The sequence below is a fragment of the Nocardioides sp. Z35_8 genome, assembly GCF_059621125.1.
Genome location: NZ_JCAQIE010000004.1, coordinates 1 through 221,871 on the forward strand (window position 1 = coordinate 1; position 221,871 = coordinate 221,871).

Annotated in this window: 227 protein-coding genes and 3 pseudogenes (1 of these 230 only partly in view); 91 read left to right on the forward strand and 139 right to left on the reverse strand. The window is 72.6% G+C overall.

The window, feature by feature from the left end:
- The coding region (locus AC54T2_RS16410; protein WP_496666904.1) for a VOC family protein at positions 1-155 on the reverse strand (155 nt) is incomplete at its 3' end.
- A 295-nt stretch (positions 156-450) separates the two neighbouring features.
- Positions 451-759 (reverse strand): hypothetical protein, encoded by a 309-nt coding sequence (locus tag AC54T2_RS16415; RefSeq protein WP_496666714.1) that lies wholly within the window; start codon positions 757-759, stop codon positions 451-453.
- A 157-nt stretch (positions 760-916) separates the two neighbouring features.
- Between AC54T2_RS16415 and AC54T2_RS16420 the strand changes: the two genes are divergently transcribed.
- Together AC54T2_RS16420 and AC54T2_RS16425 are read left to right on the forward strand one after the other, a co-directional pair.
- Positions 917-1,414, forward strand: a complete 498-nt coding sequence (locus AC54T2_RS16420) for an Rv1443c family protein (RefSeq protein WP_496666905.1) — start codon at positions 917-919, stop codon at positions 1,412-1,414.
- Between the two features lie 253 nt (positions 1,415-1,667).
- On the forward strand, positions 1,668-2,873 hold the full coding sequence (locus AC54T2_RS16425; protein WP_496666906.1) for a transposase: 1,206 nt from the start codon (positions 1,668-1,670) through the stop codon (positions 2,871-2,873).
- Between the two features lie 80 nt (positions 2,874-2,953).
- Here AC54T2_RS16425 and AC54T2_RS16430 read toward each other — a convergent pair whose 3' ends face one another.
- The 5 genes from AC54T2_RS16430 to AC54T2_RS16450 all read right to left on the reverse strand — a co-directional run bounded on the left by AC54T2_RS16430 (position 2,954) and on the right by AC54T2_RS16450 (position 10,624).
- The gene (locus AC54T2_RS16430) at positions 2,954-6,406 is read right to left on the reverse strand and encodes an ATP-binding protein (protein ID WP_496666715.1); all 3,453 of its coding nucleotides are present in this window, start codon (positions 6,404-6,406) and stop codon (positions 2,954-2,956) included.
- Between the two features lie 32 nt (positions 6,407-6,438).
- Positions 6,439-7,215 carry a DUF4194 domain-containing protein gene (locus AC54T2_RS16435; RefSeq protein WP_489976837.1) on the reverse strand — a complete coding sequence of 259 codons (777 nt, stop codon included), beginning with the start codon at positions 7,213-7,215 and terminating at the stop codon, positions 6,439-6,441.
- Positions 7,212-8,714 (reverse strand): DUF3375 family protein, encoded by a 1,503-nt coding sequence (locus AC54T2_RS16440; protein ID WP_489976836.1) that lies wholly within the window; start codon positions 8,712-8,714, stop codon positions 7,212-7,214. Before AC54T2_RS16440 ends, AC54T2_RS16435 begins: the two co-directional genes overlap by 4 nt.
- A 117-nt stretch (positions 8,715-8,831) precedes the next feature.
- The gene (locus AC54T2_RS16445) at positions 8,832-9,488 is read right to left on the reverse strand and encodes a response regulator (protein WP_496666716.1); all 657 of its coding nucleotides are present in this window, start codon (positions 9,486-9,488) and stop codon (positions 8,832-8,834) included.
- Positions 9,485-10,624, reverse strand: coding sequence for a sensor histidine kinase (locus AC54T2_RS16450; RefSeq protein WP_496666717.1), 1,140 nt, complete (start codon positions 10,622-10,624; stop codon positions 9,485-9,487). The genes AC54T2_RS16445 and AC54T2_RS16450 overlap by 4 nt, the downstream gene beginning before the upstream one ends.
- A gap of 162 nt (positions 10,625-10,786) precedes the next feature.
- Between AC54T2_RS16450 and AC54T2_RS16455 the strand changes: the two genes are divergently transcribed.
- Complete coding sequence (locus AC54T2_RS16455; RefSeq protein WP_186342760.1) at positions 10,787-11,281, forward strand: DUF6326 family protein; 495 nt, start codon at positions 10,787-10,789, stop codon at positions 11,279-11,281.
- A 16-nt stretch (positions 11,282-11,297) separates the two neighbouring features.
- Here AC54T2_RS16455 and AC54T2_RS16460 read toward each other — a convergent pair whose 3' ends face one another.
- The 4 genes from AC54T2_RS16460 to AC54T2_RS16475 form a co-directional block, all read right to left on the reverse strand.
- Positions 11,298-12,137: a universal stress protein gene (locus AC54T2_RS16460; RefSeq protein ID WP_496666718.1), complete on the reverse strand. Its 840-nt coding sequence runs from the start codon at positions 12,135-12,137 to the stop codon at positions 11,298-11,300.
- A 71-nt stretch (positions 12,138-12,208) separates the two neighbouring features.
- Positions 12,209-12,877, reverse strand: coding sequence for a DUF2238 domain-containing protein (locus AC54T2_RS16465; protein ID WP_496666719.1), 669 nt, complete (start codon positions 12,875-12,877; stop codon positions 12,209-12,211).
- Between the two features lie 96 nt (positions 12,878-12,973).
- Positions 12,974-13,390 carry an Hsp20/alpha crystallin family protein gene (locus tag AC54T2_RS16470; RefSeq protein ID WP_186342750.1) on the reverse strand — a complete coding sequence of 139 codons (417 nt, stop codon included), beginning with the start codon at positions 13,388-13,390 and terminating at the stop codon, positions 12,974-12,976.
- A gap of 136 nt (positions 13,391-13,526) precedes the next feature.
- Positions 13,527-14,123 (reverse strand): hypothetical protein, encoded by a 597-nt coding sequence (locus AC54T2_RS16475; RefSeq protein WP_496666720.1) that lies wholly within the window; start codon positions 14,121-14,123, stop codon positions 13,527-13,529.
- Between the two features lie 283 nt (positions 14,124-14,406).
- On the opposite strand from AC54T2_RS16475, the gene AC54T2_RS16480 reads away from it, so the two are divergent.
- Both AC54T2_RS16480 and AC54T2_RS16485 read left to right on the forward strand, forming a co-directional pair.
- Positions 14,407-15,309 carry a nitroreductase family protein gene (locus AC54T2_RS16480; protein WP_496666721.1) on the forward strand — a complete coding sequence of 301 codons (903 nt, stop codon included), beginning with the start codon at positions 14,407-14,409 and terminating at the stop codon, positions 15,307-15,309.
- A 168-nt stretch (positions 15,310-15,477) separates the two neighbouring features.
- Positions 15,478-16,071, forward strand: a complete 594-nt coding sequence (locus tag AC54T2_RS16485) for a hypothetical protein (protein WP_496666722.1) — start codon at positions 15,478-15,480, stop codon at positions 16,069-16,071.
- A gap of 98 nt (positions 16,072-16,169) precedes the next feature.
- On the opposite strand, the gene AC54T2_RS16490 is transcribed toward AC54T2_RS16485, so the two are convergent.
- Positions 16,170-16,622, reverse strand: a complete 453-nt coding sequence (locus AC54T2_RS16490) for a VanZ family protein (protein ID WP_496666723.1) — start codon at positions 16,620-16,622, stop codon at positions 16,170-16,172.
- 76 nt (positions 16,623-16,698) lie between these two features.
- Between AC54T2_RS16490 and AC54T2_RS16495 the strand changes: the two genes are divergently transcribed.
- On the forward strand, positions 16,699-18,387 hold the full coding sequence (locus tag AC54T2_RS16495) for a bifunctional 3'-5' exonuclease/DNA polymerase (protein WP_186342516.1): 1,689 nt from the start codon (positions 16,699-16,701) through the stop codon (positions 18,385-18,387).
- Positions 18,388-18,391: 4 nt separating this feature from the next.
- Entirely contained in the window at positions 18,392-18,553 is a 162-nt protein-coding gene (locus AC54T2_RS16500) for a hypothetical protein (RefSeq protein ID WP_489976830.1), read from the forward strand.
- Between the two features lie 13 nt (positions 18,554-18,566).
- On the opposite strand, the gene AC54T2_RS16505 is transcribed toward AC54T2_RS16500, so the two are convergent.
- Positions 18,567-18,803: a hypothetical protein gene (locus tag AC54T2_RS16505; RefSeq protein ID WP_496666724.1), complete on the reverse strand. Its 237-nt coding sequence runs from the start codon at positions 18,801-18,803 to the stop codon at positions 18,567-18,569.
- A 157-nt stretch (positions 18,804-18,960) separates the two neighbouring features.
- On the opposite strand from AC54T2_RS16505, the pseudogene AC54T2_RS16510 reads away from it, so the two are divergent.
- The 3 genes and pseudogenes from AC54T2_RS16510 to AC54T2_RS16520 all read left to right on the forward strand — a co-directional run bounded on the left by AC54T2_RS16510 (position 18,961) and on the right by AC54T2_RS16520 (position 22,472).
- Positions 18,961-20,724: pseudogene (locus tag AC54T2_RS16510) on the forward strand (BCCT family transporter).
- Between the two features lie 16 nt (positions 20,725-20,740).
- Positions 20,741-21,322 carry a LysR substrate-binding domain-containing protein gene (locus AC54T2_RS16515; protein WP_489976828.1) on the forward strand — a complete coding sequence of 194 codons (582 nt, stop codon included), beginning with the start codon at positions 20,741-20,743 and terminating at the stop codon, positions 21,320-21,322.
- A gap of 82 nt (positions 21,323-21,404) precedes the next feature.
- On the forward strand, positions 21,405-22,472 hold the full coding sequence (locus tag AC54T2_RS16520; protein WP_496666725.1) for an NAD-dependent epimerase/dehydratase family protein: 1,068 nt from the start codon (positions 21,405-21,407) through the stop codon (positions 22,470-22,472).
- Positions 22,473-22,502: 30 nt separating this feature from the next.
- On the opposite strand, the gene AC54T2_RS16525 is transcribed toward AC54T2_RS16520, so the two are convergent.
- Positions 22,503-22,877: a Rieske (2Fe-2S) protein gene (locus AC54T2_RS16525; RefSeq protein ID WP_186342522.1), complete on the reverse strand. Its 375-nt coding sequence runs from the start codon at positions 22,875-22,877 to the stop codon at positions 22,503-22,505.
- 139 nt (positions 22,878-23,016) lie between these two features.
- Here AC54T2_RS16525 and AC54T2_RS16530 point away from each other — a divergent pair, with 139 nt between their 5' ends.
- From AC54T2_RS16530 to AC54T2_RS16540, 3 genes are all read left to right on the forward strand, one after another.
- Complete coding sequence (locus AC54T2_RS16530; RefSeq protein WP_186342523.1) at positions 23,017-23,637, forward strand: maltokinase N-terminal cap-like domain-containing protein; 621 nt, start codon at positions 23,017-23,019, stop codon at positions 23,635-23,637.
- 80 nt (positions 23,638-23,717) lie between these two features.
- Entirely contained in the window at positions 23,718-23,906 is a 189-nt protein-coding gene (locus AC54T2_RS16535; RefSeq protein ID WP_496666726.1) for a hypothetical protein, read from the forward strand.
- Positions 23,907-24,001: 95 nt separating this feature from the next.
- A complete protein-coding gene (locus tag AC54T2_RS16540) occupies positions 24,002-24,478 on the forward strand; it encodes a VOC family protein (protein WP_186342524.1) in 477 nt (158 codons plus the stop codon).
- A 645-nt stretch (positions 24,479-25,123) separates the two neighbouring features.
- Here the strand turns inward: AC54T2_RS16540 and AC54T2_RS16545 are convergent.
- Genes AC54T2_RS16545 through AC54T2_RS16560 form a run of 4 tightly spaced genes read right to left on the reverse strand, consistent with a single transcriptional unit; the run spans position 25,124 to position 29,288 of the window.
- On the reverse strand, positions 25,124-25,672 hold the full coding sequence (locus AC54T2_RS16545) for a nucleosidase (RefSeq protein WP_496666727.1): 549 nt from the start codon (positions 25,670-25,672) through the stop codon (positions 25,124-25,126).
- Positions 25,665-26,360, reverse strand: coding sequence for a sulfotransferase (locus tag AC54T2_RS16550; protein WP_496666728.1), 696 nt, complete (start codon positions 26,358-26,360; stop codon positions 25,665-25,667). Before AC54T2_RS16550 ends, AC54T2_RS16545 begins: the two co-directional genes overlap by 8 nt.
- Positions 26,357-27,793 (reverse strand): GuaB1 family IMP dehydrogenase-related protein, encoded by a 1,437-nt coding sequence (locus AC54T2_RS16555; protein WP_489976825.1) that lies wholly within the window; start codon positions 27,791-27,793, stop codon positions 26,357-26,359. The genes AC54T2_RS16550 and AC54T2_RS16555 overlap by 4 nt, the downstream gene beginning before the upstream one ends.
- A 55-nt stretch (positions 27,794-27,848) precedes the next feature.
- Complete coding sequence (locus tag AC54T2_RS16560) at positions 27,849-29,288, reverse strand: pyridoxal phosphate-dependent decarboxylase family protein (RefSeq protein WP_496666729.1); 1,440 nt, start codon at positions 29,286-29,288, stop codon at positions 27,849-27,851.
- Between the two features lie 98 nt (positions 29,289-29,386).
- Between AC54T2_RS16560 and AC54T2_RS16565 the strand changes: the two genes are divergently transcribed.
- Complete coding sequence (locus AC54T2_RS16565) at positions 29,387-29,674, forward strand: YiaA/YiaB family inner membrane protein (RefSeq protein WP_186342527.1); 288 nt, start codon at positions 29,387-29,389, stop codon at positions 29,672-29,674.
- A 63-nt stretch (positions 29,675-29,737) separates the two neighbouring features.
- Here AC54T2_RS16565 and AC54T2_RS16570 read toward each other — a convergent pair whose 3' ends face one another.
- Both AC54T2_RS16570 and AC54T2_RS16575 read right to left on the reverse strand, forming a co-directional pair.
- Positions 29,738-30,958 carry an acyl-CoA dehydrogenase family protein gene (locus AC54T2_RS16570; RefSeq protein ID WP_496666730.1) on the reverse strand — a complete coding sequence of 407 codons (1,221 nt, stop codon included), beginning with the start codon at positions 30,956-30,958 and terminating at the stop codon, positions 29,738-29,740.
- Positions 30,958-32,328 (reverse strand): acyl-CoA dehydrogenase family protein, encoded by a 1,371-nt coding sequence (locus AC54T2_RS16575; RefSeq protein WP_489976822.1) that lies wholly within the window; start codon positions 32,326-32,328, stop codon positions 30,958-30,960. The genes AC54T2_RS16570 and AC54T2_RS16575 overlap by 1 nt, the downstream gene beginning before the upstream one ends.
- 87 nt (positions 32,329-32,415) lie before the next feature.
- Between AC54T2_RS16575 and def the strand changes: the two genes are divergently transcribed.
- The 3 genes from def to AC54T2_RS16590 are packed head-to-tail and all read left to right on the forward strand — an operon-like array spanning position 32,416 to position 34,468.
- Positions 32,416-33,036 carry a peptide deformylase gene (gene def / locus AC54T2_RS16580; protein WP_186342530.1) on the forward strand — a complete coding sequence of 207 codons (621 nt, stop codon included), beginning with the start codon at positions 32,416-32,418 and terminating at the stop codon, positions 33,034-33,036.
- A gap of 18 nt (positions 33,037-33,054) precedes the next feature.
- Positions 33,055-33,849 (forward strand): TrmH family RNA methyltransferase, encoded by a 795-nt coding sequence (locus AC54T2_RS16585; RefSeq protein ID WP_496666731.1) that lies wholly within the window; start codon positions 33,055-33,057, stop codon positions 33,847-33,849.
- Positions 33,850-33,862: 13 nt separating this feature from the next.
- Positions 33,863-34,468: a DedA family protein gene (locus AC54T2_RS16590; RefSeq protein WP_496666732.1), complete on the forward strand. Its 606-nt coding sequence runs from the start codon at positions 33,863-33,865 to the stop codon at positions 34,466-34,468.
- Positions 34,469-34,497: 29 nt separating this feature from the next.
- Here the strand turns inward: AC54T2_RS16590 and AC54T2_RS16595 are convergent, their stop codons facing one another.
- On the reverse strand, positions 34,498-35,319 hold the full coding sequence (locus AC54T2_RS16595; RefSeq protein WP_186342533.1) for a TrmH family RNA methyltransferase: 822 nt from the start codon (positions 35,317-35,319) through the stop codon (positions 34,498-34,500).
- On the reverse strand, positions 35,312-36,550 hold the full coding sequence (gene cobA / locus AC54T2_RS16600) for a uroporphyrinogen-III C-methyltransferase (protein WP_496666733.1): 1,239 nt from the start codon (positions 36,548-36,550) through the stop codon (positions 35,312-35,314). Before cobA ends, AC54T2_RS16595 begins: the two co-directional genes overlap by 8 nt.
- A 49-nt stretch (positions 36,551-36,599) precedes the next feature.
- Here cobA and AC54T2_RS16605 point away from each other — a divergent pair, with 49 nt between their 5' ends.
- From AC54T2_RS16605 to AC54T2_RS16625, 5 genes are all read left to right on the forward strand, one after another.
- Positions 36,600-37,121, forward strand: coding sequence for a YbhB/YbcL family Raf kinase inhibitor-like protein (locus AC54T2_RS16605; RefSeq protein WP_496666734.1), 522 nt, complete (start codon positions 36,600-36,602; stop codon positions 37,119-37,121).
- A 386-nt stretch (positions 37,122-37,507) separates the two neighbouring features.
- Entirely contained in the window at positions 37,508-38,023 is a 516-nt protein-coding gene (locus tag AC54T2_RS16610) for a CAP domain-containing protein (RefSeq protein ID WP_186342536.1), read from the forward strand.
- 113 nt (positions 38,024-38,136) lie between these two features.
- Positions 38,137-38,934 (forward strand): ABC transporter permease, encoded by a 798-nt coding sequence (locus AC54T2_RS16615; RefSeq protein ID WP_186342537.1) that lies wholly within the window; start codon positions 38,137-38,139, stop codon positions 38,932-38,934.
- On the forward strand, positions 38,927-39,748 hold the full coding sequence (locus tag AC54T2_RS16620; protein ID WP_186342538.1) for an ABC transporter permease: 822 nt from the start codon (positions 38,927-38,929) through the stop codon (positions 39,746-39,748). Before AC54T2_RS16615 ends, AC54T2_RS16620 begins: the two co-directional genes overlap by 8 nt.
- Before the next feature lies 1 nt (position 39,749).
- Entirely contained in the window at positions 39,750-40,709 is a 960-nt protein-coding gene (locus AC54T2_RS16625; RefSeq protein ID WP_496666735.1) for an ABC transporter ATP-binding protein, read from the forward strand.
- Between the two features lie 8 nt (positions 40,710-40,717).
- Here the strand turns inward: AC54T2_RS16625 and AC54T2_RS16630 are convergent, their stop codons facing one another.
- Entirely contained in the window at positions 40,718-41,875 is a 1,158-nt protein-coding gene (locus AC54T2_RS16630) for a SpoIIE family protein phosphatase (RefSeq protein WP_489976814.1), read from the reverse strand.
- An 81-nt stretch (positions 41,876-41,956) separates the two neighbouring features.
- Between AC54T2_RS16630 and AC54T2_RS16635 the strand changes: the two genes are divergently transcribed.
- Positions 41,957-42,952, forward strand: coding sequence for an alpha/beta fold hydrolase (locus AC54T2_RS16635; protein WP_489976813.1), 996 nt, complete (start codon positions 41,957-41,959; stop codon positions 42,950-42,952).
- An 884-nt stretch (positions 42,953-43,836) separates the two neighbouring features.
- On the forward strand, positions 43,837-44,595 hold the full coding sequence (locus AC54T2_RS16640) for a class I SAM-dependent methyltransferase (protein ID WP_496666736.1): 759 nt from the start codon (positions 43,837-43,839) through the stop codon (positions 44,593-44,595).
- Positions 44,596-44,622: 27 nt separating this feature from the next.
- On the opposite strand, the gene AC54T2_RS16645 is transcribed toward AC54T2_RS16640, so the two are convergent.
- The 4 genes from AC54T2_RS16645 to AC54T2_RS16660 form a co-directional block, all read right to left on the reverse strand.
- Positions 44,623-45,384, reverse strand: coding sequence for a sulfite exporter TauE/SafE family protein (locus AC54T2_RS16645; RefSeq protein WP_496666737.1), 762 nt, complete (start codon positions 45,382-45,384; stop codon positions 44,623-44,625).
- Positions 45,381-46,520, reverse strand: coding sequence for an SPFH domain-containing protein (locus tag AC54T2_RS16650; protein ID WP_496666738.1), 1,140 nt, complete (start codon positions 46,518-46,520; stop codon positions 45,381-45,383). Before AC54T2_RS16650 ends, AC54T2_RS16645 begins: the two co-directional genes overlap by 4 nt.
- A gap of 67 nt (positions 46,521-46,587) precedes the next feature.
- A complete protein-coding gene (locus tag AC54T2_RS16655; protein WP_186342543.1) occupies positions 46,588-47,049 on the reverse strand; it encodes an NfeD family protein in 462 nt (153 codons plus the stop codon).
- 45 nt (positions 47,050-47,094) lie between these two features.
- A complete protein-coding gene (locus tag AC54T2_RS16660; protein ID WP_186342544.1) occupies positions 47,095-47,883 on the reverse strand; it encodes an ABC transporter ATP-binding protein in 789 nt (262 codons plus the stop codon).
- A gap of 79 nt (positions 47,884-47,962) precedes the next feature.
- Here AC54T2_RS16660 and AC54T2_RS16665 point away from each other — a divergent pair, with 79 nt between their 5' ends.
- Both AC54T2_RS16665 and serB read left to right on the forward strand, forming a co-directional pair.
- Complete coding sequence (locus tag AC54T2_RS16665) at positions 47,963-48,685, forward strand: Rv1486c family protein (RefSeq protein WP_496666739.1); 723 nt, start codon at positions 47,963-47,965, stop codon at positions 48,683-48,685.
- A 120-nt stretch (positions 48,686-48,805) separates the two neighbouring features.
- Positions 48,806-50,023 (forward strand): phosphoserine phosphatase SerB, encoded by a 1,218-nt coding sequence (serB, locus tag AC54T2_RS16670; protein WP_496666740.1) that lies wholly within the window; start codon positions 48,806-48,808, stop codon positions 50,021-50,023.
- On the opposite strand, the gene AC54T2_RS16675 is transcribed toward serB, so the two are convergent.
- Together AC54T2_RS16675 and AC54T2_RS16680 are read right to left on the reverse strand one after the other, a co-directional pair.
- The gene (locus AC54T2_RS16675) at positions 50,013-50,807 is read right to left on the reverse strand and encodes a putative protein N(5)-glutamine methyltransferase (protein ID WP_496666741.1); all 795 of its coding nucleotides are present in this window, start codon (positions 50,805-50,807) and stop codon (positions 50,013-50,015) included. The genes serB and AC54T2_RS16675 overlap by 11 nt on opposite strands.
- Positions 50,804-51,346, reverse strand: coding sequence for a SixA phosphatase family protein (locus tag AC54T2_RS16680; RefSeq protein ID WP_186342548.1), 543 nt, complete (start codon positions 51,344-51,346; stop codon positions 50,804-50,806). The genes AC54T2_RS16675 and AC54T2_RS16680 overlap by 4 nt, the downstream gene beginning before the upstream one ends.
- A 33-nt stretch (positions 51,347-51,379) precedes the next feature.
- Between AC54T2_RS16680 and AC54T2_RS16685 the strand changes: the two genes are divergently transcribed.
- From AC54T2_RS16685 to AC54T2_RS16695, 3 genes are read left to right on the forward strand one after another with little or no spacing between them, the layout of a single operon-like run.
- Entirely contained in the window at positions 51,380-52,375 is a 996-nt protein-coding gene (locus tag AC54T2_RS16685) for a cyanophycinase (protein WP_186342549.1), read from the forward strand.
- On the forward strand, positions 52,372-55,143 hold the full coding sequence (gene cphA / locus AC54T2_RS16690; protein ID WP_186342550.1) for a cyanophycin synthetase: 2,772 nt from the start codon (positions 52,372-52,374) through the stop codon (positions 55,141-55,143). The genes AC54T2_RS16685 and cphA overlap by 4 nt, the downstream gene beginning before the upstream one ends.
- A gap of 35 nt (positions 55,144-55,178) precedes the next feature.
- A complete protein-coding gene (locus tag AC54T2_RS16695) occupies positions 55,179-55,955 on the forward strand; it encodes a hypothetical protein (RefSeq protein ID WP_496666742.1) in 777 nt (258 codons plus the stop codon).
- Here the strand turns inward: AC54T2_RS16695 and AC54T2_RS16700 are convergent.
- The 4 genes from AC54T2_RS16700 to AC54T2_RS16715 form a co-directional block, all read right to left on the reverse strand.
- Positions 55,889-57,646, reverse strand: a complete 1,758-nt coding sequence (locus AC54T2_RS16700; protein ID WP_496666743.1) for a Mur ligase family protein — start codon at positions 57,644-57,646, stop codon at positions 55,889-55,891. The two genes, AC54T2_RS16695 and AC54T2_RS16700, sit on opposite strands and share 67 nt — an antisense overlap.
- Before the next feature lie 31 nt (positions 57,647-57,677).
- The gene (gene fabI, locus AC54T2_RS16705) at positions 57,678-58,448 is read right to left on the reverse strand and encodes an enoyl-ACP reductase FabI (RefSeq protein WP_186342553.1); all 771 of its coding nucleotides are present in this window, start codon (positions 58,446-58,448) and stop codon (positions 57,678-57,680) included.
- Between the two features lie 63 nt (positions 58,449-58,511).
- Complete coding sequence (gene fabG, locus AC54T2_RS16710) at positions 58,512-59,234, reverse strand: 3-oxoacyl-[acyl-carrier-protein] reductase (RefSeq protein ID WP_496666907.1); 723 nt, start codon at positions 59,232-59,234, stop codon at positions 58,512-58,514.
- A 70-nt stretch (positions 59,235-59,304) separates the two neighbouring features.
- Positions 59,305-59,517, reverse strand: coding sequence for a dodecin (locus AC54T2_RS16715; protein WP_186342555.1), 213 nt, complete (start codon positions 59,515-59,517; stop codon positions 59,305-59,307).
- 77 nt (positions 59,518-59,594) lie between these two features.
- On the opposite strand from AC54T2_RS16715, the gene AC54T2_RS16720 reads away from it, so the two are divergent.
- A complete protein-coding gene (locus AC54T2_RS16720) occupies positions 59,595-59,885 on the forward strand; it encodes a DUF3099 domain-containing protein (RefSeq protein ID WP_186342556.1) in 291 nt (96 codons plus the stop codon).
- A 189-nt stretch (positions 59,886-60,074) separates the two neighbouring features.
- Positions 60,075-60,278, forward strand: coding sequence for an acetone carboxylase (locus AC54T2_RS16725; RefSeq protein WP_186342557.1), 204 nt, complete (start codon positions 60,075-60,077; stop codon positions 60,276-60,278).
- Positions 60,279-60,307: 29 nt separating this feature from the next.
- Here the strand turns inward: AC54T2_RS16725 and moaA are convergent, their stop codons facing one another.
- The gene (gene moaA, locus AC54T2_RS16730) at positions 60,308-61,297 is read right to left on the reverse strand and encodes a GTP 3',8-cyclase MoaA (protein WP_496666744.1); all 990 of its coding nucleotides are present in this window, start codon (positions 61,295-61,297) and stop codon (positions 60,308-60,310) included.
- A 78-nt stretch (positions 61,298-61,375) separates the two neighbouring features.
- On the opposite strand from moaA, the gene AC54T2_RS16735 reads away from it, so the two are divergent.
- On the forward strand, positions 61,376-62,248 hold the full coding sequence (locus tag AC54T2_RS16735; protein ID WP_222129814.1) for an SURF1 family cytochrome oxidase biogenesis protein: 873 nt from the start codon (positions 61,376-61,378) through the stop codon (positions 62,246-62,248).
- Here the strand turns inward: AC54T2_RS16735 and AC54T2_RS16740 are convergent.
- From AC54T2_RS16740 to AC54T2_RS16750, 3 genes are all read right to left on the reverse strand, one after another.
- Positions 62,245-64,128 (reverse strand): ABC transporter ATP-binding protein, encoded by a 1,884-nt coding sequence (locus AC54T2_RS16740; RefSeq protein ID WP_496666908.1) that lies wholly within the window; start codon positions 64,126-64,128, stop codon positions 62,245-62,247. The two genes, AC54T2_RS16735 and AC54T2_RS16740, sit on opposite strands and share 4 nt — an antisense overlap.
- A 98-nt stretch (positions 64,129-64,226) precedes the next feature.
- Positions 64,227-65,012, reverse strand: a complete 786-nt coding sequence (locus tag AC54T2_RS16745; protein WP_186342560.1) for an enoyl-CoA hydratase/isomerase family protein — start codon at positions 65,010-65,012, stop codon at positions 64,227-64,229.
- A 173-nt stretch (positions 65,013-65,185) separates the two neighbouring features.
- Positions 65,186-66,784, reverse strand: a complete 1,599-nt coding sequence (locus AC54T2_RS16750; protein ID WP_186342561.1) for an ABC-F family ATP-binding cassette domain-containing protein — start codon at positions 66,782-66,784, stop codon at positions 65,186-65,188.
- Between the two features lie 109 nt (positions 66,785-66,893).
- On the opposite strand from AC54T2_RS16750, the gene ypfJ reads away from it, so the two are divergent.
- The gene (ypfJ, locus tag AC54T2_RS16755) at positions 66,894-67,832 is read left to right on the forward strand and encodes a KPN_02809 family neutral zinc metallopeptidase (RefSeq protein ID WP_496666745.1); all 939 of its coding nucleotides are present in this window, start codon (positions 66,894-66,896) and stop codon (positions 67,830-67,832) included.
- A gap of 76 nt (positions 67,833-67,908) precedes the next feature.
- On the opposite strand, the gene AC54T2_RS16760 is transcribed toward ypfJ, so the two are convergent.
- From AC54T2_RS16760 to AC54T2_RS16810, 11 genes are all read right to left on the reverse strand, one after another.
- Positions 67,909-68,319: a hypothetical protein gene (locus AC54T2_RS16760; protein ID WP_496666746.1), complete on the reverse strand. Its 411-nt coding sequence runs from the start codon at positions 68,317-68,319 to the stop codon at positions 67,909-67,911.
- Between the two features lie 45 nt (positions 68,320-68,364).
- A complete protein-coding gene (locus tag AC54T2_RS16765) occupies positions 68,365-69,294 on the reverse strand; it encodes a phosphotransferase (protein ID WP_496666747.1) in 930 nt (309 codons plus the stop codon).
- Positions 69,295-69,304: 10 nt separating this feature from the next.
- Complete coding sequence (locus tag AC54T2_RS16770) at positions 69,305-70,882, reverse strand: ABC transporter permease (protein WP_496666748.1); 1,578 nt, start codon at positions 70,880-70,882, stop codon at positions 69,305-69,307.
- Positions 70,879-71,796: an ABC transporter ATP-binding protein gene (locus tag AC54T2_RS16775; protein WP_186342568.1), complete on the reverse strand. Its 918-nt coding sequence runs from the start codon at positions 71,794-71,796 to the stop codon at positions 70,879-70,881. The genes AC54T2_RS16770 and AC54T2_RS16775 overlap by 4 nt, the downstream gene beginning before the upstream one ends.
- 33 nt (positions 71,797-71,829) lie before the next feature.
- Positions 71,830-72,435, reverse strand: a complete 606-nt coding sequence (locus AC54T2_RS16780) for an acVLRF1 family peptidyl-tRNA hydrolase (protein ID WP_496666749.1) — start codon at positions 72,433-72,435, stop codon at positions 71,830-71,832.
- 20 nt (positions 72,436-72,455) lie between these two features.
- Positions 72,456-72,698, reverse strand: coding sequence for a helix-turn-helix transcriptional regulator (locus AC54T2_RS16785; protein WP_186342570.1), 243 nt, complete (start codon positions 72,696-72,698; stop codon positions 72,456-72,458).
- Positions 72,695-73,570: an ABC transporter permease gene (locus AC54T2_RS16790; protein ID WP_186342571.1), complete on the reverse strand. Its 876-nt coding sequence runs from the start codon at positions 73,568-73,570 to the stop codon at positions 72,695-72,697. Before AC54T2_RS16790 ends, AC54T2_RS16785 begins: the two co-directional genes overlap by 4 nt.
- 1 nt (position 73,571) lies before the next feature.
- Positions 73,572-74,498 carry an ABC transporter ATP-binding protein gene (locus tag AC54T2_RS16795; RefSeq protein ID WP_186342572.1) on the reverse strand — a complete coding sequence of 309 codons (927 nt, stop codon included), beginning with the start codon at positions 74,496-74,498 and terminating at the stop codon, positions 73,572-73,574.
- Positions 74,499-74,571: 73 nt separating this feature from the next.
- Positions 74,572-75,117, reverse strand: a complete 546-nt coding sequence (locus AC54T2_RS16800; RefSeq protein WP_186342573.1) for an NYN domain-containing protein — start codon at positions 75,115-75,117, stop codon at positions 74,572-74,574.
- A 54-nt stretch (positions 75,118-75,171) separates the two neighbouring features.
- Positions 75,172-75,555 carry a hypothetical protein gene (locus AC54T2_RS16805; RefSeq protein WP_496666750.1) on the reverse strand — a complete coding sequence of 128 codons (384 nt, stop codon included), beginning with the start codon at positions 75,553-75,555 and terminating at the stop codon, positions 75,172-75,174.
- An 18-nt stretch (positions 75,556-75,573) separates the two neighbouring features.
- A complete protein-coding gene (locus AC54T2_RS16810) occupies positions 75,574-76,356 on the reverse strand; it encodes an aminoglycoside adenylyltransferase domain-containing protein (protein WP_186342575.1) in 783 nt (260 codons plus the stop codon).
- 147 nt (positions 76,357-76,503) lie between these two features.
- Here AC54T2_RS16810 and AC54T2_RS16815 point away from each other — a divergent pair, with 147 nt between their 5' ends.
- Positions 76,504-77,460, forward strand: a complete 957-nt coding sequence (locus AC54T2_RS16815) for an NHL repeat-containing protein (RefSeq protein WP_186342576.1) — start codon at positions 76,504-76,506, stop codon at positions 77,458-77,460.
- 9 nt (positions 77,461-77,469) lie between these two features.
- Here AC54T2_RS16815 and AC54T2_RS16820 read toward each other — a convergent pair whose 3' ends face one another.
- From AC54T2_RS16820 to AC54T2_RS16865, 10 genes are all read right to left on the reverse strand, one after another.
- Complete coding sequence (locus AC54T2_RS16820) at positions 77,470-77,865, reverse strand: metal-sulfur cluster assembly factor (RefSeq protein ID WP_186342577.1); 396 nt, start codon at positions 77,863-77,865, stop codon at positions 77,470-77,472.
- Positions 77,862-78,317: a Fe-S cluster assembly sulfur transfer protein SufU gene (gene sufU / locus AC54T2_RS16825; protein ID WP_496666751.1), complete on the reverse strand. Its 456-nt coding sequence runs from the start codon at positions 78,315-78,317 to the stop codon at positions 77,862-77,864. Before sufU ends, AC54T2_RS16820 begins: the two co-directional genes overlap by 4 nt.
- A gap of 1 nt (position 78,318) precedes the next feature.
- A complete protein-coding gene (locus AC54T2_RS16830; RefSeq protein ID WP_186342579.1) occupies positions 78,319-79,554 on the reverse strand; it encodes a cysteine desulfurase in 1,236 nt (411 codons plus the stop codon).
- A gap of 70 nt (positions 79,555-79,624) precedes the next feature.
- Positions 79,625-80,383, reverse strand: a complete 759-nt coding sequence (gene sufC, locus AC54T2_RS16835) for a Fe-S cluster assembly ATPase SufC (protein WP_496666752.1) — start codon at positions 80,381-80,383, stop codon at positions 79,625-79,627.
- On the reverse strand, positions 80,380-80,715 hold the full coding sequence (locus AC54T2_RS16840; RefSeq protein WP_186342581.1) for a non-heme iron oxygenase ferredoxin subunit: 336 nt from the start codon (positions 80,713-80,715) through the stop codon (positions 80,380-80,382). The genes sufC and AC54T2_RS16840 overlap by 4 nt, the downstream gene beginning before the upstream one ends.
- A complete protein-coding gene (gene sufD, locus AC54T2_RS16845; protein WP_186342582.1) occupies positions 80,715-81,935 on the reverse strand; it encodes a Fe-S cluster assembly protein SufD in 1,221 nt (406 codons plus the stop codon). The genes AC54T2_RS16840 and sufD overlap by 1 nt, the downstream gene beginning before the upstream one ends.
- A gap of 43 nt (positions 81,936-81,978) precedes the next feature.
- Positions 81,979-83,406, reverse strand: coding sequence for a Fe-S cluster assembly protein SufB (gene sufB / locus AC54T2_RS16850; protein ID WP_496666753.1), 1,428 nt, complete (start codon positions 83,404-83,406; stop codon positions 81,979-81,981).
- Positions 83,403-84,125, reverse strand: a complete 723-nt coding sequence (locus AC54T2_RS16855; protein ID WP_313960528.1) for a helix-turn-helix transcriptional regulator — start codon at positions 84,123-84,125, stop codon at positions 83,403-83,405. The genes sufB and AC54T2_RS16855 overlap by 4 nt, the downstream gene beginning before the upstream one ends.
- 96 nt (positions 84,126-84,221) lie before the next feature.
- The gene (locus AC54T2_RS16860; RefSeq protein ID WP_186342584.1) at positions 84,222-85,046 is read right to left on the reverse strand and encodes an ABC transporter permease; all 825 of its coding nucleotides are present in this window, start codon (positions 85,044-85,046) and stop codon (positions 84,222-84,224) included.
- A complete protein-coding gene (locus tag AC54T2_RS16865; RefSeq protein ID WP_496666754.1) occupies positions 85,043-86,056 on the reverse strand; it encodes an ATP-binding cassette domain-containing protein in 1,014 nt (337 codons plus the stop codon). Before AC54T2_RS16865 ends, AC54T2_RS16860 begins: the two co-directional genes overlap by 4 nt.
- Positions 86,057-86,120: 64 nt before the next feature.
- On the opposite strand from AC54T2_RS16865, the gene AC54T2_RS16870 reads away from it, so the two are divergent.
- Genes AC54T2_RS16870 through AC54T2_RS16880 form a run of 3 tightly spaced genes read left to right on the forward strand, consistent with a single transcriptional unit; the run spans position 86,121 to position 88,836 of the window.
- Positions 86,121-87,059, forward strand: coding sequence for an ABC transporter ATP-binding protein (locus AC54T2_RS16870; RefSeq protein ID WP_496666755.1), 939 nt, complete (start codon positions 86,121-86,123; stop codon positions 87,057-87,059).
- The gene (locus tag AC54T2_RS16875) at positions 87,056-87,901 is read left to right on the forward strand and encodes an ABC transporter permease (RefSeq protein ID WP_313960529.1); all 846 of its coding nucleotides are present in this window, start codon (positions 87,056-87,058) and stop codon (positions 87,899-87,901) included. Before AC54T2_RS16870 ends, AC54T2_RS16875 begins: the two co-directional genes overlap by 4 nt.
- Complete coding sequence (locus tag AC54T2_RS16880; protein WP_496666756.1) at positions 87,901-88,836, forward strand: COX15/CtaA family protein; 936 nt, start codon at positions 87,901-87,903, stop codon at positions 88,834-88,836. Before AC54T2_RS16875 ends, AC54T2_RS16880 begins: the two co-directional genes overlap by 1 nt.
- A gap of 16 nt (positions 88,837-88,852) precedes the next feature.
- Here AC54T2_RS16880 and AC54T2_RS16885 read toward each other — a convergent pair whose 3' ends face one another.
- The 3 genes from AC54T2_RS16885 to AC54T2_RS16895 all read right to left on the reverse strand — a co-directional run bounded on the left by AC54T2_RS16885 (position 88,853) and on the right by AC54T2_RS16895 (position 91,459).
- A complete protein-coding gene (locus AC54T2_RS16885) occupies positions 88,853-89,308 on the reverse strand; it encodes a class F sortase (protein WP_496666757.1) in 456 nt (151 codons plus the stop codon).
- A 23-nt stretch (positions 89,309-89,331) separates the two neighbouring features.
- Entirely contained in the window at positions 89,332-90,231 is a 900-nt protein-coding gene (locus tag AC54T2_RS16890) for a hypothetical protein (RefSeq protein WP_186342588.1), read from the reverse strand.
- A gap of 262 nt (positions 90,232-90,493) precedes the next feature.
- On the reverse strand, positions 90,494-91,459 hold the full coding sequence (locus tag AC54T2_RS16895; protein ID WP_186342589.1) for a heme o synthase: 966 nt from the start codon (positions 91,457-91,459) through the stop codon (positions 90,494-90,496).
- A 225-nt stretch (positions 91,460-91,684) separates the two neighbouring features.
- On the opposite strand from AC54T2_RS16895, the gene tkt reads away from it, so the two are divergent.
- The 7 genes from tkt (at position 91,685) to AC54T2_RS16930 (ending at position 100,955) form a co-directional block, all read left to right on the forward strand.
- Entirely contained in the window at positions 91,685-93,799 is a 2,115-nt protein-coding gene (tkt, locus tag AC54T2_RS16900) for a transketolase (RefSeq protein WP_222129822.1), read from the forward strand.
- A gap of 35 nt (positions 93,800-93,834) precedes the next feature.
- Positions 93,835-94,950, forward strand: coding sequence for a transaldolase (gene tal / locus AC54T2_RS16905; RefSeq protein ID WP_186342591.1), 1,116 nt, complete (start codon positions 93,835-93,837; stop codon positions 94,948-94,950).
- A complete protein-coding gene (gene pgi / locus AC54T2_RS16910; RefSeq protein ID WP_496666758.1) occupies positions 94,947-96,635 on the forward strand; it encodes a glucose-6-phosphate isomerase in 1,689 nt (562 codons plus the stop codon). The genes tal and pgi overlap by 4 nt, the downstream gene beginning before the upstream one ends.
- Positions 96,632-98,155 carry a glucose-6-phosphate dehydrogenase gene (zwf, locus tag AC54T2_RS16915; RefSeq protein WP_186342593.1) on the forward strand — a complete coding sequence of 508 codons (1,524 nt, stop codon included), beginning with the start codon at positions 96,632-96,634 and terminating at the stop codon, positions 98,153-98,155. Before pgi ends, zwf begins: the two co-directional genes overlap by 4 nt.
- A gap of 55 nt (positions 98,156-98,210) precedes the next feature.
- Positions 98,211-99,122, forward strand: coding sequence for a glucose-6-phosphate dehydrogenase assembly protein OpcA (locus AC54T2_RS16920; RefSeq protein WP_186342594.1), 912 nt, complete (start codon positions 98,211-98,213; stop codon positions 99,120-99,122).
- Positions 99,119-99,844, forward strand: a complete 726-nt coding sequence (gene pgl / locus AC54T2_RS16925; protein ID WP_496666759.1) for a 6-phosphogluconolactonase — start codon at positions 99,119-99,121, stop codon at positions 99,842-99,844. Before AC54T2_RS16920 ends, pgl begins: the two co-directional genes overlap by 4 nt.
- A 157-nt stretch (positions 99,845-100,001) precedes the next feature.
- The gene (locus AC54T2_RS16930; RefSeq protein WP_496666760.1) at positions 100,002-100,955 is read left to right on the forward strand and encodes a type IV toxin-antitoxin system AbiEi family antitoxin domain-containing protein; all 954 of its coding nucleotides are present in this window, start codon (positions 100,002-100,004) and stop codon (positions 100,953-100,955) included.
- 116 nt (positions 100,956-101,071) lie between these two features.
- Here the strand turns inward: AC54T2_RS16930 and AC54T2_RS16935 are convergent, their stop codons facing one another.
- The 11 genes from AC54T2_RS16935 to uvrA all read right to left on the reverse strand — a co-directional run bounded on the left by AC54T2_RS16935 (position 101,072) and on the right by uvrA (position 113,490).
- Complete coding sequence (locus AC54T2_RS16935) at positions 101,072-101,431, reverse strand: RNA polymerase-binding protein RbpA (protein ID WP_186342597.1); 360 nt, start codon at positions 101,429-101,431, stop codon at positions 101,072-101,074.
- A 36-nt stretch (positions 101,432-101,467) separates the two neighbouring features.
- Positions 101,468-101,707, reverse strand: a complete 240-nt coding sequence (gene secG / locus AC54T2_RS16940; protein ID WP_186342598.1) for a preprotein translocase subunit SecG — start codon at positions 101,705-101,707, stop codon at positions 101,468-101,470.
- Positions 101,708-101,750: 43 nt separating this feature from the next.
- Entirely contained in the window at positions 101,751-102,521 is a 771-nt protein-coding gene (gene tpiA, locus AC54T2_RS16945; RefSeq protein ID WP_206054628.1) for a triose-phosphate isomerase, read from the reverse strand.
- Between the two features lie 35 nt (positions 102,522-102,556).
- Entirely contained in the window at positions 102,557-103,786 is a 1,230-nt protein-coding gene (locus tag AC54T2_RS16950; RefSeq protein ID WP_186342600.1) for a phosphoglycerate kinase, read from the reverse strand.
- A gap of 5 nt (positions 103,787-103,791) precedes the next feature.
- A complete protein-coding gene (gene gap / locus AC54T2_RS16955) occupies positions 103,792-104,787 on the reverse strand; it encodes a type I glyceraldehyde-3-phosphate dehydrogenase (RefSeq protein ID WP_186342601.1) in 996 nt (331 codons plus the stop codon).
- Positions 104,788-104,946: 159 nt separating this feature from the next.
- On the reverse strand, positions 104,947-105,933 hold the full coding sequence (gene whiA / locus AC54T2_RS16960) for a DNA-binding protein WhiA (RefSeq protein ID WP_186342602.1): 987 nt from the start codon (positions 105,931-105,933) through the stop codon (positions 104,947-104,949).
- Between the two features lie 69 nt (positions 105,934-106,002).
- Positions 106,003-106,971, reverse strand: a complete 969-nt coding sequence (locus AC54T2_RS16965; protein ID WP_206054369.1) for a gluconeogenesis factor YvcK family protein — start codon at positions 106,969-106,971, stop codon at positions 106,003-106,005.
- Position 106,972: 1 nt separating this feature from the next.
- Complete coding sequence (gene rapZ, locus AC54T2_RS16970) at positions 106,973-107,842, reverse strand: RNase adapter RapZ (protein ID WP_496666909.1); 870 nt, start codon at positions 107,840-107,842, stop codon at positions 106,973-106,975.
- Positions 107,843-107,856: 14 nt separating this feature from the next.
- Entirely contained in the window at positions 107,857-109,884 is a 2,028-nt protein-coding gene (uvrC, locus tag AC54T2_RS16975; RefSeq protein ID WP_186342603.1) for an excinuclease ABC subunit UvrC, read from the reverse strand.
- A 55-nt stretch (positions 109,885-109,939) separates the two neighbouring features.
- Positions 109,940-110,413, reverse strand: coding sequence for a Rieske (2Fe-2S) protein (locus tag AC54T2_RS16980; RefSeq protein WP_186342604.1), 474 nt, complete (start codon positions 110,411-110,413; stop codon positions 109,940-109,942).
- 44 nt (positions 110,414-110,457) lie between these two features.
- Positions 110,458-113,490 (reverse strand): excinuclease ABC subunit UvrA, encoded by a 3,033-nt coding sequence (uvrA, locus tag AC54T2_RS16985; RefSeq protein WP_496666761.1) that lies wholly within the window; start codon positions 113,488-113,490, stop codon positions 110,458-110,460.
- 169 nt (positions 113,491-113,659) lie between these two features.
- Here uvrA and AC54T2_RS16990 point away from each other — a divergent pair, with 169 nt between their 5' ends.
- Genes AC54T2_RS16990 through AC54T2_RS17000 form a run of 3 tightly spaced genes read left to right on the forward strand, consistent with a single transcriptional unit; the run spans position 113,660 to position 115,774 of the window.
- Complete coding sequence (locus AC54T2_RS16990) at positions 113,660-114,376, forward strand: maleylpyruvate isomerase family mycothiol-dependent enzyme (protein ID WP_489976780.1); 717 nt, start codon at positions 113,660-113,662, stop codon at positions 114,374-114,376.
- Positions 114,370-115,059, forward strand: coding sequence for an MBL fold metallo-hydrolase (locus AC54T2_RS16995; RefSeq protein WP_186342607.1), 690 nt, complete (start codon positions 114,370-114,372; stop codon positions 115,057-115,059). Before AC54T2_RS16990 ends, AC54T2_RS16995 begins: the two co-directional genes overlap by 7 nt.
- Before the next feature lie 34 nt (positions 115,060-115,093).
- A complete protein-coding gene (locus AC54T2_RS17000; RefSeq protein WP_186342608.1) occupies positions 115,094-115,774 on the forward strand; it encodes a thioredoxin domain-containing protein in 681 nt (226 codons plus the stop codon).
- 30 nt (positions 115,775-115,804) lie between these two features.
- Here the strand turns inward: AC54T2_RS17000 and AC54T2_RS17005 are convergent, their stop codons facing one another.
- Complete coding sequence (locus AC54T2_RS17005) at positions 115,805-116,368, reverse strand: cytochrome b (RefSeq protein ID WP_186342609.1); 564 nt, start codon at positions 116,366-116,368, stop codon at positions 115,805-115,807.
- A gap of 62 nt (positions 116,369-116,430) precedes the next feature.
- Between AC54T2_RS17005 and AC54T2_RS17010 the strand changes: the two genes are divergently transcribed.
- Positions 116,431-117,072: a sulfotransferase family 2 domain-containing protein gene (locus tag AC54T2_RS17010; RefSeq protein ID WP_186342610.1), complete on the forward strand. Its 642-nt coding sequence runs from the start codon at positions 116,431-116,433 to the stop codon at positions 117,070-117,072.
- Here AC54T2_RS17010 and AC54T2_RS17015 read toward each other — a convergent pair.
- Positions 117,066-117,731, reverse strand: coding sequence for a hypothetical protein (locus AC54T2_RS17015; RefSeq protein WP_186342611.1), 666 nt, complete (start codon positions 117,729-117,731; stop codon positions 117,066-117,068). The genes AC54T2_RS17010 and AC54T2_RS17015 overlap by 7 nt on opposite strands.
- Before the next feature lie 91 nt (positions 117,732-117,822).
- Between AC54T2_RS17015 and AC54T2_RS17020 the strand changes: the two genes are divergently transcribed.
- The 4 genes from AC54T2_RS17020 to AC54T2_RS17035 all read left to right on the forward strand — a co-directional run bounded on the left by AC54T2_RS17020 (position 117,823) and on the right by AC54T2_RS17035 (position 121,349).
- Positions 117,823-118,467 (forward strand): sulfotransferase family 2 domain-containing protein, encoded by a 645-nt coding sequence (locus AC54T2_RS17020; RefSeq protein ID WP_186342612.1) that lies wholly within the window; start codon positions 117,823-117,825, stop codon positions 118,465-118,467.
- 128 nt (positions 118,468-118,595) lie between these two features.
- A complete protein-coding gene (locus tag AC54T2_RS17025; RefSeq protein WP_186342613.1) occupies positions 118,596-119,126 on the forward strand; it encodes a DinB family protein in 531 nt (176 codons plus the stop codon).
- A gap of 174 nt (positions 119,127-119,300) precedes the next feature.
- On the forward strand, positions 119,301-120,725 hold the full coding sequence (locus AC54T2_RS17030) for an HNH endonuclease signature motif containing protein (RefSeq protein WP_496666762.1): 1,425 nt from the start codon (positions 119,301-119,303) through the stop codon (positions 120,723-120,725).
- A gap of 201 nt (positions 120,726-120,926) precedes the next feature.
- Positions 120,927-121,349, forward strand: a complete 423-nt coding sequence (locus AC54T2_RS17035; RefSeq protein ID WP_186341191.1) for a GNAT family N-acetyltransferase — start codon at positions 120,927-120,929, stop codon at positions 121,347-121,349.
- A 27-nt stretch (positions 121,350-121,376) separates the two neighbouring features.
- Here the strand turns inward: AC54T2_RS17035 and AC54T2_RS17040 are convergent, their stop codons facing one another.
- Positions 121,377-122,270: an aminoglycoside phosphotransferase family protein gene (locus AC54T2_RS17040; RefSeq protein ID WP_496666763.1), complete on the reverse strand. Its 894-nt coding sequence runs from the start codon at positions 122,268-122,270 to the stop codon at positions 121,377-121,379.
- A gap of 112 nt (positions 122,271-122,382) precedes the next feature.
- Here AC54T2_RS17040 and AC54T2_RS17045 point away from each other — a divergent pair, with 112 nt between their 5' ends.
- A complete protein-coding gene (locus tag AC54T2_RS17045) occupies positions 122,383-122,988 on the forward strand; it encodes a DUF6518 family protein (RefSeq protein ID WP_489976773.1) in 606 nt (201 codons plus the stop codon).
- 58 nt (positions 122,989-123,046) lie between these two features.
- A complete protein-coding gene (locus tag AC54T2_RS17050) occupies positions 123,047-124,345 on the forward strand; it encodes an alpha/beta hydrolase fold domain-containing protein (RefSeq protein WP_496666764.1) in 1,299 nt (432 codons plus the stop codon).
- On the opposite strand, the gene AC54T2_RS17055 is transcribed toward AC54T2_RS17050, so the two are convergent.
- Positions 124,342-124,686: a VOC family protein gene (locus tag AC54T2_RS17055; RefSeq protein ID WP_186341188.1), complete on the reverse strand. Its 345-nt coding sequence runs from the start codon at positions 124,684-124,686 to the stop codon at positions 124,342-124,344. The genes AC54T2_RS17050 and AC54T2_RS17055 overlap by 4 nt on opposite strands.
- Before the next feature lie 83 nt (positions 124,687-124,769).
- Here AC54T2_RS17055 and AC54T2_RS17060 point away from each other — a divergent pair, with 83 nt between their 5' ends.
- Positions 124,770-125,435 (forward strand): class I SAM-dependent methyltransferase, encoded by a 666-nt coding sequence (locus tag AC54T2_RS17060; protein ID WP_496666765.1) that lies wholly within the window; start codon positions 124,770-124,772, stop codon positions 125,433-125,435.
- Here AC54T2_RS17060 and AC54T2_RS17065 read toward each other — a convergent pair.
- From AC54T2_RS17065 to AC54T2_RS17090, 6 genes are read right to left on the reverse strand one after another with little or no spacing between them, the layout of a single operon-like run.
- Entirely contained in the window at positions 125,394-126,515 is a 1,122-nt protein-coding gene (locus AC54T2_RS17065; protein WP_496666766.1) for a prenyltransferase, read from the reverse strand. The genes AC54T2_RS17060 and AC54T2_RS17065 overlap by 42 nt on opposite strands.
- Positions 126,512-127,255 carry a class I SAM-dependent methyltransferase gene (locus AC54T2_RS17070; protein ID WP_186341186.1) on the reverse strand — a complete coding sequence of 248 codons (744 nt, stop codon included), beginning with the start codon at positions 127,253-127,255 and terminating at the stop codon, positions 126,512-126,514. Before AC54T2_RS17070 ends, AC54T2_RS17065 begins: the two co-directional genes overlap by 4 nt.
- Positions 127,242-128,525 carry a glycosyltransferase family 4 protein gene (locus tag AC54T2_RS17075; protein WP_496666767.1) on the reverse strand — a complete coding sequence of 428 codons (1,284 nt, stop codon included), beginning with the start codon at positions 128,523-128,525 and terminating at the stop codon, positions 127,242-127,244. Before AC54T2_RS17075 ends, AC54T2_RS17070 begins: the two co-directional genes overlap by 14 nt.
- Before the next feature lie 39 nt (positions 128,526-128,564).
- Positions 128,565-129,536, reverse strand: a complete 972-nt coding sequence (locus AC54T2_RS17080) for an NAD(P)/FAD-dependent oxidoreductase (protein ID WP_241005109.1) — start codon at positions 129,534-129,536, stop codon at positions 128,565-128,567.
- 47 nt (positions 129,537-129,583) lie between these two features.
- The gene (locus tag AC54T2_RS17085; RefSeq protein WP_496666768.1) at positions 129,584-130,126 is read right to left on the reverse strand and encodes a hypothetical protein; all 543 of its coding nucleotides are present in this window, start codon (positions 130,124-130,126) and stop codon (positions 129,584-129,586) included.
- Between the two features lie 5 nt (positions 130,127-130,131).
- On the reverse strand, positions 130,132-130,626 hold the full coding sequence (locus tag AC54T2_RS17090) for an Rv1363c family protein (RefSeq protein ID WP_496666769.1): 495 nt from the start codon (positions 130,624-130,626) through the stop codon (positions 130,132-130,134).
- Positions 130,627-130,690: 64 nt separating this feature from the next.
- Here AC54T2_RS17090 and AC54T2_RS17095 point away from each other — a divergent pair, with 64 nt between their 5' ends.
- Positions 130,691-131,350 (forward strand): ion channel, encoded by a 660-nt coding sequence (locus AC54T2_RS17095; protein WP_496666770.1) that lies wholly within the window; start codon positions 130,691-130,693, stop codon positions 131,348-131,350.
- Between the two features lie 4 nt (positions 131,351-131,354).
- Here AC54T2_RS17095 and AC54T2_RS17100 read toward each other — a convergent pair whose 3' ends face one another.
- Entirely contained in the window at positions 131,355-131,918 is a 564-nt protein-coding gene (locus AC54T2_RS17100; RefSeq protein ID WP_186341181.1) for a hemerythrin domain-containing protein, read from the reverse strand.
- Positions 131,919-132,014: 96 nt separating this feature from the next.
- Here AC54T2_RS17100 and AC54T2_RS17105 point away from each other — a divergent pair, with 96 nt between their 5' ends.
- Entirely contained in the window at positions 132,015-132,518 is a 504-nt protein-coding gene (locus AC54T2_RS17105) for a DUF1707 SHOCT-like domain-containing protein (RefSeq protein ID WP_496666771.1), read from the forward strand.
- A 146-nt stretch (positions 132,519-132,664) separates the two neighbouring features.
- On the opposite strand, the gene uvrB is transcribed toward AC54T2_RS17105, so the two are convergent.
- Positions 132,665-134,794 carry an excinuclease ABC subunit UvrB gene (gene uvrB / locus AC54T2_RS17110; RefSeq protein ID WP_496666772.1) on the reverse strand — a complete coding sequence of 710 codons (2,130 nt, stop codon included), beginning with the start codon at positions 134,792-134,794 and terminating at the stop codon, positions 132,665-132,667.
- Between the two features lie 54 nt (positions 134,795-134,848).
- Between uvrB and AC54T2_RS17115 the strand changes: the two genes are divergently transcribed.
- Both AC54T2_RS17115 and AC54T2_RS17120 read left to right on the forward strand, forming a co-directional pair.
- The gene (locus AC54T2_RS17115; RefSeq protein WP_496666773.1) at positions 134,849-135,355 is read left to right on the forward strand and encodes a hypothetical protein; all 507 of its coding nucleotides are present in this window, start codon (positions 134,849-134,851) and stop codon (positions 135,353-135,355) included.
- A gap of 61 nt (positions 135,356-135,416) precedes the next feature.
- Positions 135,417-136,661: a phospholipase D-like domain-containing protein gene (locus AC54T2_RS17120; RefSeq protein WP_241005112.1), complete on the forward strand. Its 1,245-nt coding sequence runs from the start codon at positions 135,417-135,419 to the stop codon at positions 136,659-136,661.
- 6 nt (positions 136,662-136,667) lie between these two features.
- On the opposite strand, the gene AC54T2_RS17125 is transcribed toward AC54T2_RS17120, so the two are convergent.
- Positions 136,668-137,600: a DNA-3-methyladenine glycosylase family protein gene (locus AC54T2_RS17125; RefSeq protein ID WP_496666774.1), complete on the reverse strand. Its 933-nt coding sequence runs from the start codon at positions 137,598-137,600 to the stop codon at positions 136,668-136,670.
- A gap of 40 nt (positions 137,601-137,640) precedes the next feature.
- On the opposite strand from AC54T2_RS17125, the gene kynA reads away from it, so the two are divergent.
- Positions 137,641-138,516, forward strand: coding sequence for a tryptophan 2,3-dioxygenase (gene kynA / locus AC54T2_RS17130; protein WP_496666775.1), 876 nt, complete (start codon positions 137,641-137,643; stop codon positions 138,514-138,516).
- A 30-nt stretch (positions 138,517-138,546) separates the two neighbouring features.
- On the opposite strand, the gene AC54T2_RS17135 is transcribed toward kynA, so the two are convergent.
- A complete protein-coding gene (locus tag AC54T2_RS17135; RefSeq protein WP_496666776.1) occupies positions 138,547-139,356 on the reverse strand; it encodes a resuscitation-promoting factor in 810 nt (269 codons plus the stop codon).
- Positions 139,357-139,590: 234 nt separating this feature from the next.
- On the opposite strand from AC54T2_RS17135, the gene AC54T2_RS17140 reads away from it, so the two are divergent.
- The 3 genes from AC54T2_RS17140 to AC54T2_RS17150 all read left to right on the forward strand — a co-directional run bounded on the left by AC54T2_RS17140 (position 139,591) and on the right by AC54T2_RS17150 (position 143,887).
- Positions 139,591-140,610, forward strand: coding sequence for an App1 family protein phosphatidate phosphatase (locus AC54T2_RS17140; protein WP_496666777.1), 1,020 nt, complete (start codon positions 139,591-139,593; stop codon positions 140,608-140,610).
- Between the two features lie 107 nt (positions 140,611-140,717).
- Positions 140,718-143,456 carry an ATP-binding protein gene (locus tag AC54T2_RS17145; protein ID WP_496666778.1) on the forward strand — a complete coding sequence of 913 codons (2,739 nt, stop codon included), beginning with the start codon at positions 140,718-140,720 and terminating at the stop codon, positions 143,454-143,456.
- A 68-nt stretch (positions 143,457-143,524) separates the two neighbouring features.
- Positions 143,525-143,887, forward strand: a complete 363-nt coding sequence (locus AC54T2_RS17150) for a GNAT family N-acetyltransferase (RefSeq protein WP_496666779.1) — start codon at positions 143,525-143,527, stop codon at positions 143,885-143,887.
- A gap of 100 nt (positions 143,888-143,987) precedes the next feature.
- Here the strand turns inward: AC54T2_RS17150 and AC54T2_RS17155 are convergent, their stop codons facing one another.
- Together AC54T2_RS17155 and AC54T2_RS17160 are read right to left on the reverse strand one after the other, a co-directional pair.
- Positions 143,988-144,599 carry a hypothetical protein gene (locus AC54T2_RS17155; RefSeq protein WP_496666780.1) on the reverse strand — a complete coding sequence of 204 codons (612 nt, stop codon included), beginning with the start codon at positions 144,597-144,599 and terminating at the stop codon, positions 143,988-143,990.
- Positions 144,596-145,222 carry an FMN-binding negative transcriptional regulator gene (locus AC54T2_RS17160; protein WP_496666781.1) on the reverse strand — a complete coding sequence of 209 codons (627 nt, stop codon included), beginning with the start codon at positions 145,220-145,222 and terminating at the stop codon, positions 144,596-144,598. Before AC54T2_RS17160 ends, AC54T2_RS17155 begins: the two co-directional genes overlap by 4 nt.
- Before the next feature lie 61 nt (positions 145,223-145,283).
- Between AC54T2_RS17160 and AC54T2_RS17165 the strand changes: the two genes are divergently transcribed.
- The gene (locus AC54T2_RS17165; protein ID WP_496666782.1) at positions 145,284-146,816 is read left to right on the forward strand and encodes an ATP-dependent DNA ligase; all 1,533 of its coding nucleotides are present in this window, start codon (positions 145,284-145,286) and stop codon (positions 146,814-146,816) included.
- Here the strand turns inward: AC54T2_RS17165 and AC54T2_RS17170 are convergent.
- The 3 genes from AC54T2_RS17170 to AC54T2_RS17180 form a co-directional block, all read right to left on the reverse strand.
- Positions 146,806-147,459 carry a class F sortase gene (locus AC54T2_RS17170; protein WP_489976761.1) on the reverse strand — a complete coding sequence of 218 codons (654 nt, stop codon included), beginning with the start codon at positions 147,457-147,459 and terminating at the stop codon, positions 146,806-146,808. The two genes, AC54T2_RS17165 and AC54T2_RS17170, sit on opposite strands and share 11 nt — an antisense overlap.
- A 4-nt stretch (positions 147,460-147,463) precedes the next feature.
- The gene (locus AC54T2_RS17175; protein WP_496666783.1) at positions 147,464-150,643 is read right to left on the reverse strand and encodes an Ig-like domain-containing protein; all 3,180 of its coding nucleotides are present in this window, start codon (positions 150,641-150,643) and stop codon (positions 147,464-147,466) included.
- A 232-nt stretch (positions 150,644-150,875) separates the two neighbouring features.
- Positions 150,876-151,736: a S1 family peptidase gene (locus tag AC54T2_RS17180; protein WP_496666784.1), complete on the reverse strand. Its 861-nt coding sequence runs from the start codon at positions 151,734-151,736 to the stop codon at positions 150,876-150,878.
- Positions 151,737-151,789: 53 nt separating this feature from the next.
- Here AC54T2_RS17180 and AC54T2_RS17185 point away from each other — a divergent pair, with 53 nt between their 5' ends.
- The gene (locus AC54T2_RS17185) at positions 151,790-152,524 is read left to right on the forward strand and encodes a TetR/AcrR family transcriptional regulator (RefSeq protein WP_496666785.1); all 735 of its coding nucleotides are present in this window, start codon (positions 151,790-151,792) and stop codon (positions 152,522-152,524) included.
- Here the strand turns inward: AC54T2_RS17185 and AC54T2_RS17190 are convergent.
- The 3 genes from AC54T2_RS17190 to efp form a co-directional block, all read right to left on the reverse strand.
- Entirely contained in the window at positions 152,521-153,333 is an 813-nt protein-coding gene (locus AC54T2_RS17190; RefSeq protein ID WP_186341168.1) for a DUF1206 domain-containing protein, read from the reverse strand. The genes AC54T2_RS17185 and AC54T2_RS17190 overlap by 4 nt on opposite strands.
- A gap of 88 nt (positions 153,334-153,421) precedes the next feature.
- Complete coding sequence (nusB, locus tag AC54T2_RS17195; protein WP_496666786.1) at positions 153,422-153,832, reverse strand: transcription antitermination factor NusB; 411 nt, start codon at positions 153,830-153,832, stop codon at positions 153,422-153,424.
- A 6-nt stretch (positions 153,833-153,838) separates the two neighbouring features.
- On the reverse strand, positions 153,839-154,402 hold the full coding sequence (efp, locus tag AC54T2_RS17200; RefSeq protein ID WP_489976755.1) for an elongation factor P: 564 nt from the start codon (positions 154,400-154,402) through the stop codon (positions 153,839-153,841).
- A gap of 149 nt (positions 154,403-154,551) precedes the next feature.
- Here efp and AC54T2_RS17205 point away from each other — a divergent pair, with 149 nt between their 5' ends.
- The 4 genes and pseudogenes from AC54T2_RS17205 to AC54T2_RS17220 all read left to right on the forward strand — a co-directional run bounded on the left by AC54T2_RS17205 (position 154,552) and on the right by AC54T2_RS17220 (position 157,946).
- Positions 154,552-155,202 carry an SDR family oxidoreductase gene (locus tag AC54T2_RS17205; protein WP_496666787.1) on the forward strand — a complete coding sequence of 217 codons (651 nt, stop codon included), beginning with the start codon at positions 154,552-154,554 and terminating at the stop codon, positions 155,200-155,202.
- Between the two features lie 265 nt (positions 155,203-155,467).
- Positions 155,468-155,704 (forward strand): annotated as a pseudogene (locus AC54T2_RS17210) (arginine-ornithine antiporter); the annotation flags it as partial.
- A 74-nt stretch (positions 155,705-155,778) separates the two neighbouring features.
- A complete protein-coding gene (locus tag AC54T2_RS17215) occupies positions 155,779-156,672 on the forward strand; it encodes an amino acid permease (RefSeq protein ID WP_496666788.1) in 894 nt (297 codons plus the stop codon).
- Between the two features lie 136 nt (positions 156,673-156,808).
- Positions 156,809-157,946, forward strand: a pseudogene (locus AC54T2_RS17220) (arginine deiminase).
- Positions 157,947-157,967: 21 nt separating this feature from the next.
- On the opposite strand, the gene AC54T2_RS17225 reads toward AC54T2_RS17220, so the two are convergent.
- From AC54T2_RS17225 to AC54T2_RS17345, 25 genes are all read right to left on the reverse strand, one after another.
- Positions 157,968-158,156: a hypothetical protein gene (locus AC54T2_RS17225; protein ID WP_186341164.1), complete on the reverse strand. Its 189-nt coding sequence runs from the start codon at positions 158,154-158,156 to the stop codon at positions 157,968-157,970.
- Between the two features lie 97 nt (positions 158,157-158,253).
- A complete protein-coding gene (locus AC54T2_RS17230) occupies positions 158,254-159,159 on the reverse strand; it encodes an NAD(P)H-hydrate dehydratase (protein WP_496666789.1) in 906 nt (301 codons plus the stop codon).
- Positions 159,152-159,913 carry a histidine phosphatase family protein gene (locus AC54T2_RS17235; protein WP_496666790.1) on the reverse strand — a complete coding sequence of 254 codons (762 nt, stop codon included), beginning with the start codon at positions 159,911-159,913 and terminating at the stop codon, positions 159,152-159,154. The genes AC54T2_RS17230 and AC54T2_RS17235 overlap by 8 nt, the downstream gene beginning before the upstream one ends.
- A 90-nt stretch (positions 159,914-160,003) precedes the next feature.
- Complete coding sequence (locus AC54T2_RS17240; protein ID WP_496666791.1) at positions 160,004-160,864, reverse strand: PhzF family phenazine biosynthesis protein; 861 nt, start codon at positions 160,862-160,864, stop codon at positions 160,004-160,006.
- Between the two features lie 45 nt (positions 160,865-160,909).
- Positions 160,910-161,362, reverse strand: coding sequence for a DUF3995 domain-containing protein (locus AC54T2_RS17245; RefSeq protein ID WP_489976750.1), 453 nt, complete (start codon positions 161,360-161,362; stop codon positions 160,910-160,912).
- Positions 161,359-161,796: a type II 3-dehydroquinate dehydratase gene (locus AC54T2_RS17250; RefSeq protein ID WP_496666792.1), complete on the reverse strand. Its 438-nt coding sequence runs from the start codon at positions 161,794-161,796 to the stop codon at positions 161,359-161,361. Before AC54T2_RS17250 ends, AC54T2_RS17245 begins: the two co-directional genes overlap by 4 nt.
- On the reverse strand, positions 161,793-162,923 hold the full coding sequence (gene aroB / locus AC54T2_RS17255) for a 3-dehydroquinate synthase (RefSeq protein ID WP_496666793.1): 1,131 nt from the start codon (positions 162,921-162,923) through the stop codon (positions 161,793-161,795). The genes AC54T2_RS17250 and aroB overlap by 4 nt, the downstream gene beginning before the upstream one ends.
- The gene (locus AC54T2_RS17260; protein WP_496666794.1) at positions 162,920-163,420 is read right to left on the reverse strand and encodes a shikimate kinase; all 501 of its coding nucleotides are present in this window, start codon (positions 163,418-163,420) and stop codon (positions 162,920-162,922) included. The genes aroB and AC54T2_RS17260 overlap by 4 nt, the downstream gene beginning before the upstream one ends.
- The gene (gene aroC, locus AC54T2_RS17265) at positions 163,420-164,598 is read right to left on the reverse strand and encodes a chorismate synthase (RefSeq protein WP_496666795.1); all 1,179 of its coding nucleotides are present in this window, start codon (positions 164,596-164,598) and stop codon (positions 163,420-163,422) included. The genes AC54T2_RS17260 and aroC overlap by 1 nt, the downstream gene beginning before the upstream one ends.
- Positions 164,599-164,610: 12 nt before the next feature.
- Positions 164,611-165,381, reverse strand: a complete 771-nt coding sequence (locus tag AC54T2_RS17270; RefSeq protein ID WP_186341155.1) for a prepilin peptidase — start codon at positions 165,379-165,381, stop codon at positions 164,611-164,613.
- Positions 165,382-165,389: 8 nt separating this feature from the next.
- Positions 165,390-166,214, reverse strand: coding sequence for a shikimate dehydrogenase (locus AC54T2_RS17275; RefSeq protein ID WP_206054375.1), 825 nt, complete (start codon positions 166,212-166,214; stop codon positions 165,390-165,392).
- A gap of 4 nt (positions 166,215-166,218) precedes the next feature.
- Positions 166,219-167,406, reverse strand: coding sequence for an endolytic transglycosylase MltG (gene mltG, locus AC54T2_RS17280; RefSeq protein WP_186341154.1), 1,188 nt, complete (start codon positions 167,404-167,406; stop codon positions 166,219-166,221).
- A complete protein-coding gene (ruvX, locus tag AC54T2_RS17285; protein ID WP_186341153.1) occupies positions 167,399-167,866 on the reverse strand; it encodes a Holliday junction resolvase RuvX in 468 nt (155 codons plus the stop codon). The genes mltG and ruvX overlap by 8 nt, the downstream gene beginning before the upstream one ends.
- A gap of 10 nt (positions 167,867-167,876) precedes the next feature.
- Entirely contained in the window at positions 167,877-170,579 is a 2,703-nt protein-coding gene (gene alaS, locus AC54T2_RS17290; RefSeq protein ID WP_496666796.1) for an alanine--tRNA ligase, read from the reverse strand.
- Complete coding sequence (locus AC54T2_RS17295; protein ID WP_186341151.1) at positions 170,579-170,848, reverse strand: DUF6167 family protein; 270 nt, start codon at positions 170,846-170,848, stop codon at positions 170,579-170,581. Before AC54T2_RS17295 ends, alaS begins: the two co-directional genes overlap by 1 nt.
- Positions 170,848-171,360, reverse strand: a complete 513-nt coding sequence (locus tag AC54T2_RS17300; RefSeq protein WP_186341150.1) for a hypothetical protein — start codon at positions 171,358-171,360, stop codon at positions 170,848-170,850. Before AC54T2_RS17300 ends, AC54T2_RS17295 begins: the two co-directional genes overlap by 1 nt.
- A gap of 34 nt (positions 171,361-171,394) precedes the next feature.
- On the reverse strand, positions 171,395-172,762 hold the full coding sequence (locus AC54T2_RS17305; protein WP_496666797.1) for a replication-associated recombination protein A: 1,368 nt from the start codon (positions 172,760-172,762) through the stop codon (positions 171,395-171,397).
- A 37-nt stretch (positions 172,763-172,799) separates the two neighbouring features.
- The gene (locus tag AC54T2_RS17310; RefSeq protein WP_186341149.1) at positions 172,800-174,128 is read right to left on the reverse strand and encodes an ABC transporter ATP-binding protein; all 1,329 of its coding nucleotides are present in this window, start codon (positions 174,126-174,128) and stop codon (positions 172,800-172,802) included.
- Complete coding sequence (locus AC54T2_RS17315; protein WP_186341283.1) at positions 174,125-175,213, reverse strand: ABC transporter ATP-binding protein; 1,089 nt, start codon at positions 175,211-175,213, stop codon at positions 174,125-174,127. Before AC54T2_RS17315 ends, AC54T2_RS17310 begins: the two co-directional genes overlap by 4 nt.
- Before the next feature lie 11 nt (positions 175,214-175,224).
- Positions 175,225-176,235: an ABC transporter permease gene (locus tag AC54T2_RS17320; RefSeq protein WP_186341148.1), complete on the reverse strand. Its 1,011-nt coding sequence runs from the start codon at positions 176,233-176,235 to the stop codon at positions 175,225-175,227.
- A gap of 174 nt (positions 176,236-176,409) precedes the next feature.
- The gene (locus AC54T2_RS17325) at positions 176,410-178,179 is read right to left on the reverse strand and encodes an ABC transporter substrate-binding protein (RefSeq protein ID WP_186341147.1); all 1,770 of its coding nucleotides are present in this window, start codon (positions 178,177-178,179) and stop codon (positions 176,410-176,412) included.
- Positions 178,180-178,257: 78 nt separating this feature from the next.
- On the reverse strand, positions 178,258-179,292 hold the full coding sequence (locus AC54T2_RS17330) for an ABC transporter permease subunit (RefSeq protein ID WP_489976743.1): 1,035 nt from the start codon (positions 179,290-179,292) through the stop codon (positions 178,258-178,260).
- A gap of 172 nt (positions 179,293-179,464) precedes the next feature.
- Positions 179,465-181,258, reverse strand: a complete 1,794-nt coding sequence (aspS, locus tag AC54T2_RS17335) for an aspartate--tRNA ligase (protein WP_186341145.1) — start codon at positions 181,256-181,258, stop codon at positions 179,465-179,467.
- The gene (gene hisS / locus AC54T2_RS17340) at positions 181,255-182,640 is read right to left on the reverse strand and encodes a histidine--tRNA ligase (RefSeq protein ID WP_489976742.1); all 1,386 of its coding nucleotides are present in this window, start codon (positions 182,638-182,640) and stop codon (positions 181,255-181,257) included. The genes aspS and hisS overlap by 4 nt, the downstream gene beginning before the upstream one ends.
- Complete coding sequence (locus tag AC54T2_RS17345) at positions 182,637-183,323, reverse strand: MBL fold metallo-hydrolase (protein ID WP_186341143.1); 687 nt, start codon at positions 183,321-183,323, stop codon at positions 182,637-182,639. The genes hisS and AC54T2_RS17345 overlap by 4 nt, the downstream gene beginning before the upstream one ends.
- A gap of 93 nt (positions 183,324-183,416) precedes the next feature.
- Here AC54T2_RS17345 and AC54T2_RS17350 point away from each other — a divergent pair, with 93 nt between their 5' ends.
- Positions 183,417-184,679 carry a DUF349 domain-containing protein gene (locus AC54T2_RS17350; protein WP_496666798.1) on the forward strand — a complete coding sequence of 421 codons (1,263 nt, stop codon included), beginning with the start codon at positions 183,417-183,419 and terminating at the stop codon, positions 184,677-184,679.
- Between the two features lie 46 nt (positions 184,680-184,725).
- Here AC54T2_RS17350 and AC54T2_RS17355 read toward each other — a convergent pair whose 3' ends face one another.
- From AC54T2_RS17355 to pdxT, 8 genes are all read right to left on the reverse strand, one after another.
- Complete coding sequence (locus AC54T2_RS17355) at positions 184,726-187,014, reverse strand: RelA/SpoT family protein (protein ID WP_241005114.1); 2,289 nt, start codon at positions 187,012-187,014, stop codon at positions 184,726-184,728.
- A gap of 56 nt (positions 187,015-187,070) precedes the next feature.
- Positions 187,071-187,619: an adenine phosphoribosyltransferase gene (locus AC54T2_RS17360; protein ID WP_186341142.1), complete on the reverse strand. Its 549-nt coding sequence runs from the start codon at positions 187,617-187,619 to the stop codon at positions 187,071-187,073.
- Entirely contained in the window at positions 187,612-187,908 is a 297-nt protein-coding gene (gene yajC / locus AC54T2_RS17365) for a preprotein translocase subunit YajC (protein WP_241005115.1), read from the reverse strand. The genes AC54T2_RS17360 and yajC overlap by 8 nt, the downstream gene beginning before the upstream one ends.
- A gap of 67 nt (positions 187,909-187,975) precedes the next feature.
- Positions 187,976-189,100, reverse strand: a complete 1,125-nt coding sequence (ruvB, locus tag AC54T2_RS17370) for a Holliday junction branch migration DNA helicase RuvB (RefSeq protein ID WP_496666799.1) — start codon at positions 189,098-189,100, stop codon at positions 187,976-187,978.
- A gap of 4 nt (positions 189,101-189,104) precedes the next feature.
- Positions 189,105-189,704 (reverse strand): Holliday junction branch migration protein RuvA, encoded by a 600-nt coding sequence (gene ruvA, locus AC54T2_RS17375; protein WP_186341141.1) that lies wholly within the window; start codon positions 189,702-189,704, stop codon positions 189,105-189,107.
- Entirely contained in the window at positions 189,701-190,285 is a 585-nt protein-coding gene (ruvC, locus tag AC54T2_RS17380; protein ID WP_186341140.1) for a crossover junction endodeoxyribonuclease RuvC, read from the reverse strand. The genes ruvA and ruvC overlap by 4 nt, the downstream gene beginning before the upstream one ends.
- A gap of 113 nt (positions 190,286-190,398) precedes the next feature.
- Positions 190,399-191,172 carry a YebC/PmpR family DNA-binding transcriptional regulator gene (locus tag AC54T2_RS17385; protein ID WP_496666800.1) on the reverse strand — a complete coding sequence of 258 codons (774 nt, stop codon included), beginning with the start codon at positions 191,170-191,172 and terminating at the stop codon, positions 190,399-190,401.
- A 36-nt stretch (positions 191,173-191,208) separates the two neighbouring features.
- Positions 191,209-191,805 carry a pyridoxal 5'-phosphate synthase glutaminase subunit PdxT gene (gene pdxT, locus AC54T2_RS17390; RefSeq protein ID WP_496666801.1) on the reverse strand — a complete coding sequence of 199 codons (597 nt, stop codon included), beginning with the start codon at positions 191,803-191,805 and terminating at the stop codon, positions 191,209-191,211.
- Between the two features lie 56 nt (positions 191,806-191,861).
- On the opposite strand from pdxT, the gene AC54T2_RS17395 reads away from it, so the two are divergent.
- Positions 191,862-192,740, forward strand: coding sequence for a helix-turn-helix domain-containing protein (locus AC54T2_RS17395; protein WP_496666802.1), 879 nt, complete (start codon positions 191,862-191,864; stop codon positions 192,738-192,740).
- A complete protein-coding gene (locus AC54T2_RS17400; protein ID WP_496666803.1) occupies positions 192,737-193,135 on the forward strand; it encodes a VOC family protein in 399 nt (132 codons plus the stop codon). Before AC54T2_RS17395 ends, AC54T2_RS17400 begins: the two co-directional genes overlap by 4 nt.
- A gap of 18 nt (positions 193,136-193,153) precedes the next feature.
- On the opposite strand, the gene pdxS is transcribed toward AC54T2_RS17400, so the two are convergent.
- The 5 genes from pdxS to AC54T2_RS17425 form a co-directional block, all read right to left on the reverse strand.
- Positions 193,154-194,065, reverse strand: coding sequence for a pyridoxal 5'-phosphate synthase lyase subunit PdxS (gene pdxS, locus AC54T2_RS17405; protein ID WP_489976737.1), 912 nt, complete (start codon positions 194,063-194,065; stop codon positions 193,154-193,156).
- Positions 194,066-194,130: 65 nt separating this feature from the next.
- On the reverse strand, positions 194,131-194,751 hold the full coding sequence (pgsA, locus tag AC54T2_RS17410; protein WP_496666804.1) for a phosphatidylinositol phosphate synthase: 621 nt from the start codon (positions 194,749-194,751) through the stop codon (positions 194,131-194,133).
- A gap of 26 nt (positions 194,752-194,777) precedes the next feature.
- Positions 194,778-195,467 (reverse strand): class I SAM-dependent methyltransferase, encoded by a 690-nt coding sequence (locus tag AC54T2_RS17415; protein ID WP_186341133.1) that lies wholly within the window; start codon positions 195,465-195,467, stop codon positions 194,778-194,780.
- 19 nt (positions 195,468-195,486) lie between these two features.
- The gene (locus AC54T2_RS17420; protein ID WP_496666805.1) at positions 195,487-196,260 is read right to left on the reverse strand and encodes an inositol monophosphatase family protein; all 774 of its coding nucleotides are present in this window, start codon (positions 196,258-196,260) and stop codon (positions 195,487-195,489) included.
- 33 nt (positions 196,261-196,293) lie between these two features.
- On the reverse strand, positions 196,294-196,803 hold the full coding sequence (locus AC54T2_RS17425; RefSeq protein ID WP_489976735.1) for an HIT domain-containing protein: 510 nt from the start codon (positions 196,801-196,803) through the stop codon (positions 196,294-196,296).
- A gap of 22 nt (positions 196,804-196,825) precedes the next feature.
- Here AC54T2_RS17425 and AC54T2_RS17430 point away from each other — a divergent pair, with 22 nt between their 5' ends.
- The gene (locus AC54T2_RS17430; RefSeq protein WP_496666806.1) at positions 196,826-197,359 is read left to right on the forward strand and encodes a GNAT family N-acetyltransferase; all 534 of its coding nucleotides are present in this window, start codon (positions 196,826-196,828) and stop codon (positions 197,357-197,359) included.
- A 21-nt stretch (positions 197,360-197,380) separates the two neighbouring features.
- Complete coding sequence (locus AC54T2_RS17435; protein ID WP_186341129.1) at positions 197,381-197,956, forward strand: hypothetical protein; 576 nt, start codon at positions 197,381-197,383, stop codon at positions 197,954-197,956.
- Positions 197,957-197,986: 30 nt separating this feature from the next.
- Here the strand turns inward: AC54T2_RS17435 and AC54T2_RS17440 are convergent, their stop codons facing one another.
- The 6 genes from AC54T2_RS17440 to AC54T2_RS17465 form a co-directional block, all read right to left on the reverse strand.
- Positions 197,987-198,877 carry a phosphotransferase enzyme family protein gene (locus AC54T2_RS17440; RefSeq protein WP_496666807.1) on the reverse strand — a complete coding sequence of 297 codons (891 nt, stop codon included), beginning with the start codon at positions 198,875-198,877 and terminating at the stop codon, positions 197,987-197,989.
- Positions 198,874-199,440, reverse strand: a complete 567-nt coding sequence (locus tag AC54T2_RS17445; protein ID WP_496666808.1) for a ribonuclease FAU-1 family protein — start codon at positions 199,438-199,440, stop codon at positions 198,874-198,876. The genes AC54T2_RS17440 and AC54T2_RS17445 overlap by 4 nt, the downstream gene beginning before the upstream one ends.
- 319 nt (positions 199,441-199,759) lie before the next feature.
- Positions 199,760-200,920, reverse strand: coding sequence for a MalY/PatB family protein (locus tag AC54T2_RS17450; RefSeq protein WP_186341126.1), 1,161 nt, complete (start codon positions 200,918-200,920; stop codon positions 199,760-199,762).
- Between the two features lie 7 nt (positions 200,921-200,927).
- On the reverse strand, positions 200,928-202,931 hold the full coding sequence (gene thrS, locus AC54T2_RS17455; RefSeq protein WP_186341125.1) for a threonine--tRNA ligase: 2,004 nt from the start codon (positions 202,929-202,931) through the stop codon (positions 200,928-200,930).
- Between the two features lie 97 nt (positions 202,932-203,028).
- Complete coding sequence (locus AC54T2_RS17460; protein ID WP_186341124.1) at positions 203,029-205,296, reverse strand: catalase; 2,268 nt, start codon at positions 205,294-205,296, stop codon at positions 203,029-203,031.
- 93 nt (positions 205,297-205,389) lie between these two features.
- Positions 205,390-206,340 carry an SDR family NAD(P)-dependent oxidoreductase gene (locus AC54T2_RS17465; RefSeq protein ID WP_496666809.1) on the reverse strand — a complete coding sequence of 317 codons (951 nt, stop codon included), beginning with the start codon at positions 206,338-206,340 and terminating at the stop codon, positions 205,390-205,392.
- A 212-nt stretch (positions 206,341-206,552) separates the two neighbouring features.
- On the opposite strand from AC54T2_RS17465, the gene AC54T2_RS17470 reads away from it, so the two are divergent.
- A complete protein-coding gene (locus AC54T2_RS17470; protein ID WP_186341122.1) occupies positions 206,553-207,143 on the forward strand; it encodes a hypothetical protein in 591 nt (196 codons plus the stop codon).
- A gap of 79 nt (positions 207,144-207,222) precedes the next feature.
- On the opposite strand, the gene AC54T2_RS17475 is transcribed toward AC54T2_RS17470, so the two are convergent.
- Entirely contained in the window at positions 207,223-208,071 is an 849-nt protein-coding gene (locus AC54T2_RS17475) for a DICT sensory domain-containing protein (RefSeq protein WP_496666810.1), read from the reverse strand.
- A gap of 92 nt (positions 208,072-208,163) precedes the next feature.
- Between AC54T2_RS17475 and AC54T2_RS17480 the strand changes: the two genes are divergently transcribed.
- The 16 genes from AC54T2_RS17480 to AC54T2_RS17555 form a co-directional block, all read left to right on the forward strand.
- Positions 208,164-209,207, forward strand: coding sequence for a polyprenyl synthetase family protein (locus AC54T2_RS17480; protein ID WP_496666811.1), 1,044 nt, complete (start codon positions 208,164-208,166; stop codon positions 209,205-209,207).
- Entirely contained in the window at positions 209,204-210,088 is an 885-nt protein-coding gene (locus tag AC54T2_RS17485; protein WP_496666812.1) for a phytoene/squalene synthase family protein, read from the forward strand. The genes AC54T2_RS17480 and AC54T2_RS17485 overlap by 4 nt, the downstream gene beginning before the upstream one ends.
- The gene (gene crtI, locus AC54T2_RS17490) at positions 210,085-211,719 is read left to right on the forward strand and encodes a phytoene desaturase family protein (RefSeq protein WP_496666813.1); all 1,635 of its coding nucleotides are present in this window, start codon (positions 210,085-210,087) and stop codon (positions 211,717-211,719) included. The genes AC54T2_RS17485 and crtI overlap by 4 nt, the downstream gene beginning before the upstream one ends.
- Positions 211,716-212,069: a lycopene cyclase domain-containing protein gene (locus AC54T2_RS17495; RefSeq protein WP_206054378.1), complete on the forward strand. Its 354-nt coding sequence runs from the start codon at positions 211,716-211,718 to the stop codon at positions 212,067-212,069. The genes crtI and AC54T2_RS17495 overlap by 4 nt, the downstream gene beginning before the upstream one ends.
- On the forward strand, positions 212,066-212,401 hold the full coding sequence (locus tag AC54T2_RS17500) for a lycopene cyclase domain-containing protein (RefSeq protein ID WP_186341118.1): 336 nt from the start codon (positions 212,066-212,068) through the stop codon (positions 212,399-212,401). The genes AC54T2_RS17495 and AC54T2_RS17500 overlap by 4 nt, the downstream gene beginning before the upstream one ends.
- Positions 212,398-213,795 (forward strand): cytochrome P450, encoded by a 1,398-nt coding sequence (locus tag AC54T2_RS17505; protein ID WP_496666814.1) that lies wholly within the window; start codon positions 212,398-212,400, stop codon positions 213,793-213,795. The genes AC54T2_RS17500 and AC54T2_RS17505 overlap by 4 nt, the downstream gene beginning before the upstream one ends.
- A complete protein-coding gene (locus tag AC54T2_RS17510; protein WP_496666815.1) occupies positions 213,792-215,000 on the forward strand; it encodes a glycosyltransferase family 2 protein in 1,209 nt (402 codons plus the stop codon). Before AC54T2_RS17505 ends, AC54T2_RS17510 begins: the two co-directional genes overlap by 4 nt.
- A complete protein-coding gene (locus AC54T2_RS17515; protein WP_496666816.1) occupies positions 215,000-215,500 on the forward strand; it encodes a glycosyl-4,4'-diaponeurosporenoate acyltransferase CrtO family protein in 501 nt (166 codons plus the stop codon). The genes AC54T2_RS17510 and AC54T2_RS17515 overlap by 1 nt, the downstream gene beginning before the upstream one ends.
- Complete coding sequence (locus AC54T2_RS17520; protein WP_496666817.1) at positions 215,497-216,369, forward strand: phosphatase PAP2 family protein; 873 nt, start codon at positions 215,497-215,499, stop codon at positions 216,367-216,369. The genes AC54T2_RS17515 and AC54T2_RS17520 overlap by 4 nt, the downstream gene beginning before the upstream one ends.
- Positions 216,366-217,205, forward strand: coding sequence for a UbiA family prenyltransferase (locus AC54T2_RS17525; RefSeq protein WP_496666818.1), 840 nt, complete (start codon positions 216,366-216,368; stop codon positions 217,203-217,205). The genes AC54T2_RS17520 and AC54T2_RS17525 overlap by 4 nt, the downstream gene beginning before the upstream one ends.
- A complete protein-coding gene (locus AC54T2_RS17530; RefSeq protein ID WP_186341112.1) occupies positions 217,202-218,407 on the forward strand; it encodes an NAD(P)/FAD-dependent oxidoreductase in 1,206 nt (401 codons plus the stop codon). The genes AC54T2_RS17525 and AC54T2_RS17530 overlap by 4 nt, the downstream gene beginning before the upstream one ends.
- A 1-nt stretch (position 218,408) precedes the next feature.
- Positions 218,409-219,464, forward strand: a complete 1,056-nt coding sequence (locus AC54T2_RS17535; RefSeq protein WP_186341111.1) for a type III polyketide synthase — start codon at positions 218,409-218,411, stop codon at positions 219,462-219,464.
- On the forward strand, positions 219,461-220,027 hold the full coding sequence (locus AC54T2_RS17540; protein ID WP_186341110.1) for an isoprenylcysteine carboxyl methyltransferase family protein: 567 nt from the start codon (positions 219,461-219,463) through the stop codon (positions 220,025-220,027). Before AC54T2_RS17535 ends, AC54T2_RS17540 begins: the two co-directional genes overlap by 4 nt.
- Positions 220,020-221,060, forward strand: a complete 1,041-nt coding sequence (locus tag AC54T2_RS17545; protein WP_496666819.1) for an NAD(P)/FAD-dependent oxidoreductase — start codon at positions 220,020-220,022, stop codon at positions 221,058-221,060. Before AC54T2_RS17540 ends, AC54T2_RS17545 begins: the two co-directional genes overlap by 8 nt.
- A complete protein-coding gene (gene idi / locus AC54T2_RS17550; protein ID WP_496666820.1) occupies positions 221,057-221,710 on the forward strand; it encodes an isopentenyl-diphosphate Delta-isomerase in 654 nt (217 codons plus the stop codon). The genes AC54T2_RS17545 and idi overlap by 4 nt, the downstream gene beginning before the upstream one ends.
- Positions 221,711-221,802: 92 nt before the next feature.
- Positions 221,803-221,871, forward strand: partial view of a SpoIIE family protein phosphatase gene (locus AC54T2_RS17555; protein ID WP_186341107.1) — the 5' end (the start) only. 2,031 nt of this gene lie beyond the right edge of the window; the window shows 69 of its 2,100 coding nt (coding positions 1-69); the start codon lies at positions 221,803-221,805; its stop codon lies beyond the right edge, outside the window.

Sequence of the window (221,871 nt, forward strand, 5' to 3'; positions counted from 1 at the left end):
TCCGGCAAGCCGAGCTGCGAGCGATGCCCCTCGCCTATGCGGACGTGCTCGACGAAGCCGAAGACCTCGGTGTACCACGCGACGGCTGATCTGACGTCGGCCACGATGAGCACCGGAGTCACTCGCGCGTGCGGTGCCGAACGGTTTGTGAGCACCCGATCAGACTAGAGCGCGAGGGGTGCCGTGTCTGTGGCGTCGAGGAGCCGATGAGAGGGAACGGCACCGCCTCGCGGCGCAAAGCCGCACTCATCGCGGCATGAGAATCCAGGAAACCGCTTCGCTGCTGCCCGTGCCTGGGCCGAATGAACGGCGTCTCGCTCATGATTCGGATTCCATCACGCGCCAGAGTCAGGCCTCCGGTCATCGGCAGATTCGGATGCTGATCAGCCGCCCATGGGTCGAGTGCGGACTGCTACAACTCGCTGGTGCGGCCCGGGCTGGGTCACCTAGTCATGTCAGAGCAACGACCGTTTCCACCTCGTTGTCGGCCTCCGGGTCAGTCACCACAGCGGTGGCGAGGTTGAGAAGTCCGTGGCCTTCCAGGACTGGGCGCACAACTCGAACGAGGTCATCGACGTCGGAGCCGATCGCGAAGAAGATGATGTAGTCCACGTCGTGGTCGGCGTCGTCGCCGTCAGCACCCGCCTGCTCAAGTGCCTCGTCGAGGTCGGACATCAGCTTCTCGTACCCAGACAGCCACTCGTCGCCGTCGCCCCAGGCGGTGTACGGCACTCGGATCTGGAGTTCGTGTTCGGACATGGCCTGAGGTTAGGACGGGTCGCTGACCTTTTGTACGCGACGGGCCAGAGTCGTCCGCACATCGGCATGAGCGGAAGTCCGTAGCACGGCCATAGGAACGGTGTGCAATCGTGCAGCGAGGACATTCGGCATAGGGAGCGGCGTGGCGACGAGGACCGTGGAGAATCACGTTGACCTTCCGGAGCCTCCGGCAGCGGTTTGGCAGCGGGTCGTTAGTGCCGAAGGCATAAATCACGAGATGTGGCCCTGGATGACAATGACCATGCCGCGCCGAGCGGCGGGACTGACGGTAGAGACTCTCCCGCTGGGCCAGCCCATCGGTCGCGCTTGGCTCCGACTGTTCGGCCTCGTCCCGTTCGACTTCGACCACCTGATGATCGATGAACTTGAGCGGGGCGTCCGGTTTCTGGAGCGCTCCACCATGTTGAGCATGCGGCACTGGGAGCATGAGCGGACGTTGACACCGGTCCCGGAGGGCACCCGAGTTCATGACCGCGTCACCCTGCAACCCCGCCTGCCCGTTCCTGGACTCTCCATGCTGCTGGCGCGCATAGTCGGCGCCTTCTTCCGCCATCGACACAGACGGCTGCACAAGCACTTCACTACTGGTGATGTGCCGCGACCGACGACGTTCTCGACGCGCTTCTATCGTTGAGCTGCGCCCGCTCATCGGCTACTAGGAAACTTCCCGCAGGATCGGTGTCCGGCCAGACTTCGATCCAGGTGATCGGCGCGACGCTCTCTTATCGGCTGCCCACCGATGGTGTGGCTCTCATCTGGACTGCGCCTCGTCGGTCACCGTGACGAGGAGTGGCTCCAGAGGGGTCTGCCCGGCTCGTAGTAGCAATGCCCACCTCGTCGTCCTGCTGGTTCCCAGTTGCGAGGTGAGCGGGGTCGATCCCCACAAGATGTCGGTGACGATCGAGGTCGTCGACACCCACGAGCAAGCTGCTCGGTACGGGTCGTTTCGCTACAGACCGAGCCGGTTACGCAGCACTCCAGCGTTACGTGAAGCAGTGGCCCGACCGCGTTTGGGCGGTCGAGGGAGCCAACGGCGCCGGTCGTCCGCTGGCCCAACGACTCGTCGCCGCCGGCGAGCAGGTCGTCGATGTGCCGGCCAAGCTCGCGGCCCGAGTACGACTGTTCGACACCGGCACAACCGCAAGACCGACGCCCTGGACGCCCACTCCATCGCTGTCGTCGCGGTCCGCACGGCGGGCCTGCGGGTGCTGGTCGAGGCCGGTGAGCTCGAAGCCCTGCGGATGCTCACCGACCGCCGCGACGAACTCGCCCACCAGCGCGTCCAGACCCTCAACCGGCTGCAGCGACTGCTCAGCGAACTGCTGTCCGGCCAGCGCAAACGTGACCTGTCCGCCACCCAGGCCAAGGCGATGCTCGCCACCATCAGGCCCCGTGACATCGCCGGCAAGACCCGCCGTCGGATGGCTGCTGAGGAGATCGCCGACCTGGTCGCGGTCGACGCCAACCTCAAGCGGATCAAGGCCGAGCTGAAGGCCGCGGTGCGCGAGCGTGGCTCGCACTTGATGGACATCTACGGCATCGGACCGGCCGGCGCGGCACGGGTGCTGGCCGATGTCGGTGACGTGGCCCGGTTCGCCGACCGCAACCGGTTCGCGTCCTGGACCGGCACCGCGCCGCTGGACGCCTCCTCGGGCGAGCAGACCCGCCACCGTTTGTCGCGGGCCGGGAACCGGCCGGATGAACCACGTCCTGCACGTCGCTGCGATCGTGCAGATCCGCCACGACACCGAAGGCCGCGCCTACTACCGACGCAAGCTCGCCGCCGGCAAGACCCCCATGGAAGCACTGCGCTGCCTCAAACGGCGCCTGTCCGACGTCGTCTACCGACAGCTCGTCGCCGACGCCCAGAAACACGATGGAGCGGGCCCGGGAGGGCACTGCGGGGCGACACTTCAATCCAGCGCGGTCGACTCGCACCCGCTCATCGACACTTCGGGTCAGCCACTTCCCGGACCCGCGCAGCCGACGCTACGCCGACCATCTCCCCGTCGGAAGACCCTCACAACGAGCACTCCTCGACACAGAGGGTGCCAGATCCGGCAACCGGCGTCGCCAAAAGGGACACCGAGTGAGATCCATGGTGCTCCGGGGACGACGCCGCCCACGTCTGCTCCAGCCGTCACGACCTCGTGCAGCACGCCGTCGCGAGCCTTCACCCAGTGTTGATTTCTTTGGCCTCAGGCCGTGGGTCCACGGCGGAGATGGGGGTGATCCACGACTGGTGGGTGGCGCTGTTCTTGGTGATGGCGAGCAGGGCGTCCATGTGGGGCTCGAGCCCGGTGACCTTGTCGAGGGGAACGCCGACGATCAGCTGGAAGCCGAGACCTCGCCACGCCTGGACGGCACGGCCCGCGAACTCGGAGTCGGCCTTGACGAACCCCTCATCGAGGAACACCGGCGCGAACCGCGGGCGGGAACGCATCTCGTCTCCCAGCCGGAAGCGGAGCGCGGAGCCGACGATGAAGGCGACCAGCTCCTGGCTCTCGCCGCCGCTCTTCTCCCCCAGCGTGCGGTAGGTGGCACGCAGCTCGCCGGTCGCGTGGTCGTAGCGCTCAGCGCTGATCTCCACGTGGCGGCGTACGTCGAGGAGACGCTCGCGGTTGGTCAGCGTCGTCGCGGCGTCGCCGACCTGGCTGGGCTTGCGAAGCTGCCGCATGAAGCTGCTGAGCTCGGCGAACCGCTTCTCCAGCGCCTCCTCCGTGAGAGCGGTGGTGGAGCCCGAGGAGAGGGTCCGCAGATCCCGCATGAACGTCTGCACGTGGGCCGGTGCCAGGCGTCGGAGACGGATCCTGAGACGGTCGCCCGATGCGCCGAACTCGAGGCGCCGCAGGATCGCGTTGATCGGCTCGAGACGGTCCTCGATCTCCTCCACGCACGCCGCCATGGCCCCGACGAGGGGCACGAGGTCCTGACCGCTCCACTCGGTGAGGCGCCGCCTCCACTCGGCGCGGCGTGCGGCCAGGCCCTCACCCTGGATGTCCTCGAGGATGCGGGCGTAGTCGGGGTAGGAGTCCGCGGTCGAGCCGAGGTTGGGTGAGTCCCACTGGAACTTGTAGACCCGGAAGATCTGCACGAGGTCCTCGTCGACGCGCCTGACCGCGGCCTCGGCGTCGGTGACCGCCTCACGCAGTCGCTGGACGAGCCGCTGGGAGGTCTCGGCGAACCGCGCCAGGTCGTGGGGGTCGGCCGGCTCCGCGGCCGCGGCGAACTCCGCGGCCAGCGCCTCCTCCTGCCCCGGGCCGATGACGACGGTGCTGTCCTCCTCGATGGCGTGGATCCGGTCCTTGACGCTGTCCTCGGCGTCGACGAGCTCGGCGTGCGACGCGTTGAGCTCCCGCTGGCGCTGTTCGAGGCCGTAGCGGGCCCGGCGCGCCTCCTCGAGTCGGGCGGTGAGGTCGTCGATCTGGGTGTCGAGCGCCTGCAGGCGGTCGTCGGACTCCAGGATCACCGAGCGGCGCTGCTCCAGGTGCGCGATGCGGCGGTCGCTGCCGTCGACGTCGAAGTCGTCGAACCGCGCGGTCGCGACGGCGTCGTAGGAGGTGCGCTGCCGCTCGAGCACGCGCGCCTGCAGGTCCAGCTGGCCGAGCTCCGCGGAGACGGCGTCGAGCTGCTCCTCGAGGTCAGCAAGCTCGGCGTCGATGTCGGCGATCGCGTCCTCGTTGGAGAACCCGATGATGCTGCGCGCGTCGTTGCGCCCGTGGGCGCCTCGTCGGCCGTTGCGGGTCTGGCCGGCGAGGGTGACGCGGAAGCCAGGGCCAGCGAGGTCCTCGGCGGACTCGACGCACAGAGCGTTGCGGGACGGCTCCTCGACGTGCGCCCGGACCCACCCGGTGAAGGGCGTGTCCTTGAACGCGAGCTTGCCACCGACCCGTTCGGGATCAGCCGGTCCGGGGTCGGGCAGGTCGAGCTCCACCCCCTCGAAGACGAGGCGCCCGCGCAGGTGCAGTCCGTCGATGGCGGAGGAGAACCGCTCCAGGTGCTGCAGCGGGACCAGCATCATCCGGGCGCTGGCGCCGAGCACCGTCTCGATGGCGGTGCGCCACCTCGCCTCCTCGGCAGCGACGTCGACCAGCTCGGCAACGAACGGCAGGTCGTCAAGGCCGAGCCCGCTTGCTCGCGCCACCTCCGCGCGCAGCTCGTGCATGCGGGCCGGCATCCGGCCCGCGCGGCCCTCCATCGACGCCCGCTCGCGACGCAGCTCAGCCTGTCGCTGGCTGAGGGGGAACTGGCTGCGCAGCACGGCGTCACGCTCGCGCCGCAGCCGCTCCTGTTCCCGCTGGTAGCCGGCGAGCCACTGTCGGGCGTGCAGCTGGAGCACGGCGAATGCCTCGCTGGACAGCAGGGCGCCGTCGACGTCGGGCGCGTGGGCGTCTGTGGCGTCGATGAGTGGGAGCATCCGCTCCTGGAGGATGGTGCGGCGGGTCAGCCGGTCCTCCCGGACGACCTGCTCCTGCTCCAGGGACAGGGCGAGTGACTGGAGGGTCGCTCCCCCGGCAGCCCGGTGTGCTTCCTGTGCGGCCTCGAGGTCTGCGAGGTGGGTCCGCTCGACGGACGTGGTCGCGCTCAGCTCGTCGGCGGCCGCCGCCCGCTCGGCCCGGTTGTCGGCGACGGCGGCCTCGATCAGTCGCAGGTGGGCCCGGAGCAGCCACATCCGCAGTGGTGTGTCACCGCCCTTCGTCACCCCGTAGGCATCGAGCTCGTCCAGTCGTCGGGTCGCGGCCACCTTGCGGTCGTGCAGCTCGGTGATCGGCCCGAGCAGCTCGAGCTTCTGCTCCTCGGTGCGCATCGCTGAGTGGGCGGTGTCGAGGTCGTCGAAGTGCTCGATCGCGCGGTCGGCAGCGGCGAAGGTCGAAGGGCGCTCGAGGACCATGTCCTTGTAGAGCTCGTCGACGCTGCGGACCTGGTTGCCGGCCTGGATCCGGGCGAGAAGCCGCAGCGCCTTGGCGCCGTCGCCGTTGGCCCCGATGCCGAGGCGGGCGTGCAGCACGGCCGCGTACTCGGCGTAGGTCCGGTGCACCCGGATCCCGGGGAAGATCTTCTTGAGCGTGTGGGCGTGGAACCGCTCGGGCACCGCGACCTCGAGCAGGTCGAGCGTCAGCGCGCCCTCCTGCGTCGCGAGCTGCATCTGGACGTCGCCGGAGCGGGTGGCGCGGCGCGGGACGTAGTAGGTGCGCAGCGCAGTGAACCGGCCGCCCCGGTCGTTGACGAACGTCATCGCGATGGCGCCCCACGTGTCGGAGCCCTTGCCGCGCAGCAGCTGCTCGACCGGCCGCCCGGTGCGGGGGTCGTCGATGACGTCGACCGCGCCCCGGAGGTACGACAGCAGGTTGCGCTGCCCGGCCCCTCGGGCGCGGCCGGCGACCGCGTCGTTGGACGCGCCGTTGAACTTGGTGTCGGACGGCATCATCAGCGCCGTGTAGGCATCGAGGATGGTGCTCTTGCCGACGCCGGAGGCGCCGGAGATCATCGTGGCGTCGCCGCGCAGCGGCACCACCGTGAGTCCGCCGAACCCACCCCAGTTGACCATCTGCAGCAGCGACGCGCGCCATTGCATGGTGTCGTCCGAGGGGGTGGCGACGTCACGCTGCGCGAAGAGGCCGCTCACGTCCGCCGTGTCAGTCCGGTCGATGGACACGCTCACTGCTCCCTCGCGTCGTCGTCGGCGGCGTGGCCGTCCGGGTCGGGCTCGTCGTCGAAGAGGTGGGACGACTCGGGCTCCGGGAGCACCTCGCTGCTGTTGGCCGCCATCAACGCCTCGAGCAGCTCTTGCAGGAGCTCGAGCGGCAGCAGCGGCTCCACGGCCTCGCTGATCTCGAAGCGCTCGTCGTTGCCGGAGGGGATGAGCAGACCGGCCTTGACGACGCTGGCGACCGCATTGCGCGCCCGCTTCTCGTCGCCGGCCTCGTCGGTGGCGTGCGCGGGTCGGAAGCTGGCGACGTAGGACACGACGTCCTCGCGGTCGATGAACACGCGCGCGTCGCCGCCGGCCAGCCCGGCGCGCAGCCGGTCGCGTAGGTGCACCAGGACGAGCGTCTCCTCGCGCGACCACGCGGCGTCGTAGAGCAGCGTCGGGAACCGGCTGCCCGTCTCGGATGTTGCCTGTCGCTTCCAGGCCACCTCGCTCGAGCGGTCGACCTGCAGGTCGAGGAACAGCTCGTTGAGGCGGGAGCGGATCAGCCGTTCGTGCTCGACGAGCACCGGCCAGTCGCGTGGGTGGGTGCGCGCGCTGATGAAGCGCTGCTTGAGCAGCGTGACGAGGACCCGCCGCTGCGCGTACTCGAGGCCGCCCTCGTCGCCCTCGAACAGGGAGACCGAACCGTCGTCGAGCAGGTCCTCGACGAGTCCGTCGTCTGTTGCCGCCTCCGCGTCCGCGTGGGGCGCGGTCTCAGGCGCGGTGTCGGTCTCGACGCTCATGCGCGGGTCTCCCTGTCGTGCCGGGTCTCGTCCAGGTCTGGGTCGGGCAGCGGCGTCCGTGGCACCGCGAAGAGGCGCGTCGTTCCGTCGGGACGGACGGTCGCGTAGGACTCGGTCTCGTCCTCGGCCAGCCACTCGCGGTCGGCGGCGAGGTGGAGCAGGCCGAATATCTCGACCGGCCTGCGCAGTGACGGCTCCAGGTCGTCGAACAGTGCGCCGAGGGAGGCGTAGGGGAGCAGCGAGGAGGAGGCGGCGTCGAGCCGCTCACGCAAGGTCGTCAGCTTGGGCCCACCCTGCGACACCAGCTCTGCGAGCGAGACCGTCGGTGCCAGGTCTGCGTCGACCACGGTGAGACGCTCGGGCAGCACGTGGTCGGCAGGGTCGTAGAAGCGCTCGCGCAGGTGGTCGATGCTCGTGCGCGCGGGGAGCAGCGGTACGTCGTGGGTGGCGCGCGGCCCGGTCGTGGCCATCCACGTCATCAGCTCGGCCTCCACCTGGCGCAGCGTCTGCTCGAGCTCGCGGTCGCGGGCCGCGTCGTGGGAGACGATGTACTCCTTAAGGGTCGCCGTCACCCGCGACCGTTGCGCAAGCACCCGGTCGAGGCCGTCGCGGACCACCCGCACGGTGCCGCGCAGCTCGGCTCGGTCCGCGTCGCTGAGGATCCGGTCCGACAGGGGGTGCTCGAGCAGGTCGGTGAGGTCCTCGCGAAGCTGCGCCACCATCGCGTCGTCGCGCAGCAGCGCGAACGCACCTTCGAACGCACGTCCTTCGTGGGTGGCCGTCATGAGCGCGTCGGCGCGAGCCAGGTAGTCGTCGATCACCTCACCCGCCGGCCGGTCCTCGGCTCGGAACGCTGCGAGGATCTCGGCGCGGATGGTCGTGAAGCGCTCCTCGACGCGAGCGAAGTCACTCGGCAGCGCCGAGATCAGCGACAACAGCTCGGTGAACCCTTCGAGCATGTAGTCCTCGGTGGCGCCCTCCAGCACACCACCGTCGACCAGCCGATCGCGCTCGGCTCGCAGCCGCGCGATCTCCTCGTTGAGGATCGTGACTCGGGCCGTCCGATCGGGGTTGGCCTCGGAGTTGAAGCGCCGGACCGTGCCGAGGATGGTGGCGACCCGGTGCTCGCTGAGCGTGGCCCGATCGCGCGCCAGGTTCTTCACCAGCTCCAACGCCTGCTGCGCGTGCGAGGTCAGCACGTAGACCTCGTGTCCGCCCTCGTCGAGCGATCGGACCAGCCACTGACCGCGCATCCAGCGCTGACAGATGTCGCGGCCGGTGCCACTGGGGACGTCCTGCTCCCCCGCCAGCCTCATCTGCGCGACGTGCTCCTCGACCTGCGTGTGCAGGCGAGCCGTGGGGATCGGGTTGTTGTTGCGGCCGAAAGCAGTGCGGAAGATGGTGATCACCACGGGCGCCTGCCGTTGGTGGAGCAGCGTCAGCGTGGGTTGGCCGAAGGCACCCTTGACGCGCGCGAGCTCGCCCGTGATCTCGCTCAACGTCTAGGCCCCCACTCGTTCCCACCTGGTGCTCGGGGCGCAAGCATGACAAAGCCCCCCGACAGGAGGGATGGCGACCCGCGAGTTGCGCGGCGATGCGGAGCGGGTCACGACCGGCTAATCGGCTCTCACGCGTCTGGTGTCGTGCGCCCACATCGCGACCTCGACGCGGTTGCGGGCGCCGAGCTTGGCCATCAACGACGCGACGTGGGTCTTGACCGTGCTCAGGCCCACGAAGAGCTCGGTGGCGATCTCGGCGTTGGTCCGTCCCCGCGCCACCAGTGCGAGCACCTCCTCCTCGCGCTCGGTGAGCGGGGTGACGGGCTGGACCGGTGCCACCGGCGCGTGGTCGGCGAAGGTCGCCAGCAGCCGGCGGGTGACGTTGGGGGCGATCAGCGCGTCCCCGTCGGCTGCGGCATGGATGGCCTGCACGAGGAGCTCCGGCCCCGCGTCCTTGAGCAGGAAGCCGCGGGCGCCGGCGCGCAGCGCGCCGAGGACGTACTCGTCGAGGTCGAAGGTGGTGATCACGACCACCGCCATGGGTTCGGGCACGTCCGGCCCGGCCAGGCGCCGCGTCACCTCGACGCCGTCGAGCCCAGGCATCCGGATGTCGACGAGGAGGACGTCGGGACGGAGCCGGGTCGCCAGGTCGAGCGCCGCGAGCCCGTCCGCTGCCTCCCCCACGACCTCGAGATCGGGTTGCGCGCCGAGGATCATCACGAGCCCGGTCCGGACCAGGTCCTGGTCGTCGGCCACGACGACACGGATGCTCATGCCGGCGCCTGCACCGGCAGCACGGCCTCGACCACCCAGCCGCCCTCGGGCCGCGGGCCCGCGGAGAACGACCCGCCGAGGAGCTGGACGCGCTCGGCCATGCCCAGCAGGCCGAACCCGGGCTTCGGCGCTGGCCCCGGCTCGGCCCGTCCGTCGTCGCTGACGCGCAGCGTGACGGCGTCGCCCTCGCGGCGTACGTCGATCCCGACGCGGGTCGCGCTCCGCGCGTGCCGTACGGCGTTGGTGAGCGCCTCCTGCGCGAGCCGGTAGAGCGCGGCGTCCACGGGTGGTGCCAGCCGCGACAACGAGCCGTCCACCGAGACCTCGACCGCGGGCGTCGGGTCGGCGCGGGCCAGCGCAGGCAGGTCCGCGACACCCGGCTGCGGTGCGTAGGCGACCGCCTCCTCCTCCCGCAGCACCCGCACCATGGACCTCATCTCCGCCAGCGTTCGCGACGCCTCGGACTCGATCGCGGCCAGGATCTCCGCAGCCCTCTCGGGCTGGGTGCCGGCGACGACGCCACCGGCCTGGGCCTGCACCGCGATGGCCGAGACGTGGTGGGCCACCGTGTCGTGCAGCTCGCGCGCGAGCGCGACCCGCTCCTGGTTGCGGATCTCACGCTGCTGGCGGAGCCAGAGGTCCGCGCGGTAGCGGAACACCGCCGCGAGGGCGATGACCAGCAACAGCAGGACGGTCCCGCCGAAGATGTCGGCCCAGCCCGCGGACCCGGCGTACATCCCCAGCGCGACGACGACCGCCACGAACGCCGTACCCACGACCACCTCGCGGCCCGAGCCCCACCGCACCAGGGAGTAGAGCAGGACCAGCACGGCCGCCATGGAGTAGAGGCCGAGGTCCCCGTCGTGCGCGGCCACCTGGAGCACGGAGAGCACCCCCGCGACGCCCCACCCCACCAGGGCGGTCACCAGGGGGCGATGCCGCCGCCGGAGCAGCGCAGGAACCAGCGCCAGGGCGAGCACCGTCACCAGGGGCCGCCAGGCCACGCCCGGTCGAGCGGCGCCCTCGACCAGGACGCCGGCCGCGAACACGCCCACCAGCAGCCAGTCGGGCCGGCCGACGGGTGGGGCGTCGGCAGGCCGCGGCTCGTGCCAGACGGAGCGCGGGACGGTGACCACGGCGCCAGCCTAGGGATCGGGGCGCCTCGGCGTGCCCGCCGAAAGTACGAGCGAGGAACCGTGCCATCGGCCGGGCGAGCTCCGGCCTCGAAGCCGAGGCGCCCGCGACGTGGCGCAGGGACCGTGGACGCACCGATCCCCACCACGACAACGGAGCCCGACATGAATGCACCTCACCGCACGCCCCTGGAAGACCGGACGATCCCCGTGCAGGCCAAGCTCGCCGCCGCGTGGACGAGCTTCATGTTCCTGTACGTCTACGTGGACGTCCTCGGCTTCTACACGCCCGGCATGGTCGAGGACATCCTCGACGGCAAGGTCTACGAGTTCGACCTCTCCCAGACCTTCTCGGTGGCGGCGCTGACCGCCCTGGCCGTCCCGATCTTCATGGTGGTGCTGTCGACGACGCTGCCTGCCAGGGTGAACCGCACCACGAACCTCGTCGTGGCCGCGCTCTACGTGCCCTTCACGGTCTTCAACATCGCGGGCGGGTTCTATCTGTACTTCTACGGGCTCGGCGTCGTGCTGGAGCTGGTCCTCCTCGCCCTCGTCCTGCGGTGGGCCTGGACCTGGCCCCGCACCGCGCCGACGGCGACCCCGCCGAGCAGGGCGACCCGTCCGGCGCGGGACGCCGTTCGCGCCCGGCAGCAGGCGTGACCCCGCGAGCGGCGGCTCAGCGCACCACCATGACCGGGCAGCGCGCCCGGTGCAGGACGGCGTGGCTGACGGAGCCGAGGAGCAGTCCGGCGAAGGGGTTGAGCCCTCGCGACCCCACGACGACAAGCGAGGCGTGCTTGGACGCCTCGATGAGGGCCGCAGCCGGCGCGAGCGCGATGAGATCCGACTCGATGTCCACCTCGGGATGGCGGGCGGCCGCCGCCTCGACGGTCGCGGCGAGGCGCTCCCCCTCGTCGTTGAGGAGCCGGCCGAGGGCGTCCGGCATCTCTCCGTGTCGGTCGACGTGGACCGTGCCGACGGCGGCCGCCCGCACCGCGGACACCGTCTCGCCGGTCGCCCGGGCGTGCCGGCACGCGACGTCGAGCGCAGCGTCGCTCGCGGCGGACCCGTCCACACCGACGACGATCCGCCGGGCGTCCGACGCATCGGCGACCCGGACCACGACGACCGGGCACGCAGCGTGGGTCGCGAGGTGCTGGCTCACCGAGCCGACGAAGAGCTCACCGGCCAGGCCGTGTCCGCGGCCGCCCACCACGAGGAGGGCGGCATCGCGGGAGAGGTCGACCAGGGTCGTCACCGCAGGGCCGTGCGTGCGGACCACGGTGGCGGCGTCGACGGGCGCCTCGGCCAGGATCGCCGTGGCACGCCGCTCCACCTCGATCCAGTGGTCGGCTGGCTGCCACGCGACACCGGGCGTGGCGCCGGTCTCCTCGACGATGGCCACGGTCACCGGGCGGCGTTGGAGCTGGGCATCTCGCACCGCCCATCCCAGTGCGAGATCCGCGTCGGTGGACCCGTCGTAGGCGACGAGGATGCTGCGCGTGGTGTCGTCCATGAGGCGAGCATGTACGTGCGCGGGCGACCATCGCCAGAGTCGGAGGTCCCGTCGCCGGCACCGCGGGGGCCTCAGCCCGCCGGACCTCCGGGCCGTGACGGCCGTCGGGTGGCGCCCAGGTGGGGCGGCGTGGGCAGGACCCCCGGGCGGTGGAACCCGGGCAGCCCGAGCAGGACGGCGGCGAGCACGGCACCCATCCAGTCGAGCGTGAGGTCGCCCACCGTGTCGGCGTACGCCGTGCCGGCCTCGCCCGAGCGGGTGACGAACGCGAGGTACTCCCACACCTCCCAGGCGACCCCGAGGGTCATGGCCACCGACACCGACACCTCCAGCCGCCGCCGCAACGGCGCCTCGACGGCGCCGGTGAAGATGACCGCAGCGGCGCCGAGCAGACCGGTGTTGACGAAGTGGACGAGGTCGTCGAACCACACCACCTGGTCGTAGAGGTCCAGCCGGTTGCCCAGGATGTCGGAGAACGCCGGCACGGTGACCATCAGGTCGGCCAGCCACGGGTAGGGCCCCGCCGGGCGGCGCAGCCAGTAGACCAGCGGCACCAGGAAGGCGAGCAGCGGATAGGTGACCGCACGGGTGCCGGGTGCCTTGCCCTCCAGGTTGCCCCAGGCGGGGTCGATGGCCACCCGGGCCATGGCCAGGACCAGCACCACCTTGGCGAGCAGGTCGAGGACGATCACCCACGAGGGGACCACGCGTGGATGCACGCCCTCGGCGAGCGAGCTCACCCCTCACCCCGTCCCCGCCGGCCCGGCGGGCGGCGCGGCGCCGGGATCCGCGGCGGCGGGGGGTCGTCCGACGACCGGGGCATCGCCCGCGGCGCGTCAGTCACCCGAGCGCGCGACGGGGATGCGCGTCGGCTCGGACACCTCGCCGTCGGACGGGATCGTCACGGTCAGCACGCCCGAGGCGTACGACGCCGTCACGTCCTTGCCCGTGCTCCCCTTGGGCAGCGGGAGGCGGCGGCTGAACGACCCGAAGCGCAGCTCGCTGTGGTGGTCGTCGTGCTCCTCGTGCCGCCGCTCGCCGTGGATGACGAGGTAGCCGTCGTCGACGGTGACGCTGACGTCCTTGTCGGGGTCGATGCCGGGGAGGTCCGCCCGCACGACGTACTTCCCGTCCTCGCGGTACTCCTCGACGGGGATGAAGCCCTCGTCGTACGACTGGCGGAAGGGGGCCACCGTCTCGAGCCAGTCCACCATCTCGGCGAAGGGACTCTGGGTGCGTCGCGTCAGTGCCATGGGCGTGCCTCTCGGTCGGGGTCTGGTCTCCCCCATGCTCGTCCGCAGCACGGCGCCCCAGCAGAGGCGCACGGACCGGGCCACTCGACCCGGGACCTCTGCTCGGTGGGGCCTGCGGGGCGGCTCGACGAGCCGGTCACCACCCCCGACGCCACGCCCGCTCGCCGCCCCAGAGCCGGTCGCCGGGGCGCTCGGGCACCGCCACCGCGATCCACTCCTCGAAGCGCTCCTGGTCGCGTCGCTGGAGCTCGTCGAGCAGCCGTCGCCGCTCCTCGACCAGGACCATCCGCCGGGGCACCGAGGTGCGCCTGTGCACCACTTCGTCCGTGGTCCAGTCCCACCAGCGGATCAGGTCGCGCGTGGCGAGGAGCTCGACCGGACCGCTGCAGCTGCGCAGGGAGCGGGCCAACAACCGCGAGCGCACCGTCCGGACGAAGGCCGGGGAGCTCCCCACCAGCAGGGCTCCGACCAGCAGCCCGACGCCGCCCCAGGCGGCGACGAGGGCATCGCTCGTCGTCGCTCCCACCCCGAGCCAGACCGCGCCCCTCCTCGCCCACGCCCACCGGTCGTGCCGGTCCTCGGCGAAGACCAGCCCCAGGAGCGCGCCGAACACCGCCATCGCGGGACCGAGCACCGCCAGGCGCACCCACCCGCCGGTCGGGACGTCGTACGACACGCTCGACACGACGACGACCGTGGTCACCACCGCCCACACCCAGCGGTACACCCTCATCCCGTCCACCTCCGGCTCGCGGCACGGGCCGCCGCCGGGCGGGCCCTGCCGCTCCCCACGGTGCCCGCAGCGCCGCCCGGCTCCCAGAGGCAGCCGGCCGGTGCCGACCAGCCGGTGGGCGGCTCGGGCACGGGGCCGACGTCATGGGGCGCGGCGGGCCGGCTCGCGCGCTGCCCGGCCCGCCCCGGACGGCCCCCGAGGGACCGGGTAGAAGGGCACTGCCCGCCTCGGGTGGGCGACGGCACGCTGGTCTGCGAGGAACGTCTCGAGGGAAGGCTGAGCGATGTCGCAGACACTCGTCGTGCCGGTGCCGGCGCTGCGCCGGATCATCGCGGGTGCCGCCAGCGCCCCGAGCGTGCGCAACACGAAGCCGTGGCGCTGGCGCGCGTCGGCCGACGTGCTGGAGCTGTTCGCCGACCGCAGCCGGCGCCTGCCGTCGACGGACCCGGACGGCCGCGACATGGTCATCAGCTGCGGTGCCGCGCTGCACCACGCCCAGGCGATGGCCGCTGCGCTCGGCTGGAGCGCGACCGTGACCCGACGCCCGGACCCCGAGCGCCCCGACCTGCTCGCCCGGCTGGACCTCGCGTCGGGCACCCCTGCTCCCGGGGGCGACGCCGTGCTCGCGGCCGTCGAGCAGGAGGGCGCCGACCCGCGGCCCCCCGCCTCCCGACCGGTGCCACGGGAGCATCTCGAGCACCTCGCGGCGGCGGCGACGACCTGGGGCACCATCGGTCGGGCACTCACCGACCGCGACGAGCGCTCGAGGGTCGACCGGCTCATCTCCCGCGCGGCGACGCTCCAGGGCCAGGACCGCGCCGCCGTCTCGGAGCAGGAGGCGTGGATCGCCCGGGCCACGCCGGAGGGCTTCGCACCCCCCGGACCGGTGGACGGCCTCGTCATGCTCCTCGACCGTGACGACACGCCGGAGAGCTGGCTGCGGGCCGGTGAGGGCCTGAGCACGATGTGGCTGGCCGCAGCCGAGGAGGGGATGTCGATCGTCCCGCTCTCGCAGGTGATCGAGGTGGCGCAGACCCGCGAGGCGCTCCGGGCCGAGGTCCTCGACGGGCTCGGCCACCCGCTGCTGCTGGTGGGCGTCGGCTGGCAGCCGACGGGCCGCACGGACCTCCAGCAGTCGCCCCTGCGCGTACGACGCCCCGACCGCGACCTGGCGCGCGGACGCTGACCGACGCCCCACGCCGGGCGGGCCACACGCTCACGCCGCGCCGAGGCCCGCGCCGGGACCTTGGTCCCACCCGATCATGGACGTCCTCCTCTCCACGCGACCCCACCGGTCGGCCACAGTGGAAGTACCGGAAGACATCCGGAATCGTGAACCGAGGAGGAGATGACGATGAGCGTCATCCACCGCCAGCACCACATCAGCACCGAGGGCGTCACCACCTCCGCGACCGAGGAGGTCACCCGTCCGGGCCTCGCCCGCGCCCTCGCCGTCCTGCGGATCGCCTTCGGAGTGACCTTCCTGTGGGCCTTCCTCGACAAGACCTTCGCCCTGGGCTTCCACACCGGCTACGACCAGGCGGGCAACCTCGACCGCTTCGGCCCCGCCGCCTGGATCAACGGCGGCAGCCCCACCGAGGGGTTCCTGTCCTTCGGCGTCCCGGCCGACAACCCCTTCCACGGGTTCTTCACCTCCCTGGCCGGACACGCCTGGGTCGACTGGCTCTTCATGGCCGGCCTGCTCGGCATCGGCCTGACCCTGCTGCTCGGGGTCGGGATGCGGATCGGCACCGCTGCGGGCGCCCTGATGTACGCCTTCATGTACCTCGCCGCGTTCCCGCTGGAGAACAACCCCATCGTCGACGACCACCTCATCGGCGTCATCGTGATGGTCGTCCTCGCCCTCGGCGCGGCCGGCACCACCTGGGGCCTGGGCCGCTGGTGGAGCAACACCGCACTGGTCCGCAGGTTCCCCATCCTCCGCTGACACCCACCCACACCCACACACCCGGACCCGGCGCCCACGGCGCCGGGTCCTCTCGCGTGCGAACGGCCACGCGGGCAGCGCCGGCGCCGCCCCTCTCGTCAGGTGCCGCGTGCCGCACGGCGGCGCCGCAGGGTGCTGGGCAGGGTGAGCACGAGAGCGAGCACGATGCCGAGGAACATGCCGATCGTGTTGGCGGCGACGTCGCGCGGGTCGGACACCCGCCCCGGGATCTCGCGCTGGACGCTCTCGATCATCGAGGTCAGCACGATGCCGGCGGCCAGGGCCACGAGCCACAGCCGAGAGCCGACGAGCAGCAGCAGGAACATCCCCAGCGGGACGAAGAGCCCGATGTTGGCGAGGAACTCGAACCGCTCCACGCTGAGCCGGCTGGTGATCGGGTCGAGGTCGGGGTAGCGCTCGAGCCGGGCCAGGATGCGACCGGCCAGGCCCGCGTAGTCGGGCTGCTCAGCACCGGGCGTCAGCGTGACCAGCCCGACGAACCCCAGGTAGAGCAGTGTCATCAGGCCGAGGAAGGGATGTCGGTGCAGCACCCGACCCATCATCCGGGTCGTACCTGAGCGGGGCACCGCCGCGTCCGGCGTCGGTGGCATCGGGGAGGCTGTCCCCATGACGCGCGTCCGCCTCTCCCTCCTGCCGGGTGAGCGGGTGCTGGTCGCCGACGGCAGTGCCTCCCGCGAACTGCCGCTCGGCGCGCTTCCGGCCCACGTGCGCGAGCGGGAGGACGGGCCCGACGCCCCGCGGTGGGTGTGGGACGACACCGCCCGCTGGTATCCCGGGCTGCTGGCGGCAGGCGTGCGGGTGACGAGGTGCCACGACCTCCGGCTCTGTCGTCGCGTGCTCTCCCGGGCACCCGCCGTCGACCGGTCCTTCCTGCGCGGCGACCAGGCCGACCTGTGGGACCTGCTGCGGCCGTGGTCCGCGGAGCGGGTGGGCGACCCCGTCCTGTTCGGCGCCGACGACGCGGCCGAGCACCTGCGCGCCGACCTCGAGGACGACCGCCAGCTCGCCGCGATCGCTGCCTCGCCGGAGCAGCCGAGGCTCGCGCTCCTCGTCGCGGCGGAGTCGGCCGGCGCGCTCGCGGCCGCCGAGATGACGCACGCGGGGGTCCCGTGGCGGGTCGACGTCCACGAGGCCCTGCTCACCGAGCGGCTCGGCCCACGCCCGGTGCGCGGAGCGCGCCCCCGCCTGCTCGAGGAGTGCGCCGACGACCTGCGCCGCCTGCTCGACGCCCCCGCCCTCAACCCCGACTCCCACCCCGACCTGCTCGCCTCGCTGCGCCGCGCCGGCATCGACGTCGGCGACATCCGCGCCTCGACCCTGCGGGCGGTCGACCACCCGGTCGTCGAGCCGCTGCTGCGCTACAAGTCGCTCGCCCACCTCTTCCAGACCAACGGCTGGGCGTGGCTCGACGACTGGGTGCGCGACGGTCGCTTCCGTCCCGTCTACCAGCCGGCCGGCTCGGCCACCGGGCGGTGGTCGTCCAACGGCGGGGGCGCGCTGTCGATCCCCGCGCAGGTGCGCTCGGCCGTCGTCGCCGACGACGGCTGGACCTTCGTGGTCGCCGACGTCGCGCAGCTCGAGCCGAGGGTGCTCGCCGGGATGAGTGGCGACCGTGGGCTGGCCGCGGCGGCGCGGGGTGCCGACCTCTACCAGGGGATGGTCGACGCCGGCGCGGTCGCGAGCCGTCAGGACGCCAAGCTCGGCCTGCTCGGGGCGATGTACGGGGCCACCAGTGGCGAGAGCGGACGGATGGTCGCGGGGCTGACCCGCCGCTACCCGCAGGCGTTCGGCCTGGTCGAGGAGGCCGCACGGGCGGGCGAGCGCGGCCAGGTGGTGCGCACGCTGCTCGGGCGTGGCAGCCCGTCGCTGGGCGGGACGTGGGAGGAGTCGCCCGACGCGACGCCGCCCGACCTCGACGCGCTCGACCGGCAGCGTCGCGCCTTCGGCAGGTTCACCCGCAACTTCGTGGTGCAGGGCACGGGCGCGGAGTGGGCGCTGTGCTGGGTCGCCGACCTGCGCAACCGGCTCTGGCGACTCGGCGACGGCGCGCTCACCGACCGGCCCCACCTCGTGTTCTTCCTCCACGACGAGGTGGTCGTGCACACTCCCGCCGCCCTGGCCGACGCGGTCGGCCGGGAGGCCAGGGCGGCGGCGGAGGACGCGGGCCGGCTGCTGTTCCGCGACCTCGCGGTGGACTTCCCGCTCACCGTGACCGTCACGCGCTCCTACGCAGAGGCGGGCAAGCCCGGAGCCACGGCGGTGGGTGGCCCACCGGAGGGCCCGGCCCTATCGTGAGCGCATGAGCGAGCACGACGACATCGCCGGAGCGGACATCGACGACATGTTCGACACCGACGCCGGCCCGCAGCCGGTGTGCCGGGTCTGCGGCGCGCTGGTGGCCGCCACCGACGTCTACCGCCGCGCGCACTGGGACTGGCACGAGGCGTCCAACGGCGCCTGAGGTGGCGCCGGTCTCACGCCCCCTGGCCGAGCGGCTCGATCTCACCACGCTCGACGAGGTCCTCGAGGGCCGTGCGGCACCCGGACTCCCACCCGCCGGCGCCGTCGTCGAAGGAGACGACGGCCTCACCCGCGCACGCGGGGTCGCCCCGGTCCCCTGACTGCTCGCTCCGGTGGTAGGAGCACCGTCCCTCGGCCGCCGGTCCACCGGCCGCGTGCAGGGACGGGTCGAACGTCCGCGACTGCCTCATGCCGCTCCCCTTCCTCTGGCTGTCCGCCCGTCCCACCACGGTGCCACGGCCGCTGCCGCGGGGTCCTCACCCCTGTGGTCCTGGTCTCATTCCGCGCGACTGGCGCGCCATTTCGGGTGGACGGGCGGGCCCGCGGGTTGCGTGCCGGCGCCGCCGTTTGATCTGGTCGGCGGATGGCCACCGGATTCGAGCATCCACGCGCGACCTGCCCACGCCCGACCCCGTCGACGAGCCGCACCCCGCCCTCGACGCGGCGATCGAGCCCACCGCGCCGCGTGAGCGCGGCCTGGACAGGCTCGTCTTCGGCGTCACCGCCGTCGTCAGCCTGGCGTTCCTGGCCTGGGGCTTCATCAGCACCGACAGCCTCGCCGACGCCTCGGGCAAGGGGCTGGCATGGACGATGGAGAACACCGGCTGGCTCTTCGTCCTGACCTCGAGCGGGTTCGTCGTCTTCGTCATCTGGCTGGCGCTCGGCAAGTTCGGCAACATCCCGCTCGGCCGCGACGACGAGCAGCCGGAGTTCCGCACGATCTCCTGGGTGGCGATGATGTTCAGCGCCGGCATGGGCATCGGGCTGATGTTCTACGGCGTCAGCGAGCCGATCACCCACTTCATCGCTCCCCCGCCCGGCACGGGTGCCGCCGGCGAGGCCGAGGCCGCGCAGAACGCCATGGCCACGACGATGTTCCACTGGACGCTGCACCCCTGGGCGATCTACGCGGTCGTGGGCCTCGCTGTGGCGTACGGCGTCTACCGCAAGGGACGCCTGCAGCTGATCAGCTCGGCGTTCGAGCCGCTCATCGGACGCCACGCCCACGGGCTCGGTGGCAAGGCGATCGACATGTTCGCGATCTTCGCGACTCTCTTCGGCTCGGCCACCTCCCTGGGCCTCGGCGCGCTGCAGATCGAGTCGGGCCTCACGATCGTCGCCGGCCTCGGCGACACCGGCAACGCGGCGCTCATCGGCATCATCACCGTCCTGACGGCCGCCTTCGTGCTCTCCGCCGTGTCCGGCGTGGCCAAGGGCATCCAGTGGTTGTCCAACATCAACATGGTCCTCGCGGTCGCGCTCGCCCTGTTCGTCTTCGTGGTCGGTCCGACCGTGTTCATCCTCAACCTGGTGCCCACCTCGATCGGCAGCTACGTCGCCGACCTCCCGATGATGGCCGCCCGCACTGCCGCCGAGGGCGCGGAGACCAGCGCGTGGCTCTCGACCTGGACGGTGTTCTACTGAGCGTGGTGGCTGTCGTGGACGCCGTTCGTCGGCATGTTCATCGCCCGCATCTCCCGCGGCCGCACCATCCGCCAGTTCGTCACCGGCGTGCTGCTGGTGCCGAGCATGATCAGCGTGGTCTGGTTCTGCATCTTCGGCGGCGCGGCGATCGACCTGCAGGAGAAGGGCACCGACATCGCGGGCGCGGGTGGCCTGGAGAACCAGCTCTTCAGCACGCTCGAGGCCTACCCCCTGGCGACGGTGTCCAGCATCGTCGTGATGGTCCTGGTCGGCATCTTCTTCGTCTCGGGCGCCGACGCCGCGTCCATCGTGATGGGCTCGCTGTCCGAGCGCGGCACGATCCACCCCAGCCGTCCGACCGTCGTCTTCTGGGGCGTCGCCACCGGTGCCGTCGCCGCGGTGATGCTGCTCGTCGGTGGCCCGGACGCCCTCAGCGGGCTGCAGACGATCACGGTGATCGCGGCGCTGCCCTTCGTGCTGATCATGATCGGCCTGGCGGTCGCGCTGGTGAAGGACCTGGGCCAGGACCCGCTGGTCGTGCGGCGCAAGTACGCCCGCGAGGCCGTGGAGGCCGCCGTCATCACCGGCGTCACCGAGCACGGCGACGACTTCGTGTTCTCCGTGGAGAAGAGCGAGGTCGAGAAGGGCGGGCCGCAGACCGGGGCCGGCGAGACCGCGAAGAGCTGACGCCTAGGCTCGGGGCATGACCGACCCGCTGCGCATCGGCTTCGTCGCCGGCTCGACCCCCGACAAGTGGGCCCGCCATTGGCGCGACCGCCGCCGCGAGCCGCTCGAGCTGGTGCCGGTGACGGAGGCCGAGCAACTCGACGGCGTCCGCGACGGCAGCCTCGACATGGCGCTCGTGCGGCTCCCCGTCGACCGCGACGGGCTGCACTGCGTGCGGCTCTACGACGAGCTGCAGGTGGCCGTCGCGTCGCGGGATCACGTCCTGGCCGCCGCCGACGAGGAGGTCACCACGGCCGACCTCGTCGACGAGCAGCTCGTCCGCCCCCACCCGAGCGGCTGGACGCCGACGGTCCGCCAGCTCGAGTGGCCGCCGATGACCGAGCAGGAGGCGATCGAGACGGTCGCGGCCGGCACGGGCATCGTGATCGTGCCGATGTCGGTCGCGCGCCTCCACCAGCGCAAGGACGTGGTGACCCGCGTCGTGGCCGACCTCGAGCCCACCACGATCGCGCTGGTCTGGCGCATCGAGCGCGACGACGACGTCACCCAGGCGTTCGTCGGGGTCACCAAGGGCCGCACCGCCAACACCTCGCGCTGAGCGCCGGCCGGTGCCCGAGGCGGTTGCGGGGTACCGGCGTCGGGAGCGGGGCCGTGGTGCCGCGCCACGACGAGGAGGCGACATGCGCATCGTGATCACCGGCGCGAGCGGCAACGTGGGCACGGCGCTGCTGCGTCGGCTGGCCGACGACGGCGGGCACGAGCTCGTCGGGCTGGTGCGGAGACCGCCGGGCGACGACGCCCCGCTGCCGGCGGCCGAGTGGGTCCGGGTCGACCTGACCGACGACGCCGACACCGGGGCACTGCGGGCCGCCTGCGAGGGGGCCGACGCGGTGGTGCACCTGGCCTGGGGGTTCCAGCCCTCGCACCGCGAGGACCACCTCCGCGAGCTCGGGGTCGGCGGCACCCGGCGGGTGATCGACGCCGTCGTGGCCACGGGCGTTCCTCACCTCGTGCACATGTCATCGGTGGGCGCCTACTCGCCGAAGCACGACGACTCCCCCGTCGACGAGACCTGGCCGACCGCCGGCGTCCCGACGTCGATGTACAGCCGGCACAAGGCCGCCGCCGAGCGGCTCCTCGACCGCCTCGAGACCGACTTCCCGGGCGTGGTCGTGACCCGGATGCGCCCCGGGATCATCGGGCAGCGCGACGCGGGCAGCGCGCTGCTGCGCTACGGCCTGCCGGCGCTGGTGCCGAGCGGCGTGCTGCGCCACGTGCCGGTGCTGCCGATCGACGAGCGCCTCGTCATCTCGATGGTGCACGCCGACGACGTCGCCGACGCGTTCGCCCGGGTGCTCGCGGCCCGGGCTCCGGGCGCGTTCAACCTCTCGGCGCCGCCGCCGGTCACCGCCCACCAGGTGGCCGACGTGCTCGGCGCCCGCCTCGTCCACGTCCCCTCCGGTGTGGTGCGCGCCGCCGTCTCGGCGAGCTGGCACGCGCGGCTCCAGCCGGTCGACCCCGGGTGGATCGACATGGGCTACGCGGTGCCGCTCCTCGACTCGACGCGCGCACGGACCGAGCTGGGCTGGAGCCCGACGACGGACGCGGTCTCGGTGCTGGCCGAGACCCTCGAGGGCATGCAGGAGGCGGGCTGGTCCCGGACGCCGGTCCTGCGCCCGCGCTCGGTGGCCGGTGGCCTGCTGCGGACGCTGCGCCGGGGGCCGGTCAGCAGCCGCCGGGAGCCCTGAGCGTTCCGACCGTGGCGCCCCGGCGTGCCTCTACCGGTCAGTCCTGCCCGGTCGGACGACGACGTCGGCGCCGGCCCGTACGGCTCGCGCGACCCGCAACCGGAGCACCTTCGCGTAGCCGCGCACGAACCGCGCGTAGCGCGGCGTGCGTCCGTGGTGGCCGAGGAAGCCGTGCGGTCCCTCGACCATCACCCCGGTCGTCACGTCGTAGCGCGACTGGTGCCACGGGCACACGAGGCATCCGTCGGCGTCGACGCGCCCCTCGGCCAGGTCGGCGAGCTGGTGCCGGCAGCGGCGTGACACCGCGAAGAGCTCGCCGTCGCGGTTGCCCACCGCCCATCTCCCGGCCCGGCGGACCTGGCCCGGGGTCAGCTGGTCGGCGGGAACGCTCGTCTCACGGCTCACCCGACCAGACTGGGCACTCGGGCGGGGCGGGTGCACCTCCAGCGGGGTGGTCACCGAGCCGGGCCACTCGTGTCGCGTCGGGGCAGGACTGAGGAACCGACCGCCCCGCCGGATCGGCCCGGGCGGCTACCGTGGCCCCATGGCGACGCTCCACGAGGCGACGATCTCACCGCGCAAGGACGAGCTCGTCGGTCCCTGGCTCCGCACCAGGTCGTGGTGGGACGGCGCCAGCGAACGCGAGCCGGTCGGCTCGTTCCGGTTGGACGATCCGGCCGGCGAGGTGGGGATGGAGTGCTTCCTGTTCGGGTCGCGATCGGCGTCGACCCTGTTCGTCCCGGTCACCTACCGTGCCGCTCCGTTGCCGGGCGCCGAGGCGAGCCTGCTGGGCACCATGGAGCACTCCGTCCTCGGCACCCGCTACCTGTACGACGCCTGCGCGGACCCGGTCTTCGTCGCGACCGTGCTCCACGCGATCCGCACGGGCGGCCGTCAGGCCGACCTCCTGCTGAGGCGGCCCGACGGCACCCAGGTCCAGCGCGAACCCACCGCAACCGCCTGGGGCGAACGCGTGTCGACCGTCCCCCAGCACGACGCTGAGCAACCGGTGTCCCCGACGGACGGGTCCGACCGCACCACCATCGCCGGCACGGGCTTCGAGCTCACCGTCATGCGTCGGGTCGGCGACGCCCCGCCAGGCCCGGCACTGATCGGCAGCTTCGAGGGCGGGGATGGTCTCCGCCTGGTCGTCGTCTCCGGCTGAGCGCCGGCACCGTGCAGCGCTGGCCGCTACGGCCGCACGTCCGGATCCGCCGGTGATCAGCCTGCGGTTCGGGCCCAGCCGTGGATCTCACCGCCAAGGCTGAGCTGGACGGCGAGCTGGTCGGCGAGCTGGTCGCGGGGAGTCTCGGGCTGGACCTGGGCCGGGCCGCCGGGATCGGGATGATCTGGGTGCACCACGATCAGCGTGGGACCTGCCCCGGCGCCAGCCTGTTGGGAGCTTTCGAGCGTGAGGCACGCTCAAGCCTGTGAACTCGGCCTCGGGGTCACCGAGACCGAGGTCCGGGAGAAGATCCAGCCGCCGCTGACCTGACGGCCGCAGACACCGACGACGCTAATGTCGCTGCGTGAGCGATGAGCCTCCCGTGCGACTTGCGCTACGAGTCGACGACGTGCCGGCCGCCACGGCGTTGTACGAGCAGCTCGGCTTCGTGCAGGTCGGGACGGTCCCGGACCCGGACGGTCGCGCCCTGATGGTGATCCTCAGGCGCGGACCCCTGCAGCTGCTCGTCGACGCACTGGACGGGATGCCGTTCCCCGACAGCGCGCGCGAGCGGCTCACCAAGACCGGCCCCCGTGGACTCGGCGTGGTCATCGGCATCGAGGTGGCAGACGTGGACGAGGCCGCCCGAATCGCCGCGGCCGCAGGGTGCGTCGTCACTTCCGGTCCCGAGTCTGCCCCGTGGGGCGAGCGATACGTGGAGCTCGAGGATCCCTACGGTTACCTGTGGAAGCTCTTCCGCGTGCTGCCTGAGCAGGGCGGCGACGGCCTGCAGGCCGCGGTCGACGCGTGGTTCGGCGTCGACGGGCCCACGCCCGGCTGACGGCGTGGGTGAGGCCGAGCGGGTGTCGTCGACGCGCAGCGTGCGCCGGTCCTCGTCGAGGGCCCACTCAGCCACCCACAGAGAGGATCATGAGTGCCGCGTTGCAGCGATCGAGTACCCGGGACGGGTATGGGCGCGCCTTGGCGGGTGAAAGCGCGTGCCCGTGAGCGCCGATGCGCTCCGGCCATGGGAGACGCTCAGATCGTGACCGGCAAGGCGGATGCGGACCTCGACCAGCGACTCAAACGACGAGCTGGACCGGTCCAACGCCGTCGCGACGCCTGATGCCGCCCCGGCCGTGGAGCTGACCGCCAAGGCAGAACCTGGACGGCGAACTGGTCGCGGGAGTCTCGGGCTGGACCTGAGGCCAGGTCGCCGAGGTCGCGATGACCTGGGTGCACGAGGACCAGCGTGGGACCGGTCTCGGCGGAAGCAGGTGGCCGTAAGGGCTGGTCTGCTCAAACGCCCCGGGGCTGGTGGCCGAGCAGCCGAGCCGCTGCCCCTCCTCTACCCGAGCAGCGCCACTAAGACAGTCTCGTCCCCGCTCAGACACCCGGATCCGGGTGGTTGAGCGGGGACGCGACCGCTTGAGGACGCCGTGTCGGCCCGACCCAAACACCGCACACCACGTACCGCGCAGCCGCGTCAGACGTTGGCGTGCAGCCAGTCCCCCAGCGCCCGCGCGGACGCCTCGACCACGCTCGGCCAGTCGAGCGCGGACTCGTCGGCGCTGTCGGAGACGTGCTTGACCAGCCGCACCGGCACGCCGGCCTCGCGCGCGGCGTACGCCACGGCGTAGCCCTCCATGTCGACGAGGTGCGCCCGCAGGGCGAGGGCGTCGCGGACAGCGGGGTCGGTGACGAAGACGTCGCCCGTGGCGAGCACGACCTCGGACGCCCCCACCTCGAGTCGCTCCTGCGGGTCGTAGCCCAGCGCCCTCACCAGGTCGGCGCTCAGGTCGTGGTTGAGCACGACGCCGGGCTCGAACAGGCCGGTGAGGCCCGGGCGCAGCGCTCCGGCGGTGCCGATGTTGACGACGGTGAGGTCGCTCAGGTCGTCGTACGCCGCGAGCGCGCGGGCGGTCGCGGCCGCGGCCGCGGTCTTGCCGAGGCCGGTGACGACCAGTGGCAGGTGCGGCGGCACGTGGGCGGCCTCGGCGGCGGTCGCCGCGACGACCAGGTGGCGCTCACTCACGGTGCCGCCCGCGCCTCGAGTGCGGCGTGGCGAGCACCGACTCCACCGCCGCGGGGTCGTAGGGCTCGCCGAGCCAGTCGAAGAGCCCGCGCAGCACCTCGGGGTCGGCGACGTATTCGTCGTAGTGCACGCGGTAGGCGGCGTCGCCCAGCCGCTCCGCCGCGTCGAGGATCTTCGCCTCGATCGCGCTCACCTGCGACAGCGGGTCGTCCTTGTGCGTCCAGTAGTTGCTGGCCGCCACGTCCTCGAGGTTGCGGGTGTTGACCACGAACCGGGCGCCCGGGAACACCTGGCGGAGGAAGTCGACGTAGTCGGGCAGGTCCTCGTCGTACCAGCGGATCTCCTTGTAGCCCGTCACCCGCGTGTCGGGCTCGGGCCGCAGCAGCGTCGCCTCGGCGAGGGCGCGGATGTGTCGCAGCGAGGCGTCCTCGGGGAACGCCTCGATGCCGAACCACGGGTGCGTGGGCCGGCTCGCGCGCTCGGGGTCGACGCGGGCCCGTTCGACCAGCCCGCTGCGGTGGAAGTCGTAGAGGTGCCGCATGGCGTGGCGGTTCTCCCCGCGCAGCAGCCAGCCGGGGATCGAGTTGAGGATGCCCATCAGCAGCGTCGAGCCCGACCTGCCGTAGGTCATCACGAACACATGGTCGAGGTCATCCTCGAGGTCGTCGTCGAGGTCGCCCACCCTCACCACGACCTCTCGAGCGGCCGTCCCTCGTGGAAGCCGGCCGTGGACTGCACGCCCACGAGCGCCCGCTCGTGGAGCTGGGCGAGGTCGGCTGCGCCGGCGTAGGTGCAGGAGGACCGCACCCCGGAGCAGATCTGGTCGATCAGGTCCTCCACACCGGGCCGGCCGGGGTGGAGGTACATCCGCGAGGAGGAGATGCCCTCCTCGTAGAGGCCCTTGCGGGCCCGGTCGTACGACGACTCGCCGGCCGTGCGGTTGGCCACCGCGCGGGCCGACGCCATCCCGAACGACACCTTGAACGGCCGGCCGTCGGCGTCCTCCATCAGGTCGCCGGGCGACTCGTGGGTGCCGGCGAACCACGAGCCGATCATCACCGACGATGCCCCGGCGGCCAGCGCGAGCGCGACGTCGCGCGGGTGTCGCACGCCGCCGTCCGCCCACACGTGCTTGCCCAGCTCGCGGGCCGCGGCCGCGCACTCCAGCACCGCGGAGAACTGCGGACGCCCGACCCCGGTCATCATCCGCGTCGTGCACATCGCCCCCGGACCGACGCCGACCTTGACGATGTCGGCGCCGGCCTCGATGAGGTCGCGGGTGCCGTCGGCCGACACCACGTTGCCGGCGGCGACGGGCACGGAGGGTGACAGCGCGCGCACCGACCGCAGGGCCTGGAGCATCCGTTCCTGGTGGCCGTGCGCCGTGTCGACGACGAGGCAGTCGACCCCGGCGTCGAGCAGCTGGGCCGCGCGGTCGGCGACGTCGCCGTTGACCCCGACGGCGGCGGCGATGCGCAGGCCCCCGGACGCGTCGACGGCCGGCGTGTAGAGGGTGGCCCGCAGCGCGCCGAGGCGGGTCAGCACGCCCACCAGCGCGCCGTCGCCGGACACGGCGACCGCGAGCGGGGCGCCGGCGCGCTCGATGGCGTCGTAGACGTCGCGGGGGTCGGTGTCGTCCGCGACGGTGACCACCGACCGGTTCATGACCCGGGCGACCTGGGCGAACCGGTCGACCTCGGCGCAGTCGGCCTCCGAGACCACCCCGACCGGACGGCCGTCCTCCACGACGACGGCCGCCCGGTGCGCGCGCTTGGGGATCAGGGACAGCGCCTCGGCCACGGTCTGGTCCGGGCGGAGCTCGATGGCGGTGTCGAAGACGCGGTGGCGCTGCTTGACCCACGCCACGACGTCGGCGACCACGGGCACCGGGATGTCCTGCGGGATGACCGTGATGCCACCGCGGCGGGCGACCGTCTCGGCCATCCGCTTGCCCGCGATCGCCGTCATGTTGGCGACCACGATCGGGATCGTCGCGCCGGTGCCGTCGGTGGTGGAGAGGTCGACGTCGTAGCGGCTCGCGACGGACGAGGCGCGAGGCACCATGAAGACGTCGTCGTAGGTCAGGTCGTGGGGCGGCGTGGCGCTGTCGAGGAACTGCACGTGGGGTGACTCTACGCGGCCGGACCCGACGTGCACCGGGGCGAGCAGCCGGCGATCAGCCGGGCGCGGACGCGGCGTCCTGGAGGGCTCGCCAGGTGCGGTCGACGTCGGCGGGTGTGGTGCGCCAGCTGCCGACCGCGACCCGGATCGCCGCGCGCCCCTCGACGGTGGTGTGCGAGAGGTAGGCCTCGCCGGAGGCGTTGACCGCCTCCATCGCCGCCATCGTCGCCTCGTCGCCCGCCCGGAGCCGGAAGACCACCAACGACAGGGACGGCTCGGTCACCAGCTCGAACCGGTCGTCGGCCGCGACGAGGTCGGCGACCCGACGAGCAAGCTCCACCCCGCTGCGGACGTGCGCACGCAGTCCCTCGAGACCGTAGGTGCGCAGCACCGCCCACAGCTTGACCGCGCGGAAGCGCCGCCCGAGCTGCGGGTGCCAGTCGCGGTAGTCGACGACGTCGCCCGACTCGGTGGCGGCGTTGCGGAGGTACTCCGGCAGGATCGACAGCGCGCCGGTCAGGGCGGCGCGGTCGCGCACCCAGAAGGTGCTGCAGTCGAAGGTGGTCAGCAGCCACTTGTGGGGGTTGGTGACGAACGAGTCCGCCGCCTCGACGCCCGCGAGGTGGGCCTGGTGCTCCGGGCACACCGCCGCGACGCCCGCCCACGCCGCGTCGACGTGCACCCACACGTCCCCCTCACGCGCGACGGCTGCCACGGCCGCGATGTCGTCCATGGCCCCGGTGGAGGTGCTGCCGGCGGCGACGTGGACCAGCACCGGTCGCAGCCCGGCAGCGGCGTCCTCCACGATCGCGGCGCGCAGCGCGTCGACGTCCATCGCCTGGGTGGCGGGGTCCACGTCGATCGTGCGGACGGCGTCCTCGCCCAGTCCCGCCATCATCGCGGCCTTCACGAGCGACGAGTGCGCCTGCGTGGACCCGTAGACCCGCCACCCGGCGTCGCCGACCCCGTGCCGTCGTACGTCTCCCCCGCTGGCGCGGTGCAGCGCGGCCAGCAGCGCCGTGAAGGTGGCGGTGGACGCGGTGTCCTGGATGACCCCGCCACCGGGGCCGTCGCTGCGGAACGCGTCCGGCAGCCCGAGCGCCTCGGCGAACCAGTCGAGCACGACCTGCTCGACCTCCGTGACCGCCGGGCTGGTCGCCCAGAGCATCCCCTGCGCGCCGATGCCGCTGGAGACCAGGTCGCCGAGGATCGCGGCGGGCGAGGAGTTGGCCGGGAAGTAGGCGAAGAACCGCGGGTGCTGCCAGTGCGTCAGGCCCGGCACCACCACGCGGTCGAGGTCGGCCAGGACGGCGTCGAACGGCTCGGCCTGCTCGGGCGCCGAGGCGGGCAGCAGACGTCGTACGTCGCCGGGTGCGGCCTGCGAGCGGACCGGGAGGTCGTCGAGCGAGGCCCAGTAGTCGGCGATCCAGTCGATGGCGGCGTGGCCGTGGCGACGGAACTCCTCGGGCGACATGTGGGCCGGCTGGTCGGGCATGCGCAGAACGTACTCGCGGCGGTTGAGCGCCGGTACTCACCCCGGAACGGGTAGGTCAGCGGCTGCTGCGGCGCCCGAGGATGACGAGGGTGGGGGCCATGGCCACCACGACTCCCACCAAGAACACCAACGCCTTCTTCCTGCAGGCCGGCATCTCCTTCGCCGTCGCCCTGCTGACGATGATCTTCGCGATCTTCTACCTCCCGGTCGACGGCTGGATCCGCGCCTTCCTCGGCCTCGGGACGATGTTCCTGACCACCTCGAGCTTCACGCTCGCCAAGTGCGTGCGCGACGCGCAGGAGGACAGCTACGTCGTCTCGCGCATCGACCAGGCCCGCGTCGACCGGATCCTCTCCGAGCACGACCCCTTCAAGTCCGTCTCCTGACCACTCACCATCGCCCACCAGAGCCCTCTCCCGGTCCACCGGGAGGGGGCTCTTCGTGCGCCCTCAGCGCAGCTCGGCGCTCGTCAGCCCCAGCACGCGCCGCGCCACGATGAGCTGCTGGATCTGCTGGGTGCCCTCGAAGATGTCGAGGATCTTGGAGTCGCGGGCCCACTTCTCCAGCAGCTCGACCTCGCTGTAGCCGAGCGTCCCGCACAGCTGCACGCACGACAGCGTCACGTCGGAGCCGACCCGGCCGGCCTTCGCCTTCGCCATCGACGCCTCGAGCGAGTTGGGCATCCGGTTGTCGGCCATCCAGGCCGCCTGCATCATCAGCAGCCGGGCCCCCTCCCAGTCGGCCTCCAGCCGCAGGAGCGTCGCCGCGGCTGCCGACTGCGACTGCCCGGGGCGGTCGTAGTCGACGACCACGCCGGCCTGCTCGAGCAGGTCGCGGGTGAGGTCGAGGGAGGCGCGGGCGCACCCGACCGCCATCGCCGCGACCAGGGGGCGGGTGTTGTCGAAGGTGGCCATCGCGCCGGCGAAGCCTGACCGCGCGTCGATCTCGGGCGAGCCGAGCAGGTCCTCTGTGGGCACCCGGCAGTCGGTGAAGGTGAGGGCCGCGGTGTCGGAGGCACGGATGCCGAGCTTGTGCTCGAGCCGCTCGACCTTCAGCCCGGGGTTGTCCTTGCGGACCAGGAAGGACTTGATCGCGGCGCGGCCGAGCTCCTTGTCGAGGGTCGCCCAGACCACGACCGAGTCGGCCCGCTCGCCCGAGGTGACGTAGATCTTCTCGCCGTTGATGACGTAGTCGTCGCCGTCGCGCACCGCGGTCGTGGTGATGTTGGCCGAGTCCGAGCCGGTGCCCGGCTCGGTGATCGCCATCGCCGCCCACGTCCCGCGGTAGCGCTCCAGCTGCTCCTCGGTGGCGACCGACGCGATCGCCGAGTTGCCCAGGCCCTGGCGCGGCATCGAGAGCAGCAGCGCGGTGTCGCCCCAGCACATCTCGGCGACCGACAGCACGGAGGCGAGGTTGGCACCGTTGCGGACCGTACCGGCCTCGTCCCCGGTGCCCGTGCCGTCCCGGCGTACGCCACCCGCGCCGGCCCCGCTCGTCGCCCCGGTCTCGGACACGCCGTCGATCAGCGCGGCGAGCATGTCGAGCTCCCGGGGATAGGTGTGCTCGGCACGGTCGTACCTGCGGGAGATGGGGCGGAGCATGTTCAACGCCAGCTGGTGGGCCTGGCCGACGAGCGTGGCGTGCTTGCGAGGCGTCTCGAGGTTGATCATCAGACGAGCACCGCGCCTTCCATCACGCCGACGGCCCGGAGGTCGCGATACCACCGCTCGACCGGGTGCTCCTTGACGAAGCCGTGCCCGCCGAGCAGCTGGACGCCGTCGAGGCCGATCCGCATGCCCTTCTCGGCGCAGAGCTGGCGGGCGAGGCCGACCTCGCGGGCGAAGTCCTCGCCCCGGGTGGCGCGGGAGGCGGCCCGCCACGTCACCAGCCGCATCGCCTGCACCTCGATGGCCATGTCGGCGACCATGAAGGCCACGGACTGCCGGTGGCTGATCGGCTCGCCGAACGCCTCGCGCTGGTTGACGTAGTCCTTGACGTGGTCGAGCACCGCCTGCCCGGTGCCGACCGCGAGGGCGCACCACGCCAGGCGGGAGAGCCGCACGCACTCGGCGTACGCCTCACCGGCGGCGTCACCGATCAGCGCGTCGGCGCCGACGCGGACGCCGGAGAGGTGCAGTCGCGACAGGGCGGCCGCCCGCACCCCCATCGAGGGGTCGGCCTCCACCTCGAGGCCGTCGGCGCCGGACTCGACCAGGAACAGCGCGGGTGTGCCGTCGAGCATCGCCGCCACGACGAACAGCTCGGCCTCGGCGCCCCGCACGACCGCCGACTTCACCCCGTCGAGGACGATCCCGTCGCCGTCGCGGCGCGCGGTCGTGGCGAGCCGGAACGGGTCGAAGAGCACGGCGGGCTCGGCGACGGCCAGCGCCGCGGCGGGGGCGCCCGACCCGTCGCCGCCGGTGAAGGCGGGGAGGTAGGTCTGCTGCTGGGCGTCCGTGCCCCACAGCGCGATCGCGGTGGCGACGGCTCCCGGGGCGAGCGTGGCGACGGCGAGGCCCATGTCGCCGTGGGCGAGCGCCTCCGCGACCAGGACGCCCGCCGTCGCCGAGCGCTCCTCCATGATCCCGCCGAGCGCCTCGGGGACGCCGAGGCCGGGCAGGCCGAGCTCCTCGGCGGCGGCGAGCACCTCGGCGGGCGCGGCACACGCCGCGTCGGCCGCGGGGGCGGCGGGACGCAGCACCTCATCCGCGAGCTCGCGGACGACTGCGACGAGCATCTCCTCGTCGTCGGTGGGCGTGAGGTCGAAGAGCCCGGTCGACGCCGCGCTCACCGGCCTCGCGCCGGCGCTCCTGCGACCGGCACGGGCGAACGTGCGCCCGGCCGCGGTCGCCACGCGGAAGCCGTCGCGGGTCGTCGCGTAGACGGTCTGCTCCGCCTGCCTGCGCAGCCCGAGGCGGTCGAGGAGGTCGCTCTGCGCCACCCGGCTGACCGCCGCCACGGCGAGCCCGAGCGCATCGCGGGTCTCGCGGGACGACACCCCGTGCCGACCGCCCGGGCGCAGGATGCGGGGAAGGACCATGCCGTCAACGTAACTGTCAGTTACATCTCGCACCACCGCCTGCCCGCCCTGCGGGCGGTCACCCGGTCGCTGGCTAGGATCCACCGCATGTCCGACGAGCAGCCGACCGACGTACGCGCCGATCCCGACCCGTCCGTCCGGGCACCCCACGGACCGCTGCCGACCGGTGGGACCGTGCGCCCGATCACCCGCTGGGGCACCCCGGTCATGCACCGGCCCCAGGCCGAGGTCACCGCCTACGACGACGCGCTCGCCGCGCTGGCCGCCGACATGGTCGCCACGATGTACGCCGCCGAGGGCGTCGGGCTGGCGGCCTGCCAGATCGGCGAGGACGTGGCGATGTTCGTCTTCGACTGCCCCGACGACGAGGGCGTGCGCACCGTCGGCGTGGTCTGCAACCCGGTGCTCACCCTCCCCGAGGGCAAGGACCGCCGCCTCGACGACGACGACGAGGGCTGCCTGTCGTTCCCCGGATCCTTTGAGCCGTGCCCGCGCCCCGACTGGGCGCGCGTGGACGGCTACGGCCTCGACGGCGAGCCCGTCTCGTTCGAGGGCGACGGCCTGCTCGCGCGCTGCCTGCAGCACGAGACCGACCACACCGTCGGCACCGTCTTCGGCGACCGGCTCTCCGCGAAGTCACGCAAGCGGCTCACGAAGAAGCACGACGCCGCGGCCGAGGACTTCCCGGCGACCTGGCCGGCGGAGTGAGCCCGACGGGAGACCGCCATGGCTGAGCTGCGCATCACCCGGGAGAACGCGCGCTTCCAGCAGTGGGAGGCGCTGCTGACCAACCGCACCAAGCGCCACCGCAACCGCGAGTTCCTCGTGCAGGGGGTGCGCCCACTCACCCGCGCCGTCGAGGAGGGCTGGACCGTGCGCGCCCTGCTGCGCGCCGACGACGCGGCCGGCTCGACCTGGGCGGACGAGCTGTGGGCCTCGACGTCGGCCGAGCGGGTGCTGCTCTCCCCCGCGCTGCACGCCCGCCTCAGCGGTCGCGAGGACGGCGCCGAGCTCGTCGCCGTCGTCGAGATGCCCGAGGACGGCGTGGCCCGGCTCGAGGACTCGACCCGCCACGGCCCGGTCGTGGTGTTCGACCGGCCCACCAGCCCGGGCAACATCGGCACCCTCGCCCGCTCCGCCGACGCGTTCGGCGCCTCCGCGCTCGTGGTCACCGGCCACGCCGCCGACCCCTACGACCCCCAGTCGGTGCGGGCGAGCACCGGGTCGCTCTTCGCCCTCACCGTGCTGCGCGTGCCCGGCCCCGGCCCGGTCGTCGAGCACGCCCACGCCCACGGCTACCGCATCGTCGGCACCGACGAGCACGGCAGCGCGCTCACCGACGTCGCCCTCGGCGGCCGGGTCGTCCTCGTGGTGGGCAACGAGACCCACGGCCTGTCGTCGGGCTGGCGCGAGGCCTGCGACGACGTCGCCGCCATCTCGATGGTCGGCAGTGCCTCCTCGCTCAACGCGGCCGTGGCCGGCTCCATCGTGCTCCACGAAGCCCTGCGGCAGCGCGGCTGACGGCGGCTGGTCGATGGACGTGGTGCTGGACTGGGTGGTCCTCGTCATGCGCACGCTGGGCTCGCCCGGCGTCGGTGTCGCCACGGCGCTCGAGACGGTCTTCCCGCCGGTGCCGAGCGAGCTGGTGCTGCCGCTCGCCGGCTACACCGCCAGCCAGGGCCACTACGGGCTCGTGCCCGCGATCGCGTGGGCGACGGCAGGTTCGCTGCTCGGAGCGCTGGTGCTCTACCGGCTCGGCGCCGCCTGGGGCCTGGAGCGGGTGTGCGCGCTCGCCGACCGGATCCCGCTGATGCACGGTCGCGACGTGCGCCGGGCGGTCGCGTGGTTCGGCCGTCACGGCCGCACCGCCGTCTTCGTGGGCCGGCTGGTGCCCGGGGTGCGCAGCCTGATCTCGATCCCCGCCGGCATCGACCGGATGCCGTTGCTGCGCTTCTGCGTGTTCACCACCGCCGGCAGCCTGGTCTGGAACGCCGCACTCATCCTCGCCGGCCACCAGCTCGGGGCGCAGTGGCACGTCGTCGAGTCGTACGTCGGTCCGGTCAGCAACGTCGTCTACGTGCTCCTGGCGGTGGGACTGTCCGTCCTGGCGGTCCGCCGGCTGCGGCGCCGACCGGCCTGAGCAGGGTCCGCCTGCCACCCACCCGGGCGTCAGCGACGGGCCGCGGCGTAGCAGGCCACCGCGCTGGCGGCCGCCACGTTGAGGGAGTCGATCCCCGCGGCCATCGGGATGATCGCGCGCCGGTCGGCGGACGCCTCCCACCGCGCGGACAACCCGTGCCCCTCCGAGCCGAGCACGAGGGCGAGCCGGTCGACCCCGGCCACCGCCTCCTCGATCGGCACCGAGTCGGGGCCGAGGGTCAGGGCCACCGTGGTGAAGCCGCGGCGCGAGAGCGCCGGGAGCGCGTCGTACCAGTCGGGCAGCCGCGTCCACGGCGTCGAGAAGACGGCGCCCATGCCGACCTTGATCGAACGGCGGTAGAGCGGGTCGGCGCACCGCGGCGAGAGGAGGACGGCGTCGAACCCGAGCGCCGCCCCGCTGCGGAAGACGGCGCCGACGTTGGTGTGGTCGACGAGGTCCTCGAGCACCAGGACCGAGCGCGCGCCCTCCAGCACCTCCTCGACGGACGGCAGCGGCCGCCGATGCAGGGAGGCCAGCGCACCGCGGTGCACGTGGAAGCCGGTGACCTGCTCGATCATCGCCTCGGACAGGACGTAGACGGGCGCGTCGCCACGGGCCAGCACGTCGCTGAGGCCGTCCAGCCACCGGGGTGCCATCAGGAAGGAGCGCGCCTCGTAGCCCGCCTCGACGGCGCGGCGCACGACCTTCTCGCCCTCGGCGAGGAACAGCCCGTGCTCGGCCTCGAGGTGCTTGCGCAGCTCCACGTCGCGCAGGTCGCGGTAGTCGGCCAGCCGAGGGTCGCCGGGGTCGTCCAGCTCGATGATCTCGACGGTCGGGTCCGGGTCAGCCACGACCGTAGTGTGCCGGACGGGCCACGGCGACGACCTCGCCCACCACGATGATGGCCGGCGGCTCGACGCGGTGGGCGGCCAGGTCGTCGGCCAGCGTCCCCAGCGTGCTGAGCACGGTGCGCTCGGTCGGCATCGTCCCGTCGACGATCACGGCCACCGGCGTCTCGGCGCCGCGACCGCCCGAGACCAGCGCGTCCGCGATGGCGGGGGCGTTGTCGACCGCCATCAGCAGGACCAGGGTGCCGCGCAGCCGGGCGAGGGCGTCCCACTCGACGAGCGAGTCGGGGTGTCCGGGCGGCAGGTGGCCGGACACGACGGTGAACTCGTGCGCCACCCCGCGGTGGGTGACCGGGATGCCCACACGGGCGGGCACCGCGATGGCGGAGGTGAGGCCGGGCACGACGGTGACGGGCACGTCGGCCGAGGCACAGGCCAGCACCTCCTCGAACCCGCGGCCGAAGACGAAGCTGTCACCGCCCTTGAAGCGCACGACGCGCTTGCCGGCGCGGGCGCGGTCGACGATCACCCGGTTGATGGCCTCCTGGGAGGCCGACCGGCCGCGCGGGAGCTTGGCCACGTCGACGAGCTCCACGTGCGGGCCCAGCTCGTCGAGCAGCTCGCGGGGGGCGAGCCGATCGGCCACGACCACGTCGGCGGACGCCAGCGCGTGCCGGGCCGCGACCGTCACGAGCTCCGGCTCCCCCGGTCCCCCGCCGACGAGCACCACCCCCGGGGTGCGGTCGTGGGCGTCGCGCGCCGAGACGTGGCCGTCGCGGAGGGCGTTGACGATGTCGTCGCGCAGTGCCGCGGACCTGCGCGGCTCCCGGTTTCCGAGCACGCCGACCGTGACGCTGCCGTGGTGGCCCACGGCCGGGGTCCAGGCGCTCCCGCCCAACGCGTCGTCGGCGCGCACGCAGAACGTGTGGCGTGCCTCCGCGGCGGCCACCACCCGGGCGTTGACCTCGGGATCGTCGGTGGCGGCCACGACGTACCACGCGCCGTCCACGTCGGTCTCGACGAAGTCGCGCAGCACCAGTGTCAGCTCGCCGGCCAGGCCCTCGAGGGCGGGGGTCACCTCGGGACTCACCACGGTGACCAGCGCTCCGGTGGCCAGGAAGGAGGGGACGCGTCGCTGGGCCACGTGGCCGCCGCCCACGACGAGCACCTTGCGGCCCGTCAGGACGAGGCCGGCGAGGTAGGGGCGGACCTCGGCGGGCCTGTCGTCGGGCATTGCCCCATTGTCTCTGGCCCGCGTGGTGGTCACTGGCTAGGTTCGAGGGATGAGCATCGAGCGACCCGTGGCACCCGATCCCTACGACCTCCTCCCGCCCACCGCCTCCTTCACCCTCACCAGCGACGACGTCACCGACGGCGCCCCCCTCAAGGACGACCAGGTGGCCGACAAGGGCAACACCTCGCCCCAGCTGAGCTGGTCGGGTGCTCCCGAGGGGACCAAGTCCTACGTCGTGACCTGCTTCGACCCCGACGCGCCGACCCCGAGCGGGTTCTGGCACTGGTGCCTGGTCGACATCCCCGCCGACGTGACCTCCCTCGACGCCGGCGCGGCCTCGGGCGAGCTGCCCGGCAAGGCCTTCCACGTCCGCAACGACGGCGGCGAGGCCGGCTTCATGGGTGCGGCGCCGCCCGAGGGCGACCAGCCGCACCGCTACTACTTCGTCGTCCACGCGGTCGGCGAGGAGTCCCTCGGCGTCGACGCGGACGCCTCGTGCGCCGTCGTGTCGTTCAACCTGGCCTTCGCCACGCTCGGCCGCGCGATCATCCACGGCACCTACCAGCACTGACCCAGCACTGACCCAGCACTGACCCAGCACTGACCCAGCACTGACCCAGCACTGACCCAGCACTGACCCCCGCCCGCTCGGATTCAGTCACACCAGTCACACCAGTCGGCACCGGCCCCACGAGGCCCGCGGTCCGGACCCACCGGTCCAGACCGCGGGCCTCTTTTTTGCGCGTTCCCGTCATGAAGAAACCGTCAAGCCGCTTTCATCTGCGCAGGGATGGAATGCGGGGCTCTTCCACGAAATCTGAGGAAACGGTCCGCAGCACGTCCGCGAATCGCCAAAAGGTCGACAGCATGCACGTCGCATGCCTATCGTCAATCTTGAGAGTCAACAGATTTCATCAAGATCCGCTCACGTTGCGGATCCTCCCTGGAGGACGACCCGTGCCACAGCCTCGCCGTTTCCTGCGCCTCGCCGCCCTGGGCGTCGCGACCGCGCTCGCGTGCGGCATGCCGGTCGCGGCAGAGGCCGAGACCTGGTCGGTCCCCCGCACCGCGCCCGCCACCACCGCGGACGACCCGGGCAGCGACGCCCTGGAGACCGCCGTCATGGTCCGGATCAACGAGGCCCGCGTCGACCGCGGCCTGCGCAGGATCAGGACCTTCGACGGCTGCACCGACCGACTGGCCGAGAAGTGGGGCGCGCGGATCGCGCGCACCGGCGTCCTGGAGCACCGCGACCAGCGTGAGGTCCTCCGCAGGTGCGACCACTCCTGGGCAGGCGAGACGCTGGTGCGAGGCGCCGACCTCAGCCCGGCGGCCATGGTGGAGCTCTGGCTCGACTCCCCCGGACACCGGGCGATCCTCCTGAGCCCCCGCGCCCGGCGCGCGGGCGTCGCCATCACGCGCGATGCGCAGGGCCGCACCGTCGGTGTGGTCAACCTGGTCCGCGAAAGCTGATCCGCACGACGACCACCCGGCGCAGAGCCGGGCGCGTCCCGCGCCGGATGTGAGACGATTCCCGGCCCCCTCGGGGGAGGGCCGGGAATCGACTCGCGTGAGGGGGGAACGGGATGCTGCACGTCGCCGTCGCGACCCGCACGTTCCGTCGCTACTCCACCTACCGGGCCGCCACGCTCGCCGGGATCTTCACCAACTCGGTCTTCGGCGTCATCTACTCCTTCGCCTACATCGCCCTCTGGAAGGCCAACCCCACCGCGGGGGGCTACGACCAGCAGGACGCGGTGACCTACGTCTGGCTCGGGCAGGCGCTGCTGATGACGATCGCCCTCTGGGGCGGCGGGTCGACCGACGACCTGGCCGAGCGGATCCGGACCGGAGACGTGGCGATCGACCTCTACCGGCCGGTCGGGATCGTCGGCTGGTACCTCGCCAGCGACCTCGGCCGCGCCGCCTACCACCTCCTCACCCGGGGCCTGGGGCCCACGCTCATCGGCATCGTGGTCTTCGGCATCTCGCTCCCCGCCTCGCCGCTGGCCGGGCTCGCCTTCGCGGTGTCGCTGGTGCTCGCCGTGGTGGTGAGCTTCTCGGTGCGCTTCCTGGTGGCGAGCACCGCCTTCTGGCTGCTCGACCAGTCGGGAGTCAGGGTGATGAGCGGGGCGTTCGCGATCTTCTTCAGCGGCATGATGCTCCCGCTGGTCCTGTTCCCCGGCTGGCTCGGCACGCTCGCGCGGGCCCTGCCGTGGGCGTCGTACGTCCAGGTGCCCGCCGACGTCTGGCTCGGCAAGCACACCGGCACCGGCCTGGTCGCCGCGCTGGGCTTCCAGGTGCTCTGGGCGGTGGTGCTGCTCGTGGCCTGCCACGGCGTCCTGCGCCTGGCCACGCGCAAGGTGGTGGTGCAGGGTGGCTGAGCGAGTGCTGGCGGCGCCCGGTCGCCACCTGCGCACCTACGCGCAGATCGCGTGGCTGTGGATCCGTGCGGCGTGGCAGTACCCCGCCTCGTTCGTGCTGCTGGCCGTGGGCAACGGACTCATCACCGGCCTCGACTTCGTCGGGCTGTGGATCATGTTCGCCCACCTCGACGACCTGGCCGGCTTCTCGCTGCACGAGGTCGCGCTGCTCTACGGCAGCGCGTCCCTGGCGCTCGCGCTGGCCGACACCGCGATCGGCAGCGTCGAGCGGATCGGCACCTACATCCGCACCGGCCGGCTGGACCAGATGATGACCAAGCCGGTGCCGCTGCTCCTGCAGGTGTGCGCCGACCAGTTCACGCTGCGCCGGCTGGGGCGCCTCACGCAGGCGAGCGCCGTCTTCGGCTGGGCGTGCACCTACGTCGACTGGACGCCGCTGCGCGTCTTGGTGGCGGTGTCGATGCTGGCCAGCGGTGCGCTGGTGTTCTTCGGGCTGTTCGTCGGGTTCTCGTGCGTGCAGTTCTGGACGACCGATGCCACGGAGTTCGCCAACGCCTTCACCTACGGAGGCGCGACGGTCACGCAGTACCCGCTCTCGATCTTCCCGCGCGAGGTGCTGGTCGGGCTGACGTTCGTGGTGCCGATCGCGTTCGTCAACTGGTACCCGTGCCTCTACCTGCTCGGGCGGCCAGACCCTGCCGGGATGCCCGAGGCGCTCCAGTTCGCCTCCCCCGTCGCCGGGCTGCTGACCATGGCCGTCGCCCTGCTCGTGTGGCGCTCCGGCGTCCGCCACTACACCTCCACCGGGAGCTGAGATGTCCAGCCTGATCGACGTGCGTGACCTCGAGCGCACCTTCGTCGTCCGCCGCCGGGTCGAGGGTCGTCGGCGGCGGGTGCGCGAGTCGGTCCACGCCGTGCACGACCTCACGTTCTCCGTCGACGCCGGCGAGATGGTCGGCTACATCGGGCCCAACGGCGCCGGGAAGTCGACCACGATCAAGATGCTCACTGGGATCCTCGTCCCCACCGGCGGGGACGTGCAGGTCGCGGGACTCGACCCCAGCCGCGACCGGGTCGAGCTCGCGCGGCGCATCGGGGTCGTGTTCGGCCAGCGCTCGACCTTGTGGTGGGACCTGCCGCTGCGCGACTCGTTCGACCTGCTGCAGAAGATGTACCGCATCCCCCCGCAGCGCTACCGCGACAACCTGGACCGGTTCGTCGACCTGCTCCACCTCGGCCCGCAGCTCGACACCCCGGTCCGGCAGCTCAGCCTCGGCCAGCGGATGCGCGGTGACATCACCGCCGCGCTCCTCCACGACCCGGAGGTGCTCTACCTCGACGAGCCCACCATCGGGCTCGACGTCGTCAGCAAGGGACGCCTGCGCGAGTTCCTGCGCGCGCTCAACGCCGAGCGCGGCACCACGCTGCTGCTGACCACCCACGACCTGCAGGACATCGAGGCGCTGTGCGACCGGGTGATCGTCATCGACGACGGCACGTCGGTCTACGACGGCTCGCTGGCCGGCCTGCACGCCGAGGGCGGGTCGTCGCGCACCCTCGTCGTCGACCTCGTCGACGAGGCGCCTCCCATCGTCGTCCCGGGGGCGAGCGTGCGCCGGGTCGAGGGGCCGAGGCAGTGGCTGTCGTTCCCGGCGGACGCGAGCGCCGCACCCGTCGTGGCGGCCGTCGCCGCGGCGTACGACGTGGCGGACCTGTCGATCCAGGAGCCCGCCATCGAGGACGTCATCCGCGACCTCTACTCCCGCGGCGCCTGACCGAGCCGCTAGCGCGCGCCGCCGAGCCCGCGCAGCCGGTCGGCGTCGCGCTCGGGGGACGTCAGCGGCTGGCGCTCGAGGACGAGCATCGCCCGATCGTCGTCGCCGCGGGGCACCTGCTTGAGCACCCGTTGGGGCATGCCGTTGAAGCCGCGCGCGTCGACGGCCCGCAGCGCGACGTCGCGCAGCCAGTCGATGCCCTCGTCGAGGTCGCGCCCGGACGACTCGATCACGCCGTCGGTGTAGAACATCAACGCCTCACCGGGGCGCAGCCGGCCCCGGCTGGGCACGAACTCGGCCTCGTCGATCACGCCCAGCGCCATGCCACGCGCGTTGTCGATCGACCAGCCGCGCTCGCCGAGGTGCCAGTGGAGCGCCGGCGGGTGGCCCGCGCTCGTGATCGTGTAGTCGCCGGTGACGAGGTCGACCTTGATGTGCACTGCGGTGGCCAGCGACTCGTCCGAGTCCTGGCGGAGCAGGAAGTGGTTGGCCGCCGCCATCAGCTCGGCGGGGGGCAGGGCGCCGATCAGGCCACCGAGCGCGCCGGCGAACTGGAGCGCCTGCGGGCCGACCGAGGTGCCCTTGCCGCAGACGTCGACGAGGGCCATCTCGAGCCAGCGCCCCTCGCGCAGGTCGGCGACGAGGAAGTCGCCGGCGTAGCTGGGGCCGTGGGCGGTGATCGTCGCCGACTCCGAGCGCCAGCCGTTGGGCAGCGCGGGCACGACGCCCTGGCGCTGCAGCCGGTCGCGGAGCTGGCTCAGCACCGCCTCGCTCAGCGCCATCGGCAGTCCCGAGCGCTGGCGGCTGGACTGGTGGATCGCCAGCATGATGGCCACGGCGAGGGTCAGCAGGGCGGCCTGGCGGCTCGCGGCGGCGAAGCCCGTCTGGATGGAGGTCCAGTAGGCGACGCCCATCAGCACCGCTGCGAGCACGAGCAGCGGTATGAAGCGGAGCAGCATCAGCCCGAGCATCAGGAAGAGGAACCAGAGCGTCACCGGGACGATGGTCTCGCTCAGCATGCCGATTCCGACGGCACCACCCACGAGCGCCACCAGCACCGTCAGGAGGAACGCCTGGCTGCCGCGCGAACCCGTGCGCCAGCCGGCGACGCGCTGCTGCACGTAGGACACGAGACCGCGCGCGACGGATCCCAGCGCGTTCGACACGACCGAAGAGTAGGTCGCGCCGGGAGCCCCCCGAGGCCGAACCCCGAAAGTCCACCCCTTCGGTCTCGATAGGCTCGTCACATGTCCCTGGTCCCGCTGCAGGCCGACGTCCTCGGCCCGGAGTTCGAGGCGGAGACGATCTCCCTCCCGCCCGACGCCGAGGGTGCCGTCGTCGCGACCCTCGTGCGCCTCAGGCCCGCCCGCCCCAACGGTCGCGCGGTGCTCCACGTGCACGGCTTCGCCGACTACTTCTTCCACACCGAGTACGCCCGGTGGTGGGCCGATCGCGGCTACACTTTCTACGCCCTCGACCTGCGCAAGTACGGCCGGTCACTGCGGGATCACCAGACCCCCCACTACGTCGCCGACCTGGGTGAGTACTTCGCCGAGATCGATCTCGCCTGGTGGCGGATCACGCACCGTGACGGGCACCGCGCGGTGATCGCCTCGGCGCACTCCACCGGTGGCCTCACCGTGCCCCTGTGGGTGCGGGAGCGGCGGCCCGCCGAGCTCGCGGCGATGGTGCTCAACTCCCCCTGGTTCGACATGCACGGTGCCGCGTGGCTGCGCGGCCCGGCGACCCGGCTGGCGATCGAGCGGCTCGGCCGCAGACGCCCGATGCAGGAGGTCCCGCGCCGGATCAGGACCGTCTACGGGCGCTCGCTCCACCGCGAGTACGGCGGGGAGTGGGACTACGACCTGACGTGGAAGCCGATCGAGTCACGCCCGGTCCACGTCGGGTGGCTCCGCGCCGTCCGCCGCGGACACGCGTTGCTCCACGCCGGGCTCGACATCGACCGGCCGACCCTGGTGCTGTCCTCGGCCCGGTCCTTCTTCGGCGAGCAGACCGAGGAGACCGCGGCGACGCACGACATCGTGCTCGACGTCGAGCAGATCCGGCGCTGGGCCTCCTCGGTCGGCCGGCACGTCACGTCGGTCGCGATCGAGGGAGCCGTGCACGACGTCGTGCTGTCGCGCCCCGGCATCCGCACCCGGGTCTACGACGTCCTCGGCACGTGGCTCGAGGCGTGGGTGGAGAAGCCCGAACCCGGCGCCGGCGACGGTCGGGCGGACTAGCTGAGGGCTCGGCTACGGCGGTCGGGCGGGGGCGTACGGCTGCCGACGTCTTCCGCACATCTGCCGATCCGCTACCTGGCGTCGCCAGGAGGGCACCCGGTTGCGGACGGTTGTCCTCGCCGACCGGCCCACCACCGCGCGAAGCATGCTGGTGCCCTCGCCGGCTCGGTGCAGGCAGGGTGTGGGGCGGGGTCATCGTCGGCGCGGTTGCGGGATGCCGGGTGGGTCCGGCTCGCCGATCCGGGTGGTGACGGATGCGTCGCGCCGGTAGCGGTGGCCATGAGGGCTGGTCCACTCGAGCGCCCCCGACCGGTGGCCTCGTAGCGCCAGGCGTTGTGGGTCTTGAGCCGGTCATGCGACCGGCACAGCGCGGCGAGGTCGTCGCTCTGCGTGGGCCCGGGCCGCGGTCTGTCCCCTGCTGCGGCGTCCGCGTCGTAGGGGATGACGTGGTCGACGCCACAGCCGCGGTCCGGACGCGAGCACCACGGAAACACACACGTGCGGTCGCGCAGGACGACCTGCTCACGCAGCCGGTCAGGGACCGCGTAGCCCGCTGCAGTGAGCTCCGTGTTGAGGTCGATGACCGGCCTGATCGTGACCTTGGTGCGCGAGTCGGCGCACCAGTCGCGGATGTGGTCGAGCAGCACCAGCCGCTGCCTTCCACCACCCGCGCAGCCCCACTAGGACAGTCTCGTCCCCGCTGGGACACCCGGATCCGGGTGGTTGAGCGGGGTCGTGACCGCTCGAGGACGCCCGGTCGGCCCGAACCCAGCGCGGCGAGAGTGGCAGCGCCGTGGGCGAGTGCGCGGTCGGGCCCACGAACCTCCCCGCCGACCCGCCACGATCACCAGTGCAATGCTGCTCACTGACAGGGGGTGGTGGCCGTGAGCGATGAGTTCTACGCGGATGCGCCGTTGTACGACCGGTTGTTTCCCGGCAGCGTCCAGGCGGTCGACTTCTACAGGGCCGCGGCCGACCGGCAGGGTGCGGGCGCGCGTGTCCTCGAGCTCGGGTCCGGCACCGGGCAGAAGCTGATCGCGATCGCGCTCGACGGCCACCCGTGCACGGGACTCGAGCTCTCGCCGCACATGCTCGCCGAGGCGAGGCGCAAGGCCGACGAGCGCGGCGTGGACGTGGAGTGGGTGCAGGGCGACATGCGCGAGGTCGACCTGGGCCGCGCGTTCGACCTCGTGGTCATCGCCGCCAACTCCTTGCTCCACCTGCACGCCGTCGATGACCTGGTGGGCTGCTTGCGGGCGGTGCGCCGGCACCTCGCGCCCGGGGCGCGGCTCGTGCTCGACGTGTTCAACCCGAGCGTGCGGATGCTCGCCGAGGCTGACGGCGTCCGCCGCCGGCGGGACGCGTTGTCGTTCGTGGACCCCGACCGTGGCGTCGTGCGGGTCGACGTCGCGGAGGCGTACGACGCGGCCGCGCAGGTGACCCACGGGACGTGGTACCTCAGGAGCGACTCCGAGGCCGACGCCATCGTGGTGCCACTGGCGATCCGGAGCATCTTCCCCCAGGAGCTGCCGGTGCTGCTCTCCCTCAGCGGCATGCGGCTGATGGAGCGCTTCGGCGACTGGTCAGGCGCACCGTTCACCTCAGAGTCACCGCTGCAGGTCTGCGTCTGCGAGCCGGCCTGAACCCAGGCATGCCCCCGGGGAGCCTGCTCAGGAGACGAGGGCGACGAGGGCCACGACCCCCACGACGGCGATCACGGCGCGGAGCAGGCCGGGCGGCAGCCGCCGCCCGACGCCGGCGCCGATCTGACCGCCCACGACCGAGCCGAGCGCGATGAGGCCGGCGACCTCCCAGTCGATCTCGGCGACCGCGATGAAGACGACGGCGGCGATCGCGTTGACGATGAGGGCGAGGACGTTCTTGGTGGCGGTGTGACGCTGCATGGAGTCGGCGACGCCGATGCCGAGGATCGCCATCAGCAGCACGCCCTGGGCCGCGCCGAAGTAGCCGCCGTAGACACCGGCCAGCGCGACCGCCGGCCACACCCACCACACGCCGTGGTCGGGGATGCCACCGCGCTCCTCCGCGCGAGCGGCCACCGAGCGCTGGATGCGCGGGCCCAGCACGACCAGCACCACGCCGAGGCCGATCAGCGCCGGCACGATGGTGTCGAAGGCTGCGGACGGCAGCCACAGCAGCAGCAGCGCCCCGGCGGTGCCGCCGATCAGCGACGCCGCCCCCAGCCGCAGCACCCGCGCCCGCTGGCCGGCGAGCTCGCGCCGGTAGCCGATGACCCCCGACACGCTGCCCGGCACCAGGCCGACGTTGTTGCTGACGTTGGCCGTCACCGGAGGGACGCCGAACGCCAGGAGGGTCGGGAACGTGATCAACGTTCCCGACCCCACCACAGTGTTGATGGTGCCGGCCGCCACTCCTGCGAGGACGACCAGCACCGCTTCGGTCGGACTCACTGGCCGGCAGGCGCTCCGGGGTCAGTGGGCTCGTCGCCCTCGGTCGCGGTCGCCGGGTCGATCGAGCGGGAGCCACGTCCCGGGTTGGCGGCGCTCTCGGCCTCGGCGATCGCCTGCTGGACCGCCTCGTTGGTCGCGCGCATCTCCGGGTCGGCCGACGAGCGGGGCAACTGCGGCTCGGTCGGGCCCATGTCCACGCGGGTGCGCGGGGTGGCGTCCTTGGGGATGCCGGCGATCTCGTGGATCGAGGAGCCCAGGCCCTCCATCGCCTTGGTGATCTCCGAGGGGATGACCCACACCTTGTTGGCGCTGCCCTCGGCGATCTTCGGCATCATCTGGAGGTACTGGTAGGCGAGCAGCGACTGGTCGGGCTGGCCGTCGTGGATGGCCTGGAAGACCGTCTGGATCGCCTGACCCTCACCCTGTGCCCGCAGGATCTGCGCCTCACGGTCGGCCTGCGCGCGCAGGATCTGTGCCTCCCGGTCGCCCTCTGCCGACAGGATCGACGACTGCTTCTCGCCCTCCGCGGTGAGGATGGCGGCCTGGCGGCCACCCTCCGCGGTGAGGATCTGGGCGCGCTTGTCGCGGTCGGCCCGCATCTGCTTCTCCATCGAGTCCTTGATCGACGGCGGCGGGTCGATGCCCTTGAGCTCGACGCGGTTGACCCGGATGCCCCACTTGCCGGTCGCCTCGTCGAGCACGCCCCGCAGGCGGGTGTTGATCTCGTCGCGGCTGGTGAGCGTCTCCTCGAGGTCCATGCCACCGACGATGTTGCGCAGGGTCGTCATGGTCAGCTGCTCGACGGCCTGGATGTAGTTGGCGATCTCGTAGGTCGCCGCCACCGGGTCGGTCACCTGGAAGTAGATGACCGTGTCGATCGACACCACCAGGTTGTCCTCGGTGATGACCGGCTGGGGCGGGAAGCTCACGACCTGCTCGCGCAGGTCGATCAGGTAGCGCACCTTGTCGACGAACGGAACGACGATGTTGAGTCCTGCCGACAGCGTCCCCTTGTACTTGCCGAAGCGCTCGACGATCGCAGCCCGTGCCTGGGGCACGATGCGGACCGTCTTGGCGAGCATGACGACGACGAACAGGATGACGAGCACGAGCAGGACGAGCAATGCGGACGGCACTGGTCTCCCCCGATCTTGGTGTGGACGTGTGGGTGTGCGGGTCTGTGAGGCGGTGGCTGCGGGTCGCTCAGGGCTCGAGCGTGGCCACCGGGTGGACGTAGGCGGTCGCGCCCTTGATCTGGAGGATCTCGACGGTCTCCCCCGGTGCGATCCGCAGGTTCTCGTCGTAGGGCAGGGCCGACCAGATCTCGCCGGACACCTTGATCCGGCCGGGCGCCAGGCCGGTGATCTCCTCGGTCACCAGGCAGCGCGAGCCGACCAGCTTGCCGTGGCCGAGGGAGAGCTCGGGACCGCTGTGCAGCCGCTTGACGAAGCTCGGACGGACGAAGACCAGCATCGCGGTCGCGGCGCCGAGGGCGACGAGCACCTGCACGACGAGCGGCAGGCCCAACAGGGCCGCGACCATGCCGACGACCGCACCGGCGGCGAGCATGGCCAGGATGAGGTCGAGGCTGAACATCTCGGCGACGCCCAGCACGATCGAGAGGCCGAGCCAGGTCTCCCAGAGGTGGTCGCGGATCCAGTCCATGGCCCGACCCTATCGAGTGCGCCATGAGGCGCGCCGGTGGACGCGCTAGTCGATCCGGCGCCGGGCGGCGAAGCGCCCGTCGGAGTGGCTCAGCAGGAGCGGCATGCCGAACGCGGCCGACAGCGACTCGGCCGTGACCACGTCGTCGATGGGGCCGGAGTCGACCACCCGGCCCTCGCGCAGCAGCAGCGCGTGCGTGAAGCCCGGCGGGATCTCCTCGACGTGGTGGGAGACCAGCACCGTCGCCGGCGAGTCCGGGTCGAGGGCCAGCCGCGACAGGGTCGCCACCAGGTCCTCACGCCCGCCGAGGTCGAGACCCGCGGCCGGCTCGTCGAGCAGCAGCAGCTCGGGGTCGGTCATCAGCGCCCGCGCGACCTGCACGCGCTTGCGCTCCCCCTCGCTGAGGGTGCCGAAGGTGCGCTCGGCCAGGTGGTCGGCCCCGACCTCGGCGAGCAGGTCGGCGGCCCGGTCGTGGTCGAGCTCGTCGTAGGCCTCGCGCCACCGGCCCAGGACGCCGTAGGAGGCGGACACCACCACGTCCCTGACCAGCTCGGAGCGCGGGATGCGGTCGGCGAGCGCCGCACTGGTGAGGCCGATGCGCGGACGCAGCTCGAAGACGTCGGTCGTGCCGAGCACCTCGTCCAGGATGCCCGCGACGCCGGACGTCGGGTGCAGCTGCGCGGCGGCGACCTGCAGCAGGGTGGTCTTGCCGGCGCCGTTGGGCCCGAGCACCACCCAGCGCTCGTCGTCCTCGACCACCCAGCTCACGTCGTCGAGCAGCAGCGACCGGCCACGGCGCACCGTGACCCCGGCGAGCTCGATGACGGCGACCATGGCCGTCACCCTATCCAGCATCGTGGGCAGGGCCCCGCCTGACACGACGGGCGGAGGACGACGAGTAACGTCGCCCGCGATGTCGCGAACGTCCCTCGCCCTTCCCCACTCGGCGACCCTCGCCTGGTGGCTGACCGCCTGGCTGCGCGGGCACGAGCAGACCGACCACGTGCTCGATGCGCTCGCCGACGACACCCACCTGCTGCACGGCGGCTCCGCCCTCGACCTGCTGCTGCAGGCCAGGAGCACCGGGGCCTCGTACGCCGGACTGGCGCTGCCGGTGGACGGCGACCCGCTGGGCCTGGGCGGACCGCACGACTTCAACGCCGCCGCGCTCGAGGCGGGGCAGGCGGTGGTGGCGGGCGATCTGGGGCTGGTGCCCGACGAGCAGGGCGAGACCGTGCAGTGGCACCCCTTCGCGGCGTCGCGCCGCCAGCTCCCCGACGTCGGTGAGGCCGACCGGTCGTTGCGGGCCGCGCTCCTCGCGGCGGCGGGCGACCTCGCGGCGCTCGACGTCGCGCGGTGGCGGCCGGAGGCCGCCGACGCGCTGATGAACCTGCACCACCGGCCCGACCTCGACGCGCCACTGGGCACCCCGCCACGCTGCGTCGACCTCGCCGCGCGCGGCCTCCAGGCCTGGGCGATCGTCGACCTCGCGCTGGCCGACGACGGCGGCGCGCTGTCCTCGTTCGAGGTCGAGCAGCGTCGCGACCTGCTGCGGCCGCTGGGCCGCGCCGCCCGGCGTGCGGTCGTGGCGGCCTGCTCGCCCGAGGTGTGGCCCGAGGCCTGGATCGGCGGCTAGGACGTCGACCAGACGCCCAGCACGTTGCCGACCGGGTCGCTGAGCCCGAGGTGATCGTGCCGCCCGCGGGACGGACCGGGGCGACGTGATCGGCGCGGCGGGTCTAGCCTTCTGAGCACGATGGAAGACGAGCCGAAGACTCTCCTGGTCACCCTCACGGGCAAGGACCGCCCTGGCGTCACCTCAGCGATCTTCGCGGCCCTCGCCGGCGCCGGGGTCGAGGTCCTCGACATCGAGCAGATCGTGCTGCGCCGTCGGCTGGTGCTCGGCATCCTGGTGACCGCGCCGCGCGACTGGAAGCGGCTGCGCGACGTCATCGAGCGCACCGCCGCCGACCTGGGGATGAGCGTCGAGGTCGAGCGCGGCGCGGGCGACAACCGCAGCCGACCCGGCGACCGCTCGCACATCACGATCATCGGGCGCCCGCTCAAGGCCTCGGCGATCTCGGCGATCGCGGGCCGCATCGCCGACTCGGGCGCCAACATCGACCGGATCGAGCGGATGGCGCGCTACCCGGTCACCGCCATCGAGATGCACGTCTCGGGCGCGCCGGCCGACACCCTGCGCCCCCTGCTGTCCGTCGAGGCGGTCAAGCAGGGCATCGACCTCGCCGTGCAGCGCGACTCGCTGCACCGCCGCGGCATCCGGCTGATCGTCATGGACGTCGACTCCACGCTCATCCAGGGCGAGGTCATCGAGATGCTCGCCGCCCACGCCGGCCAGCAGGCCGAGGTCGCCCGGGTCACCGAGGCGGCGATGCGCGGCGACCTCGACTTCGAGGCCTCCCTGCGCGAGCGCGTCGCGCTGCTCGAGGGCGTCCCGGAGTCCGCGCTCGACGAGGTCTACCGCTCGATCGAGCTGGCGCCGGGAGCGCGCACGATGGTGCGCACGCTGCGCCGGCTGGGCTACCGCTTCGCCATCGTCTCCGGCGGCTTCACCCAGATCACCGACCGGCTCAGGGCCGACCTCGGCATCCACTTCGCGCGCGCCAACCAGCTCGAGGTGGTCGACGGCCGGCTCACCGGCCGCATCGTCGGCGACGTCGTCGACCGGGCCGGCAAGGCGGCGGCGTTGCGCGAGTTCGCGGCGGAGGTCGGCGTCCCGCTCGACGCCGTCATTGCCATCGGCGACGGCGCCAACGACCTCGACATGCTGAACGCCGCGGGGCTCGGCATCGCCTACAACGCCAAGCCGATGGTGCGCGACGCCGCGGACACGTCGGTCAACGTGCCCTACCTCGACGCGATCCTCTATCTGCTGGGCATCTCCCGCGAGCAGATCGAGGAGGCCGACGCCGCCGTGGGCATCACCACGCCGGCGCCGCCACTCACCGACTGACCGTGGCCGGGCGTACGCCGACGGCGACGCAGCCGCCCACGTCCGGGTCGGCCACCACGTGGGGGTCCAGCCCGGCGGCCGCCATGGCGGCCGTCGTCAGCGGCGCCTGGGCAGGGCTCGTCTCCACCAGCAGCACTCCCCCGGGCGCGAGCCAGCCGACGGCGTCGTGCGCGAGGCGCCGGTGCAGGTCGACCCCGTCGGCTCCCCCGTCGAGCGCGACCAGCGGCTCGTGCTCGCGCGCCTCGGGCGGCATGTCGGCGACCCGGTCGGTCGGCACGTAGGGGGCGTTGGCCGCCAGCACGTCCACCCGGCCGCGCAGGCCGGGCGGGAGTGCGTCGTAGAGGTCACCGAGGTGCAGTGCGGCCGACGGCGCGTTGGCCCGGGCGCAGTCGAGCGCGGCCGGGCTCACGTCGGCGGCGTGCACCTGCGCCCCGCTGCCCTCCAGGCACGCGGCGACCGGCGCGACGCCGCAGCACATCTCCACCACGACGGGCCGCGATCCGGCGACCCGGCGGTCGGACCGCGCGAGGTGGTCGAGGGTCGTGCGCGCCAGCAGCTCGGTGCGCCGGCGCGGCACGAAGACGCCCGCGGCGACCACGAGGCGGCGTCCGAGGAAGCCGGCCCAGCCCAGCACCGTCTCGAGGGGCTCGCCGGCGACGCGCCGGGCGAGGAGCGCCTCCAGCTCCCCGTCGGAGGTGGCGGCCTCCTCGAGCAGGACGGCCTCCTCCTCGGCCCACACGCACCCGGCGGCACGCAGCCGGGCCACGACGTGCCGAGCGCTCACGCGGCCCCGGGGTGGAACGCCTCCAGGCGGGCGGTGCCGGGGCCGAGGTCGGCCCAGTCGCCCGCGACGGCGAAGACCGCGACCGCCGACGTCGGGAACCCGCGCGTCATCATGGCGGTCGCCGCCTCGGTGTCGCCCTCGCCATCGTCGACCAGCTCGGCGAGCGAGGCGATCGTGGGGTTGTGCCCGATGACGACGAGCGTGCGTACGTGGGCCGGGGTGTCGCGCAGCAGGTCGAAGGCGGAGTCGGTGCCGGCGGCGTAGAGGGCCTCGGACAGCTCCCTGCCGTCGGGGTCCCACCCGGCGCCGGCGGCGACACCCTCCCACGTCTGCTGCGTGCGGAGCGCGTCGGAGACCAGTGCCGCGTCGGGGTCGACGTCGTGCTCGCCCAGCCACCGCCCGGCGGCCTCCGCGTCGGCGCGACCCCGATCGGCCAGCGCGCGCGCGTGGTCGGTGGGAGCGCTGTGCTCGGCCTTGGCGTGCCGCATCACGACCAGCCGCCGGCCCGCTCCGGCCGCGTCACTCACTGACTCCTGCATTGCCTCACCATCCCAGCCGCTAGCCTGCCTGTCATGCCCAAGGGACCACTCATGATCATCGGTGGCGCCGAGGACAAGATGCGCAAGCCGACGATCCTCAAGCACTTCGTCGCACTCAGCGGTGGCAGGGACGCGCACATCGCGGTGATCCCCACGGCGTCCTCGCTCGGCCGCGAGGTCGTCGACGTCTACGACGCGCTGTTCACCAAGTTCGGGGCGGCCCGCGTCGACGCCGTACGCCCCGAGTCGCGCGACGAGGCCCACGACCCGGTGCTGGTGAAGGCGATCGACGAGGCCACCGGCGTGTTCATGACGGGCGGCAACCAGCTCAAGCTGTCCGCCATCGTGTGCGGCACGCCCGTCGGCGAGGCGATCCGGCGCGCGCACGAGCGCGGCGCGGTGGTGGCGGGCACGTCCGCCGGCGCCAGCGTCCAGTCCTCCCACATGGTCGCCTTCGGCGTGGGCGGGTCGACCGCCAAGCAGCGGATGACGCAGGTGGCGGCAGGGCTGGGTCTCATCGAGTCCGCGGTCGTCGACCAGCACTTCGACCAGCGCAACCGCTACGGCCGGCTGCTGATGATCGTCGCGCAGAGCCCGCAGCTGCTGGGGATCGGCGTCGACGAGGACACCTGCGGCCTCCTGGAGGACGTCGACGGCGACACCGTCATGCGGGTCCTCGGCAAGGGTGCGGTCACCATCTTCGACGGCTCCCGGATGGTGTCCGACGCCTACGAGGCCGCCCGCTCCAAGCCGCTGCTCGCGAGCGGCGTCGTCCTCCACACCCTCCCCGAGGACGCCGTGTTCAACCTGACCACCCGCACGCTCGTGCCGCAGCCCCCGGCCGTCCAGCAGGAGGACGCCGACGAGCTCGCCGAGGCGGGACGCGACCTGCGCCAGCTGGCCCGCGACATCGCCGCCGCCGACGCGACCCCCGCCGCCATCCGGCGACGGCTCAAGCTGCGTCGCAGCAAGCCCGCCGAGACCCCCAGCCAGCCCCCCAGCCAGCCCACCGACGGAGACAGTGCATGAGCGAGCGGCCCACACCGGACCTGGAGATCATGGAGACGCGCGTCTACCGCGGCGCCAACGTCTGGTCGTACGACAAGTCGATCCACCTCGTGGTCGACCTCGGCTCGCTCGAGCAGTTCCCCACCAACACCCTCCCCGGCTTCACCGACGACCTGGTGTCGATGCTGCCGGGCCTGCGGGAGCACTCGTGCTCGCGCGGGCGCCGCGGCGGCTTCCTGGAGCGGCTCAACGAGGGCACCTGGCTCGGTCACGTCGCCGAGCACGTCGCCCTCTCCCTCCAGCAGCTCGTCGGCCATGACATCCGCCGGGGCAAGACCCGCCAGGTCAAGGGCCACCCCGGCCGCTACAACATCATCTACGGCTACATCGAGGAGAACGTCGGCCTCACCGCGGGCAGCCTCGCCGTGCGGCTGGTCAACCACCTGGTCGAGGGCGACCCGGACTTCGACTGGGAGACCGAGCGCGACGAGTTCATCCGCCGCGCCGAGCGGACGGCGTTCGGCCCCTCGACGCAGGCCATCGTCGACGAGGCGGTCTCGCGCGACATCCCGTGGATCCGGCTCAACCAGTACTCCCTCGTCCAGCTCGGCCAGGGCGTCCACGCGAAGCGGATCCGCGCCACGATGACCTCCGAGACGTCGTCGATCGCGGTCGACATCGCCTCCGACAAGGACCTCACCACCAAGCTCCTCGGCGCCGCCGGGCTGCCCGTGCCCAAGCAGGAGTCGGTCCGCTCCGTCGACCAGGCCGTCGCTGCAGCGCGCCGCATCGGCTACCCGGTGGTGCTCAAGCCGCTCGACGGCAACCACGGCCGCGGCGTGTGCCTCGACCTGCAGGACGAGGCAGACGTGCGCACGGCGTTCCCGATCGCGGAGGGGCAGTCGCGACGCGGCACCGTCATCGTCGAGTCCTTCGTGACCGGCAAGGACTACCGCTGCCTGATCATCGACGGCCGGATGGTCGCGATCGCCGAGCGCGTGCCGGCCTCCGTGACCGGCGACGGCACCTCGACGGTGGAGCAGCTCGTCGAGCTGACCAACGCCGACCCGCGGCGCGGCGTGGGCCACGAGAAGGTGCTGACCCGGATCAAGGTCGACGAGGCGGCCATCGAGGTGCTCGCCGACCAGGGCCACACGCTCGACTCGGTGCCCGCCGAGGGCGAGACCGTCAAGCTGGCCCTCACCGGCAACATGTCGACGGGCGGCATCTCGATCGACCGCACCTTCGAGGCGCACCCGGAGAACGTCGAGATCGCCGAGGAGGCCGCCCGCATGGTGGGCCTCGACATCGCCGGCATCGACTTCATCTGCCCCGACATCACCGAGCCGGTCCGCGAGGCCGGCGGCGCGATCTGCGAGGTCAACGCCGCGCCGGGCTTCCGGATGCACACGCACCCCACCATCGGCGAGCCGCAGTTCATCGCCAAGCCGGTGGTCGACATGCTGTTCCCGCCGGGCGCCCCGTCGCGGATCCCGATCGTCGCCGTCACCGGCACCAACGGCAAGACGACGACGAGCCGGATGATCAGCCACATCTTCAAGGGGATGGGCCGCAAGGTCGGCATGACCTCCACCGACGGCGTCGTGATCGACGAGCGCCTGGTGATCCGCGCCGACGCCTCCGGCCCGCGCTCGGCGCGCATGGTCCTGCAGAACCCCCGCGTCGACTTCGCGGTCTTCGAGGTCGCCCGCGGTGGCATCCTGCGCGAGGGCCTGGGCTACGAGCGCAACGACGTGGCGGTGGTGCTCAACGTGCAGCCCGACCACCTCGGGCTGCGCGGCATCGACACCGTCGAGCAGCTCGCGGACGTCAAGGCCGTCATCGTCGAGGCCGTGCCCCGCGACGGCCACGCCGTCCTCAACGCCGACGACCCGCTGGTGCGCGCGATGCGTCGCAAGTGCTCGGGCCAGGTCGTGTGGTTCTCCATGGAGGAGCCCGGCAGCGAGGTGCGCGACATGATCGACGCGCACTGCCGCCGCGGGGGCAAGGCCATCGTGCTCAACCCGACCGAGCGGGGCGAGATGATGGTCGTCCAGCACGGCCGCCGGGAGATGCAGCTGGCGTGGACCCACCTGCTGCCCTCGACGTTCAGCGGGCGCGCGCGGATGAACGTCCAGAACGCGCTCGCCGCCGCGGCCGCAGCCTTCGCCGCCGGCGCGCCCCTGCACGACATCCGTCAGGGCCTGCGCACCTTCTCCACCAACTACTACCTCTCCCCCGGCCGCCTCAACGAGGTCGAGGTCAACGGCGTCAACGTGATCGTCGACTACTGCCACAACGCACCCGGCATGCGGATGCTCGGCGACTTCGTGGACCGGGTGGGCGAGTCGTTGGAGTCCTCGCACCACCTGGCCCGGCCCTCGCGCATCGGCATCATCGCCACCGCCGGTGACCGGCGCGACCAGGACATGGTCGAGCTGGGCCACATCGCCGCCCAGCACTTCGACGTGTGCATCGTGCGCGAGGACGTCGCGCTGCGCGGCCGCGAGCGGGGGGCGACCGCCGCGCTGGTGCTGGAGGGCGTACGCACGGCCATGGCCGAGGGCGCGCGCTGCAAGCAGGCCGAGCTGGTGCTCGACGAGCTCGAGGCCGTGCGGCACGCGATGAGCCGCGCCAACCGGGGCGACCTGGTCGTGGTCTGCGTCGACAAGCACGCCGAGGTGATGGCCGAGCTGGAGCACTGGTCGGAGGTGGCCCAGGCCGGCTCGACGACCAACCCCGACGCGCCCGCGGCCGATCCCGACTACACGCCGGCCGCCAGCTCCTGAGGTTTGGCTCGCGGAGGGAAGGGCAGGGTGCGGGCATGACTCGACGCACCCCGCTGCTCCTCGCCGTCCTGCCCCTGCTCCTGGGGGCGTTGGCCGTCCCCTCGACGGCGCACGCCGTCGTCGACCACGACCGGCGCGCCACCGCACGCCCGAAGGTGGGCACCTACGAGGGCACGTTCGGACCGAAGGGCCAGAAGTCCGCCTTCTCCCTCGACGTGGTCAAGCGCAAGGGCGGGCTGTCGGTGAGCCGGGCCGTCGTGTTCTACCGGTGCGGCAAGGACACCGAGGGCGAGGAGGGCTACACCACCTACACGCGGGTGAAGGTCCGCAAGGGCCGCTTCAGCAAGTCCTCGATCGTCGACATCGCCGGCCGCTTCACCAGCCGCACCAAGGTCAGGGGCTCGGCCAACCCGGCGCCCGGGCTGTTCGGGTGCAAGGGCAAGCCCAAGCCGTTCAGCGCGACGTGGGTGGGCCCGACGGCGTCGCGCGGCGGCACGTTCGCCGGCACGGACGCGACGGGTGCCCCGGTGTCCTTCGTGCTCGAGGCGGGCGGGAAGGTGCTCGACGACCTCGCGGTCACCCGCAAGCTCGTCTGCGGCACCCACTCCTACGGCGACCTCTCCAGCTTCGGCCGCTCGCTGGTCCACCACGACGGCAGCGTCTCCCACACCTTCCTCGACGACTTCTACCCGGCGACCTTCACCTACTCCGTCGCGCTCGACCCGGCGGGCGGGGCGTCCGGGAGCTACCGCGTCAGCGGCCCCGAGTGCGACACCGGCGACGTGCCGTTCACGGCCGCCAAGGCCGGCTGAGCCCCACCGCCGGCCGCGCGCACCTTGGCCGACAGCACCTCGGGGCTGTCGGGGGTGCCGCCGTGGGCGGCGATCCAGTCGTAGACCTCCTGGCGCTCCGCGTGGCACATCAGGCCGACGACGTCGCCCGGCGCCGCCTGCCCGACCAGTGACGCCAGGCAGGCGACCTCGGTGGTGTGGGTCTCGATCTCGGTGACACCGACCCGGGCGGCGCCGGCTCGCAGGAGCACGTCGATCTCGTCCATCGTGCGGCCGCGGAGATACCACTCCTTGTGGCCGATCGCGACGACGTCGCTGCCCTTCGCGCCGATCTCGCCTAGCGCGTCGATCAGCTCGTCGGTGCGGTCGCCGACGGCGCCGAGGCCGAGCAGCAGGCGCGCGCCGGGACGTCGTACGCCGCCCATGATCTCGAGCAGCGCCTCCAGGCCCGCCTCGTTGTGGGCGAGGTCCATCACGACCGAGACGTCGCCGGGGAGGGAGAAGAAGTTCATCCGCCCGGGGTTGTGCTCGGCGTCGGGGAGGAACGACGTGAGGCCGGCGACGACGTGCTCGCGCGCGATCCCGACGGCGAGGGACGCCGAGGCGGCGGCGAGCGCGTTCTCGATGTTGAAGCGCGACAGGCCGGCGAGCGTCATGGGGACGTCGACCAGCTCGACCAGCGGGTCGGGGTCGGCCCCCGGGGCCAGGACGGTGATCCAGCCGTCGATCACCGTGGTGGCGCGCCCGCCGTCGGTGAGCACGTCGCGCACGGCCGGCGAGTCGGGGTCGCGGCTGAAGATCCACGGTCGGGCGGAGATGACGCCCCGCATCGCGAGGACGCGCGGGTCGTCGCCGTTGAGCACCGCCCAGCCGCCCTTGCGGGTGATCCGCGGGACCACCGACTTGACCTCGGCGAGCTGGTCGACCGTGTCGATGCCCTGGAGCCCGAGATGGTCGGCGGTCACGTTGGTCACCACCGACACGTCGTTGCGGGTGATGCCGATGCCCTTGAGCAGGATGCCGCCGCGGGCGGTCTCGGTCACGGCGAGCTGCACGCCGTCGAGTCCCAGCGCCCGCGCGGCGCCGGAGGGTCCGGAGTAGTCGCCCGCCTCGACGAGCACGCCGTCGCGGTAGATGCCGTCGGTGTTGGACCAGCCGGCCACCAGCCCGCTGGTGCGGGCGACGTGGGCGATCATCCGGCTCGTCGTGGTCTTGCCGTTGGTGCCGGTGACGGCGACGACCGGGATGGTGGGCGTGATCGTGGTGGGCGTGTCTCCGACGGGTGCGGCGGCCACCTCCGCCGCAGCGGCGCCGAGGGCCGCCTCCACGTCGGGCGTCGGCAGCGCGTCGATGGCCCGGGCCACCGCCTCCCCCAGGGCCCGGGCCCGCCCGCGGTCGCGCCACGGATAGGCCACGACCACGACGTCGGGGTCGCTCGTCGGGCGGACGCGGACCGCCAGCCGGCGCGTTCCGGCCTCGGCCGCGACCGCGCGCACCAGGCGCTCGACCGCGCGCAGGGCGAAGCGCTGGCGGAACCCCGAGCCCGGTGTGCCGGGACGGGTCGTGCGCAGCCCGATGCGGCGCGCGAACCGCAGCACCCGCTCCTCGTCGGCCTCGGTGATCGTGGAGACGTCGAGCGTGAGCTTGATCGCCGCGCGCGGGAAGTAGAGGTTGGGTCCTTCGAGGACGCGCAGCTCGGCGAGTGAGGTCACGCGCGCAAACTACCGAAGCACGGCGCCGGTGCTACAGGCCCATCGCGTGGAACCCGCCGTCGACGTGGACGATCTCACCGGTCGTGGCCGGGAAGAAGTCGCTGAGCAGGGCCACGACGGCCTGGGCGGTCGGGGTGTGGTCGGACTCGTCCCACCCGAGGGGCGCGCGGTCCTTCCACGCCGACTCGAGGTCGCCGAACCCCGGGATCGCCTTGGCGGCGAGGGTCTTCAGCGGCCCGGCGGAGACGAGGTTGCAGCGGATCCCCTCGGGGCCGAGGTCGCGCGCGACGTAGCGCGAGGTGTTCTCCAGCGCGGCCTTCGCCACGCCCATCCAGTCGTACGCCGGCCACGCGGTGGTGGCGTCGAAGGTCAGCCCGACGATCGACGAGCCGCGCGAGAGCAGCGGCCTGGTCGCGACGGCCAGCGACTTCAGCGAGTACGCCGAGACCTGCACGGCCTGTGCGACGTCGTCCCACGGACCGTCCATGAACTTGCCGCCCAGCAACGTGTCGGGGTTGCCGTAGGCGATCGAGTGGACGACGCCGTCGAGGCCGTCCACGTGCTCGCGGACCTGGTCGGCCAGGCCGGCGAGGTGGCTCTCGTCGGTGACGTCGAGCTCCAGCACCGGGGGCTCCTCCGGGAGCCGCTTGGCGATGCGCCGGGTGATGCCGAGCGCGCGGCCGAAGTTGGAGATCAGCACCGTCGCGCCCTGCTCCTGGGCGACCTTGGCGGTGGCGAAGCCGATGGAGCTGTCCATCGTCACGCCGGCGACCAGGATGCGCTTGCCGTCGAGGATTCCCATGTCTGTGGACCTTTCGTGTCGGGTCGTGGTCGGGCAGAGGAGGTGGCGGAGCAGGTGGGGGCGTCAGTGGCCCATGCCGAGGCCGCCGTCGACGGGGATCACGGCGCCGGTGACGTAGGCGGCGCCGTCGGAGGCGAGCCAGGTGACGGCGGACGCGACCTCGGCGGGCGTGGCGTAGCGACCCAGCGGGACCTGCGTCCTGATCGCGGCCTTCTGCTCGTCGGTGAGGACGTCGGTCATGTCGGTCTCGACGAAGCCGGGCGAGACGACGTTGGTGGTGATCGAGCGGCTGCCCAGCTCGCGGGCGAGCGAGCGCGCGAGGCCGACGAGGCCGGCCTTCGACGCGGCGTAGTTGACCTGCCCGGCCGAGCCGAGCAGGCCGACCACCGACGAGATCAGGATGATGCGCCCGCGGCGCAGGCGCAGCATGCCCTTCGCGGCCCGCTTGGCGAGCCGGAACGTGCCGGTGAGGTTGGTGTCGATGACCGACGACCAGTCGTCCTCGCTCATCCGCAGCAGCAGCGTGTCCTTGGTGATGCCGGCGTTGGCCACCAGGACCTCGACCGGGCCGTGGGCCTCCTCGACCTGGGCGAACGCCGCGTCGACGGCGTCCGGGTCGGTGATGTCGCAGCGCACGTCGAGCGCGCCGTCGGGCGCGCCGCCGTTGCGGGTGGTGACCGCCACCTTGTCGCCCTGGGCGATGAACGCCTCGGCGATCGCGCGGCCGATCCCGCGGTTGCCTCCCGTCACCAGGACGGACCGGGGCGCGGGGGTGGTTCCGGGAATCTCGCTCACGCTCCCCGACGCTAGTGATTACCGGGGGGTATCCGGAATCACGCCGCGCCGCCCGCCCGGGTCACTCGTCCTCGAGGCGGAAGCCGACCTTCATGCCGACCTGGAAGTGCTCGACGGCCCCGTCCTTGGCCTGGCCGCGGACCTGGGTGACCTCGAACCAGTCGATGTGGCGCAGCGTCTTGCCGGCCCGCTCGATGCCGTTGCGGATGGCCTGGTCGATGCCGTCCGGAGACGTCCCGACGATCTCGGTGACGCGGTAGGTGCGGTCGGTCATGCTTCCTCCTGGTGAGCGTCGTGCGGACCGTCCCCGGGCCCGTGGTTCTCCGAGCCTAGCGACGTAGACTCGACCCCATGGCCAAGTCCGATGCCGTGCGCATCACCACGGCTCGCAGCAACGCCGCCGACGACATGCGTTCGCGCCAACGGCGCTACGCGTGGTCGATGAGCATCCGCCTGGTGTGCTTCGTCGCCGCCGTCGCGGTCGGCCCGGGGGCGCTGCGGTGGGTGCTCGTCGCGGCCGCCGTCTTCCTGCCGCTCTTCGCCGTGGTCATGGCCAACGCCAACGACCAGCGTCACGACGGATTCACGCTTCCGGCCAACGCCGGGGCCCACGAACTCGCGGCGAAGGACGACACGGACTGAGGAAAACCTCTGTCGGGCGCGGTGCGCGACAAGTTTGGTTTTCATCCACCCGTCTGGAATGATTCACCGTGCGAGCGCAGCATCCCCCGTCTGCGCGAGCTCTGAGTGCCGGACAGCTTCCCCCCGTGGCTGTCCGGCACTTCTCATGTCCGGCGGAGCCCCGCCGTACCCCCTGCCGAGAGGACGCCGATGGACCCCGACCGTGACATCTGCTCGGCCAAGGGCTGCCAGGCCGACGCCGTGTGGGACCTCCAGTGGAACAACCCCAAGATCCACACCCCCGAGCGCCGCAAGTCGTGGCTCGCGTGCGAGGAGCACCGCTCCTCGCTGTCCGACTTCCTGGGCGCCCGCGGCTTCCTAAAGGACGTCGTGGAGCACCGGACCGAGCGCTGAGTCCCGGACGTCATGGGAGTGCCCGGCGCTCAGCCCCCGATGGCGGACATCGGGCGGTCGGGCTGGAGGAAGGTCTCGTCGTCGATGCCGTGCCCGGCACGCTTGCCGACCATCGCGATGACCCAGCGCTCCGCGATCTCCTCGTCGCCGGCGCCCGAGCGCAGCGCCGTGCGCAGGTCGGACTCCTCGCGGGCGAAGAGGCAGTTGCGCACCTGACCGTCGGCGGTCAGCCGGACGCGGTCGCAGTCGCCGCAGAACGGACGGGTCACCGAGGCGATGATCCCGACGGTCGCCGGGCCGCCGTCGACGTCGAACAGCTCGGCCGGCGCGCTGCCCCGCGGCTCACCGTGGGGGGTCAGCGAGAACTCGGCGGACAGCGCCTGGTGGATCTCGTCGGCGGTGACCATCGCGGCCCGGCTCCAGTCGTGCTGGGCGTCGAGCGGCATCTGCTCGATGAAGCGGAGCTCGTAGCCATGGGCGACGCTCCACCGCAGCAGCTCGGCGGCCTGGTCGTCGTTGGTGCCGCGCAGCAGCACCGCGTTGAGCTTGATCGGGCCAAGCCCCGCGGCCTTGGCCGCCTCGAGACCGGCGACGACGTCGGTGAGGCGGTCGCGGCGGGTGATCGTCGCGAAGGTCTCCGGTCGCACCGAGTCGATGCTGGCGTTGATGCGGTCGAGCCCCGCCTCGGCGAGGGCGACGGCGGTGCGCGAGAGCCCGAGGGCGTTGGTGGTGAGCGACGTCTCGACGCCGAGGGCGTGCGTACGCGCGACGATGTCGACCAGGCCGCGCCGCAGCAGCGGCTCACCGCCGGTGAACCGCACCTCGCGGATGCCGAGCCGCTCCACGCCGATCGTGATGAGCCGGACGACCTCGTCGTCGCTGAGCGTCTGCTCCGTGGGCAGCCAGTCGAGCCCCTCGGCCGGCATGCAGTAGTTGCAGCGGAGGTTGCAGCGGTCGGTCAACGAGACCCTCAGGTCCGTGGCCACGCGGCCGAAGCGGTCAGCGAGGGGTGTCGTCATCGTCACAGTCTACCGACGCGCTCCGCACCACCCCCGGAACGCTCAGGACGCGCCGGATAGCCTCGCCGCGTGCACAAGATGCGGTTCCTGGTCTCACGCCGCTGGATCGCCTTCGCGCTCGTCGTCGTCTTCCTGGCCTGGGTCGCGTGGCGGCTCGGCGAGTGGCAGTTCCACCGCCTCGAGGACCGCCAGGAGCGCAACGACGTCATCCAGCGCAACGAGAAGGCGGGCCCCTCCCCGGTCACCGACGTGCTGGCCCCGGGCCGGTCGGTGGCCAAGGAGGACGAGTGGCGCATCGTGGAGGCCACCGGCACCTACGCCGTCGAGGACACCGTGATCGTGCGCTACCGCACGCGCGAGGGCGCCGCCGGCGTCGACGTCGTGGTGCCGCTCGAGCTCGAGGACGGCTCCAGCCTGCTCGTCGACCGCGGCTGGTACGCCACCGACAACCGCGGCGCCACCACCGCCGACGTCCCCGAGCCGCCGTCCGGCGAGGTCGAGGTGACCGGCTGGGTGCGCAGCGACGCCGAGGGCGACAGCGCGGAGGTCACCGACCAGTCGACCCGCGCCGTCAACAGCAGCCGCATCGCCGAGGCGCTCGGCCGCGAGGTGCTCGGCGGCTGGGTCGACCTGCGCTCGGAGTCGCCGGAGCCCGAGACACCGCTCGTGCCGGTCGAGCTGCCCGAGCTCGACAACGGGCCGCACTTCTTCTACGGCCTGCAGTGGTGGTTCTTCGGGGCGCTGGCCATCTTCGGGTTCTTCTACCTCATCTACGACGAGTGGCGCGGCGGCCGCGGCCCCTGGGGCAGCAACGAGTCACCCGCGCCGGAGCCGACCGGCACCGAGCGTGCGCAGCCCGCGCAGCCCGCCCGCGCCCGCCGACGTACGTGGCGCGACCGGCTCGACCAGGACGACGCGGAGGACCGCGCCGACCAGCCGGAGCACCGCTAGCCGGGCGTGGGCACGGCCCGGTCGGCCTGGAACTGCGTCGCGTGGAGCGTGGCGTAGAGGCCACCGGCCGCCATCAGCTCGGCGTGGGTGCCCTGCTGCACGACCCGGCCGTCGTCGAGGACCAGGATCTGGTCGGCGTTGCGGACCGTGGAGAGCCGGTGGGCGATCACGAGGGACGTACGCCCCTCCAGCGCGGCGTCGAGCGCCTGCTGCACCGCCGCCTCGGACTCGCTGTCGAGGTGGGCGGTGGCCTCGTCGAGCACCACGATGGCCGGGGCCTTGAGCAGCAGGCGCGCGATCGCGAGCCGCTGCCGCTCCCCGCCGCTGAGGCGGTAGCCCCGGTCGCCGACGACGGTGTCGAGCCCGTCGGGCAGCGAGCGCACCAGCGTGGCGATCTGCGCCGCCTCGAGGGCCGCCCACACCTCGTCGTCGCTCGCCTCGGGGCGCGCGTAGACCAGGTTGGCGCGGATGGTGTCGTGGAACATGTGGGCGTCCTGGGTGACGTAGCCGACCACGTCCTCCAGCGACTCGAGGGTCACGTCGCGCACGTCGTGGCCGCCGACGCGCACCGCGCCGGACTCGACGTCGTAGAGCCGGGCCACGAGGTGCGTCACGGTCGTCTTGCCGGCACCGGACGGACCGACGAGCGCGACCATCTGTCCCGGCTCGGCGGTGAACGTGACGTCGTGGAGCACCTGGCCGGTGTCGCGCGACTCGGTGCGCGCGACGGTCTCCAGCGAGGCGAGGGAGATCTGGTCGGCGCGCGGGTAGGTGAAGGCGACGCGGTCGAACTCCAGGCGGGACGCCGTCGGCGGCAGCACGACCGCGTCCGGCTTCTCCTGGATCAGCGACGGCAGGTCGAGCACCTCGAAGACGCGGTCGAAGCTGACGAGGGCCGTCATCACGTCGATGCGGACGTTGGAGAGGCCCTGGAGGGGACCGAGCAGCCGGGTGAGCAGGACGCCGAGTGCGACGATCGTGCCGACCGACAGGTCGCCGCGAATGGCGAGCCAGCCGCCGATGCCGTAGACGAGCGCGGTGGCGAGGGACGGCACCAGCATCATCGCGGCGAAGAAGATGCGGGTCAGCAGGGAGATCCGGATGCCGAGGTCGCGGACGACCGCGGCCTTCTGCGCGTAGGCGACGTCCTCCACCTCGCGCCGGCCGAAGAGCTTGAGCAGCATCGCCCCGCCGACGTTGAAGCGCTCGGTCATGGCGTTGCCGAGGTCGGCGTTGCCGTCCATCTGCTCGCGCGACAGGTCGGCCAGGCGGTTGCCCACCCAGCGCGAGGCCAGCAGCAGGATCGGGAAGAGCGCCAGGCACAGCAGCGTCACCGGCCAGCTCAGGAAGAGCATCGTGACGCCGACCACCACGGCGGCGATGATGTTGGAGACGGTGCCCTGGAGCGTGGAGGTGAACGCCCGCTGCGCACCGATGACGTCGTTGTTGAGCCGGCTGACGAGGGCCCCGGTCTGGGTGCGGGTGAAGAACGCGAGCGACTGGCGCTGCACGTGGGCGAAGACACGGGTGCGGAGGTCGTAGATCAGTCCCTCGCCGATGCGGCTCGACAGCCAGCCGGTGATCAGGCCGAACCCGGCGCTCACCACCGCCACGACGGCCACGAGGGCCGCCAGCAGCACCACGAGCGAGGTGTCACCGGTGCTCACGCCGTCGTCGATGATCGCCTTGAGCAGCAGCGGCGGCGCCACGACCAGGGCGGCGTCGAGGACGGTCACTGCCAGGAACGCGACGATCAGCCTGCGGTGCGGACGGGCGAAGGCGACCACCCGGCGCAGCGTGCTGCGCTCGATCTTGTTGTCGACGACGCTCCGGTCACTGCGCAGGTGTCGCCACGGCGGGCCACCCGCACCCGGTCCCATCGACATGCAAACTCCTCCTGAGGTCCACCCGCGTCAACCCGCGACGGGGCCTGATTGTTCCTCGCGCCGCCGACACCCCAGTCGGCGGTCGGCGGGCGTCAGCCCGCGAACGCCGCCGCGACCGCGCGGAACCGGCGTACCTGCGCCTCGCGCTCCAGGCGGCGCTGCTCGTCGAGGTCGCGGTCGGCAGCACCCTGCAGCAGCGCCTTGGTCTCGCTGAGCACCCCCGGCATCGGGGCGACCAGTGCAGCCGCCAGGTCGGCGACGGCGCCGTCCAGCTCGGCCGCCGGGACGCACGCCGTGGCGAGCCCGATGCGCGCCGCCTCCTCCCCCGTCACGACGCGCGCGGTCGCGCAGAGCTCCAGCGCCCGGGCGTACCCGACGTGCTCGACCAGGGGCTTGGTGCCGGTGAGGTCGGGCACGAGCCCGAGCGCCGACTCCTTCATCGACAGCTTGGCGTCGTCGGCGACCACGCGGAGGTCGCACGACAGCGCCAGCTGGAAGCCGGCGCCGATGGCGTGGCCGCGCACCTTCGCGATCGAGACGAAGCGCGGGTCGCGCAGCCACGTGAAGCCGCGCTGGAACTCCTCGATCCGCGCGGACGCCTCCTCGTCGCTGAGTGCCAGCAGCCCCAGCACGGTGCCCTCGCCGGAGTTGGCAGGGTCGAGCATCGCCCGGTCCAGACCCGCGGAGAACGTCTCGCCCTCCCCCGTGACCACCACGACCCTGACCTCCGCGGGCAGCGAGGCGCCCAGCTCGGCGAGGGCCAGCCACATGGCCGGCGTCTGCGCGTTGCGCACCTCGGGCCGGTCGAGGGTGATCGTGGCGACGGCGTCGACGACGTCGAGGCGGAGGCCGACCGCGGCGAGCTCTTCGGGAGTCATGCCGTCAGGTTACTACTCGTCAGTAACGTCCGGGCGGGCGTACGCGTCCGGCCCGTGCCCGACTTGTGGGGGGAGTCTGACACTCGGAGGGGGTTGCAACGGCCTCCAGGTGTCGGAGTCCCCGCTCGAGCGGGGACTCAGACAGACACGACGACGGCCCGGCAGGGGGCCGGTCAGGCGAGGGACACCAGGTCGGCGTAGTCGTCGCTCCAGAGGTCCTCGTCGCCGTCGGGCAGCAGGAGCACCCGGTCGGGGTCGAGCGCGCGCACCGCGCCCTCGTCGTGGGTGACCAGGACGATCGCGCCGGTGTAGCTGCGGATCGCGTGGAGCACCTCCTCGCGAGAGGCGGGGTCGAGGTTGTTGGTGGGCTCGTCGAGCAGCAGCACGTTGGCGCTGGAGACCACCAGGATCGCGAGCGCGAGCCGGGTCTTCTCCCCGCCCGAGAGCACGCCCGCGGGCTTGTGGGCGTCGTCGCCGGAGAAGAGGAACGACCCGAGCACCGAGCGCGCCTGGGTGTCGGTGAGCTCCGGAGCGGCGCCGTGCATGTTCTCCAGCACCGTCCGGTTGACGTCGAGCGTCTCGTGCTCCTGGGCGTAGTAGCCCATCTTGAGCCCGTAGCCGGGCACGACCTCGCCGGTGTCGGGCTTGTCGACGCCGGCCAGGATGCGCAGCATCGTGGTCTTGCCGGCGCCGTTGAGGCCCAGGATCACCACGCGGCTGCCCCGGTCGATCGCCAGGTCGACGGCGGTGAAGACCTCGAGCGAGCCGTAGGACTTCGACAGGTCCTTGCCCATCAGCGGGGTCTTGCCGCAGGGGGCGGGATCGGGGAACGCGATCCGGGCGACCTTGTCGGCCTGCCGCTCGGTCTCGATGCCGGCCATCATCTTCTCGGCGCGCTTGAGCATCGACTGCGCGGCCTGCGCCTTGGTGGCCTTGGCGCGCATCTTGTTGGCCTGGTCGGTGAGCACCTTGGCCTTGTTCTCGGCGTTCTGGCGCTCGCGGCGACGACGCTTCTCGTCGTCCTCGCGCTGGGTCAGGTAGTTGTGCCAGCCCATGTTGTAGATGTCGATCACCGCGCGGTTGGCGTCGAGGTGGAACACCTTGTTGACCGTCGCCTCGAGCAGCGCGTTGTCGTGGCTGATCACCACGAACCCGCCACGGTGCGCCTTGAGGAAGTCACGCAGCCAGACGATCGAGTCGGCGTCGAGGTGGTTGGTCGGCTCATCGAGCAGCATGATCTCGGCGCCGGAGAAGAGGATGCGGGCGAGCTCGACCCGGCGTCGCTGGCCGCCGGAGAGGGTGCCGATCGGCTGGGCGAGCAGGCGCTCCTCGATGCCGAGCGCCGCCGCCATCTGGGCGGCCTCGGACTCCGCGGCGTAGCCGCCGCCGGCGTGCAGCTCGGCGTCGGCGCGGGTCCACCGCTTCATGCCGCGCTCGTGCGTGCGGGGGTCCTCGCTGGCCATGTCGATCTCGGCCTCGCGCAGGCGGCGTACGACGTCGTCGAGGCCGCGGGCCGACAGGATGCGGTCGCGGGCGAGCACCTGGGGGTCACCGACGCGGGGGTCCTGCGGGAGGTAGCCGACGTCGCCGGTGCGCAGGACTTGGCCCGAGGCGGGCTGGCCCTCGCCGGCGAGGATACGGGTGAGGGTCGTCTTGCCGGCTCCGTTGCGCCCCACGAGGCCCACCTTGTCGCCTGCGGCGATGCGGAAGGTGACGTCCTCCATGAGGAGTCGCGCGCCGGCTCGGACCTCGAGCTTCTGGGCGGTGATCATCTCGGGCGCCATCCTACGAAGGGGTGAGGGTCGCAGCCCCATCGGCGATGCAGGCGCTAACCTCCCCGGAGGTCGATCCGACCGTCTCGACCGCTCGAAAGGCACGTCCATGCGCTTCAACCCCAAGGCCGACATCAGCAGGGGCCGGGTCAGCGACGCGGGCCGCGGCGGTGGCCGCGGTGGCGCCGCCGGCGGCGGGATGCGGATGCCGCTCCCGGGCGGCGCCCGGGCCGGCGGCGGCATCGGGGGCATCCTGATCGTCGTGCTGTTCGTGGTGCTCACCCAGTGCACCGGCCTGATGTCGGACGGCGGCGGGGGCACCGGCTCCCAGGGCCAGGCCCAGCCCGAGGGCATCGACACGGGCGACGAGCGCTACGCCAACTGCCGCACCGGCGCCGACGCCAACGAGGACCCCGACTGCGCGCGCGTGGCCGTGGCGCTGTCGCTGGAGAGCTACTGGGCCGACACCCTGCCCGAGCAGGCCGGCACGGAGCTCTCCCCCGCGGCCATCAACACGTTCTCCGGCGCCGTGTCGACCGGCTGCGGCGAGGCGTCGTCGCAGGTGGGCCCGTTCTACTGCCCGCCCGACCAGCAGATCTACCTCGACACCACCTTCTTCGACGACGTCCTCCAGGGCCAGCTCGGCGGGCAGGGCGGCGACTTCGTCGAGCCCTACGTGCTCGGCCACGAGTACGGCCACCACATCCAGAACCTGATGGGCACGATGGGCAAGGTCCGCACGCAGAAGGGCCCCGACTCCGACGCCGTCCGGCTCGAGCTGCAGGCCGACTGCTACGCCGGCATGTGGACCCGCGACGCCAGCGACGGCGACGGCATCCTCACCGACCTCGACCAGGGCGACATCGAGGAGGCGCTCGACTCGGCGAAGGCCGTCGGTGACGACCGCATCCAGCAGAAGTCGGGCCAGGGCGTGGACCCCGAGGGGTGGACCCACGGGTCGGCCGCCCAGCGGATGGCGTGGTTCACCCGCGGCTACGAGGAGGGCACCCTCGAGGCGTGCGACACCTTCTCGGCCGGCAGGCTCTGACCGCGCACCACTGGGTGGGCTCGGCGGGCGTCGTACGAGGGCGTGACGGGCGGCGCGGTCCTCAGTCCGCGCCGGGTCACCCTGAGGGGCCGTACCAGAGGTAGGGGCGTTCCTCGCCGGGGAGAGCGAGGCGGACTCTCCTCAGTCCCAGGCGGTCGAGGGCGAGACAGGAAGACCTCTCGTGAGGGAGGACGCGGAACAGGTGGGCGGTCAGCGGCCAGTCGTCGAGCACCCACGCGTTCACCGTCTCGACCACGACCTCGGCCAGCCCGGTGTCCTGCTGGTCCTGTCGGAGCCAGAACGTGACCATCGCGGATGCGGCCGGGGTCGCCTCGACGGGCCACCGGCCGTCGCTGTGGGCGCGGATCACGCCGGGGCTTGCCATGTAGGACGCGTAGTCCAAGGCGGCCGTGGCCCTGTTGAGCGGCGTCGCGACGAACCTGTCGTGCCGGAGGCCCGCGGGCACCATGTCCTCGTCGCTGAGCATCGGTCCCACCTCCACCCCCGGTCCGCGTCCTGTCCCGCCCCCGCCTCACGCATCGCTGAGCAGGGCCTCGATCTGCGCGACCTGGCGCTGCATCGAGTGGATGTAGGGCGCCACGCTGGGGTGGCGGAACTTCCCGGCCAGGGCGCCCTCGCCGTCGGCGACGCGGGCGAGCGCCCAGTCGAGCCGGGTGAGCGCGGTGTAGACGGCCATCACCCGGGCGCCGGTGACCACGTCGGCACGGCTCGCGAGCCCGGGAGGGAGCGCGTCGACGTACGCCTCCACGAGGGGGGCGATGTCCTCGCGGGTGGCCAGCGAGAGGTAGCCCAGGTCGGCGCCCACCGGTCCCCGGCCCAGGTGCGCCCAGTCGATCGCCACCGCGCCGTCGCCGTCGCGGCCCGGGATGTTGCCCGCCGACGGGTCGCCGTGCTGCGCGACCTGGGGCAGCGCGTCGCAGCGGTCCAGCCAGCTCGTGCGACGAGCCCAGAGGTGGTCGGCGATGTCGGCGACGGGGGTGCGGGCCAGCGTGCGCCAACCGCCGCGGCGCTCGACAAGGCGCAGCCGGCTGCGCAGCTGGTCGCGAGCCAGCCAGGCGTGGCCGCCGAGGTCGACCGCGGCGAACCGGCCCAGGCAGGCCGCCAGCCACAGGCCCGGCGGGTCGGCGGTCGCCACCCGCTCGTGCACGAGGGTGATGCCCTCCTCGTCCTCCTCCACCCGCACGACGGGGGCCTCGTGGAGCCCGGGCGAGTCGGCCACCACCCCGCTCAGGGCGACGTCGGCGGCGCGGCGCCAGTAGTTGACGTCGGCCGGCACGAGGACGCCCAGCGCATCGTGCGGGTCGGGCCTGCCGAGCCGCTTCACCACGACCTCGCGACCGCGGTGGGTCGCGGCCCAGAGCCCCACGGTCGCCGGGCCCGCTCCCGACAGCCGCTGCCACCCGGGCTCGGGCTGCCAGACCGCCGCGGTCGACCCGTCCATGCGCGCGAACCTAGCGCACCTCGACGTCGCGGCGGCCGAAGAGCAGGTGCCCCGCGGCGCTCAGCGCGCCCGCGACGACGAGCAGGGCCAGGAACGGGCCCCACCGGAAGTCCTCGGCCGGCACGAGGGCGAGGTGGTGGAAGGGCGAGAGGTCCTGCAGCCACACGGGCATCCGGAGCAGCTCGCCGAAGAGCATCACGACCACGGCGAACAGCAGCGCCAGCCAGGCCAGCGACGCGAGGCGAGGGCGGAGGCCGAAGAGCAGGCGCGCCAGTGCGCTCATCACCAGGACAGGGGCGAGGTAGGGCAGGGACGCGACGAGGTAGGTGCCGACCGCGCCCGAGTCGCCGGTCGTGAGGGCGTAGCCCACCCCGAGCCCCAGCCCGGCCGCGGCGACCACGACCGCCGATCCGGCCACGGTCAGGACGGTCTGGGCGAGCAGCCAGCGGCGCCGGGACAGCCCGGTCGCCAGCAGCACCTCGACGACGCCGGTGGCCTCGTCGTGGCGCGGGCGGAGCGCGGTCGAGACGGCGTATCCGCACGCCATCAGGCCCAGCATCAGAATCGAGGTGGCGTAGAAGCCGTCGACGAGGTCCGCGCTGCCGCGGGCGAGGATCTCCTCGGTGGCGGCCGAGTCGCCGAGCACGTCGCCGACGTCGCTGCCCAGCGACCCGTAGGCCATCCCGGTGAGCAGCAGCCCGAGGCCCCACGCCGCGAGCGTGCCGCGCTGGAGTCGCCAGGCCAGGCCGAGGGGCGTGCCGAGCCGTGGCCCGGCCCTCGTCGGACCGGGGCGGTCGGCGAGCACCCCGGCGCCGTGGTCGCGGTGGTCGAAGGCCCACACCGCGGCCACCACGGTGACCGCGCCCGCTGCGGCGAGCAGCAGCAGCGGCCACCACCGGAGGCCGGAGAAGGCGTGCATCGCCTGGTACCACCCGATCGGCGAGAGCCAGGTGAGCGCGGGCGATCCGACGTCGCCGATCGCCCGCAGCACGAACGCGGCGCCGATCACCGCACCGGTGAGCCCGTACGCCGCCCGCGGGCCGGACGTGAGCTGGGCCGCGAGCAGGGCGACCGCGGCGAACACCAGGCCGACGGCCGCGAGCCCGACGCCCAGGGCGACCGAGTCGGCGACGGCAAGCGGGAAGGCGACCAGGCTGGCCGCCACCAGCGCGCCGGTCAGGACGTTGGCCGTCACGGCGACCACCAGCGTCGCCGCGGTGGGCGCGGCGCGGCCGACCGCGGCCGCCCGCAGCAGCTCGTCGCGACCGGACTCCTCCTCGGCCCGCGTGTGCCGCACGACCAGGAACATCGACATCAACCCGGCGCAGATCGCGCCGAACGCCGTCGCCTGCCACGCGACCTGGCCACCCACGGTGTCCAGCGCCCGGGCCGGTCCGGCCATCGCGACGAAGGCGGCGTTGCCGTCCATCGCCGCGGCGGCCCGGTCGAGCTCCTCCTGCGTGGCGTAGAGCCCTCCGACGCTGACCGCCTGCGACCAGTAGAGGAGCGTGATGCCGGCCGACCAGGCGAGGATCATCCACCGGTCGCGCCGCAGGAAGTGGCGCAGCAGCGCCAGCGTTCCCGTCACGGCGCCCGCTCCGGCCCCGCGTGCGCGGAGACGTCGTCGCCGTAGTGGCGCAGGAACATCTCCTCGAGCGTCGGCGGGGTCGCGGTGAGGCTCACGAGGCCGGCGTCCTGCAGGGCGGCGAGCGCGCCGGGCAGCGCCGCGGAGTCGACCTCGAAGGCGACCCGCTGCCCCTCGGCGGCCAGGTCGTGCACGCCACCCATCCCGGCCAGCCGGTCCACCGGGCGGGTGGTCTCCGCGCGCACCGTCGTCCGGGTGAGGTGCCGCAGCTCGGCGAGCGTGCCGGACTCCACGCAGCGACCGGCCCGGATGATGCTCACCCGGTCACACAGCCGCTCCACCTCGGCCAGGATGTGGCTCGACAGCAGCACGGTGCCGCCTGCGGAGCGGAACTCCTCGACGCACTGCTGGAACACCGCCTCCATCAACGGGTCCAGGCCGCTGGTGGGCTCGTCGAGGAGCAACAGCTCGACGTCGCTGGCGAGGGCCGCGACCAGGGCCACCTTCTGCCGGTTGCCCTTGGAGTAGGTGCGGCCCTTCTTCGACGGATCGAGCTCGAAGCGCTCGACCAGGTCGGCCCGACGCCGCTCGTCGACGCCTCCACGCAGCCTGCCGAGCAGGTCGATGACCTCGCCACCGGTGAGGCTCGGCCACAGCGTCACGTCGCCCGGGACGTACGCCAGCCTCCGGTGCAGCCGGGCGGCGTCGGCCCACGGGTCGCCGCCGAGCAGCCGGGCCTCCCCCGCTGTGGCGCGGAGCAGCCCGAGCAGCACCCGGATCGTGGTCGACTTCCCCGACCCGTTGGGCCCCAGGAAGCCGTGCACCTCCCCGGCCGCCACGTCGAGGTCGAGCCCGTCGAGGGCCCGGGTGCTGCCGAAGGTCTTGACCAGGCCCCGGACCTCGATCGGAGTGCTCACACTCACGGAGGATAGGCGCGTCGCGGCGGCGCGTCAGGCGTTGACGACGTCGACCTCGATCGCCTGGGCCTCCAGGACCGCCGCGTCGAGGACCGCCCGCCGCGGGTCAGGCACCGCGAGCCACGGGTCGACGAGGGTGAGCGACGAGAGCCGCGGGTCGCCCAGGACCGCGTCGACAGCGCCACGGTCGCCGCCGGCGACGGCGACGCGCACCCCGGCCAGGATCCGCGCGGCGTGGTCGGCCGCGGCCTCGTAGGCCTGCCGCGCCTGGTTGTCGCGACGGCGGGCGAAGCGCTGCTGGCTCTGGCCGCCGGCCTTGGTGCGGCCCTGCACGTGCCGCTGCCCGATCTTGTGCTCGACCAGCGAGTCGCCGCGCAGCCGGGCGACGGCGAAGCCGCCCTTGCGCACGAGCAGCACGCCCCACTCCCCCGGCGGGTGGGCCGCCGCCGCGAAGGCACCGGCCTCGGGGACGCCGGCGTACGTCGCCCCGAACGGCAGCCGGGCGGTGAAGTGCGAGCCGTCGCCCGCCTGTCCCCGGAGCGTCCCGTCGGCGACCGTGAGCTCCGTGCCGCCGTGGCTCGCGGTGAAGTTGGCGACCCACCGCTGCCAGCGGGCGGTCGGGACGAGGACGACGGGCACGCCCGCACGCTAGCGGGCCGTCACGCGCTGTGCCCGGACTGGTCGCTGATGCGGGGGAACGGTCTCAGCGAGAAGACCGCCTCCACTGGCACGCCGAAGAACTCGGCGATGCGCAGCGCGAGGTCGAGGCTGGGACTGTTCTCGCCGCGCTCGAGGTAGCCCACCGTCTGGTAGTGGACCCCCAGGGCGGAGGCGAGCTCACGGCGGGAGACGCCCTGCTCGGCGCGCAGCAAGGCGATGCGGTTGTGCACCGACTCGCTCACTTGACCCACTGGGTGGCGGCCTCGCGTGCGGCGGCGACCTGCGAGCCCGACTGGCGGCGTGCCATGCGGCGCAGCAGCGCCGGGGCGACGAGGGCGCCGAGGACTGCCCAGGCGCCGAGCACGGCGACCGTCTCGGCCGTGCGCCACGAGTCGCCGAGCTCGGCGCCGACGTAGGAGTCGGGCAGGAACGCCGAGCGCATGCCCAGGCCCATCCAGTACATCGGGAAGACCTGCGCCACGACCTGCACCCAGCCCCACAGCGCCTGCATGGGGTAGAAGATGCCGGAGATGCCGGCCAGCACCATCACCGGGAGCATCCCCCACATGCCGACCTTCTGCGCCGACGGGACCAGCGCGCCGATCATCATGCCGATCGGCAGCGCGGCCAGGAGACCCAGCACCATCACCCAGGCGAGGGTGAACCAGCCGCTCGGGTGGGCCATGAGGTTGTCGAAGAGCAGGAAGCTCGGCACCAGCACGGCGACCGTCTGCGGCACCAGGCTCGCCGAGTGGAGCACGAGCTGCCCGGCGAAGTAGCCCGTCAGGCCACGCGGCACGGCCTTCGCGCGCAGCAGGGTGCCGTCCTCCTTCTCCATGGCCAGGCTGTAGGCCGGACCCACGATCAGTCCGAAGACGATGAGGCCGCCGAGGATGCTGGGCAGGGCGACCGACGGCAGCAGCAGGCCGGAGCCGTCGACCACGGTGTCGCGACGCAGGTAGAGGTAGCCCACGGCGAGGGCCGCCGTGGAGAGGTAGAACCACTGGTCCTGGGAGCTGCGCAGACCCTGGACGAACTCCGTCCACCCGCGCCCCAGCCCGAGGCGTACGGCGTGCGCCGTGCCGGCCGTCGCCCGTGTCGTCAGCGTCGCCATCTCACACCGCCCTCGAGAATGCGCGGACGGCCTCGTCGGCCTCCCCCGCCTCGTGCCGTTGCACGAGGTCGAGGTAGGCATCCTCGAGACTGGCCCGCCGCACCTCCAGGTCGACCACCGGCTCACCCGGCTCGTTGAGGAGCCTGCGGACGAAGTCGGTGGGGTCGTCGGCGGAGTGCACGAAGCGCTCACCTCCGCGCGTCCACTTCACCTCGACCCCGAGCGCGGCGCGCAACGCCAGCCGCTCGGCCGTGTCGTCGGCGACGATCCGGCCGCCCGCGAGCACCAGGACGCGGTCGGCGAGCTTCTCCGCCTCGTCGAGGTCATGGGTGGTCAGCAGGATCGTGGTGTGCTCGAGGTCGGCCAGGCGGTGCACGACCTGGTGGAAGTCGCGTCGCGCCTGCGGGTCGAAGCCGGCCGTCGGCTCGTCGAGGAACAGCACCTCGGGGCGGCCGATGATGCCCATGGCGACGTCGAGGCGGCGACGCTGGCCCCCGGAGAAGGTGGCGATCTTCTGGTCGGCGAGGTCGACGAGGCCGACCGTCTCGAGGAGCTCGTCGGTCGGCACCGGTCGCGTCCGCTCGTCCGTGGAGTAGGGCGCGTAGTAGCCGCCCATCTGGTCGAGCAGCGTGCGGGGGGTCCAGCGCGGGTGGTCGCGCCACGACTGCAGCACCACGCCCGTACGCGCCCGCCATGCCTCGCTCGCCCGTCGGGGGTCCTCACCGAGGACGCGGACGTCGCCGGCGGACCGGTCGCGGAACCCCTCCAGGATCTCGATGGTCGTGGTCTTGCCCGCCCCGTTGGGACCGAGCAGGCAGACCACCTCGCCCGCCTCGATCGCGAACCCGACGCCGCGCAGCACGTCCTTGTCGCCGTAGCGCATCCGGAGGTCGCTGACCTCGATGACCGTCCCCCGTGTGGTGTCCATCACCCGACGGTAGTCCTCATGCTACGGAGATAGCAAGAGTGCTACATGCACGATCTCGAGGCGCGAGCCGGGGTCAGAGGAAGTCGAGCGGGTCGAACTGGTCGATCGGGATCACCCGCACCCGCGGGAGCGGGGAGTTGAAGGCACCGAGGTCGTACTCGAGGTCGAAGATCCGCACGCCGGGGAGGCTGCGGAACTGCGAGTTGACGAACTCGGTGAACCCGATGACGCCGACCTGCCGGCTGCCGTCGCACAACGCGGAGACCTGGTCGACGAAGTCGCCGTCGTGACTGACCAGCACCACGTCGGCCTCGCGGTGCACCAGCGCCTCGGCGGTGCGCTGGATCGCGATGTCGACGATCTTGCCCTCGCCGCTCAGCGGGATCGGCTTGAAGCCGATCGCGAGCAGCGCCTGGACGAAGCTGGTCGGCAGCTCGGTGCTCGCGGCCAGGAAGAACAGGCCGGTCACGTCCTGGTCGAAGGCACGCTCGGCCCACTCCAGCAGCCGGTCCCAGCGCGGACGCTCCTCCGGACGCGGTCGCCGACCCAGGATCGAGGTGCCCAGGGTGGCGTCGATGTTCTCCCCGTCGACGAGGAGGTAGGTCATCCGCTCAGCCATGCGAGGACTCTCCCACACGACTCCCCCGCACCCGTGGGCGAGCAGCGTGTGGGCTCAGGCGCTGTAGACGACCGTGAAGGACTCGACGACGTCGACGCCCGACTGCGTCACGTCGGAGACCTGGACGAGCGCCCGCGGCTTCCCCGACCCGTCGCACAGGATCGAGAGCACGCCGACCTCCGGCAGCTCGCCGGCGTACTCCTCGGCGGGGGCGGTCGTCGCGCCCTTCTCGTCGGCGAGCACCTGCGCGACGAACGCGTCGGACTCCCCCGCCGTCTCGCCGTAGGCCCAGGCGGGCGGCGGCACCGACTCCAGCGCGGTGGGGCCGAAGTAGGTCGGCGCCGCGTTGAGCTTGGCGTGGAAGCGGGCGAGGTCCCAGAAGACGCGCAGCTCCTCGTGGTCGAAGTCGGTCTCTGACGGGTCGACCTCGGGTTGCATGCCCCGAAGGGTAGCGAGTCAGGCAACGCGCGCGACGTACGCCGCGAACTCGCGCGCCGCCTCCATCGACCCGGGCCGCGGCGGCGCCTGCGGGTCGAGGCCCTGGTCGCGGTCGGCCAGCACCTGCTGCAGCAGCGGCCGCCACCTCGGGTCACCGTGCACCATCGCCCAGCGCAGCGCGTCGCGCTTGCTGGCCACCTCGCCGGTGCGGACCGTGTAGAGGCTACGACTGGCCTGCACCACCAGGTAGCGCTGGCACCACGCGACCCTCGGCGGGCACCAGCCGAGCACCTCGTCGACCAGCGTCGCCAGGCCCGCGCGCGCCGCGTCGCGCAGCACCTCCTCGGGCACCGGCTCGACCAGCCCGACCGGGCACGGCCCGGCCAGCGTGATGCCGTGCTCGCGCAGGATCCAGCGGGTCCATGGCTGGTTGCAGTGCGTCGACCACTCCATCCGGTCCGACCCGTGGTCGACGTAGAGCCACTCGCGGCCGAGGCCCGCCGTCGTGCGCAGGTCGACCGCCACCGCGTACGAGCCCTCGAGGTGCCCCCACCAGAAGCCGTCGCGGTGGGGCAGGTCGTGGTGGAGGCGCCGCAGCGCGGCCTCCTGCGTGGCGTCGGGCCGCGCGCTCACCACGACGAGGAAGTCGCAGTCGCTGTGCTCGTCCCCCGCGCCGAGGGCGAACGAGCCCTGCAGGTAGGCACCGACCAGCGCGTCGCCCAGCGCGTCGTGGGCGCCGGTGACGAGGTCGTGCAGCACGCCGTTGAGCAGGGCGTAGCGCGTGGGATGGGGGTTGAGCACGGTTGGAGTGTGCGCCTGCCCGCGTCCCGCCGCCACGCAATATCAGGGTCGCCGACCACGGCCGACGCGGGAGTGGCAGGGCCGGGTCCGGGTCCGCCCACCAGGGCGGGGCTACGGTCGAAGGTCTCACCTACTCGGAGGTCCACCATGGGTCGTCTGCTCGTCTCCGGCGCCGCTGCTCTGCTCGGCCTGACCGTGCTCACCACGCCGCCCGCCGCGGCCCGGGCCGTGCCCCTCGACGGCACCTTCCCCTCCCGCATCGCACTGCCGGACGGCTTCCAGCCCGAGGGGATCGCGATCGGACCGGGACCGACGGCCTGGTTCGGCTCGAGGGCAGACGGCGACATCTACGAGGTGTCGCTGCGCACCGGCCGGGGCACGGTCATCAGCGAGGGACCCGGCACGCCGTCGGTGGGGCTGAAGTCCGACCGCAGGGGCCTGTTGTACGTCGCCGGCGGCACGTCCGGCACGGCCCGGGTCGTCGACACCGACACCGGAGCCGTGGTGGCGGACCTCGCCCTCACCGCCGGGCCTGCGTTCGTCAACGACGTCGTCCTGACCCGGGATGCCGCCTGGTTCACCGACTCCTCCCAACCGCAGCTCTACCGGCTCGGCCGCAGTGCGCGGGGACCCGCCGCCACGGCGACCACCCTCCCGCTCACCGGCGAGTGGGTGCAGGGCACGGGCTTCGGGGCCAACGGCATCAGCACCACGCCGAGCGGTCGCCATCTCCTCGTGGTCAACTCGACCAGCGGGCTGCTCTACCGGGTCGACCCCGGCACCGGGGTGGCCACCGAGGTCGACCTGGGTGGCGCGTCGCTCACGATGGGCGACGGCATGCTGCGCCACGGCCAGACCCTCTACGTCGTGCGCAACCGGATCAACGAGGTCGCCGTCCTGCGCCTGTCACGCAGCGGGCTCAGCGGTCGGCTGGTCCGCACGATCACCGCCGCGGACCTCGACGACGACACCAGCTTCGACGTGCCGACCACGGTCGCCCGCTACCGCGGCGACCTCTACCTGCCCAACGCGCGGTTCAACACCACGCCGACACCGACGACGCCCTACTGGGTGACGAAGGTGTCGGCGCGGGCCGGCAGCTGAGCGGCGGCCTCAGACGTTGAAGCCGAGCGCGCGCAGCTGCTCGCGCCCGTCGTCGGTGATCTTGTCCGGGCCCCACGGCGGCATCCAGACCCAATTGATCGCGACGTCGCCGACGAGGCCCTCGAGGGCCGACTCGGTCTGGTCGGTGATGACGTCGGTCAGCGGGCAGGCCGCCGAGGTGAGGGTCATGTCGAGCACGGCGTTGCTGTGCTCGTCGAGGTGCACGCCGTAGACCAGGCCGAGGTCGACGACGTTGATCCCCAGCTCAGGGTCGACGACGTCCTTCATCGCCTCGGTGACGTCGTCGACGGTGACCGTCGACGTGCCGCCGGTCCCGCCGCCACCGATGGCCTCGGGCACCTCGGGCAGGTCGCTGTGGTCGGTCTGGTGGGTGGACTCGGTCATCGGGTCACTCCTTCGGTCTGGGCCTGGCTGGTCGCGTCCTTCCACGCCATCCAGGAGAGCAGCGCGCACTTCACGCGCGCGGGGAACTTGGCGACACCGGCGAAGGCGATGCCGTCCTCGAGGACGTCCTCGTCGGGCTCGACCTGACCCTTGCCCTGCATCAGCTCGAGGAAGGTCTGGTGGATCGTCATAGCCTCGTCGACCGGCCGGCCGATCACCAGGTCGGTCATCACGGACGCCGACGCCTGCGAGATCGAGCAGCCGACCGAGTCGTACGACACGTCCTCCACCACCCCGTCCAACAGGTGCACCCGCAGGGTGACCTCGTCGCCGCAGGTCGGGTTGACGTGGTGCACCTCGGCCTCGAAGGGGTCGCGCAGGCCCTTGTGGTGAGGGTTCTTGTAGTGGTCCAGGATGATCTCCTGGTAGAGCGCATCGAGCTCGGTGCTCATCTCAACCCACCTTGAAGTAGCTGCGGGTGTGGTGGAGGCCCTCGACCAGCGCGTCGATCTCGGCGGGGGTCGTGTAGAGGTAGGACGACATCCGCGTCGAGCTCTGCACCCCGAACCGCGCGTGCGCCGGCTTGGCGCAGTGGTGCCCGGCCCGCACGGCGACGCCGCGCGAGTCGAGGACCTGGGCGATGTCGTGCGGGTGCACGCCCTCGAGCTCGAAGGCGATCGCGCCGCCGCGGTCGGCCGCGTCGAGCGGACCGAGGACGGTCAGGCCCGGGACGGTCTGCAGGCCCTCGAGGGCGTAGGCCGTGATCGCCTGCTCGTGGCGGTGGACGGAGTCCAGGCCGATGTGACGGAGGTAGTCGACGGCCGCGCCGAGCCCGACCGCCTCGACGATCGGCGGGGTGCCGGCCTCGAAGCGGTGCGGCGCCTTGGCGTACGTCGAGCGCGCCATGGTCACGGTCTCGATCATCTCGCCGCCGCCGTGGAAGGGCGGAAGCTCGTTGAGCAGCTCCTCGCGCCCCCACAGCACGCCGATGCCGGTCGGGCCGCAGACCTTGTGGCCGGTGAAGACCAGGAAGTCGCACCCGGTCGCCTGGACGTCCACGGGCAGCTGGGGCGCCGCCTGCGAGGCGTCGATCACCGACACGGCTCCGACCGCTCGGGCGCGCGCCACCAGGTCGGTGACCGGGTTGATCGTGCCGAGCATGTTGGAGACCCAGGTGAAGGCGACCACCTTGGTGTGCTCGTCGACCAGCCGGTCGGCGTCGGTCATGTCGAGCCGGCCGTCGTCGGTCAGCCCGAACCAGCGCAGCTCGGCGCCGGCGCGCTCGCAGGCGAGCTGCCACGACACGATGTTGGAGTGGTGCTCCATCTCCGTGATGACGACATTGTCGCCGGGGCCGAGCTCGATGGTGCGGGCCAGCAGGTTGAGCGCCTCGGTCGCGTTCTTGGTGAAGACGACCTCGTTGCGCGAGGGCGCGTTGAGGAACGTCGCCACCTGGTCGCGCGCCGCCTCGTAGGCCTCGGTCGACTCGGCGCCGAGCTGGTGCATCGCCCGGGCGATGTTGGCGTTGTGCCGCTCGAGGTGGTCCACCATCGTGTCGATGACGATCTGCGGCTTCTGCGAGGTGTTGGCGCTGTCGAGGTAGACCAGCGGCACTCCGCCCGCGAGCGTGCGCTCGAGGATCGGGAAGTCCTTGCGGATCACGTCGAGATCCGGAAGCAGTCCTTCCATGTCGTACCCCTTTCGGGCGGTGGGCGCACCGTGCTGGTCACGGCGGAGGGTGGAGGGTGCGGGGTGCCGCTCAGCGCGCCGCGGTGAGGTAGCGGTCGTAGCCCTCGGCCTCGAGCTGGTCGGCGAGCTCCTTGCCGCCGGACTCGGCCACCTTGCCGTCGACGAACACGTGGACGTAGTCGGGCTCGATGTAGCGAAGGATGCGGGTGTAGTGGGTGATCAGCAGGACACCCTTGCCCTCGCGGCCGCGGAACCGGTTGACGCCCTCGGCGACGATCTTGAGCGCGTCGATGTCGAGGCCGGAGTCGGTCTCGTCGAGCACCGCGACCTTGGGGTCGAGCAGCTCGAGCTGGGCGATCTCGTGGCGCTTCTTCTCGCCGCCGGAGAAGCCCTCGTTGACGCTGCGGGTGCCGAAGGACGAGTCGAGGTTGAGCCGCTCGAGGGCGCCGTTGACGTCCTTGACCCACGTGCGCAGCTTGGGGGCCTCGCCGTCGATGGCGGTCTTGGCGGTGCGCAGGAAGTTGGACACCGAGACGCCGGGGACCTCGACGGGGTACTGCATGGCGAGGAACAGGCCGGCGCGGGCGCGCTCGTCGACGGAGAGCGACAGCACGTCCTGGCCGTCCAGCGTCACCGAGCCGCCGGTGATCGTGTACTTGGGGTGGCCGGCGATGGAGTAGGCCAGCGTCGACTTGCCGGAGCCGTTGGGCCCCATGATGGCGTGCGTCTCCCCGTCCATGATGGTGAGGGTGACGCCCTTGAGGATCTCCTTGGGGCCGTCCTCGGTGTCGACGGTGACGTGCAGGTCCTGGATGTCCAGCTTGCTCATGCGGGGGTGACTCCGTTCAGGGTGGTCTCGGTGTCGATGTACACGTCGGTGCCGCGTACCTCGATCGGGAAGGTGGCGACGGGCTCCGTCGCCGGCAGGTTGGTCGGCTTGCCGGTGCGCAGGTCGAACATCGACCCGTGCAGCCAGCACTCGATCTGGCAGTCGGCGACCTCGCCCTCGCTGAGCGCGACCGCGGCGTGGCTGCACTCGTTCTCCAGCGCGAAGACCTCGTCGCCGTTGCGGGCGACGACGATCTCGTAGCGCCCGAGGGTCACGGCGAGGCCCTGGTCGGCCGAGACCTCGTCGAGGGAGCAGGCGCGCTCGAACGCCATCAGGCCCCCGATGCGAAGGCGGCGAGCGAGCCGACGTCCTTGAGGACGTTCTTGGCGAGCTCGGCCTCGACGGTCGAGAGCAGGCGCTCCTCGATGGACGGCACGCCGACCTGGCGGATCAGGTCGTTGAAGAAGCCGTGCACGACCAGTCGCTGGGCCTCGGCCTCGGAGATGCCGCGGGACTGGAGGTAGAACAGCTGCTCGTCATCGAACCGCGCGGTGGCCGAGGCGTGGCCGGCGCCCTCGATCTCGCCGGTCTCGATCTCGAGGTTGGGGATCGAGTCGGCCCGGCAGCCGTCGGTGAGGACCAGATTGCGGTTCTCCTCGTAGGTCTCGATCCCCTCGGCGATCTTGCGGATCAGCACGTTGCCGACCCACACGGTGTGCGCCTTCTCGCCCTGCAGCGCGCCCTTGTAGACGGCGTGGGACTTCGTGCGGGGGGCGGTGTGGTCGGCGAAGATCCGGTGCTCGATGTGCTGGCCGGCGTCGGCGAAGTAGAGGCCGAGCAGCTCGGCGGAGCCACCGGGACCGTCGTAGGTGACGTTGGCGTCCATCCGCACCAGGTCGCCGCCGAAGGAGATGGCGGCGTGCTTGTAGGTCGCGTCGCGACCCACGAGCGCCTGGTGGTGCGAGAGGTGGACGGCGTCGTCGGCCCAGTCCTGGATCGAGACGACGCTCGCCTCGGCGCCGTCGGCGACCACGACCTCGACCACGGCCGCGACCGCGGCCGAGCCGGTGTGGTTGAGCACGACGACGCCCTTGCTGTGACGCCCGAACCGCAGCACGACGTGGGCACCGCTGGTGACGTCGGCGTCGGTGCCGTCGACCTCGAGGACGATCGGCTCCGTGGCCTCGACGTCGGCGGGCACGTCGACGAGCAGCGTGGCAGGCACGTCGGCGAGGACGCGGGCGGTGAACCGGGTGTTGGGCACCCAGCCGCTCACGCCGCGCAGCGCCGTGGCCTCGTCGCCGGTGACGACGCCCACGGAGACGCCCTCGGGCGCGGTCCAGGTGGCGTCGACGTTGCGCCCGTCGAGCGGGGCGTCGGCGTGCAGGCCCTTGAGCCGCTTGAGCGGCGTGAAGCGCCAGATCTCCTCGCGGCCGGTGGGGACCACGTGGTCGGCGACGGCGAACGAGCCGGCCGGGTGCAGGTGGCTCTCGACCCGGTCGGCGGGTGCCTGCTCCAGGGCGGAGCGGACGGAATCGGTGGTGACGGTCACTACATCTCTTTCTGGTACGTCGGACGAGGGCGGGCGGCGTCGATCAGCCGACCGCGCCCTCCATCTGCAGCTCGATCAGGCGGTTGAGCTCGAGGGCGTACTCCATCGGCAGCTCCTTGGCGATCGGCTCGACGAAGCCGCGCACGATCATCGCCATCGCCTCGTCCTCCTCCATGCCGCGCGACATGAGGTAGAAGAGCTGGTCGTCGGAGACCTTCGAGACGCTCGCCTCGTGGCCCATCGACACGTCGTCCTCGCGGATGTCGACGTAGGGGTAGGTGTCGCTGCGGCTGATCTGGTCGACCAGCAGCGCGTCGCAGAGCACGTTGGACTTCGAGCCGTAGGCGCCCTCGTTGACCTGGATCAGCCCGCGGTAGGACGTGCGCCCGCCGCCGCGCGCCACCGACTTGCTCAGGATCGAGCTCGAGGTGTGCGGCGCCGCGTGCACCATCTTGGCGCCGGCGTCCTGGTGCTGGCCCTCGCCCGCGAACGCGATCGAGAGCGTCTCGCCCTTGGCGTGCTCGCCCATCAGGTAGACGGCGGGGTACTTCATCGTCACCTTGGAGCCGATGTTGCCGTCGACCCACTCCATCGTCGCGCCGGCCTCGCAGGTGGCGCGCTTGGTGACGAGGTTGTAGACGTTGTTGGACCAGTTCTGGATGGTCGTGTAGCGGACCCGGGCGCCCTTCTTGACGACGATCTCCACGACCGCGGAGTGCAGCGAGTCGGAGGAGTAGATCGGCGCGGTGCAGCCCTCCACGTAGTGCACGTAGGAGTCCTCGTCGGCGATGATCAGCGTCCGCTCGAACTGGCCCATGTTCTCGGTGTTGATCCGGAAGTAGGCCTGGAGCGGGATGTCGACGTGGACGCCCTTGGGCACGTAGATGAACGATCCGCCCGACCACACCGAGGTGTTGAGCGCGGCGAACTTGTTGTCACCGACCGGGATGACGGTGCCGAAGTACTCCTTGAAGAGCTCCTCGTGCTCCTTCAGCGCGGTGTCGGTGTCGACGAAGATGACGCCCTTCTCCTCGAGGTCCTCGCGGATCGAGTGGTAGACGACCTCCGACTCGTACTGCGCGGCCACACCGGCGACGAGGCGCTGCTTCTCCGCCTCGGGGATGCCGAGCCTGTCGTAGGTGTTCTTGATGTCCTCGGGCAGGTCCTCCCACGAGGTGGCCTGCTTCTCCGAGGAGCGCACGAAGTACTTGATGTTGTCGAAGTCGATCGTCGACAGGTCGGAGCCCCACGTCGGCATCGGCTTGCGGTGGAAGAGCTTGAGGCCCTTCAGGCGCAGGTCGAGCATCCACTGCGGCTCGGACTTCTTGCCGGAGATGTCGCGTACGACGTCCTCGTTGAGGCCACGGGTCGCGGTCGCGCCGGCGTCGTCCTTGTCGGCCCACCCGAACTCGTAGCGGCCGATGCCCTTGAGCTCGGGGTTGAGGTCTTCGATGCTCAGGTTCTGGGTCATGCCTGCTCCTTTGTCGGGTCCGTCTCCGGGTCCGTCTTGAGGGTCTGGGGGATGCACGTGGTGCAGACGCCGTCGCCGTGGGCGATGGTCGCCAACCGCTGGACGTGGGTGCCGAGCACGGAGGCGATCGCCTCGGTCTCGGCCTCGCAGAGCTGCGGGAACTCGTGGGCGACGTGGGAGACCGGGCAGTGCTGCTGGCACAGCTGCTCCCCCACGCTGATGCCGCGGACGGGCGCGAGGTCGCGCACAGAGGCGGCGTAGCCGTTCTGGGTGAAGACCTGGGCGAGGGCCTCGGCGGGCGTGAGGTCGGGGTCGCCGGAGATGGCGGTGGCGTAGTCGCGCGCCACGAACGAGACCCGGCGCCGGGCGAACTCCACGACGGCGTCCTCGCCCTGCGTCTCGGCCAGGAACCGCAGCGCCTGCACGGCGAGGTCGTCGTACTGCTGGTCGAAGCTGTCGCGCCCGGCCTGCGTCAGGGCGAAGACCTTGGCGGGGCGCCCGCGCCCGCGGGTGCCGTAGACCTTCTGCTCGCGCGACTCCACGACTCCCTCGTCGGCGAGGTGGTCGAGGTGGCGGCGCACGGCGGCGGGCGTGAGGTCGAGGCGGAGCGCCAGGTCGGCGGCCGTGGACGGGCCGTTCTCGAGGATCGTGCGGGCCACGCGGTCGCGCGTGGGCGCATCGCCCTCACGCTGTCCGGTCGCCGTCCTCACGAATTCCACAACGCAAGTGTGTCGTTATTGCTTCCCGTGGTTCAAGCAAGGGTGACCTAAGTGACCCCGGCCACCACGCAGCGGCCGGTCGCAGCGGCCGGTCGCTCAGTCGGCGGTGCGGGCCCGGAAGGTGCGGATCGCCAGGGGCGCCACGACCGCGGTGATCAGCACGATCCAGCCGATCGTGAAGGGGATCGGGTGGTGCATGGGGAACGCCGCTCCCGCGGCCAGGGGCTGGTCGTTGCCCCAGAGCTCGCGCACGGCCTGGGTGAGCGAGGAGATCGGGTTCCACTCGGCGATGACCCGCAGGAAGGTGGGCATCCGGTCGGTGGGAGCGAAGGTGTTGGCCAGGAACGTGATCGGGAACATCGTCGCGAACATGACGCCGTTGACCGCCTCGACGGACCTCATCGCCGAGCCGACCCAGATGCCGACCCAGATCATCGCGAAGCCCCACCCGAGCAGCAGGAGGTAGCCCAGGGCCGCCTCCAGCACGTTGGTGTGGATGCGCCAGCCGATCACCAGCCCGGTCAGCGACATCACGACCAGACCGATCGAGGCGTGCACCAGGCTCGACATGCTCCGGCCCACCAGGACCGCCGCGGGGTTGATCGGGAGTGAGCGCATCCGGTCGACGATGCCCTTGTCGAGGTCGGCGGTGAGGCCGACGGCGACGATGAACGAGGCGAACGCGACGGTCTGGGCCATGATCCCGGCCAGCAGGAACGCCCGGTAGCCGGCGGGGGTCGCCACGTCGATCGAGGAGCCGAAGACGTAGGCGAACAGCAGCACGAACATGACCGGCTGGATGGTGACGTCCATCAGCATCTCGGGCATGCGCCGGATGTGGAGGAAGTTGCGCCGGGCGATGGCCCACGACTGCGTCAGCAGCCCGGTGGCGCGGATCTCGGGTCGTTCGAGCGTGGTCATCGGGCTCTCCCTCCTGTGGTCTCCCCCGCGCCCTGACCGGCGTGGTCGTCGCTCTCGTCGTCGGTCGGCTGCTCGGCGCGGTGCCCCGTGAGGTGGAGGAACACGTCGTCGAGGCTCGGCCTCTTCAACCCGATGTCGTCGAGCACGATGTCGCTCCCGTCGAAGATCGCGGCCACGCGGGTCATGTGACCCAGACCCTCGGCGGGCGCGGTGAGCTGGCGCGCGCCGACGTCGACGTGCACCTCGCGCACGTGGGGGCCGAGCAGCGCCCGGGCCGCCTCGAGCTCGCCGGCGTGGGAGACCGTCACGACGAGGGCGGCGGCGCCGGACTGGTCCTTGAGCTGGAGCGGGGTGCCCTCCGCGATCACCGTCCCGCGGTCGATGACCACGATGTTGTCGGCGAGCTGGTCGGCCTCCTCGAGGTATTGAGTCGTCAGCAGCAGCGTCGTGCCGTCGCCGACGAGCTCGCGGAGCACCTCCCACAGCTCCACGCGCGAGCGCGGGTCGAGGCCGGTGGTCGGCTCGTCGAGGAAGAGCACGGGAGGCGTCGCGATGAGGCTGACCGCGAGGTCGAGGCGTCGTCGCATGCCCCCGGAGTAGGTCTTGGCCGTGCGGTTGCCGGCGTCGGCGAGCGAGAAGCGCTCCAGCAGCTCGTCGCTGGCGCGCCGGATGTAGACCGGGTCGAGGCCGTAGAGGCTCCCGATGAGGCGGAGGTTCTCCCGGCCGGTGAGGAGCTCGTCGACGGTCGCGGCCTGCCCCGTCAGGCCCATGCTGCGCCGCACCGCCGCCGCGTCGGCCAGGATGTCGTGACCGGCCACCCGCCCGGTGCCCGCGGTGGGGCGGGTCAGGGTGGTCATCATCCGCACCGTGGTCGTCTTGCCGGCGCCGTTGGGGCCGAGGAGTCCGAGCACCGAGCCCTCGGGGACGACGAAGGAGACCCCGTCGACCGCGACGGTGTCGCCGAAGTGCTTGACGAGGCCCTCGGCCTCGATCGCGTACGCGCGTGCCATGGACCTCACGCTAGTCGCGGGGACCGACAACCGCTCCTGATTAACCCGCACCTAGAATCGGGACGTGCCACCCGCCTCCCCCGCCGTCGAGATCGACGGCCTGGTGATGGCCTACGGCGACAAGGTGGCCGTCGACGGGCTGTCGCTCGAGGTGGCCCGCGGCACGGTCACCGCCGTGCTGGGCCCCAACGGGGCAGGCAAGACGACCACGCTCGAGACGTGCGAGGGCTACCGCGCTCCGCAGCGCGGCACCGTGCGCGTGCTCGGCCTGGACCCCCAGCGCGACCGCGCGGCGCTCCACCCCCGGATCGGGGTGATGCTGCAGAGCGGCGGTGCGTGGAGCGGCGTACGCGCGGTGGAGATGCTCGAGCACATGGCCGCGCTGCACGCCCGCCCGCTCCCCACGGGGATGCTCGTGGAGCGGCTCGGCCTCGCCGACTGCGGGCGGACGCCCTACCGTCGGCTCTCGGGCGGCCAGAAGCAGCGGCTCGGGCTCGCCATCGCGCTGGTCGGGCGCCCCGAGCTCGTGTTCGTCGACGAGCCGACCGCCGGCATGGACCCGCAGGCGCGGCGCACGACGTGGGAGCTGCTCGAGGAGGTCCGCGCCGACGGGGTGACCGTCGTGCTGACGACCCACCACATGGACGAGGCCGAGCACCTCGCCGACCGCATCCACATCATCGACCGCGGCACCGTGATCGCGAGCGGCACACCGGCAGAGCTCACCCGCGGTGGGCGCTCGGCGACCATCCGGCTGGTGGTCAACCGGCCCTTCCCCGAGGGCGCGCCCGAGTCGCTCCGCGCCGAGCTCGGCCCGGACACCGAGGTCCGCCAGCTCGACGAGGTGAGCATGCTCGTCCACGGTCCCGCCGACGGCTCCACGCTCGGTCGGGTGTCGCGGTGGTGCGAGCACCACGAGGTGCTGCCCCAGACGCTGACCCTCGGCCAGCGCACCCTGGAGGACGTGTTCCTCGAGCTCACCGGACGGGAGCTGGCGCCGTGAGCACGACACCGACTCCGGACACCGGGCTCACCGCCGTCGGCACCGCCGGCGCCGCTCGCTCCACCGGCATGTTCGCGCCCGACCCGGGTGCGGCGTCGCTGGCGGCGATGGTGCTGACCCAGGCCCGGATGGAGGCGCGGCTGATGCTGCGCAACGGCGAGCAGCTGCTCCTCGCCATCGTGATCCCGGTGATCGTGCTCGTGGGCGGCGTCGTGGCAGCCGCGCGCCTCGACCGCACGGTCGACGGCCGCGCGGCGATCGACGTCCTGGCCCCGGGCGTCCTGGCGCTCGCCGTCATGTCGACCGCGTTCACCTCGGTCGCCATCGCCACCGGCTTCGAGCGGCGCTACGGCGTCATCAAGCTGCTCGGCTCGTCGCCGCTGCCGCGCCACGGCCTGCTGCTGGGCAAGGTGGTGGCGCTGCTCAGCGTCGTCGCGCTCCAGCTCGTGGTGCTGGTCGCCGTCGCCCTCGTCATGGGGTGGGAGCCGTCGCTCGACCACCCGGCCCGCACGCTGCTCGGCGTGGCGCTCGCCGTGGCGCTCGGCACGGCGGCCTTCGCCTCGCTCGGGCTCCTCGTCGCCGGCGCGCTCCGGGCCGAGGCCACTCTCGCGCTGGCCAACCTCGTCTACCTGCTCCTCATGGCGGGCGGCGGCATCGTCCTGCCCGCCAGCACCTACGGCGCCGCCGGCGCGTTCGTCGAGTGGCTGCCCTCGGGCGCGCTCGGCGAGGCGATGCGCGCGGCACTGGTGCACGCGAGCATCGACGCTCGATCCCTGCTCGTGCTGGCGGCGTGGACGCTGCTCGGCACGCTGCTCACGGCACGGACCTTCAGGTGGGAATGATGGGACACACCCTGCTCGACCGTCTCGCACGGTTCCTCTGGCCCCTCGCGGTGGCCAACCTGCTCGCCAACATCGGCATCGTCGTCACCGGCGCCGCCGTGCGGCTGACCGGCTCCGGACTGGGCTGCCCGACGTGGCCGCGCTGCACCGACGAGTCCTACGTCGCGCACGGCGAGCTCGGCATGCACGGTGCCATCGAGTTCGGCAACCGGCTGCTCACCTTCGTGCTCGCGGCGGTGGCGGTGCTGTGCTTCCTCGCGGCCGTCGGCGCCCGGCACCGACGGGCGACGCGGCTGTCGTTCGTCGTGGGCCTCGGGATCCCCCTGCAGGCCGTGCTCGGCGGCATCACCGTGCTCACCGACCTCAACCCGTGGATCGTGGCGGGCCACTTCCTGGTGTCGATGGCGATCATCATGGTCTGCGTCGCGCTGCTCGACGAGCTGCGCAGCCCTTCGCGGGGGCTGGCTCCGGCCCTGCCGCGCACGCTCGCCTGGGCCAACCTCGCCGTCGGCTGGGTGGTGCTCTACCTCGGCACGGTCGTGACCGGAGCGGGCCCGCACGCCGGCGACACCGACTCCCCGCGCAACGGCCTCGACCCGGCCGACGTCTCGCAGATCCACGCGATCGCGGTCTACGTCCTCGTCGCGCTCACCGTCGCGCTGCTCGTGGTGGCGCTGCGTGGTGGGCACCGGTGGCTGGCGCAGGTCACGGCGCTCGTGCTGCTGATCGAGGTGCTCCAGGGCGTCCTGGGGTGGGTGCAGTACTGGCTGGAGCTCCCGATCGGCCTGGTCGCGCTGCACATGCTCGGCGCCGGCCTGCTCGCGGCGGGGCTGGCCCGCATCGCGCTGGCCGTGCTGCCCCACCAGGGCTCCGCGGAGGCGCGCGCGGGCGGCGAGCCGCAGAGGCTCGCCGCCACGCGCATCGGCCCCTCCTAGGACGCGGGCCGACCGGTCACAGCTTGCGGGCGAAGATGACCGTCCGCTTGGCGTAGTCGTCGGCCTTGCAGCCGACGAGCACGATGCGGGCCGGCCCGGCCACCGAGTAGAGCGAGCCCATCCGCCTCTTGGCCGACCAGAACTCACGCTTGGTGACCTCGAACCGGCAGCCGGCGACGGTGATCCTGTCGCCGCGCCGCAGCGTCGCCCAGTGGTCGGCCACCCCGTTGCCGGCGCGCCACGCGTGGCCGGCGTAGACGGTGCTGCCGGTGGGGTCGCACGGCGGGTCGCCCTTGGCCCAGGTGTAGACGGCGCCGCGGAGCCGGTCGCCGACGGCGAGCGTGTCGTTGCGCGCCGGCACCTTGACCACCACGGCGTCGGTGCCGGTGCGCGCGATCGTGAGCCGGTCAGGGGCGGCGTGAGCCACGCCCTGACCGGCCGCCACGGTCACGCCGAGCGTGAGCGCAGCCACGAGCCCTGCAGCCCGGACCCGTGTCATCGGTGTCCGGTGTTGGGCGCGACCTCCGGTGCGCTGGCGCACGGACGGGTGCGGAAGGTCATCTTCCACACCTGCTTGCCCTGCAGGCGGAACGTCGCGTCGGCCGCGTGCGCACGGACCGTCACGCGGGGCGACGTGGCCTTGAGCCAGGCACCCTGACGCAGGACCTTGCCCTTCGAGGTGTAGACGACGCCGGTGCGCTTGTGGACCTTGAAGACGTCGCCGCGGGTGCCGCACTTGTCGATCATGCGGGCGCGGGCCGACACGACGCGCGCCTCGGCCGGCAGCACCTCGGGCGGGGTGACGACCGGCGGGGTGACGACCGGGGTCGGGCACGGCTGGTTGCTGTCGACCGGCGCCGGGAAGGTGACGGTGGTCGCGCCGCCCGGGAACTGGGTGCCCGCGGTGGTCGTGACCGTGACGCTGCCGTCGGGGTTGGTGACCGCGCTCCAGGGGCCTGGGGGCACCTGGCCGTAGTGCGCGTTGCCCGGGCCGCAGTCGTCGACGACCGGGATCGTCGGCGGCTCCACGGTCGTGACGTTGCAGCCGTCCTCGAACTTCTCGACCGGGATGCTGCCGGAGCTGGTGTTGGTGGAGCCGTTGTCCCACCGCGCCGACAGCGTCAGCGTCTGGGTGGAGGTCGGCTTGGTGGTGACCGTCTCGGTGAAGGTGCGCGTCTGCCTGCTGGTCAGCGGCGTGCCGACCGGGACGACGGCGGAACGGTTGCTCGCGGTGATGGTCTCGGTGCGCGCCTCGCTGTTGACGACGCGCCAGGTGACGGCCCAGCCGCCTCCGGTCTTGCAGGCCACCGTTCCGCTGATCGTGTTGTGGTGGGCGCTGGCCGCGCCGGCGATGCCGACGACGGCGAAGCCCACTCCCAGGACGAGGGTGAGCACCCTCGAGACCCCCCGGTGAAGCGTGCGAGGACGAACCCCCGTGCCGGTCGCGCCCCCCGCGGTCCGGTCACGTCGTACTCGTGGTGAAGACATGCAGAACTACCCCCTGCTCCCACGGGGATGGCCCACTGCCATCCCCTCACGATGCATTCAACGTGGGTTCGAGCAGAAAGACCCGAAACGTCTCCTCAAGAAAACGGCCAAATCTTCCGCATTCGCCTGACAAGACCTTCAAAGTTGCGCTAAACGCACGAATTTTGCGTTATCGGCCGAGCAGGGGGTCGAGCGCGACGGCGACGAAGAGCAGCGAGAGGTAGAGGTTGGACGCGTGGAAGAGCCGCATCGGGTTGATGTCGGCCAGCGCCTCCGAGCCCCTGGCCCGCTTCCACATCCGGTGCGCCTCGAGGAGGAACACCGCACCCAGGACGGCCGCGGCGACCGGGTAGACGAGGCTGGTGTCGGCGACGGGCCAGAGCAGGAGCGAGGTCGCGACCATCACCCAGCTGTAGATCACGACCTGGCGGCCGACCTCGGCGGCCGGCTTGACGACCGGCAGCATCGGCACGTCGACGTTGCGGTAGTCCTCGCGGTAGCGCAGGGCGAGCGCCCAGGTGTGCGGGGGCGTCCAGAAGAACACGACCAGGAACAGCACGACCGGCGTCCACGCCAGCTCGCCGGTCACCGCGGTCCAGCCGATCAGCGCCGGGAAGCAGCCCGCCAGCCCGCCCCAGACGATGTTCTGGGTGGTGCGGCGCTTGAGCAGCATCGTGTAGACGAAGACGTAGAACGCGTTGGCGAGCACCGCCAGCACGGCCGAGAGCCCGTTGACCCACAGCGCCAGCACGACCGTCGACAGCACCGCCAGCACGGTCGCGAAGACGAGCGCCGAGACCGGCGAGACGATGTGGCGCGGCAGCGCGCGCCGGCGCGTACGCCGCATCTGCTCGTCGATGTCGCGGTCGTAGATGCAGTTGTAGGCCGACGCCGAGCCGGCCGAGAGCGCTCCGCCGACGACCGTGGCGGCCACCAGGCCGAGCGGCGGGATCCCGCGCTCGGCGAAGAACATCACCGGGACGGTCGTGAGCAGGAGCAGCTCGATGACGCGCGGCTTGGTGAGCCCGACGTAGGCCCCGACGACGTCGCGCCAGGTCTTCGGTCCCTCGGGATCGGCACCCCCGCCGGTCGACGGCCGGGCGGACGCGGCTGCGTGCGGGCCGGCGTGGGACACAGTGCAGAACCTCGGGAGGACGGGAGCGGATGGAACGCGGACGGCGAGGGAACCGGGGGGTGAGCTTCCAGCTGGTTCCCGGCGTGCGGGACGACCCTCGAGCAAGGTCGAGTCTACTCGGCCGCGACGATAGGGTCGCAGTCGAGGCCACCCCTGCCGGGCTGTGATCTCGACTGCACCTGGTTGCACCCATTGAGAGGAACTGCGTTGACCGAGAAGTCCGCCCTGCCCGCCACCCTCGAGTGGGACGACATCGACCGCCGCGCCGTCGACACGGCGCGGGTGCTGGCGATGGACGCGGTCCAGAAGGTCGGCAACGGCCACCCCGGCACGGCCATGAGCCTGGCCCCGGCCGCCTACCTGCTCTTCCAGAAGGTGATGCGGCACAACCCGGCCGACCCGAACTGGACCGGCCGCGACCGGTTCGTGCTGTCGTGCGGGCACAGCTCGATCACGCTCTACACCCAGCTGTTCCTCGGCGGGTGGGGCCTGGAGATCGAGGACCTGCGCACGCTGCGCACCTGGGGCAGCAAGACCCCCGGGCACCCCGAGTACGGCCACACCGCCGGCGTGGAGACGACCACCGGCCCGCTCGGCCAGGGTGTCGCCAACGCGGTGGGCATGGCCATGGCGGCCCGCCGCGAGCGGGGCCTGCTCGACCCCGACACCCCCGAGGCCGACTCCCCGTTCACCCACCACGTCTACGCGCTGTGCTCCGACGGCGACCTGCAGGAGGGCGTGAGCGCCGAGGCCTCCTCGATCGCCGGCACCCAGCAGCTCGGCAACCTCACGGTGATCTACGACGCCAACCGGATCTCGATCGAGGGAGACACCGACGTCGCGTTCACCGAGGACGTCGGCGCACGCTACGAGGCCTACGGCTGGCACGTGCAGCACGTCGACTGGACCAACGACGGCACGGACTACGTCGAGGACGTCCCCGAGCTCTACGCCGCGGTCCGCGCGGCCGACGCGGTCACCGACCGGCCCAGTCTCATCGTGCTGCGCACGCTCATCGCGTGGCCCGCCCCCCACGCACAGGGCACGGGCAAGTCCCACGGCTCCGCCCTCGGCGCGGAGGAGGTCGCGGCCACCAAGGAGGTCCTCGGCTTCGACCCCGACAAGCACTTCGAGGTGCCCACCGACGTGATCGAGCGCACGCGCTCGCTGGTGGCGCGCGGCAAGGAGCAGCAGGCCGCGTGGCAGGAGCGCTTCGACGCGTGGCGCTCCGCCGCGTCCGACGACGTCCTCCAGACGTTCGAGCGGATGCAGACCCGTGCGCTGCCCGCCGGGCTCGCCGACGTGCTGCCGAGCTTCGACGCCGACCCCAAGGGCGTGGCCACCCGCAAGGCCTCGGGCGCGGTCATCAACGCGGTCGCGGCCGTCATGCCGGAGCTGTGGGGCGGCTCGGCCGACCTCGCCGAGTCCAACAACACCACCATCGAGGACGCCCCGTCGTTCATCCCCGAGAGCCGGTCCACCGACCAGTGGACGGGCGACCCGCTCGCCGGCCGGGTGCTGCACTTCGGCATCCGCGAGCACGGCATGGGCGGCATCCTCAACGGCATCGCGCTGCACGGCGGCACCCGCGTCTTCGGGGGCACGTTCCTCACCTTCAGCGACTACATGCGCGGCTCGGTCCGTCTGGCGGCGCTGATGGGCCTGCCGGTCACCTACGTCTGGACCCACGACTCCATCGGCCTCGGCGAGGACGGCCCGACGCACCAGCCGATCGAGCACCTCGCCGCGTTGCGCGCGATCCCCGGCCTCGACGTCGTACGCCCTGCCGACGCCAACGAGACCGCCGCCGCGTGGCACGCCGTGCTCCAGCACACCGACCGGCCCGCCGGCATCGCGCTGACCCGCCAGAACGTACCCGTCTTCCCGCGAGGCGAGGACGGCTTCAGCGACACGTCCAACGTCCACCGCGGCGGCTACGTCCTGATCGACGCCCCCACCATCGACGACCGCGCCGGCGAGCCCGACGTGATCTTGATGGGCACCGGCTCCGAGGTGCAGGTGGCGGTCGCGGCCCGCGAGCTCCTCGCCGCGGACGGCATCCGCGCCCGGGTCGTCTCGCTTCCCTGCCTGGAGTGGTTCGAGGAGCAGGAGGAGGCCTACCGCGAGACCGTCCTGCCGCCCACCGTCAAGGCCCGCGTGTCGGTCGAGGCCGGCGTCAAGCAGGGCTGGCGCGACTATGTCGGCGACCACGGCCGCATCGTCTCCATCGACCACTACGGCGCCTCGGCCGACTACGCGCGGATCTACGAGGAGTTCGACATCACCGGCGAGGCCGTGGCCAACGCGGCCCGCGACAGCCTGCGCACCCTGACCGACTGACCGCGTCCCGCACGACGACCCACAGGAGGCACCACATGAACGACCGTCTCAAGGCCCTGGCTGACGCCGGGGTGTCCATCTGGCTCGACGACCTCTCGCGCGAGCGCCTGGAGACCGGCAACCTGGCCGACCTGGTGAAGAACAGCAACGTCGTCGGCGTGACGTCCAACCCCGCCATCTTCCAGACCGCGCTCGCCGACGGCGAGCGCTACGACGCCCAGGTCCGCGAGCTGGCCGCCGAGGGCGCCGACGTCGACCGCGCCACGCTCGTCATCACCACCGACGACGTGCGCGAGGCCTGCAAGGTGATGCGCCCCGTCTTCGACGCCACCGACGGCGTCGACGGCCGCGTCTCGATCGAGGTCTCCCCCGGGCTGGCGCACGCCACCGACGAGACGGTCGCGGAGGCGGCGACGCTCCACGAGACCGTCGGCGAGCCCAACGTGATGATCAAGATCCCCGGCACCAAGGAGGGCTGGCCGGCGATCACCCAGACCATCGCCGCCGGCATCTCGGTCAACGTGACGCTGATCTTCGGCCTCGAGCAGTACCGCAACGTGATGGAGGCCTACGTCACCGGGCTCGAGCAGGCCGCCGCCAACGGCCACGAGCTCGCCGACATCCACTCGGTCGCGTCCTTCTTCGTCTCGCGCGTCGACTCCGAGGTCGACAAGCGGCTCGAGGCGACGACCCAGGGGCCCGGCACCGACCCGGCCCTGCGCGGCAAGGCGGGAGTCGCCAACGCGCGGCTGGCGTTCCAGATGTACGAGGAGTTCTTCCGTGGCGAGCGCTGGGAGGCCCTCGAGGCCAAGGGCGCGCGCAGGCAGCGCCCGCTGTGGGCCTCGACCGGCGTGAAGAACCCCGACTACGACGACACGATGTACGTCGTCGACCTGGTCGTGGAGAACACTGTCAACACGATGCCGGAGAAGACCCTCGACGCCGTCGCCGACCACGGCGAGGTGCGCGGCGACCGGGTGCGACCGTTCTACGACGACGCGCACGCCCACATGCAGGCACTGGCCGAGGCCGGGATCGACTACGACGACGTGATCAAGGCCCTGATCAAGGAGGGCGTCGACAAGTTCGTCGTCGCCTGGGACGAGCTGCAGTCGACCCTCTCGAAGTCACTCGAGGCCGCTCGGGCATGAGCGGCGGCGCCGTCGACCCCACGACCACCGAGGCGTGGGCGCGGCTCGCAGCGCTCGCGGAGTCCTACGAGCCCGACCTGCGACGCGACCTGACGGCGGCGTGGGTCGAGCGGCAGACGCTCACTGCTGCCGACCTGCACGTCGACCTGTCGAAGAACCTCGTCGACGCCGACGTGGAGGCCGCGCTGCTGGCGCTGGCCGACCAGGTCGGGGTCGCCGCGCGACGCGACGCGATGTTCGCCGGCGAGCACATCAACGTCACCGAGGACCGCGCGGTCCTGCACACCGCGCTCCGGCTGCCGGCCGACGCGTCGCTGACCGTCGACGGCCAGGACGTCGTCGCCGAGGTCCACGAGGTGCTCGCCCGGGTCTACGACTTCGCCGACCGGGTCCGGTCCGGCGCGTGGACCGGTGTGACCGGGCGGCGCATCGAGACGGTCGTCAACATCGGCATCGGCGGCTCCGACCTGGGCCCGGTGATGGCCTACGAGGCGCTCGAGCCCTACCGCCAGGAGGGCTTCTCCTGCCGCTTCATCAGCAACATCGACCCGACCGACGCCGGCCAGGCGCTGGCCGGGCTCGACCCCGAGACCACGCTCTTCATCGTCTCGAGCAAGACCTTCGGCACCCTCGAGACGCTCACCAACGCCCGGCTCTGCAAGGCGTGGCTGCTCGACCGGCTCCCCGACGGCAGCGACCCGCAGGACGCGGTCGCCCGGCACTTCGTGGCCGTCTCGACCGCCCTCGACAAGGTCGCCGACTTCGGCATCGACCCCGACAACGCGTTCGGCTTCTGGGACTGGGTCGGCGGGCGCTACTCGATGGACTCCGCCATCGGCCTCTCGCTGGTCGTGGCCATCGGTCCCGAGCACTTCGCCGAGATGCTGGCGGGCTTCCACGCGATGGACGAGCACTTCCGCGCCTCCCCGCCGGAGGACAACGTCCCGCTCCGGATGGGGCTGCTCAACGTCTGGTACGCCAACTTCCTCGGCGCCCACACCCACGCCGTGCTCCCCTACGCGCAGCTGCTGCACCGCTTTCCCGCCTACCTCCAGCAGCTCACGATGGAGTCCAACGGCAAGGGCGTGCGCTGGGACGGCTCGGCGGTCGACTACGAGACCGGCGAGGTGTTCTGGGGCGAGCCGGGCACCAACGGCCAGCACGCGTTCTACCAGCTCATCCACCAGGGCACCCGGCTCGTGCCGGCCGACTTCATCGCCTTCGCGCGGCCGGCGTACGACCTCGTCGACGAGGTCGACGGCGAGCGGGTGGACGTCCACGAGCTGCTGCTGGCCAACTTCCTGGCCCAGACCAGGGCCCTCGCTCTCGGCCGGACGGCCGACGAGGTGCGCGCCGAGGGCGTCGCGGAGGAGCTGGTGGCGGCGCGGACGTTCCCCGGCAACCGGCCCACCACCTCGATCATGGCGCCGGCGCTGACCCCCTCCGTGCTCGGCCAGCTGGTCGCGCTCTACGAGCACATCACGTTCGTCCAGGGCGCCGTGTGGGGCATCGACAGCTTCGACCAGTGGGGCGTCGAGCTCGGCAAGCAGCTCGCCCAGGAGGTGCGCCCCGCGGTCGCCGGCGACGCGTCGGCCGCGGCCGGGCAGGACCCCTCCACCCAGGCGCTGATCCGCTTCTACCGGGAGCACCGCTCCTCCGAACCACGACTGGGGGACCCCGCATGACCTACGTCAACCCGCTGCGCGATCCGCAGGACCGACGGCTGCCGCGCATCGCCGGCCCGTGCGGCATGGTCCTGTTCGGCGTGACCGGCGACCTGTCGCGCAAGAAGATCATGCCGGCGATCTACGACCTCGCCAACCGCGGCCTGCTGCCGCCGGGGTTCAGCCTGGTGGGCTTCGCCCGGCGCGAGTGGGCCGACCAGGACTTCGCCCAGATCGTCCACGACGCGGTCAAGGAGAACGCGCGCACACCGTTCCGCGAGGAGGTGTGGAACCAGCTGTCCGAGGGGTTCCGCTTCGTCCCCGGCGACTTCGACGACGACGACGCCTTCGACCACCTGCGCCGCACGGTGGAGGAGCTCGACCAGCTCCGCGGCACCGGCGGCAACATGGCGTTCTACCTCGCCATCCCGCCGGCGTTCTTCGGCAATGTGGTCGGCCAGCTCAAGGAGCACGGCCTCGCCGACCCCGCACCCGACCAGTGGCGCCGGGTCGTGGTGGAGAAGCCGTTCGGCCACGACCTCGAGTCGGCGCGCGAGCTCAACGCGATCCTCGACGGTGTCTTCCCGTCGGGATCGGTGTTCCGCATCGACCACTACCTCGGCAAGGAGACGGTCCAGAACATCCTGGCGATGCGCTTCGCCAACAACATGTTCGAGCCCATCTGGAACGCCAACTACGTCGACCACGTGCAGATCACGATGGCCGAGGACATCGGCATCGGCGGCCGGGCCGGCTACTACGACGGCATCGGCGCCGCACGCGACGTCATCCAGAACCACCTGCTCCAGCTGATGGCGCTCGTGGCGATGGAGGAGCCCATCGCGTTCGACGCGGAGAGCCTGCGCCTGGAGAAGCAGAAGGTGCTCGCGTCCGCGACCCTCCCTCCTCGCCTCGACACCACCACGGCCCGCGGCCAGTACACCGCCGGGTGGGCCGGGGGCGAGAAGGTCAAGGGCTTCCTCGACGAGGAGGGCATCCCGAAGACCTCCACCACCGAGACCTACGCGGCGATCACGGTCAACGTCGAGACCCGCCGCTGGGCCGGGGTGCCGTTCTACCTCCGCACCGGCAAGCGGCTCGGGCGGCGGGTGACGGAGGTCGCCATCGTCTTCAAGCGCGCCCCGCACCTGCCGTTCACCCAGACGGCGACCGAGGACCTCAGCCAGAACGCCCTCGTCATCCGCGTGCAGCCCGACGAGGGCATGACGATGCGCTTCGGGTCGAAGGTGCCGGGCACCGCCATGGAGATCCGCGACGTCAACATGGACTTCGCCTACGGCGGGTCCTTCACCGAGGCCAGCGCCGAGGCCTACGAGCGCCTCATCCTCGACGTGCTCCTCGGCGACCCGCCGCTGTTCCCCCGCCACGAGGAGGTCGAGCTGTCGTGGAAGATCCTCGACCCCGTCATCGCCGCGTGGGCCAGGAAGGGCACGCCGGAGCCCTACGACTCCGGCACCTGGGGTCCCGCGTCGGCCGACCAGATGCTCGCCCGCGACGGGCGCACCTGGCGGAGGCCGTGATGGCCCCGCGCCGCGACGCCGCACCTTCCGCTCACGCCTCCGACGGGACCCCGAGATGATCGAGCTCACCGACACCACCTCGGCGAAGATCGCGGCCGAGTTCGTCCGCTCGCGCACCCGCGCCGGCAGCCCCGCGATGGGGATGGTGATGACGCTCATCATCGTCGCGCCGGAGGAGGACGCAGGCGAGGCGATGGTCGCGGCCAAGCGCGCCTCCCGCGAGCACCCCTCCCGGGTGCTCGGGGTGATCCTGGGCGACGGGCGCGGCACCGGCCAGGTCGACGCACAGGTCGGCAGCGGTGACGGCTGGGGTGGCGAGATCGCCCTGATCCGGCTCAAGGGCGAGGTGGTCAAGCACGCCGACTCGGTCGTCCTGCCGCTGCTCCTGCCCGACTCCCCCGTCGCCATCTGGTGGCCGACCTCGGCGCCCGCCGACCCTGCCGCCGACCCGCTCGGCTCGCTGGCGCAACGCCGCATCACCGACTCCGCCGCGGTCCCGCGGGGCAAGGCGACCGCGATGCTGACCCAGTGCCAGACCTACGCCCCCGGCAACACCGACCTGAGCTGGACGCGGCTCACGCCGTGGCGCGCCCTGCTCGCCGCGGCGCTCGACCAGCACCCGCTCAAGGTGCGCAGCGCCAAGGTCACCGCCGAGCGGACCAGCCCGAGCGCCGACCTGCTGGTGGCCTGGCTCAGTGACCGCCTCAAGGTCGACGTCGCCCGTGGCACCTCCGACGGGCCCGGGATCACCGAGGTCAGCATGGACACCCGGGAGGGCCCGATCCGGATCTCGCGCGCCGACGGACGGCTGGCGACGTTCAGCTCGCCCAACCGCCCCGACCGGCCGATCGCGCTCAAGCGGCGCGAGGTGCCCGCGCTCCTCGCCGAGGAGCTGCGCCGCCTCGACGAGGACGACATCTACGCCGAGGTCGCCGCCCACCTGGTCACGCTGAGGAGCACGAAGTGAACGATCCCGAGGTCCGCCGCCACGACGACGCCGACGCGCTGGTCGGCGACGTCGCGTCCGCGCTGCTCGACCGGCTCGAGGCGGCCCAGGCGCGCGGCGAGGTGCCGCAGGTCGGCCTCACCGGCGGCAGCATCGCCGAGCAGCTCCACCGCGAGCTCGCCCGCCGGTCCGTGGACTCCTCGCTCGACTGGTCGCGGGTGGTGATCTGGTGGGGCGACGAGCGGTTCGTCGCATCCGACTCCCCCGACCGCAACGCCGTCCAGGCCCGCGAGACGCTGCTCGACCACGTGCCGGTCGACCCGGCCAACGTCCACGAGGTGCCGGCGAGCGACCAGGTGCCGACCGCCGAGGACGCCGCCGCGGCCTACAGCGAGGCGATGCGCGAGCACGGCGCCGGGTTCTTCGAGGTGCTGATGCTCGGCATCGGCCCCGACGGGCACTGCGCGTCGCTCTTCCCCGGCCACCCGGCGCTCGGGGCGCGCGACGCGATCGCCGTCGCCGTCCACGACTCCCCCAAGCCGCCCCCCGACCGCGTCACCCTCACCTTCGAGGCGATGGAGCGGTGTCGCGCGGTCTGGTTCATCGCCAGCGGCGACGGCAAGGCCGACGCCGTCGCCCGGGCGCTCGCCCCCGACGGGTCCGTCGCCGAGACCCCCGCGCGGGGCGTACGCGGCGACGAGACCGTCTGGTGGCTCGACGAGGCCGCCGCCTCCGCCCTCTGACCCCGACCTCTCGTCGAGTGGGCGCGTCCTGACCGCATGCGGGGGTCGAGTGGGCGCGTCCTGACCGCGCACGGGTGTCGAGTGGCGCGTCCTGACCGTTGTCCACAGCGCCGGGACTGCTGGGACTGACATCGGCCCCGGCGGGAATCGTTCCGGCATGCGCGCATCCCGGTGGTTCACCCAGACCTGTCTCGATCACAGCTTCCCGCTTCCCGTGGATGCGCCGTTCGCCACGCGCGACGCCCTGGCGGCCGGCGTGACGGCGCGCGAGCTGACCCTGCTGTGCCGCGAAGGGCTCCTGCGCACCCCGATCAAGGGTGTGTACGTCGCCGCCCAGGTGCGTGACGACACGGCCCACCGACTCGCCTGCCTGCGGCTGGTTACTCCCCCGGACGCCATCGTCGTGGACCGCCACGCGGGCTGGGCACAGGGCGCCGACATGCTCCTGCACCCCAACGAGCACCTCGATGCCATGCCGATCGCGATGTTCCTTCCCCACGGCCGCGGGCGGCTGCGCAACAAGCTCGCCGAGAGTGGTGAGCGCACCTTCGACGACCGCGATCTCATCGAGGCGGGCGGCGTGCGGATGACGACGCCGTTGCGCACGGCGCTCGACCTCGGGCGTCAGAGGTGGCCCGAGCCGGCTCTCACCGCGCTGGACGCACTCCACCGGCTCGGCGCGTTCGGCGTCGGAGAGCTGTTGTCGGAGGTCGGCCGCTTCAGCCGGATGCGCTGGGTGACGACGCTGCGGCTGGTCGCTCCGCACACCGACGGCCGGGCGCAGTCCGGCGGCGAGACGGTCGTCCGGTGGCGCTGGCTCCAGCTGCCGGTCCCGCCGCCCGAACCCCAGGTCGAGGTCCGCGTCGACGGCCGGGTCGCGTTCGTCGACGTCGGCAACGAGGCGCTGCGCTTCGGCGTCGAGTTCCAGGGGGTCGAGTGGCACACCGGCGCACACGCGGACGACGACGAGGTGCGGTTCGGGTGGCTGCGCCAGGATGCCGACTGGCTGGTCGAGCCGGCGTGGTCAGCCGATGTCTACGGCCCCGACCGGCGGATCGACGACATCATCCTGGACGGCGTACGTCGAGCGCGCAGGCGTCGCGCCGCCTGAACAGGACGCGCCGACTCGACGTGTCCCCGAGAACAGGACGCGCCGACTCGACGTGTCCCGGACATCAGGACGCGCCGCCTCGAGGTGTCCCGGACGTCAGGACGCGCCCACTCGACTCAGAAGATGATCTCGCCGGCCTTGCGGCGGCTGCGGAGGAGGGCGACCGCCTCGTCGAGGATGTCGGCCGCCTCGGTCTCGCTGCGACGCTCCTTCACGTAGGCGAGGTGCGTCTTGTAGGGCTCGATCTTGGGTGCCGGGGGCGGGTTGTCGGAGTCGAGGCTGGCCGGGAGGCCGCACTTGGGGCAGTCCCAGGAATCCGGGGCCGCGGCCTCGATCGCGAACGTCACCACCGAGCGGTGGTCGTGGCTGCAGAAATAGGTGACCATCTGCCGCGGCGCGGCCTCGCCGCGCTCGGCCTCGCCCATCGGGCCGGCTCCGACTCGACTACCGCGAATCGCGTTACCAGCACCAGCCATGTCGACTCCTTCTCACAAACGCTCAGAGGGGGGTATTCAGTTGCCCTGGTAGGCCATGAGCAGGCCCAGGGCAACCACGCACGCAAACCAGATGACGCCGACCCCGATGGTGAACCGGTCGAGGTTGCGCTCAGCCACCGACGATCCCCCCAGGCTGCTGGACACGCCGCCGCCGAACATGTCGGAGAGGCCGCCTCCGCGTCCCTTGTGGAGGAGCACCAGCAGAATCATGATCGCGCTCGTGATGACGAGCAGGATGGTGAAGAGCAGAATCACGTGGCGCAGCCTACGTCACGCAGCTCGAGGACCGGAGGCCGCCTCACAGCACCGGCATGTCGTAGAACCGGCAGATGCCGCCGAACTCGTCGACCTGCAGGCTGGCGCCACCGACCAGGCAGCCGTCGACGTCGGCCTTGTCCATGATCCCGCCGACGTTGGCCGCCTTCACCGACCCGCCGTAGAGGATCCGGAGGCCGTCGGCGGCACCGTCGCCGTGCACGTGCCGGACGCGCTCGCGGATCGCCGCGCAGACCTCCTGGGCGTCGTCCGGGGTCGCCACCTCGCCGGTGCCGATGGCCCAGACGGGCTCGTAGGCGACCACGAGGTCGGCGACCTGCTCGGCGGTGAAACCGTCGAGCGAGCCGTCGAGCTGCGTGAGGGTGAACGGCACGTGCTCGCCCGCCTGGCGCACGTCGAGGCCCTCCCCGACGCACACGATCGGGGTCATCCCCGCGTGCAGCGCCTTGTGCGCCTTGGCGTTGACCAGCTCGTCTGACTCGTTGTGGTAGATGCGGCGCTCGCTGTGGCCGACCACGATGTAGGAGCAGCCCAGCTTGGCCAGCATCGTCGCGGAGATCTCGCCGGTGTAGGCGCCGTTGTCGTGGACGGAGACGTCCTGGGCCCCGTAGCGGATCGAGAGGCGGTCACCGTCGACCAGCGTCTGCACCGAGCGCAGGTCGGTGAACGGCGGCACCACGACGACCTCGACCTTGCCGAAGTCGTGACGCTTGTCCGCCAGCGTCCAGGCGAGCTTCTGGACCAGCACCACCGCTTCTTGGTGGTTGAGGTTCATCTTCCAGTTGCCCGCCATCAACGGCGTGCGGCTCTTGTTGGTCCCGGCCACGGTCAGCCCCTCTCGAGTACGGCGATGCCCGGGAGCTCCTTGCCCTCCAGGAACTCCAGCGACGCGCCACCGCCGGTGGAGATGTGGCCGAACGCGGCCTCGTCGAAGCCGAGCTTGCGCACGGCCGCGGCGGAGTCACCACCGCCGACGACGGACAGCCCGTCGACCTTCGTCAGCGCCTCGGCGACGGCACGGGTGCCGCCGGCGAACGCGTCGGTCTCGAACACGCCCATCGGGCCGTTCCAGAAGACCGTGCGCGCGTCGGCCAGGGCCGCCGCGAACGCCGCCGCCGACTCGGGCCCGATGTCGAGCCCGATGGCGTCGGCCGGGATCTCCGAGGCGGGTACGACGCTGGGCTGCGGCTCGCGGTCGCCCGACGGGAACGCCGTGTCGACCACGACGTCGGTCGGCAGCAGGATCTCCACACCGCGCTCGGCCGCCTCGGTGAGGTAGCGGGCGCAGGTGTCGACCTGGTCGGCCTCGAGCAGGCTCTTGCCCACCTCGTGGCCCTGGGCCTTGAGGAAGGTGAAGACCATCCCGCCGCCGATGAGCAGCTTGTCGGCCTTGTCGATGAGGTTGTCGATGACGCCGAGCTTGTCGGAGACCTTCGACCCGCCGAGCACGACGACGTAAGGGCGCTGGGGGTCCTCGGTGAGCCGTCGCAGCACGTCGACCTCCTTGGCGACCAGGCCGCCCATGGCGGACGGCAGCCGCAGCGCGACGTCGTAGACGCTGGCCTGCTTGCGGTGCACGACGCCGAAGCCGTCGGAGACGAACGCGTCGGCCAGCTGGGCGAGCTGGTCGGCGAACGCGGCGCGGACCTCGTCGTCCTTGCTGGTCTCGCCGTCGTTGAACCGAACGTTCTCCAGCAGGGCGACGTCGCCGTCCTGCAGGCCCGCCACCGTCTCCGTGGCGCTCGTGCCGACCGTGTCGGTCGCGAACGCCACCGGGCGGCCGAGCAGCTCGGAGAGCCGCTCGGCCACGGGCCGGAGCGAGTACTTCGGGTCGGGCGCGCCCTTCGGCCGGCCCAGGTGGGCGGTGACGACCACCCGGGCGCCGGCGTCGGAGAGCTGCTTGATCGTCGGCACGCTCGCGCGGATCCGGCCGTCGTCGGCCACCTTCATGTCCCCCGGCGTGCTGCCGTCGAGCGGGACGTTGAGGTCGGACCGGACCAGGACGCGCTTGCCCTTCAGGTCACCGAGCGAGTCGATGCCGGGAGTGGTGGCGGGCATCGGCGTCAGAGCGAGGAGCCGACGTAGGTGATCAGGTCGGCGAGCCGGTTGGAGTAGCCCCACTCGTTGTCGTACCAGCCGAGCACCTTGACCTGGTTGCCGTTGACCTTGGTGAGCGGGGCGTCGAAGATGCAGGACGCCGGGTCGGTGACGATGTCGGTGGAGACGAGCGGGTCGGTGGAGTACTTCAGGTAGCGACCGTCGGCCGCGGCCTTCACGATCTCGTTGACCTCGTCGACGGAGGTCTCGCGGGACGCCTCGAAGGTCAGGTCGGTGGCGGAGCCGGTCGGGACCGGGACGCGCATCGCGTAGCCGTCGAGCTTGCCCTTGAGCTCGGGCAGGACCAGGCCGATCGCCTTGGCGGCACCGGTGGAGGTGGGCACCATGTTGAGCGCGGCCGCGCGGGCACGACGCGGGTCCTTGTGGATGTTGTCCTGGAGGTTCTGGTCGGCGGTGTAGGCGTGGATGGTCGTCATCAGGCCCTTGTTGATGCCAAGGCCCTCGTGGAGCGCCTTGGCCATCGGCGCGAGGCAGTTGGTGGTGCACGACGCGTTGGAGATGACCGTGTGGGAGGCCGGGTCGTAGAGCTCGTGGTTGACGCCCATCACGACGGTGATGTCCTCGTTCTTGGCGGGCGCCGAGATGATGACCTTCTTGGCGCCGGCGTCGAGGTGGGCGCGCGCCTTGGTGGCGTCGGTGAAGAATCCGGTGGACTCGACGATCACGTCGGCACCGATGTCACCCCACTTGAGGGCGGCCGGGTCGCGCTCGGCGAACGCCGCGATGGTCTGGTCGCCGACGCGGATCGACGTGTCGTCGCTGGTGACGTCGGCGTCGAGGCGACCCAGGATGGAGTCGAACTTGAGCAGGTTGGCGAGCGAGGCGTTGTCGGTGAGGTCGTTGACGCCCACGATCTCGATGTCGGCGCCCGAGGCGCGCACCGCGCGGAAGAAGTTGCGACCGATGCGGCCGAAGCCGTTGATGCCTACGCGGACAGTCATGATCCGTGCCTCCTTGGTGGGGCCTTCGGTGACCCCGTCGACAGTTGGCCTTTGGTGACCAGTTACGACCCTACTGGGTGCCCGAGACCCGTCGACCCCGGGTCTCCCGCGGTACGGACCGGTAACTTGGAACGATCCAATCTGGCCGGAACGGCCCGTTCAGGCGTCCTCGGCCAGCATCTCCGGCGTCAGCGACGACTCGGTGTCGGGGATGCCGAGGTCCTCGGCGCGCTTGTCGGCCATGGCCAGCAACCGGCGGATGCGGCCGGCGATGGCGTCCTTGGTCAGGACCGGCTCGTGGAGCTGCCCGAGCTCCTCCAGCGACGCCTGCTTGTGCTCGAGGCGCAGGTGTCCGGCCTGGCGCAGGTGGTCGGGGATCTCCTCGCCGAGGATCTCCAGGGCCCGCTCCACGCGGGCACCGGCGGCGACGGCGGCACGGGCCGAGCGGCGCAGGTTGGCGTCGTCGAAGTTGGCGAGCCGGTTGGCGGTGGCCCGCACCTCGCGCCGCATCCGGCGCTCCTCCCACGCCATCAGCGACTCGTGAGCGCCGAGCCGGGTGAGGAGCGCGCCGATCGCGTCGCCGTCGCGGATCACGACCCGGTCGACGCCGCGGACCTCGCGTGCCTTGGCGGAGATGCCGAGCCGGCGGGCGACGCCGACGATGGCCAGCGCGGCCTCGGGGCCGGGGCAGGTGATCTCGAGCGAGGACGAGCGTCCGGGCTCGGTGAGCGAGCCGTGCGCGAGGAACGCGCCGCGCCACGCCGCGACCGCGTCGCACCCGCCGCCGCTGACCACGGCCGGCGGCAGCCCGCGTACGGGCCGACCGCGCTGGTCGAGCAGCCCGGTCTGGCGCGCCAGCGCCTCGCCGTCCTTGGTCACCCGCACGAGGTAGCGGCTGCCCTTGCGGATGCCGTTGCCCTGCACCATGACCACGTCGGAGGGGTGCCCGTAGACCTCGGCGATGTCGGTGCGGAGCCGCCGCGCGGCGGCGCCGGTGTCGAGCTCGGCCTCCACGACGATGCGCCCGCTCACGATGTGCAGGCCTCCGGCGAAGCGCAGCATCGAGGCCACTTCGGCCTTGCGGCAGCAGGTCTTGGTGATCTGGGTGGAGGCGAGCTCTGCCTTCACCTGCGCCGTCATAGCCATGAGGCGAATCCTGCCACGCGGGTCAACGACCCCCGGCGGGAACGGCGGCAACCGCCCTCCCGGCGTGACTCATGCCTCCTCCACGATCCGCCGGAACGCCGCGGCCAGGCTCTCCGGATCGTGGCGCGGCTCCCCCGGCACGGCGATGTCGGCGACGACGAGCCGGGCGCCCCGCTCGGCGACGTCCTTCGCGAGCCGTTCGTGGTCGTCGGCGAGCGCAGAGGAGTCGACCAGCACCGCGTGGACCGTGAGGTCGGGGGCGTGCTCGAACAGCACGGCCAGGTGGTCGGCGGGACCGAAGCCGGTGGTCTCCCCCGGCTGGGCCTCGAGGTTGAGCACGACGACGAGCCGCGCGGCGGTCTCGGCGAGCGCCCGGCGCAGCCCGGGGACCATCAGGTGCGGGATCACCGAGCTGAACCACGAGCCCGGACCCAGCACCACCCACTCCGCGGCGAGGATCGCGTCGACCGCCTCGGCGCACGCCTGCGGGTCCTCCGGCACCAGGGCGACCGACTCGATGCGTCCCGCGGTCGTGGCGACCTCGACCTGCCCGCGTACGACGGTGACCGCGTCGGGATGCGCGGCCTCGGCGCCGCGCACCCGAGCGGTGATGTCCATCGGCGTGGTCGCCATCGGCAGGACGCGGCCGTGGGCCCCGAGCAGCCGCCCGACCCAGTCGAGCGCCCGCACCGGGTCGCCCATCAGCTCCCAGAGGCCGACGATGAGCAGGTTGCCCACCACGTGGCCGTTCATCTGGCCCTGTCCCGCGAAGCGGTGCTGCAGGACCTCGGCCCAGGTGCGGCCCCACTCGTCGTCGCCGCACAGAGCCGCGAGCGCCATCCGCAGGTCGCCCGGCGGCAGCACGCCGAACTCGCCGCGCAGCCGTCCGGACGAGCCGCCGTTGTCGGCGACGGTCACGACCGCCGTGAGGTCGTCGATGGTGAGGTCGTCGTGCAGGCGGCGCAGGGCCGACAGGGTCGCGTAGAGGCCGTGGCCGCCGCCGAGCGCCACCGCGGCCTGGGCGGTGTCGCGGGCCACGTCACTCCCTGCCGAGGTCGCGGTGGGAGGTGCGCACGTCGTAGCCGGAGTCGCGCAGCAGCGCGCCGATGGCCTCGCTCATCGCGACACTGCGGTGCTTGCCGCCGGTGCACCCGACCGCCACGCGCATGAACCGCTTGCCCTCGGTGAGGTAGCCCTCGGCCACCGTCTCGAGCACCGGGAGGTACTGCTCGAGGAACCGCCCGGCACCGGGCTGCGAGAGCACGTAGGCCGACACGTCGGGGTCGCGGCCGTCCTGGGGACGCAGATCGGGGATCCAGTGGGGGTTGGGCAGGAAGCGCATGTCGGCGACCCAGTCGGCGTCGACCGGGATGCCGTACTTGAAGCCGAAGCTGATCACGGTGACCTTGAGCCGCGTCGACGCGGCCGTGCCGAAGAGCTCGGCGATGCGGTCCTTGAGCTGGTGGACGTTGAAGTTGGACGTGTCGAGGAGGACGTCGGCGTCGCCTCGGAGGTCGGCCAGCGCGGTCCGCTCGCGGTGCAGGCCGTGCAGCAGCCGTCCGCCACCCTGCAGCGGGTGGGGCCGGCGCGCCGCCTCCTGGCGCCGAACCAGCACCTCGTCGGTGGCCTCGAGGAACAGCAGGGTGGTGGGCCGCCCGGTCACCTGCTGGTGGCGGTTGGCCTGGAGGGAGTCGAAGAACGAGCCGGAGCGCACGTCGACCACCACGGCGATCGGCTGGTGGACGCCGCGACTGTCGTCGACGAGCCGCACCACGTCGCGCACCAGGGTGGGCGGGAGGTTGTCGACGACGAAGTAGCCGAGGTCCTCCAGCTCCTTGGCGGCGGTGCTGCGGCCTGCACCGGTCATGCCGGTGACGATCACCAGCTCGCCGGGGGCGGTCTCGTTCATCGCGGGCATGCCTCTCAGTCCTCCAGGATCTCGCCGGTGGCGGTGTTGACGGCCGGCTCGCGGGGAGCAGTCTTGCGCGTCGCGTCGGCCTGCGCGACCGCGTCCTTGATCGCCGTCGCCGTGCGCGGCCCGATGCCGGGCACGAGCGCGATCTGGTCGATGTCGGCCTCGCGCAGCTTCTTGAGCGAGCCGAAGTGCTTGAGCAGGGTCTTGCGCCGCACCTCGCCCAGGCCGGGGACGTCGTCGAGGGCGCTCTCCACCATCGACTTGGACCGCCGGCCGCGGTGGTGGGTGATCGCGAAGCGGTGCGCCTCGTCGCGGATCCGCTGGAGCAGGTAGAGGCCCTCGCTGGTGCGCGCCATGATCACCGGGTCCTCCTCCCCCGGCAGCCACACCTCCTCGAGGCGCTTGGCGAGCCCGCAGACGGGGATGTCGTCGATGCCGAGCTCGGCGAGCGCCTGCTGGGCCGCCGCCACCTGGGGCGGGCCACCGTCGACGACGACCAGCGAGGGCGCGTAGGCGAACTTGCGGGGACGCCCGGTCTCCGGGTCGACGAGGAGGGGCGCCTGCGGCTCGTCCTGCTGAGCCTGCGAAGCAGCCGAGCCCGCTGGCGCCGCCCGAGGAGCGTCTTGGAGCTCACTGCGAGCCTGCTCGTCGAGCAGCCGGCGGAACCGACGGGTGATCACCTCGTGCATCGAGGCGACGTCGTTCTGCCCGTCGACGCCGCGGATGACGAAGCGGCGGTATTCGGACTTGCGGGCCAGACCGTCCTCGAAGACCACCATCGAGGCGACGACCTCGGTGCCCTGGAGGTTGGACACGTCGTAGCACTCGATGCGCAACGGCACCTCGTCGAGGCCCAGCGACTTCTGGATCTCCTCGAGGGCGCGGTTGCGGGTGGTGAGGTCGCTGGCGCGCTTGGTCTTGTGGAGGGCGAGCGCCTGGGCGGCGTTGTTGGCGACCGTCTGCTGGAGGTCGCGCTTGTCGCCGCGCTGCGGGACCCGGATGACGACCCTGCTCCCCCGCCGCTCGCTGAGCAACTGCTCGAGCACGTCGCTGTCGGGCGGCAGGGCCGGCACCAGCACCTCGCGCGGGATGGAGTCGTCCTCGCCGCCGTAGAGCTGGAGGAGGAAGTCCTGGACCAGCTCGGGCGTGCCGCCCTCGTCGGTGCGGTCGGCGACCCACCCACGCTGGCCGCGGATGCGGCCGCCGCGGACGTAGAAGATCTGGACCGCCACCTCGAGGGGGTCCTCCGCGAGCGCGATCACGTCGGCGTCGGTGCCGTCACGCAGCACCACCGCCTGCTTCTCCAGCGCCTTGGTGAGCGCCCCGAGGTCGTCGCGCAGCCGGGCGGCCTTCTCGAAGTCGAGCGCCTCGGAGGCGGCGTACATCTCGCGCTCGATGCGCCGGGTGAACGCCGCGGTGTTGCCGGCCATGAAGTCGCAGAAGTCGTCGACGATCTCGCGGTGCTGCTCGGCGGTGACGTTGCCTACGCAGGGAGCCGCGCACTTGTCGATGTAGCCCAGCAGGCAGGGACGGCCGATCTGGGCGGAGCGCTTGAAGACGCCGTTGCTGCACGACCGCATCGGGAAGACGCGCAGGAGCAGGTCGACGGTCTCGCGGATCGCCCACGCGTGGCTGTAGGGGCCGAAGTAGCGGGTGCCCTTGCGCTTGGCGCCGCGGCCCACCATGACCCGGGGGAACTCCTCGCCGACGGTCACCGCCAGCCAGGGGTAGGACTTGTCGTCGCGGTACTTGACGTTGAAGCGGGGGTCGAACTCCTTGATCCAGCTGTACTCCAGCTGGAGCGCCTCGACCTCGGTGTCGACGACCGTCCACTCGACGCTGGCACCGGTGGTGACCATGCTCGCCGTGCGCGGGTGGAGGTTGCCGATGTCCTGGAAGTAGGACGAGAGGCGGGGCCGCAGGCTCTTGGCCTTGCCGACGTAGATGACGCGGCCCTTGGCGTCGCGGAAGCGGTAGACCCCCGGCTTCGTCGGGATCGATCCAGGTGCGGGTCGATAGGAGCTCGGACTGGCCACGGGTCAACCCTACGGGCGCCCCCCGACAGCCCGGAGGGCCCCGCTGCGCTGCCGATCAGGCCTCGGTGATCGAGTCCCCGTCGACGGTGATCTGCACCGCGGCGAGCGGCGCGGTGGCGGGTCCGGACAGCGGCGAGCCGTCGTCCAGCGAGAACCGGCTCATGTGGCACGGGCAGGGGATGTCGCCCTCGCTGCTGGACTGGACGAGGCAGCCCTGGTGGGTGCACACGGCCGAGAACGCCTTGAAGTCGCCCTCGGTCGGCTGGGTCACCACGACCTTCGCGTCCGTGTTGACCACGCACCCGCCGACGGGCACGTCCGAGGCGCTCGCCAGCGCCGCGCCGCCGCTCGGCGTCTGGGTGCCGTCGGTGCTCGGCGCCGAGCTCGTGTCGCTCGGCGAGGGCGTTGCCGAGTCGGCGGGGTCGGTGGCCGTCGAGTCGCCGTCGGAGCCGCAGGCGGCGAGGACGGGGACACCGACGGCGATCGCCGCCGATCCGGTGAGGGCGCGACGTCTGTTGAGGGCGGTCATGCCGCGACCCTAGCCAGCGGACCTGTGAGAAACCTGATGGTCGGTCAGGACTTCTTCGTCGTCTTCCTGGCCGCGGTCTTCTTGGCAGGGGCCTTCTTGGCAGGGGCCTTCTTCGCCGCCGTCTTCTTCGCGGTGGCCTTCGTCGCGGTGCGCGTCGCCGGCCCCGACTTCGCGGCCACGGCCGGCTGCCGGCGCGGTGCCCCCGGCTGCTGGGCGCCGCGACCCTCCAGGATCGGCGCGAGGAAGTGACCGGTGTGGCTCTCCGGGACCGCCGCGACCTGCTCGGGCGTCCCCTCGGCGACGACCATGCCGCCCCGCGAGCCGCCCTCGGGACCCATGTCGATGATCCAGTCGGCGGTCTTGATGACGTCGAGGTTGTGCTCGATCACCAGGACGGTGTTGCCTTTGTCGACCAGGCTCGACAGCACGCCGAGCAGCTTGCGGATGTCCTCGAAGTGGAGGCCGGTCGTGGGCTCGTCGAGGACGTAGACCGTGCGGCCGGTGGACCGCTTCTGCAGCTCGCTGGCGAGCTTGACGCGCTGCGCCTCGCCGCCGGACAGCGTGGTCGCGGGCTGCCCGAGACGGACGTAGCCGAGCCCGACCTCCTCCAGGGTCTTCATGTGGCGCGCGATCGCGGGCACCGCGGCGAAGAACTCGGCGGCCTCCTCGATCGGCATGTCGAGGACCTCGGCGATGGTCTTGCCCTTGTAGTGCACCTCGAGCGTCTCGCGGTTGTAGCGGGCGCCGTGGCACACCTCGCACGGGACGTAGACGTCGGGGAGGAAGTTCATCTCGATCTTGATCGTGCCGTCGCCGGAGCACGCCTCGCAGCGCCCGCCCTTGACGTTGAACGAGAACCGGCCCTGGAGGTAGCCGCGCATCTTGGCCTCGGGGGTGGAGGCGAAGAGCCGGCGCACGTGGTCGAAGACGCCGGTGTAGGTGGCCGGGTTGGAGCGCGGGGTGCGGCCGATCGGCGACTGGTCGACGTGGATCACCTTGTCGACGTGCTCGAGGCCGGTGATCTTGGTGTGGCGGCCGGGAACGGTGCGGGCGTTGTAGATCTGCTTGGCCAGCGACGTGTAGAGGATGTCGTTGACCAGCGTCGACTTGCCCGAGCCCGAGACGCCGGTGACGGCGGTGAGGACCCCGAGCGGGAAGGCGACGTCGACGTCGCGGAGGTTGTGCTCGCGCGCACCGTGGACGACGAGCTCGCGGCCCTTGGTGCGCGGGCGGCGCACGGCCGGCACCGGGATCTCGCGGCGGCCGCTGAGGTATTGCCCGGTCATCGAGTCGGGGTGGGCGAGCAGACCCTCGACGGTGCCGGAGTGGACGACCTGGCCGCCGTGCTCACCGGCGCCGGGGCCGATGTCGACGACCCAGTCGGCCACCCGGACGGTCTCCTCGTCGTGCTCGACGACGATCAGCGTGTTGCCGAGCTCCTTGAGCCGGACCAGGGTCTCGATCAGGCGCTGGTTGTCGCGCTGGTGGAGGCCGATGGAGGGCTCGTCGAGCACGTAGAGGACGCCGACGAGGCCGGCGCCGATCTGCGTGGCGAGCCGGATCCGCTGGGCCTCGCCACCCGACAGCGACCCGCTGGGCCGGTCGAGGGAGAGGTAGTCGAGGCCGACGTCGAGCAGGAACCGCAGGCGCTCCTGGATCTCCTTGAGCACCTGCTCGCCGATCTGGCGCTCGCGCGCGGAGAGCTCCACGGTGCGGAGGTAGTGGGCGGCCTCGTCGATCGGGAGGGCGCACACCTCGGCGATGTTCTTGCCGCCCTGGTCGCGGGCACCGAGGGTGACCGACACCGAGACCGGCTTGAGGCGGGTGCCCCGGCAGGCCGGGCACGGCACCTCGCGCATGAAGCCCTCGAACCGCTCGCGGCTCGTGTCGGACTCGGCCTCGCGGTGGCGGCGCTCGACGTAGGGGCGCACGCCCTCGAACGCGGCGTAGTAGGCCCGCTGGCGGCCGTAGCGGTTGCGGGTGACGACGTGGACCTTGGTCTTGTGACCCTCCAGCAGGGAGGTGCGCACCTTGGCCGGGAGCTCCTCCCAGGGCGTGTTGAGGTCGAAGCCGAGCTCCTCGCCCAGCGCGTTGACCAGGCGCAGGAAGTAGTCGGCGACGTGCGCGCCGCTCCACGGGGCGATCGCGCCCTCGCCGAGCGTGGCGCGGGGGTCGGGGACGACGAGGTCGGGGTCGACCTCCATCCGGGTGCCGAGGCCGGAGCAGACCGGGCACGCTCCGAAGGGCGAGTTGAACGAGAACGAGCGCGGCTCGAGGTCGTCGGTGTCGATGGGGTGGTCGTTGGGGCAGGCCATCTTCTCGGAGAACTTCATCTCCCGGCCCGGGTCCTTGGCGTCGAGGTCGACGAAGTCGAAGACGACGAGCCCGCCGGCGAGGCCGAGGGCGGTCTCCACCGAGTCGGTGAGGCGGCGCTTGGACGACTCCTTGACCGCGAGCCGGTCGACCACGACCTCGATCGTGTGCTTGAGCTTCTTGTCGAGGGTCGGCGGGTCGTCGAGGGAGTGGGTCTGGCCGTCGACGCGCGCCCGGCTGAAGCCCTGCTGCTGCAGCTGGCGGAACAGCTCGACGTACTCCCCCTTGCGGCCGCGGATCACCGGCGCCAGCACCTGGAACCGGCGGCCCTCCTCCAGCGCGAGGATGCGGTCGACGATCTGCTGCGGCGTCTGCCGCTCGATCGGGGCACCGCAGGTGGGGCAGTGGGCGCGGCCCGCGCGGGCGTAGAGCAGGCGGAGGTAGTCGTAGACCTCGGTGATCGTGCCCACCGTCGAGCGGGGGTTCTTCGAGGTGGACTTCTGGTCGATGCTGACGGCCGGGCTCAGGCCCTCGATGAAGTCGACGTCGGGCTTGTCCATCTGGCCGAGGAACTGGCGGGCGTAGGCCGACAGCGACTCGACGTAGCGGCGCTGGCCCTCGGCGAAGATGGTGTCGAAGGCGAGGCTCGACTTGCCCGAGCCGGACAGGCCCGTGAAGACGATGAGCGAGTCGCGCGGCAGGTCGAGCGAGACGTCCTTCAGGTTGTGCTCGCGGGCGCCCCTGATGATGAGCTGGTCGGCCACAGTGGTCCTCGTTCTGGCTTTTGACGGAGTCGAACGCATGTTCGTCCCGGAGGCGCGTCGCGATCAAGTCGACGCACCGATCCACCCTCTCACGCAGCACCGACAGCGCCCCATCGTCCACCCGGCAGGGTGGACCGCACGGAGGCGCCGGTGGTGGCACGATGGTCGGGTGATCGACCTCCCGAGACCAGGGCCGGACACCGTCGCCCGAGCCGATCGAGCGCTCGGCCGCACGGTCGAGGCGCTCGCTGGTGCCCAGTATGCGGAGGCCTCCCAACTGCCGGGCTGGACCCGCAGCCACGTGCTCGCGCACCTCGCGCTCAACGCCGAGGGTCTCGCCGGCGTCCTGCACGGAGCCCGCACCGGACGACCCCAGCCGATGTACGCCTCGCCGCAGGCGCGCGACGCCGACATCGACGACCTCGCGTCGACCGGGCCGGAGGAGCTGCGCGAGCGCCTCGCGGCGTCGACGGCCCGCTTCGGCGAGGCGCTCACCGCGATGCGGCCCGACGACTGGGACGGCCGGTTCGAGCGCACTCCGGGCGGACCTGGCTTCGCGCTGCGCAACGCGGTGCTGATGCGGCTGCGCGAGGTGGAGATCCACCACGCCGACCTCGGCACCGGCTACACGGCCGACGACTGGCCCGAGGACTTCCGCGCGATGCTGCTGGAGTCGATGACCAAGCGCGCCTATCCTCAGCCGTTCGCCGTCCGGCCCACCGACCTCGGGCACACCTGGCGCTACGGTTCGCCCGGCGAGGCCGCCGACCAGGTGCCCGTGGTCAGTGGCACGTCGGGTGCCCTCGGCTGGTGGCTCACCGGCCGTGGCTCCGGCGAGGGCCTCACATCCGATTCCGACGAGCTACCGAAGGTTGATCCATGGTGAACGAGTCCTACACCGGCGAGGTGTCCCCCGGCGGCGAGCCGGGCGTGCGCCCGCTCGGGTGCCTGACCCTGACGAAGGTGGCCGTCGACCCGGAGATGTCCAACAACTGCTACCTGCTGCACTGCACCGAGACCGACGAGCTGGTGCTCGTCGACGCGGCGGCGGAGCCGGAGCGGCTGCTGGAGCTCATCGGCGACCGGGCCCTGACCGCGATCGTCACGACCCACCAGCACTGGGACCACCACCGGGCGCTGGCCGCGGTGAAGGCGGCCCACCCGGGCGCGACGGTGGTCGCCGGCGCCCCCGACGCCGACGCGATCGAGGAGCAGACCGGCGTCACCGTGGAGCGCCGGGTCGGCGAGGGCGACACGGTCGCCGTGGGCACGTGCGACCTGGTGGTCGTTCCGGTCGCCGGCCACACGCCGGGCTCGATCTGCCTGCTCCTCGACGACGAGGCCGTCTCCCCCAGCCCGCAGCTGTTCACCGGCGACTCGCTCTTCCCCGGCGGCGTGGGCTCGACCTTCGGCGACGCCGAGGCGTTCGCCCAGCTGGTCGGCGAGGTGGAGACCAAGCTGTTCGACCGGCTCCCCGACGACACCTGGTTCTACCCCGGCCACGGCAACGACGGCCGGCTGGGCGACGAGCGCCCCCACCTCGCTGAGTGGCGCGAACGCGGCTGGTGAGGCCCTGCTCCGACCTCCGTGGCACTGTGGAGGCATGAGCACGCGAGAGCTGACCCTGGCCGACTTCGAGCAGACCGTGAGCGGTGAGGGCATCGTCCTCGTCGACTTCTGGGCCGCCTGGTGCGGACCGTGCCGGCAGTTCGCCCCCGTCTACGAGAAGGCGTCGGAGGACAACCCCGACATCGTCTTCGGCAAGGTCGACACCGAGGCCGAGCAGCAGCTGGCGCAGATGGCCGCGATCACCTCGATCCCGACCCTGATGCTGTTCCGCGACGGGATCCTGCTCTTCAACCAGGCCGGCGCGCTGCCGCCGCAGGCCCTCGCCGGGGTGATCGAGCAGGCCCGCGGCCTCGACATGGACGCCGTACGCCAGGAGGTCGCCGCCGCGCAGGAGGCCGCCGCCGACGGACCGCAGGACGAGGTGGGTCTCGACGAGTTCGCCGCCGCCCACAGCCAGGGGGCGTTCGTCCTCGACGTCCGCGAGGACGACGAGTACGCCGGCGGTCACGTGCCCGGGGCCACGCACACCGCGATGAACGACGTCCCCGCCCACGTCGCCGAGCTGCCGCGCGACCGGCCCGTCTTCGTGATCTGCCAGTCCGGCGGCCGGAGCCGCCAGGTGGTCGACCACCTGCGAGCCCAGGGCGTCCCGGCGATCAACGTGGCGGGCGGCACCGGGGGCTGGGCGCAGCGCGGCTGGCCGCTCGAGCGCTGACGCGCCCGCTCGGGAGTGCGGGCGCCGGGCTCAGAGCATCCGGCGCAGGATCACCGGGCGCAGGTTGGTGGACAGGTGCGCCGCCAGGGCGGTGAAGAACGCCACATGCGCCCCGATGTGGAGGGGCAGCCAGGCGTCGTCCCCGGTGCCGACGAGCAACAGCCCGCTCAGCGGCACGAGGACCAGCAGCACCAGGAGGGCGCGCTCGGTCCAGTGGACCAGGCGCCGCTGGCGCGTGGAGAGGTGGTCCGACCACGGCGGGAGACCGGCCACCCGTCGCCACAGCGGGCGTACGACACCGAGCAGCAGGACGGTCATCCCGAGGCCGAGGTGCAGCTCCGCCAGGTCGAGCCCGCCGCCGAGCAGGTCGTAGTCGTCGGCGCGCGCCTCGCACGCCTCCTCGAGCCGGTCGAACCGCTCCTCCTCCGCGTCGGTGGTGTCGCCGCCGCTGCGGTCCTCCCCCGACGGGTCGCAGTCGCCGTCGAGGTCGAGGGCGTAGCCGACGGCGAACTGCGCCGCCACGGCCAGCACCGTCAGCCAGTGCAGCACCTTCTGGGAGGCCCGGTAGCCGCGCGCCGGTGCGGTCGTCGTCACGTCGCGATGCTAGGTGCTCGGCGGCGCGTGGGAGCCCTGCCGCGGTGGGATAGCCTCGCCGCGTGCTGATCAGCGACTCGCGCAAGGTGCTCTTCGTCCACGTCCCCAAGACGGGCGGCGTGTCGGTCGAGGAGACCGTCAAGGAGGCCTGCCCCGACGCCCGCAAGGCGCGCGTCCCCATCGGCCGCCACGCGACGCTCGGCAAGATCATCAAGCACGAGCCGCAGGTGATCGACTACTGGACGTTCGGCTTCGTGCGCAACCCGTGGGCGCGGATGGTCTCGTGGTACTCGATGATCTCCGCCTGGGACCGTCGGCACGGCCCCCGCAGCGGCAAGCCGCAGGACGTCAAGCACCACTCGATGCGCGACGGCAACGACATGTGGCGGGCCGCGGCCGCGTACTCCGGCTTCGACGAGTTCGTGATGCGCGGCACCGAGGAGCTGCCCCGCGTCGGCACGCCGCAGATCAAGTACCTCCGCGCCCCCAAGCACGGGCGCGAGGTCGACTTCATCGGCCGCACCGAGAACTTCGTGCAGGACCTCCAGCGCGTGCAGGTGCAGCTCGGCCTCGAGCCGACGACGCCGCCGCACAAGAACAAGTCCAAGCACGGCACCTACCACGACTACTACACCGACGAGACGCGTCAGCGGGTCGCCGAGGTCTACGCCGAGGACATCGAGCTCTTCGGCTACACCTACTGATCTCGCTGCTGACCCAGCGACTCCAGGCGGGTGCCGCGGGCGCCCGACCACACGCCGGCGTCGGCCAGGCGCCGCCACACCTCGTACTCCGGGGCGAAGTGGGCCACCAGCGCCTCGCGGGTGGCGAACCCGAGCTCGCCGTGCTCGGCGGACGAGGCGTTGCGCCGCTCGAACTCCAGCGGTCGGCCGATCCGCTCGGCGAACCACGACGTCCAGACGTCGGGACGCTCGACGGCGAGCACGTGGTCGACCGCGACGCTGCCCTGGGCGTGGATGAACCGCGCAGGGCGGCCCTTCGGCACGGGCGCCTCGTCGTCGCCGGCGAGGTAGTGGAGCGCGAACTCCTCGAAGGTCATCTCGGCCGTCGACTGCCGGCTGTCCTCGCGGGCCCGGTAGCGCCACCACGACTCCAGCCAGGCGACCGGCTCGCGGAACATGGTGACCAGGTCGTAGGACTCGCGTGGGTGCCCCTGCGCGGCGAGCTCGTGCGCCTTGGTGTGGACGAAGCCGCGGGCCGGGAGGTGCTTGCGGCCCGGCGGCGAGCCGACGACCTCGGTGGCGTACGGCGACAGAGTCCGCTCGAGCGACGTGCTCGCGGTCTTGGGCAGGGCGAGGAGCACGAAGTCCCGGCCCGGCCCGAGCTCGAGGAACGTCATCACGCGTCGATCATCGCGCATCCCGAAGCGCCGCGGCCGGGTGGCCCGGATGCAGGCGCGGGCTGCCACAGGTGCGTCGGCTAGCCTCGCGCCCGTGCTGATCTCCGACACCAGGCGCGCCCTGTTCGTGCACGTGCCGAAGACCGGCGGGGTCTCGGTCGGGGTCGTGTTCGAGCGCTGCTGCCCCGACGCGCGGAGCAAGGCGCCCGGCGTACGTCCCCCGCTCGGCCGGCACGCGCCGTACGCCCGCATCCTGCGCGCCGAGCCCCAGACGGCCGACTACTGGTCGTTCGCGTTCGTGCGCAACCCGTGGGCGCGGATGGTCTCGTGGTGGTCGATGATCCAGGACTGGGACCGCGAGTGGGGCCCGTCGAGCGGCCGGCCGCAGGGACCCGAGGCCACCCGGATGCGCGGCAACGAGATGTGGCGTGCGGCCGCCGCGTACTCGGGCTTCGAGGAGTTCGTGCTGCGGGGCACCACCGAGCTCCCGCGGGTCGGCCGGCCGCAGGTGGACTACCTGCGCGCGCCCGGCCGGGAGGTCGACTTCGTGGGACGCACCGAGTCCTTCGCCGACGACCTCGCCGAGGTCGAGCGCCGACTCGGCGGCGAGCCGGTCCACGTGCCGCACCGCAACAAGTCCCCGCACGGCAGCTACCGCGACTACTACACCGACGCGACCCGGGCGAAGGTCGCCGAGGTCTACGCCCCCGACCTCGAGGCGTTCGGCTACACGTTCTGACACCTCTCCGCGCTCCGCGCTCAGGCGACGGACCCGCGCGTTCGCTGCGGCGTCCTGGGTTCACCGACGGCGAGTGCGGGCGCGACAAATGGCATGCCACGTCTCGCTCGGACAGTACGGTCGCACCCATGACGATCGAGCGCACCGATCCGCCCCTGGCCGCCGACGAGGCCGACATGCTGGTGGCCTACCTCGACTACCACCGAGACACCCTCCGGATGAAGGTCGACGGGCTGACCGCCGACCAGCTGCGACGGACCCATCCGCCGTCGACGCTCACACTGGGTGGACTGCTCAAGCACGTGGCCCTCAACGAAGCGCACTGGTTCGGCTTCGTGCTGCACGGGCGGCCGCTGGGACAGCCGTGGGACTCCGCGGACTGGGATGCCGACCCCGATTGGGAGCTCCGCTCGGCGAGGGACGACAGTCCCGAGGAGCTGCGTCGACTCATGGATGACGCAGTCGCCCAGGCGCGTCGTGACATCGATGACGCCCTCCGGCTGGGCGGGCTCGGCCAGCCGGCCGTGACCCCGAGCCGTCGTGAGGGCGGGCAGTTCACCCTGCGCTGGATCATGCTGCACATGCTCGAGGAGTACGCCCGGCACAACGGACACGCCGATCTCATCCGCGAGTCGATCGACGGTGCCACCGGCGAGTGACCGCGCCCGGCAGCGTCACGCTTGTGGGCATCGGTTCCCGGGGGGTCGCCGTAGGAGCTGTGCTGGAGCTCTTCGCGGAGCGGGCTGTCGTGGGCCGGAGGACACGGTCGGGCGCGCCTCAGCGCCTGTGGAGACGTAGAGCGGCTGTCGGTGGTTCGCCGTAGAATCGAACACATGATCGAGACGCTGACGGGACCGGAGGTGGGTGGGGTCGTGGACCTCACCGCCGGTGGCCTGCTTGCGCTCGCGCGGGAGCGCAAGGCTGCCGAGGAGCGCGCCGCGGCCGATCTGCTCGAGGTGGCTGCGCGGTGGGCTGACCTGCACCCGCCGGAGTCGATCCACCACGCGGCGTCGTTCACCGTGCCCGGCTGTGAGCACGAGGAGCCCATCGCGGGCGAGGGCACGCCGCTGGTCGCGGAGTTCTGCGTGGCCGAGCTCGGGGGCGTGCTCGGGATCTCGACGACCTCAGCGAAGCGGCTCATCGGCCACGCTTTGGAGCTGCGCCACCGGCTGCCGCGGTTGTGGGCGCAGGTCCACGCCGGCAGGGTGCCGGCGTGGCGGGCGCGGGCGGTCGCGGAGGTCACGATCCACGCGGCACCGTCGCTGAGCATCGAGGCGGCGGCGTTCGTGGACGCGCAGGTGGCCGCCGTCGCCGGCCGCATCGGGCCGGCCCAGCTCGACCGGCTGGTCGCCGAGACCATCAAGCGCTTCGACCTCGCTGTGCCGGACCGGTCGGCCGATCCGGAGGACGGCTACCTCGACGTCGACCCGCGTCACGCGACGCTCCACGACCAGCACGTGCACTTCGCCGGCACCATGCGGTTCGAGGCCGAGCTCGACCTCGCCGACGCCCTCGACCTCGACCGCGCGCTCGCGCACGGCGCCGCGACCCTGGCCGCGCTCGGCTCACCCGAGCCGCTCGACGCGCGACGGGCCGCAGCCCTCGGTGACCTCGCCCGCACCCAGACCGCCCTCGACCTCCACCACCAGGGCACCCGGACCACCACAGCGACGCGGACCGATGACGGCCTGCCGGTCGCGCGGGAGGTCGTGCTCCACGCTCACCTCGACGCCACGATCTGCGACACCACCGTGTTCGGTCCGACCGGCCGGTTGGAGGAGGGCCAGCGGCTCGTCCTGCTCGACCAGGTCAAGGACTGGTGCGCCGACTCGCGCACGAAGGTCACGATCAGGCCGGTCATCGACCTCAATGCCCACCTCACCGCGCCCGGCTACGCGATCCCCGACCGGATCCGGGAGCAAGTCGTTCTGAGGGACCGCACCTGCGTGTTCCCGTGGTGCACCCGCCCCGCCCGCGGCTGCGACATCGACCACGTCACCGAGTTCGACCACGACGCCGCCGCGGACGGGAGACCGCAGCCCGGGCCGACGGCTACGCAGAATCTCGCCGCCCTGTGCCGGTCGCACCACCGGCTCAAGACCCACACCGCCTGGCGCTACGCGACCACCGCGCCAGGCACGTTCGAGTGGACCAGCCCCCACGGCCACCGCTACCGCCGCGACCCCACCGGCACCACCCGGATCGACGAGGCAGAGACGGCCGCACCGCCGGGCATCCCCCACCCCCGCCGACCATGACCCCGCCCCTCACCCCGCCACCCACCCGGTAGCGGGGCCACCGGCACGTCTCGGTGCGAGCGAGCGGCGCCCTGCCGTCCTCGCCGGAGGGGACCCGCGGCTCCAGTTGCGCTCGAGGAGGCCACGCACGCCCCTCCCCCGGCGACGCCCCCTGCCCGACAACCACGGCGCGAGTCCCCCGCGCGCCGCTACGCTCCGGCCATGCGAGACGCACAGATCCTGATCGGCAAGGAGGACCCGGCCCTCGACCAGCGACTCAACGACGAGCTGGACCGCTACAACGCTGCCGCGACCGCGGACGTTGCTCCCGCCGTCGAGCTCACCGTCAAGGTCGAGCAGGACGGCGAGCTGATGGCGGGGGTCTCGGGCTGGACCTGGGGACAGGCCGCCGGGATCGGTCTGACGTGGGTGCACGAGGACCAGCGGGGAACCGGTGTCGGCGCCAGGGCGCTGGCGGCGTTCGAGCACGAGGCCGTCGAGCGAGGCTGCACGCACGTCTTCGTCACGTCGTTCACCTTCCAGGCTCCGGCGTTCTACCAGCGGCTCGGCTACGAGGAGATCTTCCGCTGGGAGTCGGTGCCGACGCCCGGCCGGGACGACGTGCACCTGCGCAAGCAGCTCTGAGGCGCCGCGACCGAGGCCGGGCCCGGCTCACCCGTCGAGCGAGGCGATGAGCCGCCGCACGGTCTGCAGCGCGCCGCGCGAGGTCTCGGGGGCGGTGTCGCGGTAGTAGGTCCAGGCGCTGATGGCGGGGGCGAGCGCGAAGCCACGGGCACGGCGGTAGGCGGCCTCGTCGAGCCCGACGCTCTCGCGGTAGAGCCCGGCGGCCGACGACGGGACGTAGCCCCACATCGCGTTGAGCTCGATCGCGGGGTCACCGCGCCCGGCGGCGCCCCAGTCGATCACCGCGACAAGGCGGACGTCGCGCACCAGCAGGTTGCCGTCGTGCAGGTCGGCGTGGAACCAGCACGGCTCGCCGTCGTGCGCCGGCGCCGCCAGCGCGTCCTCCCAGACGGCGAGCACCGCGTCGCGGGAGACCGCACCGGCGTCGGCCCGGGCGGTCCACTCCCGCACCCAGGCGTCGAGGGCTGCCAGCGGGGCACCGCGTCCCTCGGTCTTGACCGGGGCGTCCATGCCCGGGACGGCGCGACAGGCTCGCACGAACGTGCCGAGCTCGACCGCCCACCGCTCCGGGTCGTAGGTGGCCTCCGTCGGCGTCGTGCCCTCGATCCATGGCACGACGGTCCACGGCCACGGGAAGCCTTCACCCGGCTCCCCCAGCGCGACGGGCGCCGGGATCGCCACCGGCAGGTGCGGCGCCAGTCGCGGCAGCCACGTGTGCTCGAACGCCACCGTCGCGGCCGGTCCGGAGATCCGGGGCATCCGGACGAGCAGGTCCTCGCCGAGGCGGAAGAGCTGGTTGTCGGTGCCGACGGGCGGCAGCCGCCGCACCGGCAGCCCGGACCACTGCGGTAGCTGCTCGGCGACGAGTCGCCGTACGGTCTCGTCGTCGGCCACGTGCTCATCGGCGTGCATCCCCGTCATCGGTGACGAACGTAGTGCGCGAGCTCGTCCTCCGGTACCGACTTTCGGTACCCAGGTGCCGGGGTCGCCCGGATCGGTGGAGCGGGCGCCCCGCCCCGTCGAGGATGGAGCCATGAACCCCATGGCCCGATGGCCCCTGTCCGCACTCGTCGTCGTGGCCGGCAGCCTGGTGCTGGGCGGGCTGACGTCGTGGGCGCAAGGCTTCCTGCCCGACGCGTTGTCGTCGTTCGCCAACTCGCCGTCCGGCTGGACGGTGCTGACCGCGTCGATGATCGTCGCGGTCCGACCGACCGTGGCCGCGGGCGCGGTGCTCGGGGTGGTGTCCTTCGTCAGCCTCGTCCTGGGCTACACGGTCGCCTCCGAGCTGCGCGGGCTCGCCTACGACCCGCTGTTCTGGAGCCTGGTGGGTGTGGTCGCCGGCCCGTTCGTCGGCGCCGCCGCGGCCGCGGTCGTCGGAGGCCACGCCGTCCGTGCGGCGCTCGGCGCCGGCGCGCTGGCGGGTGTGCTGGTCGCCGACGCGATCTACGGGCTGACGGTCGTCGGCGACACGACCAGCCCGGTCTACTGGCTGCTCTGCCTGGCCCTCGGCGTCGTCCTGCTCGGCGTGGTGGTCGTGCGGCTGCGCAGCCGGGTGGCGCTCACGACGCTCGCCGGCACCGCCGTCGCAGCCACCGGCGTGCTGGGCGCCGGCTACGCCGTGCTCAACGGGCTCGCCTGACGCAGGGGTCGGTCGGCTCGCCGGACAGGGAGTGGTACCGACGAGTAACGTATGGCACGTGAGCTTCCTGACCCGCCAGGCCGTGATCGCCGCTCTCACCGCGAACGCCCTCCGCCCGCCGCGCGGCCGACGTGCCGGGCTGCCCGCGTTCGTCGCCGGGTGGCTCTTCGGCGAGACCGCACCGCAGATGCTGGCCCTCACCGCGCTCGACGCGGCGAGCCACCTCACCAAGAGCCGTCGCAGTGGGATCCGCGCCAAGGCGGGGCTCGCGCTCGCCGGCGCCAGCGCGCTCGGCCTGGCCCACATGATCCGGCAGAGCCAGCGCGCCGAGGACCGCTTCGAGGACGCCCTGGTCGAGGGGCTCGGCGTCGACTACGTCGAGCAGCTCGACGAGGCGCCCGACCCGGCCGACCTCGCGACCCCCTGGCGACGGCTGGCGCGGCCCTTCGACTTCCGCGACGACGCCGTCCGGGTGATCAGCGACCTGCCCTACTCCGAGGCCGGCAGGCGCGGCCACCTCGACATCTACCTGCCGGCGGACCAGGACGCGATCACGGACGCCCCCGTGCTCCTGCAGGTGCACGGCGGCGCCTGGACGCTGGGCGCCAAGGAGCACCAGGGACGCCCCCTGATGAACCGGATGGCCGCCAAGGGCTGGGTCTGCGTCGCGATCAACTACCGCCTCGCCCCCCGCGACGCGTGGCCCGCCCACATCGTCGACGTCAAGCGCGCCATCTCCTGGGTCAGGGACAACATCGCCGACTACGGCGGCGACCCCGACTACCTCGTGGTCACGGGCGGCTCCGCGGGCGGCCACCTCGCCGCACTCGCAGCGCTGACGCCCGGCGACCCGGCCTTCCAGCCCGGGTTCGAGGACGCCGACACCTCGGTGCAGGCGGCGGTCCCGTTCTACGGCGTCTACGACTTCGCCGGCTCCACCGGCCTGGCCAACGCGATCGGCATGCGCGACGCCTTCCTCGGCCCGCGCGTGGTCCAGACGACGTGGCAGGACGCGCCCGACGTCTACGAGGCGGCCTCACCGATCCTCCGCATCACGCCCGACGCCCCCGACTTCTTCGTCATCCACGGCGAGCTCGACTCGCTGGTCGCCGTCGACCAGGCCCGCCTGTTCGTCGCCGAGCTGCGGCGCACCTCCAGGAAGTCGGTGGTCTACGCCGAGCTGCCGGGCGCCCAGCACGCCTTCGACATGTTCCACTCGATCCGCAGCGCGCACGCCGTGCGGGCCGTCGACCGCTACCTGACCTGGCACTGGAACACCTGGCGCCACGGCCTCGCGGCGGACAGCGGCGTCGAGCCCGACGAGATGCGCCAGGACGTGGACGCCGACGCAGGCTAGCCGTCCGCCTGGGTGATGAAGCCGACCTGGTTGCCGGCCGGGTCGGTCAGCAGGGCCAGGGACGTGCCGCCGCCCACCTCGGTCACCGGGCGTACGACGGTCCCGCCGGCGGCCTCCACCTCGGCCACCTTGGCGGCGAGGTCGTCGGTGCTCCAGTAGACGACGGGTCCGGTCATCCCGTCCCGCTCGCCCTGCGGGTTGAGCCCGATCTCCTGCCCGTCGAGGTTGAACCCGACGTAGTAGGGCGTCTCGGTGTGCGGCTCGGTCCCCCACGCCGTGCGGTAGAACGCCGTGGCGGGCGCGAGGTCGGCGGCGGGGATGACGATGGTGTGGTTGCTCATGGCTGCTCCCGTGTGTGGTGGTTGCTCTCACCCTCCTGACGGCCCCGCGGCCGCCGACGTGACACGCACTAGTCTCTCCACCCGTGCCGTCCTCCGACCCGCTCCCGCCCGACCTGCTCGAGCACGCCCGCGCGGCGAAGGGCTTCATGCCCGACGACGAGGGCGCGCTGCTGCACCGGTGGGCACGGGAGCGGCTGCCGCACGGCCCCGCCCTCGAGGTCGGCACCTACTGCGGGAAGTCCGCGGTCTGGCTCGGCGGCGCGGCACGGGAGGTCGGCGGCACCGTCCTCACCGTCGACCACCACCGCGGCTCGGAGGAGAACCAAGCCGGCTGGGAGCACCACGACGACAGCCTCGTCGACCACGACCTCGGGCTGATGGACACGCTGCCCACCTTCCGCCGCACGATCGCCGCGGCCGGGCTGGAGGAGCAGGTGGTGGCCGTCGTGGGTCGCTCCGAGACGGTCGGCAGGTGGTGGCGCACCCCGCTGTCGCTGCTCTTCATCGACGGCGGCCACGGCGTCGAGCCGGCCCGCACCGACTTCCGCACCTGGCCGCGCTGGGTCGAGGCGGGCGGGGTGCTCATGATCCACGACGTCTTCCCCGACCCCGCCGACGGCGGCCGGCCGCCCTACGAGGACATCTACCTGCCCGCGATCGCCAGCGGCGCCTTCACCGAGGTCGACGCCGTCGGCTCGATGCGGGTGCTACGTCGTACGGCGGGCGACGCCGGCGACCCGCTCGGCTGAGTCCTCGCCGGGCCGACAGCCGCACTCCAGGCCGACCTCGGCGAAGTCGGGCGCGAGCGTGGTGCCGCGCATGATGTCGGCGCCGGGCGTCCAGTCGCCCAGCGCATCGGCCGCCAGCACGACGGCCGCGGCGGTGTAGGTGGTGTGCTCGACCGGCCAGTTGACGTCGTCGGGGAACACGTAGCCGGTCCAGTAGGACCCGTCGTCGGTGCGCAGGTGCTGCATCGCCGCGAGCAGCTCGAGCGCGCGCTCCCGGTCGCCGAGGGCCTCCAGGGCCAGCACCAGCTCACACGTCTCGGCGCCGGTCACCCACGGGTTCTCCGAGACGCACCGGATGCCCAGCCCCGGCTCGACGAAGGTGTCCCACCGCTCGGCGAGGAGGGTGTGCGCCGCGGGCCCGCGGACCGCACCGCCGAGGACCGGGTAGTACCAGTCCATCGAGAAGTCGGACTTGTCGAGGAAGAGGTCGCGGTGCTCGCGGAGGGCGTGGCCGAGCCGTCCGCCGGCGAGCTCCCACTCGACCTGTGGCTCCCCCACCAGCCCGGCGAGCGCCACTCCTGCGCGCAGCGAGTGGTAGATGCTCGACGACCCGGCGAGCAGCGCCTGCTCGTTGACCGGACCGGGACGGCCGTCGCGCCACTCCTGCGACCACGCGATCCCGCCGAACGGCAGCTGCAGGCCCACCACGAAGTCGAGCGCGCGGCGCACCGTCGGCCAGGTCCGGCGCACGAGCTCCTCGTCGCGGGCGACCAGCCAGTGGTGCCACGTCGCGACGGCGAGGTAGGCCGACATGTTGGACTCGCCGGAGTGGTCCTCGACCTCGCCACCGACGATCTTCATCGGCCACGACCCGTCCGCGCGCTGCGTGTCCCGCACCCAGGCCAGGGCCCGCTCGGCCTCCTCGCGGCGGCCGCCGACCATCAGGGCCATCGCCGCCTCGAGGTGGTTCCACACGTCGGTGTGCTCCCCCGCCGTCCACGGGATGGCACCCGACGGCTCCTGGGTCGCCGCGATCGTCGCCGCGGTCTGCTCGACCTGGGCGCGGGTGAGGATCTCCTCGACCCCCAGGGCTCGGCTCATGCGGGCTTGCGGAAGTAGAGCACCATGCTCTTCCCGATGAGCGGGTCGAGCACCTTGCCGGCGTACTGGAGCGCCTTGGGGTTCTTCATGATCTCCCACACCAGGAGCCGGTGGTAGGCCTTGGCGAGGGGGTGGTCGTCGTTGGTCACGCCGACGGCGCACTTGATCCACCAGTAGGGCGTGTGCAGCCCGTGGGCGTGGTCCTTGCCGAGGAAGACCATCGCGTCGCCGGGCGTGCCGTCGTTGGACCGGCCGGCCTTGGTGACCTTGTCGACGAGCTCCTCGGCGGTGTAGATCCGGACGTGCCCGCCCTCGGCGTTGTGGTAGTCGTCGGAGAGCTTCCAGTTGACGAGCTCGGGCAGCCACCGGGGCACGGAGATGGCCAGCGTGCCACCCGGGCGCAGCACCCGGACGAGCTCCTTGATGGCGTCGACGTCGGCGTGGATGTGCTCGAGCACCTCGGCGGCCACGACGCGGTCGAACTCACCGTCGGCGAAGGGCAGCGCGAGCGCATCGCCCTCCTTGACGTCCGCCTCGGCGGCCGCGGGCACCTCACCGGCCGCGCGCATCGCGGTGAACCACTCGCGCACAGTGGCCAGCTCGTCGGCGTCCTGGTCGAAGGCGATCACGTCCGCGCCGCGCCGGTACATCTCGAACGCGTGCCGACCGGCACCGCAGCCCATGTCGAGCACGCGGTCGCCCGGGCGCAGCCCGAGCCGGTCGAAGTCAACGGTCAGCACGGATGCTCTCCTCCTGGTCCTGCTCGGGCAGGCCTCGCTCACGCCGGAAGTCGGCAATGGTCTCCTCGTAGGCGGCGGCGGTGGCCTCGGCCACGGCACGCCAGCTGAACAGCTCCTCGACCCGGGCCCGGCCGGCCGTGCCCATGGCCGTACGCCGCTCGGGGTCGTCGAGCAGCGCGGCGAGCGCCTGCTCGAGCTCGCCGACGTCGCCGGGGGTCACCAGGTCGGCGCACTCGCCGTCGGGCCCGACGACCTCCGGGATCGCGCCGGCGCGCGAGACCACCAGCGGGGTCGCGCACGCCATCAGCTCGGCCGTCGGCAGCGAGAACCCCTCGTAGAGCGAGGGCACGCACGCCACCTCGGCGGAGCCCATGACCTCCACGAGCTCGGCGTCGCTGACGCCGTTGACGAACTGCACCTTGTCGGCGATGCCGAGCTGGTCGATGAGCTGCTCGGTGCGCCCGCCCGGCTCGGGACGGGTCACCAGCACCAGGGACACGTCGCGCTCGACCGCGAGCTTGGCGAACGCCTCGAGGAGGGTCGCGATGCCCTTCATCGGTGCGTCGGCGCTGGCCATGGCGAGGATGCGGCCCGGCACCCGCGGGGCGGTCGGCGGGGCGAAGACGTCGTCGACGCCCAGCAGGATCGTCCGCATGCGGTCCGGGTCGACGCCGAAGTCGCGCGCGACGTCGCGCCGCGAGGACTCCGAGGGCGTGAGGATCGTGCGGTAGCGCTTGGCGACGCGGGCCTGCATCCGCAGGAAGCCGTACCAGCGGCGCAGCGTGAGCCGCTTGCGCCAGGTGGGCGCGGTCTGGAGGTCGATCTGCCGGTCCATGGTGATCGGGTGGTGGATCGTCGCGATCACGGGGAGCCCGTAGGACTCCAGCGCCATGATGCCGGTGCCGAGCACCTGGTTGTCGTGGGCGATGTCGAAGTCGCCGGCGCGCTCATTCATCAGCCGGGCGATGCGCGAGCTGAACGTCTTCGGCTCGGGGAACCCGGCCGTGCACATCGTGAGGAACTCCTCGACGTCGATGCGGTCGCGGAACTCACTCGGCCGCGGCACCCGGAACGGGTCGGGCTCGCGGTAGAGGTCGAGGCTCGGCACCTTCGTGAGCCCGACACCCTCGTCGAGGTCGGGGTAGGGCTGGCCGGAGAACACCTCCACCTCGTGGCCGAGGCGGACGAGCTCGCGGCTCAGGTGTCGGATGTAGACGCCCTGCCCTCCGCAGTGGGGCTTGCTCCGGTAGGACAGCATGGCGATGCGCACCGGGCCATTATGCCTACCGACAAGTAGCAGCCCGCGCCCTCACCCCTCGCTGGAGTGGCCGGGGAACACGTGGGCGGCCGGGTCGAGGACGACAGCGGCGTTGTTGACGGCCGTCGCGGCCTCTCCGAACCCGACCGCGATGAGCCGGACCTTGCCGGGATAGTCGGTGATGTCGCCGGCGGCGAAGACGCGCGGCAGGTTGGTGCGCATGGACGAGTCGACCACCACGTGGCGCTTGTTGGTCTCCAGCCCCCACTGCTGGATCGCGCCCAGGTCGGCGATGAAGCCGAGGGCCGCGACCAGCGCCTGCGCCGGACGTACGTGGGGGTCCTGGCCGTCGACCGTGATCACGACCTCCTCGAGGTGGGCCGCACCCCGCAGCTCGGTGACCTGCGCGTTGGTGACGATCTCCACGCTGGAGTCCCGGACGGCGGCGACCGTGCGCTCGTGCGCCCGGAACGCGTCGCGGCGGTGGACCAGGGTGACCGACGCGGCGATGGGCTCGAGGTGCTGCGCCCAGTCGAACGCACTGTCGCCTCCCCCGACCACGACCACGTCCTTGCCGGCGTAGGGGGCGAAGCTGGGCACGAAGAACTCCATGCCGCGGCCCACCCAGCCGTCGCCGGCAGGCAGCGGTCGCGGGCTGAACTTGCCGATGCCGGAGGTGATGAGCACGGCGCCGGCAGTGACGCGGGTGCCGTCGTCGAGCGTGACGACGACCTGGTCCTCGCCGTGGTCGAGCGTGATGGCCGTGCGGTCGAGCAGGTAGGTCGGGTCGGCGGTGGCGGCCTGCGTCACCAGCCCTTCGACGAGGTCGCGACCCTTCACGCTCGGGAAGCCCGCGACGTCGAGGATGGCCTTCTCGGGATACATCGCGGTGATCTGTCCGCCGAGCTCGGGCAGCGAGTCGACCACCGCGACGCTCATCCCGCGGAACCCGGCGTAGTAGGCCGAGAACAGGCCGGTCGGGCCGGCTCCGATGATCAGCAGGTCGGTCGTCACGTCGTCCACGTCGCGGATCCTTCCTTCGGGGCGTCCCGGCCACAAGGGCCGGTCCATCACAGGGCGTCGAGCTCGTCGACCCGCCACTCCCCGCCCGTGCGGCGCAGCGTCACCAGCACCCGGTCGAGGTCGAGCGTCGGCGGGTCGAGCCCGCGGCCCGAGGTGTGCTGGTTGACGAAGACGAGCACGCGGGCGTACGACGCGGAGGCGGACACCAGCGCCGTGTCGACGACCTCGGCGCGCACCACCGTGCGGTCGCGGCGGCTCGCGGTCGCGACGCCGGCCATCGTGCGGTCGTAGCGGTCCTGCATCGCGCTCGTCATCAGGGCGCGGGCGTCGGCCTTGTCCGCCGCGAGGGTCTCCCAGGAGTAGCTGTAGGCCGCGGCGGCAGCCTCGCCGGCACGCTCGCGCACCGCGTCCTTGACCGCGGCCGACACGAGCGTCGCCGCGGAGGAGTCGGCGGTCGCGACCGTCGGGGCCGGATCGTCGCCGGCGTCGGTCACGGCCCAGGCCAGCGCGCCGGCGGCCAGGCAGACCAGTGCGCCCAGCACCACCAGCCAGCGCCGCGCGATCGGGGTCGGGACGGGAGTCGGGGTCACGGCCGTCACCTCACGAACTCCAGGTCGCTGGTCAGCCAGCGCCCGCCCTCGTGCACGAGCCGCAGGCGCAGCCGGTAGTAGCGGACCTGACCCTCGCCGTCGGTGCCCGTGTTGGTGACGGTGCTGTTGGCCGCGACCAGGACCGTCGCGGCGTCGCCGGACTGGTCGCCCACCCCGAGCGAGACGACCTCGGGCGTCGAGACGGCCTCCGTGCGGACCGCCTCGCTGGTGAGCGTGTCGCGCTGCGAGGCGTACTGCTCGGCGAAGTCGCCGGTGGCACCGTCGAGCACCGCCTCGACGAGCGGGTCCATGTCGCGGTGGTCGACGGTGAGGAACGCCATCGCCTCGGCGCGCGCCGCCGCGGCGACGCCCTGGTGGGCGGCCGTCAGCTCGGCGTCGACCTCGTCCTGCGAGGTGACGACCAGGCCGATGGCGACCAGCAGGGCGACGAGCACGACGGCGAGGCCACCGGCCGTCCATCGCCCTGCTCGCGCTCCCACGGGGCGAACCTAGCCCAGCCGAGCCTCCGGGCGCCGCAGCGTCGCGTCCCTAGACTGCATCCTCGTGAGCAGACCTCTCCCGCAGGTGACGGCGCACCCGTCCGCGATGCTGCTCGCCGCCCAGCTGCTGCAGGTGCTCGCGTGGCCCTTCCTGGGCGGCTCGCGACTGGGCGGGGGCTTCCTCGGCGTCATCGCGATGCTCGCGGTCGGCTCGGCGGTGCTCGCGGTCCGGCGTACGCCCAACGTGAGCCGGGTCGTGTTCTTCCTGGGCGCCCCGACGATCGTCTTCACCCTGCTCGAGGCGATCTTCCCCGACACCGACGCGATCCTGCTGATCTCGGGGATGCTGCACGCGCCGTTCTACTTCTACGTCTCCTACGCGATGCTGCGCTACCTGTTCCACGACGACGAGGTCACCACCGACGAGTACTACGCGACCGGCGCCGCGTTCACCGTCGTGGCGTGGGGCTTCGCCTACGTCTTCTCGGTCGTGCAGATCGTGTGGCCCAACTCGTTCACCAACGCGTCCGGCTTCGAGCACACGTGGTTCGAGCTGCTCTACCTGTCGTTCTCGACGCTCACCAGCGTCGGCCTGTCCGACATCGTCGCCGTCGGCGAGCAGGCCCGCTCGGTGGTCATGGTGGAGATGATGGTCGGGGTCTTCTACGTCGCGATGGTCGTGGCCCGGATGGTCGGGCTCACGATGATGCGCCACCGCCGCTGAGGACTCACTCCTCGTCGTCGTCCTCGTCGTCGTCGAGGAGACCCTCGCGCTCGGCAGCCGCCACGATGCGGCGCACGTTGTCGAGGGAGCCGCAGTCGGCGTCGAGCTGAGCGTTGCGCTCGGTGGCGAAGGCCGTGCCGAGCTCGACGCGGATCCTCTCGCTGACCTCCTCACGCGCCGGGTTGAGGATCGTGAGCTCCTCCTCGGTGAGGTGGTGGTTGAGCGCCGCGGCCAGCTCCTCCACGGCGTCGTCGAAGGCCTGCGTGTCGGTGCCCTTGAGCTCGAGGACCTTCAGCATCGCCTCGTGGCCCTCGGCGTGCTCCTCCTCGCCGTGCTCGGCCTCGTGCTCGGTGATCGCGTTCTTGCGCTCCAGCTTGGGGTAGACGTGCTTCTCCTCGGCCTCGGCGTGGGCGACGTGCAGCGCCGAGAGCGCCTTGCGCACGGCGTCACGGTCGGAGGAGCTGTCGCGCAGCTGCCGGAGGAGGGTCTCGAAGCGGCGGTGGTCCTCGAGGATCAGGTCGATGACGTCGCCGGAGACGGGGCGTCCGAGGTCGATGGGGGTGCTCATGGAGCGGAGGCTAGCCATGCCTCAGGCGCGCGACCTCACCCCTCCGGGTCCGGACGACGTCCTCGTCCGTCGGCGCGCGTGCCTACGATGGGCGTCGTGCCAGGCATCGAGGTGTGGAGCCAGTTCGACCACGATCCGCGCAGCTCCGCCAACGCGGCGATGCGCGCGTCGGACCGCGACCGCGCGGTGATCGAGACCGTGCTCGCCGATGCCTTCGCCGAGGGCCGGCTCACCCGGGCCGAGTACGACGAGCGCGCCGACGCGCTGCTCGCCAGCCGCACGCTGGGCGACCTGGTGCCGCTCGTGGCCGATCTGCCCACCGCCGCGCCCGCCCCGCGCTCGTCGATCCCCGAGCAGGCGACGAGGGCCTACGTCGCCGAGCGGCGCCAGGCCGTGTGGGGCTTCCTGTCGGCCTCGCTGATCTGCTGGGTGATCTGGTTCGCCACCGGCCAGGAGTTCCCGTGGCCGCTGTTCGTGATGCTCGGCACCGGGCTCAACGCCGGGCGCGTGGTCTGGCAGAAGGACGACATCATCGAGTCCGAGACCCAGCGGCTGGAGAAGAAGCAGCGCAAGGAGCTCAGGAAGTGGGAGGAGGGCTGAGCTCCCTCGTCGAGGACCCACCGAGCTCGTTCCTCGCTCGGGGCCCTCTCCTCACTTCGTCGCCGGCGCGCTCGCTTCGCTCGCACGCTGCTCCTCGCTCGTCGGGCGCGCCACAGGCCTCGTTCCTCGGCCCGCGCGCGCCCTCCTCACTTCGTCGCCTCCATCATCTGGCGGAGCTCCTTCTTGAGGTCGGAGATCTCGTCGCGCAGCCGCGCCGCCACCTCGAACTGCAGCTCGGCGGCCGCGTGCTTCATCTGGCCGGTCAGCTCCTGGATGAGCTCGGCGAGGTCGCTGCTCGGGATGCCGGCGGTGTCGGGCGCCTCGTCGTGGATCCTCGACAGGGCGGGCGTGGGCGACTTGCCGGCCTTGACCCCTCCGGCGCGGCCCTTCTGGCCGACGTCGGCCCAGGTCTTGAGCAGCTCCTGGGTGGTCTCGTCCTCGCGGGCCAGCATCTCGGTGATGTCGGCGATCTTCTTGCGCAGCGGCTGCGGGTCGATCCCGCGCTCGGTGTTGTAGGCGACCTGGATCGCGCGACGACGGTTGGTCTCGCTGATCGCGTTCTCCATCGAGGGCGTGATCTTGTCGGCGTACATGTGGACCTGGCCGGACACGTTGCGCGCCGCGCGACCGATGGTCTGGATCAGCGACTTGTCGGAGCGCAGGAACCCCTCCTTGTCGGCGTCGAGGATCGCGACCAGCGACACCTCCGGCAGGTCGAGGCCCTCGCGCAGCAGGTTGATGCCGACGAGCACGTCGTACTCACCCATCCGGAGCTCACGCAGCAGCTCGATGCGGCGCAGGGTGTCGACCTCGGAGTGGAGGTAGCGGGTGCGGATGCCGGCGTCGAGGAGGTAGTCGGTGAGGTCCTCGGACATCTTCTTGGTGAGCGTGGTGACGAGGACGCGCTCGCCCTTGTCGGCGCGCTCGCGGATCTCGTGGATGAGGTCGTCGATCTGGCCCTTGGTCGGCTTGACCACGACCTCGGGATCGATGAGGCCGGTGGGCCGGATGATCTGCTGGACGGTGTTGTCGACGCCGCCGACGCGGTCGAGCTCGTAGTTGCCCGGGGTGGCCGAGAGGTAGATGGTCTGGCCGATCCGGTCGACGAACTCCTCCCACTTGAGCGGGCGGTTGTCCATCGCGCTCGGCAGCCGGAACCCGTGGTCGACGAGGTTGCGCTTGCGGGACATGTCGCCCTCGTACATGCCGCCGACCTGCGGCACCGCGACGTGGGACTCGTCGATGACGAGGACGAAGTCCTCGGGGAAGTAGTCGAGGAGCGTGTTGGGGGCGCTGCCCGGAGCGCGGCCGTCCATGTGCATCGAGTAGTTCTCGATGCCCGAGCACGAGCCGACCTGGCGCATCATCTCCACGTCGTAGGTCGTGCGCATCCGCAGCCGCTGCGCCTCGAGCAGCTTGCCCTGCTTCTCGAACGCCGCGAGCTGGTCGTCGAGCTCGAGCTCGATGCCCCGGATCGCCCGCTCCATCCGCTCGGGACCGGCGACGTAGTGGGTGGCGGGGAAGACGTGGAGCTCGGTGTCGTCGGAGATCACCTCGCCGGTGATCGGGTGGAGCGTCATCAGCCGCTCGACCTCGTCGCCGAAGAACTCCACGCGGATGGCGAGCTCCTCGTAGACCGGGAAGATCTCGAGCGTGTCGCCCCGCACCCGGAACGTGCCGCGGGTGAACGACATGTCGTTGCGGGTGTACTGGATCTCCACGAGCCGGCGCAGCACCGAGTCGCGGTCGTGCTCCTCGCCGACCTTGAGCCGCAGCATCCGGTCGACGTACTCCTGGGGGGTGCCGAGGCCGTAGATGCACGACACCGTGGAGACCACGATCGTGTCGCGGCGGGTGAGCAGGCTGTTGGTCGCGCTGTGGCGCAGCCGCTCGACCTCCTCGTTGATCGAGGAGTCCTTCTCGATGTAGGTGTCGGTCTGGGGGACGTAGGCCTCGGGCTGGTAGTAGTCGTAGTAGGAGACGAAGTACTCCACCGCGTTGTGGGGGAAGAGCTGGCGCAGCTCGTTGGCGAACTGCGCGGCCAGCGTCTTGTTGGGCTGGAGCACCAGGACCGGCCGCTGGAGCTGCTCGGTGACCCAGGCGACGGTGGCCGTCTTGCCGGTGCCGGTCGCGCCGAGGAGCACGACGTCCTTCTCGCCGCCCTGGATGCGGCCGACGATCTCCTTGATCGCGGCCGGCTGGTCGCCCGAGGGCTCGTAGTCGGACACCACCTTGAAGGGGGCCACCCGGCGCTGCAGATCGGTGACTGGACGCATGACTCGAGCGTACGCGGGGCCACCGACAGCGGTCGCGCGTGATGGGATCTCCCCGTGGACGACGCACCGACCTACCGCTGGACCGCCGCCCCCCACTCCGCCGCCCGGGCGGCCGACTCCTTCCTGCGCGCGCAGCGGCGCAGCCGGCGCACGGTGACGTTCGCCCTGCTCGCGTGGGTGCTCTACTGCGCCGTCTTCTTCGCCCTCGACCCCGACCCGTCGCGGATCGGCCCCGCGCTCGGGCTCGGCACCGGCACCGTCGCCGTGCTGTTCGGGGCCATCGTGCTGGTCGGCCGCTTCCGGTGGCGCCACGCCTTCCGCCGCCAGCTCGTGCCCGGGCTGGTGGTCACCTCGCGGTTCACCGAGGACGGTCTCGAGCTGAGCAGCCGCGAGGGGACGCAGACGCTGCCCTATGCCAGCCTCGAGTCGCTGCGGCACGACGGCGAGTGGGTCCACGTCCGGCTCGTGGGGTCGCCGACGACCTCCGTCGTGCCCGCCGCCCTGCTCCCGGCCCACGAGCTGGCCCGCTTCCCGGCGTACGCCGACGCGCGTCCCGACTGACCGCCTCCGGCCCCTCGTGCCGGCGGCCCGGCTGGAGGGACACCTCGCTAGATTGACCCCTGTGACCGTCGCCCGCACGCTGACCGCCGTACGGCGCACCCTGCTCACACTGGTCGGGCTCCAGCTCGCCGTCGCCGTCGCGCTCTCGCTCGTCGACTCCTACCGGCGCCGTGGCAAGAAGCCCAAGCCGTTCCCGGTGACGGGGCCCGAGACCGTGCCGGTCGGCGACAGCGAGATCACGACCTACACCTTCGGCCGCGACCTCTACGACGACATGCTGGCCGCCATCGACGGGGCCAAGAAGCAGATCCTCTTCGAGACCTACATCTGGAAGGGCGACGAGATCGGGTGGAAGTTCAAGACCGCCCTCGCCGCCGCCGCCGACCGCGGGGTCGACGTGCACTGCATCTACGACGGCTTCGCCAACCTGGTCGTGTCGCCCGCCTTCAAGCGGTTCCCGTCGTCGCTGAAGGTGCTGCGCTACCCCATGTGGACCGCCGGCTTCCGGGTCTGGGACCTGCGCCGCTACGGCCGCGACCACCGCAAGATCCTCGTCGTCGACGACGAGGTCGCCTTCGTCGGCGGCTACAACATCGGCTCGGCGTACGCCACCGAGTGGCGCGACACGCACGTGCGGATCGCCGGCCCCGGCGTGTGGGACCTCAAGAGGGCGTTCGCCGACCTCTGGAACGTCAACCGGCACCACCGGCTGCGGCGCGACGACCGGCCCCTGCTGCTCGAGACCGCGTCGGAGTGGGACCCCCACATCCGCACGCACCAGAACGTCCCCCGGCAGTGGACGTTCCCGATCCGCAGCATGTACCTCGAGGCGATCGCCCGGGCGAGCCGCAACATCTGGCTCACCACCGCCTACTTCCTGCCCGACCAGGACTTCGTGGACTCGGTGGCCGACGCGGCGCGGCGCGGGGTCGACGTACGCATCCTGCTGCCGCTGAAGTCCAACCACATCGTGGCGGACTGGATCTCGCGGGGCTACTACGGCCAGCTGCTCGCCGCCGGGGTGCGCATCCTCCGCTTCAAGGACGCGATGGTGCACGCCAAGACGGCCACCATCGACGGCAACTGGTCGACCGTCGGCACCGCCAACATCGACCGGCTCAGCCTTCAGGGCAACTACGAGATCAACGTCGAGGTGATCGACCGGGACTTCGCCGCGGTGATGGAGAAGGTGTTCGCCGCCGACGAGTCCAACTGCCTCGAGCTGACCCTGGCGGAGTGGGAGGCGCGCGACCTCAACCGGAAGTTCACCGAGAGCTTCCTCGCGCCGCTGCGTCCGTTCCTCTGAGCGCGCTCAGCGGGTGGGCAGGTGGGTCGGGACGCTCATCCTCGGTCCGCGCCGCGGCCGGGCGCGGCCGCCGGCGATGGCCATCGCGGCGGCGCGGCCGCGCTGGGGACGGTAGGGCTCGAGCAGCTCGCCCATCTCCTCGTCGGTGATGTCGTGGCCGAGGAGGGCCCAGCCGATCCAGTGGGCGAGGTGGTAGTCGCCGAAGCTCACCGCGTCGGGGTCGCCCAGGGCGCGCTGGCGCACCTCGGCGCTGGTCCACACGCCGATGCCGCGGACCGACCGCAGCCGGCGGTCGGCCTCCTCGGCGCCCACCTCGGTGAGTCGCTCGAGCGCCGACGCCAGCCGGCACGCCGTCACCACCGTGCGCGACTGGGCCGGCTGGACGCCGAGGCGCAGCCACTCCCACGACGGGATCGCCGCGATCGTCTCGGGCGTCGGCTGCAGCATCAGCCGCAGGGACGCCACCGGGCCGGGCGCGGGCTCGCCGTGGCGCCGGACGAGCTCGCGGAACGAGCCGAACGCCTCCTTGCCGGTCACCTTCTGCTCGAGGATCGACGGCACCAGCGACTCCATCACGAGCCCGGTGCGCCCGATGCGCCAGTGGCGGTGGGCGCGCCAGCCGGCGGCGACCTCCGGGTGGTGCGGCTCGAAGCCGGTGGGGTCGTCGTCCGCGCCGAGGAGCGCGGGCATCGCGTCGAGCGCCCAGTCGGCCCCCGGACCCCAGGCGCGGCCGACGACCTCGCCGGCCGCCGGCCGGGGGTGCACGCAGAGCGACGCCGGGCCCAGCGGCGTACGCATGGCGCGCCAGACGCGTCCGGACTCCTCGTGGCGCTGCGTCGGGTCGCCCGCGCCACGACGCTGCGGGCGCAGCACCTGGGCGGGCACGCACGGCCAGTCGGGCACCCAGGTGCGGGTGCGCTCGGCGGTCGCGGGGGCCATGGTGCGACGGTAGACGAGGGCACCGACTACCTTGCAGTCCATGGCTCCAGGAACGGGCGAGACACCGGTCACCCCCAACCAGCGCGACCTCGAGGAGGGCATCCAGCGCGACTTCTCCCGCGCGATGTCCTACGGCGACTACCTGCGCCTCGACGTGCTGCTGTCGGCCCAGCAGCCGCTCTCCGACCCTCCGCAGCACGACGAGCTGCTCTTCATCGTCCAGCACCAGACCAGCGAGCTGTGGCTCAAGCTGCTGGTCCACGAGCTGCGCTCGGCCCGCGCGCTCCTGCGCACCGACGACCTCTCCCCCGCCCTCAAGCGGCTGGCCCGGGTCAAGCACATCCAGCACACCCTGACCGACCAGTGGTCGGTGCTGGCGACGCTGACGCCGTCGGAGTACGCCGAGATCCGACCGTTCCTGGCCACCAGCTCGGGCTTCCAGTCCGCGCAGTACCGCGAGGTCGAGTTCCTCCTCGGCAACAAGAACGCCGAGATGGTCAAGGTCTTCTCCCACGACGAGGCCGCGCGGGACGCCCTCGACGAGCTGCTGCACGAGCCGTCGCTCTACGACGAGTTCCTCGCCCACCTCGCGCGCCAGGGCCACGCCGTCCCGCAGCGCCTGCTGGACCGCGACTGGACACGGCCGCACACCACCGACCCCGAGCTGATCGACGTCTTCGCGTCGGTCTACGCCTCACCCGACGAGCACTGGGGCGTCTACGAGACCTGCGAGGAGCTCGTCGACGTCGAGGACGCCTTCCAGCAGTGGCGCTTCCGCCACCTCCAGGTCGTCCAGCGCGTCATCGGCCACAAGACGGGGACCGGCGGGTCGTCGGGCGTCGACTTCCTGCGCCGGGCGCTGGACCTGACGTTCTTCCCCGAGCTCTACGAGGTGCGCACCCGCATCGGGCAGTGACCGCGGCCACTGCCCGACCGGGCGCTCAGCTCAGAGCAGCCGGCCGCAGGTGGGCCACGGCGAGCGGCCGCGCTGCTGGTAGAGCAGCTTGGCGCGGTAGGTCTGCTCGCCGGGCGACGCGGACGTCGGGAGGCCGGAGCCGCCGACGCTGCGCCACGTGCCGAGGTCGAACTGGTAGAGCCCGTAGTAGCCGGCCGGGTTGACCGCACGCGGGTTGCCGCCGGACTCGCAGCTGGCCAGCGCGGCCCAGTTGAGGCCGTCTGCGCCGGCGACCGAGCTGGCCTTGCGGCCGACGAGCACGCGGCGCGGGCGCGGCTCCTTGACCAGGGTGCGCCTGACGACGCGGTAGGTCTCCGGCTCGCCGTTGTGCAGCGTCTTCACGGCGACGATCTCGCGGACGCCGGGCCGACCGGTGGCCACGACCTTGCGGCGACCGGGCTTGAGCTTGGTGGTGGCGACCTCGACCGTGCGCGGGCGGACCTTCTCGCGCTTGGTCTTGCGCTTCTTGACCACGTCGGTCAGGCGGACGACGTCGCCCTGGCGCAGCCGCTTGCGCTTGCCGGAGACCTCGCGGCCGTCGCGGACGACGTCGACCAGGTCGTTGCCGTCGACGGAGACGCCCTGCGCCTCCAGGAGCGCACCGGGCCACGCGCGGGGCGTGGTGGCGACCTCGACGGGCGGCTGGTCGGCGACCTTGAGGCGGACGGCGACGGCCTCGTCGTCCGCCGGCTGGGCGTAGGCGCTGCCGGGCGCAAGGGTCAGGGCGAGGGCTGCCGCGGCGACGCCGGCAGCGGCGCCTCGCAGGCGGACGGACAGGACAGGTGTGGTGGTGGCACGCACGTGCTTCGGACCTCACGGGGGTGTTGTGTGCGCCCTCTCCGGGGCGCTCGGACGCGACACCGTCGAGTCGGGCGTCGAGGCCACGGTGCGCATCACCTCACGATGGGAGGCGCCCCGCTCACGGCGAGGGCACTACCTGCGGCTCGTCCACCAGAACACGATCGCGGGAGCATGTCCAATTGGGAGTGGTGCCCCCGCTCGGCCGCGACGGCTCGCCGTGCCTACGGTTGCGCCATGGACGTACGCCGGTGGGTCGTCGCCGCGGAGCGGGCGTGGGACGGTGCGCGCGTGCGGCGCCGACGGTCGCGGACGCCCGAGCACTTCAGGATCGATCCCTACCTCGGCCACGGCGGGACCGAGGGCGTGGTCGTGCGGGGCCGGGTGCTCGACAACCCCCGGTCGCCCGAGGCGGCGGACGGGGAGGGCGTCGCCGCCGCGGTCCGCCGCACGGTGGGGAACTTCCTGACCGACGAGCTGCCGGGTGTCCCGCTCCGCGTGACGGTCGCGGGTGAGCAGGTCGACGCCGTCACCGACGACGAGGGCTACTTCCTGGCCCGGCTGTCACCGGCACCCGGGGCGCTCACCAGCCCGTGGACCCGCGGGACGGTCGAGCTCGCCGGAGACTACCGGGGACTCACCGGCCAGCCGTCGGCGTCGGTGGACGTGCGGGTCCCGGCTGCCGGCGCGCGGTTCGGGGTGATCTCCGACATCGACGACACCATCCTCCAGACCGGTGTCCAGCGGGTGGTCCGGATGGTGCTGCACACGCTCACCGGCTCCGAGCTCACGCGGGCGCCGTTCCCCGGCGCTGCGGGGCTCTACCGCGACCTGGCTGCGGGCGTGAACCCGGTCTTCTACGTCTCCTCGAGCCCGTGGAACCTGCACTCGTTCCTCGTGGCGTTCCTGCGCCACCACGGGTTCCCCCTCGGCCCGGTGCTGCTGCGCGACCTGCTCGGCACCTCCGCCGGGCGTGAGCAGAAGCACGACCGCATCCGCGAGGTGCTCGACCTCCACCCCGACCTGAGGGTCGTGCTGCTGGGCGACTCCGGGGAGCACGACCCGGAGATCTACGCCGACATCGTCCGCGAGCACCCCGACCGGGTGATCGCGGTCTACATCCGCGAGGTGCGGCTCGACCCCGGCGACGGCCGGGTGGAGAGGGTCGCGGACGCGTGGGGGTCGGAGGTCCCGTTCGTGCTGGCGGCGGACACCGACGCCGTACGCCGCCACGCGGAGGCCCTCGGGCTCGTGTGAGGGGTGATCGCCGGACGGCTGTCAGCGGCGAGACCCGGCCTTGCGGGTGTGCGTGGCGTCCGTGAGACTCACGTCCTCACGCGCAGAGACTGGGGGGAGCCGCCGCCGTGGACCTCGTGGGCAGGGACGCCGAACGAGCGGAGATCGAGCGCCTGCTGGACCGGGCACGCGCCGGCAGCAGCGGCGCCCTCGTGGTGCGCGGCGAGGCGGGCATCGGGAAGACGGTCCTGGTGGAGCAGGCCGCCCTTGGCGCCGCGTCATCGGGGTTCCGGGTGGAGACGTCGGTGGGGGTGGAGGCCGAGGCGCAGTTCGCGTTCGCCGGTCTGCACCAGCTGTGCGGCCCGCTGCTGGGCCACCTCGGCGCGCTGCCGGACCCGCAGCAGGCCGCTCTCGGCGTGGCGTTCGGACTGCGGAGCGGGCCTGCACCGGACCGGTTCCTGGTCGGCCTGGCGACGCTCAACCTGCTGGCCGAGGTCGCCGAGGCGGCTCCGCTGCTGTGCGTCGTCGACGACGCCCAGTGGCTGGACGAGGCGTCCGCGCAGGTGATGGCGTTCGTCGCGCGACGCGTCTCGGCCGAACGCGTGGCGCTGCTGTTCGCGCGCCGCGACAGCAGCACAGCCACCGACGACCCGCTGGCCGGGTTGCCGGAGCTGCGGGTGGCCGGGCTCGGCGAGGCAGACGCGCGGACGTTGCTGGCGACGGGTGTCGCCGCGCCTCTCGACGACGCCGTGCGCGAGCGGATCGCCGCAGAGGCCCGCGGCAACCCGTTGGCGCTGCTGGAGCTGCCCCGGGCCGCACCCGCGACCGTCCGGGCGGGCGGCTTCGAGCTGCCGGACACGCTCAGCGTGCCCCACCGCATCGAGGACGGCTTCCGCCGCCGCTCGGCGACCTTGCCATCCGAGACCCAGCTGCTGTTGCTGGTGGCGGCGGCCGACCCGACCGGCGACCCGGCGCTGCTCTGGCGCGCGGCCTCCCACCTGGGGATCCTCCCCGAGGCGGCCGCGCCCGCCGAGGCGAGCGATCTGGTCGAGATCGGCACCCGCGTACGGTTCCGGCACCCGCTGGTGCGCTCCGCGGTCTACCAGTCGGCCACCGCACCCGACCGGCGTCGGGTGCACGGAGCCCTGGCCGGCGCCACCGACCCGCGGGGCGACCCCGACCGGCGCGCCTGGCACCGGGCGCAGGCCGTGCTGGGCACCGACGAGCACGCGGCCGCAGAGCTGGAGCTCTCGGCCGACCGAGCGCGCCTCCGTGGCGGTGTGGCCGCCGCGGCCGCGTTCCTGCAGCGCGCAGCCGAGCTGACGCCGGAGCCCGCCGCCCGCACGCGGCGGTCGCTGGCGGCCGCCCAGGCCAAGCACGACGCGGGTGCGATCGAGGCCGCGTCGGCCCTGGTGGCGGCCGCCGCCGCGGGGCCGCTGGACGACCTGGCACGCGCCTGCCTCCAGCTGCTGCGCGCCCAGATCGCGTTCCACCTGACACGGGACCAGGACGTGCCCGGCATGCTGCTGGACGCGGCCAGGATGCTCGCCCCGCTCGACCCCGCGCTCTCTCGCGAGACCTACCTGCGCGCCCTCGACGCGGCGATCCTCATCGGCAGCGACGACGTGACGCACATTGCCGCAGCCGCTGCGGCCGCTCCCCCGCCGCCGACACCGGCCCGACCGGTGGACCTGCTCCTCGACGGCCTCGCGACGACGTTGACGATCGGATACATGGCAGGAGCCCCCCGGCTGCGACGCGCCCTCGAGTCGTTCTGCGACGGCACCCTCACCGATCCCGGCCGCGAGCGGGAGAGCGCCGGGTGGCTGTGGCTGGCCGGCCGCAACGCGGTGGCGCTCCTCGACGACGAGCTGCTCCACGCACTGGCCAGCCGCAACGTCGCGCTGGCCCGCGAGTCCGGCGCGTTGGCGACGCTGCCCGCCGCCCTCGGCCTCATGTCGATCACCTCGACCCTGATGGGTGAGCTCGCCCGCGCCGGCGAGCTGGCCGCCGAGGCGACGGCCATCACCCAGGCCACCGGCGGCGTCGAGCTCCGGCACGCCCAGGTCATCCTCAGTGGCTGGTGTGGCGACCGCGCCGCGACCACCGCGCTCCATGCCGGCACCGCCGAGGACGACGCCTACCCCGAGGGGAGCACGGACGCCGCTCAGGCCCTGTACGCGCTGGCAGTGCTCCACAACGGGCTGGGCGACTACGCCGCTGCGCGGGAGGCCGCGTCACGCGCCTGCCGGTCACCCGAGCTCGCGCTGAGCAGCGCCGGCCTCCCCGAGCTCGTCGAGGCCTGCGTCCGTACCGACCACCCCGAGAGCGCCGCCTCGGCGATGGAGCAGCTCGACGCCCGGGCGCGTGCCAGCGGCGCGCCCTGGGCGCTCGGAGTGGCGTCGTGCGCCCGGGCGCTCACGAGCACCGGAGCCGCGGCCGAGGAGCACTACCTCGAGGCGATCGGACAGCTCGGGCGCAGCCGGATGGGCGGCTACCTCGCTCGCACGCACCTCGTCTACGGCGAGTGGCTACGCCGTGAGGGCCGCCGCAGGGACGCCCGCGAACAGCTCCGCACCGCCCACCGGCTGCTCGCCGACATGGGCGCGGAGGCGTTCGCCGCACGCGCCGCACGGGAGCTCCGCGCCACGGGCGAGCACCCACGCGCCCGAGCCGCGCAGCCGACCCACGAGCTCACCGCCCAGGAGCTGAACATCGCGCGACTGGTGGCCACCGGGGCAACCAGTCGCGAGGTCGCCGCCGAGCTGTTCCTCAGCCCGCGCACGATCGAGGCCCACCTGCGGAGCATCTTCCGCAAGCTGGAGATCACCTCCCGCCGGCAGCTCAGGCAGCTGCCGCTTCCCTGAGACAGGTAGGGACCTCGACCGGTCTAGGCAGTTCTCCCCGACGCGAGCAGGCGGCCTGATGGGCGATCGTGTGGACGTCGCACCCGTTCCGAGACCAGGAGGCTCCACCCACCATGCCCATCGACGTCACGGTGACCCGCAACCCCGACCGCCAGCGCTACGAGGCCGTCCTCGGCGACTCGACGGTCGCCGGGTTCCTCGACTACCAGGAGACCAGCGAGCTCGTCGCCCTCACCCACACCGAGGTCGCCCCGTCCTTCGAGGGCCAGGGAGTGGGCAGCGCCCTCGCCCGGGCCGCGCTCGACGACATCCGCGCTCGACGACTGCGGACCCTCGTGATCTGCCCCTACGTCACCAGGTGGCTGCGGCGACACCCCGACTACCGCGACCTGCTCTACAACGCGGCACCGTCCACGGCGGATGACGCATGACGCGCACGACCTGCACCGGACCTCGGGCGGGCGTGTCCTTCGACGCCGAGCGGCGCCAGCACGCTGTGGGAGGTCTCGGCCGCCGTCCAGCAGCGCCCGGCTACAGCGACCGCTCGACGGTCGTCACCACGCTCGTCACCGACGGCCGCTCGGGGGTGCTGGAGAACCCGAAGCGGCAGGGCGGGTCGACCGGGGCCAGCTCCCCGAGCGCGGCGCCGCGCCAGTGACCGGCGATCGCCGTCACCGCGACGACCGACGTCGCGCCGTACCACTCCCGTCGGTCGTTGCCGGCCGTCCCGCGCGTGCGCACCCCGCTCAGCACGACACGCGCCACCGGGTCGACGGCCGAGCACCACGCCGGCGAGGTGGCGACGCGGGCGGGGACCAGGCCGAGCAGCCGGCCCAGCGGCGTACGCCCTCCGGTGACCAGCCGGAGCGAGAGCGAGGGCGTCGACACCTGCCATCCGTCGGCGGTGTCCTCGACACCCACCGGCTCGATGACGTGCTCGTCGAAGGTGTAGGTCGCGGCCACGAACTCGCGCACCCGGTCGTCGGGGGCGAGGAGCACCCGGTGCCCGGAGGCGTCCTCCACCATCACGTCCGCGAAGGCACCCCACGGCGAGTCGTCCCAGCGGCCGACGACGATGCGCACGCCGCTGGTGCTGCCCACGCCGGCGATGCGGCCGGTGAAGCGCTCCCGGGTCCGGCTCACGGGGCCACGAGCCCCTCGGGGTCGCGCCCGTCGGCGGCCAGCCCGGCGGCCACGCCGGCGCGGTCCGCGGCGGAGCGGTTCTGGCTGAGCTTGGCCTTCGCCTCCACCGACGAGACGACCACCTCGACGCCCACGATGGGGCGGAGGTTCTTGTCCACATAGTCGTCCGGGGCGTCGGCGACGGCCCACGGCTCGGCGCGCCGCTGCTCGTGGTGATCGGTCAGGCGGGTGACCAGCCCCCGCACCCAGCCGGCGTCGTCGTGCACCGTGACCGACCCGCGGAGGTGGACCACCGAGTAGTTCCACGTCGGGACGACCCGACCGTGCTCGGCCTTGGCGGCATACCAGGACGGCGAGACGTAGGCGTCCGGTCCGGTGACGATCGCGAGCGCCGGCGCCCCGGCGACGATCCGCTGCCAGTGCCGGTTGGCGCGGGCGAGGTGCCCGACGAGCCGGTCGCCCTCCCAGAGCACGGGCAGGAACGTCGCGTCGGGCACGCCGTCCTCGCCCACCGTGACCAGCTGCGCGGTGCCGACGGCGGCGACGAACGGGCGTACGTCGTCCGGGCCCATCGCGTTGGCGCGCGGCACGTAGAGGGAGGCGGTCGCGGGTGTGCTGCTCATGATGCCCATCCTGCCCGTTCGGGTGGCACTCGCTGTCGGTGCCGGGCGGCAGGATGGACGCATGCTGCTCGCCGAGCTCGTCGCCACCTCCGCCGCCGTGGCCGCCACCCGGTCCCGCAAGGCCAAGGTGGCCGCGCTCGCCGAGCTGCTCGCGCGGGTGGAGCCGGCCGAGCTCGAGGTGGTGGTGTCCTACCTGGGCGGCACGCTGCGGCAGCGTCGTACGGGCCTGGGCTGGCGCGGGGTCAGCGACCTCCCCTCCCCCGCCGACGAGCCGTCGCTGACGGTGCTGGAGGTCGACGCCGCCTTCGAGGCGATGTCGCACCTGTCGGGCGCGGGGTCGCAGCTCGCCCGCAGTGCCGCGGTGGGCGACCTCTTCGGGCGCGCCACCGCCGCCGAGCAGCGGTGGCTGCGCGCCATCGTCACCGGCAACGTCCGCCAGGGCGCCCTCGACGCCATCACGCAGGAGGCGGTGGCCCAGGTGGCCGGCGTGCCCCTGACCGCCGTGCGCCGCGCCGCCATGCTCGCCGGCTCCACGGTCGCGGCCGCGCGGGCGGCGTTCGACGGCGCGCAGGCGCTGGCCGCGATCGGGCTCGAGGTCGGCCGCCCGGTCATGCCCATGCTCGCCTCCAGCGCACCCGACGTCGCCGCAGCGATGGCCGCCCTGTCCCCCGACGGCGAGACCGAGGTCGCGATCGACGCCAAGCTCGACGGCATCCGGATCCAGGTCCACCGCGACGGCGACGTCGTGCTGGTGGTGACCCGCAGCCTCGACGACATCACCGGCCGACTGCCGGAGGTCGTCGACGTGGCCCGCTCCCTCCCCGCGGAGCGCTTCGTCCTCGACGGCGAGGCGCTCGCGCTCTCCGACGACGGACGCCCCCTGGCCTTCCAGGACACCGCGAGCCGCACCGCGCAGGACACCGGCGTCGCCGTCACGCCACACTTCTTCGACGTCCTCCACGTCGACGGTCAGGACCTGCTCGACACCCCCGGCCGCGAGCGCCTCGCCGCCCTCGACGCGCTGGTCCCCGAGCAGCACCGCGTCCGCCGCCTCGTGACCGCCGACCCCGAGGCGGCCGCCGCCTTCGCCGCCGAGACGCTCGCAGCCGGCCACGAGGGCGTCGTGCTCAAGGACCTGTCCGCCCCCTACGCCGCTGGCCGCCGCGGCTCGGCATGGGTCAAGGTCAAGCCGCGGCACACCCTCGACCTGGTCGTGCTCGCCGTGGAGTGGGGCTCGGGCCGGCGCGAGGGCTGGCTGTCCAACCTCCACCTCGGCGCCCGCGACGAGTCGTCACCCACTGGGTTCGTGATGCTCGGCAAGACGTTCAAGGGCCTCACCGACGAGCTCCTGGCGTGGCAGACCGAGCGCTTCCTGGAGCTGGAGACCCACCGCGAGGGCCACGTCGTCCATGTGCGCCCCGAGCAGGTGGTCGAGATCGCCTTCGACGGGGTGCAGCGCTCGACGCGCTACCCCGGCGGCGTCGCGCTCCGGTTCGCCCGGGTGCTGCGCTACCGCGACGACAAGCGGCCCGACGAGGCCGACACCATCGACATGGTCAGGGCCTACGGCTCGCCCGCGTCGGTCAGCTCGTGACCTCGGGCGTGGCGTACCAGATGGTGCGGTGCGTCCAGTCGCCAGGACCACGCCGGGTGCCGGAGCACACGAGGATCGCCAGGCGCGGGCTGCCGGCGGTGTCGTAGAAGCCGGAGAGCGTCGCGTCGGCCCTGACCTGCTGGCGCCGCGTCACCCGGTAGCACAGGACCGTCCCGGCAGGCCCCGAGACCCGCAGCCGGGCACCGGGGCGCAGCCGCTCGAGCAGCAGGTTGCCCAGCGCCGGGGCGTCCTGTCGCGCGCGGTCGCGGGGGTAGGTGTGCGCGGTCAGCCGCACCACGCCGGTGTCGTCGCCGGGTCGCACCCCGGCGCGCTTGTCCCAGGCGAGCTGCCACCTGCCGCGCGCGGTGAGGGGCGGGGGCGTGGGCACGCCGTACCTGTCCTGCCCGCGGGCGAGCACCCGGGTCGGACCCACGACGCCGTCGACCGCCAGGCCGGTCGGACGGAACGCCCGGTCGACCGCCGCGCACGGGTGCTGCGCTCGTTGCGCCTCGACGCGCGCCGGATCGGCGTGCGCCGGGACGCCCCACGGGGCCGCGCCGGACGCCGCGAGTGCGACGCCCAGCACGACCCCGTGGACGAGGACGGCTCGCGGGGCCAGGTGGAGTCGCCTCGCGAGCCTCACCCGATCACGCCCCGGGCGGCCGGAGCCGGAACCCGGTCGCGGGCAGCTGGGCCGGCACCACGGTGATGCCTGCCCGGCCCTTGTTGTTGGAGCGCACCGACTCGCCGGCGACGCGCACCGTGGCGACGTTGACCACCCGGCCCACGGCAGCCCCCGTCGTCGTCGCGACCACGAACACCGGCGCCGCCTTCTTGCCGGCTCCCAGGCCCTTCTGACGCACGCAGGTGACCGTGTCGGCGCGGAGGCGGACCTTGCACGTCCACCCCTTGCCCTTGGCCGAGACCAGCTCGAGCCCCTCGGGCAGCGGGTCGCGCAGCGTGATCGGACCCGACGCGGCGTCGGTGCCCTTGTTGCGCACCGTGAGCCGGTAGCGCACCGAGTCGCCGACCTTCACCTGCGACCCACCGACCGCGCGCTTGGCGAGCACGAGGTCGACGTCGTCACGCGGGGCGGCCGGCACGGCCGGGGCCACGGTGATCGTCACGGTGGAGCGCACGGGGTTGCCGTTGGTGTCGCTCACCCGGTAGTCCACCGAGGTCGCCTGGCCGGCGAAGTCCGGCTCGGGGACGAACGTGATCGCGCCCGTCACCGGGTCGATCGTGTAGACACCCTCACCGGGGACGGTCAGCGTCTTGCCACCGTTGGTGGCGTGGGGCGAGGTGAAGACCACCGTCGTGGGGTCCCAGGCGCCAGGTGTCCCGTCAGCGTGCGGGCTGGGGGTGTCGTTCGGCAGCACGGTCACCGTGACAGGGGTGCCGTGCGGGGTCGTGCCGGTGTCGGGCTGGGCCGTCGGCGCCGGACGCACGGTCACCGTCAGCAGCGCCGTGTCGGTCGTGCCGTTGCTGTCGCGGATCTCGTACTCCACCGCCGCGGTGGTCCCGGTGAATCCCTGCGCCGGGGTGAAGGTCACCGAGCCGTCGGGGTTCATCTGCCAGGTGCCCTGCGGGGTCACGAGGGTCTTGCCGCCGTTGGTGGCCGCCGGGCTGGTGAGGACCGTCGCGCCGGGCACCAGCGGCGCCGACGAGGCACCCGCCGCGTCGTCCGTCACGGCCGGCAGGGTCACCGGCGTGCCGTACGGCGTGGTGGCGGTGTCGTCGTTCGCCACCGGCACGATGGGCTCCACCGTGATCGTCAGCGTCGACGTCGCGTCGTTGCCGACGGTGTCCGTGACCGTGTAGGTCACCGAGGCGGCCTGTCCGGTGAACTGCGGCTCGGGGTCGAAGGTGACCTGACCGGTGACCGGGTCGATCGTGTAGACGCCCTCACCGGGCACCGCCAGCGTCCTGCCACCGCCGGACACGGTGCCGGGGTTCGGGCCGGCGGGGAAGACCACCGAGGTCTCGTCCCAGCTGCCCGCGGATCCGTCGGCGAGCAGCCCCGGGGTGTCGCTGGGGAGCGGGTCGAGCGTCACGTCGATGTTCTGCGGGGTGGTCCGGGTGTCGGGCGCGGCGACGGGGCCGGGCCGCACGGTGACGACCAGGTCGGCGGTGTCGGTGCCACCTGCGGCGTCGGTGATCCGGTACTCGACCGGCGGGGTGGTGCCCACGTAGCCGGCCGCCGGCGTGAAGGTGACCGTGCCGTCGGCGTTGACCTGCCAGGTGCCCTCAGCGGTGACGAGGGTCTTGCCACCGTTGGTCGCCGCCGGGCTGGTGAAGACGGTCGACGTCGGCACGATGGGCGTGCCGGGGTCGCTCGGGTCGTCGTTGGCCGCACCGGGCAGCGTCACCGGGGTGTTGAACGGGGTGTTGCGGGTGTCGTCGGTCGCGACCGGCGGTCCGGCGGTCACGGTCAGCTCCGCCTCGGCGCTGTTGTCGGCCGCCGCCCCACGATCGGTGGTGCTGACGACGTTCTCGATGATGGTGCCGCCGGGCGTGCCCGTCGGGATCTCGTGCGTGTAGGTGACCGTGATGGTCTCCCCCGGGTCGATGCCCCGGAACCCCGAGTCGGGAGAGCTGGCCACACCATCGACGTACGGGCGTCCGCACGTCATCGAGCCCGGCATCGGGTCGCCCACGGCAACGCCGCACGTGACCGCACCGCGGGCGAGGGCGCGGTCGTTGCTGCCGCCGGTGACGTCGACGGACGTGATCGTCTTGTCGCCGGGACCGGGGAGGGTGTCCTCGATGGTGACGAGATCACTGCGAGTCATCGGGTCGGGACCGTTGTTGGTCACGGAGACCGTCCAGGTCACCGTGTCGCCCGGCGCCGGAGTCGGGTCGTCGACCGACTTGGTCACCGCGAGGTCGTAGTCGCAGGGGACCCAGTCGAGGACCACGTCGCCCGCCTGGCCGTCGCCCGCGGTCGCCCGCTCACCCACGGCCACCGAGCTCACGCTCGCGACCGGGAACCCGGTCAGGCCCGGGCTCTCGACGGCGACGAAGCTCGCGCCGCCGCCGCCTCCCGCGCCGGTGACCCCGCCGTTGGTGAGGCCGCCGTTGCCGTTGCCGACGGTCGAGGCGGCGCCGCCGCCGCCGAACCAGCCGCCGCCACCACCACCGCCGGTGTCGGGGGTGTTGTCGGGACCGGCGTTGCCGCCCGTGCGTCCGACGCCCGGGGTCCCGCTCCGCACGGCGTCGGCGCTGCTCGCGCCGCCTGCCCCCGGACCGGCCGTACCACCACCGGCGCCGGCGCCGACGACGGTCTGCGCCGGCTCGTCGCGACCGTCGACGCCGTTCCCACCAGCGGTGACGCCGGGTGCGGAGGGGAGACCGGCGTCGCCGCCGCCACCCTGGGTGAGCGAGTGCCCGCCGCCGGAGCCGCCGCCACCGCCGGCCACCACGACGTCGTCGCCGTCGAGCTGCAGCGAGGTCCAGCCGCCGCCGCCGGCGCCCGGGTGGATCTGGTTCGAGCCGGTGAGCTGGCCGCCGTTGCCGCCGCCGTTGCTGCCAGCCGTGCGGACCTGCGCGCCGCCACCACCCACGACGCCGCCGAACGACTCACCGGGCACGACGGCGAATCGGGCGCTGATCCGCGCGGCCGCACCGTTGGCGCCGGGCTGGCTCATGCCGCCGACCATGTTGTGCCCACCGGCGCCACCGGTCACCCGGACGTCGACGAAGCAGGCACCGTTGGGTACGACGCCGGAGTAGGGCCCGACGCCCGCGGAGAACGTGACCGGGTCCGGCGCGGGGGCGGCGAGCGCCGAGGTCGTGCCGACCGAGGCGGTCAGGCCGGTCAGGGCCACGCTGGTGGCCAGTGCGATCCCGAGCCTCCTGGTGGAAGTACGACTGTGGGGGCTTCGACGAGACGTCGGGAGGGCACGCATGCGCTGTCTTTCGCTGGGGGTCATGGGCGCGCAGGGCACCATCGCGCCCCACGCGCCACAGAAGATAGGAGCGCCCAGCCGGCGCCGTCCGCGAAACGGACGACACGCGTGCCGAAGGATGACGCGGATCACACTCGCGGCGGCAGGTGGTCTAGCTCGCGGTGACCGCCCCGGTGGCCGTCGCGGCCGGGCGGGGCAGCCGGCACCCCGGCACGTCCAGGTCGAACGTGCGCCCGGCGTCGAGACAGGTGAGCAGCCACCACGTCTGCTGGCCGTAGTTCATGTGCGTGCGCACCACGACGCGCCCACGGCGGCTCTCCTCGCAGGCGGAGTCGACGCAGCGGCGGCCACCGACCCAGGCGGTGTTGGCCACCCCGACCACCTGCCCGGTGTCGCGCGAGACGATCGGCGACCCGGAGTAGCCACCGCGGATGGCACAGCCGCCGCGGGCCGGCAACCGGATCGAGTCCCACCAGTCCCACCTCTGCTCGTGCAGGCGGTACGCCGTCCCGGCGGTCCTGCAGGCACGCTGCTCGCGCCAGTAGCCCGACGGGATGCGGACGCGGTCACCCCGCGCCGGCCCGGCCTCGGCGAGGGAGAGCGGGGTGACGCCCGCCGCGGCGAGGTCGGCGTAGGTCGGGCGCAGCGTGAGCAGGGCGACGTCGGTGCGGTACATCGAGGCGTACTGCAGGCGTACCGCGCGCGTCGACAGCGCCACCTCGCCGCGCCCGTCGAGCAGGTCGACCGGGGTGCGGCGGTGCTCGTCGACGAGCACCTCACGGGCGCCGAGGAAGGGACGGCGGACGCAGTGACCGTTGGTGAGCACCACGGCCGGGTCGGTGTCGAGGGCCGCGGGCCACCTCACGACCGCACCGGAGCAGCCCGGCAACCGCGCGGTGCCGGCGAAGCGGCCACCGTCGACGACGGCCGAGGCGCCGACCGGCGCCACCAGCGCGACGAGGACGGCGAGGACGGCGAGGACGACGGCACGACGGGCCACGGCAACCAGCACCCGGGCATCGAACCACACCGGCGCCGCGGCACGACGTACCTAGACTGGCGCTCATGACCACCGAGCCGTCGCCAGGCACCGGCACCGGCACCGGCACCGGCACCGAGCGGGGTGGCACCGCGGCCGCCCGGCGGCGACAGCGCGAGGCCGAGATCATCGCGGCCACTCGTCGGCTCTTCGACGAGCGAGGCGTGCGCGACGCGCAGATCGAGGACATCGCCCGCGCGGTCGGCATCAACCGCGCCATCATCTACCGCCACTTCACCGGCAAGGAGGAGCTCTTCAGCCTCACCCTCGTGCAGTACCTCGAGGAGCTGCGGGTGGCGCTGGAGCAGGCCGCCTCGACGACGTCCGACCCGCGCGAGCAGCTCGTCCGCCTCGTGGAGGCCTTCGTCGACTACGGCCTGGCCCACCCGGCGTTCGTCGACTGCGCGCAGGCGATCATGCGACGCCCCGGCGGCGACCTGCTGGAGGAGGTCAGCGAGAGCGTGATGTACCGCCTCGGGCAGGCGATCAGCGGTTGCCTGTCGGTGCTGACCCGCACCATCACCGCAGGGGCGGAGACCGGCGAGTTCCACGTCGACGACCCGGGCCTGCTGGCCAACATGCTCTACGCCAGCGGGCTCGGCACGCTCCAGCTCGGCCGGGTGGCGATGCTCGTCTCGGAGGAGCAGCCGGGGGTGCCCCGGATCAGCCGGGTCACCGCCGAGCAGGTGCGCGACCACATGGTCGCCACCGCCCTGGCCGTCACCGGCGGCACGGCCGCGCGGACGGGCCGTGGACGCTAGCGCGAGAGGTGCTTGGCGCGCGCGAAGCAGAACGCGCCGTAGCAGGCGATGCCGAGGGCGATGATCGTCAGCAGCACCTGGCCGAACGGCTGCTCGCGCACCGTCTGCAGCGCCTGGTCGAGCCCGCCGGACTTGTCGGGGTCGTGGGTGACGGCCGCGTAGACGAACAGCCCCCCGACGATCGCGATGGCGATGCCCTTGGCGATGTAGCCGGCCTTGCCGAGCGTGACGTAGACCGAGCCGTCCTTGCCCGTCTGGCCCTCGGAGTCGAGGTGCTCGCGGAACTTCTCCTTCCAGCCGCGCCACACCAGCACGCCGCCGTACGCGATCACCGCGAGGCCGACCGCGCCGACGATGAGCTGGCCGCCGGGCAGGTCCATCAGCTTGCTCGTGGTGGAGTCGGTGCCGCCCTGGCCGCCGCCCGAGCCGGTGACGGTCTGCACCGCGCTCCAGCCGATGGCGCCGTAGAGCACGGCCTTGCCCAGCGAGGTGGCGCGCTTGCGCCAGCGCTTGGCGTCGTCGGACTCCTCGCGGTAGCCGAAGCCGAACTCCAGCAGGCGCCACAGGACCAGCAGGAACATGCCGATCGCGACCATCCACACCAGCGCCTCGCCGAGCGGCTGCTGGGCCAGGTAGTGGAGGGCGCCGGCGTTGGACGCGCTGTCCTCCTTCTCGCCGAAGGCGAGCTGGAGCGCGAGCCACCCGACGAGCAGGTGCACGACCCCGTAGGCGACCAGCCCCGCCCGGATCGCGTGGTCGAGCCAGTCGCTCTCGTGGGCCTGCGCAGCGGTGTCGGAAGGAGCGCTCATGGGCTCAACCTAGGACCTCGCGACGACCCGCCGCGAACGCGCTGACCCCTGCGGGTGAGGCCGGCGCGGGGCGTCGCGCCGGCCGGGGTCAGACCAGGCTGGCCCGGTCGCGCTGGATCGAGCCGAGCAGCCCGTTGACGAAGGCCGGCGAGTCGTCGGTGGAGAGGTCCTGCACGAGGTGGAGCGCCTCGCTCACCGCGACGGTGTCAGGGACGTCGTCGTCCCCCCACAGCAGCTCGTAGACGCCGATGCGGAGCACGTTGCGGTCGACCGCGGGCATCCGGCTGAGCGTCCAGCCCTTGCTGTAGGTCGTCAGCACCTCGTCGATGCGCGCCTGGTGCTCGACCACCCCCCGCACCAGCGTGCCGGTGTAGGGGTTGGTCGGCCCCTCCCCCGCGTCGATGGCGCGCTCGAGCGCCGTCACGGGGTCCTCCGAGCGGAGCTCGGAGGCGAACAGGATGTCGAGCGCGCGCTTGCGGGCCTTGGAGCGGGCAGACACCTGGCGTCAGGCCTTGACGCGGCCGAGGTAGGACGAGTCGCGGGTGTCGACCTTGACCTTCTCGCCGGTGGTGATGAAGAGCGGCACCGCGATGGTGTGACCGGTCTCGAGCGTGGCGGGCTTGGTGCCGCCGGTGGAGCGGTCGCCCTGCAGGCCCGGCTCGGTCTCGGCGATCAGCAGCTCGACGGAGGCGGGCAGCTCGATGAACAGCACCCGGCCCTCGTTGGTGGCCACGATGGCCTCCTGGTTCTCCAGCATGAAGTTCTTCGCGTCGCCCACGACCTCGGGGGCGACCTCGAGCTGCTCGAAGGTGCTGGTGTCCATGAAGACGTAGGACGAGCCGTCGTTGTAGAGGTACTGCATGGTGCGCTTGTCGACGTTGGCCGTCTCGACCTTGGTGCCGGCGTTGAAGGTCTTGTCGACGTTCTTGCCGGACTCGACGTTGCGGAGCTTGGTGCGCACGAACGCCGGGCCCTTGCCGGGCTTGACGTGCTGGAACTCGACGACGGACCAGAGCTGACCCTCGATCTTGAGGACCATGCCGTTCTTGAGGTCGTTGGTGGTTGCCATGTGGTGTGTGTCCGCCTTCGTCGAGTTGTCAACGTCTCTCGGCCCCGGGGCGAGCCCGTGCCGACGGGCCAGTCTAGTCGGGGGCCGCCGGAGCCGGGAAATGCGCGACGGGCAGGGGATCCGACCCCGCGGTGTGTAGCGTCGGGACCATGCGAGTCACCATCATCGGCGGACACGGCAAGATCGCTCTTCTCCTGGCACCCATGCTGGTCGAGGCGGGTCACGAGGTCACCTCGGTGATCCGCAACCCCGACCACGTGGCGGACGTCGAGGCCACCGGCGCGACCGCACTGGTCGCGTCGGTCGAGGACGCCGACACGGGCGCCATGACCGACCTGCTCTCGGGCCAGGACGCGGTCGTCTGGTCGGCCGGTGCCGGCGGCGGCGACCCCGAGCGGACCTTCGCGGTCGACCGCGACGCCGCGATCCGCTCGATGGACGCCGCGCAGGCCGCGAACGCGCGGCGCTACGTGATGGTGTCGTTCTCCGGCGCCGACCCCGACTTCCTCGTGCCGGACGACAACCCGTTCCGGCCCTACCAGGACGCCAAGATCGCCGCCGACGAGCACCTGCGCGCCTCGGAGCTCGACTGGACCGTCCTCGGGCCCGGCACCCTCACCCTCGAGCCCGGCCGGGGGGCGGTCAACCCGCAGGCCGGATTCAACGACGGCGACACCACGGCGCGCGAGCTGGTGGCCCAGGTCGCCCTCGCCGTGCTCGAGGACCCCCGTGCCCACGGCAAGACCCTCGTCTTCGGCGACGGCGACGTCCCGATCGACGACTGGCTCGCCTCGCTCTGAGGCACCTCGCCGGCGACTCCCCCGCAGCCAGGCGCGCGTGGACATTTACACGAGCGGTCCCGGACCCTAGCCTGATCACGACCTAGGTCACCCGTACGGGTGGTGACCGTTCGGGGGTCCTCGTGCGCGCTGGAACAGCCCCAGACGCCGGCCGGCCGTCGCCGGCCGGTGCGCCGGCGCCATGAGCGCGCCGAGCGAGGCGCCCCCCGCGGGCGCGGTCGCGACGATGAGCCTGCCGACGCTGACCGCGATGGTGGTCGGCGGCATGGTCGGGGCCGGCGTCTTCTCCCTGCCGGCGCGGTTCGGCGTGGCGACCGGGATCCTCGGCTCGCTCATCGCCTGGGCGGTCGCGGGCGTCGGGATGCTGATGCTCGCCTTCGTGTTCCAGACCCTCGCGATCCGCAAGCCCGACCTCGACTCCGGCGTGTTCATCTATGCCAAGGCGGGGTTCGGCGACTACGCCGGCTTCAACTCCGCGATCGGCTTGTGGGCCAGCACCGCGGCCGGCAACGCGTTCTACTGGGTCTTCATCACCGCGACGCTGGGCGCCTTCTTCGACGGCACTTCGACGCGGGGGTGTTCGCCGACAACTGGACCGCCTACGGCTACGGCGACCTCGGCGGTCTGGACGAGCAGGTCCGCAACACGATGCTGGTCACGACGTTCGTCTTCCTCGGCATCGAGGGCGCCAGCGTCTACTCGCGCTACGCCCGGCGCCGCGAGGACGTCGGGCGCGCGACCGTGCTGGGCTTCCTGAGCGTGCTCGCGATCTTCGCCCTCGTCACGCTGTCGAGCTATGCCGTCGTCCCGCAGCCCGAGCTCGCCGCGACCCGGCAGCCCTCGATGATCGGGGTGTTCGAGTCGGTGGTGGGCGACTGGGGCGAGGTGTTCATCAGCGCCGGGGTGATCGTCTCGGTGCTGGGGGCCTACCTGGCCTGGACGCTGATGGCGGCGGAGGTGATGTACATCCCGGCCCACAACGAGGACCTCCCGCGGCTCCTCGGCCAGGAGAACGCGGCCGGTGCCCCGATCGCGGCGCTGGTGGTGACCTCGCTGGCCGTGCAGAGCCTGATCGCGCTCACCCTGGTGCTCGACGACGCACTCAACTTCATGCTCGACCTGTGCACCAGTCTGGCCCTGCTGCCCTACTTCCTCGCCGCGGCGTACGCGCTCAAGCTCGGCCTCACGGGCGAGGCCTACGAGGGCGTCCCCGCCGGCGTGCGCCGCAGGGAGACGGTCGTGGCAGGCGTCGCCACGGCCTACACGCTGTTCCTCTTCGACGCCGCGGGCCTCGAGTTCGTGCTGCTGATGACGGTCGTCCTCGCCCCGGCGACGGTCCTCTACGTCAAGGCGCGCAGCGAGCACGGGCGTCGCATCTTCACCCCCACCGAGATGGTGCTCTGCGCGGTCATCGTCGTCGCCAGCGCCGTGGGCGTCGTGAGCCTGTGGACCGGTCGCATCACCGTCTGAGCACCCATCGAGAGGAAGCACCATGAGCCAGTCCGCGACGTACGGCGTGCACTCCGAGGTCGGCCGGTTGCACAAGGTGCTGGTCTGCGCGCCGGGCCTCGCGCACCGACGGCTCACCCCGACCAACAGCGACGAGCTGCTCTTCGACGACGTGATGTGGGTGGAGAACGCCCAGCGTGACCACGCCGACTTCGTCAACAAGCTCGCCCAGCGAGGCGTCGAGGTCGTCGAGCTCCACGACCTCCTCGCGCAGACGATGGACGTCCCCGGAGCGCGCGACTGGCTGCTGGACCGCAAGGTCGTCGCCGACCGCGTGGGCCTCGGCCTGGTCGACGCCACCCGCGCCCACCTCGACTCGCTCGACGGGCGCCGGCTCGCCGAGCTGCTCATCGGGGGGGATGGCCACGAGCGACCTCCCCGAGGAGCACCGCTCGCCCTACCTCGCGCTCGCCCGCGAGTCCACCGGTGTGCGGGAGTACCTGATGCCCCCGCTGCCCAACACCCTCTACACGCGCGACACGACGTGTTGGCTCTACGGCGGGCTGACGATGAACCCGCTCTACTGGGGCGCCCGCAAGGACGAGACGCTGATCTACAAGGCGATCTACGGGTTCCACCCCGACTACGTCGACTCGACCGTGTGGTGGGGCGACCCCGAGCGCGACAGCGGGCAGGCGACGTTCGAGGGCGGCGACATCATGCCGGTGGGCAACGGCGTGGTCCTGATGGGGATGAGCGAGCGGACCTCGCGCCAGGCGATCACCCAGGTCGCCAAGGCGCTCTTCGACCGGGGCGCGGCCACCCGCGTGGTGGTCGCGGGCATGCCCAAGCTGCGCGCGGCGATGCACCTCGACACCGTGTTCACGTTCGTCGACCGCGACGTGGTGACGCTCTACCCCACCATCATGGACGCGGTGCACACCTTCACCCTGCTGCCCGCCGACGCGGCCCCCGGACTCGAGGTGCGCGACGAGGGCACGACGCCGTTCGTCGACGTCGTGGCGCGCGAGCTCGGCCTGGCGTCGTTGCGCGTCATCGCCACGGGCGGTGACGTCTACCAGTCCGAGCGCCAGCAGTGGGACAGCGGCAACAACGCCGTCGCGCTCGAGCCGGGGGTGGTGTTCACCTACGACCGCAACACGCTCACCAACACGCTGCTGCGCCGGGCCGGCATCGAGGTGATCACGATCGTGGGTGCCGAGCTCGGCCGGGGCCGCGGCGGCGGTCACTGCATGACCTGCCCGATCGTGCGCGACGCGGTCGACTTCTCATGAGCAGCCCGTCGTCGCGGACCATCACCAGGCCGGCCGCCGCGGTCGGGCCATGCTCATCGAGTGCAGCACGGCGTCGCGCCGCGCGGCCCGCACCTCGCCCAGCTTGACCTGGCACTCCCAGCACCGGTCGGTCGGGACGCAGCACATGGCCTCGCGCACCTCGGCCTCGAGCTGGTCGGCGTGGGCGCTCCTGCTCAGGACGCTTCGCATCGTTCCTCCCCTGTCCGGCACCAGTGTGGCCGGGGGGCACCTGCCGTCGCATCGGCATTACTACGCATGTCTGGACCGGTGGCCCACGACGGACGCGTCAGTCCACCAGCTCCGCCAGCAGGCCGGGGACCTCACCGGGCAGCTCGCGGGCGAGGTAGCCGACGGGCCCGACCCGCTCGGCCAGCCGGTCGCCCGCGGTCGCGTGGAGGAACGCGCCCCACACCGCGGCCTGCGCCGGCTCGGTCCCGCGGGCGATCAGGCCCCCCACGATGCCGGCCTGCACGTCGCCCGAGCCGGCCGTCCCCAGTCCGGGGTTGCCGGCCTCGACGAGCCACAGGTCGTCGCCGTGGGCGATCACCTTGACGGGCCCGCCGCACAGGACGACGGCCTGGGTGCGGGCGGCCAGTCGCACGGTGTGCGCGACGAGGTCGGCGGACACCTCGTCCTCGGGGACCCCGAGGCAGTGCGCCAGCTCCCCGGGGTTGACGGTCAGGACGACGGTCGCCTCGAGCGAGGCGACCTCCTCGTGGTTGTCGGTGACGTAGGCCGTCGCGAGGGCGTCGAGCACGATGGTGCCGGCGAGCCGGGGAGCGACGCGGCGCACGAGCGAGTCGGAGACGTCGGGGGCCACGAAGCCGGGGCCGAGCAGCACCGCGCCGCTCCCCTCCGCGCAGTCGACCAGCCGGTCGGCCTCGTCGGGGGCGATGGCCCCGCCGTCGTCCTCGGCCAGCCCGCTCACCATCAGCTCGGGCACCGCGACCGCGAGCGAGCGCGCGCACGAGTCGGCGGTGGCGAGGTGGACCTTCCCCGCGCCCACGCGGAAGGCGCCCTCGACCGCGAGCAGCCCCGCCCCGGGGGTCTCGCGGCTCCCGGCGACCACGGTCAACCGGCCGCGCTCCTCCTTGTCGGCCCCGAGCTCGGGCAGCGGCCACCGGCGCAGCAGGTCGGCGTCGACCGGCGTCGCGTCGACCTGGGTCGCGTGGTCCGGAGTGGCGTCAGGCATCGGGCGCCTCCTCCGCCCGGCCCTCCTCGGCGGTCCTGGCGGCGGGACCGGGCTCGAGGTGGGAGTCGTCGGCGAAGGTGTCGAGCACCAGCCCACCGTCGCGCCGGCAGTAGCGGGTGATGGAGGCGTTGGGGATCGGCGTGGTGCGGTCGATCTCGAGCAGCTCGGCCTCGTCGAGACCCTCCAGGGCGTAGCGGAACGACATGATCACCGCCTGGTGGGTGAACAGCCACACCCGCTTGCCGTCGTACTCCTCGCGCAGGTCGCCCAGCAGGCTGCGGATCCGCAGCACCACGTCGGCCCAGCTCTCACCCGACGGGGGCTGGTAGTAGAACTTGCCGACGTGGGAGCGGCGCTCGGCCTCTCCCGGGTGGCGTGCCCGGATGCCCTTGCCGGTGAGGCCGTCGAGCAGGCCGAGGTCACGCTCGCGCAGGCGCTCGTCGAGCAGCAGGTCGAGGTCGAGGCCCTCGAGCGCCGCCCGCGCCGTGTCGGCGGCGCGCCGGTAGGGCGAGCTGACCACGAGGTCCGGGCGCTCGGACGCAGGCAGGTCCGCGACCCAGCGCCCCAGCGTGCGGGCCTGCTCCTCGCCGTTGGCCGACAGCTCGACGTCGGCGTCGCGGGCCGTCAGCTCGAGCCGCTCGGCGTCGGCGTCGCGCGCCTGGGAGTCGGCGATGTTGCCCGCACTCTGCCCATGGCGCACCAGCACCAGCTCCACCGGTCCGCGTCGTCCGTGCAGCACAGCCGTCAGGCCCACCGCGCCTCCTCGTTCGTCGTGCCGATCGGTCGTCGTGCCGATCAGTCGTGGTCCCCCTTACCCCGGTGCCGCCGCCTCGATGCGCGGACGTCATGCACCGGAGCCGGACGCCCCGACGTCGACCTGGCCGACGATCCGGGTGACGGCCTCGCCGGAGACCCACACGGCACCATCCCTCGCCTCGAGGCGGACCCGCCCCTCTCGGCCGATCACGCTGCCCTGCCGGGCGGTGTAGGACGCCGGGAGGGCGCCGGTGCCGATCAGCCACTGCGCGAGCCCGGCGTTGGCGCTGCCGGTCACCGGGTCCTCCCCGAAGTCCCTCCCGTCGGCGTAGAAGGCGCGCACCTCGACGTCCGCGCCGAGCGCGGCGGCGGAGGCGGGGTCCCAGCGGCCGAGGACGGTCACCTTGAGGTCGGTGAAGGCGGGGACGTCCGGCGCGACGGCCACCACCGCGTCGGCCGACCCGAGGTCGACGCCGACCCAGCCGGGTCCGTTGTCGATCCACGCCATGTCCTCCACGGCCGCGTCGTCGATGCCGAGGGCGCGCACGATGCGCGCCCGCAGGTCGGCGTCGACGGGGCCGGAGCGCCGGAGCGGCGGCGCCGAGAAGCCGAGCCGCGGCGAGCGGCGTACGTCGACGAGCCCGGCGCCGCACTCCTGCACGACCACGTCGCCGCGCGGCACTCCCCCGGCCTCGAGCCACGCGTGCGCGCTGCCGATGGTGGGGTGTCCGGCGAACGGCAGCTCACCGCCGATCGTCCAGATCCGCACCCGGTAGTCGGCGCCGGGGTCGGTCGGCGCGCACAGGAACGTGGTCTCCGAGAGGTTGGTCCACCGCGCGAACCTGGCCATCTCCTCGTCGGAGACGCCATCGGCGTCGTGCACGACCGCGAGCGGGTTGCCGAGCCACGGCTCGGCACTGAAGACGTCGACCTGGCGGAAGGGGAGCACCTCGCGATCCAAGCACAGGTCCGGCACCGGACGCCGCCGCGGCCGTCAGGCGCGGGACCGGGCGAGCCCTGCGGCGAGGGCGAGGCCCCAGAGGAGGAACAACGGGTCCCAGAGGTAGGCGTGGCCCACCATGCCGGCCCGGTCGACGCCGCCGTCCGGCACGACGGCGCCGGCCAGCACGAGCTGGCCGACCACGGTGTTGAGCCCTCCCCAGGCCACGAGCACGGTGGCACCGACCCAGCAGGCGCCCCTGGACAGGCGTCGCACCGGCCACCCGGCGCGCGCAGCGAGCAGCGGCACCCACGCCGCGACCAGCTTGAGGAGTCCGATCGGGAGCAGCAGCCACTCCCACCCGGTGAACGCGTCCGCCATCCGCTGCCCGAGCGTCTCGACCAGCCAGTGGCCGCCGGCACCCCAGTAGAGGCTGAACGCCGCGTGCAGGCTGCCGAGCAGGCCCGCGACGAGCAGCGCCCCGCGGCCACGCCCCGCGGAGGTCACGACATGGCGCCGGCCAGCACCTCGAGCGCCCGGCGGTAGCCGTCGATCCCCTGACCGGCGATCGTGGCGACCGCGTGCGGCTCGACGACCGAGGTGTGGCGGAACTCCTCGGCACGCTCCTTGGGGTCGGAGATGTGCACCTCGACCAGCGGTGCGGTGAGCTGGGCGCAGGCGTCCCAGAGCGCGAGCGAGTAGTGGGTCCAGGCGCCGGCGTTGAGCACGACCGGGGTGACGTCGTCGGCGGCGGCGTTGAGCCAGTCGAGCAGGTCGCCCTCGTGGTTGGTCTGGCGCACCTCGACCTCCAGACCGAGGTCGCGTCCCCACTCCACGCACAGGTGCGCCAGCTCGGCGTGGGTCGTCGAGCCGTAGATCTCCGGCTGCCGGCGACCGAGCCGTCCGATGTTGGGGCCGTTGAGGACGAGCACGCGCGTCACGCCCGGCCCCCGATCGCGGCGTGGGCCGCCCGCAGGTCGTCCTCGCTAGGCCCGGCGAGGATCCGCGGGACCGCGAGGTCGTCGAGCACGACGAACCGTAGCCGCGAGCCCCGCGCCTTCTTGTCCACCTTCATCGCGGCGTGGAGGTCGTCGAAGGAGGCTGCGTCGTAGGTCGTCGGCAGCCCGACGCGCGACAGGACGGTGCGGTGCCGCTCGACCAGCGCCGGGTCGAGGCCGGCGGCACGCGCGGCCAGCTCGGCGACGTAGACGCACCCGATGGCGACGGCCTCGCCGTGGCGCACGGCATAGTCGCTCGTGCGCTCGATCGCGTGGGCGAGGGTGTGGCCGTAGTTGAGCACCTCGCGGCCGGGATGCCCGTCGGCGCCGCCGGTCTCGCGGAGGTCGTCGACCACGACGTCGACCTTGACCCTGATCGCGCGCTCGACGAGCTCGCGCAGCTCGGCCGAGTCCCACGTCACGGCGGCCGGGTCCGTGCGTTCGACCAGGTCGAGGATGGCGGGATCGGCGATGAAGCCGCACTTGACCACCTCGCCCAGCCCGGCGACGAGCTCCTCGTGGGGCAGCGTCTCCAGCAGCGACAGGTCGCAGAGGACCCCGGCGGGCTCGTGGAAGGAGCCGACCAGGTTCTTGCCCGCGCCCGTGTTGATGCCGGTCTTGCCGCCGACCGCGGCGTCGACCATGGCGAGCAGGGTGGTCGGCACGTGCACGACGCGTACGCCGCGCAGCCAGGTCGCGGCGACGAAGCCGCCGAGGTCGGTGGTCGCTCCCCCGCCGATGGTCACGACGGCGTCGGAGCGGGTGAAGCCGGCCTCGCCGAGCGCCTCCCAGCAGTCGGCCGCGACGGGGGCGGTCTTGGCGCGCTCCCCGTCGGGCAGCCCGAGGGCGAGGACGTCGTAGTGCTCGACGAGCGCGTCGACGAGGGGGTCGGCGAGCGCGCCCAGCGTGCCGGCGTAGAGCACCGCCACGCGCTCGACCGACTCGCCCAGCACGGCCGGGAGCAGGGAGGCGAGGCCGTGACCGACCACCACGTCGTAGGGCGAGGAGCCGCCGACGTGCAGGACCGTGTCGGCGGGCCGCTGGTGGCTCCGGGTGGTGCGCTCGGTCATCGGAGCAGGCTCCTGATCTCGGCGGCGACCTCGTCGGCGGTGCGGCCATCGGTGTCGACCGTGTGGACGGCCACCGACTCGTAGAGGGGCGTCCGCTCGTCGAGCAGCGTCTTGATGCGACTGCGGACGTTGCCGAGCAGCAGCGGGCGCCCGACACCCAGGCCGACGCGCTTCACGGCGTCGGACAGTCCGACGCGCAGGAAGACCACCGGCAGGCCGGCGAGCAGCTCGCGCGTGGCGGCGCTCAGCACCGCGCCCCCGCCGAGCGCCAGGACGCCGTCGTGCTCACGCAGCGCCGCGGCGACCGCAGCCGCCTCGAGCTCGCGGAAGTGGTCCTCGCCCGACTCGACGAAGATGTCGGAGATCTCCCTGCCGGTGCTCGCCGCGATGTCGGCGTCGGTGTCGCGCACCGGCAGCCCCCAGGCCTCGCCCAGCAGCTCCGCGACGGTCGTCTTGCCCGCGCCCATCGGCCCGACGAGCACCACCCGGGGCGCCATCAGCGGTACCGGATGGTGTCGAGGTAGGACTGGGCGTTGCGGCGCGTCTCCTGCACCGAGTCACCGCCGAACTTCTCCACGACCGCGTCGGCGAGCACGAGCGCGACCATCGCCTCGGCCACGATGCCCGCGGCGGGGACCGCGCACACGTCGGAACGCTGGTGGTGGGCCACGGTGGCCTCCCCGGTCGCCACGTCGACGGTGCGCAGGGCCTTGGGGACGGTGGCGATCGGCTTCATCGCCGCGCGCACCCGCAGGACCTCGCCGGTCGACATGCCGCCCTCGGTGCCGCCGGAGCGGCCCGAGGTGCGTCGCAGGCCATCGTCGGTGGGAACGATCTCGTCGTGCGCCTGCGAGCCCGGGGTGTCGGCCAGCTCGAACCCGTCACCGACCTCGACGCCCTTGATCGCCTGGATGCCCATCAGCGCACCGGCCAGCCTGGCGTCGAGCCGGCGGTCCCAGTGCACGTGCGACCCGAGGCCGGGCGGGAGTCCGTGGACGACGACCTCGACGACGCCGCCGAGCGTGTCGCCGTCCTTGTGGGCCTGGTCGATGCGCGCGACCATCGCGGCGCTCGCCTCGGGGTCGAGGCAGCGCACCTCGTCGGCGTCGAGCCGCTCGACGTCGTCGGGACCCGGGACCACGCCGGCGGGTGCCGCGACGCCACCGAGCGAGACGACGTGGGAGACGATGCGCGCGCCGACGGTCTGCTCGAGGAAGTTGGACGCCACCCGGCCGAGCGCCACGCGGGCCGCGGTCTCGCGCGCCGAGGCGCGCTCCAGGATGGGGCGGGCCTCGTCGAAGGCGTACTTCTGCATGCCGACCAGGTCGGCGTGGCCGGGCCGCGGCCGGGTGAGCGGAGCGTTGCGGGCCAGTGCCTCGAGCTCGACCGGGTCGACCGGGTCGGCCGACATGACCTTCTCCCACTTGGGCCACTCGGTGTTGCCGACCTCGATGGCCACCGGTCCGCCCTGGGTCTCGCCGTGGCGCACCCCGCCCAGCAGGCGGACCTCGTCCTGCTCGAACTTCATCCGCGCCCCACGGCCGTAGCCGAGCCGGCGGCGCGCCAGTGAGTCGGCGAGGTCGTCGGTGGTGACGCGGACATGGGCGGGCAGCCCCTCGAGGATCGCGACCAGCGAGGGACCGTGGGACTCGCCTGCTGTGAGCCATCGGAGCATGCGTGCAGTCTCTCAGCCCCAGATGCGCCCAGCGAGCGCAGTCCCCCAGACGAGACCCACCAGCGCACCGGCGCACATGAAGGGGCCGAACGGCACCGCGCGCTTCAGCAGGCTGCGGTCGCGCCTGACCACGAGGACGACCAGCACGGGAACGACGAACAGCACGAAGCTCGCCCACACCCCGATCGCCAGCTCGCCCCAGCCGGCCCAGCCGAGCACGAGCCCGACGGGTGCCGCCAGCCGCACGTCGCCGAAGCCCATCCCCGCCGAGCGCACGAACCACAGCACCCAGAAGAAGGACCGCGCGAGGACCATCGCGACGAGGGCGCGTACGAGGGACTCCCGCTCGCCCGTCGCCAGGCCCACCGCCGTCACCGCGACGATCGCGGCGAGGGTCGCCGGCACGACGACGACCCGCGGGAGCAGGCGGGTGTGCCAGTCGATGACGGACAGGGCGACCGCGACCGGGGTCAGCGGCACCAGCCACAGCAGCGACCAGTCGAGGCCCGTCGCCGCCCCCAGCAGCGCGCCGGAGACGGCCGACACCACCGCACTGCGCCAGCCCAGCCCCGGTCGCCCGGCGATGTCGGCGTAGCGCGTCTTGGGCGGCTCGACCTGCGTGGCGACGGAGCCCGGCTCGCCGGCGTCGGGGCCGGCCCCGTCCGGGGACCCGACGGGCTTGGGCACGGGCTCCGGCACGCGCGCGACGAGGCGCGGGACGAGGAGACCGCCGAGGCCGGCGAGCACCGCCGCCACGAGGACGGCGAGGACGGTGTCGTTCACGAGCCCATTCAACCGGGATTCCGCGCCGCGAGGGCACGTTCGCCCGCATCGCGCAGCAGCTCGACCGCGACCGGGCGGCCGGTGAACAGCTCGACCTGCAGGGCGGCCTGGTGGACGAGCAGGTCGAGCCCGCCGACGAGGGTGCGGCCTGACGCCGAGGCGGCCAGCGGGGTCGGCCACGGGTCGTAGACCGCCTCGAAGACCACCGGCACCGCCGCGCAGCGCTCCACCAGGGCGGACGTCTGCGCGCCAGCCGGGACGGTGGACACCACGATGTCGGCGACGAGGGCGTCGGGGGCGTCGAGCGAGCCGGTGCGGACGTCGATGCCGGCCGGGTGCGAGCGGAGCGCCGCCACGGTCTCGGCGGCTCGCGACGCGTCGCGCACCAGCAGCTCGACCGAGCCCACCCCGAGCTCGGCCAGCGCCAGCCCGGTCGACGTCGCGGTCGCGCCCCCCCCCAGCACGACAGCCGTGGCGAGCGGGGCGGACGTGCGCTCGCGGATCGCGGCCGCCGCTCCCGGCAGGTCGGTGTTGTCGCCGACGCGCGTCCCGTCGTCCTCGAGCACGACCGTGTTGACGGCTCCCGCCAGGCGCGCGCGGTCGGTGGAGCGGTCGACCAGCGCGAGCGCCTCACGCTTGAGCGGCATGGTGAGCGACAGCCCGCGCCACTGCGGACCGAGCCCGGACACGAACTCCTCGAGCCCACCGGCGGGCACCCGGTGGGCGTCGTAGGCCCAGTCGAGCCCGAGCTCGGCGTAGGCCGTGCGGTGCAGCGTCGGTGAGAGCGAGTGCGCGATCGGGTCGCCGAGCACGCCGCAGCGCCGGCTCAGCACCGGCTCAGCACCGGTCGGACGTCTCGCAGTAGGTCTTGTACTCGTTGCGACCCTCGAGGAAGCCGTCGTAGGTCTCGTAGAACTTGGTCTCGCCCGTCGCGAGGTCGACCGTGACGTAGTAGTACCAGTTGCCCTCAGCGGGGTTGGCCGCCGCCGCGATGGCGTCGTCGCCGGGCGCCTCGATGGGCGTGGGCGGGAGCCCCGGGTTGATTCGCGTGTTGTAGGGGGTGTCCTCGGCCAGCTGCTCGGGCGTGAGCTCGGTCGAGCCGGGCGAGAGGCCGAGCCCGTAGGCGATCGAGGCGTCGATGCCCAGCGTGCCGTTGGTGCCGCCCTTGTCGCCGGGGCCGTCGAGCCGGTTGTAGATCACGCGGGCGATCTTGGGCATGTCGTCGCCGCGGCCCTCGGCCTCGATCAGGGAGGCGATGATCATCAGCTCGCCGGGCGTCTTGCCGAGCTCGGCGGCCCGCTCCTCGAGGCCGGCGGCGTCGGCGGCGGCGCGCCAGCGGTCGACCATCATCGTGAGGATGCGCACCGGCTTCATGCCGGGCTTGATCTCGTAGGTCGCCGGGAAGAGGTAGCCCTCGGCGTTGCCCTCGGCGTAGTCGGGCAGCCCGAGCTTGTCGGGCTTCTGGAGGGCCCGGTTCCAGGCCTGCTCGGAGAACTCGGTGCTGTCGGCGAGCGTCGCGACGATCTCGGTGAGGCGCAGGCCCTCGGGGATGGTGACGGTCGGGAAGCCGATGAGGTTGGCGGGGTCGATCAGCACCTCGAGGGCGTCGGCGGCGCGCATCTCCTCCTGGAGCTCGTACGCGCCGACCTGGATGCCCGCGGCGGCGGGCTCGCCGGCGGCGGCGTCGATGAAGGCCTGGACCGACTTGACGACGCCGTCGTCCTTGAGGTTGCGGCCGATCTGGGCGGTGGTGTCGCCCTCGTTGACGGTGAACTCGACCGAGCCCGTGCCCGGCCCGGGGTAGTCCTCGGGGCCCTGGAACTGGTCGGCGACCCAGGAGACGCCCTGCGTCAGCGCGACGTAGAAGCCGCCGAGCAGCACGACGAGCGCGATCAGCACGGCGAAGCAGCCCTTGAACCCGCGGCTCTTGCGCCGCTTGCCGCCCGGGACGTAGGCGCGGTCCTCGTGCTCCTCCCGCTCCTCCGGGCGCACGGGGGCGTCCGAACGGGTCTCGTGCTCACTCATCTGTCTCCGCCACCTCGACGATCTCTCCCGGTGCCTGCCCACTCGACCGTTCCGTGTCGAGTGCAGTCTGCAGGATCAGCACGGCTGCCGCCTGATCCACGACCGCGCGCCGCTTGGCGCCGTGCCGGCCCTGCTCGCGCAGGATCGACTCGGCGGACACCGTGGTCAGTCGTTCATCACACAGCCTCACGGGCACGGGGGCAACCCTCCGCGCCAGCCTGAGGGCAAGTGCGCGTGCCTTCTGGGCCGCCGGGCCCTCCGTCCCGTTGAGCGAGCGGGGCAGCCCGACCACCACCTCGACCGCGTCGAGCTCGGCGACGAGCTGGGCGAGCCGGCGTACGTCGCCCCCGCCGCTGCGCACCGTCTCCACGGGGGTGGCGAGGACCCCGGAGGGGTCGCTGCTCGCCACGCCGATCCGGGCGTCCCCCGGGTCGACGCCGAGCCGCACTCCTCGCCTCACGCTCGTCCTCTCAGACCTGGGTCGCGCGCTGCGCGACCTCGCGACCGACCAGGTCGAGGGCCTCGTCGATGCGTGAGGCGTCGGTGCCACCGCCCTGGGCCACATCGTCCTTGCCGCCGCCCTTGCCACCGAGCAGCGGCCCGACGGCGCGGACGAGGTCACCGGCGGAGAGCCCGCGGGCGCGGGCCTGGTCGTTGGTGGCGGCCACGACCGAGACCTTGCCGCCGGCCTGACCGATGATGACCACGACGCCGGGCTCACCCTGCGGCAGCCGGCCGCGGACGTCGAGCGCGAGGTTGCGCACGTCGCCGGCACCGGCCCCGTCGGCGCGGTGGGCGACCAGCTTGACCGGCCCGACCTGCGACGCCCCGGCGGCGAGGTCGGCGCTGGCGCCGAGGAGCTGGGCCAGGCGCGCCTTCTCGAGCTCCTTCTCGGCGGCGCGGAGCCGCTCGGTGAGGCCCTGGACCCGGCTGACGAGGTCGTCGGGCTGGGTCTTGAGCAGGCCGGTGAGCTGGGCGACGACGTCGCGCTCGCGGGCGAGGTAGCCGAAGCCCTCCACGCCGGTGAGCGCCTCGATGCGGCGGTTGCCGGAGCCGACGCTCGTCTCGCCGGTCACCACGACCGTGCCGATCTGCGAGGAGTGGTCGACGTGCGTGCCGCCGCAGAGCTCGCGCGACCACGGTCCGCCGATCTCGACGACGCGCACCTTGGTGTTGTCGTAGGTCTCGCCGAAGAGCGCGATCGCGCCCCACTCCTTGGCCTGCTCGAGCGTCATGTAGTCCCAGTGCACGGGCAGGTCGGCCCGCAGCGCCTGCTGCGAGACGGACTCGATGTCGCGCACCTGCTCGGGGGTCAGCGCCTGGGTCCAGCCGAAGTCGAGCCGGAGGTAGCCGGGGCGGTTGTAGGAGCCGGACTGCAGCGCCGTGGGGCCGAGCACCTCGCGCAGCGCGGCGTGCACGACGTGGGTGCCGGAGTGCGCCTGGCGGGCGCCGGTGCGCCACTCGGGGTCGACGCGGGCGTGGACCTCACGGCCGGGGTCGAGCTCGCCCTCGAGCACGCGCACCTGGTGGACGACCAGGCCCTTGATGGGGCGCTGGACGTCGAGCACCTCGATGCGGCCGCCGTCGAAGACGATCGTCCCGGCGTCGGCCGCCTGTCCGCCGGACTCGGCGTAGAACGGCGTGCGGTCGAGCACGAGCTCGCCGACCTCCCCCTCGACCAGGCGCTGCACCGGGGCTCCGCCGCTGAGCAGGGCCAGCGGCTTCGACTCGGTCTCGAGCGTCTCGTAGGCCAGCCACTCGGTCGGGCCGAACTCGTCGAACACGCCGCGGTAGACGGCCGTGTCGCCGTGGGCGCCCTTCTTGGCACGAGCGTCGGCCTTGGCACGCTCTCGCTGCTCGGCCATCAGCCCGCGGAACCCCTGCTCGTCGACGGTGAGGCCCTGCTCGGCCGCCATCTCGAGGGTCAGGTCGATGGGGAAGCCGTAGGTGTCGTGCAGCGCGAAGGCGCGCTCTCCGGAGAGCGTGGTGCCGCCGGTGGACTTCACCTCGGAGGCAGCGGTGTCGAAGATCTGCGTGCCGGCCTGGAGCGTCTTGCGGAACGCGTCCTCCTCGGCGAAGGCGACCTGCGAGATGCGCGGCCAGTCGGTCAGGAGGTTGTCGTAGGTCTCCCCCATCCTGTCGCGGGAGATCGGCATCAGCTCGGGAAGCACGGGGGCGTCGCAGCCCAGCAGCCGCATCGACCGCACCGCGCGGCGCAGCAGCCGGCGCAGCACGTAGCCCCGACCGTCGTTGCCGGGCGTCACGCCGTCACCGATCAGCATCATCGAGGACCGGACGTGGTCGGCGACCACGCGGAAGCGGACGTCGTCCTGGGGGTCGGCACCGTAGGTCTTGCCGGTCATCTCCTCGGCCTTGGCGATGACGGGGTAGACGACGTCGATCTCGTACATGTTCTTCTTGCCCTGCAGCAGCAGCGCGACCCGGTCGAGGCCCATGCCGGTGTCGATGTTCTTCTTCGGCAGCGAGCCGGCGATGTCGAAGTCCGACTTGGACCGCACGGCGCTGAGCTCGTCCTGCATGAAGACGAGGTTCCAGATCTCCAGCAGCCGGTCCTCGAGCTCGACCGGCATGTCCGGGCCGAGCGCGGCGGGGTCGAAGTCGGGACCCCACTCGGGACCGCGGTCGTAGAGGATCTCCGAGCAGGGGCCGCCGGGGCCCGGGACGCCCATCGACCAGTAGTTCTCCTTCGGGCCGAGCTGGACGATCCGCTCGCGCGGCAGTCCGGTGACCTTCATCCAGATGCCGATGGCCTCCTCGTCGCCGACCAGCACCGACGGGTAGAGGCGGTCCTGCTCGAGTCCGTAGCCACCGTCGGCGACGGGCTTGGTGATCAGGTCCCAGGCCAGCTCGATGGCACCGGCCTTGAAATAGTCGCCGAAGGAGAAGTTGCCGCACATCTCGAAGAACGTGCCGTGGCGGGTGGTCTTGCCGACGTCCTCGATGTCGGGGGTGCGCACGCACTTCTGGATGCTGGTCGCGCGCACGAACGGCGGCGTCTCCTGGCCGAGGAAGTAGGGCTTGAACGGCACCATGCCCGCCGGGACGAACAGCAGGTTGGGGTCGTCGGCGAGCAGCGAGGCGGACGGCACCACGGCGTGTCCGGCGGCCTCGAAGTGCGCGAGGAAGCGGCGGCGGATCTCGGCGGTGTCCATCAGTGGTCCTTCGTCTCGGTGGTGCTCGTGGTCAGCTCGGGAGGATGCCCGGTCCCCAGGGGCCGCAGCCCGAGCTGCTCGCGCAGCTCGGTCTCGCGCTCGGCACGGCCCTGCTGGACCTCCTCGGCGAAGAGCCGGGCGCCGGCCTGCCACCCGCGTACGCGGTCGCGTACGCCGTCGGCGGTGAGTGAGTCGGCGACGCGGCGGGCGCGGGCAGCGGCGTAGACCCCGACCCCCGCTCCGGCGACGAACCAGAGTGGGCGACCCATCAGGCGACGTCCTCGCCGAGGTCGGCGCGGGCGTCGGCGCGCTCGCGGGCACGGAACTCGCGCATGGCCTGCTTCACCTCGGCGCGGCGCTCGCGGCCCGCACGGCGCGACTCCTGCCGCACCGCGAAGCGGATCCGGTTGCGGCTCTCGGCCGACATGGCCCGCCGCAGGCCGTGGGACCAGCCGGCCGCCCGGACCACGGTCTCGCGGACGACGAGGTCGGTGAACAGGCGACCGTCGATGGGCCGGGCCACGGGCGGGTCGACCTCGGGCCCACGGTGGGGCGCCGTCCCACGTGCGGGGTCGTCGAGCCCGGTGATCACGAACGCGGACGCGCCGGCCTCGGCGTGCGGCGCTGGGGCACGCTCGGACAGCGACGCCGTGAGGGACTCGGCGAGCGACTCCGCACGCGCCTCGGCGCGGCGAGCGCGACGATGCGCGAGCAGCGCCACGGCGAGCGCCACCAGCGCCACCACGACCGCTGCACCCAGCCACGCCTGCTCCGTCGTCACGGCGCCGAGCCTACAAGCCTCACGCGACGGCGGGTCAGCCGCCGCGGACGATCCGCCGGACCCGCTCCCAGCGCTCCTTGACGCCGGCCTCGGCGCCGAGCGACGTCGGACGGTAGTAGCTCGCGTCGGCGAGGACGTCGGGAAGGTACTGCTGCTCGGCCACACCGAAGGGCTTGTCGTGGGGGTAGGCGTAGCCCTTGCCGTGCCCGAGGTCCGTGGCGCCGCCGTAGTGGGCGTCGCGCAGGTGGGAGGGCACCTGCCCGATCTTCCCGGCCCGTACGTCGGAGAGGGCCGCGTCGATCGCGGTGATCACGGCGTTGGACTTGGGGGCGACGGCGAGGTGGATGGTGGCCTGGGCGAGGTTGATCCTCGCCTCCGGCATCCCGATGAGCTGCACCGCCTGGGCGGCCGCGACGGCCGCCTGCAGCGCGGTCGGGTCGGCCAGCCCGACGTCCTCGCTCGCGTGCACCACGAGGCGGCGGGCGATGAAGCGCGGGTCCTCGCCCGCCTCGATCATCCGGGCGAGGTAGTGCAGCGCCGCGTCGGGGTCTGACCCGCGGATCGACTTGATGAAGGCGGAGATCACGTCGTAGTGCTGGTCGCCCTGCCGGTCGTAGCGCACGGCGGCCTGGTCAACCGCGGTCTCGGCGGTGGCGAGGTCGATCGTGGCCACGCCGTTGCTGCTCGCGGCGCCGGCGGCGGCCTCGAGGTAGGTGAGGGCGCGCCGGGCGTCACCGCCGGCGAGGCGGACGAGGTGGTCGCGGGCGTCGTCCTCGAGGACCGTGCTGCCGGCCAGCCCACGCTCGTCGAGGAGCGCCTGGTCGATCACCTCGGCGACGTCCTCGTCGGTCAGCGACTGCAGCCGCAGCAGCAGGCTGCGCGAGAGGAGCGGGCTGATCACCGAGAAGAACGGGTTCTCCGTGGTGGCGGCGATCAGGGTGACCCACCGGTTCTCCACGCCCGGCAGCAGCGCGTCCTGCTGGGCCTTGGTGAATCGGTGCACCTCGTCGACGAACAGGACGGTCTCCTGACCGCCCCTGGCCAGCTCGGCCCGGGCGCCGTCGATGGCGGCGCGCACCTCCTTCACCCCGGCGGCGACCGCCGAGACCTCCACGAACCGGCGTCGGGTCTGCTGGCTCACGATCGCCGCGATCGTGGTCTTGCCGGTGCCGGGCGGGCCCCACAGCAGCAGCGACATCGACTGGTCGCCCTCGATCAGCCGGCGAAGCGGAGAGCCGGCCGCCCGCAGCTGCTGCTGGCCGACGAGCTCGTCGATCGTGCGCGGCCGCATGCGCACGGCCAGGGGCGCGGACGCGTGCGTGTTGGCGCCCAGCGAGCCGGCGCTGGGCACGGAGCCGGGCGCGGGTTGCCCCGCGCCCGGGATCTCGAAGAGGCCGTCCACGCCGGGAAGTATCCCCCGGGCGCCGACGGCGCTCGACTCAGGCCCCCGTCGTCTGCTTGGTCCGGAGGTCGTACCAGGTCTTCTCGTAGCCCGGGATCGTGAGCTGGGTGTTGCTGGGCGTGGCGCCCGGCACCGGCGTGCCCTGGTCGTCGACGCCGAGCAGCTCGGTCGTCACCGGAGTGGCGGGATGCGCGCCCAGCTCGCCCGCGAAGTGGCAGGCCACCTTGTGGCGCTTGCCGATCTGCAGCAGCGGCGGCTCGACCTTCGCGCAGATCTCCTGAGCGAACTGGCAGCGGGTGCGGAACCGGCAGCCCGACGGCGGGTTGATCGGGCTCGGCACGTCACCCTCGAGCCGGATGCGCTCGCGCCGGCCGCCGATCGCGGCCTGCTTCACGTCGGGCACCGCGGACAGCAGCGCCTGGGTGTAGGGGTGGTGCGGCTTGGCGTAGATCGTCTCCCGGTCGCCGATCTCCACGATCTTGCCGAGGTACATCACGGCGATCTCGGGGCAGAAGTGGCGCACGATGGCGAGGTCGTGGGCGATGAAGAGGAACGCCACGTCGAACTCGGTCTGGATGTCCTGGAGCAGGTTGACCACCTGCGCCTGGATCGACACGTCGAGCGCGGAGACCGGCTCGTCGGCCACGAGGACCTTGGGGTTGAGCGTGAGCGCCCGGGCGATGCCGATGCGCTGGCGCTGGCCACCGGAGAACTCGTTGGGGTAGCGGTTGTAGTGCTCGGGGTTGAGGCCCACGATCTCGAGCAGCTCCTGCACGCGCGGCAGGATCTTGTTCTTGGGCACGATCTTGTGCACCTCGAGCGGCGCTCCGACGATCGTGCCGACGGTGTGCCGCGGGTTGAGCGAGGTGTAGGGGTCCTGGAAGATCATCTGCACGTCGCGGCGCAGCGGCTTCATCTCCTTGTTGGAGAGCTTGGCCAGGTCCTTGTCGGCGAACATCATCGAGCCGCCGGTCGGCTTGTAGAGCCGGGTGATCAGGCGTCCGGTCGTCGACTTGCCGCAGCCCGACTCCCCCACCAGGCCCAGCGAGCCTCCCTTGGGGACCTCGAACGAGATCCCGTCGACGGCCTGCACGTGCCCGATGGTGCGTCGGACGATGCCCGAGGACCTCACCGGGAAGTACATCTTGAGGTTGTCGACCGTCAGCACGGCCGGGGCGTCGGGGTCGAGCTCGGCGGCCACGTGGCCCTGCTCGGCCAGCGTCGCGAAGTCGAGGTCGACGGGGATGTCGTCGTCGCCGTAGGCCTCGCTCACCGGGTTGGTGAGCTCACGCTCCCCGGTCTCCGCCGCGTTGGCTCCGATCTCGGTCGGTTCGATCTCGGCGCGGGCGTTGGGATCCTGGGTCATCGGGTCTCCTCGACGAGGTCGGGGGCGATCTCGGGCAGCACTTCCGCGTGGTAGACCGCGATGGGGTCGGCCAGGTGGCAGCGCTTGAGATGGGCCGTGCCCGTGCTGGCCGGCAGCAGGTCGGGGAGCTGGGTCGAGCACAGGTCGCCGGGGACCTTGTCGGAGTGCACGCACCGGGGGTGGAAGGAGCATCCCGGCGGCGGGCGCAGCAGGCTGGGCGGGTTGCCCGGGATCGGGATCAGGCGCGCGTCGGTGGACGCCGACACCTCGGGCACGCTGGAGAGCAGCCCCCAGGTGTAGGGCATCTCCGGCGTGGTCAGGATCTGCTTGGTCGTGCCGAACTCCACGCACCGCCCGGCGTACATCACCAGGACGTCGTCGGCCATCTCGGCGATGACGCCGAGGTCGTGGGTGATGATGATGACCGCGGAGTTGAACTCGCGCTGGAGGTCCTGGAGCAGGTCGAGGATCTGCGCCTGCACCGTCACGTCGAGCGCGGTGGTCGGCTCGTCGGCGATCAGGAGCGACGGGTCGTTGATCAGGCCCATCGCGATCATCGCGCGCTGGCGCATGCCCCCGGAGAACTGGTGGGGGTAGTCGTCGACGCGCCGGTCGGGCTGCGGGATGCCCACGCGGTCGAGCATCTCGATCGCCTTGCGGCGCGCGTCGCGCTTGGAGGCACCGGAGTGGTGCACCAGGTAGGCCTCCGCCAGCTGCGAGCCGATCTTGTAGAACGGGTGCAGGGCCGCGAGCGCGTCCTGGAAGATCATCGCCATCTCGTTGCCGCGCAGGCTGCGCATGCGCGACTCGCTGAGGCCGACGACCTCGGTGCCGCCGACGCGGATCGAGCCGGAGATCTGCGCCGACTTGGTGTCGTGCAGGCCCATCACGGCCATGCTCGAGACCGACTTGCCGGAGCCCGACTCGCCGACGATGCCGAGCGTCTTGCCCTTCTCGACCGAGTAGGACAGTCCCTGCACCGCGGTGACGGGGCCGTCCTCGGTCGGGAAGGTGACCTTCAGGTCCTCGACCTGGAGGAAGGGGCCTTCGGCCTCCGCGGAGGCGGGGGCACTCGACTGGGTCATGGGAACGCTGGTCACGAGAGCCTCACCCTCGGGTCGAGGACGCTGTAGACGATGTCCACGAGCAGGTTGGAGATGATCAGGACGACGGCGCTGAACAGGGCGGTCGCCTGCACCACTGGCAGGTCACGGCCCTGGACCGCCTGCAGGCTCCACCACCCGATGCCCTGGATCTCGAAGATCCGCTCGGTGAAGATGGTGCCCGCGAGGAGCGTGCCGAAGTCGATGCCGAAGATCGTCACGACCGGCACCAGCGCGGCGCGCAGTCCGTGCTTGTAGACGATCGTGCGAGCCGGGAGGCCCTTGGCCTTGGCGGTGCGGATGTAGTCCTCGCTGAGGGCCTCGACCATCGCGCCGCGGGTGAATCGGGTGTACTGGGTGCACCCGAAGATGCCGAGTGCCACCCAGGCGAGGAACAGGCCGCTGAACCACTTCCATGGCCCGTTGGCGCCTATCGAGAAGTAGCCCGTGTCGCTGAAGAGCGGCACCTCGAACGTGATCGTGAGGTAGAGCCAGGTCAGCAGGGCGAAGAGGTAGTAGGGGATCGAGCTGATGAACAGGAAGCTCGACACCAGGGCCTTGTCGGCCACGGTGCCGCGCCGTCTCGCGGCGGCGACACCGATGGGCACCCCGAAGAGCAGGTAGAGGAACGCACCGCCGATCGCCACGGAGAAGGTCGCGGGCATGCGCGAGACGAGCTCCTCCTTGACCGGCTGCTTGGTGCGGAAGCTGACGCCGAGGCACGGGGCGGAGCACTCGTACTCGTTGGACGCGATGGTGAGCGTGCGACCGACGAAGATGCCCTCGACGTACTTGGCGTACTCCTCGTAGACCGGGTTGTTGTAACCCAGGGTCTTCTCGTAGACCGCGAGCTTCTGCTGGGTGCACCTGTTGCTGGTCTCGCGGTCACAGATCGGCTGCGCCGGGCTCGAAGGGCCGTACCAGAACAGCAGGAAGATCGCCATCGAGACCAGGGCCACGACGAGGACTCCCGAGATCAGGCGCTTCACGACATAGGCAAGCATCGCTGGTCACTCTCCGGGGATGGTGGATGAGTCGGCCCCCGAGGAGACAGCCTATCGGGGTCCGGGCTGGCGAGTGGGGGCTCCCGGTCCGGGAGCCCCCACCCGTCAGTGTGGTGCTGGGTCGTGCTGGGGACTACATGGTGCTCCAGGTCGAGGACCTGATGAGCGCCAGGATCACTGCATCACGTACAGGTCCTTGTAGTTCGGCGCACCGATCGAGCCATCGCCCGAGGGGTTGCCGACCTTGGTGCCGAAGACGAACAGGTCGTTGCGGAACGCGGTCGGGATGATCGGGAAGTACTCCGTCATGATCTTCTCGTCCAGGTCGCCCCAGGCAGCAGCCTGCTCGTCGAGCGGCAGCGTGCTGATGCGGTCCATCTCGTCGTTGACCGAAGCCTCGTCGAACAGAGCGGTGTTGTAGACGGCACCACCCTTGAGCAGCGGCGGGAGCATGGTCGAGCCCGACGGCCAGTCCGAGCACCAGTTGACGCCACGGAGGTTGAGCTTCTTGTTGACCTTGTTGTCGGGGTCGAGCCAGATGTTGTACGGCGACTCCTGCACCGGGATCGCCTTGACCGAGAAGCCGGCGGCCTCGTAGCCCTTGGTGATCTGGTCCTGGGTGGCCTTCGCCAGCGGGTCGACCTCGTAGTAGACCATGGTGATCGGGTACGGGGTCTCGACGCCGGCCTCCTCCAGGAGGGCCTTGGCCTTCTCCGGGTCGTAGGTGATCTGCTCACCGTCGACCTGGAAGTCCTTCTTGCCGGCCATGCCGGGGGGCATCACCGAGTTGGCGGGGATGCGGGTGACACCGGGCACCTCGCCGCCGGCGATCCACACGTCCTCGTAGGGGTAGGCGTAGGCGAGCGCCTTGCGGACCTCGATCTCGGGGATCTTGTTGTAGTCCGGGGTCAGCGTGGAGACGCACTGCGAGGTCTGCTGGACCAGGCGGTCACCCAGCTGGCCGTTGGCGTCGTTGTACTTGTCCGAGCCGAGCGAGGTGGACACGGCCGTCTGGCTGTCGGCGTTGTCGGAGAGCATGATCTCGTCGACCTTGGCCTGGTCCTGGTTGAACTTGAAGACGAACTCGTCGGCGTACTGGTGACGACCCGGGTCGGAGTCAGCGGCCCACTGGTCGTTCTTCACGAGGACGAGCTCCTCGTTGGGCTTGTAGCTCTCGACCTTGTAGGGGCCGTTGGACAGCGGCTTGGTGCCGTAGTTCGGCGGCTTGGAGGCGTTGCCGAGGGGCGCGGGGCCCATCGCCATGAACGCGCCCCAGTAGTCCATGTCCGGGAAGGGCGTGGACATCGAGATGGTGACGTCCTGGCCGTCGACCGCGATGCCGTCCCAGTTCTCGCACTTGGGGTCCTTGGCGGTGTAGGGGCCCTCGTAGTCCTCGGCACCCGCGAAGTAGTGCTTGGAGTACTCGGTGCCGGCACCGGACGGGAACGCCTCGGAGTCGAGCGAGCGGCAGATGCCGAACGCGACCTCTTCGGCCGTGACGGGCTTGCCGTCCTCCCACGTCGCGTTGTCACGGATGGTGAAGGTCCACTCCGTGTAGTCGTCGTTGGGGGTGCCCAGGTCGGTGGCGAGGTCGGGCACCAGCACCGGCTGGCCGTTCTCGTCACGGATGTACTGGGTCAGCGAGCGGCTCGTGAGCGCCTGCTGGATCGAGTTGCCGGTCACCGACCAACCAGCGGTCGGGTCGAGCGTGTCCGGACCGGGGTCTCCGGGCAGGTAGACCGTGATGGTCCCGCCCGGGGTGGCACCCTCCACCTCGGCAGCGGGGGCCTGACGCTCAGCGTCCTTGGTGCCCCCTCCCTGGTCGCCGAACTCTCGAGTCGTCCCGCTCCCGGTCTCGCCCTCGTCCGACGACCCGCCACCGCAGGCGGCGAGCGTCAGTAGGGCAGCACCGGCAACGAGCGCGAGCGGCTTGTTCCGCTTCATGCTGTCCAGCCTTTCTTTCTTGTTCTCACCGAGGACGGCGTCATCGGCGACGTGCACAACCTGGGGTCGAGCCGTGGCTCAACGACGGGTCTTGGGGTCGAGGGCGTCGCGGACCGCGTCGCCCAAGAGATTGAGGGAGAGCACCAGCGCGACGATGCCGAGCAGCGGCTGCCACAGGTACTGCGGGTACTCCCGGAAGTAGGTCGGCGTGGCCGCCTTGAGGATCGTCTGGCCCCACGAGACACCGTCGGTGACGCCGATGCCGAGGAACGCCAGTCCGGCTTCGAGCGCCACGAAGGACGGCAGCATCAGCGACACGCTGATGATGATGGGCGCCGCCAGGTTGGGCAGCAGCTCCTTGAACAGCACCCGCGAGGTCGGCATGCCCACCACCCGGGCGGCCTGCACGAACTCGCGCTCACGGAGCGCGAGGACCTCACCGCGGATCAGGCGAGCCGTGCCCATCCAGCCGAACATGGCCAGCACGCACACCAGGCTGAACTTCTGGATCGTCGCGTAGTCCTCGGAGGTGTTGAACCGGTCGTTGAGGATCGGGGCGAGGGTCAGCGCGGCGAGCAGGAACGGGACCGTCAGGAACATGTCGATGAAGAACGACAGGACCTTGTCGACCGTGCCGCCGAGGAAGCCGGCCACGAGCCCGACGATCACGCCGAGCGTGCTGGCGATCAGCGTCGCGACCGTCGCGATCATCAGCGAGATCCGGCACCCGTGCAGCCAGTAGGCGAGGTTGTCCTCGCCGGTGCGGGGGGCCACGCCCATCGGGTGGTCCCAGGTGAACGGACCGTTGGGCGGGCCCATCTCCGGCTTGGGCATGCCGTTGTTGAGGCCGTCGACGCGCTCGCTGGCCAGCGGCGTGACGAGGTCGACGCCGAAGATGTTGGTGATCGTGCCGGCGAACACGGCGCAGATGATGAAGAACAGCACCACCACCGCGCACACGACGGCGATCTTGTCGCGAGCCAACCGACCGAGCGCGATGCGCAGGGGCGACTTCCCGGAGATCTCCTTGGCCTTGGGGCTGTTGGGGTCCTGGTGCTCCGGATCGGAGTTCAGGATGCCCAGCGTCTCGGGCCCTGCGATCTCTGCCGACATGCTCTCCCCATCTGGTTCGGGACTGGCCGGCGCAGCCCGGGGTCTCCCGAGGGCTGCGCCGAGCGCGACTCTATGTGACGTCCGTGGTGGGCACGGTCACCGACGGGTAACGATCCCGTTACGACGCGGTGCACCGGGGTCGCCGCCAGGACACGGCAAACCCTTCGAAGGATCAACCGGCGGGCGGGACGTCCTTCGCGGGGACGGCGTCCACACCGGCTTCCTTGCGCTGCTCCGGGGTGATCGGAGCGGGCGCGGCGGTGAGGGGGTCGAAGCCGCCGCCTGACTTGGGGAAGGCGATCACGTCGCGGATGGAGTCGGTGCCCGCGAGCAGCGCCACGATCCGGTCCATCCCGACGGCGATGCCGCCGTGCGGGGGTGCGCCGTACTTGAACGCGTCGAGCAGGAACCCGAACTTCTCCTGCGCCTCGTCGTCGGTGAGGCCCATCACGGCGAAGACGCGCCTCTGCACGTCGCCGCGGTGGATACGGATCGACCCGCCGCCGAGCTCGTTGCCGTTGCAGACGACGTCGTAGGCGTAGGCCAGGGCATTGCCGGGGTCGGTGTCGAAGGTGTCCATGAACTCCGGCTTGGGGCTCGTGAACGCGTGGTGCACGGCCGTCCACGCGCCCGCGCCCACGGCCACGTCGCCGCTGGCCACCGCCTCCGAGCTGGGCTCGAACAGCGGGGCGTCGACGACCCACGTGAACGCGAACGTGGAGTCGTCGAGCATGCCGGCGCGGCGCCCGATCTCGAGGCGGGCGGCACCGAGCAGCGCGCGGCTGCTCTTGGCCGGGCCGGCGGCGAAGAAGACGCAGTCGCCCGGCTCGGCGCCGACGTGGGCCGCGAGGCCGTCGCGCTCGGCGTCGGTGAGGTTCTTGGCCACCGGGCCGCCGAGGGTGCCGTCCTCCCCGATCGTGACGTAGGCCAGGCCCTTGGCGCCGCGCTGCTTGGCCCACTCCTGCCACGCGTCGAACTGCCGACGCGGCTGGCTGCCGCCGCCCGGCATCACGACCGCGCCGACGTAGGGCGCCTGGAACACCCGGAACTGGGTGTCGGAGAAGTAGTCGGTGCAGTCGACGAGCTCGAGGCCCATCCGGAGGTCGGGCTTGTCGGAGCCGTAGCGGGCCATCGCCTCGGCGTACGTCATCCGGGGCAGCGGCCGCTCGATGGTGTGGCCGGCCTGCGCCCACATCGCCTCCAGGACGTCCTCCATCAGCGTGATGACGTCCTCCTGGTCCACGAAGCTCATCTCGATGTCGAGCTGGGTGAACTCGGGCTGGCGGTCGGCGCGGAAGTCCTCGTCGCGGTAGCAGCGCGCGATCTGGTAGTAGCGCTCCATGCCGCCGACCATGAGCAGCTGCTTGAACAGCTGCGGGCTCTGCGGCAGGGCGTACCAGCTGCCGGGCGCCAGGCGCGCGGGCACCAGGAAGTCGCGAGCGCCCTCGGGGGTGGACCGCGTCAGCGTGGGCGTCTCCACCTCCACGAAGTCGCGCGCGTCGAGCACGTCGCGCGCCGCCTTGTTGATCTTGCTGCGCAGCCGCAGCGCGGCGTTGGGGCCGGAGCGGCGCAGGTCGAGGTAGCGGTGCTTGAGGCGGGCCTCCTCGCCGACCTCGCCGCCCTTGTGACCGGACGCGTCGTCGACGGGGAACGGCAGCGGGTCGGAGGCGGAGAGCACCTCGACCTCGGTCGCGACGACCTCGATCTCGCCGGTCGCGAGGTTGGGGTTCTGGTTGCCCTCCTTGCGGGCCACGACCTCGCCGACCACCTTGATGCAGTACTCGCTGCGGAGGCTGTGGGCGACCTCCTCGTCGCGCACGACCACCTGCACGACTCCGCTGCGCTCGCGCAGGTCGAGGAACGCGACGCCGCCGTGATCGCGCCGCCGCGCCACCCATCCGGCGAGGGTGACGGTCTGGCCGACGTTGTCGGCGCGCAGGGCGCCGGCGTCATGGGTGCGGATCACTGGATCTCCTCTGATGACTCACTGGTGGTGCTGCCGGGGGTGTTGCTGGGAACGATGGTGCTGACGACGGCGGGCCGCAGGTCGGCCTCGGGCGGGCTCCAGGCCGCGGGATCGGCCTCGACCTGCTCCCCGCTGCGGATGTCCTTGACCTGGTGGGTCCCGTCGGCCTGGACGAACCACACGTAGGGGATGCCGCGGCGCTCGGCGAAGCGGATCTGCTTGCCGAACCGGGCCGGAGCCGGGGCGACCTCACAGGCGATGTCGCGCGCCCGGAGAGCGGCCGCGACCGCCGTGCTGGCGCCACGCTCGTCCTCGGTGTTGAGGGCGACGAGCACCGCGCTGGGCACCGGTCGGCTCCCGGACAGCACGCCGTCGGCGATGAGCGGGACGAGGGTGCGCGAGACGCCGAACGAGACGCCGACGCCGGGGTAGGTCGTGCGGCCGTCGCTGGCGAGCGCGTCGTAGCGCCCTCCCCCGCCGACGGACTTGAGCCGCTCGTAGCCCGCCATGAAGATCTCCACGACGGTGCCGGTGTAGTAGTCGAGGCCGCGGGCGATGCGCAGGTTGGCCTCCACCCCGACCCGGTCGCCGGCAACCGCGCGGCAGCCCTCGACGACCGCCGCGAGCTCCTCGAGGCCCTGGTCGAGCAGGTCGTCGGTGACGCCGAGGGACCGGACCCGCTCGACGAACGAGGTGTCCTCGACGCGGATCGTGGCCAGCTCGAGGCAGCGCCGCGCCTGCTCGGGGGTGGCCCCGACGCGCTCGACGAGGAGGGTGGCCACCTCGTCGGCGGGGAGCTTGTCGAGCTTGTCGATCACCCGGATGGCGTCCGTCACGTCGTCGATGCCGAGACCGCGGTAGAAGCCCTGGATCAGCTTGCGGTTGTTGAACTGGAACGACACCCGCGGGATGGGCAGCCGGCCGAGGGCGTCGACCATCACCGCCATCACCTCGACGTCGTGGTGGAACGGCAGCTCGTCGCGGCCGACGATGTCGACGTCGGCCTGGGTGAACTGGCGGTAGCGGCCCTCCTGGGGTCGCTCGCCCCGCCAGGCCGGCTGCACCTGGTAGCGCCGGAAGGGGAACTCGAGGTGGCCGGCGTGCTCGAGCACGTAGCGCGCGAACGGCACGGTCAGGTCGAAGTGGAGGCCGAGGTCGGCCTTGGCGCCGGGCTCGGCGGCGAGGCGTTGGAGGACGTAGATCTCCTTGTCCACCTCGCCGCCCTTGGCCAGCCGGTCGATCGGCTCGACGACCCGCGTCTCGATGTTGGCGAAGCCGTGCAGCTCGAAGGTACGCGACACCGAGGCGACCACCTCGCGCTCGACGGCGCGCTGCGCAGGCAGCAGCTCGGGGAACCCGCTCAGCGGGGCGATCTTGCTCATCGCACGTCCTGGACCAGGTCTCGGAGGAAGGGGTTGGTGGCGCGCTCGCGCCCGATCGACGTCTGCTCGCCGTGCCCGGGCAGCACCACGATGTCGTCGGCCAGCGGGAGCACCTTGTCGGTGAGGCTGCGCAGCATCGTCGCGTGGTCGCCGCCGGGCAGGTCGGTGCGCCCGATCGAGCCGGCGAAGAGCAGGTCGCCGGAGAACATCAGCTCCGAGACGTCCTGCTGCGCGTAGGGGGTGCGGAACGTGACCGACCCCTCGGTGTGCCCCGGCGTGTGGTCGACGACGAACCGCAGTCCCGCGAGCTCGAGCTCGGCCAGGTCGGTGAGCTCGCGCACGTCGTCGGGCTCGGCCCACGAGTAGTCGCCGCCGAGGAGCATCTGGGTGGTCTCGGGGCTCATCCCGGCCATCGGGTCGGAGAGCAGGTGGCGGTCGGCCGGGTGGATCCACGCCGTCGCGTCGTAGCTGCCGGCCACGGGAGCGACGCACCACATGTGGTCGACGTGGCCGTGCGTGACGAGCACGCTGACCGGCTTGAGCCGGTGCTCGCGGACGACCTGGTCGACCCCTGCCGCGGAGTCCTTGCCCGGATCGATGACCACGCACTCCGACCCGGGACCGGCTGCCACGACGTAGCAGTTGGTCCCCCAGGGTCCGGCGGGGAAGCCGGCGATGAACACGGGCGTCAGTCCTTGCTAGTCGTCTTGCCAGTCGTCTGCTTGTCGGTGGAAGCCTACCGAGGGCCCTCGGGGCCATGACTACGATGGGCGACCATGAGCTCCGACAAGCAGTCCCGAGACGACTCGGCCCCGGTTGACATGCCCTGGGGTCGGGTGGCCGAGGACGGCACCGTCTATGTCCGCACCGCCGATGGCGAGCGCCCCGTGGGGTCCTACGAGGCCGGCACGGCCGAGGAGGCGCTGGAGTTCTTCACCAAGCGCTTCGACGAGCTCGAGGGCAAGGTGCACCTGCTCGAGCAGCGGGTCACCACGGGCCGGCTGGCCCCCGAGGAGGCGAGCTCGTCGGTGAAGGCCCTGCGCGAGCAGGTGGTCGACGCCCACGCGGTCGGGGACCTGGTCGCGCTCGCGGCGCGGCTCGACGCGCTGGCTCCGGTCATCGCCGTGCAGCGCTCGGCCCGCAAGGAGGAGCGCGCGCAGAAGGCCGCCGAGTCGAAGGCCGCCAAGGAGGAGCTCGTCGCCGAGGCCGAGCGGCTCGCCGAGGGCACCGACTGGCGCAACGGCGCCAACCGGCTGCGCGACCTGCTGGCGACGTGGAAGGAGCTCCCGCGGCTCGATCGCGCCACCGACGACGCGCTGTGGCGGCGCTTCTCCACCGCCCGCACCACCTACACCCGCCACCGCAAGGCGCACTTCGCCGAGGAGCACGAGCGCCGCGACTCCGCCCGTGTCGTGAAGGAGCGGCTCGTCAAGGAGGCCGAGGCCCTCGCGTCGTCGACGGAGTGGGGCCCGACCGCCGGCAAGTACCGCGACCTGATGCGCGAGTGGAAGGCCGCCGGACCGGCGCCGCGCGACGTCGACGACAAGCTCTGGCAGCGCTTCCGCGGGGCCCAGGACACCTTCTTCGGCGCCCGCGACGCCGCCAACGCCGCTCTCGACCAGGAGTTCGCGGCCAACGCCGAGGTCAAGGAGGCCATCCTCGTCGAGGCCGAGGCCCTGGTGCCGGTCACCGACCTCGAGGCGACCAAGAAGACGTTCCGTGAGCTCGCCGACCGGTGGGACGCCGCCGGCAAGGTCCCCCGCGACCGGATGAAGGAGCTCGAGGGGCGCATGCGCAAGGTCGAGCAGGCGATCCGGGCCGTCGAGGACGAGCAGTGGAGCCGCAGCGACCCGGAGAAGTCCGCCCGCGCCGACGACATGATCGGCAAGCTCGAGGCCGGGATCGCCGAGGCGCAGGCGCGCCTCGACAGGGCTGCCGCCGCCGGCGACGATCGCAAGGTCAAGGACCTCCAGGGCGAGCTCGAGAGCAAGCAGGCGTTCCTCGAGATGGCCCGCCGGGCGGCGGCCGACTTCAGCTGAGCCCGGTCCGCCGCGGCTTCGCCCGGCGTCCCCGAGTGGCGCCGGGTCAGGCCGTGACGCGGTAGGCGTCGAACACGCCCGGCACGGCGCGCACGGCCCGCAGCACGCCGTCGAGGTGGGCGGCGTCGGCCATCTCGAAGGAGAACCGGCTCTTGGCGACCCGGTCGCGCGTGGTGGACAGCGTGGCGCTGAGGATGTTCACGTGCGCGTCGGAGAGCGCCATGGTGATGTCCGACAGCAGCCGGGCCCGGTCGAGCGCCTCGACCTGGATGTTGACCAGGAACGTCGACTGCGACGTCGGCGCCCACTCCACCTCGAGCACCCGCTCGGGCTGGCCGAGCAGGCTGGCGGCGTTGGTGCAGTCCTTGCGGTGCACCGAGACTCCCCCGCCCTTGGTGACGAAGCCGAGGATCGGGTCGGGTGGCACCGGGGTGCAGCACTTGGCCAGCTTGACCCACAGGTCGTCGACGCCCTTGACGATGACCCCGGAGTCGGCGGGTCCGCGCTTGGTGGCGGTGCGGGATCGGCCCGTGATGGTGACGCCCTCGGCGAGGTCCTCCTGGGCACCCTCGTCGCCACCGTGCAGGTCGATGACGCGGCGTACGACGGCCTGGGCGCTGAGGTTGCCCTCCCCCACCGCGGCGTAGAGGGCCGACACGTCGGCGTGGTGGAAGTGCTCGGCCACGAGCGCCAGCACGTCGTGGGTCATCAGCCGGTTGAGGGGCAGGCCCTCCTTGCGCATGAGCTTGGCGATCTGGTCCTTGCCGCGCTCGATCGCCTCGTCGCGCCGCTCCTTGGTGAACCACTGGCGGATCTTGGAGCGGGCGCGCGGCGACTGCACGAAGTTGAGCCAGTCGCGCGAGGGCCCGGACGTGGGCGACTTGGACGTGAACACCTCGACCACGTCGCCGTTGTCGAGGGTCGACTCCAGCGGCACGAGGCGACCGTTGACCCGCGAGCCGATCGTGTGGTGGCCGACCTCGGTGTGCACGGCGTAGGCGAAGTCGACCGGCGTGGCGCCCATCGGCAGCGCGATCACGTCGCCGCGGGGGGTGAAGACGTAGACCTGCTGCTGGTTCATCTCGAAGCGCAGCGACTCCAGGAACTCGCCCGGATCCTCCACCTCGCTCTGCCAGTCGAGGAGCTGGCGCAGCCAGGTGAGGTCGTCCTTGTCGCCGAGGCGGTCGGTGTCGACGCCCGCCTTGGAGTTCTCCTTGTACTTCCAGTGCGCGGCGACGCCGTACTCGGCGCGGCGGTGCTGCGCGAACGTGCGGATCTGCACCTCGACCGGCTTGCCCTGCGGGCCGATGACCGTCGTGTGGAGCGACTGGTACATGTTGAACTTCGGCATCGCGACGTAGTCCTTGAACCGCCCCAGCACCGGGTTCCAGCGCGAGTGGATGACGCCGAGCGCGCTGTAGCAGTCGCGGTCCTCGTCGACGAGGATCCGGATGCCGACGAGGTCGTAGATGTCGGAGAAGTCGCGGCCGCCGACGATCATCTTCTGGTAGATCGAGTAGTAGTGCTTGGGCCGGCCGGTCACCTTGGCGTTGATCCGCGCGGCCTTGAGGTCCTGCTCGATCTCCGCGACCACCTCGGCGAGGAACTGGTCGCGCGAGGGGGCCCGCTCGGCCACCATCCGGACGATCTCGTCGTAGATCTTCGGGTGGAGCGTGGCGAACGCCAGGTCCTCCAGCTCCCACTTGAGGGTGTTCATGCCGAGCCGGTGGGCCAGCGGGGCGTAGATGTCGAGGGTCTCGCGGCTCGAGCGCTCCTGCGAGGCCGCCGGGACGTAGCGCAGGGTGCGCATGTTGTGCAGCCGGTCGGCCAGCTTGATGACCAGCACGCGGATGTCGCGCGACATCGCCACGATCATCTTCCGGATGGTCTCGGCCTGCGCCGAGTCGCCGTACTGCACCTTGTCGAGCTTGGTGACACCGTCGACGAGCAGCGCCACCTCGTCGCCGAAGTCGGCGCGCAGCGCGTCGAGGGTGTAGGGCGTGTCCTCGACCGTGTCGTGGAGCAGCGCCGCGACCAGCGTCGGCTCGGTCATGCCGATGTCGGCGAGGATGGTGGTCACCGCGAGCGGGTGGGTGATGTAGGGGTCGCCGCTCTTGCGCATCTGGCCGGTGTGCCACTTGTCGGCCACCGCGTAGGCGCGCTCGAGGAGCGCCAGGTCTGCCTTGGGATGGTTGGCCCGCACGGCCCGGAACAACGGCTCGAGCACCGGGTTGGAGGACGGCGGCCGGGTGCCGACGCGGGCCAGGCGGGCGCGCATGCCGCGCGCGCTCGGGGACGCCTTCGCGTCGTGCGCCGGTGCCTGCTCCTCTGCCATTGGCCCAGTCTAGTGAGGGTGTCGGCGATCGATGCGCGGGGACGGGACGGGCACGGTCAGATCGTGAGCAGCGTGGCGATCGGAAGGTCGCCGGTGACCGCGCGCGGGTCGAGGAAGGAGAGCTCCATCAGCACCGACACACCGGTCACCACGCCGCCGGCGGTCTCGACGAGCTCGCGCGTCGCGCGCGCGGTGCCGCCGGTGGCGAGCACGTCGTCGACGAGGAGCACGCGCTCCCCCGGCGCGATGGCGTCCTTGTGCAGCTCGAGGGTGGCCTCGCCGTACTCGAGCGAGTAGGAGACGGCGTGGGCCTCGCGCGGCAGCTTGCCCGCCTTGCGCACCGGGACGAAGCCGACGCCGAGCGCCAGCGCCACCGGGGCCGCGAGGATGAAGCCGCGGGCCTCCATGCCGACGACCTTGTCGACGACCACGCGGCCGCGCTCGTCACGACCGGCGGCCGCCAGCGCGGCGATGACCGCGGAGAACGCCTCGTGGTCGGCCAGGACGGGGGTGATGTCCTTGAAGGTCACCCCTTCCTCGGGCCAGTCCGCGACGTCGACGACGAGGCGCTCGAGCGCCTCCTTCGCCGTACGACGATCAGGCATCGTCGCGGGGGTCGGCGTCGGGCTGCTGCAGCGGCTCGTCGACCTTGGCGATCGCCGCGCGCACGACCTCGATCTGGGTGCCCGGGGCGATCTCGAGCCGGGCGCGGTCGTCGGTGAGCGAGACCACGGTGCCGAAGATGCCGGAGGACGTCATCACGCGCTGGCCGACCTCGATGCTCTGCTGCAGGCGCAGGACCTCCTTCTGGCGGCGCTGCTGCGGGCGGATCACCATGAACCAGAAGAGGGCCACGATGGCGACCAGGGGCAGAAGGGCAGCGACATCGTTCACGGTGGGGGTCTCCTCGGGGGGTCGGGTGCGTGAGCGCGTGGGAGTCTACGCGGGTCGCCCGGCGAGCTCACACGTCGTCGAAGAGGCCGGAGTCGAGGGTGGAGTCGACGGTCGGGACGGCGGGCGGGGTGAGGCCGAGGTGCTGCCACGCGGCGGGCGTCGCGACCCGCCCTCGGGGGGTGCGGGCGAGCATGCCCAGCCGGACGAGGAAGGGCTCGGCCACCTCCTCGACGGTCTCGCGCTCCTCGCCGACCGCGACCGCGAGGGTGGAGACCCCCACCGGTCCCCCGCCGAACCGGCGGCAGAGCACGTCGAGCACGGCCCGGTCGAGCCGGTCGAGGCCGGACTCGTCGACCTCGAAGAGGTCGAGGGCCGCGTGGGCGACGGGCAGGCTCAGCACCCCGTCGGCCCGCACCTGGGCGTAGTCGCGGACCCGGCGCAGCAGGCGGTTGGCGATGCGGGGGGTGCCGCGCGAGCGTGACGCGATCTCGCTGGAGCCCTCGGGTGTGACGTGCACGCCGAGCAGCCCCGCGGAGCGGTGCACGATCCGGTCGAGCTCGTGGGGCTCGTAGAACTCGAGGTGGGCGGTGAAGCCGAACCGGTCGCGCAGGGGCCCCGGCAGCAGGCCGGCGCGGGTGGTGGCGCCGACGAGGGTGAACGGCGGGATCTCGAGCGGGATCGCGGTCGCACCCGGCCCCTTGCCGATGACGACGTCGACCCGGAAGTCCTCCATCGCCATGTAGAGCATCTCCTCGGCCGGGCGCGACATCCGGTGGATCTCGTCGACGAAGAGCACGTCGCCCTCGTTGAGCCCCGAGAGGATCGCCGCGAGGTCGCCGGCGTGGGTGATCGCCGGCCCGCTGGTGAGCCGCAGCGGCGTGCTCATCTCGGCGGCGATGATCATCGCGAGCGTGGTCTTGCCGAGCCCCGGCGGGCCGGACAGCAGCACGTGGTCGGGCGCCCGGCCGCGGCGGCGGGCGGCCTCGAGGACCAGCCCGAGCTGGTCGCGCACCCGCGCCTGCCCGACGACCTCGTCGAGCGTGCGGGGCCGCAGGGCCGCCTCCACCGCGCGCTCGTCGCCGTCGGCGTCGGCGTCGGTGAGCCGCTGGAGGTGGCCCAGCTCGGCGTCGGTGAGCCGGAGCTCGTCGTTGAGGTCGCCGTGGAGGTCCTCGTCGGTGTCGTCCCAGTTCATCGGCTCAGGCCTTGCTCAGCGTGCGGAGCGCGGCGCGCAGCAGCGCGCCGACGTCGGGCTGGTCGCCGGCCTCGGGAGCCACGGCGTCGACCGCCTTCTCCGACTCCTTGGCCGACCAGCCGAGGCCGACGAGGCCCTGCTGGACCTGGTCGCGCCAGGCCTCCGTGGGCGGGGACGCCGCGGCCGGGTGGTGGGCCCCGACGGGAGGACCGATGCGGTCCTTGAGCTCGAGGATGATGCGCTGGGCGCCCTTCTGCCCGATGCCGGGGACCCGGGTGAGCGCCTTGACGTCCTCGGTGGTCACGGCCCGGCGCACCTCGTCGGGGCTCATCACGGCCACGATGGCCTGGGCGACCTTGGGCCCGACCCCCGAGGCGGTCTGGACGATCTCGAAGACCTGCTTCTCGTCGTCGTCGAGGAAGCCGAAGATCGTCAGGCTGTCCTCGCGGACGACCATGCTCGTGGGCAGCGTCGCGGGGCGCCCGACCCGCAGCGTCGCCAGCGTGCCGGGGGTGCACATCAGCTCGAGCCCCACGCCACCGACCTCGAGGACGGCGCTGGACAAGGTGACGGCGGCGACCTCGCCGCGGACGAAGGCGATCATCGGGTCCTCACGTGGGTGGTGCTCGGTGGGGTGCTGGTCGGGCTGGGGCGCCGCGGGGCTCGTTGCTGCGCTCGGGCCTGGGCGGCGGCGGCCTCGAGCCGGGTGCTGGCCGAGCCCCGCCAGACGTGGGTGATGGCCAGCGCGAGCGCGTCGGCGGCATCGGCCGGCTTGGGCAGCTCGGCCAGCCGGAGGATCCGCACCACCATCGCGCCCACCTGGGCCTTGTCGGCTCGGCCGTTGCCGGAGACGGCCGCCTTGACCTCGCTCGGGGTGTGCATCGCGATGGGCAGGCCGCGCCGGGCGGCGACGACGAGCGCGATGCCGCTGGCCTGGGCGGTGCCCATGATGGTGCTGGAGTCGGAGCGGGCGAAGACCCGCTCCACGGCGACGGCGTCGGGCCGGTGCTCCTCGATCCAGGCGTCGAGGCCCTTCTCGATGGTGACCAGCCGCTCGGCGATCGGCAGGGAGGAGCTGGTGCGGACCACCCCGACGTCGACCAGCGTCAGCGGCCGGCCGACGCTGCCGTCGACCACCCCGACGCCGCAGCGGGTGAGGCCGGGGTCGATGCCGAGCACGCGCACGAAGCTCCCCTTCCGCCGTCGGTCCGGCCACGTCGTCCGAACATGTGTTCGTGCGACCACGCTAACCCGCGGCGGCCGCGGGTCGTCGTACGACACGCGGCACGGCGCGGGGCTCAGGCGTCGGCGGTCTCGAGCTCGGCCATCACCTCGGCGGGGATGTCGACGTTGGTGAAGACGTCCTGCACGTCGTCGAGGTCCTCGAGCGCGTCGACGAGCCGCAGCACCTTGGTCGCCCCGTCGGCGTCGACGGGGATCTCGAGGCTGGGCACGAACTCCACGTCGGCGGAGTCGTAGTCGATGCCGGCGTCCTGCAGCGCCGTGCGGACCGCGACGACGTCGGTCGCCTCGCTCTGCACCTGGAACGCCTCGTCGAGGTCGTTGACCTCCTCCGCGCCCGCGTCGAGGGTCGCCTCGAGGACGTCGTCCTCGCTCACCTCGCGGTCGTCCTGCGACTTGGGCACCATCACGACGCCCTTGCGGGTGAACAGCCGCGAGACCGACCCGGGGTCGGCCATGGTGCCGCCGTTGCGGGTGACCGCGGTGCGGACCTCCATCGCGGCGCGGTTCTTGTTGTCGGTGAGGCACTCGACGAGGAACGCGACGCCCTGCGGGCCGTAGACCTCGTAGGAGATGCCCTGGTAGTCGACCCCGCCCGACTCGGCGCCCGAGCCGCGCTTGACCGCGGAGTCGATGTTCTTGTTGGGGACCGAGCTCTTCTTCGCCTTCTGGATGGCGTCGTAGAGGGTCGGGTTGCCGGCGGGGTCGCCGCCGCCCTGCTTCGCCGCGACCTCGATGTTCTTGATCAGCTTGGCGAAGAGCTTGCCGCGCTTGGCGTCGATCGCGGCCTTCTTGTGCTTGGTCGTTGCCCACTTGGAGTGGCCTGACATGAGTCCCTCTATCCGTCGCTCGAGCCTGGGCGGTCGTCAGGCCGAGCGCACCAGGTCCACGAACATGCCGTGCACCCGGCCGTCGCCGCCGACCTCTGGGTGGAACGAGGTCGCCATCAGGGGGCCTTGACGGACCGCGACGATCCTACCCGCGGCCGGGCCGTCCTCCACCCGCCCCAGCACCTCGACGTCCTCGTCGACCGCCTCGACCCACGGCGCGCGGATGAAGATCGCCCGCACCGGGTCGGCCAGCCCGTCGAGGCGGAGGTCCTCCTCGAAGGAGTCGACCTGGCGCCCGAAGGCGTTGCGGCGCACGGTGATGTGCAGCCCGCCGACGCTCTCCTGGCCCGCCGCCCCGTCCTCGATGCGGTCGGCGAGCAGGATCATCCCGGCGCAGGTCCCGAAGGTGGGCAGCCCGCCGCGCACGGCGTCGCGCAGCGGCTCGAGCAGCTCGAAGACCGTCGCGAGCTTGACCATCGTCGTGGACTCCCCGCCCGGGATCACGAGGCCGTCGCAGGCGGCGAGCTCGGCCCGACGGCGTACGGCGACCGGGTCCGCGCCCGCGGCCCGCAGCACCTCGAGATGCTCGCGCACGTCGCCCTGCAGGGCCAGCACGCCGATGGTCGGGTCCACGAGCGCCGATCCTAGGTCGCGGTGACGCCGCCCGCCGGTTGGGGCACACTCGCCCCATGGGCGGCGGGTGGGAGCAGGTTCCGGAGGCGCGAGTCCCCGCGCCCCTCGCGCCGCACGTCACGTCGATGTACGGCTACGCGGCGAGCGGGCTGGCGCCGGGCGTGCACCGCGGACTCCCGTCGGCCGCGCTCACCCTGGTGCTGAGCCTCGACGAGCCGCTGCGCACCGCGCCCACGGCGAAGGACTGGGACGCCGGAGTCCGCGACGAGCAGTGGGTGAGCCTCGGCGGGCTGCACACCCGCCCGGCCATGGTCGAGCAGCCCGGTCGGTGGGCCGGGGTCCAGCTCACCCTCGACCCCGTGGGTGTGCGGCGGCTGCTGGGCGTCCCCGCGGCCGAGCTGCCTGTGGGCAGCTGGGACGCGCGCGACCTGTTCGGCGCCGAGGTCGACCGGGTGGTCGAGGAGATGCACGCGGCGCCCGACTGGAACGGGCGGTATGCCGCGGTCGCCGGCTTCCTGTCGCGCCGCATCCGCCGCACGCAGCGCGGCGCGGAGCCGCGCGACGCGTCCGCGGAGGTCCGCGAGGCGTGGCGGCTGCTCACCCGGCGGCGCCACCTCGCGGTGTCCGACGTGGCCGACGCCGTCGGCTACAGCCGCCGGCGGCTCCACCAGCTGATCACGGCCGAGACGGGCCACGGCCCGAAGACCGTCCAGCGGCTCGCCCGCTTCGACGTCGCCCGGCGCGCGGTGGTCGCGGCCGGCGCGTCGGGCTCGTCGCTCGCCCAGGTCGCCGCCCGCACCGGCTACTACGACCAGTCGCACCTGGTCCGCGACTTCAGGGAGTTCGCGGGCCTCGGGCCGTCGGCGTGGCTCGCCGCGGAGTTCCCAAATGTCCAAGGCGCACCACCCGGGGTCGCGGCAGCATCGCCGTCATGAGCGAACAGCACCCACCGACCGTGTGGCCCGCCCTGCAGGCCCACGACCCCGATGCCGTCATCCGCGCCCTCGTCGCCCTCGGGTTCGAGGAGACCGCGGCCTACCGCGACGAGGCGGGCGTCGTCCAGCACGCCCAGCTCGACTGGCCCGAGGGAGGCGGCGTGATGCTCGGCTGCCACAAGCCGGACGGCCCGTTCACGCAGCAGCCCGGCACCAGCGCGGCGTACGTCGTCGCGCCGGACGTCGACGCCGTGCACCGGCGCGCCGCCGAGGCGGGCCTCGAGCCCAGCGAGATCGTCGAGCAGGACTACGGCAGCCGTGAGTTCCGGGTCACCGACGCGGAGGGCAACCAGTGGTCGTTCGGCACCTACGCCGGCGAGCCGCGGCGAGGCTGAGCCCGCCGCGGTCCCGCGTCACCAGCCACGCTCGGCCAGGCGATGCGGCTGCGGGATCTCGTCGACGTTGATGCCGACCATCGCCTCGCCGAGCCCGCGCGAGACCTTGGCGACGACGTCGGGGTCGTCGTGGAACGTGGTGGCCTTGACGATCGCCTCGGCGCGCTGGGCCGGGTTGCCGGACTTGAAGATGCCCGAGCCCACGAACACGCCCTCGGCGCCGAGCTGCATCATCATCGCCGCGTCCGCCGGGGTGGCGATGCCGCCGGCGGTGAAGAGCACGACCGGCAGCTTGCCCGCCGCCGCGACCTCCTTGACCAGGTCGTAGGGCGCCTGCAGCTCCTTGGCCGCGACGTAGAGCTCGTCCTCGGACATGCCGTGCAGCCGGCGGAGCTCCCCGCCGATCGTGCGCATGTGCATGACCGCGTTGGACACGTCGCCCGTGCCCGCCTCGCCCTTGGAGCGGATCATCGCCGCGCCCTCGGTGATGCGGCGCAGCGCCTCGCCCAGGTTGGTCGCGCCGCACACGAACGGGACGGTGAAGGCCCACTTGTCGATGTGGTTGGCGTAGTCGGCCGGGGTGAGCACCTCGGACTCGTCGACGTAGTCGACGCCGAGCGACTGCAGCACCTGGGCCTCGGCGAAGTGGCCGATGCGGGCCTTGGCCATCACGGGGATCGAGACGGTCTCGATGATGGAGTCGATCATGTCGGGGTCGCTCATCCGCGACACCCCGCCCTGGGCGCGGATGTCGGCGGGCACCCGCTCCAGCGCCATCACCGCGACGGCGCCGGCGTCCTCGGCGATCCGGGCCTGCTCGGCGGTCACGACGTCCATGATCACGCCGCCCTTGAGCATCTCGGCCATGCCGCGCTTGACGCGGCTGGTGCCGTGCTCGATGGGGGTCTGCGACGAGGTGTGCTCAGCCATGCCTCGATCGTAGTGCCGCCCCGCCCGGACGGGGGCATCGGCGTGAGACCTGGATCACACCGCGCTCAGGCTTGGGAGGCCGCCCGGTCGAGGGCCTGGCGGCGCACCACCCAGATGCGCTGGGCGACCGTCACCGAGCTCAGCGCCCCGAGCAGCGCGAGGCCCCACGCGAGCACCAGCGGCTGGTCGCTCAGCTCGGCGGCGATGGCGGCGATGCCCAGGACCACGAGCCGGTCGGCGCGCTCCATGATGCCCACGCGGGCGGTGAAGCCGAGCGACTCGGCCCTGGCCCGGGCGTAGGAGGTCGAGACGCCCGTGACGAGGCAGAAGAGGGCCATGGCGGCCCCGAACATCGAGTCGCCGGGTCCGGCGAAGTAGAGGATCACCGCGCCGAAGACCACGGCGTCGGCGATGCGGTCGAGCGTCGAGTCGAGGAACGCCCCGAACGCGCTCGCCCGCTCGCTCATCCTGGCCATCGTGCCGTCGAGCAGGTCGAAGAGCGCGAAGACCGTCACGACGAGCGCGGCGACGACCAGCTCGCCGCGCGGCGCGAACCACAGCGCGGCGGTGCAGGTCGCGATCGTGCCGACCAGCGTGACCGCGTCGGGGCTCACCCCCAGGCGCAGCAGCAGGCGGGCGATCGGCGAGATGATCGCGGTGACGAGGCCGCGGAGGTGTTCGAGCATGGTGGCCGCAGGCTACCGGTACCGCCTCATACGGGCCGCGCGCGGAACGCGAAAGCCAGGTACGAGAGGTCGCCGACCGCCTTTGCCACGACCCGCGACGCGCGAGGAAAACGAGCGTTGCCCATGGCGACGACGGGGAAGAACTCCTCGACCTCGTAGCCGGCCGTGGCAAAGAGGTCGTGAGCGCTCGACCGGGTGAAGAAGCGCAGGTGCGTGCGGTCGAGCAGCCCGGAGTCGACATAGTCGAACCTCCCGCGTACGGCGAGGTCGAAGAGGAACGGCAGGTGGCGGATGTTGGGAAGCTCTCCCACGATCACGCCGCCCGGGTGGAGCCGCTCGCGGGTGACCCGAAGGGCGTGCCACGGGTCGGTCATGTGCTCGAGCACGTGGTTGAAGCTGACACAGTCGAAGGCACCGGGCACCTCCTTGAGCGCGTCCGGGTAGAAGCCGCACGCCACGCCGGTCAGCTTCTGGGCTGCCGCCGCTGCGTCGAGGTCGTGCGGTTCGATGCCCCAGACCTCCCGACCAGGGACGCGCGCTTTCAGCCCGGCACCGAAGGTGCCGTCGTTGCACCCGACGTCGAGGACCCGGCGGGCGGAGTCGGGCACCAGGTCGGCGACGTGGGCGCGCGACTCCGACCAGTAGGGCGAATCAACGCCCTGGAAGGTGCGCGCGACAGGACGCGCGTCATCAGGGCGGGTCGGGCGCTGTGTCATGGGGTGACCCTAGTGGCCATCACGCTGGACTGAGCAGCGCGGCGCGGACGTCCGCAACCGCGGCGGGTGCACCCGTCACCGTCCAGTCGACCCCCCCGGCGCGTAGGACGACCGCGTCCCCGCCCGCACCGCGGATGATCGCCGCGCCGGGCAGCCGGTCCCAGGCCGGGACCGAGTGCTGGAAGAGCACGTCCCACTGGCCGGACGCGATCGCGACCATGTCCATCGTCCCGGAGCCGAACATCCGCAGGGTGCCGACCTGCCCGAGCGCCCGGGTGAACGCCTCCCCCACCTCGGTGCCGAAGTAGGGCGGGTGCAGGTAGCTCGCGGCACACCGCGCCCCGGGCGGCGTGTCCGGGAGCGGGGCGAGGGGTGTGCCGTCGCAGGTGCTGGGCAGGGCCGGACCGCCGACCCAGGTGCGGAGCGTGGCGGCGTGGTGGACCGCGCCGAGCAGCACGTCGTCCTCGTCGTGCAGCGCGATCGCGGAGCACCACCAGTCGCTGCCCCGGGAGAAGTTGTAGGTGCCGTCGACGGGGTCGATCACCCAGGTCCGGCCCGAGGTGCCTGCTCGCGAGGCGCCCTCCTCCCCCACGATCGCGTCGTCGGGGCGCTCGGCGGCGAGCTGCTGCACGATCAGCCGCTCGGCCGCGGTGTCGGCCTGGGTGACGACGTCGGACCCGCTGGTCTTGCGCTCGACGTCGAGGCCCTCGGCGCGGATGCGCGCGGCGAGCAGCGCCGCCTCGCGGACCAGGTCGGCAGCGAGGGCGGCGTCGGCGCGCAGGCGGGTGGTCACCCGACGACACTACCGAGCGACCCGGGGCCGTGCTCAGGCTCCGGGCCAGGCGTCGGCGAGCAGTGCGCGGGTGTCCTCGAGCAGCTGGGGGAGCATCTTGGTGCCGCCGACGACGGTGATGAAGTTGGCGTCGCCGGTCCACCGCGGCACCACGTGCTGGTGCAGGTGCTCCGACAGCGAGCCGCCCGCGGACCGGCCGAGGTTGAGCCCGACGTTGAACGAGTCGGGCCGGCTCACCGCGCGCAGGGTGCGCAGCGCCTGCTGCGTCATCGTCATCAGCTCGGTCGCCTCCTCGGTCGTGAGGTCCGTGAGGTCGGCGACGTGGCGGTAGGGCAGCACCATCAGGTGGCCGGGGTTGTAGGGGTGCAGGTTGAGCACGACGTACGTCGACGCGCCGCGCGCGACGACCAGCGACTCGTCGTCGGGGTGCGACGGGATCGCGCAGAACGGGCAGCCGTCGTCGTCGACCGCCGTGCGGACGTACGCCATCCGGTGGGGCGTCCAGATCCGCTCGAGCCCGCCGCCACTCGTCCCACCAGTCATGCAGCGATCCTAGGGTGGGCCCATGACGTCGATCCGACCGGCACGCGACGCCGACATGGGTGCCGTCGCGGACCTGTGGCACGAAGGGTGGCACGACGGACACGCGGGGCACGTGCCCGGCGGGCTGACTGCCGCGCGCACCCTCGCGGCCTTCCACGAGCGCACGCCGCCCAGGGTGGCGGACACGACGGTCGCGGTCGCCGACGATGGGTCGCTGCAGGGGTTCGTGATGGTCGTGGACGACGAGGTGGAGCAGCTCTTCGTCGCCCGGTCGGCGCGCGGCGCCGGGGTCGCGGAGGACCTCCTCGCCGAGGCCGAGCGCCAGATGGCCGCCACCGGGCACGAGACCGCCTGGCTGGCGGTGGTGGTCGGCAACGTGCGGGCGCGCCGGTTCTACGAGCGCTGCGGGTGGGCGGACCGCGGCGACCTGCCCTACGAGGTGGCGGCCGGCGACCAGACGTTCGTCTCGCCGTGCCGGAGGTACGAGAAGCCCGTGCGCCGAACGCCCAGCGGTGCGGACTCCAACAGTGGGATAGTGCCTCGCACTCACCGCTGACCGAACCGGGGGAACACCACCATGACCACGTCCCGGACCACCAGGCTGCTGACCGCGCCGATCGCCTGCGTGCTCGCGATCGCCCTGGGCACCACCGCGCCGGCGTCCGCCTCGAGCACCACCAAGCAGGATCCCCGGAACGACGTCGTCCTCGGCGACGCGAACCGCGGCCTCGACCTGGCGGCCGTGCAGCTCAAGACCCAGCACCGCAAGAAGAGCATCCGCGTCACCTTCAAGCTGCACTCGCCGGTGTCCTCCGCCGCCACCCTGATGAAGCCGGGCGGCGTGGCAGTGGAGTTCATCAAGAACAAGCGGATCTGGCGCATCGTGCGGATCGCCACGACGGACGGGGTCCTGGGCAGTGACGTGTGCAGCTATGCCAGGAGCGGGGAGGTCATCGAGCCCTACGACTGCAGCACGCTGCCGGTCACCCAGGTCGATGCCACGACCTATCGCACCGTCGTCGAGCTCAGGCAGGTCAAGAAGGGCGCCAAGGTGCTGCAGTGGACGGCAGGGTCGATGGACTTCAGCGCCGGCACACCCGTGGTGGACTCGCTGACGGCCAAGGACCGCAGGCCGTTCCGCTGGCGGCTCTGACCTGGACCGACCTGTCGGGCACGGTGATGGCTAGGTAGCGACGCCGAGCGCGGCGAGGCGTCGCCGGGCGTCGGTGAGGCCCTTTTCGTTGTCGGCGCGGTCGACTCCCCCGGTGCGGTCGTCGGACGCCAGCCGGCCGGCGAAGTAGACGCCCTGCACGGCCTCTCGGAAGCGGCTGAACGCGTCGAGGTGGCGCATCTCCTCGGCGCGGAGTGGGCCGCTCGCCAGGTAGGTGCGCAGGAAGCGCGAGGCGTGCTCCCGGCCGCCGAGGTACATGACGGCGGACGCGACGTCGTAGAGGACAGGCCCCCGCCGCGCCCCCGCCCAGTCGACCAGGCCCGTGACGCCCGAGCGGTCGTCGTGGAGGAACGCCTCGGGTGCGGGGTCGGTGTGCAGAGTCGCCCAGGTCACGGTCAGGGCGTCGGTCTCGGCCCGCACCGCCTCGATGGCTGCCACGAGCCACGGATGAGCGGTCACGCCGGGCATCCGTGGGTCGAGCCAGTCCGTCGCGAAGGCGGCGGGGCTGGGCCCCGGCGCCGGGTCCGAGGCCGCGTGGACACCGGCGAGCGTGCTCGCGATCCACTCCTGCTCCTCGTCGGCCTCTCCGTCCAGCTCCCGGCCGGGCACGTGCCGGAGCAGCGCGAGCGGCGGGTCGGTCAGGATCATCCGGCCGTCACGGGTGGGGACCGGATGCCCGGTGACGAAGCCCGACCGGGCGAGCGTCGTCGCGACCTCTCCCCCGGTGGCCAGATCCGCTGCGGCTGCTCGTGACACCGCCTTGGCGACGTACGTCGAGCCCTCGTGCTCGACGAGCCAGGTCTCCGAGTTCATCCCACCCCCCAACGACGTGACCGCGGCGCCGCTCATGCCCCAGAAGGTCTCCAGCAGGTCGCTCGGGCTCGTCCCGCGGCGTCCGGTCACGACGGACCGTCCGTGCCGCTGCTGGGGGCGGTGGGCGACCAGTCGGTCCACGCGGACCACCAGTGCTCGTCGCGGTCGAGCGACGCTTCGACGTGCGCCGCCTCGGCGAGGACATCGAGGACCGTCTGCGGAGAGATGCGCCCCTCGACCCGCTGGTGGTGCAGGTCCGCCACGTCCTTCCAGCGCCGCTGGCCCGAGGCGTCCACGACGAGGTCCAGCCCGTAGTCGTCGGTGTCGATGTGCCCGGGGCCGCGTGTCAGCGGTGCCTCGAAGTTGATGTACCAGTGACGGAACGAGCCGTCGGGATCGAAGAACTTCCACACGCTGTAGAGGTCACCGGCTCGGTAGAGCTGGAGCACGATCGCACCACGCCACTCCGAGTGCATCGCCCACGGGTGCACCCCGAACGGGTGAGCCGGGAAGGTGAACGCCGAGCCCGGGTCGAGCCGGACGGCCAGCCGGTCCCCGTCGTCGTGCACCACGGTCACCGGCGAGGTGAGCCACGCTCGGCCGTGCAGCACTTCGCGTCGCTCGATGACCTGGCCGGTCCGGAAGGGAGGCATGGTCGGACCCTAGGGGACCGGACGTACCGGTGGCCCCGCCACCGGGCCGGTGGCCGGGTGTGGGACGGGGTCGTCGATCCGGTGGTGTTGAGGTCGACGACCGCCTTGATGGTGACCGTGGTGCTGGAGTCGGCACACCAGGCGCGGACGTGGTCGAGCGGGACCGGCCGCCGCCCGTCCTCCACCCGAGCAGCGCCACTAGGACAGTCCCGTCCCCGCTGGGACACCCGGATCCGGGTGGTTGAGCGGGGACGTGACCGCTTGAGCACCCCTCGTAGACCGTGGCGTGGGGCGGGGCGACGAGCGCGACCTACGCGAGCTACGTCCAGGCCTTCGCCAGCCGCGCCACGATCTCGGTGAGCCGGTCGGGCGAGGTGGCGAAGTTGAGCCGCACGTGGCCGGTGGTGCCGGGGGCGTAGGACTCCCCTGCGCTGACCTGCACACGGCCACGCTCGAGGGCGACGGCGGCGGCGTCCGCGTGACCGTAGGCGGACGCGTCGAGCCAGGCGAGGTAGGTCGCCTCGACGGGGCGCATCCGCACCTCGGGCAGGTGGGTGGCGAGCAGCTCGCCGAGCAGGGCGCGCTGCTGGTCGAGGCGATCGACGAGCGAGGCGAGCCACGGGTCGCCCAGGCCGTAGGCCGCCCGGGCGGCGATCGCCCCGAGCGGCGAGTGCGAGTCGTTGCGCGCCATCGGCTGGTCCGCGAGCAGGGAACGGTCGGCCGCGGACGGCACGACGAGCTGCGCGCACCGCAGCCCGGCGGTGTTGAACGCCTTCGACGCGGCCACCACGGCCACTGCGTGGTCGTGGGTGCCCTCGACCGACAGGTAGGAGACGTGCTCGGCGCCGGGCAGGACGAGCGGCGCGTGGATCTCGTCGCTCACCACCCGCGCCCCGTGGCGCACGACCACGTCGCGGATGCCCTCGAGCTCGGCGCGGGTGAAGACGCGGCCCCACGGGTTGTGGGGCTGGGTCAGCAGCAGCGTCCGGGCCCCCTCGGCGAAGAGGCGGTCGAGCCGATCGAGGTCGATCTCGGCCCGCTCCGCGGACGCGGGCACGTCGAGGCGCACCTCCTCGCGGCCCGTGACGCTCGCCAGCCCGAACTGCGCGTTGTAGCCCGGCGTCGGGAAGACGACGCCGCCGGGCCCGCTGAGCACGTCGAGCGCGAGCCGCACGCCCGCCGTCACGTCGACCACCGGGATCACCGCCTCGGGCTCCGGCGCCCAGCCGACGTGCCGCGCCGACCAGCCGGCGTACGCCTCGGCGAGGGCGGGGTCGAAGCCGTAGAGCGGGTAGCCGGTGATGCCGTCGGCGAGCGCCTGCTGCACCGCGCCGAGCACCACAGGGTCGACGGCGTAGTCCATCTCGGCGACCCACGCCGGGAGCACGTCGTCGGGCACGCCCCACTTGAGCGGCAGCGCGCGGCGCGCCTGCTCGTCGGTCAGGTCGACGACCGGGCGCCGCTCCCCCGCGTCCCCCACGCCGGGCTCAGACCTGCTCGCGCGAGGCCACCGCGGCCGCCACCCGCTCGATCGCCTCGGCCAACGGCACGCCGTTGTCCTGGCGGCCGTCGCGGTAGCGGAACGACACGGCGCCCGCCTCGACGTCGTTGTCGCCGGCGATCATCATGAACGGCACCTTGGCCAGCTGGGCGTTGCGGATCTTCTTCTGCATCCGGTCGTCGGAGTCGTCGACCTCGACCCGCAGCCCCTGCGCCTTCATCTGCCGCGCGATGTCGAACAGGTAGTCGTTGTGCCGCTCGGCGATCGGGATGCCCTGCACCTGGACGGGAGCCAGCCAGGGCGGGAACGCGCCGGCGTAGTGCTCGACGAGGACGCCGATGAACCGCTCGATCGAGCCGAACTTCGCCGAGTGGATCATCACCGGCTGCTGCCGGGTGCCGTCGGCGGCGACGTACTCGAGGTTGAAGCGGTCGACGGCCGGCTGGTTGAAGTCGTACTGGATCGTGGACATCTGCCAGGTGCGCCCGATCGCGTCCTTGGCCTGCACCGAGATCTTGGGGCCGTAGAAGGCGGCACCACCCGGGTCGGGCACGAGGTCGACGCCGAACTTGCGCGCGGCGGTCTCGAGCACCGACGTCGCGGTCTCCCACTGGTCGTCGGAGCCGATGAACTTGTCGGGCTTGGAGTCGTCGCGCGTCGACAGCTCGAAGTAGTAGTCGTCGAGCCCGAAGTCGCGCAGCAGGCCGGTGACGAAGGTCAGCAGGTGCTCGACCTCGGCGGGAGCCTGCTCCGGGGTGACGTAGGAGTGCGAGTCGTCCTGGGTCATCGCCCGCACGCGGGTCAGGCCGTGCACCACGCCGGACTTCTCGTAGCGGTAGACCGACCCGAACTCGAAGAACCGCAGCGGCAGCTCGCGGTAGGAGCGCTGCCGGGAGCGGTAGATGAGGTTGTGCATGGGGCAGTTCATCGCCTTGAGGCGGTATTCGGCGTGCTCCATCTCCATCGGCGGGAACATGGTGTCCGCGTAGTAGGGCAGGTGCCCGGAGGTGTGGAACAGCCCGTCCTTGCTGATGTGCGGGGTGCCGACGTAGTCGAAGCCCTCCTCGAGGTGCCGGCGGCGGACGTAGTCCTCCATCTCCCGCTTGATGACGCCACCCTTGGGGTGGAACACCGCCATGCCCGACCCGATCTCGTCGGGGAACGAGTAGAGGTCGAGCTCGCGACCGAGCTTGCGGTGGTCGCGGCGCTCGGCCTCCTCGAGGCGGTGCAGGTGCTCCTCGAGCGCCTCCTTGGTCTCCCAGGCGGTGCCGTAGATGCGCTGGAGCTGCTTGTTCTTCTCGTCGCCGCGCCAGTAGGCCGCCGCTGAGCGCATCAGCTTGAACGCCGGGATCCGCTTGGTCGTCGGCAGGTGCGGGCCGCGGCACAGGTCGGACCACGCGACGTCGCCGTTGCGCCGGACGTTGTCGTAGATGGTGAGCTCGCCGCCGCCGACCTCGACGCTGGCGCCCTCGCCGATCGACTCCGGGTCCTCGGCGCCCGCGCCGCCCTTGAGCCCGATCAGCTCGATCTTGTAGGGCTCGTCCTTGAGCTCGTCGAGCGCCTCGGCATCGGTGGTCACCCGGCGCTCGAACCGCTGGCCCTCCTTGATGATCTTGCGCATCGCGGTCTCGATCTTGGCGAGGTCCTCGGGCACGAACGGGGTCTCGACGTCGAAGTCGTAGTAGAAGCCGTTGGTGATCGGCGGGCCGATCCCGAGCCGGGCCTCGGGCCAGATCTGCTGCACCGCCTGCGCCAGCACGTGGGCGGTCGAGTGGCGCAGGATGTCGCGACCGTCGGGGCTGTCGATCGCCACGCCCTCGACCTCGTCGCCGTCGACGAGCTCGTAGGCGAGGTCCTTGAGCGTGCCGTCGACGCGCGCGGCGATGACGTCGGCGTCGTCGCGGAACAGCTCCCACGCCTTGGTGCCGGTCGTGACCGTGGTCTCCGCACGCTGATCGGCGTGGACGCGGACGACCTTGATGTCGGGCACGAGAGCTCCTGGAAGAGGTGGGACGGGATGTCGATGCGAGCCTATCGGCCGGGCTGCGGCCGGCTCACCCCGGTTTCGGCGTCCCACCTCGACGCGGTCAGACGCTGGTCGCGAAGCGCTCCCACGACCGGTGCCCGGCGAGCAGCGTCATCAGGTCGCCCTGGACGTCACCCGCCCCGTCGCCGGTCAGCACACCGGCGCCGGCGAGGCCGAGCTCGTCCACCACGGCGCGCCCCTCGCCGAAGGCCACGACGGCCTTGCAGTGGCGGAAGCACTCCTCCACCAGCAGGCCCACGCGCGGGTCGGTGGCGACGGTGGCGGCGGCCCCGGCCTTGCTGTCCCGGCTGGTCAACGCGTCGGCGGCCGGCGGGGCGGCGCCGGCGACCACGAGTGCGTCGAACTCGATGGACCGCGCGGTCGCGAAGGTGCGCTGGGCCACCAGGCCCTCCCCCAGCTCGCCGCCACGGGGCGCGATGAGCAGCGGCAGCACCCCGGCCGCCATCAGCTCCTCACGCAGCGCCGCGACGCCCGACAGGTCGCCGTCCGGGTCGACGACGATCCCCACGAGGCGACCGTCGGCCGGCCAGGTCTCGCCGAGCTGCGACAGCGCAGGGCTGGGCCGGGGCTCGTCGTACTGCACGGTGGGCTCGGGAGCGGGCAGGCCGAGGGACTGCGCGACGCGGGCGCACAGCCCGGCGTCGATGTTGGCCAGGGCCAGCAGCTGGCGCTCCTTGATCGCCTGCTCGTAGCACTTGCCCAGCTCGAAGGAGTAGGCGTTGACGATGTGCTCCTGCTCGACCGCGCTCATGCTCAGCCAGAACAGTCGCGCCTGGCTGAAGTGGTCGTCGTACGACGCCGGGTTCTCGCGGACCTTCGAGCCCTCGGGCACCGTCACCGGCACGTCGACGAACGCCCCCTCGTCGGCACCCGCGAAGAACGGGCAGCCCGCGTCGAGCGAGTTGGGCTTGTAGGGCGCGACCCCGCCGTGCACCGCCTGCTGGTGGAAGCCGTCGCGGTGGTTGTCGTTGACCGGCGCGTGCGGGCGGTTGATCGGGATCTGGTTGAAGTTCGGCCCCGCCAGCCGGGTGAGCTGGGTGTCGAGGTAGGAGAAGTTGCGGGCCATCAGCAGCGGGTCGTCCGTGCCGTCGATGCCCGGCACGAGGTGGCCGGTGTGGAAGGCGACCTGCTCGGTCTCGGCGAAGAAGTTCGTCGGGTTCCCGTTGAGGGTCAGGGTGCCGATGACCTGCACGGGCGCCAGCTCCTCGGGCACGAGCTTGGTCGAGTCGAGCAGGTCGATCCCCTCGAACATCTGGTCGGGGGTGTCCGGGAAGGTCTGGATGCCGAGGTCCCACGAGGGGAACGCGCCCGCCTCGATGGCGTCATAGAGGTCGCGGCGGTGGAAGTCGGGGTCGACCCCGCCCGCGAGCTGCGCCTCCTCCCACGTGAGGGAGTGCACCCCGAGCCGGGGCTTCCAGTGGAACTTCACGAGCGTCGTGCCGCCCTCGGCGTCGACGAGCCGGAACGTATGGACGCCGAAGCCCTCCATCATCCGGTAGCTGCGCGGGATGCCGCGGTCCGACATGTTCCAGAGCGCGTGGTGCTGGGCCTCGGTGTGCAGCGACACGAAGTCCCAGAACGTGTCGTGGGCGCTCTGCGCCTGCGGGATCTCCCGGTCGGGGTGCGGCTTGCCCGCGTGGATGACGTCGGGGAACTTGATCCCGTCCTGGATGAAGAAGACCGGGATGTTGTTGGCGACCAGGTCCCAGTTGCCCTCGCGGGTGTAGAACTTCGTCGCGAAGCCGCGGGTGTCGCGCACGGTGTCGGCCGACCCGCGGGACCCGAGGACCGTCGAGAAGCGCACGAAGACGCGGGTCTCCTCACCCTTCTCGAAGACGCCCGCACGCGAGACCTGCGACGCCGCGCCGTTCGCGACGAAGACGCCGTGGGCTCCCGCGCCGCGGGCGTGGACGACGCGCTCGGGGATGCGCTCGTGGTCGAAGTGCATGATCTTCTCGCGGAGGTGGTGGTCCGAGAGGAGGGTCGGGCCGCGCGGTCCGGCCTTGAGCGAGTGGTCGCTGTCGCCGATCCGCACGCCGGTCGCGGTGGTGAGGTAGGCACCCTGCTGCGCGCTGGCGGTGGCCGGGTCTGCGCTCGGGGCGCCGGTGGGCGAGAGGGGCGTGGGCTGCTGCTGGTCCGGCTTCGGTGGCGGGACCTCGCGCGGCTCGGTGGGCTCCTCGAGCGTCGGCGGCTCGCTGCCGGGGGCACCGGGGACGGGCTTGTCGGTGAGCGAGACGGCCTCGGCGACGGCGTCGACGACCTCACCTGCCGCCTTCTTCGCGGCGGCCACGGGCTTGCTGGCGTTCATGCACTCTCCTGGGGTCGTGGGGCGGGTGCTTCCTGTTCCCCCGAGGTGGGGGTCCATGCGCCCGACCGCGGTCCGATCACGACCCGACCGCGATCAGCCGCCCTTGATCCGCCGGCGGGCCAGCGCCACCGCGTTGGCGCCGATGGCGAGCAGCGCGCTGCCGTGACCGCCGCGCAGGCGGTTGTGCTCCTGGCGCGAGCCCAGCACGTTGCCCGGACCGGGCGTCACGTCGACCGTCTGGTCCTGGGCCGCGAGGGCGAACAACGGGCCGACGAGCCGGTCGTAGGCCCACGGCACAGCCGTGAAGCCGAGGCGGATCACCTGGTTGGCGAGGCCGACCTGGCCGCCGCGGCCTCCGTCGACCACGCCGAGGGCGCGCGCGGCGACGCGCTCGGGGGTCGTGACCGGGAAGGGTGGCCTCCCGGCCGCCCGGCCGTACGTCGCCGCCTGCCCGTAGATCGGCGTGTCGACGCCGCCGGGGGCGACGTAGCCGATGCGCACCCCGGGGCGGTCGCGGTTGTCGACGCGGAGCTGGCGCACCAGGGCGCGCACCCCCCACTTGCTGAGGACGTAGGCGGCCATGTCGGGCACCGCGATGTGGCCGATGACGGACCCGACGAACACCAGGTCGCCGGTGCCCTGGGCGCGCAGCACCGGCAGCACGTGGCGCGCGAGGTTGACCGACCCGAGCAGGTTGGTCGCCACCACCTGGTCGAAGACCTCGGCCGGCACCTCGTCCACCCGGCCGTAGGCGACCACGCCCGCACTGCCGATCACGACATCGACGGCGAGGTGCCGCGCCAGCGCGGCGGCGACGGCGGCCTCGACCTGCGCGTCGTCGCTGATGTCGGCCGGCGCGACCATCGTGGACGCCGCGCCCAGCCCGTCGCAGTCCAGCGCCACCCGCTCGAGCGCCTCGCGGCCGCGGGCCAGCAGGACGAGGTGGTCGCCACGGCGCGCGGCCTGGCGCGCGGCCGCCTCGCCGATGCCGCTGGAGGCACCGGTGACCATCACGACACGGGGGGCGCGGGGGTGGGCGGGCATGCCAGCAGGTACCCCCGTCGCCGCCCGCCCAACGGCACCCTCCCCACGCCGAGCGGCCCGACCCCGACTTCCGGACGAATTCGGCGGGACCCGAGGGGACCTAGGTCCTTCCGGGTTGGGTGCCTTCGCCCCATGCGGGCACACCTCGCTCATCCATAACCTCGGACACGAGGCGGGGACGACCCAGTACCCGCCCTGACGGAAGGCACAACATGCGCGCGTTTCTCGACCGGCTCGTCTCCTGGACGGGCGTGGCTCTCGCCGTCGTTCTCCTTGTCGCTGGCGGTCTCCTGACGTGGGCCAGCTCGTTCATCGGCGACCAGGTCAACGACCAGCTCACCATGCAGGACATCGTGATGCCTGAGGGCGACGCGCTCGGCGGCCTGTCCGACGAGGACGTCAACGCCCTCGAGCCGCACGCCGGCAGCGTGATGGACACCGGCCCGGAGGCCCGCGCCTACGCCGACCACTACATCCTCGCGCACATGAACACCTCGAGCGACGGTCGCACCTACCAGGAGGTGAGCGGCGAGTACCTGGCGCTCGACGACGAGGGCAAGGCGAGCGCCGAGGGCCAGGCCCTGGGCGGACTGCGCCAGTCGCTCTTCATGGGCAACACGCTCCGCGGCCTGCTCCTCTACGGCTACGCGTTCGCCACCATCGGCACCATCGCCGGCTACGCAGCGATCGCCGCCTTCGCCGGTGCCATCGCCCTGCTGGCGCTCGCACTGCTCGGCCTGCGGCACGCGAAGCGCACCGCTGAGGAGGGCACCGCGACGGAGCGGCAGACGGTCCCCGTCTGACTCCCCCGCACCCCGAGAAGGACCCCGAGAAGGACCCGGTCGCCCCACGGCGACCGGGTCCTTCGGTCGTGTCCGGGGTTCATCGGGCGGCGTCGATGTAACCGACCATCCGGTCGAAGAGCAGCGAGGCCCGGTGCAGGTCCTCCGACGCGCCGCGGGGGTCGGGCTGGGGCGCCAGGTCGACCAGTTCGCGCCAGCCGGGGCGCAGCCCGTCGGCCAGCGACGCGGCGATGCGGCCGGCGTCGCGCACGACCTGCGGGTCGACCGACCAGAAGGCCTCGAAGGTGCGCTCCTTCGGCGGGTGGGCGAGCTGGCCCGGACGCTGGACGGCCGCCAGACACGCCGGCAGGTCGACGGCGTCGCACACCACCAGCCACTCCCGGGTGAGCGGGGAGTCGGGCGGGACGGCCACCTCGACGGGCTCGCCGGGGCGCGGCGGCGCCGGCTCGGCGAAGTCGGCGAACACGACCGTGCACAGGGCCGTGCGCGCCAGCTCGCGCCACCGGTCGTAGGAGGGGCGCAGGAACTGCTCGCGCTGGAACGAGCCGAAGAGGACCGGGTCGGCGGCACGGGCGCAGCACTCGTCCTCGATGGCGCGGCTCATCGACACGAGCGTGCGCCGCGTGAGCACCTGCGGCGCGAGCGCCGGGTGCAGGCGGCGCAGCTCGGCGAAGACGGAGCCCGAGCGCAGGGGCGGGACCTCCGCGCGCCGGATGGCGGCCGCGAGCGAGAGCCCTCCGCGCCGACGGGCCAGGACGTCGAGGACGGCGTCGACGTCGGCCTCGGTGTAGCGGCGGTGCCCACCGCCCTGCCGGCTCGGCCGGGGAAATCCGTAGCGCTTCTCCCAGCTGCGGAGCGTGGAAATGGGTACTCCACTCCTGTGGGCCAGGTCCCCGATGGAGAGGGAATCGCGAGGGCTGGCGTCCACGTCCTGCACTCCTTCGCACCGTGCCTAGATCTACTTGGAAGTGTTGCATAGATTTTGCTGGGTAAGGATTGTCCAACCGCGGGAGGCACCAGATGACCGGCACAGGCACGGACGAGGCACTGGCACGGGTCCTCGACGACGGCCGCCGTCGCGCGAGCGCCATCGACGCCCACCACGCGCTGCTCTGGGAGGCGCTGTGCGCCGCGACCGAGGGCGGCAAGCGCTTCCGTCCCGCGCTGGTCGTCGCCACCCACGACGCGCTGGGCGGTGAGTGCCACGACGCCGCCGTCGAGGTCGGCGCCGCCGTCGAGCTCCTCCACACCGCGTTGGTCATCCACGACGACGTGATCGACGACGACCACGTGCGCCGCGGCCGGCCCAACGTCAGCGGCACCTTCCGCGCCCTCGCCGGTGTCGACGGCGCCACGTCCGACGTCGCCGCCGGCTACGGCCTGACCGCCGCGATCCTGGCCGGTGACCTCGCCCTGGCCGCCGCCGTCCGGACGGTCGCGCTGAGCGGCGCCCCGGCCCCGGTCGTGGGGCGCCTGCTCGACCTCTTCGACGGTGCGCTCCACCGCACCGCGTCGGGCGAGCTCGCCGACGTCCGCCTCGCCCTGGGCCTCGCCCCCGCCACCCTCGCGCAGAGCCTGGAGATGGAGGCGCAGAAGACCAGCGCGTACTCGTTCTCGCTGCCCCTCGAGGCCGGCGCGGTCCTGGCCGGCGCCGACGCCGCGACCACCGCCCGGCTCGACGACGCCGGGCGCGCGCTCGGCATCGCGTTCCAGCTCGTCGACGACCTCATCGGCGTGTTCGGCGACCCGGCCCGCTCCGGCAAGAGCTCGACGGGCGACCTGCGCACCCGGAAGCAGACGCCCCTCCTCGTCCACGCCCGTACGACGCCGCAGTGGGAGCAGGTGAGCGGCTACGTCGGCCACGACCTCACCGACGCCGAGCTCGACGAGGCCCGCGCACTGCTGGTCGAGTCGGGGTCGCGCCGGTTCGTGGCCGACCTCGCCGAGCGTCACCTCGCCCAGGCCCGCACCGTGCTCGACGGCCTGGGCATCCCCGGCGACCTGCTCGACGGCGTCACCGTGATGCCGCCCGTGCTGATCGACGACAGCGAGGTCGCGGCATGACGATGTTCGTCGGGCGCGGCACCCCCCGCAGCCTCTACGACGCGGTCGCCGAGGCCAGCGCCGCGGTCGTCATCCGCGAGTACTCCAGCTCGTTCGGGCTCGCCTCGCGCCTGCTGGCCGAGCCCGTGCGCACCCAGGTCCGCAACATCTACGCGCTCGTGCGGGTCGCCGACGAGATCGTCGACAACCCCGACCCCGCACTCGGCCGCGACGCCCGCGCCACGATGCTCGACTGGCTCGAGGCCGACGTGACCCACGCGCTGCGGGCCGGCTACAGCGGCAACCTGGTGGTGCACGCGTTCGCGCGCACGGCCGTCGCCGTGGGCATCCGGCCCGACATCGTGACCCCGTTCTTCTCCTCGATGCGCACCGACCTCGACACCGCCACCCACACCCAGGAGAGCTTCGACCGCTACGTCTACGGCTCGGCGGAGGTCGTGGGGCTGATGTGCCTGCGCGCCTTCCTCGCCGCGCCCGACGCCCGCGCGGACCGCGACGCGCAGTACGACCGGCTCGCCGCGGGCGCCCGCTGCCTCGGGGCCGCCTTCCAGAAGCTCAACTTCCTGCGCGACCTGTCCGACGACCACGACCTGCTGCGGCGCGACTACTTCCCCGGGGTCGAGGCCGACTCGTTCTGCGACGCCGACCGCGACCGGATCCTCGACGACGTCGACGCCGACCTGCGCGCCGCCGCGGCGGTCGTGCCCGACCTTCCGCCCAGCAGCCGGCGCGCCGTGTGGGCGGCCCACGCCACCTTCGCCGAGCTCGCGGAGCGCCTGCACGCCGCCTCCGCCGAAGAGATCCGCGCCACCCGGGTCCAAGTCCCGGCGCCGGTCAAGCTGCGGCTCGCCGTCGGCGCGCTGCGCGGAGGCCGCTCGTGACGCTGCGCCTGCCCGAACGCCTCAGCCGGTTGGTCCCGACGTCTCGCCACACCGACGGCACGCCACGGCGCGTGGTCGTCGTCGGCGGCGGGATCGCCGGGCTGGCCACCGCCGCCCTGCTCGCCTCCCGTGGCCACTCGGTCGACCTGCTGGAGAAGAACGACGACCTCGGCGGCCGGGTCGGCAGCCTCGAGCGCGACGGCTTCCGGTTCGACACCGGGGCCTCGTGGTACCTCATGCCCGAGGTCTTCGAGCACTTCTTCGCCCTCCTCGGCACCTCGGCCGACGCCGAGCTCGACCTCACCGTGCTCGACCCGAGCTACCGGGTGTTCTTCGAGGGGCACCCCGAGCCGGTGGACCTGCGCCCCGACCGCGCCCACAACCGCGCCCTGTTCGAGTCGCTGGAGCCGGGGGCCGGTGAGCGGTTCGACGCCTACCTCCGCTCGGCCGAGGACACCTACGACATGGCGCTGCGGCGCTTCCTCTACACCAGCTTCGACTCCCCCGGCGCGTTCGCGCACCCCGACGTCGTACGCCGCACGCCTGCCCTGGGCCGGCTCCTCACGCGGTCGCTGGAGAGCCACGTCGCCGGGTCGTTCACCGACACCAGGCTGCGCCAGGTGCTCGGCTACCCCGCGGTCTTCCTGGGCTCCTCCCCGAGCCGCGCGCCGAGCATGTACCACCTGATGAGCCGCCTCGACCTCGGCGACCGGGTGCTCTACCCGCAGGGCGGCTTCACCGAGCTGGTGCGGGTCGTCGCCGGGCTGGCGGAGAAGCACGGCGCGCGGCTGCACACCGGCGCCCCCGTCACCCGCATCCTCACCTCCCGCCCCGGCACCGGTCGACCCGGCACCGGCCGACCCGCCGTCACCGGCGTCGAGCACGACTCGGCCGACGGCCTGCGCACCGTCGACGCCGACGTCGTCGTGGGCGCCGCCGACCTGCACCACCTCGAGACCGCGCTGCTCCCGCCCGCGCTGCAGACCCACCCCGAGCCCGCGTGGCGCGGCCGCTCCCCCGGCACCGGCGCGGTGCTCGCGATGCTGGGCGTCGAGGGCCGGCTGCCGCAGCTGCCGCACCACTCGCTCTTCTTCACCCGCGACTGGGGGCAGAACTTCCGCGACATCTTCGGGGAGAATGCCAAGGTGCCCGACCCCGCCTCGATCTACGTCTGCAAACCGTCCGAGAGCGACCCCACGGTGGCGCCCGAGGGGTCGGAGAACCTGTTCGTGCTGGTCCCCGTCCCTGCCGACACGGCCATCGGCCGGGGCGGCGACGACGGCGCGGGCTCCGAGACGGTCGAGCGCACCGCCGATGCGGCGATCGAGCAGATCGCGTCGTGGGCGGGCGTGCCCGACCTGCGCGAGCGGATCCGGGTGCGCCACACGGTCGGTCCCGACGACTTCGCCACGCGCTACCACGCCTGGCGCGGAGGCGCCCTCGGCCTCGAGCACACCCTGCGCCAGAGCGCGTTCCTGCGCCCCGGCAACGCCTCGGCCAAGGTCGACGGGCTGCTCTACGCCGGCGCCAGCACCGTGCCCGGCGTCGGCCTGCCGATGTGCCTGATCAGCGCCGAGCTCGTCCTCAAGCGGCTCTCCGGCGACCGTTCGAGCCAGCCGGTGCGCGCATGAGCCTGCCCCACTGGGCCTACGTCGCCATGCTCGCGTTCTGCCTCGCCGGCACGCTGCCCCTGGTGCCGGCGTTCCGGCTGACGGTGCTGCGGCAGCCGGGGCGCCTGCTGCTCACCATCGGCCTCGCCGGCACCCCGTTCCTGCTGTGGGACCTGTGGGCCACGCACACCGGCCACTGGTGGTTCGACGAGGGCCAGACGCTGCCGTGGCGCATCGCGGGCCTGCCGCTGGAGGAGATCGCGTTCTTCGTCGTCATCCCCCTCGTCTCGGTCCTGACACTTGAGGGCGTGCGCGCCGCCCGGCGCGGCGTACGACCCGGGTCGGGGCGCCGTCGGGAGGAGGCCCGATGACCTACACCACCATCGCCGTCGCCTGCGTGGTGCTCGCCGTGGCGCTCGACCGCTGGGTCGTCCGCACCCGCGTCACCTCGACCCGCGACTGGTGGCTCGCCTACGCGATCATCGTGTTCTTCCAGCTGCTCTCCAACGGCTGGCTCACCGGCCGCGGCATCGTGCGCTACTCCGGCGACGCCATCCTCGGCAGCGGCGAGGTCACCTTCCTGGGCGACGGGCGGCTGGTCTACGCCCCGGTCGAGGACCTGATGTTCGGCTTCGGGCTGGTGCTGTGCAGCTGCGTGGCCTGGACCTGGCTGGGACGCCGGCGCGGCGAGGCGAGCGCATGAGCGTCGCGACCCGCCTGCAGGCGATGCAGCCCACCGACATCGGCGTGCCCGGACCCTCCTCGCTCGACATGGCGCGGGTCTTCCGCTCCGTGCGCGCCGACCCGCTGACCTTCCTCGGCCAGGTGTCACAGCGCTTCGGCGACACCGTGTCGTTCCCGGTGCCCGGCCCGCCGGCGCTGCTGCTCACCGACCCCGCCGACGTCAAGCACGTGCTGCAGACCTCGGCACGCAGCTGGACCAAGGACACCGTGCAGTACGCCGCGCTCGCGCGCGTCACCGGTCCGGGCCTGCTCGCCTCGGCCGAGCCCAACTGGATCGAGCACCGCCGCCTGGCCGCCCCGGCGTTCCACCACCAGCGTCTCGAGGCCGTCGGCGACGAGGTCCGCGCGGCCGCCCGCACCGCCATCTCCGCCCGGCTGGGGCGCGTGGGCGACGACGGCGAGGTCGTCGACGTGGCGGCGCTCACGCACACGATCGGCCTCGACGCGGTCGGCCGGGCGCTCTTCAGCACCGACCTGTCCGGCCACGCCCACGACCTGCTGTCCGCGACGAGCGAGTCGGCCGACCTCGTGGTGCGGCTCGGGCGCTCGATCCTCCCGCGGGCCGAGTGGACCCCGACGCGCACCAACCTCCGGCTCCGGGCGGCCCGCCGGCGCCTCGACGAGGCCACCGCGGCGATCATCGCCGAGCGGCGCGCCCGCAATGCGCACCCGCCGGCAGGGGCGCCCGCCGCACACGGCGACGACCTCCTCGGCCTGCTGCTCGACAGCGGCATGCGCGACGAGGAGATCCGCGACGAGCTCGTCACGATGGTCATCGCCGGGCACGAGACGGTCGCTGCCGCGCTCGCCTGGACCCTGATGCTGCTCGCCGAGCACCCCGAGGCGCAGGACCGCGCCCGGGCCGAGCTCGCGGCCCACCCCGGGCCGGTCGCGCTGGTCGGGCACCGCGACCGGCTGCCCTGGACGCGTGCCGTGGTCGACGAGGCGCTGCGCCTCTTCCCGCCGGCCTGGGCCATCTCGCGCCGCTCGGTCCGCGAGGACGAGGTGGCCGGGCGCACCGTCCCCGTGGGCACCCTGGCGATCATCAGCCCGTGGCTGGTCCACCGGCGCCCCGACCTCTGGCCCGACCCCGAGGCGTTCCGGCCCGAGCGCTTCCTCGACGGCACCGCCCGCACCGGCTACCTCCCCTTCGGCCTCGGGCCGCGGCTGTGCATCGGGCGCGAGTTCGCGCTGGGCGAGATGGTCGTCGTGCTCGCCGAGCTGCTGGCCGAGCACCGCCTCGAGCTCCCCGGCGACCCACGCGCGTGGTCGCGCCCCGTCGCCGAGGCGAAGGCCGCCGTCCACCCCCGCGGCGGCATGCCGCTCGTCGTACGACGCGTGCGCGCCCCGTGAGCGCCCTGGGCCTCGGCCCGCTCGACCTCGTCCTCGCCGTGCTGCTGCTGGCGGCGGCGCTGTGCGCGCAGCGCCTGGTCGCCGACCTCCGGACGCTGCCCTCGCCCACCGCTCCCCCGGCCGACCGACCGGCGGGGTCCGTGTCGGTGATCGTGCCCGCGCGCGACGAGGAGCACACGGTGCCCGCGCTGCTGCGGTCCGTGCACGCGCAGGTCCCCGCGGTGGCGGAGGTCGTCGTGGTCGACGACGCCTCCCGCGACTCGACCGCCGAGGTCGCCCGCGCCGGCGGCGCACGCGTCGTTCCCGCCGGAGCCCCGCCCACCGGGTGGACCGGCAAGGCCTGGGCCTGCCACACCGGTGCCGCGGCCACCACGGGCGACCTGATCCTCTTCCTCGACGCCGACACGGTGCTGGCTCCGGGGGCCCTCGCGGGCCTGCTGACGGCGCACCGACGCCACGGCGGCCTGGTCTCGGTGCAGCCGCACCACGACGTCGTGCGCCCCTACGAGCAGCTGTCGGCCTACTTCAACGCCGTGGCGCTCATGGCCAGCGGCGCCTTCACCCCGACCCGGGCGGGCCGGAGGCGTCAGGCGCGCCCGGCCCATCCGCCGATGGCCTTCGGACCGTGCCTGCTGACCTCGCGCGCCGACCTCGCCGCCGCGGGCGGGCACGAGGCGGTCAGGTCCGCGATCCTCGACGACGCCGCGCTGGCGGCCGCCTACGCGCGAGCCGGGCTGCCCGTGTGGTGCGCGGTCGGCGGCGACGAGGTGCGGATGCGCAGCTATCCCGGCGGGGTGCGCCAGCTCGTGGCCGGCTGGACCAAGAACATCGCCTCGGGTGCGACGGCCGCCGCGCCGTCGGCCGGCGCGACGACAGTGGCGTGGATCAGCGCGCACCACGCCGTCGCCGTGGGGGCCGTGCTGTCCCTGGTGACCGTCACGACCGGGCAGGGGGCGTCCCTGCTCACGGGCAGCCCCGTGCTCTGGGCGCTCGCCTACGTCGGCGCGGCGCTGCAGCTGCGCTGGGTGCTGCGCCGCGCGGGCTCCTTCCGGTGGTGGGCGTGGGCGCTGTTCCCCGCGACGCTGCTCGCCTTCGACCTCGTCTTCGCCCGCTCCCTCGCGCTCACCGTCGTCCGCCGCTCCGTGCCGTGGCGCGGCCGCGAGGTGTCCCTGGCCGACGGCGGGTCGAGGCAGGGGGTCGCCTGATGCTGCGCCTCGTCATGCCGCAGGGCCTCACGATCGTGGTCGACGTGATCGCGTGGGGCTTCTTCCACGCCGCGACCGGCTACGCGGCCCACCGCCTGGGCGACGACCGGCTCGCCCGCGACGGATGGCTGCTGCGGGCGCGGCGGTTCGAGGACGGCGGGCGCTGGTATCGCCGGCGGCTGCGCATCCACCGCTGGAAGGACCGCGTGCCGGAGGCCGGAGCGCTCTTCGAGGGCGGGGTCAGCAAGCGCGAGCTGCCCGCGGTGGACGCCGACGGGCTGGCGATCTTCGTGCGCGAGACCCGTCGCGCCGAGCTGGCGCACTGGTGGGCGCTGTGCTGCAGCCCGCTCTTCATGCTGTGGAACCCGCCCCTCGCGGCCGCCCTGCTGGGCGCCTACGGGGTGCTGGTCAACCTGCCGTTCATCGCGATCCAGCGCTACAACCGCTTCCGGACGCAGGCGCTCCTCGCGCGCCTGTCCCGCAGGACGAGGGCGACATGACGAGTCCCGCGGCCTCGCGCTCGTGTCTCGGCACCCCGGTCGCCGAGCCGGAGGCCCGCGCGGCCGCGCCGGGCCAGGAGTCGCGCCACGGCCCGATCGCCCAGCTGCTGATCGCCTGGTCGCCGCTCAGCGCGATCCTGCTGACCTACTGGCTGGCGCAGTGGATCACCGCGCCGCTCGGGGTGGGCGACGGCGACGACACCAACCGGCTCGGCGCCGGCCTGCACGTGCTCGGCCCGGCCCGCGCCGACGAGGCGCTGCTGGGCACGATGCCCACCGTCTGGCTGCAGGCCCGGCTGGTCGACGGGTCCGCCCACTGGTACGACGCCCTCGCCGCGTCGGTCTACGTCACCCACTTCCTCACGATCCCGCTCATCACCGCGGTCGTCTGGTTCCGCCTGCGCGACCGGTTCGGTGAGTGGCTCACCGCCGTCCTGTCCCTGTCGCTGCTCGGCATCGTGGGCTACCTGGCCTACCCCGCCGCCCCGCCGTGGCTCGCCGCCGAGCGCGGCGACATCGGTGCCGTCGAGCGGATCTCGCACGTGGGCTGGCAGGTGCTGGGCCTCGACCCGGTGGGTCGGCTGGTGGAGCTCGGTCAGTCGGGCAGCAACCCGGTCGCCGCGATGCCGTCGCTGCACGCGGCGGCCGCGCTCCTGGCGGCGCTGTTCCTGTGGCCGTCGGTGTCCCGGGTGTCCCGGGTGCTGCTCGTCGTCTACCCCCTCGCCATGGCCGTCACGCTCGTCTACACCGGCGAGCACTACGTCGTCGACGTGCTCGCTGGATGGCTGGTCGCGGTGCTCGGGGTCGGTGCGGCGCGCCTGGCCCGGCGCCGGTCGGGCACCGCCGCGGCGCCGGGGGACGCCCGATGAGCACGCGCCCGGCACACCTCCCCGGTCCCAGCGAGGCGCCGGTCGGCTCGTCCGCTCGTGTGCTGCTGCACGCCGCCCACGCGGGGCCCACGCTGGCGGTCACCGTCCTCATGGGGCTGCTCGCGCTCGCGCAGGGGCTCCGACCCGAGTCGACGGTGCTGCTCGTGGCCGCGGTGCTGACCGGCCAGCTGAGCGTGGGCTGGAGCAACGACCTGCTCGACCGCACGCGCGACCGCGCGGCCGGACGCGCCGACAAGCCGCTGGCCGCCGACGACGGCGCGGTCGCGCTCGTCCGTGCCGCATGCGCCGCCGCGGTCGTGGTGTGTGTGGCGCTGTCGCTGTCCCTCGGCCCGGCAGCCGGGCTGGTCCACCTGGGCTGCGTGGCCTCGGCGTGGTGCTACAACCTCGGCCTGAAGGCGACCGTGTGGTCGTGGCTGCCCTACGCCCTGTCGTTCGGCGGCCTCACGGCCGTGGTCACGCTGGCCGACGGTGAGGCGCCGCCGTGGTGGTGGCCCGTGGGCGCGGCCCTCCTCGGCGTCGGGGCGCACCTGCTCAACGTGCTGCCCGACCTGGCCGACGACGCCGCGACGGGCGTACGCGGGCTGCCCCACCGGCTCGGGCCTCGGCTCATCGCGCCCGTCGCCGCCGCGGTCCTGGTGGTCGCGACCGGCGTCGTGCTCGCCGGGTCCGCTCCCCCGGTCCCCGCCTCGCTCACCGTCGCGGTCGTCGTGCTGGGCCTCGCCGCGGTCGTCGTGTCGCGCACCGGCCGGGCGCCCTTCGCCGCAGCGGTCGCCATCGCGCTGGTCGACGCCCTCCTCCTGGTGGTGGCCCGATGAGCCGCGCACCCGCCACTGAGCACTGGGACCTCGTCGTGGTCGGCGCCGGACCGGCGGGCTCGGCCACGGCCCTCGGCGCGCTCGCCGAGCAGCCCGGGCTGCGGGTCCTCCTCGTCGACCGCAGCGACTTCCCCCGCGACAAGTCGTGCGGCGACGGCATCGCGCCGCACGTCCTCGACGCGCTGGCGCCCGTCGGCGCCGCCGACGTCGTGGACGACTGGACCCCGCTGCGCCACCTCGAGCTCGCCCACGGCGACGTGTCGGTCTCCGGGCCGATGCGCCGGGAGGTCCACGTCGTGCCGCGCCGGGTCCTCGACGCCCGGCTCGTCGAGCGCGCCGTCGCGGCCGGAGCCGTCCTGCGCACCCACCGCGTCACCTCCCTCACCTCCACCGGCACCCCCGTGGTGTCGGGCACCGTCTCCGCCGACGTCGTGGTCGGAGCCGACGGGGCGCACTCGGTCGTGCGCACGACGCTGCTGGGCAAGCGGCGCGATCCGCGAGCCATCGCGATCCGCGGCTACGCGCCCACCACGCCCGAGATGGCCGGGCGCCAGGTCATCCGCTACGGCAGCCGCCGCCAGCCGTCGTACGCCTGGGCCTTCGACCGGGGTGACGGGCTGGCCAACGTCGGCTACGGCGAGCTCCTCCCCGGCGAGCGCACCGGCGACCGCGCGCCGAGCCGCCGGCTGCTGCTCGAGCAGCTCGAGGAGCTCGTGCCGGGCGCCGCCCGCACGGGCGACGACTGGCGCGGCCACCACCTGCCGCTGAGCAGCTGGCGCTGGGACCAGCCCGACGGCCCGGTGCTGCTCGCCGGCGACGCCGCGGGGCTGGTCAACCCGATGACCGGCGAGGGGATCTACTACGCCGTCGCCACCGGCATCGCGGCGGGGCGCACCGCGGCCCAGGCGGTGCGCGCCGGGCGGCCGCACGCGGCCGGCGCCCGGCACCGACGGGTGGTCCGCGACCTGCTCGGCACCCACCTGCGCCACACCTGGGCGGCCTCCCGGCTCGCGCAGTCGCCGCGCATCGTCGACGCCGGGATCCGCGCCGCGGGTCGCGAGCGCCACGCCTTCGACACCCTCGTCGAGCTCGGTCTCGGCGACGGCCGCATCGACACCCGCCTGGCGGGAGGGCTGCTCCGGGCCCTTCTCCGCCCGCCCGACCCGTCCCCCGAACCCTCCACACAGACCCGAGGTGGCTGACATGAGGATCCTCTCCGTCCGAGGCGCGCTGCCGCCCCACTCACATCCGCAGGCTGACATCACCGAGGCCTTCGGCGAGTTCATCTCCGAGCGCAGCCTCGACCGCTCGCTGATGCGGCGCCTCCACGCCAACGCCGGCGTCGAGCGGCGCCACACCGTCCTGCCGCTCGAGGAGTACGCCGGCATCGGGGACTTCGGGCACGCCAACGACCTCTTCATCGAGCACGCCGTCGAGCTGGGCTCGCGGGCACTGGTCGACGCGCTCAAGGCCGCCGACCTGACGCCGTCCGACGTCGACCTGGTGGTCACCGCGACCGTCACCGGCCTCGCCGTCCCCTCTCTCGACGCCCGGATCGCGGCGCAGGTCGGCCTGCGCGAGGACGTCCGCAGGATGCCGCTGGTGGGGCTGGGCTGCGTGGCGGGCGCCGCCGGGATCGGCCGCGTGCACGACTACCTGCTCGGCCACCCCGACCACACGGCCGTCCTGGTGGCGGTGGAGCTGTGCTCGCTCACCGTGCAGCGCGACGACGCCTCGGTGCCCAACCTGGTGGCGAGCGGGCTCTTCGGCGACGGCGCCGCTGCGGTGGTCGCGACCGGACGCGCCGGGCGTCCCGGGCCGGTCGAGGTGCTCGACTCGCGCAGCCGCCTCTACCCCGACAGCGAGCGCACCATGGGCTTCGACGTCACCGGCAACGGTCTGCGGATCGTGCTCGACGCCGAGGTGCCGACGCTGGTGGGCCGCTTCGTGCGCGGCGACGTCGACGCCTTCCTCGCCGACCACGGGCTCACCCGCGCCGACATCGGGTGGTGGGTGTGCCACCCCGGCGGGCCGAAGGTCATCGAGGCGCTGGAGGAGGCGCTCGAGGTGCCGCGCGACGCCGTCCGGCTCACCTGGGAGTCGCTGGCCCGGGTCGGCAACCTGTCCTCGGTCTCGGTGCTGCACGTCCTGGAGGACACGCTGCGCGAGCGGCCGCCCGTGCCGGGCTCCCCCGGGGTGCTGATGGCGATGGGGCCGGGCTTCTGCTCCGAGCTCGTGCTGCTGCGGGCCGCGTCATGACCGGGCTCGTCGCGTTCACCGTGCTGGTGGCGCTCGTCGGGCTCGAACGGATCGCCGAGCTCGTCGTGTCCACCCGCAACGCGCGCTGGAGCCGCGAGCGTGGCGGCGTCGAGCACGGGCTCGGCCACTTCCCGTTCATGGTCGTGCTGCACACCGCCCTGCTGGTCGGCGCGTTGGCAGAGGCATGGATCCGCCAGCCCCAGGTGCCGTCGCTGCTGGCGTGGTCGATGCTCGCCCTCGTCGTCGCCTCCCAGGCGCTGCGCTGGTGGTGCATCGCCACCCTCGGCCCCCGCTGGAACACCCGCGTGATCGTGGTGCCCGGCATGCCACCCGTGACGTCGGGTCCCTACCGCTTCCTGCGCCACCCCAACTACGTCGCCGTGGTGGTCGAGGGCATCGCACTGCCGCTGGTCCACGCCGCCTGGATCACCGCGCTCGTCTTCACCGTCCTCAACGCCGCGCTGCTCGTCGTCCGCATCCGGGTGGAGGACGCCGCGCTCGCCACCCTCCCGGCCCCACCCGCCGACTCCCCCACGAGCTCCACGGAGGCCGCAGGTGCGTGACCTCGTGGTGGCCGGCGGCGGGCCGGTGGGTCTCGCCACAGCCCTGCACGCACACCGCGCCGGCCTGTCCGTCGTGGTGCGCGAGCCGCGCACCGGCCCGATCGACAAGGCGTGCGGCGAGGGCTTGATGCCCGGCGCCGTCGCCGAGCTCGCCGCCCTCGGCGTGCACCCGCACGGACGCGAGCTGACCGGCATCCGCTACCTCGACGGCCGCGCCGGGGGTCCCGTCGCGACCGCGCGGTTCGCCCACGGCCCCGGCCGGGGCGTACGCCGCACGGTGCTCCACGAGGCGCTCGCCGAGCGGGTCGCCGCGGCAGGCATCCCGGTCGAGCCGAGCGCGGTGACGACCGTCGCCGACGCCGGCGACCACCTCCTCGTCGACGGCGAGCCCGCGCGCCACCTCGTCGCCGCCGACGGCCTGCACTCCCCGGTGCGCCGCCTCGTGGGCCTCGACGCCCCGGTCGCCGGGCGCCGCCGGTTCGGGCTGCGCTGCCACGTGCGGCAGGCGCCGTGGACGTCGTACGTCGAGGTGCACTGGTCGCCGCGCGCCGAGGCCTACGTGACGCCCGTCGACGACGACCTCGTCGGGGTCGCCGTGCTGGGCGACGCCGGCTCGCGCTTCGAGGACCTGATCGACGACTTCCCGGTCCTCCAGCAGCGCCTGGTGGGCGCACGCACACGGGTGATGGGCGCGGGGCCGCTGCGCCAGCGGGCCCGGGCGCGCTCGGCGGGCCGCGTGCTGCTCGTCGGGGACGCCGGCGGCTACGTCGACGCCCTCACCGGCGAGGGCCTCGCCCTCGGGCTCGCGCAGGCCCGCGTGGCCGTCGCGTGCCTCGCCGCGGGCCGGGCCGGGCGCTACGACGGCCTGGCCCGCCGGCTCGGCGCCCGCCACGAGCTCCTCACCCACGCCCTGCTGCGGGCCACCGCGCACGCCACCGTCCGCAGGCGCCTCGTGCCCGCCGCGTCGCGGCTGCCGTGGCTCTTCGACACCGCCGTCAACCAGCTCGCCCGACCCGTGGGGAGGCCTTCATGACCGACAGCCCGACGACCGACAGCCCGACGACCGACAGGCCGACGTTCGACACCCCCGACAGCGCGCCCGGCACGGCCGAGCTCGTGGTGCTGCTCGACGAGGACGGGCGGGCCGTCGGCACCGCCGACAAGGCCGGGGTCCACCACGCCGAGACGCCGCTGCACCTCGCGTTCTCGTGCTACCTCTTCGACGACGACGGCAACGTGCTGATCACCCGGCGGGCGCTGCACAAGCGCACGTTCCCGGGGGTGTGGACCAACAGCTGCTGCGGGCACCCCGCTCCCGGCGAGCCGATCGAGGAGGCGGTGCGCCGGCGCGTCGAGCAGGAGCTCGGCGTCCCCGTCGCCGGCCTGCGCCTGGTGCTGCCGCGCTTCCGCTACCGCGCCGAGCAGGAGGGCGTGGTGGAGTACGAGATGTGCCCGGTGTTCGTGGGGTCGCTCGTCGGTCCCGTCCGGCCCGACCCCGACGAGGTCGCGGAGGCGCGCTGGGAGCCGTGGCAGCCGTTCCGCCGGGCGGTGCTCGACGGCAGCCGGACCGTGTCGGTGTGGTGTCGCGAGCAGGTCGCCCAGCTGCCGGCCGACCCCGCGTCGGCGTCGGCTGCCGCCGTTCACGAGCTGCCGCCCGCCGCTCGTGCCGGCGGTCAGCGCTGACATTTCGCCGTTCGCCGCCGCCCGGTCCGGGCCTGTGGCACGCTGTGGAGGGGCCTCGAGCAGCGTGGGCCATCGGTGCGTGAGAAGGACCTGTGATCGACGACCACTTCCCTCCGCCCACGACCCGGTCCCCCCTCGACGCCGAGAGCGACCGCCTCGCG

Bases quoted from the DNA above. Each gene is read 5' to 3' on its own strand.
- AC54T2_RS16415 (WP_496666714.1), bottom strand. From the start codon at position 759: ATGTCCGAACACGAACTCCAGATCCGAGTGCCGTACACCGCCTGGGGC.
- AC54T2_RS16425 (WP_496666906.1), top strand. From the start codon at position 1,668: ATGTCGGTGACGATCGAGGTCGTCGACACCCACGAGCAAGCTGCTCGG.
- AC54T2_RS16435 (WP_489976837.1), bottom strand. From the start codon at position 7,215: ATGAGCGTCGAGACCGACACCGCGCCTGAGACCGCGCCCCACGCGGAC.
- AC54T2_RS16445 (WP_496666716.1), bottom strand. From the start codon at position 9,488: ATGAGCATCCGTGTCGTCGTGGCCGACGACCAGGACCTGGTCCGGACC.
- AC54T2_RS16455 (WP_186342760.1), top strand. From the start codon at position 10,787: ATGAATGCACCTCACCGCACGCCCCTGGAAGACCGGACGATCCCCGTG.
- AC54T2_RS16460 (WP_496666718.1), bottom strand. From the start codon at position 12,137: ATGGACGACACCACGCGCAGCATCCTCGTCGCCTACGACGGGTCCACC.
- AC54T2_RS16470 (WP_186342750.1), bottom strand. From the start codon at position 13,390: ATGGCACTGACGCGACGCACCCAGAGTCCCTTCGCCGAGATGGTGGAC.
- AC54T2_RS16475 (WP_496666720.1), bottom strand. From the start codon at position 14,123: ATGAGGGTGTACCGCTGGGTGTGGGCGGTGGTGACCACGGTCGTCGTC.
- AC54T2_RS16480 (WP_496666721.1), top strand. From the start codon at position 14,407: ATGTCGCAGACACTCGTCGTGCCGGTGCCGGCGCTGCGCCGGATCATC.
- AC54T2_RS16485 (WP_496666722.1), top strand. From the start codon at position 15,478: ATGAGCGTCATCCACCGCCAGCACCACATCAGCACCGAGGGCGTCACC.
- AC54T2_RS16495 (WP_186342516.1), top strand. From the start codon at position 16,699: ATGACGCGCGTCCGCCTCTCCCTCCTGCCGGGTGAGCGGGTGCTGGTC.
- AC54T2_RS16500 (WP_489976830.1), top strand. From the start codon at position 18,392: ATGAGCGAGCACGACGACATCGCCGGAGCGGACATCGACGACATGTTC.
- AC54T2_RS16505 (WP_496666724.1), bottom strand. From the start codon at position 18,803: ATGAGGCAGTCGCGGACGTTCGACCCGTCCCTGCACGCGGCCGGTGGA.
- AC54T2_RS16515 (WP_489976828.1), top strand. From the start codon at position 20,741: ATGACCGACCCGCTGCGCATCGGCTTCGTCGCCGGCTCGACCCCCGAC.
- AC54T2_RS16520 (WP_496666725.1), top strand. From the start codon at position 21,405: ATGCGCATCGTGATCACCGGCGCGAGCGGCAACGTGGGCACGGCGCTG.
- AC54T2_RS16530 (WP_186342523.1), top strand. From the start codon at position 23,017: ATGGCGACGCTCCACGAGGCGACGATCTCACCGCGCAAGGACGAGCTC.
- AC54T2_RS16560 (WP_496666729.1), bottom strand. From the start codon at position 29,288: ATGCCCGACCAGCCGGCCCACATGTCGCCCGAGGAGTTCCGTCGCCAC.
- AC54T2_RS16565 (WP_186342527.1), top strand. From the start codon at position 29,387: ATGGCCACCACGACTCCCACCAAGAACACCAACGCCTTCTTCCTGCAG.
- AC54T2_RS16570 (WP_496666730.1), bottom strand. From the start codon at position 30,958: ATGATCAACCTCGAGACGCCTCGCAAGCACGCCACGCTCGTCGGCCAG.
- AC54T2_RS16575 (WP_489976822.1), bottom strand. From the start codon at position 32,328: ATGGTCCTTCCCCGCATCCTGCGCCCGGGCGGTCGGCACGGGGTGTCG.
- def (WP_186342530.1), top strand. From the start codon at position 32,416: ATGTCCGACGAGCAGCCGACCGACGTACGCGCCGATCCCGACCCGTCC.
- AC54T2_RS16585 (WP_496666731.1), top strand. From the start codon at position 33,055: ATGGCTGAGCTGCGCATCACCCGGGAGAACGCGCGCTTCCAGCAGTGG.
- AC54T2_RS16590 (WP_496666732.1), top strand. From the start codon at position 33,863: ATGGACGTGGTGCTGGACTGGGTGGTCCTCGTCATGCGCACGCTGGGC.
- cobA (WP_496666733.1), bottom strand. From the start codon at position 36,550: ATGCCCGACGACAGGCCCGCCGAGGTCCGCCCCTACCTCGCCGGCCTC.
- AC54T2_RS16605 (WP_496666734.1), top strand. From the start codon at position 36,600: ATGAGCATCGAGCGACCCGTGGCACCCGATCCCTACGACCTCCTCCCG.
- AC54T2_RS16615 (WP_186342537.1), top strand. From the start codon at position 38,137: ATGCTGCACGTCGCCGTCGCGACCCGCACGTTCCGTCGCTACTCCACC.
- AC54T2_RS16625 (WP_496666735.1), top strand. From the start codon at position 39,750: ATGTCCAGCCTGATCGACGTGCGTGACCTCGAGCGCACCTTCGTCGTC.
- AC54T2_RS16635 (WP_489976813.1), top strand. From the start codon at position 41,957: ATGTCCCTGGTCCCGCTGCAGGCCGACGTCCTCGGCCCGGAGTTCGAG.
- AC54T2_RS16655 (WP_186342543.1), bottom strand. From the start codon at position 47,049: ATGGACTGGATCCGCGACCACCTCTGGGAGACCTGGCTCGGCCTCTCG.
- AC54T2_RS16660 (WP_186342544.1), bottom strand. From the start codon at position 47,883: ATGGTCGCCGTCATCGAGCTCGCCGGGGTCACGGTGCGCCGTGGCCGG.
- AC54T2_RS16665 (WP_496666739.1), top strand. From the start codon at position 47,963: ATGTCGCGAACGTCCCTCGCCCTTCCCCACTCGGCGACCCTCGCCTGG.
- serB (WP_496666740.1), top strand. From the start codon at position 48,806: ATGGAAGACGAGCCGAAGACTCTCCTGGTCACCCTCACGGGCAAGGAC.
- AC54T2_RS16680 (WP_186342548.1), bottom strand. From the start codon at position 51,346: ATGCAGGAGTCAGTGAGTGACGCGGCCGGAGCGGGCCGGCGGCTGGTC.
- AC54T2_RS16685 (WP_186342549.1), top strand. From the start codon at position 51,380: ATGCCCAAGGGACCACTCATGATCATCGGTGGCGCCGAGGACAAGATG.
- cphA (WP_186342550.1), top strand. From the start codon at position 52,372: ATGAGCGAGCGGCCCACACCGGACCTGGAGATCATGGAGACGCGCGTC.
- AC54T2_RS16695 (WP_496666742.1), top strand. From the start codon at position 55,179: ATGACTCGACGCACCCCGCTGCTCCTCGCCGTCCTGCCCCTGCTCCTG.
- fabI (WP_186342553.1), bottom strand. From the start codon at position 58,448: ATGGGAATCCTCGACGGCAAGCGCATCCTGGTCGCCGGCGTGACGATG.
- AC54T2_RS16715 (WP_186342555.1), bottom strand. From the start codon at position 59,517: ATGACCGACCGCACCTACCGCGTCACCGAGATCGTCGGGACGTCTCCG.
- AC54T2_RS16720 (WP_186342556.1), top strand. From the start codon at position 59,595: ATGGCCAAGTCCGATGCCGTGCGCATCACCACGGCTCGCAGCAACGCC.
- AC54T2_RS16725 (WP_186342557.1), top strand. From the start codon at position 60,075: ATGGACCCCGACCGTGACATCTGCTCGGCCAAGGGCTGCCAGGCCGAC.
- moaA (WP_496666744.1), bottom strand. From the start codon at position 61,297: ATGACGACACCCCTCGCTGACCGCTTCGGCCGCGTGGCCACGGACCTG.
- AC54T2_RS16735 (WP_222129814.1), top strand. From the start codon at position 61,376: ATGCGGTTCCTGGTCTCACGCCGCTGGATCGCCTTCGCGCTCGTCGTC.
- AC54T2_RS16740 (WP_496666908.1), bottom strand. From the start codon at position 64,128: ATGGGACCGGGTGCGGGTGGCCCGCCGTGGCGACACCTGCGCAGTGAC.
- AC54T2_RS16745 (WP_186342560.1), bottom strand. From the start codon at position 65,012: ATGACTCCCGAAGAGCTCGCCGCGGTCGGCCTCCGCCTCGACGTCGTC.
- AC54T2_RS16750 (WP_186342561.1), bottom strand. From the start codon at position 66,784: ATGATCACCGCCCAGAAGCTCGAGGTCCGAGCCGGCGCGCGACTCCTC.
- ypfJ (WP_496666745.1), top strand. From the start codon at position 66,894: ATGCGCTTCAACCCCAAGGCCGACATCAGCAGGGGCCGGGTCAGCGAC.
- AC54T2_RS16760 (WP_496666746.1), bottom strand. From the start codon at position 68,319: ATGCTCAGCGACGAGGACATGGTGCCCGCGGGCCTCCGGCACGACAGG.
- AC54T2_RS16765 (WP_496666747.1), bottom strand. From the start codon at position 69,294: ATGGACGGGTCGACCGCGGCGGTCTGGCAGCCCGAGCCCGGGTGGCAG.
- AC54T2_RS16790 (WP_186342571.1), bottom strand. From the start codon at position 73,570: ATGGCGACGCTGACGACACGGGCGACGGCCGGCACGGCGCACGCCGTA.
- AC54T2_RS16795 (WP_186342572.1), bottom strand. From the start codon at position 74,498: ATGGACACCACACGGGGGACGGTCATCGAGGTCAGCGACCTCCGGATG.
- AC54T2_RS16800 (WP_186342573.1), bottom strand. From the start codon at position 75,117: ATGGCTGAGCGGATGACCTACCTCCTCGTCGACGGGGAGAACATCGAC.
- AC54T2_RS16805 (WP_496666750.1), bottom strand. From the start codon at position 75,555: ATGCAACCCGAGGTCGACCCGTCAGAGACCGACTTCGACCACGAGGAG.
- AC54T2_RS16815 (WP_186342576.1), top strand. From the start codon at position 76,504: ATGGGTCGTCTGCTCGTCTCCGGCGCCGCTGCTCTGCTCGGCCTGACC.
- AC54T2_RS16820 (WP_186342577.1), bottom strand. From the start codon at position 77,865: ATGACCGAGTCCACCCACCAGACCGACCACAGCGACCTGCCCGAGGTG.
- sufU (WP_496666751.1), bottom strand. From the start codon at position 78,317: ATGAGCACCGAGCTCGATGCGCTCTACCAGGAGATCATCCTGGACCAC.
- AC54T2_RS16830 (WP_186342579.1), bottom strand. From the start codon at position 79,554: ATGGAAGGACTGCTTCCGGATCTCGACGTGATCCGCAAGGACTTCCCG.
- sufC (WP_496666752.1), bottom strand. From the start codon at position 80,383: ATGAGCAAGCTGGACATCCAGGACCTGCACGTCACCGTCGACACCGAG.
- AC54T2_RS16840 (WP_186342581.1), bottom strand. From the start codon at position 80,715: ATGGCGTTCGAGCGCGCCTGCTCCCTCGACGAGGTCTCGGCCGACCAG.
- sufB (WP_496666753.1), bottom strand. From the start codon at position 83,406: ATGACCCAGAACCTGAGCATCGAAGACCTCAACCCCGAGCTCAAGGGC.
- AC54T2_RS16860 (WP_186342584.1), bottom strand. From the start codon at position 85,046: ATGACCACGCTCGAACGACCCGAGATCCGCGCCACCGGGCTGCTGACG.
- AC54T2_RS16865 (WP_496666754.1), bottom strand. From the start codon at position 86,056: ATGGCACGCGCGTACGCGATCGAGGCCGAGGGCCTCGTCAAGCACTTC.
- AC54T2_RS16880 (WP_496666756.1), top strand. From the start codon at position 87,901: ATGGGACACACCCTGCTCGACCGTCTCGCACGGTTCCTCTGGCCCCTC.
- tal (WP_186342591.1), top strand. From the start codon at position 93,835: ATGAACGACCGTCTCAAGGCCCTGGCTGACGCCGGGGTGTCCATCTGG.
- pgi (WP_496666758.1), top strand. From the start codon at position 94,947: ATGAGCGGCGGCGCCGTCGACCCCACGACCACCGAGGCGTGGGCGCGG.
- zwf (WP_186342593.1), top strand. From the start codon at position 96,632: ATGACCTACGTCAACCCGCTGCGCGATCCGCAGGACCGACGGCTGCCG.
- AC54T2_RS16920 (WP_186342594.1), top strand. From the start codon at position 98,211: ATGATCGAGCTCACCGACACCACCTCGGCGAAGATCGCGGCCGAGTTC.
- AC54T2_RS16930 (WP_496666760.1), top strand. From the start codon at position 100,002: ATGCGCGCATCCCGGTGGTTCACCCAGACCTGTCTCGATCACAGCTTC.
- AC54T2_RS16935 (WP_186342597.1), bottom strand. From the start codon at position 101,431: ATGGCTGGTGCTGGTAACGCGATTCGCGGTAGTCGAGTCGGAGCCGGC.
- tpiA (WP_206054628.1), bottom strand. From the start codon at position 102,521: ATGGCGGGCAACTGGAAGATGAACCTCAACCACCAAGAAGCGGTGGTG.
- AC54T2_RS16950 (WP_186342600.1), bottom strand. From the start codon at position 103,786: ATGCCCGCCACCACTCCCGGCATCGACTCGCTCGGTGACCTGAAGGGC.
- gap (WP_186342601.1), bottom strand. From the start codon at position 104,787: ATGACTGTCCGCGTAGGCATCAACGGCTTCGGCCGCATCGGTCGCAAC.
- whiA (WP_186342602.1), bottom strand. From the start codon at position 105,933: ATGGCTATGACGGCGCAGGTGAAGGCAGAGCTCGCCTCCACCCAGATC.
- rapZ (WP_496666909.1), bottom strand. From the start codon at position 107,842: ATGAACGAGACCGCCCCCGGCGAGCTGGTGATCGTCACCGGCATGACC.
- AC54T2_RS16980 (WP_186342604.1), bottom strand. From the start codon at position 110,413: ATGACCGCCCTCAACAGACGTCGCGCCCTCACCGGATCGGCGGCGATC.
- AC54T2_RS16995 (WP_186342607.1), top strand. From the start codon at position 114,370: ATGGTGAACGAGTCCTACACCGGCGAGGTGTCCCCCGGCGGCGAGCCG.
- AC54T2_RS17000 (WP_186342608.1), top strand. From the start codon at position 115,094: ATGAGCACGCGAGAGCTGACCCTGGCCGACTTCGAGCAGACCGTGAGC.
- AC54T2_RS17025 (WP_186342613.1), top strand. From the start codon at position 118,596: ATGACGATCGAGCGCACCGATCCGCCCCTGGCCGCCGACGAGGCCGAC.
- AC54T2_RS17030 (WP_496666762.1), top strand. From the start codon at position 119,301: ATGATCGAGACGCTGACGGGACCGGAGGTGGGTGGGGTCGTGGACCTC.
- AC54T2_RS17035 (WP_186341191.1), top strand. From the start codon at position 120,927: ATGCGAGACGCACAGATCCTGATCGGCAAGGAGGACCCGGCCCTCGAC.
- AC54T2_RS17040 (WP_496666763.1), bottom strand. From the start codon at position 122,270: ATGACGGGGATGCACGCCGATGAGCACGTGGCCGACGACGAGACCGTA.
- AC54T2_RS17045 (WP_489976773.1), top strand. From the start codon at position 122,383: ATGAACCCCATGGCCCGATGGCCCCTGTCCGCACTCGTCGTCGTGGCC.
- AC54T2_RS17055 (WP_186341188.1), bottom strand. From the start codon at position 124,686: ATGAGCAACCACACCATCGTCATCCCCGCCGCCGACCTCGCGCCCGCC.
- AC54T2_RS17065 (WP_496666766.1), bottom strand. From the start codon at position 126,515: ATGAGCCGAGCCCTGGGGGTCGAGGAGATCCTCACCCGCGCCCAGGTC.
- AC54T2_RS17100 (WP_186341181.1), bottom strand. From the start codon at position 131,918: ATGAGCACCCCCATCGACCTCGGACGCCCCGTCTCCGGCGACGTCATC.
- uvrB (WP_496666772.1), bottom strand. From the start codon at position 134,794: ATGCGTCCAGTCACCGATCTGCAGCGCCGGGTGGCCCCCTTCAAGGTG.
- AC54T2_RS17125 (WP_496666774.1), bottom strand. From the start codon at position 137,600: ATGGCCCCCGCGACCGCCGAGCGCACCCGCACCTGGGTGCCCGACTGG.
- kynA (WP_496666775.1), top strand. From the start codon at position 137,641: ATGGCTCCAGGAACGGGCGAGACACCGGTCACCCCCAACCAGCGCGAC.
- AC54T2_RS17140 (WP_496666777.1), top strand. From the start codon at position 139,591: ATGGACGTACGCCGGTGGGTCGTCGCCGCGGAGCGGGCGTGGGACGGT.
- AC54T2_RS17160 (WP_496666781.1), bottom strand. From the start codon at position 145,222: ATGAGCAGCACACCCGCGACCGCCTCCCTCTACGTGCCGCGCGCCAAC.
- AC54T2_RS17165 (WP_496666782.1), top strand. From the start codon at position 145,284: ATGCTGCTCGCCGAGCTCGTCGCCACCTCCGCCGCCGTGGCCGCCACC.
- AC54T2_RS17185 (WP_496666785.1), top strand. From the start codon at position 151,790: ATGACCACCGAGCCGTCGCCAGGCACCGGCACCGGCACCGGCACCGGC.
- AC54T2_RS17190 (WP_186341168.1), bottom strand. From the start codon at position 153,333: ATGAGCGCTCCTTCCGACACCGCTGCGCAGGCCCACGAGAGCGACTGG.
- efp (WP_489976755.1), bottom strand. From the start codon at position 154,402: ATGGCAACCACCAACGACCTCAAGAACGGCATGGTCCTCAAGATCGAG.
- AC54T2_RS17205 (WP_496666787.1), top strand. From the start codon at position 154,552: ATGCGAGTCACCATCATCGGCGGACACGGCAAGATCGCTCTTCTCCTG.
- AC54T2_RS17225 (WP_186341164.1), bottom strand. From the start codon at position 158,156: ATGCGAAGCGTCCTGAGCAGGAGCGCCCACGCCGACCAGCTCGAGGCC.
- AC54T2_RS17230 (WP_496666789.1), bottom strand. From the start codon at position 159,159: ATGCCTGACGCCACTCCGGACCACGCGACCCAGGTCGACGCGACGCCG.
- aroB (WP_496666793.1), bottom strand. From the start codon at position 162,923: ATGACCGAGCGCACCACCCGGAGCCACCAGCGGCCCGCCGACACGGTC.
- AC54T2_RS17260 (WP_496666794.1), bottom strand. From the start codon at position 163,420: ATGGCGCCCCGGGTGGTGCTCGTCGGGCCGATGGGCGCGGGCAAGACG.
- aroC (WP_496666795.1), bottom strand. From the start codon at position 164,598: ATGCTCCGATGGCTCACAGCAGGCGAGTCCCACGGTCCCTCGCTGGTC.
- mltG (WP_186341154.1), bottom strand. From the start codon at position 167,406: ATGAGTGAGCACGAGACCCGTTCGGACGCCCCCGTGCGCCCGGAGGAG.
- alaS (WP_496666796.1), bottom strand. From the start codon at position 170,579: ATGGACACCGCCGAGATCCGCCGCCGCTTCCTCGCGCACTTCGAGGCC.
- AC54T2_RS17295 (WP_186341151.1), bottom strand. From the start codon at position 170,848: ATGGGTCGCCCACTCTGGTTCGTCGCCGGAGCGGGGGTCGGGGTCTAC.
- AC54T2_RS17310 (WP_186341149.1), bottom strand. From the start codon at position 174,128: ATGACCCAGGATCCCAACGCCCGCGCCGAGATCGAACCGACCGAGATC.
- AC54T2_RS17315 (WP_186341283.1), bottom strand. From the start codon at position 175,213: ATGACCCAGTCGAGTGCCCCCGCCTCCGCGGAGGCCGAAGGCCCCTTC.
- AC54T2_RS17320 (WP_186341148.1), bottom strand. From the start codon at position 176,235: ATGCTTGCCTATGTCGTGAAGCGCCTGATCTCGGGAGTCCTCGTCGTG.
- AC54T2_RS17325 (WP_186341147.1), bottom strand. From the start codon at position 178,179: ATGAAGCGGAACAAGCCGCTCGCGCTCGTTGCCGGTGCTGCCCTACTG.
- AC54T2_RS17330 (WP_489976743.1), bottom strand. From the start codon at position 179,292: ATGTCGGCAGAGATCGCAGGGCCCGAGACGCTGGGCATCCTGAACTCC.
- hisS (WP_489976742.1), bottom strand. From the start codon at position 182,640: ATGAGCAAGATCGCCCCGCTGAGCGGGTTCCCCGAGCTGCTGCCTGCG.
- AC54T2_RS17350 (WP_496666798.1), top strand. From the start codon at position 183,417: ATGAGCTCCGACAAGCAGTCCCGAGACGACTCGGCCCCGGTTGACATG.
- AC54T2_RS17355 (WP_241005114.1), bottom strand. From the start codon at position 187,014: ATGGCAGAGGAGCAGGCACCGGCGCACGACGCGAAGGCGTCCCCGAGC.
- AC54T2_RS17360 (WP_186341142.1), bottom strand. From the start codon at position 187,619: ATGCCTGATCGTCGTACGGCGAAGGAGGCGCTCGAGCGCCTCGTCGTC.
- ruvB (WP_496666799.1), bottom strand. From the start codon at position 189,100: ATGAACTGGGACGACACCGACGAGGACCTCCACGGCGACCTCAACGAC.
- ruvA (WP_186341141.1), bottom strand. From the start codon at position 189,704: ATGATCGCCTTCGTCCGCGGCGAGGTCGCCGCCGTCACCTTGTCCAGC.
- AC54T2_RS17385 (WP_496666800.1), bottom strand. From the start codon at position 191,172: ATGTCAGGCCACTCCAAGTGGGCAACGACCAAGCACAAGAAGGCCGCG.
- AC54T2_RS17395 (WP_496666802.1), top strand. From the start codon at position 191,862: ATGGGCGGCGGGTGGGAGCAGGTTCCGGAGGCGCGAGTCCCCGCGCCC.
- AC54T2_RS17400 (WP_496666803.1), top strand. From the start codon at position 192,737: ATGAGCGAACAGCACCCACCGACCGTGTGGCCCGCCCTGCAGGCCCAC.
- pdxS (WP_489976737.1), bottom strand. From the start codon at position 194,065: ATGGCTGAGCACACCTCGTCGCAGACCCCCATCGAGCACGGCACCAGC.
- pgsA (WP_496666804.1), bottom strand. From the start codon at position 194,751: ATGCTCGAACACCTCCGCGGCCTCGTCACCGCGATCATCTCGCCGATC.
- AC54T2_RS17415 (WP_186341133.1), bottom strand. From the start codon at position 195,467: ATGACACAGCGCCCGACCCGCCCTGATGACGCGCGTCCTGTCGCGCGC.
- AC54T2_RS17425 (WP_489976735.1), bottom strand. From the start codon at position 196,803: ATGACTGGTGGGACGAGTGGCGGCGGGCTCGAGCGGATCTGGACGCCC.
- AC54T2_RS17430 (WP_496666806.1), top strand. From the start codon at position 196,826: ATGACGTCGATCCGACCGGCACGCGACGCCGACATGGGTGCCGTCGCG.
- AC54T2_RS17435 (WP_186341129.1), top strand. From the start codon at position 197,381: ATGACCACGTCCCGGACCACCAGGCTGCTGACCGCGCCGATCGCCTGC.
- AC54T2_RS17445 (WP_496666808.1), bottom strand. From the start codon at position 199,440: ATGCCTCCCTTCCGGACCGGCCAGGTCATCGAGCGACGCGAAGTGCTG.
- AC54T2_RS17460 (WP_186341124.1), bottom strand. From the start codon at position 205,296: ATGAACGCCAGCAAGCCCGTGGCCGCCGCGAAGAAGGCGGCAGGTGAG.
- AC54T2_RS17465 (WP_496666809.1), bottom strand. From the start codon at position 206,340: ATGCCCGCCCACCCCCGCGCCCCCCGTGTCGTGATGGTCACCGGTGCC.
- AC54T2_RS17470 (WP_186341122.1), top strand. From the start codon at position 206,553: ATGCGCGCGTTTCTCGACCGGCTCGTCTCCTGGACGGGCGTGGCTCTC.
- AC54T2_RS17480 (WP_496666811.1), top strand. From the start codon at position 208,164: ATGACCGGCACAGGCACGGACGAGGCACTGGCACGGGTCCTCGACGAC.
- AC54T2_RS17485 (WP_496666812.1), top strand. From the start codon at position 209,204: ATGACGATGTTCGTCGGGCGCGGCACCCCCCGCAGCCTCTACGACGCG.
- AC54T2_RS17495 (WP_206054378.1), top strand. From the start codon at position 211,716: ATGAGCCTGCCCCACTGGGCCTACGTCGCCATGCTCGCGTTCTGCCTC.
- AC54T2_RS17500 (WP_186341118.1), top strand. From the start codon at position 212,066: ATGACCTACACCACCATCGCCGTCGCCTGCGTGGTGCTCGCCGTGGCG.
- AC54T2_RS17505 (WP_496666814.1), top strand. From the start codon at position 212,398: ATGAGCGTCGCGACCCGCCTGCAGGCGATGCAGCCCACCGACATCGGC.
- AC54T2_RS17515 (WP_496666816.1), top strand. From the start codon at position 215,000: ATGCTGCGCCTCGTCATGCCGCAGGGCCTCACGATCGTGGTCGACGTG.
- AC54T2_RS17520 (WP_496666817.1), top strand. From the start codon at position 215,497: ATGACGAGTCCCGCGGCCTCGCGCTCGTGTCTCGGCACCCCGGTCGCC.
- AC54T2_RS17525 (WP_496666818.1), top strand. From the start codon at position 216,366: ATGAGCACGCGCCCGGCACACCTCCCCGGTCCCAGCGAGGCGCCGGTC.
- AC54T2_RS17530 (WP_186341112.1), top strand. From the start codon at position 217,202: ATGAGCCGCGCACCCGCCACTGAGCACTGGGACCTCGTCGTGGTCGGC.
- AC54T2_RS17535 (WP_186341111.1), top strand. From the start codon at position 218,409: ATGAGGATCCTCTCCGTCCGAGGCGCGCTGCCGCCCCACTCACATCCG.
- AC54T2_RS17540 (WP_186341110.1), top strand. From the start codon at position 219,461: ATGACCGGGCTCGTCGCGTTCACCGTGCTGGTGGCGCTCGTCGGGCTC.
- idi (WP_496666820.1), top strand. From the start codon at position 221,057: ATGACCGACAGCCCGACGACCGACAGCCCGACGACCGACAGGCCGACG.